This window comes from Chryseobacterium sp. HNCC26DJ240, from assembly GCF_057180485.1.
Genome location: NZ_JBXUGK010000003.1, coordinates 115,344 through 346,029, shown reverse-complemented (window position 1 = coordinate 346,029; position 230,686 = coordinate 115,344). Strand labels below are relative to the sequence as shown.

The 230,686-nt window shown below is 35.3% G+C and carries 230 protein-coding genes, 5 tRNA genes and 3 pseudogenes (1 of these 238 running past the window's edge); 127 read left to right on the top strand and 111 right to left on the bottom strand.

From position 1 onward, the window contains the following. The first annotated feature begins 346 nt into the window (after positions 1-346). The 5 genes and pseudogenes from darT to AC2A1G_RS07750 all read left to right on the top strand — a co-directional run. Positions 347-982: a type II toxin-antitoxin system toxin DNA ADP-ribosyl transferase DarT gene (darT, locus tag AC2A1G_RS07770; protein ID WP_484046347.1), complete on the top strand. Its 636-nt coding sequence runs from the start codon at positions 347-349 to the stop codon at positions 980-982. Between the two features lies 1 nt (position 983). Next, positions 984-2,033, top strand: a complete 1,050-nt coding sequence (gene darG / locus AC2A1G_RS07765) for a type II toxin-antitoxin system antitoxin DNA ADP-ribosyl glycohydrolase DarG (protein ID WP_484046346.1) — start codon at positions 984-986, stop codon at positions 2,031-2,033. Between the two features lie 495 nt (positions 2,034-2,528). Continuing rightward, entirely contained in the window at positions 2,529-3,329 is an 801-nt protein-coding gene (locus AC2A1G_RS07760) for a hypothetical protein (RefSeq protein ID WP_484046345.1), read from the top strand. Continuing rightward, entirely contained in the window at positions 3,326-3,493 is a 168-nt protein-coding gene (locus AC2A1G_RS07755) for a hypothetical protein (RefSeq protein ID WP_484046344.1), read from the top strand. Before AC2A1G_RS07760 ends, AC2A1G_RS07755 begins: the two co-directional genes overlap by 4 nt. Continuing rightward, positions 3,480-4,433, top strand: a pseudogene (locus tag AC2A1G_RS07750) (recombinase family protein); the annotation flags it as partial. The gene AC2A1G_RS07755 and the pseudogene AC2A1G_RS07750, both read left to right, overlap by 14 nt. 586 nt (positions 4,434-5,019) lie before the next feature. Here the strand turns inward: AC2A1G_RS07750 and AC2A1G_RS07745 are convergent. The 3 genes from AC2A1G_RS07745 to AC2A1G_RS07735 all read right to left on the bottom strand — a co-directional run bounded on the left by AC2A1G_RS07745 (position 5,020) and on the right by AC2A1G_RS07735 (position 5,272). Continuing rightward, positions 5,020-5,101: transfer RNA gene (locus tag AC2A1G_RS07745), tRNA-Leu, on the bottom strand. A gap of 8 nt (positions 5,102-5,109) precedes the next feature. Continuing rightward, positions 5,110-5,182: transfer RNA gene (locus tag AC2A1G_RS07740), tRNA-Gly, on the bottom strand. 8 nt (positions 5,183-5,190) lie between these two features. Next, positions 5,191-5,272 (bottom strand) — tRNA-Leu (locus tag AC2A1G_RS07735). Positions 5,273-5,448: 176 nt separating this feature from the next. On the opposite strand from AC2A1G_RS07735, the gene AC2A1G_RS07730 reads away from it, so the two are divergent. The 6 genes from AC2A1G_RS07730 to AC2A1G_RS07705 all read left to right on the top strand — a co-directional run bounded on the left by AC2A1G_RS07730 (position 5,449) and on the right by AC2A1G_RS07705 (position 10,137). Further along, complete coding sequence (locus AC2A1G_RS07730; protein ID WP_484046343.1) at positions 5,449-5,829, top strand: DUF3127 domain-containing protein; 381 nt, start codon at positions 5,449-5,451, stop codon at positions 5,827-5,829. Between the two features lie 61 nt (positions 5,830-5,890). Further along, on the top strand, positions 5,891-6,541 hold the full coding sequence (gene aat, locus AC2A1G_RS07725) for a leucyl/phenylalanyl-tRNA--protein transferase (protein WP_484046342.1): 651 nt from the start codon (positions 5,891-5,893) through the stop codon (positions 6,539-6,541). Positions 6,542-6,556: 15 nt separating this feature from the next. After that, positions 6,557-7,111: a hypothetical protein gene (locus AC2A1G_RS07720; RefSeq protein ID WP_484046341.1), complete on the top strand. Its 555-nt coding sequence runs from the start codon at positions 6,557-6,559 to the stop codon at positions 7,109-7,111. Positions 7,112-7,113: 2 nt separating this feature from the next. Further along, positions 7,114-7,800, top strand: coding sequence for an SIR2 family NAD-dependent protein deacylase (locus tag AC2A1G_RS07715; RefSeq protein WP_484046340.1), 687 nt, complete (start codon positions 7,114-7,116; stop codon positions 7,798-7,800). An 11-nt stretch (positions 7,801-7,811) separates the two neighbouring features. Further along, positions 7,812-8,354: an RNA 2'-phosphotransferase gene (locus AC2A1G_RS07710; protein WP_484046339.1), complete on the top strand. Its 543-nt coding sequence runs from the start codon at positions 7,812-7,814 to the stop codon at positions 8,352-8,354. A 55-nt stretch (positions 8,355-8,409) separates the two neighbouring features. Beyond that, the gene (locus AC2A1G_RS07705; protein WP_484046338.1) at positions 8,410-10,137 is read left to right on the top strand and encodes a M14 family metallopeptidase; all 1,728 of its coding nucleotides are present in this window, start codon (positions 8,410-8,412) and stop codon (positions 10,135-10,137) included. Between the two features lie 32 nt (positions 10,138-10,169). Here AC2A1G_RS07705 and AC2A1G_RS07700 read toward each other — a convergent pair whose 3' ends face one another. Next, positions 10,170-11,054: a cupin-like domain-containing protein gene (locus AC2A1G_RS07700; protein WP_484046337.1), complete on the bottom strand. Its 885-nt coding sequence runs from the start codon at positions 11,052-11,054 to the stop codon at positions 10,170-10,172. A 455-nt stretch (positions 11,055-11,509) separates the two neighbouring features. On the opposite strand from AC2A1G_RS07700, the gene AC2A1G_RS07695 reads away from it, so the two are divergent. Beyond that, positions 11,510-14,218 (top strand): peptidase associated/transthyretin-like domain-containing protein, encoded by a 2,709-nt coding sequence (locus tag AC2A1G_RS07695; protein WP_484046336.1) that lies wholly within the window; start codon positions 11,510-11,512, stop codon positions 14,216-14,218. 55 nt (positions 14,219-14,273) lie between these two features. Here the strand turns inward: AC2A1G_RS07695 and AC2A1G_RS07690 are convergent, their stop codons facing one another. Further along, positions 14,274-14,771, bottom strand: a complete 498-nt coding sequence (locus AC2A1G_RS07690; RefSeq protein WP_484046335.1) for a DinB family protein — start codon at positions 14,769-14,771, stop codon at positions 14,274-14,276. A 171-nt stretch (positions 14,772-14,942) separates the two neighbouring features. Between AC2A1G_RS07690 and AC2A1G_RS07685 the strand changes: the two genes are divergently transcribed. From AC2A1G_RS07685 to AC2A1G_RS07645, 9 genes are all read left to right on the top strand, one after another. Beyond that, positions 14,943-15,845: a GLPGLI family protein gene (locus AC2A1G_RS07685; RefSeq protein ID WP_484046334.1), complete on the top strand. Its 903-nt coding sequence runs from the start codon at positions 14,943-14,945 to the stop codon at positions 15,843-15,845. Between the two features lie 128 nt (positions 15,846-15,973). Beyond that, on the top strand, positions 15,974-16,228 hold the full coding sequence (locus AC2A1G_RS07680) for a FeoA family protein (protein WP_484046514.1): 255 nt from the start codon (positions 15,974-15,976) through the stop codon (positions 16,226-16,228). Beyond that, complete coding sequence (gene feoB, locus AC2A1G_RS07675; RefSeq protein WP_484046333.1) at positions 16,229-18,244, top strand: ferrous iron transport protein B; 2,016 nt, start codon at positions 16,229-16,231, stop codon at positions 18,242-18,244. Beyond that, complete coding sequence (locus AC2A1G_RS07670) at positions 18,245-18,397, top strand: hypothetical protein (protein WP_262150085.1); 153 nt, start codon at positions 18,245-18,247, stop codon at positions 18,395-18,397. It begins immediately after the preceding gene. Between the two features lie 165 nt (positions 18,398-18,562). Then, the gene (glmM, locus tag AC2A1G_RS07665) at positions 18,563-19,945 is read left to right on the top strand and encodes a phosphoglucosamine mutase (RefSeq protein WP_484046332.1); all 1,383 of its coding nucleotides are present in this window, start codon (positions 18,563-18,565) and stop codon (positions 19,943-19,945) included. Positions 19,946-19,984: 39 nt separating this feature from the next. Beyond that, positions 19,985-20,203, top strand: a complete 219-nt coding sequence (locus AC2A1G_RS07660) for a hypothetical protein (RefSeq protein ID WP_484046331.1) — start codon at positions 19,985-19,987, stop codon at positions 20,201-20,203. Beyond that, a complete protein-coding gene (locus AC2A1G_RS07655) occupies positions 20,200-20,496 on the top strand; it encodes a type II toxin-antitoxin system RelE/ParE family toxin (RefSeq protein ID WP_484046330.1) in 297 nt (98 codons plus the stop codon). Before AC2A1G_RS07660 ends, AC2A1G_RS07655 begins: the two co-directional genes overlap by 4 nt. A gap of 62 nt (positions 20,497-20,558) precedes the next feature. Continuing rightward, positions 20,559-21,938 carry a tetratricopeptide repeat protein gene (locus AC2A1G_RS07650; RefSeq protein ID WP_484046329.1) on the top strand — a complete coding sequence of 460 codons (1,380 nt, stop codon included), beginning with the start codon at positions 20,559-20,561 and terminating at the stop codon, positions 21,936-21,938. A 119-nt stretch (positions 21,939-22,057) separates the two neighbouring features. Beyond that, a complete protein-coding gene (locus AC2A1G_RS07645) occupies positions 22,058-24,046 on the top strand; it encodes a PAS domain-containing sensor histidine kinase (RefSeq protein WP_484046328.1) in 1,989 nt (662 codons plus the stop codon). On the opposite strand, the gene AC2A1G_RS07640 is transcribed toward AC2A1G_RS07645, so the two are convergent. The 8 genes from AC2A1G_RS07640 to AC2A1G_RS07605 all read right to left on the bottom strand — a co-directional run bounded on the left by AC2A1G_RS07640 (position 24,037) and on the right by AC2A1G_RS07605 (position 31,003). Next, positions 24,037-24,987: an ADP-ribosylglycohydrolase family protein gene (locus AC2A1G_RS07640; protein ID WP_484046327.1), complete on the bottom strand. Its 951-nt coding sequence runs from the start codon at positions 24,985-24,987 to the stop codon at positions 24,037-24,039. The two genes, AC2A1G_RS07645 and AC2A1G_RS07640, sit on opposite strands and share 10 nt — an antisense overlap. After that, complete coding sequence (locus AC2A1G_RS07635) at positions 24,984-25,985, bottom strand: AAA family ATPase (protein ID WP_484046326.1); 1,002 nt, start codon at positions 25,983-25,985, stop codon at positions 24,984-24,986. Before AC2A1G_RS07635 ends, AC2A1G_RS07640 begins: the two co-directional genes overlap by 4 nt. A 1-nt stretch (position 25,986) precedes the next feature. Further along, on the bottom strand, positions 25,987-27,966 hold the full coding sequence (locus AC2A1G_RS07630; protein ID WP_484046325.1) for a TonB-dependent receptor: 1,980 nt from the start codon (positions 27,964-27,966) through the stop codon (positions 25,987-25,989). A 5-nt stretch (positions 27,967-27,971) separates the two neighbouring features. Next, entirely contained in the window at positions 27,972-28,481 is a 510-nt protein-coding gene (locus AC2A1G_RS07625; RefSeq protein WP_484046324.1) for an O-acetyl-ADP-ribose deacetylase, read from the bottom strand. Between the two features lie 5 nt (positions 28,482-28,486). Then, positions 28,487-29,062: a DUF4291 domain-containing protein gene (locus AC2A1G_RS07620; protein WP_484046323.1), complete on the bottom strand. Its 576-nt coding sequence runs from the start codon at positions 29,060-29,062 to the stop codon at positions 28,487-28,489. A 61-nt stretch (positions 29,063-29,123) separates the two neighbouring features. Further along, on the bottom strand, positions 29,124-29,537 hold the full coding sequence (locus tag AC2A1G_RS07615) for an ADP-ribosylation/crystallin J1 (protein WP_484046322.1): 414 nt from the start codon (positions 29,535-29,537) through the stop codon (positions 29,124-29,126). A gap of 12 nt (positions 29,538-29,549) precedes the next feature. Beyond that, positions 29,550-30,092: an NADAR family protein gene (locus AC2A1G_RS07610; protein ID WP_484046321.1), complete on the bottom strand. Its 543-nt coding sequence runs from the start codon at positions 30,090-30,092 to the stop codon at positions 29,550-29,552. A 215-nt stretch (positions 30,093-30,307) separates the two neighbouring features. Next, positions 30,308-31,003 carry an NUDIX hydrolase gene (locus tag AC2A1G_RS07605; RefSeq protein WP_484046320.1) on the bottom strand — a complete coding sequence of 232 codons (696 nt, stop codon included), beginning with the start codon at positions 31,001-31,003 and terminating at the stop codon, positions 30,308-30,310. A gap of 123 nt (positions 31,004-31,126) precedes the next feature. Here AC2A1G_RS07605 and AC2A1G_RS07600 point away from each other — a divergent pair, with 123 nt between their 5' ends. Next, complete coding sequence (locus AC2A1G_RS07600; RefSeq protein WP_484046319.1) at positions 31,127-31,765, top strand: DUF1579 domain-containing protein; 639 nt, start codon at positions 31,127-31,129, stop codon at positions 31,763-31,765. Positions 31,766-31,844: 79 nt separating this feature from the next. Further along, positions 31,845-32,618: a hypothetical protein gene (locus AC2A1G_RS07595; protein WP_484046318.1), complete on the top strand. Its 774-nt coding sequence runs from the start codon at positions 31,845-31,847 to the stop codon at positions 32,616-32,618. Between the two features lie 50 nt (positions 32,619-32,668). Here AC2A1G_RS07595 and lepA read toward each other — a convergent pair whose 3' ends face one another. Beyond that, positions 32,669-34,465, bottom strand: coding sequence for a translation elongation factor 4 (lepA, locus tag AC2A1G_RS07590; protein WP_484046317.1), 1,797 nt, complete (start codon positions 34,463-34,465; stop codon positions 32,669-32,671). Between the two features lie 558 nt (positions 34,466-35,023). Here lepA and AC2A1G_RS07585 point away from each other — a divergent pair. Further along, positions 35,024-37,318 (top strand): GH92 family glycosyl hydrolase, encoded by a 2,295-nt coding sequence (locus AC2A1G_RS07585; RefSeq protein WP_484046316.1) that lies wholly within the window; start codon positions 35,024-35,026, stop codon positions 37,316-37,318. On the opposite strand, the gene AC2A1G_RS07580 is transcribed toward AC2A1G_RS07585, so the two are convergent. The 5 genes from AC2A1G_RS07580 to AC2A1G_RS07560 all read right to left on the bottom strand — a co-directional run bounded on the left by AC2A1G_RS07580 (position 37,315) and on the right by AC2A1G_RS07560 (position 41,355). Continuing rightward, the gene (locus AC2A1G_RS07580) at positions 37,315-38,325 is read right to left on the bottom strand and encodes a hypothetical protein (RefSeq protein WP_484046315.1); all 1,011 of its coding nucleotides are present in this window, start codon (positions 38,323-38,325) and stop codon (positions 37,315-37,317) included. The genes AC2A1G_RS07585 and AC2A1G_RS07580 overlap by 4 nt on opposite strands. 31 nt (positions 38,326-38,356) lie before the next feature. Then, positions 38,357-39,373 carry a hypothetical protein gene (locus AC2A1G_RS07575; protein ID WP_484046314.1) on the bottom strand — a complete coding sequence of 339 codons (1,017 nt, stop codon included), beginning with the start codon at positions 39,371-39,373 and terminating at the stop codon, positions 38,357-38,359. 107 nt (positions 39,374-39,480) lie between these two features. Beyond that, positions 39,481-39,975 carry a hypothetical protein gene (locus tag AC2A1G_RS07570; protein ID WP_484046313.1) on the bottom strand — a complete coding sequence of 165 codons (495 nt, stop codon included), beginning with the start codon at positions 39,973-39,975 and terminating at the stop codon, positions 39,481-39,483. Positions 39,976-39,982: 7 nt separating this feature from the next. After that, entirely contained in the window at positions 39,983-40,786 is an 804-nt protein-coding gene (locus tag AC2A1G_RS07565; RefSeq protein WP_484046312.1) for a hypothetical protein, read from the bottom strand. Between the two features lie 17 nt (positions 40,787-40,803). Beyond that, complete coding sequence (locus tag AC2A1G_RS07560) at positions 40,804-41,355, bottom strand: RNA polymerase sigma factor (protein ID WP_484046311.1); 552 nt, start codon at positions 41,353-41,355, stop codon at positions 40,804-40,806. A gap of 150 nt (positions 41,356-41,505) precedes the next feature. On the opposite strand from AC2A1G_RS07560, the gene AC2A1G_RS07555 reads away from it, so the two are divergent. The 5 genes from AC2A1G_RS07555 to porW all read left to right on the top strand — a co-directional run bounded on the left by AC2A1G_RS07555 (position 41,506) and on the right by porW (position 46,969). Then, positions 41,506-42,258 carry a Rossmann-like and DUF2520 domain-containing protein gene (locus tag AC2A1G_RS07555; RefSeq protein WP_484046310.1) on the top strand — a complete coding sequence of 251 codons (753 nt, stop codon included), beginning with the start codon at positions 41,506-41,508 and terminating at the stop codon, positions 42,256-42,258. Between the two features lie 30 nt (positions 42,259-42,288). Further along, positions 42,289-43,044 carry an SIMPL domain-containing protein gene (locus AC2A1G_RS07550; RefSeq protein ID WP_484046309.1) on the top strand — a complete coding sequence of 252 codons (756 nt, stop codon included), beginning with the start codon at positions 42,289-42,291 and terminating at the stop codon, positions 43,042-43,044. A gap of 90 nt (positions 43,045-43,134) precedes the next feature. Further along, entirely contained in the window at positions 43,135-43,653 is a 519-nt protein-coding gene (locus AC2A1G_RS07545) for a KdsC family phosphatase (protein WP_484046308.1), read from the top strand. A 62-nt stretch (positions 43,654-43,715) separates the two neighbouring features. Next, the gene (locus tag AC2A1G_RS07540) at positions 43,716-44,270 is read left to right on the top strand and encodes a Maf family protein (RefSeq protein ID WP_484046307.1); all 555 of its coding nucleotides are present in this window, start codon (positions 43,716-43,718) and stop codon (positions 44,268-44,270) included. A gap of 83 nt (positions 44,271-44,353) precedes the next feature. Beyond that, complete coding sequence (gene porW / locus AC2A1G_RS07535; RefSeq protein ID WP_484046306.1) at positions 44,354-46,969, top strand: type IX secretion system periplasmic lipoprotein PorW/SprE; 2,616 nt, start codon at positions 44,354-44,356, stop codon at positions 46,967-46,969. A 15-nt stretch (positions 46,970-46,984) separates the two neighbouring features. Here the strand turns inward: porW and tsaB are convergent, their stop codons facing one another. From tsaB to AC2A1G_RS07460, 15 genes and pseudogenes are all read right to left on the bottom strand, one after another. Further along, on the bottom strand, positions 46,985-47,665 hold the full coding sequence (tsaB, locus tag AC2A1G_RS07530) for a tRNA (adenosine(37)-N6)-threonylcarbamoyltransferase complex dimerization subunit type 1 TsaB (protein ID WP_484046305.1): 681 nt from the start codon (positions 47,663-47,665) through the stop codon (positions 46,985-46,987). Between the two features lie 85 nt (positions 47,666-47,750). Further along, complete coding sequence (rhuM, locus tag AC2A1G_RS07525; RefSeq protein WP_484046304.1) at positions 47,751-47,906, bottom strand: RhuM family protein; 156 nt, start codon at positions 47,904-47,906, stop codon at positions 47,751-47,753. A gap of 203 nt (positions 47,907-48,109) precedes the next feature. Further along, positions 48,110-48,538: a nuclear transport factor 2 family protein gene (locus tag AC2A1G_RS07520; RefSeq protein ID WP_484046303.1), complete on the bottom strand. Its 429-nt coding sequence runs from the start codon at positions 48,536-48,538 to the stop codon at positions 48,110-48,112. Between the two features lie 37 nt (positions 48,539-48,575). Next, entirely contained in the window at positions 48,576-49,328 is a 753-nt protein-coding gene (locus tag AC2A1G_RS07515) for an SDR family NAD(P)-dependent oxidoreductase (protein WP_484046302.1), read from the bottom strand. Between the two features lie 89 nt (positions 49,329-49,417). Beyond that, entirely contained in the window at positions 49,418-49,789 is a 372-nt protein-coding gene (locus AC2A1G_RS07510; protein WP_484046301.1) for a YraN family protein, read from the bottom strand. 44 nt (positions 49,790-49,833) lie between these two features. Continuing rightward, positions 49,834-50,184, bottom strand: a complete 351-nt coding sequence (locus tag AC2A1G_RS07505; RefSeq protein ID WP_484046300.1) for a DoxX family protein — start codon at positions 50,182-50,184, stop codon at positions 49,834-49,836. 1 nt (position 50,185) lies between these two features. Next, entirely contained in the window at positions 50,186-51,115 is a 930-nt protein-coding gene (locus AC2A1G_RS07500; RefSeq protein ID WP_484046299.1) for a S66 peptidase family protein, read from the bottom strand. A gap of 171 nt (positions 51,116-51,286) precedes the next feature. Beyond that, entirely contained in the window at positions 51,287-51,973 is a 687-nt protein-coding gene (locus tag AC2A1G_RS07495; RefSeq protein ID WP_484046298.1) for a LysE family transporter, read from the bottom strand. 151 nt (positions 51,974-52,124) lie between these two features. After that, positions 52,125-54,275 (bottom strand): ribonuclease R, encoded by a 2,151-nt coding sequence (gene rnr / locus AC2A1G_RS07490; protein WP_484046297.1) that lies wholly within the window; start codon positions 54,273-54,275, stop codon positions 52,125-52,127. Between the two features lie 663 nt (positions 54,276-54,938). After that, positions 54,939-55,190 (bottom strand): annotated as a pseudogene (locus tag AC2A1G_RS07485) (thrombospondin type 3 repeat-containing protein); the annotation flags it as partial. A gap of 133 nt (positions 55,191-55,323) precedes the next feature. Then, positions 55,324-56,157: a hypothetical protein gene (locus AC2A1G_RS07480; protein WP_484046296.1), complete on the bottom strand. Its 834-nt coding sequence runs from the start codon at positions 56,155-56,157 to the stop codon at positions 55,324-55,326. A 272-nt stretch (positions 56,158-56,429) separates the two neighbouring features. Further along, positions 56,430-57,416 (bottom strand): thrombospondin type 3 repeat-containing protein, encoded by a 987-nt coding sequence (locus tag AC2A1G_RS07475; RefSeq protein ID WP_484046295.1) that lies wholly within the window; start codon positions 57,414-57,416, stop codon positions 56,430-56,432. Between the two features lie 9 nt (positions 57,417-57,425). Continuing rightward, entirely contained in the window at positions 57,426-58,169 is a 744-nt protein-coding gene (locus AC2A1G_RS07470; RefSeq protein WP_484046294.1) for a hypothetical protein, read from the bottom strand. Positions 58,170-58,410: 241 nt separating this feature from the next. Then, positions 58,411-58,845, bottom strand: coding sequence for a ribose 5-phosphate isomerase B (rpiB, locus tag AC2A1G_RS07465; protein ID WP_484046293.1), 435 nt, complete (start codon positions 58,843-58,845; stop codon positions 58,411-58,413). A gap of 36 nt (positions 58,846-58,881) precedes the next feature. After that, entirely contained in the window at positions 58,882-60,501 is a 1,620-nt protein-coding gene (locus AC2A1G_RS07460) for a DUF4139 domain-containing protein (protein ID WP_484046292.1), read from the bottom strand. A 616-nt stretch (positions 60,502-61,117) separates the two neighbouring features. Between AC2A1G_RS07460 and AC2A1G_RS07455 the strand changes: the two genes are divergently transcribed. Next, positions 61,118-62,308, top strand: a complete 1,191-nt coding sequence (locus AC2A1G_RS07455) for a phosphoglycerate kinase (protein WP_484046291.1) — start codon at positions 61,118-61,120, stop codon at positions 62,306-62,308. Between the two features lie 620 nt (positions 62,309-62,928). Here the strand turns inward: AC2A1G_RS07455 and AC2A1G_RS07450 are convergent. From AC2A1G_RS07450 to AC2A1G_RS07425, 6 genes are all read right to left on the bottom strand, one after another. Next, positions 62,929-63,750 carry a class I SAM-dependent methyltransferase gene (locus AC2A1G_RS07450; protein WP_484046290.1) on the bottom strand — a complete coding sequence of 274 codons (822 nt, stop codon included), beginning with the start codon at positions 63,748-63,750 and terminating at the stop codon, positions 62,929-62,931. 102 nt (positions 63,751-63,852) lie between these two features. After that, positions 63,853-65,715 (bottom strand): tRNA uridine-5-carboxymethylaminomethyl(34) synthesis enzyme MnmG, encoded by a 1,863-nt coding sequence (gene mnmG / locus AC2A1G_RS07445; protein ID WP_484046289.1) that lies wholly within the window; start codon positions 65,713-65,715, stop codon positions 63,853-63,855. A 198-nt stretch (positions 65,716-65,913) separates the two neighbouring features. Next, positions 65,914-66,321, bottom strand: a complete 408-nt coding sequence (ybeY, locus tag AC2A1G_RS07440; RefSeq protein WP_484046288.1) for an rRNA maturation RNase YbeY — start codon at positions 66,319-66,321, stop codon at positions 65,914-65,916. A 4-nt stretch (positions 66,322-66,325) separates the two neighbouring features. Continuing rightward, positions 66,326-68,482 (bottom strand): patatin-like phospholipase family protein, encoded by a 2,157-nt coding sequence (locus AC2A1G_RS07435; protein WP_484046287.1) that lies wholly within the window; start codon positions 68,480-68,482, stop codon positions 66,326-66,328. Positions 68,483-68,484: 2 nt separating this feature from the next. Further along, positions 68,485-70,932, bottom strand: a complete 2,448-nt coding sequence (locus AC2A1G_RS07430) for a bifunctional UDP-N-acetylmuramoyl-tripeptide:D-alanyl-D-alanine ligase/alanine racemase (protein WP_484046286.1) — start codon at positions 70,930-70,932, stop codon at positions 68,485-68,487. Between the two features lie 171 nt (positions 70,933-71,103). Next, on the bottom strand, positions 71,104-71,688 hold the full coding sequence (locus AC2A1G_RS07425; protein ID WP_262150167.1) for a thymidine kinase: 585 nt from the start codon (positions 71,686-71,688) through the stop codon (positions 71,104-71,106). Between the two features lie 60 nt (positions 71,689-71,748). On the opposite strand from AC2A1G_RS07425, the gene AC2A1G_RS07420 reads away from it, so the two are divergent. The 4 genes from AC2A1G_RS07420 (at position 71,749) to AC2A1G_RS07405 (ending at position 74,914) form a co-directional block, all read left to right on the top strand. Beyond that, positions 71,749-73,188: a hypothetical protein gene (locus tag AC2A1G_RS07420; protein WP_484046285.1), complete on the top strand. Its 1,440-nt coding sequence runs from the start codon at positions 71,749-71,751 to the stop codon at positions 73,186-73,188. 2 nt (positions 73,189-73,190) lie between these two features. After that, positions 73,191-73,868 carry a 16S rRNA (cytidine(1402)-2'-O)-methyltransferase gene (gene rsmI, locus AC2A1G_RS07415; protein WP_484046284.1) on the top strand — a complete coding sequence of 226 codons (678 nt, stop codon included), beginning with the start codon at positions 73,191-73,193 and terminating at the stop codon, positions 73,866-73,868. A gap of 107 nt (positions 73,869-73,975) precedes the next feature. Further along, a complete protein-coding gene (gene fabG, locus AC2A1G_RS07410; protein WP_056027660.1) occupies positions 73,976-74,719 on the top strand; it encodes a 3-oxoacyl-[acyl-carrier-protein] reductase in 744 nt (247 codons plus the stop codon). Between the two features lie 21 nt (positions 74,720-74,740). Next, positions 74,741-74,914 (top strand): hypothetical protein, encoded by a 174-nt coding sequence (locus AC2A1G_RS07405; RefSeq protein WP_484046283.1) that lies wholly within the window; start codon positions 74,741-74,743, stop codon positions 74,912-74,914. Positions 74,915-74,986: 72 nt separating this feature from the next. On the opposite strand, the gene AC2A1G_RS07400 is transcribed toward AC2A1G_RS07405, so the two are convergent. Next, complete coding sequence (locus AC2A1G_RS07400; RefSeq protein WP_484046282.1) at positions 74,987-76,027, bottom strand: GMP reductase; 1,041 nt, start codon at positions 76,025-76,027, stop codon at positions 74,987-74,989. A 69-nt stretch (positions 76,028-76,096) separates the two neighbouring features. Here AC2A1G_RS07400 and AC2A1G_RS07395 point away from each other — a divergent pair, with 69 nt between their 5' ends. From AC2A1G_RS07395 to AC2A1G_RS07380, 4 genes are read left to right on the top strand one after another with little or no spacing between them, the layout of a single operon-like run. Continuing rightward, on the top strand, positions 76,097-76,861 hold the full coding sequence (locus AC2A1G_RS07395; protein WP_484046281.1) for a prolipoprotein diacylglyceryl transferase: 765 nt from the start codon (positions 76,097-76,099) through the stop codon (positions 76,859-76,861). After that, positions 76,858-77,091 (top strand): hypothetical protein, encoded by a 234-nt coding sequence (locus AC2A1G_RS07390; protein ID WP_484046280.1) that lies wholly within the window; start codon positions 76,858-76,860, stop codon positions 77,089-77,091. Before AC2A1G_RS07395 ends, AC2A1G_RS07390 begins: the two co-directional genes overlap by 4 nt. Before the next feature lie 9 nt (positions 77,092-77,100). Next, positions 77,101-77,307 carry a hypothetical protein gene (locus tag AC2A1G_RS07385; protein WP_484046279.1) on the top strand — a complete coding sequence of 69 codons (207 nt, stop codon included), beginning with the start codon at positions 77,101-77,103 and terminating at the stop codon, positions 77,305-77,307. Between the two features lie 10 nt (positions 77,308-77,317). Continuing rightward, entirely contained in the window at positions 77,318-78,721 is a 1,404-nt protein-coding gene (locus tag AC2A1G_RS07380; RefSeq protein WP_056027646.1) for a radical SAM protein, read from the top strand. Between the two features lie 147 nt (positions 78,722-78,868). On the opposite strand, the gene surE is transcribed toward AC2A1G_RS07380, so the two are convergent. From surE to AC2A1G_RS07340, 8 genes are all read right to left on the bottom strand, one after another. After that, positions 78,869-79,639 (bottom strand): 5'/3'-nucleotidase SurE, encoded by a 771-nt coding sequence (gene surE, locus AC2A1G_RS07375; RefSeq protein ID WP_484046278.1) that lies wholly within the window; start codon positions 79,637-79,639, stop codon positions 78,869-78,871. 203 nt (positions 79,640-79,842) lie between these two features. Next, on the bottom strand, positions 79,843-80,802 hold the full coding sequence (locus tag AC2A1G_RS07370; protein WP_484046277.1) for a hypothetical protein: 960 nt from the start codon (positions 80,800-80,802) through the stop codon (positions 79,843-79,845). Between the two features lie 10 nt (positions 80,803-80,812). Then, positions 80,813-81,790, bottom strand: a complete 978-nt coding sequence (locus AC2A1G_RS07365; RefSeq protein WP_484046276.1) for a hypothetical protein — start codon at positions 81,788-81,790, stop codon at positions 80,813-80,815. Positions 81,791-81,795: 5 nt separating this feature from the next. Further along, positions 81,796-83,472, bottom strand: coding sequence for a hypothetical protein (locus AC2A1G_RS07360; RefSeq protein WP_484046275.1), 1,677 nt, complete (start codon positions 83,470-83,472; stop codon positions 81,796-81,798). A 101-nt stretch (positions 83,473-83,573) separates the two neighbouring features. Continuing rightward, positions 83,574-84,875 carry a hypothetical protein gene (locus tag AC2A1G_RS07355; protein ID WP_484046274.1) on the bottom strand — a complete coding sequence of 434 codons (1,302 nt, stop codon included), beginning with the start codon at positions 84,873-84,875 and terminating at the stop codon, positions 83,574-83,576. Further along, entirely contained in the window at positions 84,875-85,357 is a 483-nt protein-coding gene (locus AC2A1G_RS07350; protein WP_484046273.1) for a DUF4280 domain-containing protein, read from the bottom strand. The genes AC2A1G_RS07355 and AC2A1G_RS07350 overlap by 1 nt, the downstream gene beginning before the upstream one ends. Before the next feature lie 63 nt (positions 85,358-85,420). After that, positions 85,421-86,032, bottom strand: coding sequence for a hypothetical protein (locus tag AC2A1G_RS07345; RefSeq protein ID WP_484046272.1), 612 nt, complete (start codon positions 86,030-86,032; stop codon positions 85,421-85,423). Between the two features lie 26 nt (positions 86,033-86,058). Next, complete coding sequence (locus tag AC2A1G_RS07340; protein WP_484046271.1) at positions 86,059-86,409, bottom strand: hypothetical protein; 351 nt, start codon at positions 86,407-86,409, stop codon at positions 86,059-86,061. A 214-nt stretch (positions 86,410-86,623) separates the two neighbouring features. On the opposite strand from AC2A1G_RS07340, the gene AC2A1G_RS07335 reads away from it, so the two are divergent. After that, positions 86,624-88,753 (top strand): carboxy terminal-processing peptidase, encoded by a 2,130-nt coding sequence (locus tag AC2A1G_RS07335; protein ID WP_484046270.1) that lies wholly within the window; start codon positions 86,624-86,626, stop codon positions 88,751-88,753. A gap of 39 nt (positions 88,754-88,792) precedes the next feature. Here AC2A1G_RS07335 and AC2A1G_RS07330 read toward each other — a convergent pair whose 3' ends face one another. The 3 genes from AC2A1G_RS07330 to AC2A1G_RS07320 all read right to left on the bottom strand — a co-directional run bounded on the left by AC2A1G_RS07330 (position 88,793) and on the right by AC2A1G_RS07320 (position 90,737). Next, the gene (locus AC2A1G_RS07330; protein WP_484046269.1) at positions 88,793-89,065 is read right to left on the bottom strand and encodes a CPCC family cysteine-rich protein; all 273 of its coding nucleotides are present in this window, start codon (positions 89,063-89,065) and stop codon (positions 88,793-88,795) included. Between the two features lie 66 nt (positions 89,066-89,131). Further along, positions 89,132-90,196: a thiamine-phosphate kinase gene (gene thiL, locus AC2A1G_RS07325; protein WP_484046268.1), complete on the bottom strand. Its 1,065-nt coding sequence runs from the start codon at positions 90,194-90,196 to the stop codon at positions 89,132-89,134. 46 nt (positions 90,197-90,242) lie between these two features. Further along, positions 90,243-90,737 (bottom strand): acyl-CoA thioesterase, encoded by a 495-nt coding sequence (locus AC2A1G_RS07320; protein ID WP_484046267.1) that lies wholly within the window; start codon positions 90,735-90,737, stop codon positions 90,243-90,245. 283 nt (positions 90,738-91,020) lie between these two features. Between AC2A1G_RS07320 and AC2A1G_RS07315 the strand changes: the two genes are divergently transcribed. Genes AC2A1G_RS07315 through AC2A1G_RS07300 form a run of 4 tightly spaced genes read left to right on the top strand, consistent with a single transcriptional unit; the run spans position 91,021 to position 94,190 of the window. Further along, positions 91,021-92,223 (top strand): BaiN/RdsA family NAD(P)/FAD-dependent oxidoreductase, encoded by a 1,203-nt coding sequence (locus tag AC2A1G_RS07315; protein ID WP_484046266.1) that lies wholly within the window; start codon positions 91,021-91,023, stop codon positions 92,221-92,223. Positions 92,224-92,234: 11 nt separating this feature from the next. Next, positions 92,235-92,633, top strand: a complete 399-nt coding sequence (locus AC2A1G_RS07310; protein ID WP_484046265.1) for an energy transducer TonB — start codon at positions 92,235-92,237, stop codon at positions 92,631-92,633. A gap of 4 nt (positions 92,634-92,637) precedes the next feature. Further along, the gene (locus AC2A1G_RS07305; RefSeq protein WP_484046264.1) at positions 92,638-93,276 is read left to right on the top strand and encodes a DUF2306 domain-containing protein; all 639 of its coding nucleotides are present in this window, start codon (positions 92,638-92,640) and stop codon (positions 93,274-93,276) included. Next, a complete protein-coding gene (locus tag AC2A1G_RS07300) occupies positions 93,273-94,190 on the top strand; it encodes a YARHG domain-containing protein (protein WP_484046263.1) in 918 nt (305 codons plus the stop codon). The genes AC2A1G_RS07305 and AC2A1G_RS07300 overlap by 4 nt, the downstream gene beginning before the upstream one ends. A gap of 248 nt (positions 94,191-94,438) precedes the next feature. Here the strand turns inward: AC2A1G_RS07300 and AC2A1G_RS07295 are convergent, their stop codons facing one another. Further along, positions 94,439-94,825, bottom strand: coding sequence for a ribosomal maturation YjgA family protein (locus AC2A1G_RS07295; RefSeq protein WP_484046262.1), 387 nt, complete (start codon positions 94,823-94,825; stop codon positions 94,439-94,441). A gap of 150 nt (positions 94,826-94,975) precedes the next feature. Here AC2A1G_RS07295 and AC2A1G_RS07290 point away from each other — a divergent pair, with 150 nt between their 5' ends. The 5 genes from AC2A1G_RS07290 (at position 94,976) to AC2A1G_RS07270 (ending at position 97,630) form a co-directional block, all read left to right on the top strand. Further along, entirely contained in the window at positions 94,976-95,443 is a 468-nt protein-coding gene (locus AC2A1G_RS07290) for an energy transducer TonB (protein WP_484046261.1), read from the top strand. A 69-nt stretch (positions 95,444-95,512) separates the two neighbouring features. After that, positions 95,513-96,232 (top strand): energy transducer TonB, encoded by a 720-nt coding sequence (locus tag AC2A1G_RS07285; RefSeq protein WP_484046260.1) that lies wholly within the window; start codon positions 95,513-95,515, stop codon positions 96,230-96,232. A 34-nt stretch (positions 96,233-96,266) separates the two neighbouring features. Continuing rightward, positions 96,267-96,713, top strand: a complete 447-nt coding sequence (locus AC2A1G_RS07280) for an energy transducer TonB (RefSeq protein WP_484046259.1) — start codon at positions 96,267-96,269, stop codon at positions 96,711-96,713. A 14-nt stretch (positions 96,714-96,727) separates the two neighbouring features. Further along, positions 96,728-97,180: an energy transducer TonB gene (locus AC2A1G_RS07275; protein WP_484046258.1), complete on the top strand. Its 453-nt coding sequence runs from the start codon at positions 96,728-96,730 to the stop codon at positions 97,178-97,180. 15 nt (positions 97,181-97,195) lie between these two features. Further along, positions 97,196-97,630 carry an energy transducer TonB gene (locus tag AC2A1G_RS07270; RefSeq protein WP_484046257.1) on the top strand — a complete coding sequence of 145 codons (435 nt, stop codon included), beginning with the start codon at positions 97,196-97,198 and terminating at the stop codon, positions 97,628-97,630. A 10-nt stretch (positions 97,631-97,640) separates the two neighbouring features. Here AC2A1G_RS07270 and mutS read toward each other — a convergent pair whose 3' ends face one another. The 4 genes from mutS to AC2A1G_RS07250 all read right to left on the bottom strand — a co-directional run bounded on the left by mutS (position 97,641) and on the right by AC2A1G_RS07250 (position 102,164). Beyond that, positions 97,641-100,229 carry a DNA mismatch repair protein MutS gene (gene mutS, locus AC2A1G_RS07265; RefSeq protein WP_484046256.1) on the bottom strand — a complete coding sequence of 863 codons (2,589 nt, stop codon included), beginning with the start codon at positions 100,227-100,229 and terminating at the stop codon, positions 97,641-97,643. 92 nt (positions 100,230-100,321) lie between these two features. Then, on the bottom strand, positions 100,322-100,741 hold the full coding sequence (locus tag AC2A1G_RS07260; RefSeq protein WP_484046255.1) for a hypothetical protein: 420 nt from the start codon (positions 100,739-100,741) through the stop codon (positions 100,322-100,324). Positions 100,742-100,761: 20 nt separating this feature from the next. Further along, positions 100,762-101,250 (bottom strand): hypothetical protein, encoded by a 489-nt coding sequence (locus tag AC2A1G_RS07255; protein WP_484046254.1) that lies wholly within the window; start codon positions 101,248-101,250, stop codon positions 100,762-100,764. A 29-nt stretch (positions 101,251-101,279) separates the two neighbouring features. Next, on the bottom strand, positions 101,280-102,164 hold the full coding sequence (locus AC2A1G_RS07250) for a cupin-like domain-containing protein (protein ID WP_484046253.1): 885 nt from the start codon (positions 102,162-102,164) through the stop codon (positions 101,280-101,282). A 523-nt stretch (positions 102,165-102,687) separates the two neighbouring features. Between AC2A1G_RS07250 and AC2A1G_RS07245 the strand changes: the two genes are divergently transcribed. The 10 genes from AC2A1G_RS07245 (at position 102,688) to AC2A1G_RS07200 (ending at position 111,439) form a co-directional block, all read left to right on the top strand. Beyond that, positions 102,688-103,569 (top strand): bestrophin family protein, encoded by an 882-nt coding sequence (locus AC2A1G_RS07245; protein ID WP_484046252.1) that lies wholly within the window; start codon positions 102,688-102,690, stop codon positions 103,567-103,569. 201 nt (positions 103,570-103,770) lie between these two features. Continuing rightward, positions 103,771-104,307, top strand: coding sequence for an RNA methyltransferase (locus AC2A1G_RS07240; RefSeq protein ID WP_484046251.1), 537 nt, complete (start codon positions 103,771-103,773; stop codon positions 104,305-104,307). 338 nt (positions 104,308-104,645) lie between these two features. Then, positions 104,646-105,296, top strand: coding sequence for a CBS domain-containing protein (locus AC2A1G_RS07235; RefSeq protein WP_484046250.1), 651 nt, complete (start codon positions 104,646-104,648; stop codon positions 105,294-105,296). Position 105,297: 1 nt separating this feature from the next. Beyond that, entirely contained in the window at positions 105,298-106,164 is an 867-nt protein-coding gene (locus tag AC2A1G_RS07230) for an NAD kinase (RefSeq protein ID WP_484046249.1), read from the top strand. A 70-nt stretch (positions 106,165-106,234) separates the two neighbouring features. Next, positions 106,235-107,305 carry a class II fructose-bisphosphate aldolase gene (fbaA, locus tag AC2A1G_RS07225; protein WP_484046248.1) on the top strand — a complete coding sequence of 357 codons (1,071 nt, stop codon included), beginning with the start codon at positions 106,235-106,237 and terminating at the stop codon, positions 107,303-107,305. A 103-nt stretch (positions 107,306-107,408) separates the two neighbouring features. Further along, on the top strand, positions 107,409-108,263 hold the full coding sequence (accD, locus tag AC2A1G_RS07220) for an acetyl-CoA carboxylase, carboxyltransferase subunit beta (RefSeq protein ID WP_484046247.1): 855 nt from the start codon (positions 107,409-107,411) through the stop codon (positions 108,261-108,263). Between the two features lie 141 nt (positions 108,264-108,404). Continuing rightward, the gene (locus AC2A1G_RS07215; protein WP_484046246.1) at positions 108,405-108,917 is read left to right on the top strand and encodes a DUF6973 domain-containing protein; all 513 of its coding nucleotides are present in this window, start codon (positions 108,405-108,407) and stop codon (positions 108,915-108,917) included. Between the two features lie 194 nt (positions 108,918-109,111). Next, positions 109,112-110,515 (top strand): nucleoside recognition domain-containing protein, encoded by a 1,404-nt coding sequence (locus AC2A1G_RS07210; protein ID WP_484046245.1) that lies wholly within the window; start codon positions 109,112-109,114, stop codon positions 110,513-110,515. Between the two features lie 187 nt (positions 110,516-110,702). Beyond that, positions 110,703-111,038, top strand: a complete 336-nt coding sequence (locus tag AC2A1G_RS07205) for a hypothetical protein (RefSeq protein WP_484046244.1) — start codon at positions 110,703-110,705, stop codon at positions 111,036-111,038. A gap of 14 nt (positions 111,039-111,052) precedes the next feature. Then, positions 111,053-111,439, top strand: a complete 387-nt coding sequence (locus AC2A1G_RS07200; protein WP_484046243.1) for a hypothetical protein — start codon at positions 111,053-111,055, stop codon at positions 111,437-111,439. Between the two features lie 90 nt (positions 111,440-111,529). On the opposite strand, the gene AC2A1G_RS07195 is transcribed toward AC2A1G_RS07200, so the two are convergent. From AC2A1G_RS07195 to AC2A1G_RS07180, 4 genes are all read right to left on the bottom strand, one after another. Next, on the bottom strand, positions 111,530-112,402 hold the full coding sequence (locus AC2A1G_RS07195; protein ID WP_484046242.1) for a ferric siderophore ABC transporter substrate-binding protein: 873 nt from the start codon (positions 112,400-112,402) through the stop codon (positions 111,530-111,532). Between the two features lie 141 nt (positions 112,403-112,543). Beyond that, positions 112,544-112,942, bottom strand: coding sequence for an ExbD/TolR family protein (locus AC2A1G_RS07190; protein WP_484046241.1), 399 nt, complete (start codon positions 112,940-112,942; stop codon positions 112,544-112,546). Between the two features lie 9 nt (positions 112,943-112,951). Further along, on the bottom strand, positions 112,952-113,656 hold the full coding sequence (locus AC2A1G_RS07185) for a MotA/TolQ/ExbB proton channel family protein (protein ID WP_262150252.1): 705 nt from the start codon (positions 113,654-113,656) through the stop codon (positions 112,952-112,954). A gap of 161 nt (positions 113,657-113,817) precedes the next feature. Beyond that, positions 113,818-114,279, bottom strand: a complete 462-nt coding sequence (locus AC2A1G_RS07180; protein ID WP_484046240.1) for a hypothetical protein — start codon at positions 114,277-114,279, stop codon at positions 113,818-113,820. Positions 114,280-114,443: 164 nt separating this feature from the next. Here AC2A1G_RS07180 and AC2A1G_RS07175 point away from each other — a divergent pair, with 164 nt between their 5' ends. The 3 genes from AC2A1G_RS07175 to AC2A1G_RS07165 all read left to right on the top strand — a co-directional run bounded on the left by AC2A1G_RS07175 (position 114,444) and on the right by AC2A1G_RS07165 (position 117,375). Then, a complete protein-coding gene (locus AC2A1G_RS07175) occupies positions 114,444-116,240 on the top strand; it encodes a DUF885 domain-containing protein (protein ID WP_484046239.1) in 1,797 nt (598 codons plus the stop codon). 175 nt (positions 116,241-116,415) lie between these two features. After that, positions 116,416-116,805: a DUF1398 domain-containing protein gene (locus AC2A1G_RS07170; RefSeq protein WP_484046238.1), complete on the top strand. Its 390-nt coding sequence runs from the start codon at positions 116,416-116,418 to the stop codon at positions 116,803-116,805. A gap of 12 nt (positions 116,806-116,817) precedes the next feature. Further along, entirely contained in the window at positions 116,818-117,375 is a 558-nt protein-coding gene (locus tag AC2A1G_RS07165; RefSeq protein ID WP_484046237.1) for a hypothetical protein, read from the top strand. A 59-nt stretch (positions 117,376-117,434) separates the two neighbouring features. On the opposite strand, the gene pepT is transcribed toward AC2A1G_RS07165, so the two are convergent. Beyond that, entirely contained in the window at positions 117,435-118,682 is a 1,248-nt protein-coding gene (gene pepT, locus AC2A1G_RS07160) for a peptidase T (protein ID WP_484046236.1), read from the bottom strand. Between the two features lie 133 nt (positions 118,683-118,815). Beyond that, the gene (locus AC2A1G_RS07155; RefSeq protein WP_056027577.1) at positions 118,816-119,034 is read right to left on the bottom strand and encodes a hypothetical protein; all 219 of its coding nucleotides are present in this window, start codon (positions 119,032-119,034) and stop codon (positions 118,816-118,818) included. A gap of 320 nt (positions 119,035-119,354) precedes the next feature. On the opposite strand from AC2A1G_RS07155, the gene AC2A1G_RS07150 reads away from it, so the two are divergent. From AC2A1G_RS07150 to AC2A1G_RS07140, 3 genes are all read left to right on the top strand, one after another. Then, positions 119,355-120,203 carry a hydroxymethylglutaryl-CoA lyase gene (locus tag AC2A1G_RS07150; RefSeq protein ID WP_484046235.1) on the top strand — a complete coding sequence of 283 codons (849 nt, stop codon included), beginning with the start codon at positions 119,355-119,357 and terminating at the stop codon, positions 120,201-120,203. Positions 120,204-120,374: 171 nt separating this feature from the next. Then, entirely contained in the window at positions 120,375-121,235 is an 861-nt protein-coding gene (locus AC2A1G_RS07145; protein WP_484046234.1) for a tetratricopeptide repeat protein, read from the top strand. 5 nt (positions 121,236-121,240) lie between these two features. Further along, entirely contained in the window at positions 121,241-121,642 is a 402-nt protein-coding gene (locus tag AC2A1G_RS07140; protein ID WP_056027571.1) for an OsmC family protein, read from the top strand. A 225-nt stretch (positions 121,643-121,867) separates the two neighbouring features. Here AC2A1G_RS07140 and bcp read toward each other — a convergent pair whose 3' ends face one another. Beyond that, a complete protein-coding gene (gene bcp, locus AC2A1G_RS07135) occupies positions 121,868-122,320 on the bottom strand; it encodes a thioredoxin-dependent thiol peroxidase (RefSeq protein ID WP_484046233.1) in 453 nt (150 codons plus the stop codon). A gap of 32 nt (positions 122,321-122,352) precedes the next feature. On the opposite strand from bcp, the gene AC2A1G_RS07130 reads away from it, so the two are divergent. Next, positions 122,353-122,973, top strand: coding sequence for an endonuclease III domain-containing protein (locus AC2A1G_RS07130; protein ID WP_484046232.1), 621 nt, complete (start codon positions 122,353-122,355; stop codon positions 122,971-122,973). An 18-nt stretch (positions 122,974-122,991) separates the two neighbouring features. Here the strand turns inward: AC2A1G_RS07130 and AC2A1G_RS07125 are convergent, their stop codons facing one another. After that, entirely contained in the window at positions 122,992-123,519 is a 528-nt protein-coding gene (locus tag AC2A1G_RS07125) for a hypothetical protein (protein ID WP_484046231.1), read from the bottom strand. A 227-nt stretch (positions 123,520-123,746) separates the two neighbouring features. Between AC2A1G_RS07125 and mnmA the strand changes: the two genes are divergently transcribed. Then, positions 123,747-124,934 carry a tRNA 2-thiouridine(34) synthase MnmA gene (mnmA, locus tag AC2A1G_RS07120; protein WP_484046230.1) on the top strand — a complete coding sequence of 396 codons (1,188 nt, stop codon included), beginning with the start codon at positions 123,747-123,749 and terminating at the stop codon, positions 124,932-124,934. A 148-nt stretch (positions 124,935-125,082) separates the two neighbouring features. Here mnmA and AC2A1G_RS07115 read toward each other — a convergent pair whose 3' ends face one another. Both AC2A1G_RS07115 and AC2A1G_RS07110 read right to left on the bottom strand, forming a co-directional pair. Next, a complete protein-coding gene (locus AC2A1G_RS07115; RefSeq protein WP_484046229.1) occupies positions 125,083-125,433 on the bottom strand; it encodes a hypothetical protein in 351 nt (116 codons plus the stop codon). Between the two features lie 18 nt (positions 125,434-125,451). Further along, complete coding sequence (locus AC2A1G_RS07110) at positions 125,452-126,204, bottom strand: glycine-rich domain-containing protein (RefSeq protein WP_484046228.1); 753 nt, start codon at positions 126,202-126,204, stop codon at positions 125,452-125,454. Between the two features lie 117 nt (positions 126,205-126,321). On the opposite strand from AC2A1G_RS07110, the gene AC2A1G_RS07105 reads away from it, so the two are divergent. Both AC2A1G_RS07105 and AC2A1G_RS07100 read left to right on the top strand, forming a co-directional pair. Continuing rightward, the gene (locus tag AC2A1G_RS07105; RefSeq protein ID WP_484046227.1) at positions 126,322-127,218 is read left to right on the top strand and encodes a hypothetical protein; all 897 of its coding nucleotides are present in this window, start codon (positions 126,322-126,324) and stop codon (positions 127,216-127,218) included. A gap of 157 nt (positions 127,219-127,375) precedes the next feature. After that, the gene (locus tag AC2A1G_RS07100) at positions 127,376-127,687 is read left to right on the top strand and encodes a hypothetical protein (RefSeq protein ID WP_484046226.1); all 312 of its coding nucleotides are present in this window, start codon (positions 127,376-127,378) and stop codon (positions 127,685-127,687) included. Between the two features lie 42 nt (positions 127,688-127,729). Here AC2A1G_RS07100 and AC2A1G_RS07095 read toward each other — a convergent pair whose 3' ends face one another. The 7 genes from AC2A1G_RS07095 to AC2A1G_RS07065 form a co-directional block, all read right to left on the bottom strand. Next, complete coding sequence (locus AC2A1G_RS07095; RefSeq protein ID WP_484046225.1) at positions 127,730-128,473, bottom strand: LytR/AlgR family response regulator transcription factor; 744 nt, start codon at positions 128,471-128,473, stop codon at positions 127,730-127,732. Between the two features lie 54 nt (positions 128,474-128,527). Further along, positions 128,528-128,803, bottom strand: coding sequence for a 2TM domain-containing protein (locus tag AC2A1G_RS07090; RefSeq protein WP_484046224.1), 276 nt, complete (start codon positions 128,801-128,803; stop codon positions 128,528-128,530). Between the two features lie 33 nt (positions 128,804-128,836). Further along, complete coding sequence (locus AC2A1G_RS07085; protein WP_484046223.1) at positions 128,837-129,133, bottom strand: 2TM domain-containing protein; 297 nt, start codon at positions 129,131-129,133, stop codon at positions 128,837-128,839. A 171-nt stretch (positions 129,134-129,304) separates the two neighbouring features. Next, positions 129,305-129,607: a 2TM domain-containing protein gene (locus tag AC2A1G_RS07080; protein ID WP_484046222.1), complete on the bottom strand. Its 303-nt coding sequence runs from the start codon at positions 129,605-129,607 to the stop codon at positions 129,305-129,307. Next, on the bottom strand, positions 129,594-130,925 hold the full coding sequence (locus tag AC2A1G_RS07075; protein WP_484046221.1) for a 2TM domain-containing protein: 1,332 nt from the start codon (positions 130,923-130,925) through the stop codon (positions 129,594-129,596). The genes AC2A1G_RS07080 and AC2A1G_RS07075 overlap by 14 nt, the downstream gene beginning before the upstream one ends. A 45-nt stretch (positions 130,926-130,970) precedes the next feature. After that, positions 130,971-131,621, bottom strand: a complete 651-nt coding sequence (locus tag AC2A1G_RS07070; RefSeq protein ID WP_484046220.1) for a hypothetical protein — start codon at positions 131,619-131,621, stop codon at positions 130,971-130,973. 38 nt (positions 131,622-131,659) lie between these two features. Further along, a complete protein-coding gene (locus tag AC2A1G_RS07065) occupies positions 131,660-133,891 on the bottom strand; it encodes a TonB-dependent receptor (protein WP_484046219.1) in 2,232 nt (743 codons plus the stop codon). Between the two features lie 168 nt (positions 133,892-134,059). Between AC2A1G_RS07065 and AC2A1G_RS07060 the strand changes: the two genes are divergently transcribed. Beyond that, positions 134,060-134,563, top strand: coding sequence for a superoxide dismutase family protein (locus AC2A1G_RS07060; protein ID WP_484046218.1), 504 nt, complete (start codon positions 134,060-134,062; stop codon positions 134,561-134,563). A gap of 145 nt (positions 134,564-134,708) precedes the next feature. Here AC2A1G_RS07060 and msrA read toward each other — a convergent pair whose 3' ends face one another. The 7 genes from msrA to AC2A1G_RS07025 form a co-directional block, all read right to left on the bottom strand. Continuing rightward, the gene (gene msrA, locus AC2A1G_RS07055) at positions 134,709-135,260 is read right to left on the bottom strand and encodes a peptide-methionine (S)-S-oxide reductase MsrA (RefSeq protein WP_484046217.1); all 552 of its coding nucleotides are present in this window, start codon (positions 135,258-135,260) and stop codon (positions 134,709-134,711) included. 503 nt (positions 135,261-135,763) lie between these two features. Beyond that, complete coding sequence (locus tag AC2A1G_RS07050) at positions 135,764-136,729, bottom strand: ROK family protein (protein WP_484046216.1); 966 nt, start codon at positions 136,727-136,729, stop codon at positions 135,764-135,766. A gap of 82 nt (positions 136,730-136,811) precedes the next feature. Further along, positions 136,812-138,020 carry a PepSY-associated TM helix domain-containing protein gene (locus tag AC2A1G_RS07045; RefSeq protein ID WP_484046215.1) on the bottom strand — a complete coding sequence of 403 codons (1,209 nt, stop codon included), beginning with the start codon at positions 138,018-138,020 and terminating at the stop codon, positions 136,812-136,814. Positions 138,021-138,160: 140 nt separating this feature from the next. Continuing rightward, complete coding sequence (locus tag AC2A1G_RS07040) at positions 138,161-140,296, bottom strand: TonB-dependent siderophore receptor (RefSeq protein ID WP_484046214.1); 2,136 nt, start codon at positions 140,294-140,296, stop codon at positions 138,161-138,163. A 155-nt stretch (positions 140,297-140,451) separates the two neighbouring features. Next, positions 140,452-143,526, bottom strand: a complete 3,075-nt coding sequence (gene secA, locus AC2A1G_RS07035; protein ID WP_484046213.1) for a preprotein translocase subunit SecA — start codon at positions 143,524-143,526, stop codon at positions 140,452-140,454. Between the two features lie 89 nt (positions 143,527-143,615). Beyond that, entirely contained in the window at positions 143,616-143,837 is a 222-nt protein-coding gene (locus AC2A1G_RS07030) for a DUF2795 domain-containing protein (RefSeq protein WP_034709134.1), read from the bottom strand. Between the two features lie 120 nt (positions 143,838-143,957). Further along, entirely contained in the window at positions 143,958-144,995 is a 1,038-nt protein-coding gene (locus AC2A1G_RS07025; protein WP_484046212.1) for a GDP-mannose 4,6-dehydratase, read from the bottom strand. Positions 144,996-145,155: 160 nt separating this feature from the next. On the opposite strand from AC2A1G_RS07025, the gene AC2A1G_RS07020 reads away from it, so the two are divergent. Next, on the top strand, positions 145,156-145,950 hold the full coding sequence (locus AC2A1G_RS07020; protein ID WP_484046211.1) for a DUF2797 domain-containing protein: 795 nt from the start codon (positions 145,156-145,158) through the stop codon (positions 145,948-145,950). Between the two features lie 84 nt (positions 145,951-146,034). Beyond that, positions 146,035-148,641, top strand: coding sequence for a hypothetical protein (locus tag AC2A1G_RS07015; RefSeq protein WP_484046210.1), 2,607 nt, complete (start codon positions 146,035-146,037; stop codon positions 148,639-148,641). A 31-nt stretch (positions 148,642-148,672) separates the two neighbouring features. Here the strand turns inward: AC2A1G_RS07015 and AC2A1G_RS07010 are convergent, their stop codons facing one another. Next, positions 148,673-149,026, bottom strand: a complete 354-nt coding sequence (locus AC2A1G_RS07010; RefSeq protein WP_262150315.1) for a hypothetical protein — start codon at positions 149,024-149,026, stop codon at positions 148,673-148,675. A gap of 140 nt (positions 149,027-149,166) precedes the next feature. On the opposite strand from AC2A1G_RS07010, the gene AC2A1G_RS07005 reads away from it, so the two are divergent. The 4 genes from AC2A1G_RS07005 to AC2A1G_RS06990 all read left to right on the top strand — a co-directional run bounded on the left by AC2A1G_RS07005 (position 149,167) and on the right by AC2A1G_RS06990 (position 152,270). After that, on the top strand, positions 149,167-149,358 hold the full coding sequence (locus AC2A1G_RS07005) for a hypothetical protein (RefSeq protein ID WP_262150317.1): 192 nt from the start codon (positions 149,167-149,169) through the stop codon (positions 149,356-149,358). Between the two features lie 146 nt (positions 149,359-149,504). Further along, positions 149,505-150,548, top strand: coding sequence for a PA0069 family radical SAM protein (locus AC2A1G_RS07000; RefSeq protein ID WP_484046209.1), 1,044 nt, complete (start codon positions 149,505-149,507; stop codon positions 150,546-150,548). A gap of 73 nt (positions 150,549-150,621) precedes the next feature. Continuing rightward, the gene (locus AC2A1G_RS06995; RefSeq protein ID WP_484046208.1) at positions 150,622-151,461 is read left to right on the top strand and encodes a GLPGLI family protein; all 840 of its coding nucleotides are present in this window, start codon (positions 150,622-150,624) and stop codon (positions 151,459-151,461) included. Beyond that, on the top strand, positions 151,458-152,270 hold the full coding sequence (locus AC2A1G_RS06990; RefSeq protein WP_484046207.1) for a GLPGLI family protein: 813 nt from the start codon (positions 151,458-151,460) through the stop codon (positions 152,268-152,270). Before AC2A1G_RS06995 ends, AC2A1G_RS06990 begins: the two co-directional genes overlap by 4 nt. A 51-nt stretch (positions 152,271-152,321) precedes the next feature. Here AC2A1G_RS06990 and AC2A1G_RS06985 read toward each other — a convergent pair whose 3' ends face one another. Next, positions 152,322-153,272 carry an isopenicillin N synthase family dioxygenase gene (locus AC2A1G_RS06985; protein ID WP_484046206.1) on the bottom strand — a complete coding sequence of 317 codons (951 nt, stop codon included), beginning with the start codon at positions 153,270-153,272 and terminating at the stop codon, positions 152,322-152,324. A 135-nt stretch (positions 153,273-153,407) separates the two neighbouring features. Between AC2A1G_RS06985 and AC2A1G_RS06980 the strand changes: the two genes are divergently transcribed. The 3 genes from AC2A1G_RS06980 to menD all read left to right on the top strand — a co-directional run bounded on the left by AC2A1G_RS06980 (position 153,408) and on the right by menD (position 155,994). After that, positions 153,408-153,680, top strand: coding sequence for a hypothetical protein (locus AC2A1G_RS06980; protein WP_484046205.1), 273 nt, complete (start codon positions 153,408-153,410; stop codon positions 153,678-153,680). A 55-nt stretch (positions 153,681-153,735) separates the two neighbouring features. Further along, positions 153,736-154,194 (top strand): hypothetical protein, encoded by a 459-nt coding sequence (locus AC2A1G_RS06975; protein WP_484046204.1) that lies wholly within the window; start codon positions 153,736-153,738, stop codon positions 154,192-154,194. 132 nt (positions 154,195-154,326) lie between these two features. After that, the gene (menD, locus tag AC2A1G_RS06970; protein WP_484046203.1) at positions 154,327-155,994 is read left to right on the top strand and encodes a 2-succinyl-5-enolpyruvyl-6-hydroxy-3-cyclohexene-1-carboxylic-acid synthase; all 1,668 of its coding nucleotides are present in this window, start codon (positions 154,327-154,329) and stop codon (positions 155,992-155,994) included. A gap of 62 nt (positions 155,995-156,056) precedes the next feature. Here the strand turns inward: menD and AC2A1G_RS06965 are convergent, their stop codons facing one another. Both AC2A1G_RS06965 and AC2A1G_RS06960 read right to left on the bottom strand, forming a co-directional pair. Further along, entirely contained in the window at positions 156,057-156,683 is a 627-nt protein-coding gene (locus AC2A1G_RS06965; RefSeq protein ID WP_484046202.1) for an aminotransferase class IV, read from the bottom strand. Then, positions 156,667-157,644 (bottom strand): aminodeoxychorismate synthase component I, encoded by a 978-nt coding sequence (locus AC2A1G_RS06960; RefSeq protein WP_484046201.1) that lies wholly within the window; start codon positions 157,642-157,644, stop codon positions 156,667-156,669. Before AC2A1G_RS06960 ends, AC2A1G_RS06965 begins: the two co-directional genes overlap by 17 nt. Positions 157,645-157,692: 48 nt before the next feature. Here AC2A1G_RS06960 and AC2A1G_RS06955 point away from each other — a divergent pair, with 48 nt between their 5' ends. From AC2A1G_RS06955 to AC2A1G_RS06930, 6 genes are read left to right on the top strand one after another with little or no spacing between them, the layout of a single operon-like run. After that, positions 157,693-158,445 (top strand): DUF2189 domain-containing protein, encoded by a 753-nt coding sequence (locus tag AC2A1G_RS06955; protein WP_484046200.1) that lies wholly within the window; start codon positions 157,693-157,695, stop codon positions 158,443-158,445. Positions 158,446-158,501: 56 nt separating this feature from the next. Further along, on the top strand, positions 158,502-159,221 hold the full coding sequence (locus tag AC2A1G_RS06950) for a beta-carotene 15,15'-monooxygenase (protein ID WP_484046199.1): 720 nt from the start codon (positions 158,502-158,504) through the stop codon (positions 159,219-159,221). A gap of 13 nt (positions 159,222-159,234) precedes the next feature. Beyond that, a complete protein-coding gene (locus AC2A1G_RS06945; protein WP_484046198.1) occupies positions 159,235-160,320 on the top strand; it encodes an AI-2E family transporter in 1,086 nt (361 codons plus the stop codon). 12 nt (positions 160,321-160,332) lie between these two features. Beyond that, positions 160,333-160,542, top strand: coding sequence for a DUF3820 family protein (locus tag AC2A1G_RS06940; protein ID WP_484046513.1), 210 nt, complete (start codon positions 160,333-160,335; stop codon positions 160,540-160,542). A gap of 54 nt (positions 160,543-160,596) precedes the next feature. Then, the gene (locus AC2A1G_RS06935) at positions 160,597-161,634 is read left to right on the top strand and encodes a glycosyltransferase family 9 protein (protein ID WP_484046197.1); all 1,038 of its coding nucleotides are present in this window, start codon (positions 160,597-160,599) and stop codon (positions 161,632-161,634) included. A gap of 22 nt (positions 161,635-161,656) precedes the next feature. Further along, positions 161,657-162,421, top strand: a complete 765-nt coding sequence (locus tag AC2A1G_RS06930) for a lipopolysaccharide kinase InaA family protein (protein WP_484046196.1) — start codon at positions 161,657-161,659, stop codon at positions 162,419-162,421. Here AC2A1G_RS06930 and uvrB read toward each other — a convergent pair. The 4 genes from uvrB to AC2A1G_RS06910 all read right to left on the bottom strand — a co-directional run bounded on the left by uvrB (position 162,418) and on the right by AC2A1G_RS06910 (position 167,163). After that, entirely contained in the window at positions 162,418-164,409 is a 1,992-nt protein-coding gene (gene uvrB, locus AC2A1G_RS06925; protein ID WP_484046195.1) for an excinuclease ABC subunit UvrB, read from the bottom strand. The two genes, AC2A1G_RS06930 and uvrB, sit on opposite strands and share 4 nt — an antisense overlap. A gap of 108 nt (positions 164,410-164,517) precedes the next feature. Beyond that, positions 164,518-164,940, bottom strand: coding sequence for a hypothetical protein (locus AC2A1G_RS06920; RefSeq protein ID WP_484046194.1), 423 nt, complete (start codon positions 164,938-164,940; stop codon positions 164,518-164,520). 7 nt (positions 164,941-164,947) lie between these two features. After that, a complete protein-coding gene (locus tag AC2A1G_RS06915) occupies positions 164,948-166,789 on the bottom strand; it encodes a M56 family metallopeptidase (protein ID WP_484046193.1) in 1,842 nt (613 codons plus the stop codon). 2 nt (positions 166,790-166,791) lie between these two features. Beyond that, positions 166,792-167,163, bottom strand: a complete 372-nt coding sequence (locus AC2A1G_RS06910; RefSeq protein WP_262150352.1) for a BlaI/MecI/CopY family transcriptional regulator — start codon at positions 167,161-167,163, stop codon at positions 166,792-166,794. A 109-nt stretch (positions 167,164-167,272) separates the two neighbouring features. On the opposite strand from AC2A1G_RS06910, the gene AC2A1G_RS06905 reads away from it, so the two are divergent. Beyond that, positions 167,273-168,472, top strand: a complete 1,200-nt coding sequence (locus AC2A1G_RS06905; protein ID WP_484046192.1) for a PQQ-dependent sugar dehydrogenase — start codon at positions 167,273-167,275, stop codon at positions 168,470-168,472. A gap of 67 nt (positions 168,473-168,539) precedes the next feature. Here AC2A1G_RS06905 and AC2A1G_RS06900 read toward each other — a convergent pair whose 3' ends face one another. From AC2A1G_RS06900 to AC2A1G_RS06885, 4 genes are all read right to left on the bottom strand, one after another. Continuing rightward, positions 168,540-169,697: a pyridoxal phosphate-dependent aminotransferase gene (locus AC2A1G_RS06900; protein WP_484046191.1), complete on the bottom strand. Its 1,158-nt coding sequence runs from the start codon at positions 169,695-169,697 to the stop codon at positions 168,540-168,542. Between the two features lie 3 nt (positions 169,698-169,700). After that, positions 169,701-170,786: an FAD-dependent oxidoreductase gene (locus AC2A1G_RS06895; RefSeq protein WP_484046190.1), complete on the bottom strand. Its 1,086-nt coding sequence runs from the start codon at positions 170,784-170,786 to the stop codon at positions 169,701-169,703. A 189-nt stretch (positions 170,787-170,975) separates the two neighbouring features. Then, positions 170,976-171,593 (bottom strand): DUF502 domain-containing protein, encoded by a 618-nt coding sequence (locus tag AC2A1G_RS06890; RefSeq protein WP_484046189.1) that lies wholly within the window; start codon positions 171,591-171,593, stop codon positions 170,976-170,978. Between the two features lie 9 nt (positions 171,594-171,602). After that, a complete protein-coding gene (locus AC2A1G_RS06885) occupies positions 171,603-172,184 on the bottom strand; it encodes a MiaE family protein (RefSeq protein WP_484046188.1) in 582 nt (193 codons plus the stop codon). Between the two features lie 133 nt (positions 172,185-172,317). Here AC2A1G_RS06885 and AC2A1G_RS06880 point away from each other — a divergent pair, with 133 nt between their 5' ends. Further along, positions 172,318-172,554 (top strand): hypothetical protein, encoded by a 237-nt coding sequence (locus AC2A1G_RS06880; protein WP_484046187.1) that lies wholly within the window; start codon positions 172,318-172,320, stop codon positions 172,552-172,554. A 30-nt stretch (positions 172,555-172,584) separates the two neighbouring features. Here the strand turns inward: AC2A1G_RS06880 and AC2A1G_RS06875 are convergent, their stop codons facing one another. Next, positions 172,585-173,673: an acyltransferase family protein gene (locus tag AC2A1G_RS06875; protein ID WP_484046186.1), complete on the bottom strand. Its 1,089-nt coding sequence runs from the start codon at positions 173,671-173,673 to the stop codon at positions 172,585-172,587. Positions 173,674-173,755: 82 nt separating this feature from the next. Between AC2A1G_RS06875 and AC2A1G_RS06870 the strand changes: the two genes are divergently transcribed. The 3 genes and pseudogenes from AC2A1G_RS06870 to rpmA all read left to right on the top strand — a co-directional run bounded on the left by AC2A1G_RS06870 (position 173,756) and on the right by rpmA (position 175,389). Next, complete coding sequence (locus tag AC2A1G_RS06870) at positions 173,756-174,649, top strand: GLPGLI family protein (RefSeq protein ID WP_484046185.1); 894 nt, start codon at positions 173,756-173,758, stop codon at positions 174,647-174,649. A 79-nt stretch (positions 174,650-174,728) separates the two neighbouring features. Then, positions 174,729-175,079: pseudogene (rplU, locus tag AC2A1G_RS06865) on the top strand (50S ribosomal protein L21); the annotation flags it as partial. A gap of 52 nt (positions 175,080-175,131) precedes the next feature. Beyond that, positions 175,132-175,389, top strand: a complete 258-nt coding sequence (gene rpmA, locus AC2A1G_RS06860; protein ID WP_056083481.1) for a 50S ribosomal protein L27 — start codon at positions 175,132-175,134, stop codon at positions 175,387-175,389. 340 nt (positions 175,390-175,729) lie between these two features. Here rpmA and AC2A1G_RS06855 read toward each other — a convergent pair whose 3' ends face one another. The 6 genes from AC2A1G_RS06855 to AC2A1G_RS06830 form a co-directional block, all read right to left on the bottom strand. Then, entirely contained in the window at positions 175,730-178,249 is a 2,520-nt protein-coding gene (locus tag AC2A1G_RS06855) for a DUF5686 family protein (protein ID WP_484046184.1), read from the bottom strand. A gap of 213 nt (positions 178,250-178,462) precedes the next feature. Then, positions 178,463-178,536: transfer RNA gene (locus tag AC2A1G_RS06850), tRNA-Asn, on the bottom strand. A gap of 221 nt (positions 178,537-178,757) precedes the next feature. Further along, the gene (locus AC2A1G_RS06845; RefSeq protein WP_484046183.1) at positions 178,758-179,066 is read right to left on the bottom strand and encodes a GIY-YIG nuclease family protein; all 309 of its coding nucleotides are present in this window, start codon (positions 179,064-179,066) and stop codon (positions 178,758-178,760) included. A 34-nt stretch (positions 179,067-179,100) separates the two neighbouring features. Beyond that, positions 179,101-179,174 (bottom strand) — tRNA-Asn (locus AC2A1G_RS06840). A gap of 80 nt (positions 179,175-179,254) precedes the next feature. Beyond that, a complete protein-coding gene (gene rseP / locus AC2A1G_RS06835; protein ID WP_484046182.1) occupies positions 179,255-180,601 on the bottom strand; it encodes an RIP metalloprotease RseP in 1,347 nt (448 codons plus the stop codon). 103 nt (positions 180,602-180,704) lie between these two features. Continuing rightward, positions 180,705-181,145: a DUF6646 family protein gene (locus AC2A1G_RS06830; RefSeq protein ID WP_484046181.1), complete on the bottom strand. Its 441-nt coding sequence runs from the start codon at positions 181,143-181,145 to the stop codon at positions 180,705-180,707. Positions 181,146-181,317: 172 nt separating this feature from the next. On the opposite strand from AC2A1G_RS06830, the gene AC2A1G_RS06825 reads away from it, so the two are divergent. Next, positions 181,318-182,070 (top strand): nitrilase-related carbon-nitrogen hydrolase, encoded by a 753-nt coding sequence (locus AC2A1G_RS06825; protein WP_484046180.1) that lies wholly within the window; start codon positions 181,318-181,320, stop codon positions 182,068-182,070. A gap of 194 nt (positions 182,071-182,264) precedes the next feature. On the opposite strand, the gene AC2A1G_RS06820 is transcribed toward AC2A1G_RS06825, so the two are convergent. Genes AC2A1G_RS06820 through AC2A1G_RS06810 form a run of 3 tightly spaced genes read right to left on the bottom strand, consistent with a single transcriptional unit; the run spans position 182,265 to position 184,601 of the window. Further along, positions 182,265-182,564: a thioredoxin family protein gene (locus AC2A1G_RS06820; protein WP_484046179.1), complete on the bottom strand. Its 300-nt coding sequence runs from the start codon at positions 182,562-182,564 to the stop codon at positions 182,265-182,267. A gap of 14 nt (positions 182,565-182,578) precedes the next feature. Beyond that, a complete protein-coding gene (locus AC2A1G_RS06815) occupies positions 182,579-183,163 on the bottom strand; it encodes a hypothetical protein (RefSeq protein WP_484046178.1) in 585 nt (194 codons plus the stop codon). A gap of 28 nt (positions 183,164-183,191) precedes the next feature. After that, a complete protein-coding gene (locus AC2A1G_RS06810; RefSeq protein ID WP_484046177.1) occupies positions 183,192-184,601 on the bottom strand; it encodes an MBL fold metallo-hydrolase in 1,410 nt (469 codons plus the stop codon). A gap of 287 nt (positions 184,602-184,888) precedes the next feature. On the opposite strand from AC2A1G_RS06810, the gene AC2A1G_RS06805 reads away from it, so the two are divergent. From AC2A1G_RS06805 to AC2A1G_RS06745, 13 genes are all read left to right on the top strand, one after another. Next, the gene (locus tag AC2A1G_RS06805; protein ID WP_484046176.1) at positions 184,889-186,415 is read left to right on the top strand and encodes a helicase HerA-like domain-containing protein; all 1,527 of its coding nucleotides are present in this window, start codon (positions 184,889-184,891) and stop codon (positions 186,413-186,415) included. Positions 186,416-186,678: 263 nt separating this feature from the next. After that, complete coding sequence (locus tag AC2A1G_RS06800) at positions 186,679-187,902, top strand: 3'-5' exonuclease (RefSeq protein WP_484046175.1); 1,224 nt, start codon at positions 186,679-186,681, stop codon at positions 187,900-187,902. A gap of 253 nt (positions 187,903-188,155) precedes the next feature. Then, positions 188,156-189,355 carry a diaminopimelate decarboxylase gene (gene lysA / locus AC2A1G_RS06795; RefSeq protein WP_484046174.1) on the top strand — a complete coding sequence of 400 codons (1,200 nt, stop codon included), beginning with the start codon at positions 188,156-188,158 and terminating at the stop codon, positions 189,353-189,355. A 156-nt stretch (positions 189,356-189,511) separates the two neighbouring features. Beyond that, positions 189,512-190,756: an MFS transporter gene (locus AC2A1G_RS06790; RefSeq protein WP_484046173.1), complete on the top strand. Its 1,245-nt coding sequence runs from the start codon at positions 189,512-189,514 to the stop codon at positions 190,754-190,756. Positions 190,757-190,797: 41 nt separating this feature from the next. Continuing rightward, on the top strand, positions 190,798-191,286 hold the full coding sequence (locus tag AC2A1G_RS06785; protein WP_484046172.1) for an energy transducer TonB: 489 nt from the start codon (positions 190,798-190,800) through the stop codon (positions 191,284-191,286). A gap of 99 nt (positions 191,287-191,385) precedes the next feature. Continuing rightward, entirely contained in the window at positions 191,386-192,111 is a 726-nt protein-coding gene (locus AC2A1G_RS06780) for a hypothetical protein (protein WP_484046171.1), read from the top strand. A 162-nt stretch (positions 192,112-192,273) separates the two neighbouring features. After that, positions 192,274-193,707, top strand: coding sequence for a tRNA (N6-isopentenyl adenosine(37)-C2)-methylthiotransferase MiaB (gene miaB, locus AC2A1G_RS06775; RefSeq protein ID WP_484046512.1), 1,434 nt, complete (start codon positions 192,274-192,276; stop codon positions 193,705-193,707). A 26-nt stretch (positions 193,708-193,733) separates the two neighbouring features. Beyond that, on the top strand, positions 193,734-194,867 hold the full coding sequence (locus tag AC2A1G_RS06770; RefSeq protein ID WP_484046170.1) for a PDDEXK nuclease domain-containing protein: 1,134 nt from the start codon (positions 193,734-193,736) through the stop codon (positions 194,865-194,867). A gap of 9 nt (positions 194,868-194,876) precedes the next feature. Then, a complete protein-coding gene (locus AC2A1G_RS06765; RefSeq protein ID WP_484046169.1) occupies positions 194,877-195,302 on the top strand; it encodes a hypothetical protein in 426 nt (141 codons plus the stop codon). Between the two features lie 85 nt (positions 195,303-195,387). Then, on the top strand, positions 195,388-196,683 hold the full coding sequence (locus tag AC2A1G_RS06760) for a sigma-54 interaction domain-containing protein (protein ID WP_484046168.1): 1,296 nt from the start codon (positions 195,388-195,390) through the stop codon (positions 196,681-196,683). 25 nt (positions 196,684-196,708) lie between these two features. Further along, on the top strand, positions 196,709-197,413 hold the full coding sequence (locus AC2A1G_RS06755) for a DUF2189 domain-containing protein (protein WP_484046167.1): 705 nt from the start codon (positions 196,709-196,711) through the stop codon (positions 197,411-197,413). A gap of 11 nt (positions 197,414-197,424) precedes the next feature. Then, positions 197,425-197,946 (top strand): LptE family protein, encoded by a 522-nt coding sequence (locus AC2A1G_RS06750; RefSeq protein WP_484046166.1) that lies wholly within the window; start codon positions 197,425-197,427, stop codon positions 197,944-197,946. A gap of 1 nt (position 197,947) precedes the next feature. Continuing rightward, entirely contained in the window at positions 197,948-200,119 is a 2,172-nt protein-coding gene (locus AC2A1G_RS06745) for a hypothetical protein (protein WP_484046165.1), read from the top strand. 33 nt (positions 200,120-200,152) lie between these two features. Here AC2A1G_RS06745 and AC2A1G_RS06740 read toward each other — a convergent pair whose 3' ends face one another. The 4 genes from AC2A1G_RS06740 to AC2A1G_RS06725 all read right to left on the bottom strand — a co-directional run bounded on the left by AC2A1G_RS06740 (position 200,153) and on the right by AC2A1G_RS06725 (position 202,561). Beyond that, on the bottom strand, positions 200,153-200,764 hold the full coding sequence (locus AC2A1G_RS06740; protein WP_484046164.1) for a DUF4126 domain-containing protein: 612 nt from the start codon (positions 200,762-200,764) through the stop codon (positions 200,153-200,155). A gap of 70 nt (positions 200,765-200,834) precedes the next feature. Next, a complete protein-coding gene (gene rnpA, locus AC2A1G_RS06735; protein ID WP_484046163.1) occupies positions 200,835-201,209 on the bottom strand; it encodes a ribonuclease P protein component in 375 nt (124 codons plus the stop codon). Continuing rightward, positions 201,196-201,942 (bottom strand): tRNA threonylcarbamoyladenosine dehydratase, encoded by a 747-nt coding sequence (locus AC2A1G_RS06730; RefSeq protein WP_484046162.1) that lies wholly within the window; start codon positions 201,940-201,942, stop codon positions 201,196-201,198. Before AC2A1G_RS06730 ends, rnpA begins: the two co-directional genes overlap by 14 nt. Continuing rightward, complete coding sequence (locus AC2A1G_RS06725; RefSeq protein ID WP_484046161.1) at positions 201,935-202,561, bottom strand: TatD family hydrolase; 627 nt, start codon at positions 202,559-202,561, stop codon at positions 201,935-201,937. Before AC2A1G_RS06725 ends, AC2A1G_RS06730 begins: the two co-directional genes overlap by 8 nt. A 93-nt stretch (positions 202,562-202,654) precedes the next feature. Between AC2A1G_RS06725 and AC2A1G_RS06720 the strand changes: the two genes are divergently transcribed. The 11 genes from AC2A1G_RS06720 (at position 202,655) to AC2A1G_RS06670 (ending at position 213,763) form a co-directional block, all read left to right on the top strand. Next, positions 202,655-203,284, top strand: coding sequence for a TetR/AcrR family transcriptional regulator (locus AC2A1G_RS06720; RefSeq protein ID WP_191737160.1), 630 nt, complete (start codon positions 202,655-202,657; stop codon positions 203,282-203,284). Positions 203,285-203,382: 98 nt separating this feature from the next. Continuing rightward, positions 203,383-204,378, top strand: a complete 996-nt coding sequence (locus tag AC2A1G_RS06715) for an outer membrane protein assembly factor BamD (protein WP_484046160.1) — start codon at positions 203,383-203,385, stop codon at positions 204,376-204,378. Between the two features lie 42 nt (positions 204,379-204,420). After that, on the top strand, positions 204,421-204,744 hold the full coding sequence (locus tag AC2A1G_RS06710; protein WP_225687897.1) for a DNA-directed RNA polymerase subunit omega: 324 nt from the start codon (positions 204,421-204,423) through the stop codon (positions 204,742-204,744). Positions 204,745-204,860: 116 nt separating this feature from the next. After that, positions 204,861-206,063, top strand: a complete 1,203-nt coding sequence (gene coaBC / locus AC2A1G_RS06705) for a bifunctional phosphopantothenoylcysteine decarboxylase/phosphopantothenate--cysteine ligase CoaBC (protein WP_484046159.1) — start codon at positions 204,861-204,863, stop codon at positions 206,061-206,063. 37 nt (positions 206,064-206,100) lie between these two features. Next, entirely contained in the window at positions 206,101-207,003 is a 903-nt protein-coding gene (gene porD / locus AC2A1G_RS06700; protein WP_484046158.1) for a type IX secretion system protein PorD, read from the top strand. A gap of 64 nt (positions 207,004-207,067) precedes the next feature. Further along, complete coding sequence (locus tag AC2A1G_RS06695) at positions 207,068-208,717, top strand: DNA repair protein RecN (protein ID WP_484046157.1); 1,650 nt, start codon at positions 207,068-207,070, stop codon at positions 208,715-208,717. 112 nt (positions 208,718-208,829) lie between these two features. Next, positions 208,830-210,293 (top strand): DUF5687 family protein, encoded by a 1,464-nt coding sequence (locus tag AC2A1G_RS06690; protein ID WP_484046156.1) that lies wholly within the window; start codon positions 208,830-208,832, stop codon positions 210,291-210,293. Positions 210,294-210,467: 174 nt separating this feature from the next. After that, positions 210,468-211,250, top strand: coding sequence for an ABC transporter ATP-binding protein (locus AC2A1G_RS06685; protein ID WP_484046155.1), 783 nt, complete (start codon positions 210,468-210,470; stop codon positions 211,248-211,250). 295 nt (positions 211,251-211,545) lie between these two features. Beyond that, positions 211,546-212,106, top strand: a complete 561-nt coding sequence (locus AC2A1G_RS06680; protein ID WP_484046154.1) for an RNA polymerase sigma factor — start codon at positions 211,546-211,548, stop codon at positions 212,104-212,106. Further along, the gene (locus tag AC2A1G_RS06675) at positions 212,093-212,695 is read left to right on the top strand and encodes a hypothetical protein (protein WP_484046153.1); all 603 of its coding nucleotides are present in this window, start codon (positions 212,093-212,095) and stop codon (positions 212,693-212,695) included. The genes AC2A1G_RS06680 and AC2A1G_RS06675 overlap by 14 nt, the downstream gene beginning before the upstream one ends. 30 nt (positions 212,696-212,725) lie before the next feature. Continuing rightward, positions 212,726-213,763: an outer membrane beta-barrel protein gene (locus tag AC2A1G_RS06670; protein WP_484046152.1), complete on the top strand. Its 1,038-nt coding sequence runs from the start codon at positions 212,726-212,728 to the stop codon at positions 213,761-213,763. Positions 213,764-213,993: 230 nt separating this feature from the next. Here the strand turns inward: AC2A1G_RS06670 and fumC are convergent, their stop codons facing one another. Continuing rightward, positions 213,994-215,388, bottom strand: coding sequence for a class II fumarate hydratase (fumC, locus tag AC2A1G_RS06665; protein WP_484046151.1), 1,395 nt, complete (start codon positions 215,386-215,388; stop codon positions 213,994-213,996). Positions 215,389-215,587: 199 nt separating this feature from the next. On the opposite strand from fumC, the gene AC2A1G_RS06660 reads away from it, so the two are divergent. Continuing rightward, positions 215,588-217,195 (top strand): fumarate hydratase, encoded by a 1,608-nt coding sequence (locus AC2A1G_RS06660; RefSeq protein WP_484046150.1) that lies wholly within the window; start codon positions 215,588-215,590, stop codon positions 217,193-217,195. Positions 217,196-217,293: 98 nt separating this feature from the next. Beyond that, positions 217,294-217,581, top strand: coding sequence for a hypothetical protein (locus tag AC2A1G_RS06655; RefSeq protein ID WP_312074921.1), 288 nt, complete (start codon positions 217,294-217,296; stop codon positions 217,579-217,581). Between the two features lie 102 nt (positions 217,582-217,683). Here AC2A1G_RS06655 and AC2A1G_RS06650 read toward each other — a convergent pair whose 3' ends face one another. Then, a complete protein-coding gene (locus AC2A1G_RS06650; protein ID WP_484046149.1) occupies positions 217,684-218,556 on the bottom strand; it encodes a helix-turn-helix transcriptional regulator in 873 nt (290 codons plus the stop codon). A gap of 102 nt (positions 218,557-218,658) precedes the next feature. Here AC2A1G_RS06650 and AC2A1G_RS06645 point away from each other — a divergent pair, with 102 nt between their 5' ends. After that, positions 218,659-219,036, top strand: coding sequence for a MauE/DoxX family redox-associated membrane protein (locus tag AC2A1G_RS06645; protein WP_484046148.1), 378 nt, complete (start codon positions 218,659-218,661; stop codon positions 219,034-219,036). Positions 219,037-219,124: 88 nt separating this feature from the next. Here the strand turns inward: AC2A1G_RS06645 and AC2A1G_RS06640 are convergent, their stop codons facing one another. Beyond that, a complete protein-coding gene (locus AC2A1G_RS06640; RefSeq protein WP_484046147.1) occupies positions 219,125-220,483 on the bottom strand; it encodes an acyl-CoA dehydrogenase family protein in 1,359 nt (452 codons plus the stop codon). A 204-nt stretch (positions 220,484-220,687) separates the two neighbouring features. Here AC2A1G_RS06640 and AC2A1G_RS06635 point away from each other — a divergent pair, with 204 nt between their 5' ends. After that, positions 220,688-221,602: a DUF4349 domain-containing protein gene (locus AC2A1G_RS06635; RefSeq protein ID WP_484046146.1), complete on the top strand. Its 915-nt coding sequence runs from the start codon at positions 220,688-220,690 to the stop codon at positions 221,600-221,602. A 60-nt stretch (positions 221,603-221,662) separates the two neighbouring features. Here the strand turns inward: AC2A1G_RS06635 and AC2A1G_RS06630 are convergent, their stop codons facing one another. Further along, positions 221,663-223,093: a glycoside hydrolase family 125 protein gene (locus AC2A1G_RS06630; protein WP_484046145.1), complete on the bottom strand. Its 1,431-nt coding sequence runs from the start codon at positions 223,091-223,093 to the stop codon at positions 221,663-221,665. 108 nt (positions 223,094-223,201) lie between these two features. On the opposite strand from AC2A1G_RS06630, the gene AC2A1G_RS06625 reads away from it, so the two are divergent. The 9 genes from AC2A1G_RS06625 to AC2A1G_RS06585 form a co-directional block, all read left to right on the top strand. Then, the gene (locus AC2A1G_RS06625; RefSeq protein ID WP_484046144.1) at positions 223,202-224,110 is read left to right on the top strand and encodes a hypothetical protein; all 909 of its coding nucleotides are present in this window, start codon (positions 223,202-223,204) and stop codon (positions 224,108-224,110) included. A 35-nt stretch (positions 224,111-224,145) separates the two neighbouring features. After that, positions 224,146-225,012, top strand: coding sequence for a hypothetical protein (locus AC2A1G_RS06620; RefSeq protein WP_484046143.1), 867 nt, complete (start codon positions 224,146-224,148; stop codon positions 225,010-225,012). A 124-nt stretch (positions 225,013-225,136) separates the two neighbouring features. After that, positions 225,137-226,777, top strand: a complete 1,641-nt coding sequence (gene pgi, locus AC2A1G_RS06615) for a glucose-6-phosphate isomerase (protein WP_484046142.1) — start codon at positions 225,137-225,139, stop codon at positions 226,775-226,777. Positions 226,778-226,895: 118 nt separating this feature from the next. Continuing rightward, on the top strand, positions 226,896-227,114 hold the full coding sequence (locus AC2A1G_RS06610; protein ID WP_484046141.1) for a hypothetical protein: 219 nt from the start codon (positions 226,896-226,898) through the stop codon (positions 227,112-227,114). Beyond that, on the top strand, positions 227,104-227,394 hold the full coding sequence (locus AC2A1G_RS06605) for a type II toxin-antitoxin system RelE/ParE family toxin (protein ID WP_484046140.1): 291 nt from the start codon (positions 227,104-227,106) through the stop codon (positions 227,392-227,394). Before AC2A1G_RS06610 ends, AC2A1G_RS06605 begins: the two co-directional genes overlap by 11 nt. Before the next feature lie 30 nt (positions 227,395-227,424). Continuing rightward, positions 227,425-228,309: a bifunctional 5,10-methylenetetrahydrofolate dehydrogenase/5,10-methenyltetrahydrofolate cyclohydrolase gene (locus tag AC2A1G_RS06600; protein ID WP_484046139.1), complete on the top strand. Its 885-nt coding sequence runs from the start codon at positions 227,425-227,427 to the stop codon at positions 228,307-228,309. Between the two features lie 50 nt (positions 228,310-228,359). After that, positions 228,360-228,989: a 7-carboxy-7-deazaguanine synthase QueE gene (locus tag AC2A1G_RS06595; RefSeq protein ID WP_484046138.1), complete on the top strand. Its 630-nt coding sequence runs from the start codon at positions 228,360-228,362 to the stop codon at positions 228,987-228,989. A gap of 69 nt (positions 228,990-229,058) precedes the next feature. Continuing rightward, positions 229,059-230,393, top strand: coding sequence for an exopolysaccharide biosynthesis polyprenyl glycosylphosphotransferase (locus tag AC2A1G_RS06590; protein ID WP_484046137.1), 1,335 nt, complete (start codon positions 229,059-229,061; stop codon positions 230,391-230,393). Between the two features lie 82 nt (positions 230,394-230,475). Further along, positions 230,476-230,686, top strand: partial view of an MlaE family ABC transporter permease gene (locus tag AC2A1G_RS06585; protein WP_191737184.1) — the beginning only. 542 nt of this gene lie beyond the right edge of the window; the window shows 211 of its 753 coding nt (coding positions 1-211); it begins with the start codon at positions 230,476-230,478; its stop codon lies off the right edge, out of view.

Genomic DNA, 230,686 nt, shown 5'->3' with positions numbered 1-230,686 from the left:
GATTTTTTCATTATTAATTGATTTTTAAAATAAAACTCTACAAAGTTGTTTTTATTATTAATCTAACATACTTGTTGCATTTCAACATTACAAGACTTTCGATAAAAAAATCTTTAAGCGAAATTGATTAACAACATAAAACAAAATAAACAATATTTTAAGGTATTAATCAATTTAATTTGATAATAACTTCGAAAATTTATAACTTTCAACGTCTTATTTTTCCTGCAATTTGAGATTTGAGATAAATCAATTTTTATATTAGTGTAATACGTATATTTGAGTAATAAGAAGTACGCTAATATTCTGAATAAAAAAGGAATGGAAGATTAACACATATAACATAATGATTAACCAACATAGGAAATATTGCTATCGTATTATACATATCAACAACTTATCCTTATTGTTGCAGAATGGAATAGTCAATAAACACCATCCTAAGGCAAATAAAAATTACGTCGACATCGGGAATCCTCAAATTATTGATGTCAGAAGTACTACACCAGTAAAGATAAATAACTACGGTACGCTGGGTGACTATGTTCCATTTTACTTCACTCCAAAATCTATTATGCTTTACAATATAATTACTGGCTACTGGCACCCTTTGGTTCCAAAAAGAAACCGAAGTGAAATAGTGGTTGTTAGATGCTTAATTTCAGGTCTTACAAAATTACCGAAATGGTTTTTCACAAATGGACAAGGAAATGACATGGCAAGTAATCATTATAACAATGTTGCAGAATTTAATCAAATAGACTGGCAAAGTATACAGAATAGTGATTTTTCAAAAAGCGACGGAGACTATGATCGGCCAAGAAGATATCAAGCAGAGTTTTTAGTTCACGGACAGGTGCCATTGAACTGTCTTGAATCACTTAATGTATGCAATAAAGATACTGCAAAAATTGTTAATAATATTTTAGCTCAAAATAATATTAACGTGGCAATAAATGTAATTCCACAATATTTCTTTTAAAATGATAAAAATAGTTCAAGGTGACATGATGCAATCTGGAGCACAAGCTTTAGTCAATACCGTAAACACAGTTGGCGTTATGGGTAAAGGAATTGCTCTGCAATTTAAAGAAGCCTTTCCTAGCAATAACAAATTTTATATCGATGCTTGTAAGAATAAGGAATTAGAGCCTGGCAAGCTCTTAACCGTATGGGATGAGAACCTACAACTTGGAAGAAAACTTATCATCAATTTCCCTACTAAAGTACACTGGCGTCAACCATCTAAATACGATTATATTGAGAAAGGATTAGTTGCTTTGCGTCAGCTAATACAAAGAGACAAAATAAAAAGCATTGCAATACCTCCTTTAGGAAGCGGAAACGGAGGTTTAAATTGGGAATTAGTAAAACCAATGATCGAGAAAGCTTTAAGCGGGCTCGATACAGAAATTATGATTTATGAACCTAATGCCGAAATTAAGGCAATTTTACAAAAACAAGAAGTAAAAAAAGAAGTAAAATTAACCCCTGCGAGAGCATCATTGCTTTACGCTCTGTTTGCTTTCGAAAGCATGGGAGAATATAGTAGCTTATTTGCGGCCAATAAGCTAGCTTATTTCTTACAGCGAAAAGGACAGAAACTTAATCTAGATTTTAAAGCTTATCACTATGGGCCTTATGCTATTGGTGTAGAAAAGGTACTATATCATCTAAATGGAGTATTTTTACAAGGTATGGAACAAGGAAATACAAAACCATTTGAACCACTTAAATTAAATTATGAAAAATGGAACGACGTTAAACAGTACATAAATAAAGATCTTCCTTATGAAGATTCTCAACGTCTCAGAAGTCTCATTCAATTTTTAGCCGGTTTTACGTCAGAACTCTCACTGGAAATTTTAGCTACAGTTGATTTTATAATTGCTGGCAACCCAAAATATTCATTTGAAGAGGTGATGCAAGCTATAGCTGAATGGAACCTTCGAAAGAAAGAATTGTTTAAACGTGAGTACGTCCAAATATCTTACGATTACCTTAAAAACTATTCATCTGAACTATTCAATTAGAAGTTATATTTGATAATTTTTACAGACTCCTACCCGAGGATTCATTATATAAAACAAGACCTTTTTTCTAAATTGGTCTTGTTTTTTTTCATTTTATGTGCTCACTAGCTCAACAAGTCAAAAATTTTAAATTGTAAAATTATTAGATTCCAGACTGCAGATTTACAATTATTTAATGCCTTTATATATTATCTATTTTAATTCTTTCCAGTTATAATTAATATATAGATTTCTAGGCAATGTTGAACAACCTTTATAATTAGAAATGATTTAAAAGTTCCTATACTGAATTGTGTTCCTTTGATATTTTCAAATGCTTCAACATTTTCTTGAATAGGTTGATACCAAAAATTGCCGTTAATTATAGATCTGGATTGTTCTAAATCAGGCGTAATTTCAATTTTTTATTTGAACTTACATTGCACTAATATGTATTATTATATTTTTTTTATTACATCCAAATGTAAAATTTGTATATTTGTAAAAATATTTACAATGAAACTTAATATTGCGAATCAGAAACTACAGCAAGACAGAATTCATTCAGAAGCGCTAAAAGAGATATATGGTGAACTACCAATAACGTTAATAAACTTTCTAAATAATAACATTCTTAATTATTGTTTGCACGAAATAAAGACGGGTATAAAGCAAGATCACGCTGTTAGAGTAGTGAATAGTTGGGTTGCGCAAGATGTCTTAAAAATCAGAGAGGAAGACAAAGGAAAAATTCGCAGATTTGACCGACTTGAAAACATCTGGTTAAATGTTGTCTTTGAAGCAAGAAAATTTGGGGTTCCAATTGAGGAGCTAAAAGATCTACGAAAAAACCTTTTAGAGTCTCAAATTAATAATTTTTCAAAATTTAAATTAGGTATGTTACAAACATTATTTGCCTCTCCGCAAATATTGGTATTTCCAATGGATGGAATCCCACAAATGTTGTCAACTAATTCTTACAATTCATTTACGAAAACAAGATTCCCTGCTCACATAGCCTTGAGATTAGAAGATTACATTTCTATCGAATATCCAAAAAATGCTCTTTCTTTTGATTTCAAAATCTCAAACCCTTTGGAAGACAAAAATAAAATGTTACTTCTATATTTTCTTAAAACGGGAGATTTTAAATATATTAAAATACATTTAAAAGATGGAGATATTAGAGGAGTTGAAGATTCCACTTCTATATTAAACAATAAAGATATTATGAAAGCTATTTCCAACTGGAGTTTTCAAAAGATTGAAATATTAATAAATGACGACGTAGAAACAACTATAAATCTTCAATCATGATTACAAAAGAAAAAGCCAGAAAAATTCTAAAAAACAATGATGAAGATTTTTCTAATGATGAGGTCGAAAAGATACTAGAAGAATTATACCGACAGGCAAAAATAACCGTAAAAGAGTTTCAAAAAATAACCTCAAATAACATTAAGAAGGATGGAGAAAGGTAAATATAGAAAAGCCATAGGATATCTACGAGTAAGCTCTTCAAGCCAAGAAGATGGAACATCTATTGATACGCAGATGGAAAGTATAAAATCTTTTTGCTTTAATTATCAGATAGATCTTGTAAAAATTTACATCGATATATTTTCAGCTAAAAATTTCGATAGACCTCAATACAAAAAAGCTCTAGAATATTTAAAAATTAATAAAGGAGAAGTTGATTTATTTTTAACGAAAAAAGTTGATAGATTTACCCGTGGCGTCCGCTCTGGAGTAGAAGCAATTGAAGATATTAAAAAGTTAGGTGTAGAGGTTAATTTTGTAGATGAATGGATAAATAATTTTGATTCTGCTGGCGGACAAATGTTATTTAATTTAAAATCAACCTTTGCTCAATATGAGAGAGAGGTTATCAATGAGCGCACAAGAACTGGTGAACGAGCAGCTATGTTGTCAGGAAGATATATTAAAACGCCTCCTAGCGGGTATAAATTTCAAAAACTTGGAGACGGCAAAAAATATCTTGTTCCCAATGAAAAAGCATCTTTGATTTCAAATCTTTTTGATGATTATATAACTGGAACTTATTCTCAACAAGAATTAGTAAAGATGTACAAATTAAAAGGACTAAATATTTCAAAAACCTCTATAAGCCTCATTTTAAGCAACATTTTATATGCAGGGTATATTGACCTTAAAAAACATAATATAAGCCCATTTACAACCATTAAAGCTTTGCACGAACCAATAATATCAGAAGAGGTATTTAATAAAGCAAAAGATATAAAAAATGGCAGAAATAGGATGATTAAAAAAATTAGAACTAAAAACCCAGATTTTCCTCTAAGTGGATTCTTGTCATGTTCTAATTGTGGTAGCAAAATGTACGGAAGTAAAAGCAACAATGGGAAAAGTAAAAAAACTACTAGAGAATATTCATATTACCGTTGTTCAGAAAATTGTGGTGAACGATACGACCCAACAGACATCCATAGAGAGTTACAGATTAGTTTATCAAAGGTAAAGCCCTCCAAAGGAATAATGAAACTATTTGAAGCAGTATTATTAGATGTTTATCGAGATACCGTAATGCAAAATACAGAACTTTTACAAAGGATCGAAAAAAATATTCATAAACTTGAAAGCGAGGAACTAAGGCTGGTTGATAATTATGTGAAAGGAAATATTGAAAAGATTCATTATGATAAACTTTTAGAAATTAAAAAGAAAGAAGTTAGCGAATTAATGTCGCAAAAAAACCAATACAGTAGTCAGCAAGAAAATAATAATAAATATATTTCTTTTGGTTTAACCGTTTTATCAAATCTTGATGAATTCTATGAAAAGTCTTCCGTAGAGGTGAAAATTAAGCTATTGGGTTCGTATTTTACTGAGAAATTAATTTTTGAAAAAAATAAATTCCGAACCCTGCCTTTTAATGAAGTAATCGATCTATTATGTAGATATAGTAAGGATTTCCAGAGGTTAAAAAAACAAACGGGAGATAGTTTTTCCACTAACTCCCGTTTAGTACCCCAGACGGGACTTGAACCCGTACATCCGAAGATACAGGATTTTAAGTCCTGCGTGTCTACCAATTCCACCACCAGGGCGTGATGAGAGCGAAAAACGGGACTCGAACCCGCGACCCCAACCTTGGCAAGGTTGTGCTCTACCAGCTGAGCTATTTTCGCATAAATTGTGCGGATGAAGGGACTCGAACCCCCACGCCTCACGGCACCAGATCCTAAGTCTGGCGTGGCTACCAATTACACCACATCCGCAATTTATTTTTTTGAATATTTTAAAGAACTTCTTTCGTTTTTGTGAGTGCAAATATAGGGCAAAAATTCATAACTGCAAGTCTTTTCAAACTTTTTTTTCATTTTTTTTAAATTTTTATTTCTCCCTTTATTTTTACATTTCATTTTACTACTTTTACATCCTTAACATTTACGATATGGAATTACAAGGTACGGTAAAGAAAATCTCTGAAGTTCAGTCTTTTGCAAGTGGTTTTCAGAAAAGAGAAATGGTGATTTTAACGCAGGAGCAGTATCCGCAGCCCATCAACATAGAATTTTTGCAGGATAAGATCAATTTGCTCGACTCTGTAAAGGAAGGTGAAAATGTAAAAGTAGGAATCAACATCAGAGGTAGAGAGTGGGTATCTCCACAAGGCGAAACAAAATATTTCAACTCTATTACAGGATGGAGAGTAGAAAAAGTGATGGACAACAACAGCGCGGAGCCTACACACGCAGCACCAAGCCAGTCTGCTTCACCTGCTGCATCAAATGCAAACCCTTTTGAAGAAGAAGACGATGATCTTCCTTTCTAATTGAAATTTACAACTCAAAATATAATCCTGCTTTCCAAAAAAAAGTGGGATTTTTTGTCTTATGGTAAAACTTGATCCCAAAGAAATCTCTTTCCCCGATCCTGAATTTTATGATAGTCACGAAGGTATCATCGCTTACGGAGGTGATCTCTCGCCAGACCGCGTATGGTTTGCTTATCAGAACGGTATTTTCCCATGGTTTAATCCTGATGAGGAAATCCTTTGGTGGTGCCCCGACCCCAGATTTGTGCTTTTTCCTGAGGAAATAAAGATTTCAAAGTCGATGAAGAAAATTTTGGATCGAAACATTTTCACGTTTACCGAAAACCAGTGTTTTGAAGAAGTGATCCGGAACTGTCAGCAGACAGCGAGAAAAGATCAGGACGGGACATGGCTTTCTGAAGAACTTATTCGGGTTTTTCTGCAATTTCACAAATATGGTTTGGCGAAAAGCATTGAAGTTTGGCAAAACGACGAACTGGTAGGCGGATTTTACGGTTTGAAAATTGGCGATGTTTTCTGCGGTGAAAGCATGTTCAGCAAAGTAAGCAATGCCTCAAAAGCAGGTTTTATAAATTTTGTTGAAAGAAATAAGAATTCTTTAACGCTGATTGACTGTCAGTCCCACACGCCTCATCTTGAAAGTTTGGGAGCAAGAATGATTGCCAAAAAAGATTTTTTGCATATTTTAAGGGAAAATAATCAGATTTAAAAAATATACACGTTCATGCTTGCTGATTTTGATGATATAAAAAAGGTTCTAGAAGAAAACTATTCCCCGCAACAGATTCATAGTAGCAAAAAAATCAGCTCCTCGGAAATTTTCGCATGGGAAACAAAACTTCAGATTAATTTTTCTAACAATCTAAAAAGATATTTTCAGGAAATTGGAATTTTTCAGTTTGACTGGTCTTTTTATAAATGCTTAGATTCAGAAATGTTTTATGTGCATTTTCTAACTGATGCCTTTATTGACATTCTAAGAAATGAAGGTTTGCCAGAGGACGAAATAGAAGTGTTTAAATCTAATTACAACTTTAGAAATCAGTGTTTCGATTATGGAATTTCTGAAAAATGGATAATAAATGTAAACAAAATCTATGAGGATCTGGGAAAAGATGAATCTTGCATGGAAATAGGTGTCCGCTTGTTTGACGACACTTATAATTGCACAAATTACCTAATGTTGACAGGAATAAACAAAGATTATATTGTAGAACATTTTGCAGCCAATTCTTATAGAAAAGTAGATTATTTTTGGAATTATCTATTAAAAAAGTGAAGATGAAAAAACTCACCATTTTAAGCGGAGCCGGAATCAGTGCCGAAAGCGGAATAAAAACCTTCAGAGACGGCGACGGACTTTGGGAAAACCACAGCATCACAGACGTAGCAAGCCCCGAAGGCTGGAGAAAAGACAGAGCACTGGTTTTGGAATTTTACAACCAGAGACGCCGTCAGCTTCATGAAGTTGAGCCCAATGACGCCCACAAACTACTTGCAGAACTGGAAAAATACTTTGAAGTACAAATTATCACTCAAAACATTGATGATCTGCATGAAAGAGCCGGCTCTACCAACATTACCCATCTTCATGGTGAGCTTTTCAAATCGTGCTCATGCAACAATAAAAATCTGATTTACGAACAGAAAAACGACATCAACATTGGTGATAAAGCAGAAGACGGAGCCCAGCTCAGACCTTTCATTGTCTGGTTTGGCGAAGAAGTTCCCATGATGGAAAAAGCAACCAAGCTCGCACGTGAAGCCGATATTTTTCTGGTCATCGGTACATCACTGCAAGTTTACCCTGCTGCAGGATTGGTTCACGAAATTAAAGATGACTGTCTTTTAATCGTTATTAACCCAAATGAAACGGGTTTTGGATATGGGCAGAGAGCTGTTGTGATGAAAGAAAACGCCACGCAGGGAATGAGGTTGCTGTTTGATAAACTGATGGATTTATCTTAAAAACTTAAACTATGGCTGATTCCCAAAAGAAGAAAACAAGCAAATTCCTGAGCTATGTTCTCCGCCATCATCCTGAATTGATTGGTTTGAATTTAGATGAAAACGGCTGGGCAAATGTGGAAGAACTCATTGCAAAATCAACAAATGACAGTCAAGGATTTACATTTGAAGAACTCGATGAAATTGTGGAAACGAATGACAAAAAACGTTTTGTTTTTAATGAAGACAAAACCAGAATCAGAGCCAATCAAGGGCATTCGATTGGGATTGATTTAAATTTAAAACCTCAGCAGCCACCGGAATTTCTGTATCACGGAACGGCTCAAATAAATATCGCTTCCATATTAGAAAATGGTATTGAAAAAAGAAACAGACAGCATGTTCATCTAAGTTTAAACAAAGAAACCGCAACAAAAGTCGGAATGCGTCATGGCAAGCCAATTATTTTAACCATTAGCACAGGAAAAATGTTTGAGGATGGAATTCTATTTTATCTTTCCGAAAACGAGGTTTGGCTGACGGATTTTGTGGATGCGAAATACATCAAATTATAAATTCAAACTTAATATTCATCATCTTTAAATGCAATATTGAAGTAAAAGTAATATCATGAAATTAATATCTATTTTCTTCACTTTCATATCATCTTTCGTTTTTGCTCAAAATCCATATCAAACTCCCTTTGAAAAAGGCAACGGAAACGAAACGGCAACGTATAAAGAAATGAATGCTTTTTATGAAAATCTTGCAGAAAATTTCAAAACCATTCAGTACCTGAAAAAAGGAGAAGATGACAACGGAAAACCAATTTACGTCGTGGTTTACAATCCTTTTCCAGAGAAAGATTTTGAGAAATTAAGAAAAGAAAAAGCCGTCCTCTTCATAAACAACGGAATTCATCCCGGCGAGCCCGACGGAATCGATGCTACGATGATGCTGATGCGGAATCTAGCTTCAAATAAAATTAAAACTCCTGAAAATTTTGTCATCGCAGCGATTTCTGCCTACAATGTAAGCGGAATGCTGAATCGTGGAGCATTTTCAAGAGCAAATCAAAACGGTCCGGAACAGTATGGTTTCAGAGGGAATGCAAGAAATTTAGATCTCAATAGGGATTTTATTAAAGCTGATTCTAAAAATGCAAAGAGTTTTCAGGAAATATTTCAATGGCTGAAACCTGATGTTTTTATTGACAATCATGTGAGCAACGGCGCAGATTATCAGTATACTTTTACTTATATTTCTACTTTTAAAGAACGTTTGGGTAAAATCTTAGGGGAATATTTTTATAAAGATTTTCAGGCTAAAAATTTAAATGATTTAAAAAAAATCGGCTATGAAAGCACGCCTTATGTCAACATTCATGGCGATGTGCCCGATATTGGCTTTGCTGCTTTTGAAGATTCTCCGAGATATTCTACAGGCTACGCATCACTTTTCAACACCATGGCGACGATGCCGGAAACCCACATGCTGAAGCCTTATGACAAAAGGGTGGATGCAACTTACAAATACATGCTTGTCAATCTTCAGAATTTAGATAAAGACTACAGGAAAATCAAACAACTCCGAATCGACAATTTAAAACAGTATCAGGCAGGAAATCAATATGGCATTCACTGGAAAATAGATTCTACTCAGTATTCGACCATGGATTTTAAAGGTTTTGAAGGAAGATACAAACCGAGTGATATTTCGGGGAAGCCAAGATTATTTTATGACAGAAGCAAACCTTTCACAAAAAAGATAAAGCTGTTTACAACGGCGGTTCCTACGGGCTACGTTACCATTCCGAAGTATTATGTGATCCCCCAATCGCAATACCGTGTGATTGAAGAACTGAAACGCAATCAGATTCAGATGAAAATAATCACAAAAGACAGCACGATCGCGGTTGAATCGTATAAAATTAATGATTTCAAAACCGTGAAAAATCCCTCTGAAGGTCATTATCTTCATTATGAAACCACAGTTGAAAAATCAGATAAAAAAGTAACAGTCGCGGCAGGTGACTATCTTGTTTCCACACAGCAATCCGGAGTAAAATATCTCGTTGAAACACTTGAACCGGAAGCCACCGACTCTTTCTTCAACTGGAATTTCTTCGACGGAATTTTATCTCAGAAAGAATATTATTCATCCTATATATTTGAAGATACCGCTGCGGAACTGTTGAAAAAAGACAAAGATTTAAAACAGAAATTTAAAGCTAAAAAAGATTCAGATAAAGAGTTTGCCAACGACGGAAATGCACAACTCGACTGGATTTACAGAAATTCTGATTATTTTGAGTCTAAAACTTACAGAAGATATCCTATATTCAGAATTATGGAATAAAAAAAGACGTCTCAGCAGAAACGTCTTTATATTTATCTTTTAGGTAAACCTTTTTTTAAGGCTAACTCAGCTCTCACAATGGCTTTTCGCTCTTTCCAGTCCATGTATTTCTTTTTGAAATTCTTCTTCATGATGTCATCAAATTTTCTCTGAACCGTAAGATTCCACAAAGACTGTGCTTTAACTGCCCATGATTTATCCCATGCTCTGAGTGAAATTGAGAAACTTCCGTCGAGATATTTCATCCAGTGCCACCAACCTGTCGGCATAAACAAAGTGTCGCCGTGTTCCAGAAAACACTCAATACCTTCTACTCCATCCAACGCTGGGAATTTTTCAAAATCCGGATTGGCAATATCATAATCTTCTAAAGCATAGGTTGCGTAAGGAAGCTGATACAGCCTTTTTTTCCATTTGTTTTCAAAAAGCATCACGTGCTTTCTACCGTTGAAATGCGTGTGGAAAATATGTGCTAAATCGATATCGTAATGTAAAAATGTAACAGAACCTTTTCCCCCGAAAAACATTCCCGGATATTTATCAAGAAAACCTCCCATTAATTCTTTTGGCGGAATATAATCTTCCAGGAGTTTTTTTGCCTGCTTGATAGGATCGAAAAAGAAAATTCTGAGATCCGTAGGTTCTCTTTGAATTAAATCGATATAATCTGCAAACTTCATTTTGGTAGTTGGCGTATTAATCGGTGCTGCAGGATCTGCTTTTTTTGAATCATATAATGGAACTTCCACGTCGCCTACTGCCTCCTTCACATAATCCATCGTCCATTTTTGGTAAGCCGGCCATTTTCTTGCCATATTTTTGATGACTACCGGTTTTCTCGGTTTTAGATATTTTTCAATAAAATCTTCCTGAGTAATATCGTCTACAACATCAATCGGCTTTAAGATAACTCCCATTTTTAAAAAAATTAATGTTACAAAATTATTAAATAAAAGGTTATGCACACGAAATAAAGATTTTTTTAATCTATGATGTTCATCACATTTATTTAGAATGGGTAAAAATATATTTTTTTCTTTTTTAAATCTGAAAATTGTATTTCATTTTTCAACAAGATATCAGAAAAATAAATTTTAATTGTAAATAATATTGATATTCAACTATGCTCAAAAGAGTTTGATTCTTGTAATTTTATCAATAATTAGTGAATTCAACATGCGATTATTAGATTCTTTTCGTTTCACTTACCAAGAGTAATTTAACTATTCCACAAAAATTATATCTCTATTGTGAGTAACAAAAACAGTTTCTTATAAACTAATAGTTCAAATAATAAATTCCGGAAATATTTTAATCCCAACTTTTAGGGGTTGAAAAACGGTTTTAAGACTTAAAAAATAAATAACTTGATATGAGACAAAATTTTTTCCTCTTTGTTCTGATGTTCTGCTCGGCGATGCTATTTTCGCAGAAGACCATTTCAGGAAAAATTACTGATGATGACGGCATTGGCATCCCAAGTGCCAGTGTAACTGTAGAAGAACCCGGTAAAGACGCCATTCTGGCATACGGAATTACCAATTCTAAAGGGGAATACAAAATTACATTTACCTCATCCGAGAGCAATGTAGACCTTAAAGTGAAAGGTTTTAACCAAAAACCAATTACAAAGCAAATCAGCAATACAGATCAGAATCTGAATTTCAAAATGCAGTCTGAAGCTACAGAAATCAAAGAAGTTCAGCTGAAAACCAAACTGATTACCGCAAGAGGCGACACCATTGCTTACGATCTGAAAGCATTCGACAGCAAAAGCGACCGTACTTTGGCAGACGTGATGAAAAAAATCCCTGGAATTGAGGTTAATGCAGACGGAACGGTGCTTTACCAAGGAAATGCCATCAACAAATTTTACGTAGAAGGAAAAGACCTCATGGAAGGCGGGTACGGAACAATTACCAATTCTTTACCTAAAGATGCTATCGCAAAACTTGAAGTTTTGGAAAACCACCAGCCGGTAAAAATGCTTCAGGGAAAAATACCATCCGATGCAGCAGCCATCAACATCAAACTGAAGAAATCTGTTACCATGACAGGTCGTGGAGAAGTGGGAATTGGTGCAGATCCGCTTTTGTGGAATGTAAAAATGACCCCGATGTTTTTCAGCAAAACCAGCCAGTGGGTCGTTAATTATAAAACCAACAATGTAGGAGATCAGGTTGAAAATGAAGGAAATATTCTCGGAAGCTACAACCCGTGGGAAGGAAGAAGAGGAAATGTTTCTCAAAATGACTGGCTCAATGTAGAAACCTCCGGAACGCCAAGTACACCTGTTAAAAGATATTTGTTTAATAATGTTCATTATGCCTCAGCAAACTATTTAACTAATATCGACAAAGCAAAACAATGGGAATTGAAAGCGATTGCCAACTATACCAACAATGCGGTTGAAAGAGAAGATTATAGAGAAACCACTTATCAGACTGGAGCTTTAGCAGGAAGCAAGGTAATAAACAGCACCCGCAATGACTTTTTCACCGATAAAGTAAGAGGAGAAATATTATTTACCAAAAATGCCAAGAAAGGTTTCTTTAAAAACTCAACCAGCTTTAGCCAGTTCTGGAATGCAGACCGTGCTTTTGCTGTAAGAGAAGGACGATCTGCAGGACAGGCAGTTGAGTCTCCGACCTCAAATTTCCAAAACTCATTAAGTACAATTATTCCGTGGAAAGAGAAAATGGTGAATTTAAGATCGTACATTAGTTATCAGGATGACAGACAAATGCTTAAAGTCAGTCCTGCGAATTATCTTCTTATTCCGTTTAAAGAAAACGAAGATGCACCGGTTGGAACGATTTCTTTTCTGCCAAATACCGTTGCACAGCAGAATTTCAGACTAAAAACTTTAGACACTTCACATTCTGCCAATATCAGTTTTACTAAAAAGGGATGGACATTCACTCCATCGGTAGGATTTGATTTTTCAAATGATAGATTAGATACAGATTTTAACGGTATTGCCCTTTCAGGAACACCTAATTTTAATGGTCCAGCGTACGAAAACAATCTGAAATTTACAGAAATAAACCCAAATGCATCACTAGGTATCAACTACAAAACAGATGTATGGAATGTTTTTGCCAATCTACCGGTAAACTTCACCAGCATCAAGGCTGAAGATGATGTGAGAGGAGTTTCAAAAGATTTGAACAGAACCACATTTACGCCAAATTTATTTGCACAATATACTTTTGCGTCATTTTGGAAAGCCAGTGTGAATGCCAATGTGAGCAATAATTTCGGTGATATTCAGACAGCGTATGCAGGCTACATGTTGCTTTCACCAAACGGATTTAATGTGATGGATGCCAACAACCCAATTCCACAAACCACAACTTCTGCTTTAGGCTCAAGACTTGAATATAGAAATCCATTGAATAATTTATTTTTTAATGTAAATTATTCTTATTCTGATAGCAAAAGAAATCTACTTTCTGCTCCGTTACTTGATCCAAATACAGGTTTTACATTGATGCAGTATCTGGACATTGAGAATCACTCTAAAAGCAACAGACTAAGTGCAGAAGTTGGAAAATATTTCCCCTCATTTAAAACAAACGCTTCAGTAAACTATAGAAATACAACTTCACTTTCGGATGCATTCTTAGACGAAGTAAGATTTAAAAATAAAAACAACAGCCAGTCTTATGGTTTTAAACTAAACAATACGTATTTCAGCTGGATGAGTGTAGACTTCAATATGAGTCTTTCCCGTACAAAACAGGAAGGCCGTACTGGTACTTTGGGGATTAACAAAGGATACAATCATAATTTGGCAACATTCTTCTATCCTCTGGAAAATCACACGATTGGTTTCTCTTGGGATCAGTTGAATACAACAAATAACGACACTACTTACAGAAACCCTTTCTTTGATGTTTCTTATCAGTTCACATGGTCGAAAAAGAAAATCGATTTTGAACTAAAATGGATGAACATCAGCAACAGAAAAGTTTTTGAAACGTATGATCTTAATGGAACACTGAATTCATTAACTTACACCAGAATTCAGCTCAGACCAAGCCAATTCATGTTTACTGTGAAATTCAACTTTAAATAATCAAAATAACCCTTTAAAATTTGAGAGGGTTATTTTTTTACTTTGATTTTTAATCTTAAAAATTTTCGTTGTCGGCAGTTGGTCCATAACTTCCTGGGAGTTCAATATCATTTAAACGATAGTACACCCCAAGCTGCGCTCTGTGATGGGTGATTTGATCTAAACTGTGGCGGATGGCTGCGTATTTCGTCCATTTTGCCAGTTCGTGTCCGTCAGCTTTCAAAGCCCAATACGGAAGTAGGTCGTCTTCTGTGGCACTTTCCAATGCTTTTATGCTTTGCCTGTAATTGTTTTCAAAGGTCTCCAAAATTTCCTGTCTTGTAGTAAGTAATTTTGGTTGCATCGAGCTGTCAGAAAAATCAAGTTCAGAAGAATTGAGCATAAAGCCCGCCCAACCAAAAATTTCTGCGATGTGCGTCACGAGATGATTCATCGCCATGCTTTTTTCGTGTGGCCTGTATTCTCCTTTGTCTTCGGGATAAATTTCAAAAAACTCCTTTGTCGTTTTGTACTCTTGTGTAAGCTCTTCTCTCAATTGTTTCAGCGTATCCATATAAATTTAATTTTGTGATGTTCCTTTTCTGACATCAAAAATTATGCTATCTGAATCATTGATTTCCAACATAATAAATGCTTAATTTTTAATCATGTTTAAAATTAAGTTTAAAAATTCTGTAACATTTTACCTCTACTTCAAACTAATAGAGAAACATTTACTTTTAAAATGAAAAAACTACTTTCAATATTTTTAATCGCAACTGCAGTATTTGCTAACGCTCAGGAATCCAACGAAACTGCCAATAGATTTTTTTACGAGCTAACTTATGCATCAAACAAAGATTCTTTACAAAACAAGAAGAAAGAAATGATGATTCTAGACATCACAAAAGATAAATCTGTCTACAGAGATTATCTGGCAGTATCTCAGGATTCTATCTTGAAAATGGAAGTTGAAGCTATGCAGAAAGCCGGTGTCTATAAAGATCTTTCAAAAACTTTAAAACAGCCAAAATTCTCGCATATCATTACAAAAACATATCCTATTGTTGAAACATCTTATGCAGAGTATATCCTGCAGGATAAAGTAAATTACAAAGAAGCTGTAGTATTTAACTGGAAAATCTCAGGTGAAAAAGCAAAGATTGGAGAATACAACGCACAAAAAGCGACCACAACTTACGGTGGTAGAAATTGGATTGCATGGTTTACAACAGATCTTCCTTTTCAGGACGGACCATACAAATTCAGCGGTTTACCTGGTTTAATTGTAAAAGTGGAGGATGATGCCAAAAATTACTCTTGGGAAGTAAAAGGTAACAAAAAAATTCAAAATTACGTTGAGGAAAGTTATGCAGAAAAGTTTATGAAACAGTTTGGTCAAGGAACTAAAAGTCTTCAAGTAAACAGAGAGAAATTTGATCAAATGTACACAGCTTATAAAAAAGATCCATTTGGAAGCATCAGATCACAGCTTTCACAAATTCCGGCAGATGCAAAAATGCCAGACGGAACTTCTATTTCTCAAATGATGCGTGATACAGAAGACCGATTGAAAAAACACCTTGCTGAAAATAATAATTCAATAGAAATTTCAGATACTACAGCTAAGTCTAAAAAGAAAAAATAAACATTCATATTTAACTTAACTATATTAAAGCAAACCCAGATACAGCAATGTGTTTGGGTCTGTTTTTTAAAGGGTTCCAATTTAGATTAAATTTAAATAACCTATATTTGCACGACAAATTTTCAGCTTTGAAACAGAAAGATCCACAGAAACTGAGTCACTTCCCGAAAAACAAAAAGGGAATTATAAAAGGTTATGACAATGAGCATCTCATCATGCCTACAAAAATCATTGAAATGGGTCTGCTTCCTGAAACATCCTTTACAATTCTTTATCAGGCACCTTTCAACGGGCCGATTTATGTGGAATTTGGGGAAGAAAAAAGCCGGATTGCCCTAAGAGAAGAAGAAGGAGATTTTATTATTGTTGAAGAATCGATCTAAATGCAGGAAAATCAAGAAAAACAGGTGCTTTTGGTGGGAAATCCCAACGTGGGAAAGTCTACTCTTTTCAATGCACTTTGCAATACTACCCAAAAAACCGGAAACTACGCCGGAGTAACTGTTTCCAGCCATTCCGGAAATTATACCTATAAAAATGAAGAGGTGAAAATTACTGATCTTCCGGGATCATACAGTATTTACCCAAGTTCGGAGGATGAAGCCGTTTTTTCCAAAGTTCTTCTCGACAAAAAAGAATATGCCGGAGTTATTTACATTCTTGAAGCATTAAGTATCAAAAGAGGAATGCTTTTATTGCAACAAATTCTGGATGCAGGTTTGCCAATGATTGTGGTTCTCAATCAGGTGGATCAGGCTAAAAGAAGAGGCGTAGACATTGATGTAAAAAAACTTGAAGAAACTTTAGGTTTAAGAATTATCCAAACCAACGCCAAAGAACAAACGGGAATTGAAGAGCTGAAAGAATCGATTCTGAAAAATGAGTTTAAAAAATCTGAGGTTTCTTATTTCGAAATCCCTGCTGAGCATAAAAATTTAGTTGAAAAAATAGTTTCCCATACAAATTCAGAAAATAATTACAGAGCATGGCTGAGTATTTCGCTCAGTTCAGATGAAAGAAAATCTGTTGAAGAAAATTTAGGTTTAAAATCAGTAAACCCGAAAAGAATACAGGTACAGGAAACGGTAAGAAGGTATCAATTTGCCGACAAAATGCTTCAGGGAATTATTACCAAAAAGCAAAATGCCAAAGAACTTCTGACCGAGAAATTAGACAAAGTTTTAGTTCATAAATTCTGGGGTTACATCGTATTTCTCTTTGTTTTACTAATCATTTTCCAGTGTGTTTTCTTCCTTGCAGAGTATCCAATGAACTGGATCGATGAATTGTTTGCATGGATGTCCGGTTTTTCAGGCGAGCATCTGCCGGAAGGCCCTCTGAATTCTTTAATTTCAAACGGAATCATTCCCGGTGTCGGCGGCATCGTGATTTTTGCCCCACAAATTGGGATTTTACTGTTCTTTCTTTATATTCTCGAAGACTCAGGATATATGGCGAGAGTTGTGTTTTTAATGGACAGATTTCTGCGACCTTTTGGTTTAAACGGAAAAAGTATTGTTCCGCTGGTTTCTGGAACGGCTTGCGCAATTCCGGCAGTGATGTCCACAAGAAATATTGAAAATCTAAGAGAAAGATTGCTTACGATTTTGGTGACGCCTTTTATGACGTGTTCGGCAAGGCTACCGGTGTACAGCATTATGATCGGTTTGATTATTTCAGACGGCAATTTCTTTGGAATTTCATATAAAGCTCTGGTCCTTCTGGCGATGTATCTTTTAGGCTTTTTTGTCGCTCTCCTTTCTGCTTTTATCCTGAAATATTTCATCAGAGAAAAAGGTAAATCCTATCTCGTGATGGATCTTCCGACTTATAAAAAACCCCTTTTCTGGTATGATTTTAAACTTGTTTTAGGAAAAGTGTGGGAATTCATCACCGGAGCCGGAAAAATTATTTTTGTAGTGAGTATCATTATTTGGGTTTTAAGCTATTTTGGTCCGAAACTGAATGAAAACGAAATTGTGGCAACCGATGTAGAATTAGATCATTCCTATCTTGCAAGAATGGGAAGAGCCATCGAACCCGCCATTGCTCCACTCGGTTATGACTGGAAAATGGGTGTTGGAATTCTGACGAGTTTTGTAGCAAGAGAAGTTTTTGTGGGAACCATGTCTACTCTTTACAGTCTGGATGACGACGCTCCTGAAGGAAAAGTAATCGACAAAATGAGAAACGATGTAAAACCTGACGGCAGCAAAGTTTTCAGTTTTGCTACCGGAATCTCAGTATTGCTTTTTTACGCTTTCGCCATGCAATGCGCTTCAACTGTTGCCATCGTTTATAAAGAAACAAAAAGCTGGAAATGGACTGGTTTTCAATTGGCAATGATGACCGGTTTGGCATATTTTGTGTCGCTTATCGCATATCAAATCTTACAGTAAATGGATATCTCACTAATTCTTCAGTACGTCATCGTTTTTTTGCTTGTGGCTTTTGCAGGATATTCTCTGTATAAAGTTTTCAGGAAAAATTTCAGTACCAAAAAATTTAAATCTGGTGGTGGTGGATGTGATAAGGATTGTGGGTGTTCATAAGCCAACAACTTACTAACGTTAAGTATATTTCATTAAACAATCTTTCTTTTATTCGTATTTTTGCAAAAGTTTTATAAATAGTATCAAAATTTTTAAATTCTGTTTATTCAACTCTACATTATCAATATTGGTGATGGTAAAAGAAATTTAAAATATAAAACAAAAATGTCATTAATAAAATCAATCTCAGGAATCCGAGGAACCATCGGTGGTAAAGTAAATGATAACCTTACTCCGCTGGACATTGTAAAATTTGCATCAGCATTCGGAACTTGGCTTCAGAATAATAAAAATAAAAAAGATTTAACCTTAATCATCGGTCGTGATGCAAGAATTTCGGGATTAATGGTTAATTCACTGGTTACTGCAACCTTACAAGGCTTAGGCATCAATGTGATTGACCTCGGACTTTCAACGACTCCAACTGTTGAAATTATGGTTCCGGAATTGAATGCTGACGGTGGAATTATCCTGACAGCTTCTCACAATCCAAAACAGTGGAATGCCCTAAAACTTTTAAATGAAAAAGGAGAATTCATCAGCGGAGAAAATGGTGCTGAAGTTTTAAAATTGGCGGAAGACGAAGATTTCAATTACGCAGAAGTCGATGATTTAGGAAAATATGAAACGAGAGACGATGCGTTTGACATTCACATTCAGCAGATTTTAGATTTGCCAATGGTAGATGTGGAAGCCATTAAAGCTAAAAAATATAAGGTTGTTTTAGATGCCGTGAATTCTACCGGTGGAATTGCAATTCCTATGCTATTAGAAAAATTAGGTTGCGAAACTGTTAAATTGTATTGCGACCCAACGGGTCATTTCCCTCACAATCCTGAACCTTTGAAAGAGCATTTAGGAGATATTTGTGAGTTGGTGATTAAAGAGAAAGCAGATGTAGGAATTGTTGTAGATCCAGATGTTGACAGGCTGGCTTTGATTGACGAGAAAGGTGAAATGTTCGGAGAAGAATACACTTTGGTTGCCGTAGCAGATTATCTTTTAAAGAATAAAAACGGAGTGGCTATCTCAAACCTTTCCTCAAGCCGTGCTCTGAGAGATGTAGCAAAAACACACAATTCAGAATACTTTGCAAGTGCTGTAGGAGAAGTGAATGTGGTAAATCTGATGAAAGAGAAAAACGCCGTTATCGGTGGTGAAGGAAACGGTGGAATTATTTATCCGGAATTGCATTACGGAAGAGATTCTTTGGTAGGAGTTGCTTTGTTCCTGACTCATTTGGCAAAAGAGAACAAAACAGTTTCTGAACTGAGAGCGGGCTACCCTGCATACTTCATGGGAAAGAAGAAAATTGAGCTTACACCGGAAATTGATGTAGATGCTATTTTAACTAAAATGGAAAAAGAGTATCAAAATGAAGAAGTCTCTACCGTTGACGGTGTAAAAATAGATTTTGAAAAGAACTGGGTTCACCTTAGAAAATCGAATACTGAACCTATTATCAGAATTTACACAGAAGCGTTTTCACAGGAAGAAGCCGACGAGCTAGGAGACAAAATGATTGAAAAGATAAAAAGTTTGATTTAAATCAGAATTTTTGTACTTTTAATATAGAAAAACAGTACAATGACAATTACCATTAATCCTAAAAACGAAAAGGAACTCGCTAAAATAAAGGCGATTCTTAAAGCAGAGGAAATTGATTTCGTTGAAGAAATCAACGACGAAGATTGGTGGAATGAAATTTCAGCTGTTGAAAAAGAATCAATAGAAGTAGGGTTAGAAGAAGCTGAAAAGGATTTAGTTGTTTCTCATGAAGATTTTTTAAAGTCTTATGGAAAATGACTAAAATAGTATGGACAAAACGTGCAAGAAATGATTTTGATAATATTTATCAATATTGGGTTGAGCACAATCATTCAAATATTTATTCGGAAAAAGTTTTAGATGAAACTTTAAGAATAATCAACATTTTACGGGATCAAAATAAGATCGGGCTAAAGAGCAACCGTAAAAATTTAAGACGGGTTTTGATTTTAGAGAACTTCTCTCTAACTTATCAAATTTTACCATCAGAAATTAAAATAATTTCATTTTTTGATAACAGACAAAACCCAAGGAAAAATATATTTAATTAAAAAAGTTTTTTCGAAGTTTATAAAACAATTTTGAGCTTTGAAAATAACGGCGAGATACTATATTGGAAGAATATTTTGAAAATGAACTTGTAAAAAAGTTCGAAGAAATGGTGGAGAGCAATGATGAATTCTACTTCGATACAGAAGAGTTGGAAGATATTATCGTTTACTACCTCGAGCTTGGAGACTTTAATTACGCTGATATTGCAGTAAATTACGGTCTGAAGCTTCATCCAAATTCTTTGGAAATAAAAATAAAAAGACTCGAAGTTTTACTCGAATGGGAAGATTACAATTCTGCAAAAGAACTTATTGATGAGCTGAAAGGCGCATCAATGGAAAACACCGACTTTTTGGTGTGCTACGCAAAATTTTATTCTAACCTTGGGAATCCGAAAAGGTCTATCGATATTTGTAAACAGGCATTGGAATTGGGCGAAGAAGAAAACTTCCTCAACAATTTTATTGCAGACGAATATATGAATCTCGGAGATCCTTTCAATGCGCTGAAACATTACCAGCAGGCTCTGAAAGATGATCCTACAGACGAATATTCATTAGAAAATATTATGATTTGTTTCAATGAACTCAACAAAAGTGATGACGCCATTGCTTTTCTGAATTCATATCTGGATGATTTTGCCTTCTCTGAAGTGGCGTGGAGCGAATATGGACAGTTTTATTTCAACAGAAAAAATTACGAAGAAGCCATCCGTGGGTTTGATTATCTTTTGGCAATCAATTCAAATGCGGTAGGTGTTTATGCAAGCAAAGCTGCTTGTTATGAAGCGTTGAAGCAGTTTGACAAAGCCATCGAAGTCTATGAAGAAATGCTGGAACTGGAATATACCAAAGCATTTACTTTTTATAAAATCGGACTATGTTTTAAAGCTCAGAAGCAACTTTTTGTAGCTCTGACTTATTTCCAGAAATCATTAAGAGAAGACCCTCAGTTTTATCTTTCGATGATGGAGCAGTCTTATTTATACGAAGAAATGGGTGCGATGGCAGAATCTCTGCATTTTGCAAAAGAGGCTACTCATCTGAATGAAAATAATCTTGATTATCAGAAGAGACTTGCTTTTCTTTTCATTGAATCGGGAAGATTTGAAGAAAGTTTAACCTGTCTGAAAAAGTTGGTAGACACAGAGCCATCACGTTTTTACAATTGGTATGCCTACAGTGAAGTTCTGATGCTTGTTGGCGAATATGAAGAAGCCGTTACAGTCTTAAAATCAGCTTTAAAATCGCACAACAGAGCAGAATTGTATTACCAGCTCAGCAATTGCTGGTTTAACCTGAGAGAGCAGACAAAAGGCACAGAAGCACTGCAAAGTGCCTTGGAACTTGACCCTACTCTGGCTTCTGATATGCAGAAGAAATATCCGTTCATTAAAGACGAGGTAAAAAAAGTAAAATCAAAGGTCAGAAAGAAAAATTAAACCATTTTTCAATACAATAAAAACGGATTTATTTAACTTTAAATAAATCCGTTTTCTTTTAAATCCATATACCATAATTTAATCGTAATAAAAAGACTTTATCTATATTTGTTACATTTATGTTTAATCAGGAATCAACATCAGATAAAAGTTTCAGCCAGAATTTAATTATTCAGGCACTGGCTTCTTCGCCTGCACCAACAGCTATTTATTCAGGAGAAAATATCGTAATCCGTTTTGCAAATGCGGGAATGCTTGATTTGTGGGGTAAAGATTCTTCTGTGATAGGCAAAACGCTGATGGAAGCCATTCCTGAACTTGAAGGGCAGCCTTTCTTAAAACTCTTACAGGAGGTTTGGCGCTCCGGCGAAACATATTCTGTTTACGAAGCTCCTGCAAAACTGATTAAAAACGGAAAAGAAAAACTTGATTATTTCGATTACGAATATAAAGCACTTACAGATGAAGACGGTAAAACATGGTGTATACTCAACACGGCTCTTGAAGTAACTTCCCGTCGTGAATTTTTGCAGCAAATCAAAGAGAAAGAAGAAAGAGAACATGCATTGAATGAGGAAATGGCAGCAACGCTCGAGGAACTGACCTCAACCAATGAAGAATTAAGCCTGTCAATAAGGCAGCTTGCAGAAAGCAGGGAGTACATCCGCACCATTATTGAGCAGGCTCCAGTGGGAATTGCGATGCTTAAAGGAGGTGACCACGTTATTGAAATCGCCAATCCTGCCATTCTTCAGATTTGGGGACGGGCAGAAGCCGAGGTTATAGGTCGTCCTCATGAGGAAGCCCGCCCAGAAATACGTGACCAGTTTGTAAATAATTGGCTTAGCGAAGTCTACCACAGTGGAAAACCCAGAATTAATACTGAATTTTCAGTTAAATTATACCAAAAAGACGATGCACTGAGAGATGCGATCGTAAATTCAATATATCAACCTATTTTTTCTGACCGTGGCGAAGTTTCAGGCGTTCTTGTAATTCTTGAAGAGATTACCCAACAGGTTTTGGAGCGGCGCAAAAATGAAAATGATCAGCAGATGCTGGCACTTGCCATTGATGCTGGCGAGCTGGCAACGTTCTATTACCAGCCGGCGACAAATCTTTTTTCAGGAAATAATTTGCTTAAAACCTGGTTTGGTTTGTCTTCGGAAGAAAATATAGACCTTTCTGTGGCATTAGATGTTATTGTTTCTGAAGACCGTGACCGTGTAACTGAAGCGATTACCAATTCGCTTGATAAAAATTCGGACGGTCATTATTTTATCGAATATAAAATTCAGAATAAAACAGATCAAAAAGTAAGGCTTTTGCAGGCAAATGGCAGCGTTTTCTTTGATACAGAAGGCAATCCTTTGAGCCTTAACGGTACTTTAAGAGATATTACAGAACAAAAAAAGGAAGAGCAGCGAAAAGATGATTTTATGGGAATGGTAAGTCATGAGCTTAAAACACCTCTTACTTCTTTAAAAGCCTACCTTCAGATGATGCAACGTATTGGAACTAATGAAGATAATTCCAGACAGCAGAATATGCTTGAAAAATCTCTGAAGCAGGTAGATTATATGAACGGTATGATCAATGGATTCCTGAATGTGTCCAGACTGGATTCCGCACAGATGCACATTGAAAAAACCGTCTTTGATTTCGAATTATTATTTGCTGAAATTAAAGATGAAGTGCTTTCCACTACCCTCAGCCGCAATTTTGTTTTTAAACACTCGGGTGAGAAATTAATACTTGCAGACCGCGGAAAAATATCACAGGTACTGCACAATCTCATCGGAAATGCAGTGAAATACTCGCCTGCTGGCAGCCCAATTATTATAGAATATTCAGATTTTGGTGATAACGAATTGAAAATTACCGTGACAGATCATGGCATAGGAATTCCTGAAGCAGATCAGCACCGAATATTTGACCGTTACTACCGCGTAAAGGATGAAAACAGCAGATCAATCGCAGGATTCGGCATCGGACTTTATCTTTGCAAAGAAATTATTGAGCTTCATAATGGGAAGATTCAGGTTCAGAGCTTTAAAGATGATGGTACGACATTCTCGGTCATTTTACCTGTTGGTGATCATTCGTGATTTGGGAACAGCTTTTTTTCTAATTTAGTACAAAGACTTTCAATATCATCTTTTCTTACCAAATCAGAAACCCATTCTTCAGGAATATTTTCAAAACCATAATAAATTCCAGCGATTCCACCAGTGATTGCTCCCGTTGTGTCGGTATCATCTCCCAAATTGACTGCTTTCAATACTGCTTCAGAATAACTTTCAGTAGTGAGGAAACACCAAAGAGAAGCTTCCAAACTCGCAAGAACGTAGCCTGAAGAACCTATTTCCTGTTCATTATACTTTGAAATATCATTTATCAAAATTCTTCCAAAGAGCTGGACTTCTTTTGGGTTAAAACCTTGAATTTGTGCAAATTTCAAAGCTGTCTTTTGGACATAATTGTACGCTTCTTTTTTATCTCTTCCCTTTATCAATTCAATCGCAAAAATCACATAGATAAAACATGCAAAAACAGAACGAAAATGTCCGTGAGTAATAGACGAAACTTCCTTTACGGTCTGATACAATATCTCAATATCTTCTTCATCTCTAAGATAAAATGCCAAAGGCAGAATCCTCATCAATGAACCATTCCCATTGTCTTCTTCAAAAATATTTCCTGAAAATCTTGCACTTTCGCCTTTAATTAATCTTGCAATTGAATGTCTCGTTGTTCCACCGATATCGAAGAGTTTTCCGTGAGCAGTCCAATGCCCATATTTTACCCATTTCACAAAGCTTTCTCCAATCTTTTCCAAATCATAACCTTTAGATAACTGTTCTGCTAAGCAAAGTGTTAATGAACTATCATCGCTCCAAGTTCCTTTTGGCTGCTTCCAAGATCCGAATTCCCGCATATTTTCAACGGGAAAACTCCTCAAATTTTCTCTTTTATTAAATTCCACCGGAACGCCCAAAGCATCGCCAATACAAACTCCGAAAATCCCTGATTTTATACTGTTTTTCATTGATTTAAATTTAAAATTTGACTTCTCTCATCGATCAGTTTTTGAATATATTTTGAAGCCCACTCCTCCCTTTCTTTCCAACTCCCAGAAATTTCCTGAAACACAATTCCACTTTCTTTTAAAATTTTCCGATGGATTTCATCCAATCGATTCCTTTCATCGATTTCAAGCCTCGTTCCGTCCTGAATGTACTCTGCATCCTTGGTTAAATAAAGATAGAGATTGGCTTTGTTTGTATTCAAGATTTCATCCGAAACAACCAGTTTTTTATCAAAAATAAATTCAGAATACGATTTTGTGATGTGGCAATCGGTGTCAATCAGCGTTAAAAAACTTTTTGAAACATCCACATTTTCAATCCGATTGGCGTGTTCGGAAAGCACTTTGTCCAAATCTTCAAATTGAAATTCTTTTGAATTCTGAATTAAATCTCTTCCAGCTTCCGAAACTTTATTTGATTTAAAAACTTCGGATAATGTATTGGTCAAAAACGTTTTTCCTGTTGATTCTGTGCCAAGAAAAACAACTTTTAAAGCAAAATATTTTTGAACCGACAGCGGAAGATAATTCCAGTTTTCAAACAAATTTTCACGAATTTCTGAAGCTGAAATCTTAATACTTTCCCTGTTTTCATCAAACATAAAATGGTCGATATTCATAATCATAGAAAGCATTTCTCCGTATTCTTCGGAAGTCACGAGAAACTCTTCCTCTTTAAAATATTCTCTGAAAACTTCACTCCACTTTTTAGAAATATCCCAGTCTGAAACAGAAGTATTCGGGAAATCATTTTCATTGTATTTAAAAACCTTAACCTTTAAGTTTTTATTGTCTTTAAAAGTTTCCTTAATCCATTCTTTTCTGATATTTCCGTCTATTTTTTCCTTTTCTTCTGCGCATACCAAAACCGTTACACTTCCTTTTTCAAGGGCGAATTCGATCATCTTCTGATGACCGATATGAAACGGATAAAACTTTCCAAATACAAAACCCTTCATTTTAAAAGACTTTAAATTTTAAAGAAGCCATAAAATTTCTCGGCATCTGAATAAAATATTTTCCTGTGCCATCTGCTTCTGTGTAACCGTAGTTATAATACCGTTTGTTCGTTATATTATTCACAAAAAATCCGATTTGCCAATTATTCCAATCATACAAAACTCCGGAATTGAAAATTACATAAGACGGAAGTTTTGCCGTGTTTGAAAAATCCATGTACGAACTGTCCTGAAATCTGGAAGTCACGTTAACCGTAAGATTCTTTATTTTATAGTTTACTTCCTGATTGACAATAAATTTCGGCGTCAATACCGGACTAAACGAAATATTTTCTTCTTTAATTCTTGAATACACAAAAGACGAGTTATTTTTCAAATTCCAATGCTCATTAATCTGATAATTGAATGAAACTTCTGCTCCCAATCTGTAACTTTTATCCACTTTATTAGTCAGTGCCAATCCGTTGGGTCCGAAGTTTCCGTTCAATACAATTTCATCTTTAAAATCCATGTAAAAGATATTGAATTCCAGTTTTATTTTTTCTTTATTAAAACGGTAACCTAACTCATAATCAGTCACATATTCGGGCGTAACGGTTCCAAGCGCCAACTGATTATTTTCATCCAACATCAAATTATCATTTCCCATAAAAATATCATTTCTGGTCGGTTCTCTTCCTACTCTTCCCAAACTGAAATATGCATTTGATTCATTGTTAATCAGATAATTAATTCCAAATTTAGGATTTAAAAAATTCCATTCTAAATCATTCATTCCGACATCGCCTTTGTATTTAAAATTAGCAAAACGATATTGCAAATCTCCGGAAAAAAGCCACTTTCCAAACTTAAACTCAGCCTGAGCAAAAGCACTCACATCATTTTTAAAACCTGTGTTTCTGTATAGTTCTCCCAAAGAAAGCTCGCTTCCTGTGTGATTTCTATTGTATAAATTTCCGTTAAGACCAGCTACAACTTTTCCTTTTTTAAATTTATTCTGAAAATTGGTATAAAATCCCAAGAAATTCGAATTAAAAGCATAATTGTAAATTTCTCCATTTTCCGGCAATCCTATGAAATTATTCATGTTAAAATCATAATTTCCATTCAGATAAGTATAATGAATACTGCTTTGAAGAGAAGAAGATTCGCTCAATTTCGTCTGATTAAAAACCTGAAAAAACGTCTGAAAAAACCGGTCTTTTTCATCTCTGTTTCCATTCGTTCGCGGATCTTTATCAATCTGTTCCTGAGTCACACCCAACCAAGCCAGTTGATTTCTCTGATTTCCCATCAAAGCATTGAATTTCCAGATACTTTTATCTTTGAAAATTCCACCGCTGATAAACGCAGACTGTCCATGATTAGAGGAATTATACTTGTAACCATCAGAATAAATTTCCGATAATCTCACATGAATTCCCATATCATTTTTAATTCCTGAAGTGTATTTTCCGTACAACCTCATCGAATTATATGAACCATAATTGGCTCCAAATTCAAGATTTTTTTCCTTTAAATCAGGAGAAAATAACTGAATACTTCCGCCATAACTCGCCGTTCCGTTCTTCGATAAACCCACTCCTTTCTGGATCTGAATTTTATCGAAAGAATTAAAAATATCCGGATAATTCGAAAAATAAGAACCTTGATCTTCCGGCTCATTCATCGGCGCTCCATCCATCGAAACATTGATTCTCGTCTGATCAATCCCACGAATTCTGTAATAAGAATAGCCATTATTTCCACCCGTATCCGAATAAGCCGTGACCGACGGAACAGATTCTGACAATAAAAACGAAGGCTCCTTCCCTACATTCTGAATACTTTTAGCCGGATTGATATTGTGAAAATTCACCGCCTGCAATCTTCCCGCCTCACTTTGTATCACAACTTCCTGAATATTCCTAATCGAATCTTTTTCCTGAGAAAAAGCGTTGGAAAACGGGATAAGTATTGCTAAAAGTAGTATTTTTTTCATGGTTTTTAAAGATTTAAAAGTCGTTTATAAATCATTTCATTTTCATCATCAAAGCAAACGAAAACAACTTTTTCAATGATTTCAGATTGGAAATTCTGAACTTCACGAACTGCAATTTCTCCAGCCAATTCTTTCGGAAATCCATAAACTCCCGTGCTGATATTTGGAAAAGCTATGGTTTTAACATCGAGGCTTTCTGCCAATTTCAAAGAATTTTTATAGCAATTTGCCAATAATTCTGAGCTTTTTTCTTCATTATTATTCCAAACCGAACCAACCGTATGAATGACATATTTTGCAGGAAGATTTCCGGCTTTTGTCACGACAGCTTCACCGGTTTTACATTTTCCCTGTCTATTTCTAATTTCAATGCATTCATCTAAAATCTGTTTTCCTCCTGCTCTGTGAATGGCTCCATCAACTCCACCACCGCCCAATAAGGATGAATTGGCAGCATTTACGATTGCGTCGGCTTTTATTTTAGTGATATCGCCTTTTATTAATTCAATTTTCATTGTAATTAGTTTTTATTTAATCTCAACTTCCGATTTAAATCACCATCATCAAATACTAATGGTTTTTCTTCAGGAATCATCAAATTATCCAAATCATCATTTAAAATAAACTGATATTGTTCTTTCACGAAATCTGAAATATTTTCGATTAAAATAATATCTTCCTGCGCAAAAGATTTGATGAGATTATTTCTCAACCCGATTTGTATTGCTCTTCTTTCCAATTTATTCCCGAAAGGATCATGATCCGGATCCCATTGCAATCTCGCAGAAGATGCTTTTACCTGATTTTGCCATTCTTCTCTCGATAATTCTAATCTTTCGTTGTAAGAAGAATAAACGGCATTTTCTAAGTACTTTTTAAAAGCATCAATTTTTAAATGAACTGCCAAAACATATTCCTGTCCTTCTTTCGTTCCCCATCCATTTCGGTACATCATCCAAAGAAAATTAGGTTTAATCCATGTCATTCTTTCCAAACTGAAAGCTCCGCCTAAATATTGATTTTGAACTGCAAATTCACCAATTTCTCTTCGATAAGACTGATAAACAATTATTTTTTCATCATCATATTGAGCCATGATGTGATGCCCTTTTTGAGGCCAGTTTTGTAGTTGTTCTTTATATTTTTTCGTTTAAGTTTCATTGTTTTAATTTTAAAATCAGATTTTCTACCTCATCATTTGCCGGTTTTTTAAACTCTTTTCCCATGAAAACTTTTGTCACTTCAATATTTCCTACAATTGCCTGATTGAATTTTTCTAAATCTTCCGCAGGAATCCACAATTCATTATGATTTTTTGCGCCAACATTTTGCGTTGGAAATTTATTTACTTCATCTTCCAACACTTCAAATTTCGTTACAAAACCAAGATAATTTCCTGCTTGATCTCTTGTATTCCACTTTTCGGCAATTTCGGAGGCGTAATTTTCATCTAAAACAGGATAGAAAATCGGCTGCCATTCCAGTCTTGGAGGAAACCTTTTATAATTACTCTCTATAATTAAAAGCATTTCTTTTTCTCCGACAGGTCTGTAAAGTGTTTTTGTTTTCATTTGTTTTAATGTTTATTTTCTTAATTCATCCCTCACTTCCATCAAAGCAAATCCCAAAAGATTTTCGCCATTCCATAGTGACGGATTTTGAACATTGGGATCAGTTTCCAGCATTCCAATTCCCCAAATTGTATCGTAAGGGCTGGCTTCTACTAATATTTTATCATTTGTTGAAAGTAAAAATTCTTTAAATTCTTCGTTTTGTGAAAACTTCAAAAGATTACCTTTTTTTACAATTTCACATTTATGTTCTTCCCAGATTTGAGGGTCAAAATTTTTGACTTTTCGTCCTAAGTTTTTTACCTGATTGGGAGTATTTGAATTTAAAATCTCTATTAAGGTTTCGTTATCATTAAAAAGTCTGGCTTTTCCAGCCATCATGTAATGTTCTGCCGTTTGATAAATTGTTCCGTTTTCTTCAAATTCACCCGGAAACCATTGACTAAAACAAGATTTGGTAACTTGATCTTTAGCAGTATGTCCCCAAAAGAAAAGGAAATCGAGATTTTCGTTTTGCTGAAATTTTATAATTGTATTTTGTAATGTGTATTTCATGATTGCGTTATTATTACACAAATGTAAAAGAATATGATTTTATCTTCCAAATTTATTTGCGTTAATTTTACGCTAATAATTTAATTGATTGATAATCAATAATAAAAATATTTTGAAGATTATTCTTTGTGCTGAAAGATTGCCACGAATGAACGAATAATTTTGATTTAAAATGATTTTAAAGCTAAAAATTCGTGCATTCGTGGCAGAAAACTTTATTTGATTTCGAAATAAAAACCTTCCTCTTCCAATTGCTTATATTTTTCCTGATTGAATATAAACAATTTTCCCGGTCTTCCGCTGCCTTCTTTTTTATACTGAGAAGTTTCGTTGAGAAGTTCGTAACTCATGATTTTTTTCCTGAAATTTCGTCTGTCGATTTCCTTTCCGATAATGGTTTTGTAGAGATTCTCCAATTCAGAAAACACAAACTCATCATTCAAAAGATTAAAACCAATCGGCTGATATTGAATTTTTGCACGAAGTCTTTTTAACGCAATGTCAATAATGGTTTGATGATCAAAAGCCACTTTCGGAAGTTCATTCACACTGAACCATTGTGCATCATCTGCATCAGAATCGGCAAACAACTCATGATAAGAAGGATTGACCAAGCCTAAATAAGCCACGGAAACCACACGATTCCTCGGATCACGACCTACATTCCCAAAAGTGTAGAGTTGTTCCAAAAAATCAGGCTTTATACCAGCTTCCTCCTGCAATTCTCTTTTTACAGCATCATCAAGATTTTCATCATCCAAAACCAAACCTCCAGGCAAAGCCCATCCTCCTTTAAATGGCTCAATATTTCTTTTAATTAAAAGAATCTGTAAATCTTTTTTATCAAAATATCCGAAAATAACGGCGTCGACAGCGACTTTGATATCTTGTAGCTTTTTTGGAGAATCCATAATTTAATTTGCGTTACGAATACACAAAATTAGCAATTACAAACCTTAATTTCAAGATTAAAATAATTTTTTTTCGAATCTTATTTTTTATTAAATTTATAATCAACTTAAAACTAATCTATTATGAAAAATTTATTTTTCGCAGCTTGTACTGCGATATTGTTTGTTGCTTGCGACAAAGTGAAAATGGATGTGAAAACAGGTTCAGACGCAACCGAATCTAAAGAAAAGGAAGAATGGAAGCCAGTAGATTCTGCAACAGCAACCAAAGCATGGATGGAATATGCAACACCAGGAGATATGCAAAAAATGCTGGCAAAATCTGACGGAGTATGGCTCGGAGAAAATACGATGTGGATGGAAGACGGCGGAAAACCCATGACAAGCAAGTCAACAACAACCAATAAAATGATTTTTGACGGACGCTATCAAACAAGCGAACACAAAGGAGATTTTATGGGAATGCCTTTCGAAGGAATGAGCATTACAGGATATGATAATTCTAAAAAGAAGTTTGTTAGCACCTGGATTGACAATATGGGAACGGGAACGATGAATATGGAAGGTGAATGGAATGCTTCCAAAAAATCAATCGAATTTAAAGGAAAAATGACCGACCCGTCAAGACCCGGAAAAGATTGCGATGTGAGGGAAGTCTACACTTTTGTGGACGATACTCATCAAACCTTAGAAATGTTTGGTCCTGATTCTAAAACAGGAAAAGAGTTTAAGACCATGGAAATTAAATACACAAAGAAATAAATACGGAAACCGTTTCAGTTGAAACGGTTTTTTTGTACATTCAAAATTCTTAGAATTGATTTGGGTGAAAAGATATTTTTTGATTTTAATTGTATTGTTAATTGGCTGCAAGGAGGAAAAAACTTTTGCGGATGATATTGTTTTGAGCTTTCCACAGGATGAGAAACTGACGATTCAAAAATTTAATGAGGATGCAAATGAAGCAGGGACTAATTTGTTTTATAAAGGCTACGATTCTGGAAAAGTTGAAATAAGATATTTTCAAAATATTATGCCCGAACCTCCGCCTCCACCAAAAATACATGAAAACGAAAAAAAATTACCTGATAGAATAAATACTTTTAGAGATTCTTTAAACAATGTTCAAAGCCTATATTTCAGAAATGAAGAAATTAAAATTTTAGAAACTAAAGATGATTTATACGATTCATTATCAAATAAAAACCTTTTGATTATTGTTAGAGAAAAAGATACAATTCCGCTCTATAAAAGAGATTACGGAACAGATGAAATAAAAAAACATAAAGCTTTTCCTGTTTATATTAAAAATATTTCAACTAAAATTTTAAAAATTCCGATTGAGGCTTTTGGTGTAGCTTTGTATATTTCAAATGATATCCAGTTTCAATTTATTAGAAATAGCAACTATACAATTTGCGGAATGGGTACAAACCTAAACCCGTATTTTGAATTAAAACCTAATGAAATCTTGATTTATTCTTTTGCGCACCTTGAAAATGGGAGTAAAAGAAAAGCGAAAATTGTATTCTTTAAAGCTTTTTCGAAAGAATTTGAAATTTCAATTGATGAAAAAATTATTAAAAATCAAAGATCTACCCACTATTTACAATAAAAAAATCCGCAGAAAAATCTACGGATTTATATTAAAATGCATCAATGATGCTAATCATTCAGCTTCAAAACAGCCATAAATGCCGATTGCGGCACTTCTACTCTACCAATCTGCTTCATTTTCTTCTTACCTTCTTTCTGCTTTTCAAGTAGTTTTCTCTTTCTTGAAATATCACCACCATAACATTTTGCGGTAACGTCTTTTCTTAAAGCTTTAATCGTTTCTCTTGCAATAACTTTCGCTCCCAAAGCCGCCTGAACTGCAATATCAAACTGCTGTCTAGGGATCAGTTCACGAAGTTTTTCGCACATTCTTTTACCGATGTAAAATGCATTAGAATCGTGAATCAAGGAAGATAATGCATCTACCATATCTCCGTTGATCAGGATATCCATTTTTACCAACTTAGAAGCACGCATTCCGATTGGTGAATAATCGAATGAAGCATATCCTTTAGAAATAGATTTCAGACGGTCATAAAAGTCGAATACAACTTCTGCCAAAGGCATATTGAACGTTAATTCTACTCTGTCTGCTGTCAAATAACTCTGGTTAACAATCTCACCTCTTTTCTCAATACAAAGCGTCATTACAGCGCCCACGAAATCAGATTTTGTGATGATTGAAGCTTTGATATAAGGCTCTTCCACTCTATCCAAAAGATTGGGATCAATCATTTCAGACGGGTTGTTGATAAGAATCGCCGTTTCAGGATCTTTTTTAGAATATCCATGGTAAGAAACGTTGGGAACCGTTGTGATAACGTTCATATTAAATTCTCTCTCCAAACGTTCCTGAACGATTTCCATGTGAAGCATTCCCAAGAATCCGCAACGGAAACCAAAACCAAGAGCTGCAGAACTTTCAGGTTCGAAAACCAATGAAGCATCATTTAATCTTAATTTTTCCAACGAAAATCTTAGTTCTTCAAAATCTTCAGATTCAATAGGGTAAATTCCAGCAAAAACCATTGGTTTTACTTCCTCAAAACCGTCAATGGCAGCAGCTGCAGGATTTACAAAAGAAGTAATTGTATCACCTACTTTTACTTCACGAGCGTCTTTAATTCCTGAAATAAGGTAGCCTACATCACCACATTCAATCGTTTTCTTAGGAACTTGCTTAAGCTTTAAAGTACCAACCTCATCAGCTCCGTATTCTTTTCCGGTAGCGAAAAATTTAATCTTTTCGTTTTTAGAAATACTTCCGTTTACAATTTTAAAGTAAGCTTCAATACCTCTAAACGGGTTGTAAACCGAGTCAAAAATCAAAGCCTGAAGCGGTGCTTTTGGGTCTCCCACCGGTGGTGGAACTCTTTTCACAATCTCTTCCAACAATTCGTGAACTCCTTCTCCTGTTTTACCAGAAACACGAAGAACATCTTCATACTTACAACCTAAAAGTCCCATAATTTCGTCGGTAACTTCTTCAGGATTTGCAGACGGAAGGTCAATTTTATTCAGAATCGGAATAATTTCCAGATCATTTTCTAAAGCCAGATACAGATTCGAAATCGTTTGTGCCTGAATACTTTGTGCAGCATCAACAATCAAAAGTGCTCCTTCACAAGCAGCAATCGAACGGGAAACTTCGTAAGAAAAATCTACGTGTCCCGGTGTATCGATAAGATTTAAAATATATTTTTCGCCATTAAGCTCATAATCCATCTGGATGGCGTGAGATTTTATCGTGATCCCACGTTCTTTTTCCAAATCCATATCATCCAATGTCTGAGACTGTAATTCTCTCTGAGTCACCGTATTGGTGTATTCCAAAAGACGGTCTGCCAAAGTAGATTTACCGTGGTCAATATGGGCAATTATGCAAAAATTTCGTATGTTTTTCATTTAAGAACTATGTAATTTGCAAAGATAACAAAATGCAGGATAATTCCTCAGTCTTAATGAAGTACCTCGGAAAATAAATTTAACCAATAAAACACGAATCTTTTTCAGAAGCCATTTCCCGCTGTCCACTGTATCTTTTTTGCAACGGTCTCCTGAACTTTGTTCGTAAACTTTCAGTTTATGTTCCGTCCGCCACAAAAAAGGATGCCGTTTCCATCGGGGCTAGGGTATTGTTTTGGAGCTCACTTTTGTTTTTAGAAAGAAAAGTATTGTGAAATAGACCACCCCGTCTCGATTTGCTTTGCAAATCGATCCACCCCTCCACAGGAGGGGAATTTTTGCATTAAAACAAGATGATATAATTATAGGGTAATCTTGTAGACAAAAATACCTGCGCAGCGACGCCCTCTTCACTGCGCAGTCAACCTGTCGTCGGTGCGCACCTATACTTTTTGATGTGCTTTCAGAATAAAAAATTTTCAGGACAGTAAAACGCTTTGCTCAAAAATCTTTACCTTTTCCATTCAAAAATATACACCAGGTTTAAACGTAATTTTAATGAAAAAAGCGCTCCTACTTCTTTTAATTGTACCCTTTACCCAAATCAAATCGCAGTGGATTGAAAAAGCTCCGGAAAATCCTGAAGAATTTGTCAATCCTCTCATAGGAACACTTTCAAAACCCTCTCTGTCTAACGGAAACACTTATCCCGCCGTCGCAGTTCCCCATGGAATGAATCTTTGGACACCCCAAACCGGAAAAAATGGAAACGGATGGCAATACACTTACGATGCTGATAAAATCAGAGGAATTAAACAGACGCACCAACCTTCCCCATGGATGAACGATTACGGAATGTTTTCGATTATGCCTGTGACGGGAAAAATGCGTTTCAGTGAAGAAGAAAGAGCAAGCTGGTTTTCACATAAATCAGAAGTTTCAAAACCGTATTACTACAGTGTTTATCTCGCAGATCACAACGTCACTGCCGAACTGACACCGACTGAAAGAGCAGCCCAGATGCGACTCACCTATCCCGAATCCGGCGATTCATGGTTTGTTGTGGATGCGTTTGATAAAGGATCCAGCATAAGAATTATTCCGTCTGAAAATAAAATTGTTGGGTATTCCACAAAATATTCACGGGGAAAACTGGTAGGTTTTAAAAATTATTTTGTCGTTTACGCTGATAAACCTTTCACAAAATACTCAACCTGGAAAGACAAAGATTTTGTAAAAGATGCGCTTGAAATTACCGGAGATCACTGTGGTGCCGTCGTAGGTTTTGCTACGAAAAAGGGCGAGAAAGTAAATTTGAGAATCGCGTCATCTTTCATCAGTTTGGAGCAGGCAGAATTAAATTTACAGAGAGAACTCAGCAAGGATTCATTTGATCAAACCTTAAACAAAGCCAAAACGGCCTGGAATCAAAAATTAAAAAGAGTGGAAGTCGCCGGCGGAACAGTCGATCAGATGCGGACTTTTTATTCGTGTCTGTACAGAATGCTTTGCTTTCCGCACAAAATGTATGAGGTAAATAAAGCTGGCGAAATTGTGCATTACAGTCCATACTCCGGAAAAACTGAAGCTGGATACCGCTTTGCAGGAACCGGTTTTTGGGATACTTTCAGAGCACTCTACCCTTTTCTGAATCTTGTTTATCCCGACATCAATATTGAGATGCAGAAAGGTTTGATCACCGACTACAAAGAAGGCGGCTGGCTGCCGGAATGGTCGAGTCCTTCCTATTCTGATATTATGATAGGAAATAATTCAGCTTCTGTGGTTGCCGATGCTTACATCAAAGGTCTTCGGGGTTATGATATTGAAAATTTGTATCAGGCTTTGCTTCACGGTGCGAATAATGAAGGTCCGCAGGCAACGGGAAGGCTTGGAGTTGAGTATTATAACAAATTGGGCTACGTTCCCTACGATGTAAAGATCAACGAAAATGCAGCAAGAACTTTAGAATATGCCTACGACGATTTTGCCATCGCTCAATTGGGAAAAGCCCTTGGAAAACCAGAATCTGAATGGAAAGAATACTACAGACGCTCACAGAATTTCCAGAAAGTCATCGACCCCGAAACAAAACTGGCGCGTGGAAGAAATCAGGACGGGAGTTTTCAGACGCCATTCAATCCATTTAAATGGGGCGATGCTTTTACAGAAGGTAATTCTTGGCACTACACTTGGTCGGTATTTCAGGATATTGAAGGACTGGCAAAACTGATAGGCGGAAGAACAGCGTTTTCGAAAAATTTAGATAAAATATTTGAGCTTCCTCCGGTGTTTGATGAATCTTACTACGGCTCAACCATCCACGAAATTCAGGAAATGGTGAATGCCAACATGGGACAGTATGCCCACGGAAATCAGCCTGCACAGCACATTATTTACCTTTACAATTATTCCGGTGAACCGTGGAAAACGCAATACTGGGTTCGGGAAACAATGAACAGTCTTTACCAACCGACTCCGGACGGCTACTGCGGTGATGAAGATAACGGACAGACCTCTGCTTGGTATATTTTCTCGGCTTTGGGTTTTTATCCTGTAACTCCGGCAACCGACCAGTATGTTTTGGGCGCTCCCCTTTTTAAACATGCTAAAATTCATTTGGAAAACGGAAAAACCATTGAAATAAAAGCGGACAAGAACAGCGAAGAAAACCGCTACGTTAATTCATTAAAATGTAATGGTAAAAAATATTCGAAAAACTGGCTTAGTCATCATGAACTTATGAAAGGTGCGATTTTAAAATTTGAGATGAGTTCACAACCCAACAAAGATCGTGGAACTGAGGAAACAGATTTTCCTTACTCATATTCAACTGAAAAAAATGATAATTAATCTTTAAAAACAAAATCACCTGTAATATTATCGAGTGAAACTGTAATCACCTGCTTTGATGCAATTCCATAAAATTTCTGTGGAATTCTTGGTCCCGAATCTGCTAATCCTCCTATGACAGCACCTACCATACCGCCAGCCATTGCGCCAATCATTGCTCCGTTTACCCTTTCACCATACAGCTTAAATCTGGAAGTTGAGAATGTAAAGTTGTCTCCTTCCTTTGCTGTTTTGGTGAAGCCCACACCTAAAGTTTTATACATTTCGCCACCATCTACAAAGCAGTAAACTTCAGCTTCGTTAAAGTTTTCGCCTTTGTATTTTAACCTTTTTATTTCGCCTTTGCCGTTTTTAAATATCGAGTAATCGGGATCCGGATTTTGTTTAAAGAAATTTCTGTAGCTTGTATAAACTCCGTCTTTTAATGGCGACAAAGACAGATTTTTTGCATTGATAATCGTGGCATAGTTTTGAAGTTCAGCCTCCGGGATATAATCGAAAAAAGAAGGAGAAACGTACAGACCTTTGATAAAATCGGCAAAGACTTCATCAATAGTTTTCACAATGTCTTTGCTTATCGAAGGCATGTTTACCATGACCACAGTATTATCAAAACGATTTAAAAAATAATACCTGTCATTTCTTTTAATAAAACCTGAAAGTTTTACATGAATTTTAAGAAAAACTTCTTTGCCCTGATCATCTTTTACATTTTCAACTTTTAAATTTTCCAGGAGAACTGTAATATCATTGGTACCTGGCGTTTTATTATCTTCAGCAAACTTTTTAGAAAATATCTCTGCGAGATTCTCGTCGGCAAATTTGATTTCAAATGCTTCATTTTTTCTGGTAACTGTTCCCACATTTTTATCTGCTCTCAAGTCTCGCACGGTCAACGATTTTGTGCGTGAGTGTTTATCTTTAATGCTTTGCTTTAAATTAATAATGGTTTTTTCCTGAGCAGTGGAAAACGTTGTGAACAAAAGGAATAAGATTATTTTTTTCATGTTGATTAAGATTAAAATTAATTTAAACCCTCTATTTCTTCAGAAAACCTTCCGGCAAAATATAATGTCCGGTTAAAGGATCAAGAAATACTTCTGAACCCGTCATTGCATTTCTTTTCTTTGCTGTTGCTGCATCGATGGCAACTCCTACCAAAGCTCCAACCAAACCACCTGCAGCTCCGCCAATCATCGCTCCATTAGAATAGGTTTGAGGATACAATTCTTCTTTTTTAGCCTCAATAAATAAACCTTTGTCATCTTTGAAAATCTCAACATAACCAATAGGAATTACTTTAAACGGAACTCCGTTGTGCACAAAAGCGTAGAAGTTTCTGATTGGTTTTTTTTCTTCTCCGTTTACGGCTTTCGTGGCAACGCCCTTTTTATCGGTTTCAATCGTAAAACCAGGTTCAGGATTATGCGTGAAAAAGCTGTAATAATCTTTGTAAACACCCTCTTTCAACTCATCTGCTTTGTAAATATCAAGTTTATCTTTTAAAACCGTGGCATAATTTTTAAGTTCTTCCTCTGAAACGACCATGTCCCAAGGTTTTGCTTCGTAAGAACCTTTTAGTAATTCAGAAAAGGTGAGACTTAATTTTTTCGCCAAACTTTGGGCAAGATAAGGCGTAGTTCGGGAAGAAACTGTTGCTAACGTATCTTTTCTGTAGAGTAAATGATAGCCATCGTCTTTTTTAAGAAACGTACTTGCACGGATTTCGAGTTTTCCGATTGAGAATTTCTCCTGTTTATCCTCAGAGAGTTTAATGTTTTCAAGTAAAAGAACAAGTTCGTCATTACCTCTTACAGGATTATCGCTGTAAAACCAGTCTTTAAAATCTTGATCTGCATTATTTTCAAATGCCAGATTAATCTGATCTTTATGGTACATCACAGAGCCAATTTCCTGATTTTCTCTCTGATCAATCACCGTGAAGTTTTTATAGTTAGTTTTTTTACTTTTTATCGACTGCGAAAGCTTTATGGTTTCAGTTTTCTGAGCATTCAGTAAAGTCGTAGCCAAAAGGAAGAAAAGTAGTTTTTTCATTCTGATAATTTTTTCTCAAAAGTATGAATTTAAATCAAACGACCCTTACAATAAGGATTGCAAGGGTCGTTCAAACATTAAAAAAATAAACTATTATGTAGACTGCTTTATCGTCTTGAGTCTTTTTGTCCTCCGTGGTTTTTTTTCTCGTTCATTTTGTCTCTCATCATTCCCTCAGACTGAAAAAGCTTCAAAACTTTTTGGCAAGGTATTACTTTTTGCATTTTCTCTGCATATTCTTTTCTATTGTCCAGCATTTTCTGTCCTACTTCAAAGCTTTGCTGAAGTTTTGCTTTGGCATCTTCTTCAGACAGCGTTTCAGGATTAAAATTAGAATCAAACTGTGACTTTATTGTTTTCTGTTTGTCTAAATATTCGTTATAAAGCTGTGTAAATTCTTCTTTATCGTCAGCATCAATATTCAACTGTTCAAGCACCATATTATTCCGGAATTTGATGAGCAAAGCTTTTCTTTCTTCCGGCGACATATTGTTGATTATTTCTTTGCGCTGCTTGGGATCCATTTTCTTCCAGTCATAATCTTTCTGGGCAAAAACTCCAAGGCTACAGAGCATAAATAATATTAAAAAAAGTTTCTTCATCTTTTGTTTAGTTATAAAGATCCAAATACACATCCTGATTCCCGTTCACTGCAAGATCTGCAATTTCCGAGCTGGTAAAAGAATCCAGATATTCGTTCATCTGTTTTTCTGTCTGTTTGGCTGATGCTGTTACCGTTTTCACATTTTTGGTATTATCCACATTCTGCACAGCAGTTCTTACGACAGGTTTTATATTTTGATCTTCAACTATTTGATTATTGGTTTCTACAGAAGTTAAATCTGCCTGTAAAGTTTCATAAGCAATCTGGCTCTCCTTCTTAGGTGTAATTTCTGCCAGTGTATTAACCGGTGCAGTGTCTGAAATGCCGTTATAAACAAGAGATCCACCAAAAACAAGTGCCAAACATGCAGCTGCAGTATAAGCCCAGTTAAGTCTGATAATAGGCGCTTTTTTCTCAACATTAATCTCCGACAAAACTTTACTTTGAATGCTTTCAAATAAATTCTCAGGAGTTTTATAAATATTTTTTCTCTCAAGGCTTTCTACATCAAAACCTTTCAATTCGGTCATCACATTGTTCTGGATGTTTTCAAATAAATTATCCGAAACTTTATAGATGTTTCTACGCTCCAGGTTTTCAATATTAAAACCATTTATTTCAGCCATTACATTATTTTGGATATTTTCAAATAAATCATCCGAAACGCTGTACATGTTTTTGCGCTCTAATTTCTCAATATCGAAACTATTTACCTCGGTCAACACTTGATCCTGAATATTCTGAAACAGATTATCCGGAACACTGTAAATGTTTTCCCGTTCTAATTTTTCTATATCGAAGTCTTTCATGTTTTGGTTTTGAAAAATTACTTTTCGAAATTTTCTTTTATATATTCTTCTATTTTCTGTTTGGCATAATGATAATTCGTCTTCAAAGTACCAACAGACATATCTACAATTTTTGAGATTTCCTCGTAAGGAAGATCATCATAATACCTCATCGTAAAGACAAGTTTTTGCTTCTCCGGCAGACTTTGTATCGCTTTCTGCAATAAAATCTGTATATCTTCTGCATCTGTTCCCGCATTATCGGCAACAAGATTCTGCATGTGATAATCGGGATCTTCATCCGTTTTCTGCATTTTTTTCAGCTTATTTAGCTGTTGCAGAGCTTCATTGGTTGCAATTCTGTACAGCCACGTGTACAACTGACTGTCATTTTTGAACTGATGAAAATTCTGATAAGCTTTAATAAACGTTTCCTGCAAAGTATCCTGAGCTAAATCGCCGTCAACGATTATTCTCCTGATGTGCCAATACAGTCGGCTCTGGTAAGCATCCATCAAAGCACGAACTCCTTTTTCACGAGTTTGCGGGTCTTGCATCAACGAAATTATTTCCGCGTCTTTATTCTTCATAAGATGCTTTCATTGTTTTGGATTACAAAAATAGCTGAAAGTTAAATTACTATTCAATTTTTGTGCAATTAATTGCATTTTAAACATGAAAAATAAAAAATACATAACACCCATTCCCCATCACCCAACCAAATTCTTTATCTTTGTTCAATGCAAACAGTTATCATCGGATCTGGAAATGTTGCTTATCATTTAGCAAAAGCTTTTGTTTTAAATAAAATTCCAATAGCCCAGATTTTTGGCAGAAATGAAGCTGAACTTCAGAAAATTTCATCCGAATTAAAGATTCCTTATTCGACAGAAAAACTGACCGATGCGGATCTGTATTTAATTTGTGTAAGCGACAGTTCGGTAGAAAATGTTTCGAAATTGATTACTAAAAAAGATTGTTTGGTGGCACATACTTCCGGATCATTACCAAAAGAAATTCTGGCAGGGGAGTACAGAAAATCAAGCTTCTACCCTTTACAGACTTTTTCAAAATCAAAAGAACTGGATTATTCTAAAATTCCTTTTTTTATTGAAACTGAAAATAAAGAAGATCAGAAAATCTTAACGGATTTTGCTTCTAAAATTTCTGACAATGTGATGGAAAGTACTTATGAAAAAAGAAAATACATTCATTTGACTGCCGTTTTTGCCTGCAATTTTGTGAATCATCTTTTTGCAAGAGCCAAAGAAATCTCCGACGCTCAGGGGATTCCGTTTGATTATTTTTTGCCTCTGATTGATGAAACCGTACAGAAAATACATGAGATTGATCCGAAATCTGCCCAGACCGGACCAGCGGTAAGGAACGACAAAAGAATTTTGGAACTCCATGAGCAACTTTTGAAAGATGAAAGTCTTGAAATCTATAAAACCTTAAATCTTTCCCTTAAAAAAATGTACGATTTGCCATAAAGTTTTAACTTTGATGAAAACCGAAAAAAAATGAACACCAACATCGTCCGTTCTCTCATCATCGGAGCCGCTGTCGTGCTTACAGCCTTTATTTTAGGCTCAAGTTTTAAAAATAGAAATTTAAAACAGGATACCATTTCTGTGACAGGTCTTGGCTCAAAAGATTTTATTTCAGATGAAATCAGTTGGGGTGGAAGTTTTGATGCCAGTGCAATGGATGCCAAAGAAGCGTACAGTTTGATTTCACAGGATAAAGAAAAAGTAAAAGCTTTTTTCTACAGCAAAGGTTTTAAGGCCGGAGAATTTTCTTTTGGCGGTGTCAATTTTTCAAAATCTTACCGTACGGTAACCACTAAAGATGCAGATGGAGCAGAAAACTCTGAAGAAATTTTTGATGGCTACAGAGCTTCGCAAAACGTATTTTTCAGAGCAAAGAAAAATCCGGATCTGATGAAAAAAATAGAAACGGTAATGGATAAAACTGCCGAATTGATCAACAGTGGAGTACAGTTTGAGCCATCTGCTGCTCAATACACCTATTCGGATCTGTCATCTTTGAAACACAGTCTGATACAGGCAGGATCAAAAGACGCCAAAGAAAGAGCTGAGAAAATTGTGGAAAGTGCCGACGGAGATTTAGGAAAATTGAAAGATGCTTCAATTGGTGTTTTTCAGATTACAGCGAAAGGTTCGACGGATGAAGATAGTTACGGTGGAAATTTTGATACTTCAAGCAAGGAAAAATCAGCGAGAATTACGGTAAGACTGACATATAATCTTGATTAAAATAATTTAAAAATAAAAAATGATCAGTGAATGCAATTGATCTGAATCTTCTATCATTCATCCATTATCATTTATCAATCATAAATCAACATGAGTTATAAAGAGAAATTAAAAGATATAAAAGCATTTGTATTTGATGTAGACGGCGTTTTCACAGACGGAAGCGTTTATCTGATGCCAGGTGGAAATATGTCCCGTGTGATGAACGTTTTAGACGGTTATGCCGTGGTAAAAGCATTGAAAAACGAGTATTTAATCGGTGTAATAACAGGTGGAAATGACGAAATGGTAAGACACAGAATCAATTATCTTGGTATTGAAGATTACTATGCAAAATCACATAACAAAATGGTTGATTATGAAAATTTTAAATCCAAATATAATTTAAAAAACGAAGAAATTCTCACAATGGGCGATGATCTTCCGGATATTCACATGATGGAAAATTCTGCCATTGCGACCTGCCCGGAAAATGCCGTTCCTGAAGTAAAAGGAATTTCAGATTATATTTCTTCCGTAAAAGGTGGAAGCGGAGCTGTTCGGGATGTGATTGAGCAGGTAATGAAAGTGCAAGGGAAATGGCATGATGACAATACACAATCTGTATAGTAACCGAAAAAATCTTTTATCACATTCATTTATCTTTTATCAATTATCATTCATAAATACCGATGAAAATATTACTCGCCTCGCAGTCTCCAAGGAGAAAAGAACTTCTTTCCAGTTTAGGATTTGAATTTGATGTCGTAAAAATCGACTGCGAAGAAATCGTTCCCGAAAATGTAAAAGTAGGAGAGGCCGCAGCTTATTTATCTGAATTAAAAGCCAATGCGTTCAGAAATTTAGAGCAAAATGAAGTTTTATTGACCGCAGATACCGTAGTTGCAATAGAAAATGAGTTTCTGGGCAAACCGAAAGATGATGTTGAAGCCAAAAAGATGCTTCGCTCATTATCAGGGAAAATACATCAGGTTTATACCGGAATTACCATTAAGACTTTAAACAAAACCATTACCGAAACTGATGTTGCCAATGTAGAATTTGATGAAATTTCTGACGAAGAAATCGATTTTTATATTAAAAACTACCAACCCTTCGATAAAGCGGGAAGCTACGGAATTCAGGAATGGCTGGGTATGGCAAAAATTAAAAACATAGAAGGAAGTTTTTATACCATTATGGGGCTTCCTACACATCTTGTTTATCATATTTTAAAAAATATTTAAAAAATTCCAAATAAAAATTTGCTATTTTTACAAAATCATCATTCTGCTATAATAAAAAGCAGATTAGAGAGTTATATTAGATAATGAAAAAGAATATCTTATTCCTTTTAACGGCAATTATCGTTGTTTCCTGTAGTACGAGAGTAAAAAAACCGGAAGCGAGATCGAAGTTTATAAAAGGATTTTCAACATATTACAACACGCTCTTCAATGCAAAAGATGCACTGAATACCGAGTTTGAAAATAGAGACAAAGCACATAAAGACAATTTTTATGCGCCTTATATTCCTATTTTAACCTATGACGAGCAACCTTTGGGAAGTGATTTGGGACAATCTGCCGCTTTTGCAGAAAACTCAATGAAAATGGCAGAAGTGAATCGTCCCCAACAACAGGGAAGAGGTGGCCCGCCTGCAATTCCAGGTGCACCGGGAGGCAACAGTCCGATGATGGGTGGACAGGGGCCACAAAATCCAAATCAGCAGACCAATAAAGGAGCAACTATTCTTGAAATTGCTGAAGCAAAGGCATTAAAGGCAATTAATAAGTACTCAGTTATCCGAAAAAATGAAGAAGTTAACAAAACGATTTTTGATGCTTACATTATTTTGGTTCAGTCCAGAATTTATCAGGGTAAAAATTTGCAGGCTTTAGACGCACTCAACTACGTTTACACGCACATGAAGGAAGATAAAAGACTTCCTTTAGCAAAGGTTTACGAAGGTCTTGCTTATGCTAAAATGAATAATTTTCATAAATCTGAACAAATCTGGGGACAGGTAAAAAACGAAGGTTTAAAGAAAGATTACGACAAATTATTAAGTATTTACCGTTCTGAAGCTTTATTAGATAATGGTAAAAAAGCGGAAGCTCTTGAAGAACTGAACCGTGCCTATGCATTAAACAGCAACAGACAGCTGAAAAGCCGAATCTCTTTTCTGAAAGGGCAGGTGCAGCAGGAATTAGGCAAAAATGATGAAGCGAGAGAAAGCTTCATGGCAGCCTACAAATATGCCAATGACTTTGAATTTGAAGTAAAATCACAGATTCAGATTGCCAAGACTTTTAATGGAAAAGGAAACTACGACGGAGCAAGAGAATATCTTGAGAAAATAAGCAAAAAAGGAACCTATGGTTCCAGAAAAAATGAATTTTACTACGCTTTAGGTTTAATGGCAAACAATGCCGGAAAGAAAGAAGAAGCGCAGGAATTTTTCAGAAAATCTTTGAAGGAAGCCGTTTCAGACGGGCAGGTGAGAGGTCTTGCTTATTATGAAATCGGGAAGAATTATTTAGATAAAAACGATTACATCGGTGCGGGAGCTTACTATGATTCTGCTTTGGCGGTAATGACTTATGAGCCTTCAAAAATTTTATTGAAAGACCAAAGTGTTTACATCAAAAAAATCTCTGTAAACTACTATCTTATCAAGAAAAACGACAGTATTCTTTCGCTTGCAAATCTTAGTACCGAACAAAAAACAGAATTCTTTAACAAGCACATCGCAAAACTTAAAATAAAAGAGGAAAAAGAAGAGCTTGAAAGAAGAAGAGCAGAGCGAAGTAAAGGCTTTGATACCGGAGATTACAGCGCCAATTCAATGTTTGCCAACTCGGGTAACACGTTTGAAGATTTTGGAGTGAGCCAAAAAGGTTTCTATTTCAGCAATACTGGAACTGTAAGTAAAGGGACTTCTACATTTAAGCAGGTTTGGGGAGACAGAGCACTCTCCGACAACTGGCGTTTTTCTAAAAAAATGGCAACCATTGAAGACATGAAAAATGAGGCTTTGGGTGTGACTTCTGTACCCAATCCGAGACGTTTTGAACCAGCCTATTATATTGAGCAGATCCCTACAGATGCAGGGAAACTGGGTCAGCTGAAAAAAGACCGTGATACGGCTTCTTTAGGCCTAGGGGTGATGTATCAGAACTACTTTACCAATACACCTCTGGCTACAAAAACACTTTATGATTTGGTAGATGTAAAACCGGAAGAAAAGGTAATGTTGCAGGCTTTGTATGAGATTTTTGCCATGAATTATGAGAAAAACCCTCAAATAGCTGAACGTGCGAAACAAATATTGCTAAAAGATTATGCTTACACTTCGTATGCAGAATTTGCCAGAAATCCTAAGAATAATACGTTTGTAAAATCCTCCGCAGATACCGAAAACGAATATAAAACGGCTTTTGCCCTTTATGAATCTGAGAAATTTGGTGAAAGCCAGGCATTGATTGATCAGGCAATTCAGAAAAATCCAAAAGATGCTTTGGTTCCTAAGCTTTCTCTTTTAAACGCTTTCAACGCAGGAAAATCGAGTGGGAAAGAGGTAATGATTCTTCAGCTGGAACAAATTGTTCTGAACTATGCCAAAACTCCCGAGGGAGAAAAAGCAAAGCAAATGCTTACTTATCTCAAAAGTGATCTTGCCTTTCAGACTACAGACAATCAAGGAAATAGAATTGGGCAAGGTCAGAATCAGATGCCAGGAAATATTCAGAATCAACCTCCGCAACCGTCTGGCCAGCAAGCTCCTTTGATGGGATCGCCAGGTATTCCGATGGGAAATATGCCGAATGCAACACCGCCGACTCAGAATACGATTCAGACGAAGCCAACAGATAAGCAGCCCCAGGGAAATAATCCGAACTTTAATCTGTCGAATCCCAATGCAGCTCCTGCAAAACCTAAATAAATAAAAAAGCGAAGATTATTCTTCGCTTTTTTTCTTTTTAACTCCGTGGAAATCTTTCAGATAGAACGGTTCAAAATACGCAATATCTTCAAAATCTTTGGCTTTTACTTTTTCTAAAGTTTTATTAACCAGATATTTTGCGGAAGGGTAGATGCCTTCATTAAAATCAGCATGTGGAAGTTGTAAAATTTCCTTTGCTTTTGTAGCTCCGTCGCCTACAAAAAGTATTTTTTTATCTTTGAATTCCTGAAAAGAAGTTTCATCTAAAACTTTAGCCTCAGTCGGGCTCAGTTCATCGCCCGAAATACCATCGTAAACAGCGGTGTAAACTTCCATACGTCTCGCATCAACCAAAGGGATAACCAAATCATAGTTTTGTCCTAAAAACGCCTCTTTCATGCTTTCCAAAGAATTCACTGCAATCAAAGGAATATTTAAACCATAACAAAAACCTTTTGCCGAAGCCGCTCCAATTCTCAAACCCGTGTAAGAACCTGGACCTTTTCCCAGACAAACGGCATCGATTTCTTTTAATGAAATTTCAGCGCCTTCCAAAGCCCATTCTACAAAAGTGTGCAGCGACTCAGATTGTTTATAATTTTCTGAAACTTCTTCTGCTACACAAAGCAGTTTTTCGTTTTCTGAGATGGCTACTGAGCAGTTTTTTGAGGAAGTTTCGAGGTATAGGATTTTCATTTATTTAAATTTAAAACAAGACTTTTTAAGCAAGTTTATTTTTATATCACAAAAGTACCAAAAGAAATGATTGAATGAAAGACCTTCAAAAGTTTAAAAAATCAAAAATTTTAAGCTCCGTTTGTCCCTGCTTCAAACGTTCATCATCCATTACAAAACCTTTGATGATAAACTCTTTTAGAGTCCGCGTTGCCCAGATTCTGAATTGTGTTGCTTTTGCACTAGTTGATTCTATGTCCAATTCTCCTTCAAAAATAAATATTTTTAAGATGCTTCGTGATTACTGTTCTTTCAACATCAAACAGAGCCGCCATCGACTTCTGTGTAAGCCAAGCCGTTTCATTTTGCAGAAAAACATCTACCTAACTTCTTTGTTAGGCGTCTTAAAAATTAAAAATTTTTGAAAATCTTCGTTCATTATTTGTTCGTTTTACAACAAATTTATCACTTAATTTCCACACTTTGGCGGCTCCATAATTTCCATTGAGATTTCATTTTAATCCAGATTTCGAGTATTGCCAGTTTCATTTCAAAATCCTGATTTTTGTACAAGCCTTTTACATTGATTTTTCTCCTGATGCTGATGGTATTTTTATACTTTTTGATTTCAGAAACTTTGGTTTGAGCAATTTCTTTGTAAATAACTTTCTTTGAAGCAAAATCTTTTTTAAAATCATCCAGATTCTGGATCCAGCCATTAGAATGACCGAAAGAAACGTCATCTGAAAATAAATTTACAATGGAACTATCATTATTCTTCATCACAGAATCTAATCTTTTAGCCTGAAACAAAACTGCTTCTTCCGCTTTTGAATAGTTTTGAGAATACCCAATCGCAAAGCAAAAAATCAATAATAGCTGCAAAACTTTCATTTTCAAATTCTCAAATTGACCCATTTTCAAATTGAAATTATCCTTTTCTGTAAATCGTTCTCGGTTCGCTCTGAGCACTCGGATAAATCGTCATATCTGAAACCGTCACATGCTGTGGAGCATTAACGCAATAAGCAATTGCATCGGCAATATCTTCAGCTTTCAAGGCTTCGTAGCCGGCGTAAACAGTTGCAGCTCTTTCCTGATCACCTTTAAATCTGATTAAAGAAAAGTCTGTTTCTACTGCTCCCGGCTGAATATTGGTCACGCGAATTCCGAATTCTGTCAATTCAATTCTCATTCCTTCTGAAATCACATCAACTGCTTTTTTGGTAGCACAATACACAACTCCGTTAGCATAGGTTTGTCTGGCTGCAACCGAACTGATATTAATAATCTGCCCTGAACTTCTCTCTTTCATCATCGGAATAAGCGTTTTTGAAACGTATAAAAGCCCTTTTACATTTCCATCAATCATATTATCCCAATCGCTGGTACTTCCCGCTAACAAAGGCTCTAAACCGTGTGCATTTCCTGCATTATTAATGAGAACATCAACGTTTTTCCATTCTTCAGGAAGTGAGGCAATGGCATTTTCAACATCTTCTAAATTTCTAACATCAAATTTTAAACTAAATATTTCGGTAAAAGCTGATAATTCTGTTTTTAGAGATTCTAAAACTTCAGATCTTCTTCCACAAATAATGATTCTGTTGCCTTGCTTTGCAAAAAGCTCTGCTGTGGCTTTTCCTATTCCGGAAGTGGCTCCGGTGATGAGTATTGTCTTCATAAAAATTTCATTTTTTAATGTACCATTGTATCAATCTAGCAATTTACCAATAATTGTTACACTGATACATTGATAAATTGTTACATTAATTAGTTTGCATCGAATGCCTGAAAAGCATCCGGAATATGTTCTATTTCTAAGTCTCCTTTTGAGTCTGGAAGAACTGAAATAATATCAAATCTTACTTCCTGATTTTTATTAAATTCTTCCATAAAATGATTGGCTGCCAAGACAATTGATTTTATTTTCGATTTGGTAACGGCTTCTTGTGGAAGAATGAAAAAATCGGTTGATCTTGCCTTTACTTCAACCACAATTATTTTATTATCTTTTTCTGCAATAATATCGACTTCATTTTTCTTAAAACGGAAATTTCGCACCAGAATTTTATATTCATTTTGAATTAAATATTCAGCTGCAAGATTTTCTGCTTCTTTTCCTAGTTCATTGTGGTCTGCCATCGGATGGGAGAGTTTTAAGGTTGGAGTGTAGGAGACTTTTTTCTTTATTTTCTAAATTGATACGCCCACCAAATCAAAACAATCTGCAATGGAAGTCTCAAAACAGTCAGCCAAAAATATTTGTGATGGATTTCGTAAAACTTTCTTGCCATTTCAATATTGGCAGGGAAAACTGCAATAAATAAAGCAATAGAAAGGTAAGCTCCCCACTTTTGTGTTTCGGGGAAAAGTAGGAGAGTACCACACAAAATTTCTACTAAACCGCTGATATAAACCATTTGCAAATGCATTGGAATATAGTCTGGCATAATCTTCATGAAAAACTGAGGTTTTATAAAGTGAAAAATCCCAGCTGTAATCAATAGAAAGGCAAGTATAAATTTTGAGTAATACATTTTATTGCTTAAATGTTAGCGATACATTCTTTCCAGCCTTTAGAGAAACTTCTGCTCCTAAAATCAATGGAATATTATTGTGAATATGTCCGTTTGGAAATGCAAAAACTGTAGGAAATTTATATTTTGAAATTCTTTCTGAGATTAATTTATAGGCAAATTCATCAAAGCTTTCTTCGTATTGCTTGTTCTCTTTTTCATCTCCCATATTGGTCATTCCGCCGATAATTAAACCTTTAATTTTAGTGAAAACGCCCGCCAGTTCTAAACTCATAATCATCCTGTCTAAAGCATAAAAGTTTTCACCAATATCTTCGATGAATAAAATTTTATCTTTAAAATCAAAAGAATATTTTGTTCCTAAAAGTGCATAAACCAATGCTAAATTTCCTCCAATCAATTCTCCTTCTACATTTCCTTCTTTGTTAAATGGGTTTGATTTTAAAGTATATTTTAAGGGTTTTCCTTTCAGAATATTGAAGGTTAAATCATAACTTTCATCTGTCACACCGAAGCTTGAAGTTTTGATAGTTTGTCCGTGGATCGAAGCGAAGCCTTTTTTCAATAAATAACTCTGAATAACCGTATTATCAGAATATCCGATGTACCACTTTGGATTTTTGATGAAACCTTTTAAGTTTAAATTTTCAACCAAATGTTGGCAACCATATCCTCCACGTGAAGCCCAGATTGCTGAGATTTCGGGGTCATTCAACGCCCAATTAATGTCGCTGCTTCTCTGTTCTTCAGTTCCGGCATAATTATATCCGTTTGAATATTTTGTGTAAAGATTTTCTCCCAAAACGGGTTCAAATCCTTTAGATTTTATCATTTGAAGACCTTTCTCCAACTGAGATGGTTCCACGGCTCCTGCGGGAGAAATGATGGCTATTTTGTCGCCTTTTTTAAGCGGTTTTGGAAAAATTTTCATTGATCAGTTGTTGTTTTTATTAATAGTTTTAAAAGTGCTTAATTTAATGCAAAGCTCGCAAAGATTTTTATACCCTTATTCTGCATATTTTTTGTTGATCCAGAAGTTTCGGGATTCTATTCAGCAAAGACCAAAAGAAACCTGCATTTAAAAGATTAAACTTTAACAATTTTATTTGTTCTTTTTATATTTTAATTCTTTCTTTTCCGCTTCTTCCAATTGCTTGTCAAACTGATTAAACATCTTGAAACTTTGCAGGAAAATGAAGAAACTGAAGAAAATTAAAACCACCCCAACCCCTTTTCTAATGTTATTGGCGAGTTTTTGGGTTAGCCTGTCGTGAAACTGTTTTGAAAGGAAAATTTTGGCAAAATCAATCAGAAGATAGGTTGAAATAACAATGGCAAGGTATAAAATCATGGTCTCTGTATCGGGATACTGATTTCTGACACCAATTACCGTCACTAACCAAAAAAGAATCACTCCTACATTCAAAAGATTTAATAAAAACCCATTGAGGAATGTTTTAAAGTAATTCTGACTGATAATTTTCTCTTCTCCAGCCATGTGCATCTTGGTTTTTGTAACCATCATGATAATCCCGTAACTGAGAATAAGAATGGATGTAATTCTGTAAAACCCGGGGTGCTTGTCGATTAAATCTACGATGTCTGCACTGGCGTAATAGGCTGCAATAATGCACAATAAATCTGCTGTAATAACACCAAAATCGAGTGCCAGAGCATGTTTAGGACCTCTTGTAAAACTGGTTTCGATTAACAGGAAAAAAATAGGCCCGATAAATACGAGACTCAGCATAAAGCCTAAACCTATGGCAGAAAGTATGAGTTCAAACATTCAAAATTGTTTCAAATTCAAATTTAAAGATTATATTTTTATTTGTCTGTAAAAATGATTTTTTTTAAATCTCAATTGTAAATTAGATAATATTTAAACCAAAAAAGACCACAAAAATGCGGTCTTCCTATATTATATTAATTATTAAATTTTATTCAACAATCTTAAAATCAAGCTGCTTGGCAATTAAATTGGCTTTCACCACTTTGATCTGAACCTGATCTCCTAATTGATAACGGTTTCCTGTGCGTGAACCGTAAACAGCATGAGTTGCTTTATCGTAGGTGTAAGAATCATCCATTAAATCTCGAAGTTTAATTAAACCTTCAGCTCCGTTTTCAGGAATTTCAACCCAGAAACCAAATTCTGCAACTCCCGAAATCACACCCGTGAAAGTTTCTCCCAAATGTTTTTCCATGAATTTTACCTGCATAAATTTGATGGAATCTCTTTCTGCATCGGCTGCCAAACGTTCTCTTGCACTGCAATGCTTAGATTTTTCTTCCAGTTCGTTTCTGTCCGGAGATTTTCCTCCGTCCAGATAATGCTGAAGCAATCTGTGGGCAAGCAAATCCGGATAACGACGGATAGGAGAGGTGAAATGCGAGTAATAATCGAATCCTAAACCATAGTGACCAATCGGCTCGGTAGAATAAACTGCTTTGCTCATGCTTCGCATCGCAAGGGTTTCAATCATATTTTCCTCGCCTTTTCCTTTGACGTCTTTCAATAAAGTATTCAAAGATTCTGCGACTTTTTTGGTATTTGCCAAATCCATTTTGTACCCAAAAGTAGAAACAAAATCTCTCAACGCCTCTAATTTTGCTGGATCCGGATCGTCGTGAATTCTGTAAATAAAGGTATTTCCGTTCGGGCTTCCTTTTTTGAGCGAAACAAATTCAGAAACTTTTTTATTAGCCAACAACATAAATTCTTCAATCAAATGATTTGAATCTTTGCTGATTTTGAAGTAAACGCCAATTGGCTGGTTGTTTTCATCTAAATTGAAACGAACCTCGCTTCTGTCAAACGTAATTGCACCGTTTCTGATACGTGCTGCACGCATTATTTTTGCTAAACCATCCAGAACGTTGATTTCCTCTTGTAAATCGCCTTCTTTGGTCTCGATTCTTTCCTGAGCTTCTTCATAAGTAAAACGTCTGTCTGAATGAATTACCGTTCTTCCAAACCATTCTTTTTGGATTTCTGCCTTGTCATTCAACTCAAAAACTGCAGAGAATGTATATTTATCTTCATTCGGACGAAGCGAACAGACATCATTACTCAAAACCTCCGGAAGCATAGGTACAACGCGGTCTACAAGGTAAACTGAAGTTGCTCTTTCGTAAGCTTCATCATCCAGAATAGTTCCCGGAACAACGTAATGAGAAACGTCTGCGATGTGAACACCGACTTCCCAGTTTCCGTTATCCAGTTTTCTCATCGATAAAGCATCATCGAAATCTTTGGCATCTTTCGGGTCAATGGTGAAAGTCAAAACATCGCGCATATCCCAACGTTTTGCGGCTTCCTCGTCTGTAATTCTACGGTCGATTTTATCGGCATCTCTTTCCACTTCTTCAGGGAAACTGTAAGGTAAACCGTATTCTGCGAGAATAGAATGAATTTCTGTCTCATGCTCTCCAGGATTTCCTAAAACCTGTAAAATTTCTCCTTCAGGATTTTTATCGCCAGGTTTCCATTCGGTCATTTTTACGGTCACTTTATTACCGTTTTCGGCACCGTTTATTTTACCTTTCGGAATGAAAATGTCTGTATTAATCGTTTTTTTATCACAAACTACAAACCCAAATTCCTTGTGAGGAACGAGTTGGAAAGTTCCCACAAATTCAGATCTTTTTCTCTCCAGAACTTCCAAAACGGAGCCTTCGAGTTTTTTACCTTTAAAATTATAGGTAACTATTAGAACTTTATCGCCCTGCAAAGCATCTTTCACGTTTTTCGCATGTACGAAAACATCGTCCTTAAGATTTTCTACAGTAACATAAGCATTTCCGCTTTGGTTAAAATCTATAGTTCCCGTTAAAGTACCTTCGATATTGAGATTGATGCTGTATTTTCCTTTTTCTGTTTCTTTAATTCTCTGGCTCGACAATAATTTGTGCAAAGCCTGAATCACCATTTCACGCTGTCTCGGGTTTTTGTGGTCAATCCCGTCTGCGAGTTGCTTGTAATTATATAATTTGGTTTGATTCTGATTCATAAATCTCATGATTAATCTCCCGATTTCCACGAGTTTATGATCGTTTTTCTGACTTATATATTTTTTCTTTTTTGGCATTTTTTAAAAATTTTGTTTTGTTTCAATCAATTCCCATTGATTGTTTATAAATTGGTATATTAAATATTTTCTTTTATAATTATGTATGTTGTCATTTAAAGTAATATCATTCTGATATGTCGTGTAAAGCATTTCAACACTAACCTTTTTTTCAAAATCATTTTTACTGATATTTACTGAAAGTACATTTAACTTTTTTATCGGTTGAGTGATTTTATTTTTGTAATAGATAGAAACCTCCTTTTCCGAACCTTGTTTAGATATTTTAATTTTTTTGTTTTGAAAATTCTGGTTTGAAATATCTTTTGGAATATTTTCAAATTCAATTCCACTTCCCATTCCGCCAAATAGCATTGCCAAAATGAAGTTTTTTTTAGTTTTATTAAAAATCTTCATTATTGTCTCATCTGTCCAAAAATCACTGTTTTTATAAATAGGTGTTGCTTCATAATATCCTCCACAAGAACTTTCTAGTCCTGTCCCACATACAAGTAATTCATAATCAACCAAATAAATTATATTTTTTTCTTTTAATAAGCTAAAATCAATATCTTTTATGATTCTATCTGATAATGTTTTGTAATTTATTTCTTTTGCTTCTTCCTGTAATTTTTTCAATCTTTCCTGTTCTCTTTTAATAACATCCGAACAATCTCTTCCCTTACAACCATTGTTCTCAGGAATACCAGGAACTGTAGGACATGCATCATCCTTATCTAAAATCCCGTCCCCGTCCGTGTCCGGCCATGGACAACCATTATTTTCAGGTGGTCCGGCAACGGAAGGGCAGGCATCATCTTTATCCAAAACACCGTCTCCATCAAAATCCGGCCATCTGCAACCATTATTTTCTACAACACCTGATTCTTTAGGACATTGGTCTAAATAAAATAAAACACCATCTTGATCTTCATCTGAAAGACATATCTTTTTGCTGAATTCTTTTCTGCATTTATTGAATGTTCCTTTATCAACAATTTTCTGTGCATTCGTCAGGTAAATTGAAAATAAAAAGCAAAATGATACAAAAGTTTTCATTGAGTTTGTTTTAAAATTTATACTCATCTGTCGTAGGTATTTCTATCCATTTTTTATTTTGGTACTGATAGGTTTTATAGTACCTGTCTTCATCTTTGGAATGCGGTTCATCAAGATTATATTGAAATTCTACAATTACAATTTTGTCCGGATGATTTTTAAATTTTAAGTAAATCGTATCAAAATTTTCATTTACCCCATGTAACTTACTCAAAATCAGATTTTCATTATCCTTTGGAAAATAAAAAAATTCTTTCTTGTCTTCATGAGGAATTTCTTTTTTATTAGTGTAATCTACTAGTTTATATTTTTCAATTATCAATCCTTTAGATTTTTTCTTTGAAAGTTTAATCAAATTTTTTGATTCTCTAAAATAATATCCCCGAATTTTCTCTTCCAAAATATGATCTTCTGTATCCGGATAAATAAAGGATTCTATCCTTGTCAAATATGGAATTACATTTTTGTGTAATTTTTTATTGATAAATTTTATTGTTTTCTTATTCCAGAATTTAGTTTGATTATAAAAAGGATTTTCACTGTTGTATTCACATATCCATTCGTCTTCAAAAATCGGTCCCACTCGCTCATTAGAAAGATTTCTGAAGTAAAAAACCAAATTTTCTTTCTGAATTTTCTTTAGATCAAAATCAGAAATTATTTTTAGGTATAATTCTGAAAAATCAACCACTTTAAAATCTTTCTCCAGCTTAAAATAAATTTTACTCTGTTCTATACAATATTGTTCCTTTTGATCTTCTCTTGAATAATGGTAACTCTGCCCAAAACAAAGACAAAAAATTAGAAAGAAAAGTGATGAAAAAAAGTTTCTCAAAAGTTTCATATGTACAATTTTTTACTCAAACTTAAAAGGTTTTAGGTGGAGAGCAGTATTTATAAATTTAAACAAAAAAGTGGAGAAGGAGAGATAAATTTTCTGCAGGAAATTAGAAAATTTTATGGAATCAACAGTGTGGTAATTACCGTTGGACGGTGCAAATATATAAAATAAAATATTAATAAATGTTTTTAATTGATTTACAGTAATTTAAAAGTTTAAATATATCAATTCATTAAATTTATTTTTCAATGATTTTTTTGATTAATGTATTTATTTTAATTTTTAATTTCGTTCCACTTAAAATTACTGTATTCTAATTTTTTAGAAACAGGATACAATCCGCCAGAGCTGGGAGTGTACGTAATCTCTAAAACATGTGGATTTAAAAATCTTATTTCCAATACAATTGAAACTGCATTTTCTTTAACTTTCCCTCCACCTCGAGGAAAAATATACGATGTACTTCCTGTTGAATTTGATTTCAGATAATTGTGTAATTCTTCTGATAAAACCGGACTGAAACTGTTGTCATATTCTTTAAATGGATACTTTAATGAGACAGCAACATTATTTTTCTGAACAAAATTTGCCAATGCTTTCTTAGTCCAGAATTTTGTCAGCAAAAAATTATATTCATCTGTTTTTCTGCTGCTTGTACAGGTAGGCACATAATTTCTTGGAAAATACATACATGACGGACCATAATCCATAAATTTTAGATAAACTAAATTTACTTTTTTACTTTTATTTTTCTCAGAAAAATATTTCAATAAGTTACCAATCAGTTTATTATAAATATTTTCAATTGTTGAATTATCTTCTCTGAATTTTTCAAATTTCTTTTTTTCATCCTCATAAAATTGAGTACAATCCAATTTTCCACCTGGACAGCCATTTTCTTCCTTTACGCCTAGAACAGTAGGACATGCATCATCTTTATCTAAAATCCCATCTCCATCTGTATCCGGCCAGGGACAACCGTTATTTTCTTCTGATCCTGCAGCTGAAGGACATGCATCATCTTTGTCTATAACCCCATCTCCATCGGTATCTGGCCAAGGGCAACCATCATTTTTAATAGTTCCAGACTCTTTTGGACAGCGGTCTAAATAAAACAAAAGATCATCTTTGTCTTCGTCTGAAAGACATAATTTTTTGCTGAACTCTTTTCTGCATTTTTTGAAAGCTTCTTTGTCGGTAATTTCCTGAGCGTTTGCGTAGAAAATGACAAAAAGTGAAAGGAAAATAAGGTATTTTTTCATCAGAAATTTCTAAAATTTATATTCATCAATTGTAGTAATTTCTACCCACCTTTTGTTTTGAAATTGATAGGTTTTATAGTCTTGATTGAATTTTACAACAACTATCTTCCCCAATTTATTTCTGAAACTCAAATCTAAAAAATCATAATTTTTTTCATTATTATCGCTGTGAAGAATTAAGTTTACCATATCAAACTGAAAATAATATAGTTCAGTTTCAAGTCTATAATTTCCCTCTTTTTTTACAAATTTTCCAGCTTTTTGCTTTACAACAAGTTCATAGAATTTCATATCCCTGTTAGATAAATAAAAATCTTCCTGTGATTCTTTATTTTTACTTAAAAACGATTCATATCTCAATGAAGGAACTAAGTTTTTCTTCCAATTTTTTACTATTTGAAGTATATTTTCTTCTGTCCAAAAAAGTTTTGCGTTATAAACAGGATTTTCAATATTGTAAGTAGGAACGTAATCCGTTGTATTAATCAGCATTCTTTGCTCATTAGCCAAAGTATCAAAAGTAAAAACTATATTTTTCTCTTTCTTCTTTTCGGTTACAATTTCTTGAATAATCAGCTTTGATAAACCTACAAAATCTACATTTTTGAAGTCAGCAATCAGTTTATCTTCAGTAATTTTCTCTTCTTGTATGATGTTCACTTTATTGATACTATCATCCACATACTGTTTATAGGTTTGTCCAAAAGAAATGAAAATGATAAAATTTAGGAAAAAAGACAGAGAAACTTTCATAGTTTTTTAATTCATATCAGTTTTATTGATAATTAATTTGTTTAAAATTGGTACAGACTTATAGTATTTAGTATTTTCAAATCAATCTGCTAATAGTTCAGACTTAGTTCCGATAAAATTAAAACAAATATGGAGAAGAGTTAAGTAAAATTTTAAAGAAATCAACAATTGTATTTAAATCTTGGACTTCGTTAATCTTTATAAAAAAGGCTTGCAAACTGAATTACAAGCCTTTATCAATTTAGCAGAACGCTATTTTATCTACTCTGTTTTGATGTCTTCCGCCTTCAAACTCTGTATTCAGAAAAGTTTTTGCAATTTCTAGTGCAAATTCTTTCGCTACAAATCGGGCAGGTAATGCGACCATGTTGGCATTGTTGTGTTGCTTCGATAGGGCTGCAATTTCAGGCATCCAGGCTAATGCACAACGTACGCCCTGATGTTTGTTGGCAGAAAGCTGAACTCCCTGACCGCTTCCACAAACTAAAATTCCAAGTTCGTTTTCTCCTTTTTCTACAGAAGTAGCTGCAGGATGCACAAAATCAGGATAATCTACACTTTCCAGAGAATGCGTTCCAAAATCCTGAACATCAAACTCTTCCTGCAGTTGCTGTTTCAGATATTCTTTGTATTCAAAACCTGCATGGTCTGCGGCGATTGCGATTTTTCTTTTCATTTTTCTTTTTATATTAGATTTAAATTTATTTTCGACTTATAAACCTCTCAAATCACTGCTTTTTAAAGAATTAACTTTATAAGAGAAATTTATTTTTTGAGTTTCATTGGCATTTAATGAAACATTCCAGGTCAGAATTCCTGTTTTTTCATCATATTCTGCATTACCTTTATCCATCATGGTGATGATAATCTGTTTGTCTGTCGTAATCGGAATCTGGTCTTTCAGCTTGATTTTTATCTTTTCACTTTTGTTATTTCTCACCGTAATTTCAAAAGCAAACTGCTGTTCTTTATTCGTGGAAGAAATGCTTTTTGTAAAGGTTTTATCTTTCACAGGCTGCCTTTTGATGCTGATTCTCCGGTCTTCTCCCAAGGTCAGAATCATCTTGCTGTCGGTAGTTTCCGGATTGATCACAGTTTTGCCAACGTTGGTATCTTCAAATACGATATTTGCTTCGGCAGGAATCAGATTGTACTTGTCTAAATTTTCAATTTCAGCCACCAAAAATGCAGAATTGGAGTATTTCGGAACCGCAGAATAAATAAAGTTTGCAGGAATATCTGTGGAATTCAGATTAATGCTGTTGTCTTTATTATTCGATAAAATCGTGAATTTATCTTCCAGTTCGTAGCTTAAATTCAACTGATTTTGAGAAACCACATTTCTCGGCCCTGTAATAGCCACTTCAGAAATTTCAGATACCGCAGCAGAAGAATTTCCTCTTATCGAAACTCCAGGAGCTTTGCCTTGCAGTGCAGAAACAGCATTTGCTCTATCTTCCTGAGGTTGATAGTATAACTGCCAAATACCAAGTTCAGGCATAACCCTCCTCTGATTCGGATATCCCGAAATCAAGTTCATCTTCACGTTTTTCCAGTCTAATCCGGAATTCTGGCGAACCATCGCTTTGTAACCCAGATTAATTTTACTTCCCAAACCATTAGCAATTACATCATAATAAGGTCTCCATGAGGCATTGTTGACGTTATATTTAATATCAAGATTTACATTTTCATTGGCTTCAGCAGAAACCTGAAGAATGAGTTTACCTTTCGGATAATTTTCTCTTTCCTGATTATTCAAATTAAATTTCGTCTCCAGACGGCTGAGTTTTTCTTGCCATGTATTGATAATTTCCTGATTTTTTACCAACGCTGTGCCCAATTCCAGCCTTTTCTTCTGATTGTATTTCAACAATTTTGAAACCTCGGAAGCGTAAGATGTCGAACCCGCATTAATAGTTTGGTTTCGGTCTAAAATTTCAAGACTTTTTGAAAGCGTATTTCTCTCTAAGTTTAGGATTTCTAACTTATTATTAGCCAGATCAATACTATCTAAAACAATTTTATGCTGCGGATTTTTCTTATCTAAAGCCACCGCATACATCTCTACGTCATTTGAAAAACGATACGTGAGAATAGAAATTTTATTCTTACTTCCCAGTTTAATCGAATTCTGATCAATGTTTTCAGCAATATTGTTGATGATGATTTCAGAACTTCCTTTCGGAATTTTAAAAGAGGTCGTAGAAAAAAGCTCTCCGGATTGTTCATACACTGTAGCGCTTTTAAGCTCAGCCTCGGCAAAGACGGGCTTCTGACAATAAATAGAAATGGAAAATAAAGAAAGTCCTAACAGATAGAATTTACTCATCATCTAAGTTTTTTGAATGTTCAAATTTAAGTATTAAATATCAATTGTTAGTTTCCCGTTGAATGACTGTTAACATCATTGTGAATAACTGTGGAAAACTTTGTTGAAATTAAACTTTTTTTCTCAGCAAAAAATAACTAATGAAAGTTGCTTCCAAATTTTCGGGCACAAATTTCGAAAAACTTTCCTCAGACATTTCTTGACTTTCTCCATAGAACGGTTATTCATAAAGGGTATCGTGGAAAAGTTATCCATATTTGTTGGTAAGTGACAGAAAAATCAGATTTACAGTGTGTTATTTTGTTAATTAAATATGAATTATAATTAAACTTCATGTTACCAAGTTTTAACACGAAAGTTATCCCCGAAACTCACAACACTCAACAACAATATCATTCTTTCTTTATTAAAAAAAAGAAAATAGTGTTGATTAGTGACTGGTGCATTGTTCGGAAAATTTTGAAAACTTTTAAAAGAATCGATTTTTTGCGAGACTTTAAAATCTTACATTTGTGAAACAGAAAAATCAAAAATGTTGCGGATTTTTCTAAGTTGTAAAAGTTTATCATTTACACTTGGCTGCAGCTGCTTTAGACAAAAAAATATAGTTTCAGATATGAAAACAATCAAAGATTTCAATTTTAAGGACAAAAAAGCTCTGGTAAGAGTAGATTTTAATGTTCCGCAGGACGATCAGATGAAAGTGACAGACAACACAAGAATTGTAGCTGTAAAACCTACAGTGGATAAAATTCTTCAGGACGGTGGATCAGTAATTTTAATGGCTCACCTGGGCAGACCAAAGGGAGAGGCTAAGGATGAATTTTCTTTAAAACACATTGTGGAAGAGATTTCTAATGTTTTTGGAAAAGAAGTTAAGTTTGTTGATGAATGTGTAGGAGAAAAAGCTGAGCAAGCTTCTGCTGAACTGAAGGCTGGAGAAATCCTTTTATTGGAGAATTTACGTTTTCATAATGAAGAAGAGAAAGGTGATGAGGCTTTCGCAGAGAAACTTTCTAAATTAGCAGATGCTTACGTAAATGACGCTTTTGGTACAGCTCATAGAGCACATGCTTCTACTGCGGTAATTGCTAAATTTTTCGAATCAACTAAATTTTTCGGTTTATTAATGGCTAAAGAGCTTCAGGCGATTGATAAAGTTTTGAAAAGTGGTGAAAAGCCTGTTACAGCAATACTTGGAGGCTCTAAAGTTTCAACTAAAATTACCATTATAGAAAATATTTTGCCTGCAGTTGACAATTTAATTATTGGTGGTGGTATGGCTTTTACATTCATTAAAGCATTGGGTGGAAAAATTGGAACTTCATTGGTTGAAGAGGATAAATTACCTTTGGCACTTGAAATTTTAGGGAAAGCAAAAGAGCATAACGTAAAAGTATATCTTCCTATAGATACTGTAATTGCTGAGAGTTTCAGTAATGATGCAGACAGAGATGAAGTAAATATTTATGAAATCCCTGAAGGTTGGATGGGATTGGATGCAGGTCCAAAATCAAGAGATCAGTTCAACGATGTTTTGTTAGATTCTAGAACTATTCTTTGGAATGGACCGATTGGAGTTTTCGAAATGTCAAATTTCTCAGCTGGAACTGTTGCTTTGGGTGACAGTATTGCTGAAGCAACAAAATTTGGAGCTTTCTCATTAGTTGGTGGAGGAGACAGTGTTGCTTTTGTAAAGCAGTTCGGTTATGGCGAAAAAGTAAGTTATGTTTCTACCGGAGGAGGAGCGATGCTTGAAAGCTTAGAAGGTCTGGAACTTCCAGGAGTTGCTGCTATCAATAATTAGAAAATTATATTTTTATAAATTTTAAAGTCTGTTGGAGTTTTCCGACAGACTTTTTATTTTAAATACTTTCCAGATTGAAAATTGATTTAGAAAATTTTGTAGCTCTCAGTTTTGCTTTTTTAAAAATTTTACTAGGATATAATTATTTTTACAAATAAAGAATTTTCAAATTTATTTTTAACAAACCCCCAAAATTTAAATTTTAGAGAAAAATGGTGAAAAATTGGCTTTCAGAATTAGGTTTTAAATTGAAAAACAGAAATTCCTGGAGCGTTTGGACGTAATTTTTATTTTAGGCTCAAAATGATATGTTTTTGTGGAAATTGACTTTTTAAACCTCACATTTTCTTTTTTTTCATTGAAAATTTTCATTTTGAATGAATCTAAAAAATTTATTTGTCTTATTTCAAAATATAAATTAATAACTCACTAATTTATTTTTTAAAATTTTATTGAAGAGCAAAATTAATTATATATGTGAATTCTTACTTTTATCACATTACAATTTTAATTTTAACCAATTGAAAAAACAAAAACTCAGGATAAATTCCTGAGTTTTTTAAATTTTATGACAAAAATGCTGAAAATTGACCTTTAGAAATGGCTTAAAAATCGATTTTCTACTTTTTTTCGATAATGTATATCAAACTTGAAAATTCATTAGAAAAAATAGCTTTTACGTTAGAAATCGTTCCGTAGATGGTCGCTTTTAGCCAAAAAAGAGGAGATTTCTTGTATTTTTCGCTCAACATCGAGATGTAATATGAATCTAAAACTAAAGGTTTGATTTTTCTCATTTTCCAATTTGGTTTCTTTAAAATCAAATTTTCCATACCTTTTTTTGAAAAATGATAGATGTGTCTGGGTACATCGTAAGCTGCCCAGTATTCTTTATAATGTTTTGCATCGTAAGAAGTAGGGTTGGGCACAGCAATAATTAATAGACCTTTTTCTTTCAGTTTCTTATTAAAAATTTCAAGCATTTCATCCTGATTTTCCACGTGCTCGAATACATGCCAAAGTGTAATTGCATCTAAACTGTGGTCTTCAATTGTGTTGATGTTATCTAAAATTGTAGCTTTCGAAATCTTATTTTCAGCTGCTTTTCTTGCATCAGGATTAGGTTCAAAACCAAGAACTGTAAAGTCATTTTCAATGTATTTTACAAATTCACCTGCACCACAACCATAATCTAAAACATTCGAACCTTTCTTAATTCTATCTAAAAGGATTGTTTTTTTGTATTGTAAATTGAAAGATTGCAAAAATTTATATAACTTTTCTTTCAAACTTCCGGAATCCTGATGATGCGAAATATAGTCTTCACTTTCATAATATTTGGAAATATTTGATGGGATAGGGGAGGTTTTAAAAACTCCTTTGGTATCAGTTTCTATAATTTCAAATACTTCCTGAGAAAGAAAATGATCTTTAATTTTCATTTTTATGTAATTGTATTTTAAAAATAAAGGTATTTAGAAAAGTGTTTTAAGCCTCTAAATACCTTAGTTTATTTTAAATGTTTCACGTGAAACATATTTGTTTTACCTTCCTAAATAGACCATCAAAACGTTGATATCTGCAGGTGAAACACCACTTATTCTTCCAGCCTGAGCCAAAGTTTTAGGTCTTACTTTATTCATTTTTTGCTTTGCCTCAGCAGATAGACTTGATATTTTAATATAATCGAAATCTTCAGGAATCTTTACATTTTCTAATCTGTTTAGTTTAGCAACGTTTTCTTTTTCTTTCTCGATATAGCCTTTATACTTAATATTTACTTCAGCTTGCTCCCTCACTTCATCGTTGAATTGGGATGTAAATTCTTTGATTGATTCAATTTCATCCAATTTATCTAAAGTAATATTAGGTCTTGTTAAAAACTGGGAAGCTCTGTAAGCCTGATCAACAGGATTGCTTTCCATGCTTTCTAAGATAGGATTAATGATTCCCGGCTTTAAAGAAGTTTCTCTCAGAAATGCTTCAAGTTCCTGACTTTTAGAAATCTTTTCTTCCACTTTTCTCAGTCTGTCTTCCTTTGCTAATCCTAATTCAAATGCCTTTTCTGTCAATCTGATATCTGCATTATCCTGTCTTAAAAGCAATCTGTATTCAGCTCTTGAAGTAAACATTCTGTAAGGTTCTTCAGTACCTTTTGTAATTAAATCATCGATTAAAACGCCTATATAAGCCTTATCTCTGTTTAAGATGAATTCTTCCTTGTCATGAACCTTATTATGTGCATTAATACCCGCCATTAAACCTTGTCCGCCCGCTTCTTCGTAACCTGTAGTTCCGTTAATTTGTCCGGCGAAATATAAATTATCAACCAATTTGGTCTCTAAAGTATGTTTTAATTGGGTAGGAGGGAAGTAGTCATATTCAATAGCATACCCTGGTCTAAATACTTTTACGTTTTCAAAACCTGGAATTTGTTTCATGGCTTTGATTTGTACATCTTCGGGAAGAGAAGAACTGAATCCATTTACATAGATTTCTACAGTCTTCCAGCCTTCGGGTTCTACGAAAAGCTGATGTCTTGTACGCTCAGCAAAACGGTTAATTTTATCTTCAATTGAAGGGCAATATCTTGGTCCTAAACTTTGAATAGTACCATTGAACATTGGGCTTCTGTCAAAACCTTCACGTAAAATATCGTGTACCGTTTCATTAGTATAAACAATGTGACAACTTAATTGTTTTGTTAATTTCGGACTGTCTAAATAGCTGAATTTTTGAGGATTTTCGTCTCCTTTCTGTTCTTCCATTTTAGAATAGTCAAGGCTTCTTCCGTCTACTCTTGGTGGAGTTCCAGTTTTCATTCTTCCTGATTCAAAACCGAAAGAAACCAGCTGTTCTGTGATTCCAAAAGCTCTAGGTTCACCCATTCTTCCTCCACCTAATTGTTTGTCTCCAACATGTATTAATCCATTTAAGAACGTTCCGTTTGTAAGAACAACAGATTTAGATCTGATTTCAATTCCTAAAGAAGTTATTACACCTACAGCTTTATTATTTTCAATAATTAAACTTTTAACCATATCTTGAAAGAAATCAAGATTAGGGGTGTTTTCCAGTGCGTAACGCCATTCTTCAGCGAAAAGCATTCTGTCATTCTGTGTTCTTGGAGACCACATTGCAGGACCTTTTGAAAGGTTAAGCATCTTAAATTGTATCGCAGATTTATCTGCAATAATACCCGAATAACCGCCCATCGCATCAATTTCTCGTACGATTTGTCCTTTTGCGATTCCTCCCATCGCAGGGTTGCAACTCATCTGTCCGATGGTCTGCATGTTCATTGTAACTAGCAATGTCTTTGAACCTAAGTTAGCTGCAGCCGCTGCAGCTTCACAACCTGCGTGACCTGCACCTACTACAATTACATCATATATTTCTGAAATCATTTCTTTATTGCTTGTTTTAAGCTTTAAATTTTAATCTTTTCTGTAAATGTTTCACGTGAAACATTGTTTCGTTTTATAGGTTGAAATAGCCTATTTATCGTTATTTAGCCCCGATCGCAGCATTTGTTTGAGCTCATTTTTTGAAAAAAAATAAAGAGTGTGTAGCGCGGGATTAAGCTCCTAAAAAATAATTAAGACTTAATGATATTTTGCTAAATAAAAATCTTCTTTGCTTCGCATCAGCTTTTCTTCATCTTCTGTCTTGTCTTTGTAACCCGAAAGGTGGAGAATGCCGTGAGCTAAAACTCGCCGAAGTTCTTCTTCAAAGTTTTTGGATAGGGTAGAAGCGTTGTCTGAAATGCGCTGCAAAGATACGAAAATCTCTCCGCTTATAGTTTTACCTTTTACATAATCGAAAGTAATGATGTCTGTATAGTAATCATGTTGCAAATAGTCTTGATTTACTTTCAAGAGATATTCGTCATCACAAAAGATGTAATTGATTTCACCCATTTTTTTTTCTTCAGAAAGAATAATTTCTTCCAACCAAATTGTATAATTTGGATTTACGGTTTCTGGTAGATTTTCGTAAAAGAATTGTATCATAATTTTAAAACCAGTGTCCTAAAATAACACTGAATATGCCTTTTTGATTATTTTTAAGAGAATGACCGAAGTTGAACCTTATCTGTCCAAATGGAGACTTGTAACCAATGCTTGCTCCCAAAGAACTGTAATTTAGCTTTACAGCATCTTCAAATGTAATATCGTCTGATAGGTTGGCGAAAGAAAAGTTTCCGCTTAAGAAAAAGTTTTTCTTAAAATTAAATTGAAGATCGTTTGAAATTAATGCAACGTTATTACTGTTAAGCTGTGCAAAATAAAAACCATTGAAAGTTTTAAAATTGACAACATTTTGCTCAAATATTCCTCCCAATCTATACTGATAGAACTGTGGAAGATTGTCTCCTATAGTAATTCCTCCATAAAGATTCAGGTGATAACTGAATTTTTTAGACAAAGGAATATTGATTCTGATGTCTGCTTTTACCTGAACAACTCGTTTTTCAACTTCCGATTTGAGTAAATCTATTACTTTACCTTCAGCATTCAGATAAAATCCTTTGGTAGGAAAATCGCGGTCGTTTTGCGTATCACTTTTCAAAAATACGTAAGGATTAAGAAAACGGTTGTATCTTTTGTTTGTGCCGTTCATTTCGGCTTCAAAATAATCATGGCTGATTCCTGCACCAATGGCGAATTTATCCTTCCAGACAGATTGAATATACGCTTCATTTCTCAGCCATTCCCATTTGTCAATATTGATATTGTCATTTCCTTTAATATCGAAACTCATTCCTGAAGAATAGATTCCAAATCCTGGAATGTAACCGTTATCGATAAAATAGTTTAAATAATATCTTGGTTTATCTCCTACGATTACGTCGAGAGAAAGATTTGAATTTTTAAATAAAAGTCTTTTAGCTGAATAATTAAGTAAAAGTCCAGTCTTAAAAATTTCGTCATAATGAAGTCCGACTTTTAGAAAATGTCTTGCATCATCTTCGGTCACATATAATTTAAGGTAATTGAAATTGTTTTCTGTTACAACATCGTAATTGATAAAACGGTAGTTGTTGGTCGCAACTAATTTATCTAAGCCACGATTGATACTTCCATAGGTTTGCATCGATGGAAGACGGAGCCCCATTTTCCCGAGAACGTAGTTTTTCCCGTAGATTCTGCCGCCATCGATGGAAATGCTGTCAATCTTATAGACATTGGAATAAATTGGATTTACGGCCTGTCTGAGACGGTCAAATTCTCTCTTTGGAAGTTGATCTAATATAGCTGCATATTTCTGACCTTCCACGTAACCACTGTCAAGAATTTTCTTCTTGTCATCGTAGCTTGTAGCCGTCATTCCCGTAAGATTCGGTTTGATGTTGATGTCGGTATGTCTGTACTGTCTTCGGGTATCTTTCTGAATACCGAAGTCGATAACTTGGTTTAAAATAGAAATAATATTGTTTAAATCTTCCCTTTTTGAAAGATCCTGATTTAAATCTACTCCGATTACAATGTCAATGCCTTTATCTTTTAGAGGTTTTGAAGGATAATTTACGGTCATCGCTCCATCAATGTAAATACTGTCGCCAATTTTTACGGGATCCATTAATGATGGAAAGGCTGAACTTGCCATAATCGACTGTACTAAATCTCCTTTCTCAAAAATCTGCATATTTCCACTCTCAAGATTTGTGGCAACACACATGAATGGAATTGGAAGTTTAGAAAAATCATTAACGTTCGATACATTTTTGAAAAGTTCTTTTAAAAGATAGACATTCTTTTGTCCTGAACTGATAGAAGAGGGAAGGGTTATTTTTCCGTTTTTTAATGGAATTGAAAATAGATATTTGTCGACAGATTTATTAAAAAAGGTGGTTTCTTTTCTGGATTTAGGATCGCGGATTAACGAATAAAAATCCGTATCCATCACAATTTTTTCAATTTCCTTACCGGAATAGCCTGAAGCGTACAAACCTCCCACAATCGCACCCATGCTCGTTCCGGAGATGTAATCTACTTTGACACCCAAAGAATCCAGAACTTTAAGAACTCCGACGTGAGAGAACCCTTTTGCACCGCCGCCTGCAAGAGAAAGTCCTATCCTAGGATTCTTAGGAATTTTCAGATTTTCCTTTACCTGAGAATGAATCAAAAGTATCTGAAATGCGAACAAAAGAAGCAGCAGTTTTCTCATATTTAATCTTTTACATAAATCCTTTTTACGCGTGGTGAAATGGATGTTAATACTTCGTACGTGATGGTTTTGCAGTATTCTGCGAATTCTTTGAGGCTTGGTTTTGCATTGAAAACAGTAACCTTATCGCCTTCTTTTACGTTTGGAATATGGTCGACGTTAATCATCATCATGTCCATACAAATACTGCCGACAATTGGAGCTAGAGTTTTGTTGATGCCAACATTTCCGAGCTGATTTCCGATTAATCTTGGAATTCCGTCTGCGTAGCCAACAGGAATTGTGGCTATTTTTGTGGTTTTGTCAGCTATAAATCTTCTGCTGTAACCTACTGATTCTCCGGTTTCTATTAATGAAATTTGCGAAATTACCGTTTTGAAACTAACAACGGACTGAAGCTGTTTCTGTATTTCACTATTTTGTGATTCACCCAGCATTCCGATGCCGATTCGTACCATGTCATACTGATGATTGGTATAATTGGTAATTCCCGATGAATTTAAAATATGCCGCATAGGCGCATAGCCCAGTTTTTCTATCAAATAAGCTGAGTTTTTTTCAAATGTATCTAACTGATTTAACGTAAAATCTTTCTCAGTTGGTATATCTGAAGACGAAAGATGGCTGAAAATACTTTGAACTCTTACATTCATTTTACCTGAAATCTCACCCAGCTCATCCAGTTCATTCCCTTTGAACCCGAGTCTGTGCATTCCTGTTTCGAGTTTAAGATGAATTGGATACTCTTTGTCATAACCTGACTTCCTGACTGCTTCATAAAACAATTCCAGAACCCGAAAACTGTAAATTTCAGGCTCCAAATTGTATTGAATTACAGCATCATAGCTGTGCTGTTCAGGATTCATCACCACAATTGGCACTGTGATTCCTTTTTTTCGGAGCTCGACACCTTCATCTACGAAAGCTACGCCGAGATAATCGATGTGATGGTGTTGGAGGAATTCTGAAATTTCATAACTTCCTAATCCATAAGCGTTTGCCTTGACCATCGCCATCATTCTGGTTTCTGGTTTTAAAAGAGATTTATGGTAATTGATGTTGTGTAAAAGGGCATTTAAATTGATTTCAAGAACAGTATCGTGTTTCCTGAGTTCCAAAAGATCTTTTATTTTTTCAATCTCAAATTTTCTCGCTCCTTTTAGTAAAATAATCTGATTTTCTATTTCTGTAAGATGTTTACTTTCAATTAATTCCTGAGTATTAATAAAAGTAAAGGTTTTAGATTTAAATAAATCACTAAAACTTGATATTTCATCACCGATCAGGAAAACAGAATCAAATTTTTGTTCATTGACTAAGTCTGAAACTTCCTCGTAAAGCTCTTTGGAATTTGAATTAACGCCAACGATGTCCGTTAAAACCAACGATTTTTTTGATTTTTTATATTCATTAAGAAACTGAAGGGCGGTTTTAAGTGAATCCAAATCCAGATTAAATGAATCGTTGATAACTATATTGCTTTTTTGACCTTCAATCGCTTCCAGACGCATTTCGACAGCCTTTAAAGAATTGATTTTTTCGATAATTTTCTGATTTTCGATTCCCAGTTGCTTTAAGACGGTTATCAGCGCCAAAGCGTTTGTTAAAGTCGCTTCGTCCCGCTGATGAACTGGAAACGAAATTTCTTCGCCGAAATAGTGTACAACAACATTTTCATCTCTGGAAATATTATTTTTAAAATAAACTTGATTGCTGTTTTTAAATCCGTAGGAGATTAATTTTTTACTTGAATATAAGTTGTTTATTTTATTTAAAACCAATTCATTATCTCCGTTAAAAATAATGACCTCAGAATTTTTAAACAGTTTGATTTTTTCATCAATCAGTTCTTCTTCGGAAGCGAAATTAGCAAGATGCGCAGTTCCAATATGCGTCAATAAACCGATTTGTGGATGGAAGATCTGCTCCAGCTTATCCATCTCTTGAGGTTTGGATATTCCGACTTCAAAAATTCCTAATTCGTGAGAATCGTTGATTTGAAGCAAAGAAAGTGGCAAACCAATCTGGGAATTGAAACTTTTCGGACTTTTTACGGTCGGAAATTCATTCCAAAGGCATTGATACAACCATTCTTTTAAAATTGTTTTGCCGTTGCTTCCCGTAATTCCGATCGATTTTAAATGAGAATTCTGGAAATGGTATTGAGCTAATTTCTGTAGAAACTTTACTGAGTCTTCAACAATAATCCAATTGATATTGTCAAACTTAGGATACTGATGCTCGGAAATAATCACGTTAATTCCTCTGTCAATTACAGATTCAATAAACTTTTCTCCCGAATTTTTATTGGTATTGATGGCTATGAACGCAGTATTTTTAACAGAATAAATAATTCTGCTGTCAAAAGCTATATTTTTTATAATTAAATCCTGATCCCCAATAACTTTTGCATTGGTAATATCTGCGATTTGTTTGACGGTGTAATTCATTGGTGCCCTTTCTGCTTATTTTTTGGTGTTGTTGTTCAATCGCAAAGGCGCAATTTTTAATTTATATAAGTTATTCACTTATAAACATTTAGTCAAGACCTATGAGACAAAAGATTTCAAAAAAATTTAGATTTAAAAATTAATTTCAAATAAATTAAATTTGCCTTAACCTCACTTCCTGTTCAAAACTTCCTCCACAAAAACCCTTCTGCTCACAGCATCATAAGCTTCTGTTTCACCAAGCTCTACAAGGTCTTTTCCTGAAGATGTTCTCATGGAATAGTTGGCTAAATTTCCTGTTCGCCGGCAGATGGCGTGAACTTTTGTCACATATTCCGCCGTTGCCATCAAATTAGGCATTGGTCCGAAAGGTCTTCCCAGAAAATCCATATCCAAACCGGCAATCACTACACGGATTCCGCTATTTGCCAGCTGATTGGCTACTTCCACAATGCTTTCGTCAAAAAACTGAGCTTCATCAATTCCCACCACGTCGCAATTTGAACCCAACAAAATTATTTCGTCAGGATTCTGTACTGCTGTGCTTCGGATTTTATTTTTGTTGTGCGAAACAACATCTTCATCAGAATATCTTGTATCGGTCTTTGGTTTAAAAATTTCCACATTCTGCCCCGCCATTTCTGCTCTTCTCAGTCTTCGGATCAACTCTTCGGTTTTTCCGGAAAACATTGAGCCACAAATAACTTCCATCCAACCGCTCTGTTTGGAATGATTAATTGTATTTTCTAAAAACATTTGTTAAATTAGCCGTAATATTTTAACATCAAAAGTAAGCAATTTTAATAAGAATCTACGATGCAGAACATTCAAGATTTAAAGGATAAGATTTTTTTTGAGTCCAAAAATATCATCGGTATTTTGGATAAAACAAACAATGTTGACGAATTGATTTCGAAGCAGAATCTCTTGGATGATTTGGCTGAAAAAATTGCTTTATTGAAGTTGTTGAATAAAAATCTGGAACAGTACAGGCAGGAAAATACAGCGTTTTCTGATAATAAACCAAGCGATTTCCTAATGCCGGATCCGGTAACTGAGGAAGAAGCGATTTTTAATAATGAGCTCAACGAAATTGGAAACGAAGCCTACATTGAGCCGGAAACTCAATCCGGAGTTGAGGAAGAAGAAGCTATTTTCAACAATCAGTTGAATGAAATTATCGAAAGTGATTTCCATGAAAACATCGTCAATGCTGCCGAAGAAAATGAGCCTGAAGCAGATGTGAATTTTGTTTCTGATGAAATTTCAGATCATTTACAATTGGAAGAAGAGGCTGTTTTCAACAATCAACTCAATGAAATTGATGAAGAAGAGCCCGAAAGTACAGACCGTGTCTTAAGTTTTGTAGATGAAGAAAGGATTCTGGAAAATTCTGAACCGGATAACGACGACGATATCAGCGAGGAAATTTTCGACGAAGAAGTAACGGAGGAAGAAGAGGTTTTCAATGATCAGTTAAACGAAATAAATGCAGAAGAAAGCGGAATTTCTGAAGCTCCCAAAACGGAAACACATACCATCCACGATATTTTTGCCACAGAACAGAATGAAGATGATATTTTGATTGAAGAGACTGAAAATGAATATGTTTCAAGCTTCACTCCAGCACAGGATGAAATGATTTCTGAAAGTTCAAATGTGGAATCTATTTTAAGTGAAATTAAAAGAGACAGTAACGTTTCTGAAGAAGTAACTGAAGTTAAAAGTGAAGATTCTGACCGCAGAAAAATTGTTGAAATCAATAAAGCGCAATCTGAAAATCTAAGTGAAAATCCACGTTCTGACGAGAGTTTTGAGAATATCGAAGCGTATCGTCAGGAAAAGAAAATAAAACTGGCCAACATCAGAGGCTTGAAAAATATCCAGACTTTGTTTGATGATGATCCTCTGGAAAGAGAAATTCCGGAGCAGAAAACTGAGCAGGCTGCAGTAAAACCTGTCGTTAAAGAAGATACCGGAAGTCTGCTGAAAAACAATATGCCGACAGATTTTATGGAAGCTGAAAAGCAGAGACCGGAATTTAAACTGGATCTGAATGACCGACTTGCCTTTACAAAAGTACTTTTCGCAGGAAGCCAGACAGATTTGAATAATGCGGTTTCTGAACTGAACAGATGCAGAAATATTGATGAAGCTAAGGAATATCTCAGCGAGCTGTATTACGACAAAAACTGGGAAAAGGTAGATGAGTATGCCCAAAGACTTTGGGTATTGGTAGAAAATAAATTCATATAATTTTGAGCGGAATACTGTATTTTGTTCCCACACCCGTCGGGAATCTTGAAGACATGACTTTCAGAGCGATCAATACGCTGAAAGAGGTGGACTATATCTTATGTGAAGACACCCGAACGTCGGGAATTTTGCTAAAACATTACGAAATTTCAAAACCTTTAAAATCATATCATCTTCACAACGAGCATCAGGCTACTGAAAAAGTGATTTCAGACTTAAAAAACGGTCAGAATATTGCGATCATAACTGATGCAGGAACTCCAGGGATTTCAGATCCTGGATATCTTTTGGCAAAAGCGGGATCAGATCACGACATTGAAATGATTTGCCTTCCTGGTGCCACGGCTTTAATTCCGGCTTTGGTGGTTTCAGGTTTACCGAATAACGAGTTTCTTTTCGCAGGTTTTCTTCCACAGAAAAAAGGAAGACAAACCAAGCTGAAGCAGCTGGCAGAAGAGAAAAAAACGATTGTTCTGTACGAAAGTCCGCATAAAATTAATACTACTTTAGAGCAGATCAAAGAATTTTTTGGGGAAGAAACGAAAGCAAGTTTGAGTAGAGAGATTTCGAAAAAATTTGAGGAAACCAAAAGAGGAACAATCAATGAATTAATTGAATTCTCTAAAAGTAAAACTTTAAAAGGAGAGATTGTACTGATTGTGAATAATGCTGTGAAATAGAAGAAATTTAAAACCTATATTTAACACACCCAACAAATAATAATATCTTTGCAAACCGGATAATTTATACCCATCGAATTATTAAGGTTCAAAAAAATTAATCATATATGAAACTATTAGAAGGAAAAGTAGCACTTATCACCGGAGCTACAAGAGGAATCGGGAAGGGAATTGCTGAAATTTTTGCTCAACAGGGAGCGAAAGTAGCTTTCACTTATGCCGGATCTGTAGAAAAAGCGAAAGAATTGGAAACTGCTTTAAGTTCTGTTACTCAAATTAAAGGTTATCAGTCTGATGCGTCAGATTATGATGCTGCACAAAAACTGGTAGATGATGTGATGGCTGAGTTTGGTAAAATCGATATTTTAGTAAACAACGCCGGAATTACAAAAGATAATCTTTTGATGAGAATGTCTAAAGACGACTGGGACACGATTATCAAAGTAAATTTAGATTCTGTATTCAACCTTACGAAAGCGGTTATTAAGCCAATGATGAAGGCAAAATCAGGCTCTATCATCAATATGACTTCTGTAGTTGGAGTAAAAGGTAACGCCGGACAGGCAAATTACGCTGCTTCAAAGGCTGGAGTGATTGGTTTCACAAAATCTATCGCTTTGGAATTAGGCTCAAGAAATATCCGTTGCAACGCGATTGCTCCAGGATTTATCGAAACTGAAATGACGGCAGCTCTTGACGAAAAAACCGTTCAGGGTTGGAGAGACGGAATTCCTTTGAAAAGAGGCGGACAGCCGGAAGATGTAGCCAATGCGTGCGTTTTCTTCGGTAGCGAAATGTCTTCCTATATTTCCGGTCAGGTTCTGAACGTTGACGGAGGAATGTTGACATAGAAAAAACTAAAACTATATACCATGAAAAACAAAACTGCAGGTTTGATCAGCATCGCTTTTCTCATTTGGAGTGGCTCTGTGGCCGTAAGAAATCTGGAAAAGCCGGAGAGTTTAATTTTTTTAACAGCGATTTTAGGATGCTTGTTTTTCAGCCTGTTATTAATTCTGAATTACACGAAGACTCAAAACAAATAACAACAAAATCCCGAAATTTTTCGGGATTTTTGCTTTTAAAATTGTGAAAATTGATTCGTGATTTTACATTTTTCAATCATTAAAAATCTGATTTTCCTGCTCCTGAACTCTTATAAAAGTTGTTCTTTTAGACAATTCTTTCAACGTCGAAGCACCCACATAAGTACAGGTTGACCTCACACCGCCTAATATATCTTTTACCGTTTCTGAAACCGAACCTTTATAAGAAACTTTTACCGTTTTACCTTCGGAAGCTCTGTATTCGGCGACACCTCCGGCGTGTTTATCCATTGCGGTTTTAGAGCTCATACCGTAGAAAAGTTTATATTTTTTTCCGTTTTCTTCCACCATTTCGCCGCCACTTTCGTCGTGTCCCGCAAACATTCCTCCAAGCATTACAAAATCTGCTCCGCCGCCGAACGCTTTGGCAACATCGCCAGGAACTTTGCAGCCGCCGTCTGCGATGATATGGCCTTTTAAACCATGCGCTGCGTCAGAACATTCAATAATTGCTGAAAGTTGGGGATAGCCGACACCCGTTTTCACTCTTGTCGTACACACCGAGCCAGGACCGATTCCTACTTTGATGATGTCTGCACCTACCAAAAGCAGTTCTTCAACCATTTCGCCGGTTACGACGTTTCCTGCAATGATGACTTTATCAGGGAAATCCTGTCTTGCCTTTTTGACAAACTGAACGAAGTGTTCTGAATAACCATTCGCCACATCAATGCACAGAAATTCAATTTGAGGATGCTTATCAAGAATGAGTTTAATTTTTTCCTCATCCGCTTTTCCGGTTCCGGTACTTAGGGCAATGTACTGATGAATGCTTGTGTCTTGATTTTCAAGGAATTCTGACCACTCTTCAACAGTGTAATGTTTGTGTACAGCCGTGATAATTTTATCTTTTGCCAGCTCCACAGCCATTTCAAAAGTTCCCACCGTATCCATATTCGCAGCGATAATTGGGGTTCCTTTCCATTTTTTCTGGGTGTGAAGGAAGGTAAATTCTCTTTCAAGATTGACTTCAGAACGGGATTTTAAAGTGGAACGTTTCGGTCTGAACATAACGTCCTTAAAACCGAGTTTTATATCGTTTTCTATTCGCATTTTGGTGAAATTTATTTTATTTAAATATTAAAATTAATAATTTACCTTAAATATACTACTTTTGAAATCATGGATTTCCCTGTTACTTTTCAGATTTTTGGCAAAACAATTCTTGCACATCCCGTGCTTGAAACGCTGGGAATTTTCCTTGGAATGCGCTTTTATTTTTATTTAAAAAGAAAATCTCCCGAAAAACTATCTTTCAATACATCAGCTGCGGTTCTGATTGGTGCAACGGCAGGTGCTTTGATTGGTTCAAAACTGATCGGAAATCTTGAAAATCCGGCTGTTTTCTTTAATGATTTTAACTTCAAAAGATTCTGGACCAATAACACCATCGTCGGTGGTTTAGCTTTTGGACTGATTGGTGTTGAACTCGCAAAAAAGATGGTCAGGCATAAAGAAAGTACAGGAGATTTGATAGTTTATCCTTTAATTTTAGCGATGATCATCGGCAGAATCGGCTGTTTTCTGACGGGCGTTCATGAAGAAACGTATGGCTTACCCACAACATCAATCTTCGGAATGCATCTCGGTGATGAATATCTAAGGCATCCCGTTGCGTTGTATGAAATTGCTTTTTTACTCTTCATGTGGTTCGAATTAAATATGATTCAGAGAAAAAACAAATATGTTTCGGGATTTCTGTTTAAACTTTTCATGCTGAGCTACTTTTCGTTCAGATTCCTTTTAGATTTTATTAAACCTAAAGTTGATATTATCGGAAATCTGGGAACAATTCAACTGGTCTGTATTTCAATGATTATTTATTATATTTATGTATTAAAAACAGAGAGAAATTTAATAAAACCTAAAAACACAATTACATTATGAAAATGCTGACACTTTTGGAAGTTGGTGGTTTAGAGGGGTTGGTCGCAATGATCATTCTGATAATTCTTGTGGTGGCTTTCGTTGTATCATTGATCGTGGCCGTTTTCGCAAAACTTATTTATGAAAGTAAAGAAGGACGAAAATTTTCTAAAAGTAAATTTTGGACAACCGTTCTTATTTCAATGTTGATTTGTGGATTGATAAGCGGAGTTGTCTGCGGAGGAATGTAAAAAATTGAAATGGGAATCATTTTTGGAATTTTGATGCTTCTTTTAATGGGAGGAGCTATAGTTTTTTTTATATCTTTTGTCATTGCAAAAATCACAGAAGGTATTTTTCATTGGAGAAAGCAGGAATTTTCTTCAAAACAGTTTTGGCAGACGATTGCAATAGCAGCCCTTCTTATTCTGATTATAAGCGGGATGGTCTGCGGTGGAGCACTTTAAATTAAAAATTATGCCGGTTAGAAATTATACTTATTACGATTACACAATAAGCCTTTGTCCCGAATGTCTGAAAAGGGTAGGTGCAAAGATCATCATTGAAGATGAAGCGGTTTTTATGACCAAAAGATGTCCGGATCACGGCTTTTTTAAGACGATGATTGCTTCGGATGTTGAGTATTACAAAAATATCAGAAATTACAATAAGGCCTCGGAAATGCCCGTTCATTTCGGAACCGATGTGGAATATGGCTGTCCGTACGATTGTGGATTGTGTGTAGATCATGAGCAGCACAGCTGTCTGTCGATTGTTGAGGTTACCGACCGTTGTAATCTGACGTGTCCGACCTGTTATGCGATGTCTTCGCCGCACTACGGAAGCCACAGAAGTCTGGAGCAAATCGAAGCTATGTTTGACACGATTGTGAGAAACGAGGGCGAACCCGATGTGGTGCAAATCAGTGGAGGTGAGCCCACAATTCATCCGGAATTTTTTAAAATAATGGATATCGCCAAGACGAAGCCAATCAAACATTTGATGCTGAATACCAACGGAATCCGTATTGCGAATGATCCCGGTTTTGCTGAGAAACTGGCGACTTACGCTCCGGAATTTGAGATTTATCTTCAGTTTGATTCTTTTAAACCTGAAGTTTTAGAAGATTTCAGAGGAAAAGATCTGACGGATATCCGCATGAAAGCTTTGGCAAAATTAAATGAGTTAAATCTTTCCACGACACTTGTAATTGTTCTGCAAAAAGACAAAAACATCGATGAAATCGGTAAGCTGATTGATTTTGCACTAAAACAGAAGTGCGTCCGAGGAATTACCTTTCAGCCCGTTGAAGTGGCAGGAAGGAACAGGGAAGATTCTGCACATGAAAAAATTACGTTAACAGAAGTCCGTCAGGAAATATTAAATCAATTTCCGCTGTTAAATGGCGATGATATTATTCCTGTTCCGTGTAATCCGGATGCTTTGGCGATGGGGTATATTTTAAAGCTGGAAGGTGAAACGATTCCTTTAACAAGATACATTAATCCTGCTGATCTGCTGAATAATGAAACCAAAAACACGATTGTTTATGAACAGGATGAAGGTTTAAAGATGCAGCTTTTAGACATTTTCAGTACCGGAATTTCTGTAGATCAAGTGCAACCTAAAGTAAATCAATTATTGTGCTGTCTCCCGGAAGTTTCCGCTCCGAATTTAGATTACGATAATCTTTTCAGAATTATCATTATGAATTTTATGGATGCTCATGATTTTGATGTTCGTGCCATCAAAAAATCCTGTGTCCACATAGTGAATAAAGATTTAAAAATGATTCCGTTTGAAACGATGAATCTGTTTTACCGTGATGATAAAATTAAATATTTGGAGGAATTGAGAAAGGAGGATAGGGTTTTGTTTTAAAATAGTGTCTCACAGATTTCACAGATTTGCACAGATGATTGAGAATAAAAACCAGTTATAAAATTATTGCCACGAATGCACGAATTTATACTAAAACTGTATAATTAATTCGTGAATTCGTGGCAAAATGATTATTGGAAGATGTAATTAATCAAACTTCATCACCTCGTTCAGCGTATTCATATATTCGTATGCCGTCATATCAAATTTCACAGGGACAATTGATATAAATCCTTTTGCCAAGGCAGTTTCGTCAGCATCTTCAGATTCATCCATATTATTGAAATAACCTGTTAACCAGTAATATTTTTTACCGTGCGGATTGATTCTTTCGTCAAAACTTTCTTCCCATTTTGCGTTGGCCTGTTTGCAGATTTTTACCCCTTTAATTTCTTCTTTCGATAGTTTAGGGATGTTCACATTCAAGACCACACCTTTAGGCATTGGGTTTTCCAGTGTTTTTCTTACAATATTCTGAATGTATTCTTTAGCCTGCGTAAAATCTGCTTCCCAACTGAAATCCAGAAGTGAAAATCCAATCGATGGAAGTCCTTCCACACCGCCTTCCACAGCTGCAGACATCGTTCCGGAATAGATGACGTTAATTGAAGAATTGGCACCGTGATTAATCCCTGAAACCACCAAATCCGGTCTTCTCGGAAGAATTTTATCTAAAGCCATCTTCACACAGTCAACGGGAGTTCCGCTGCACGAATAATCTTTCTGAGGACCTTCAAGCTGTACTTCTTCGAAACTTAAAGTCGAGTTAATGGTGATGGCGTGACCTTTTCCACTTTGGGGAGAATTGGGAGCTACCACGATTACTTCTCCGATTTCGTTCATAAATTCTACAAGATTTCTGATACCCGGAGCCGTAATTCCATCATCATTGGTTACCAGAATAAGTGGTTTTTCCATAAAAAATTTAGTTTTAACAAAAGTAATGAATTGGAAATTGATTTTTGAAAGGGTGGGGTGAAGGTTTTGTTAAAATTATTGAGATACTTTTTAGTTATTGAGGGTATAATCGTCAGCAGTTAAATATTAAAAAAATGTCTAATCTAATAATTTGATTATCTTTTTTTTCTACAAACAAACCAATCTATCATTAATCAATGAACTCACTTTTTTTTATTGTTAATCTTTATCATTACATTTAATACAACTGGAAATGTAAATGTAACGATCCAAATAATTGTATTTATCGGTAAAAATTTTAGGATATGATTTAGGTAAAAGAATACAAAACAATATATGATGCAAAAAATAGAAAAGAGTCTTTTTACTTGACTTTCAGAATACCGACCGTAATGATCTCTGATGTTTTCGTGAAACAAAATATTGTCTTGATCTTCTTTCGATGGTATTAGCAGCAATAATAAAAAAAAGTTTTGAACTAAGTAAATACTACTCATCCCAAAAAGAAAATGTTGAATAGCAATCTTAAATGAATCAGAAAAACCATTCTGATCATCAAAACTAATATAATCCATCTCTATAAAATTATCTACACCTATTACAAATACTATAATTGTACTCCAAATACTTAATATTAAACGGTTTAATTTAGAAAGTTTTAGTAAAAACAATCCATTAATGACAGAAAATAATGATACTAATAAAGTAACTATTGTGATTATTGATGAGTACCAGGTTTCAAAATTTAGCAATTGCTTACTTAATAACCAATATATAATAGAAAGCGAAAGCAGTAAGGTTACCCCTTCGGTTAGTCTAGGGATTATTATTTTTTTATGGGAAGCAACTAAAATTATTAAATAGAAAAAACATATAACATATGGTAATCGTTTAATTCTTTCTTCAAAATGATAAACACCATTTCCTTGAGTAGGAAGGAAAACAACTAAACTAATAAAATAAGCACATAATAAAACATAAAAGATTGATTTGCTTTCTTTTGAAATTCTAAAACTTTCAAATAAAATTCCACAAAAGATAATAGCCAAGTAAGTAGGTATAATTTCTATCTTTTGAGTATATGCAATAATAGAGATGATGATTGTAGCAATTAAACATATAATTCCTACTATTTTGATCCCGATATTTAAAAGTTTTTTCAAAATTATTTATTTACCGTATAATTTCCAGTTTATCGCTCCCCTTTGGCTTATGCAGGTAAAAAGTATATGCGATAGGAAAATTGCTTTTTTCTGCTTTTGCCACTAATGGAGAATAGCCATAAGAACGTGGATCTCTGCTTACCAAAGTTACAACTCTGCCATTTCCGTAAAATTTTAATTCTGCGGTTTTTTCATTGATTGGAAATAAAAATCTTTGTTTGGGAATGGGTTTGCTGTTTAAATCTTCCATAGCCAGTCTAATAAAGTCTTTACTGCGCCATGTGTCTGCGGATGCTTCTTCGAAAATCGAATGACCAAGTAAATTTATGTAACCATCTTTATTCTGATTTTCGATAATCTGTTGAAAATTATTATAAAACTCAAAGACTTCTTTCTTTAATGCTTCGTTATTTGCTAATGTTTGACTTTCGCTCCAACCTTTTATTTCCCATGTTAATTCATCTTTTGTTGCCTCGAAAGGAATTTTAAACTCTGCAAAAGGAACATCTTTTTCTATCTTTGGTGTTTGATAATTGAATACTTCTGTTTCTTGACCTTCTTTTTGACCTTCTTTTGACCAGTTCCAGGCGGAACTTCCTGATTTTGCTTTTGTGAGTTTAAGTTTAATAAAAGAAGAAGAGTCTAAGCTTTCCTTAAACTTAGTATCTTCAATCTTCTTTGGATACATTCGTATTGTAATTTCCTGTTTTCCGGGCTTTAACATATATTGATTTATTTTAGCTCCGGTTGACCGTTCCCCTAATCCATAAAATGTGATAAGAGGAACATCATTAATTAAAATTTCATAAGAACAATTGTTATGGTCATATTTCAAATAAAAACTGTGACCAAACTCTTTTTGTATAATATCTTTTTCCATTTGATTGATGTCTAATTTTTGGTTGTTTTTGTCTTGTGCACATGATTGTAAAGTGACTTCAAACAAACTTGCTAATAATAAAATTTTAAAAATTGATTTATTTCTCATGATTTTTATTGTATTATATACTTCTTTTCTGATGCAATATAAGCCTTTCCCACCGTCCAAGGTTCAGGTTCATAACTGTCTTCCCATTCGAAAATTTTCATTCCAAAAAATAAAAATTCTGCTTTACCTTCGGCTTTAAGATAAAAGGTAAAACCTTCAAAATCTAAATCGGATTCATAAAACATTCCATCAGTATCAGATGCCAAATGCGCACCCGGTGTTATTTTAGTTTTTACCCCAATTTTAAACTCACCTGAAGCATTGAATTCTGTGATAATCTGATATTTATTTAATTCAATATTTATTGAACCTTCCAATACAGCACTTACCTCACCCGTGAGACTCGCCATTTTTTCTTTTTTGGCTGAATAATGGTTGCTAAATGAATTTCCTGATAATGTATTGTAACGAATATTTCCTTCAAAATTTAATGTTCCGGTTATAGCTAATGAAACTTTTATACTGTTTTTTTCTCCAGCTAGATAAATTCCCACTTGTATAACTTTTACAATAATATAGGCTATAGGATGTTTTTTAGCAAGCATCTCCAAGAAACTGATTGTTGTTTCTATGCCGACAATTGGGTTTGCTTTTAATTGTAAATTATATTCTAAAGCTTTTTTGCCTGTAAATTCAGGTTTATCTTTATGATAAGCATCACCATAATACCATGACAAAGCCAATCCTATTGAAGGATAAACCAATTCTGTTTCGACAGTCTTAGCTGTCATGATATCGTAAATACCGCCAACCACTTCTTTGGTATCTCTTTTACCGGCCATTTTTTTTAGTTCTGCATCCAGCAACTTTTTCTTTTCCCTATCTTCATCATTTGATTCTCCTTCTGTAATAGCACTGATGATTTTTGAAATGTCAGTAATTTTTTTATAAAAATCATAGATGGGCTTGTAGAACCCCTCAATTACGTCTCTGCTTTTTATATTTGCAGATTCATCCGTCCATTCAGCGGTAAGGCTTACTTCTACTCTTTTAAGAATTTCGATGAGTCTTTTAATACCACCTTTTCGTTGTACAGGTTCCAAAGTAGTAGTTCGACGTAACGAAACTTCAGCCGATGTTGTATTCCTGCGTGATGTAGTTGTTCCGCCAGATGTATTTACTTGCGAAGTTTGTGTAGTCTCAATTAAAAATGCATTAATCTCATAATCATGAACTTCTTCAAATTGATCCCAATCTTCTTTTTTGAAATTAAATTTAAACAGTTGGGTCCACTTTATATCTGGCAATACATTTATTTTTACAATTTGATTAGGATATCTGCATGTTGAGACCGGTAAATAATAAAGCTGCTTTTGCTCTTTATAATTGAGGAAGAAGTAGTTAAAAAGCCAGGCTTCCTCAAATAGATTACCAATAACGTTTGGATTTATTTCTTTATTAAATGTTGTCAGATGTTTAATGTAATGATAGCCTATATTAAGTTTTAATTCATCTTCTCCAATAAATTCATAGTCATCATTTTCTTTCCAATTTAAAACAGAATGCACTTCACGAATTTTTGAATTGTCGGTGTTTTTTATAACGTCATAATCTGTGTCATCACTCTTATCTTGTTCTTTCTGATAGTCTCCGTTAACAAATCTCAAGGCAGAATAAACCATGCTTTCTATTTGGAAGACATTTTTTTTATCTTCGTGTTTCTGCCCATCTTTTAGTAACAAACCATTACACAAGACTTTCTTATTGCTCAGTCCACCAACTTTTACCGAAATCGATTTTTTATTTTCCCCTGAAATAATATCAAAAATCTTCTGTGTTTGATCTATACTCGATTTATCTTCGTCAAAAATTGTAAGAGGAAGTCTTCGCTTATTTTCATAGGCAGCCGAAATTTTTTTCTTATTATTTGCCGCCTCGTGTTTTGTAACTTTTTTTCGGATAGTTTTTCATCCTGCTTAGCTATTTTCTCTTCCAGTTCTTTTTTGTCAGTATCACCGAATTCTTCTTGAATGGTTATACTTTTGTATCCACAAGGATCATATTCCTTTGTACTGAATGGTATATCACCAATATACTGTATCTGATTATTCTTTATAACTTCTATTTGTTTAAAGATCATTTGCATTGTATCCCATCTCACTTCAATATGAGGCTGCACATTAAGATCTACCCATATTTCCTCGTTTTTATCAAAGTATCGCCATACAGAAAAATCTTTTACAGTATTATAGGTTGGAGGATTCAATTGATTTTTCAGTGTTTCATTATAATCCAATGAGGTATTGTTAATTAGTGAGAAGGAAGTATCTGACTGTACCACAAAAACTTTTATAAAAAATTTCTGCGATTGATGTTCTTTTGGATGTGTACCTTCAATATCCCTCCAAGTCGGATTGATATACACCTTAAAATTTTTATAAATATTGTAAGTACCTTCAGAAGATTCAAGTTTTATCTCAAAAACATCTACCGTGATTTCTTCATTATTTTCGTTAATAAAGAAAACAGTGCCCATCATTTTATATTGAATGCTATTGTTTTTTCTGAAGTCAGGTAACAAATGAGTACTCATATCTATTTTGGCGAACATTCCGTACAAATGTAATTTAGAATCAGATCCTGAGGGAAGATCTGCTTCATTTGAAGTTGGTGGATTTACTAACAAATATCTTATACAAGGTTCTTTTAAGAATATTAATCTTACATTTTGATTGTAATACATATCTTCAGGATAGATTGTATAAGGCATTAGCAGATAAGTATTTCCTGCAGTAATATTCTCAATATCTGAGCCTTTGACCGTTATCTTAGAGCCAGAAAAGTCTTTTATGATATGTGATTTGATTTTACTGAAAAATGCAGAATCTCCTTGTGATTTCTTTCCATTTTCCTTATTATATTCTTCAATGAGTTTTATCCACACAATCTCATCTATAATGATCCATTTAATTTTTTTTAATGTTTCAACTGGGTTTACAGTGTCAGGAAATAAACATTGCTCATCAACATAAACAGTTATTTCAGAATGTAGATTTTTAAACTCAACATAGTTTCCCTTGCGGTCTGCAATAAAATATTCTTTTGATTTCTCAATTTTAGAAGTATGAATACCTTTAGATCCCATCACAACTCAGATTTATTTTCTAATTTCTTCTCATAATTCGCCATATCCACCAAAGGATTCACATGCGACAGCAACTCACTGTCAGCATTCTCAAAATTCCTTTTGGTAGGCTCTCCAATCTGTCCTGTTTTAATGATTTTTATGCAGTCTTTACCGCCAATGGGGCAGGTTGCCTTGCTGTCTTCCAATAGTATGTAGCCATCGGGAGGGGAGTATTTTTCTTTTTCATGATAGCCGCTCCATTCTGTGACAATGGCATGGCAGGGGTTATAGCCTCCTGGTGTGGGTTGCATTTTGCAGGGACCGAAAGTATTTTTCTCAAAAGTTGGCCCGATATCTTTATGTGTCGCAGCCAGTTTTTGTTTTCCTTCGTAATCGTTGAGGTAGTATTTGCTCTGCGTAAGAACTTTTAGTGTGTCGGGACTTGTGCCGAAGTTGCACATACAGATCGCCCCCTGTACTACTTTTTCTTTCAGTGACATTGTGTTTATTATTTTGTAATTGTGGTATATAAATATAATAATTATTTCAATACAAAATGACAATTACCAATTATTTTCCAGGTTTTCAAAATTGTCAAAGCCCCATTTATTGGGTGGAAGTTTCACCAAACCGCCGGTAATAAAAGGACTCTCCGCACTTAATGTTTTGTTTTGATACCCATCAGAATCAATCTGATACATCGTAAATATAATTTTTTTGGAAATCAGTTTCGAGTCATCCGGATTTTTAGAATAGACATGGATTGTAGCGCGAGTATGCATCGGAAAATGATGGTAAAGATCTGAATCAAACTTTACCCGCAGAGATATATAAAGTGTAAAATCATCTGCACTGTTTTTGGGATAGAAATACTTAGGAGCTTTTATTTCATTACTTTCAAACCGGATCACAAAAGAATGATAATCCGTCGGAATCTTTTCAATCGTCTGAACTCCATGAAACCTTACAGGAGCCTGATATGGAATGACAGATAAGAGTAATTCTGTTTCAACCTGTCTGTAATCACCATAATTGATCAGTCTCGGATGGAAAAATAAATTCCAGAACCAATCGTATTGCAAACTTCTTTCAATCATCGATTTTGAATTGATTTTCAGGTCGGCTACAGCAAAAAATTCATCGAGTGCTTTGCTTTGATATTTTTCAGATAACAATTCTTTATTCTGCTTCCAGCGATTAATTATATCATCATGATTAAAAATTTCATGGGTAGAATTTCCTCTTTCGTTAATCGTGGTTTCAACTGGATAGACTGATTTTGTAATGCTATCGGAAATAATTTCGTTAATGAGATCGGGGCTTTGCTGGTTGTAGAAAATATTTTTTTATCAAAACGAATAAAACCAGTGCCATCGATAATTTGTAAATCAGCAACCACTTCATAGTCGATGCGTTTGTATGGTTTTGCTTCATTTCCGGAAAAGTATTTTACAGAAACGCCGTATTTTCGGGGCTTCAAGCCTTCAGAATTGATCTTTATGCTGTTGAGTCGGTGCTGCAACTCTTTTTTGGACAGAGTAATTTCTTTCATTTATGTCATTTGTGTTTACACAAAAATAGAAATTATCCCAATAAACTGAAATATTTTAACAGTAAAATTTGTTGAGATTTGCTATTAAAAAATACTTAAAACTGCTTGATATTTCTAAATAAGGTATTACTTTTGATAGTTTGTAACAGCTTCATGGTTTTACACACTTATTAGCAAACAATTTTTAGAAAATAATATTATACCTTAAAGATTTATGTGGAAAAATTTTAAACTGAATAAATTTTTACTCCTCATTCCATTAACAAGCTTGATGTTTTGTTTCAATTCACCGAAAAATGATGACGAAAAGATGCAGACGATAATGGTGAGTGTAAAAAACACACTTTCTTATCTTCATTACAGCCCGAAACCCATCAACGATGCCTATTCAAAAGATGTTTACAAACATTATTTTGAAATGGTAGATCCCGGAAAAAGATATTTCCTGCAGTCTGATATGACAGAATTTGCAAAGCACGAAACCAAACTTGATGACTATCTCAATCAGGGAGATTTGCAGTTTTATAAACTTACAATCGACAGATTGTACCAAAGAGTAGACGAAATCGATAAAATTACCCAGGATATTTTCAGCAAACCTATTAATCTTGAAGAAGATGAAACTTTGGTTTTAGAATCGAAAGATAAAGTGGTTCCTGCCAACAAAACCGAGCAGTACAACGAATGGAGAAAGTACATCAAATACAACATTCTTCAGGAAGTTGAATCTATGAACAGCAAGTATGATGCACAAAAAGAAAAGAAAGATTCTGTACAGAAATACAAACTGAAAGATACCATCAAGCTTGAAATTCTTACGCCTCAGCAAAAAATACAAAAAGCAACTGATGAGGTGAAAGATTTGGTTAAAGAAACCTTCACAAGATTCAAAAAGAGAAAGAAAATGGATTGGTTTTCTGTGTACATGAATTCTTACACAGAAGTTTTTGATCCGCATACAAACTACTATTCGCCAAAAGATAAAGAAGATTTTGATACTCAGTTTACCGGAAAAGTAATCGGTATCGGAGCTATTATCCAGGAGAAAAAAGGAAATTTATATTTAGGTGCACTTACAATTGGAGCTCCGGCTTGGAAGTCTAAGCAACTTTCAGAAGGCGACAAAATTCTAAAAGTTAGATCTAAGCCGAAGGAAGACCACGTAAATGTTGTAGGAATGCTTTCTGACGAAGCTGTACGTCTAATCAGAGGAGAAAAAGGTACGCCGGTAACTTTAACGGTTCAGAAAAAAGACGGTACAGTAAGAGAAGTGACCATGATTCGTGAAGAAGTGGCTATTGAAGATACTTTTGCGAAAAGCATCATCGTCAATTCTCCGAACGGAAAAAAATATGGTTTCATCAATTTGCCAAGCTTTAATGCTGATTTTGAAGATGCAAAAGGAAGAAACGCTTCTGACGACATCAAAAATGAAATCATCAAGTTAAAAGCTCAGAATATCGAAGGAATTGTTCTTGACCTTAGAAATAACGGCGGTGGTTCATTAACGGAAGTAGGAGACATCATGGGATTATTTATGAATGCGGGTCCTTACGTTCAGGTAAAAGATTCCAACGGGAAAATCCAAACACTGAAAAACAAGCAGGAGACTCCAATCTGGACTGGCCCGTTGGTAATTATGCAAAACGAACTTTCAGCGTCGGCATCTGAGATTTTAGCAGGTGTAATGCAGGATTACGGCAGAGCTGTGGTAGTTGGTTCTCCACAATCTTTTGGAAAAGGAACAGTACAGACTTTTGTTGATCTAAACAGATTCTTAAATACAGAAGATGATTTCGGATCATTAAAACTAACGATTCAGAAGTTTTACAGAATTACGGGAGAATCTAACCAGAGAAAAGGAATCGTTTCTGATATCAAGATGAATGATTTCTTCAGCTACGCAGAAATAGGAGAGCGATATGATGATTTCTCTTTGGCTTGGGACAAAATTCCGCCAACAAAGTATGAAAAACTGAATATTTTTGATGTGAAAGCATTAGAAGCTGCGAGCAACGCAAGAATGGCTAAAAATACCAATTATCAGCTGTTAATGGAGTCTGCACAGTGGAGAGAGCAGTTGGATAAAGAGAAAACCATTACTTTGAATATGACAAAATTCAACGATTTGATGAAACAGAGAAAAGCTCAGATCGAAAAGTTCAAAGTTCTAACTAAATTTGATAACGGATTGAAATTCAATATGTATCCAGCCGAAATCGAAAGAGAGAAAAAGGATGAAGCCTTCAAAAAGAAGTCTGAAATCTGGGTAAAGAATCTCCGAAAAGATACTTACCTTCAGGAAGCGATGAACATCATTGCAGATATGAGTAAGAAAATATAAAACTTAGAAAGCCAGCTAAAATTAGCTGGCTTTTTTTATTTAAGATATAGAAGGCTTTTCTCTTTTAAATTTGGTGTCAGGATTTTTAACAACATCTTTTATAAATTGCTTATCGTGAGCTCCAAATTTTAAAAAATTGTCTCTACCTTCTCTTAGAGTCATCACATTTGGATTACTTATCACATCTAGTTCAGTTTCGCCGTCATCTTCCCAAAAACAAACAGTACAAATCTCTGCAACTCCTTTTTGTTCTAAAGAAAAATATCCGCAACAAATGCATTGAACATTTAAATCATTATTATTTTCATCCATAAACTTAAAATTAACAAAAAAACCACTACAAAAATGCAGTGGCTTTACAATATTTAAAATTAAATTCTAATCATTCTGCTGACTACCCAAAAAAGCATCCCAACCCTGCGCCGTCAAAGCCACCAGCTGGTTTGAACCTCTCGCCACCATAAAGTTTCCTTCCTCCTTTTCAACGGCGTGACCAATAATGGTAAAATCAGGATGGTTCTTCATTTTTTCAAAATCATTTGGAGAAATAGTGAATAATAATTCATAATCTTCTCCACCACTTAACGCCGTCATTACAGGATTTAAATTAAATTCATCCGCTGTTGTAATCGTTAAATTATCCATCGGAACTTTCTCTTCATACAATCTGAAACCCACTTTGGATTGATCTGAAAGATGCAGGATTTCTGAGGCCAGACCATCAGAAATATCAATCATTGAGGTAGGTTTAATATCCAGCTGTTCCAAAGTTGCTTTAACATCAGTTCTTGCTTCAGGTTTTAACTGTCTTTCCAAAATATAATCAAAACCGTCCATCTCAGGCTGCATGTCAGGATTTGCAAGGAAAACGGCATGCTCTCTTTCAAGAATCTGAAGTCCCATGTAAGCGCCTCCCAAATCCCCAGTTACTACCAAAAGATCATTCGGTTTGGCACCGCTTCTTTTAACAATATTTTCTTCATTTTCTAGTCCGATAGCTGTAATGCTCATGATTAAACCAGCGTTGGAACTTGTTGTATCTCCGCCAATTAAGTCAACTTTATAATGGTTACACGCCGCCTGAATTCCGGAATATAATTCTTCCAGAGCTTCCACCGGAAAACGGTTGGAAACAGCTAATGAAACCAAGATTTGAGTTGGTGTTGCGTTCATTGCAGCAATATCGCTCAGGTTGACAACAACAGCTTTGTAGCCCAAATGTTTTAACGGAACATATCCAAGGTTAAAATGTACACCTTCAGCCAAAACATCGGTCGTCAAAACGACTTTTTTACCGTCGGGATTAATCACAGCCGCATCATCACCAACGCCAAGCTCCGTAGAGTCATTAACGATTGGGAAAAACTGTGTAAGGTGTTTTATCAAGCCAAATTCTCCTAGTTTGGAAATGGGCGTTAATTCTGGTTCTTTATCTTCAAACATTTTTTATGGGTAATAAGTAATTGGTAATAAGTAATATTTTTGAATCTTAGACATTGAATATTTGCGGATCAATATTCTCCGGACGGAAAGGCAGTTTCTTAAAATCTTCTCTCGTCATCAAAATGGTGTCCGCAGTTTTGTATTTATTCATCGCTTCAACTACATCGTCCGGTGGAGTGGTCATTTTTCTGAGCATCGTATCGATCCAGACTCCGGTGGCTTCTGAGGTTGCACAGTGTGAACCGTCAGGAAGATAAAATTTGTGTACAAAACGGTAAATAGCCGCATCTTCTGCGCAACCGTCGATCTCAAGACTTACAATCACTTTCTGATCGGCAAAAATTTCCTTGAAAAATGAAAACCTTTCATGCATGATCACCGGGCCAATTCCCCAGCGGCTCATTTGGGTAACACCCATTTTTTCTTTTTTCATAAAAGCCATTCTTGTTTGTGCACAATACTGTACATAAGAAGAGTTGGCAAGGTGTTTATTGGCATCCAGATCGCTCCAGCGAACTTCAAAAGTATGATAGAAAGTCATTTAAATTTATTTTAAACCACAAAAGTCACAAAGTTAAATAAACATGATGAAGCTAAAATTTAGCTTATTAAAGTTCAAAAAAGGATTGTGCCTGAGCAGTTGATTTATTGTCACAAAATTACTCAAATAAGATGGTTTATAAAAATTGTAGTTTTGCAGAAATAATCCTTTACATAAAGCTTTTAAATTTTTTGAAAAGACGGAATGATCAGAATCCCTTTTTGATCTTTCAGAAACTTAAAAAACGGAAAGCTTTTGTGACTTTTGTGGCCAATTCAAAACTATGAAGCAAATAATCATTATCGGAGGTGGTGCAGCAGGGTTTTTCTGTGCAGCCAATCTTGACGAAAAAAAATATAAAATCACAATTCTGGAGCAGAATTCAGACGTTCTTCAGAAGGTGAAAATCTCTGGTGGGGGACGTTGCAATGTTACTCAGGGGTGCTTTGATCCAAAAGAATTGGTTCAGTTTTATCCACGTGGAAATAAAGAATTGCTGAGTGTTTTCACCAAATTTCAGCCTGGCGATACAATGGATTGGTTTGAAAACCGAAATGTTCCTTTAAAAATAGAAAACGACAACAGGGTTTTTCCTGAAAGCAATTCTTCGCAGACGATTATCAACACTTTTTTAAATGAAATCCAGAAGAAAAATGTTGAAGTTAAAACAAAATGTTCCGTTAAGGAAATTGAAAAGCTGAATGAAAAATATTTAGTCAAAACCAGTTTAGGTGATTTTGAAGCGGATTTTGTGGTGTATTCCACCGGTAGTTCGCCGAAATCTTTAAAGATGATTGAGAATTTAGGGCATAAAATTATTGATCTTGTTCCGTCACTGTTTACTTTCAATATCAAAGATGATTTGTTGAAAGACCTATTGGGAACGAGTTTCGAAATGGCAGAGACCTCAATTCCAAAACTGAAAACCGAAGAAAGCGGACCACTTTTAATTACACACTGGGGACTTTCGGGGCCTGCTATTCTGAAGATTTCCGCTTGGGAAGCTATCAATCTGGCAAAAGTGAAATATAATTTTGAAATTGAGGTGAATTTTATTTCAAAAGATCTGGTTGAGGCAGAGGAATTATTTCTTAATTTTAAACAATCCAATCCGAAGAAAACAATTGGATCATCGAAAATTTTTGATGTGACAAACCGTTTCTGGCAAAGAATTCTGGAAGTTTCAAATGTAAATGTTAACAAACAGGTTGCGCAGATTTCAGGAAAAGAAATGCAGAGCATCATTGAAAACCTTTGTAAAAAGAAATTTCAGGTAACTGGAAAATCAACTTTTAAAGATGAGTTTGTAACCGCAGGAGGAGTTGATTTAAAGGAAATTAACTTCAAAAATATGTCTTCAAAACTTTTACCAGATTTTTACATTGCCGGAGAAGTTTTAAATATTGACGCTGTGACAGGAGGTTTTAATTTTCAGGCATGCTGGAGTGAAGCCTGGCTGATTGCGCAGGATTTGAATAATTTGTAAACAATTGTGTCATGCGAAAATTATTAGCATTATTTTTCTTACTGATTACCATTAAAATATTTTCCCAAGAAAATGTTTCGGTTAATCAGAAAAATGAGAATGTTGATACTGTTTATGAAAACCCTTTTTCTGAGGGATTATACGGTTTTAGGAATAAATTTTATACAACTTTTGATAGTGATAAAATTAATGGAAAAGGTGTAATCAAATCTGTAGCTACTTTTGTAATTACTTCAGAAGGAAAAATCACTGATATAAAAGCAACAGGAAAGAATATTTCTATGAATAATGAAATGGAGCGCACGATTAATGAATTGAACAAGTTTAAATGGGTTCCTAAAAAGATTGATGGTAAACCAACCGATTCTAACTGGAGATTACCAATGACAATTACATTTCAAAGTGATTAAATAGATGCTTTCCCTCAAAAAAAACATTCCCAGCTTTCTAAAAATCCTTCTCATTGCAGGATTCGTGTATTTCTTTTGGCTGATGTTAAAAATCACTTTAGAATACATTCCGCTTAAAACAGATGTGAGTTTCCTGATGATCAAACAGACCGAAGTGGAAGGAAGACCTGAATATCTTTGGTTTTTCTATACTCACGTTTATACCAGTATTTTTGTTTTGCTGGCAGGGCTTTTAGCCATTATCAGAAAAGATTTCGGCTTAAAAAACTTTCACAGAAACGCCGGGAAAATTTATATTTTTCTGATTCTTTTCCTTGCAGCACCTTCCGGAATTTACATGGGAATTTTTGCCAATGGAGGAATTTTAGCCAAAACATCATTCATAATTCTAGGCTGTCTGTGGTGGTTTACGACATTTAAAGCATATCATTTAGCACGACAAAAAAGATTTAAACAACATAAACAATGGATGTGGCGGAGTTTTGCCCTTACAGTTTCTGCGCTTACTTTGAGAATCTGGAAGGTAATTATTGTATATTTATTTCATCCAAACCCGATGGATGTTTATGAAATTATTGCATGGCTCGGCTGGGTTCCAAACATCATTTTAATAGAATATTTAATCAGAAAAAAACAGATATGAAAATTGTAAAATTATCGCTACTTGCGTTTTCAGTTGCAACTTTAGTGAGTTGTAAAAAAGAAAAAGAAGCAACAAAATCACCTAATGAAAGTATGGCAGAAAAGAAAGATTCTGTCATAGTTCCTGAAATTCACAAAGAGTTGTATGGAATTTACACCGGCGATTTTTTTGGAAAAGGAAAAGTCTATGACAGAGAATTTGATGAAAGCTATGAGGGAATAGATTACAGAAAACTTTCTTTAAAAATCAACAGAATTACAAAGGATTCGGTTTACGGGCAAAGTATTGTCAACGGAAATCAAAGGCCTTTCAGAGGGGTTTTTAATGAAACTGCCAACTCATTTATTCTCGATGAACCGGGAAATGACAAAACAGACGGAAGATTTGAGGTGAAAATCTATAAAGACTCGATGTCTGGAAGTTGGGCAGCTTATAAAAAAACGGGCATCAATGTTCCTGTAAAGCAATTGAAGTTGGCTAAAAAAGAGTTCGTCTACAATCCAAATTTTATGCTTAGCGAAACCTCCGATCTTATCGATTGGGAAAATCCTAAAGAATTTAAAGAGAAATATACCGATGATGAAGGTCATACAGAGTCTTACACAACTTCTAAAAACAGATTTGCCTCTGATGCAGTTTTTAAAATCAATGCTTCAAAACAGAAGCTGACTGAAAAAGATCTTAAAAACCTAAGAAAACTTGATATGGAAATCATCAAGAATGCAGTTTTTGCAAGACACGGTTATGCCTTCAAAAAACCTACTTACAGATACTTTTTTGAACAGACAGACTGGTATATTCCGGTTTCAAATAATGTAGATAATGAGCTGTCAAAAACTGAAAAAGAGAATGTAGTTCTTCTCAATCGCTTCATCAAATATGCGGAAGATAAATATGATCAGTTTGGAAGATAATTTTTTTCAAATCAGACTTTTAAATAAATAAAATCTTTATTCATGGGGAAATTGGGCGACTTTGCAATTTTACTTTTTTTACCTATTGTAATACTTTTTCAGATATTTTTAGGATTTATCATCACATCAGTCTGGAAAATAAAGGTCATAGAAAACGATTCAGTAAAGAAATATTTAACCTTTTGGCTTTATGGTCTTGTAGGCTCAATAGTTTTATCAGCCGCTGTTGCAATGATTTTCTTCGGTTTTCAGAAGCTCATGGTATTTCTGTTCAGATAAACCGGGATAAATAGAAGCATACAGCCAACAGCATAGCAAAGAATATCAATCCACGAGAAAGAATTTCCAATCACGATGTACATCAGACTTCTGGGTTTGAAGCCTAATTTTTCGGCGATATTAAAGTATTGTGCAAATTCAATCAGACAGGAAAAAAGGAAAATTCCGGAAATCAGTTTTATGCTGTTTATTTTTAAAAAAGTTCTTACGAAAGTGTAGAGTAAAATCACCACAATTAAATCGCCTAAATAAGCTCTCACAAAGAAATTGTTTTTAAAAACTGTTGCAATAAGAACTTCTACACAAAAAAGTAGAATAGTGAGCAAAAGGTATCCCAGACTAAATTTAATTTTCATTTCATGTTTATTTATTGCAAACATAAATTATTTACCAAAAAAAATCCAATTTTATTGATATAAATTTAAGAGAAAAGTTTTTAAGGCATTTTTTTTGTAACGAAAGCCTTATTGATAATTATTCTAATTTTGCAAAAAAAAAGAAATCGAATGAAAAAAATGTTGATGATACTGATGTTTGCTTCAATTGGCGCAAATATGCAGGCACAGACAAAAACCAAATCTGATACTCTGGCAAAACCACAAGCCGCAAAAACTGTAGAAGATTTACCAGATTACGCCGAGTTGCAGAAAAGACTCGACCTGAAAGATGTGGTGACCGTTGCAGACCAGGAACCCGAATTTCCGGGAGGTAAAAAAGCCTATTTATACAGAGTTTCTGAGAATATGCCGATTATTGACATTAAAAATAAAGAACAATTCAGCACCACCATTTATGTAATCGTAGAAAAAGATGGGTATGTAAGAAGATATGCTGCCATCAGTAAAAATAAAAAGCACGCTGCAGCAGGCGAAGAAGCGGTAAAAAAAGTTTTTGAACGCTGGAAACCTGCCAAAGTTGGAGGCAAACCGGTACGCTACATTTTCTATATTCCTATTGGCTTGAGAAAATATTAGGTTACAAAAACAAAAACGGCATCAATTATTGATGCCGTTTTTTATTTTTAAATTTCTAATTTTGAAAAAATGAAGAATATTATACTTTTTTGCAGTCTTTTTGTTTTCGGATTTTCCTGGGGACAGGAAAAAATCTATGGCAATGAAGAGCCTTATGAGCAAGCCGACATTGTGCCGCAGTACGTTGGCAAATCTGCTTTTAAGAAAGATTTATTTGAAAATTTAAACCTCTCAGAATTAGCTTCCGACAAAGATTATTTTGCCAATGTAGAATTTATTATAGAAAAGGATGGCAGCATGTCTGCGATAAAATCTTCAGGTGATGACAAAGCTTTTAATGCTGAAGTTGTACGCGCATTTAAAACGCTGAATATTAAGTGGAAAAGTGCCGGGAACGGAGGCAAAAAAGTTCGTTATCATGTGGAAACTTCAGTTTCAAAATCAGTTGTTCTAAAAGGAACGAATAGTGCTCCCAACCTATTTGGAAGAAAGAAAATGGACAACAAAAAACTCTATGAAGTTGTAGAGCAGTTGCCGTGGTATCCAAGAGGAGTAGAAAATTTTAAAAGTTTGATTAAAAGTGAAGTAGGTAATTCTATTGAAAGCTATACTTTTACCGCAAGTTTTATCATAGAAACCGACGGAACTTTATCTGATGTGAAAATTTCTGGTGACAGTCAGGAAAAAAATGAGGCAATAAAAAAAGCGATTGAAAAGCATTCTGTAAAATGGTCTCCTGCAAAGTTTGATGGACAAAATGTAAGATTCAGATTTCCGGTAAAATTTTGATAAGTTTGGAATGAAAATTAAAATGATTAAAAAAATGAAAATATTATTCTCTATTCTAAGCTTATCAATGAGCATTTTTGCTTTTGGACAAAATATTTATACTTCAAGCCCTGTTCCGCCACCGCCTTCAACTCACAGCCCGGATTTAAAAGCAGATATAACAAAAATCTACGACAAACCAGATAAAATGCCTGAGTTTCCAGGTGGAGTGGTCGCTTTCGAAAGTACAATTAGAGAAAATACTGATAGTGCAGGTTTTGAAACCGAGACGGGTGAAAAGGTATTTAAATGTTTTATTTCTTTTACGGTTGAAAGAGATGGAAGCATGACAGGTATAAAAACCACAGGCGCAAATGAAGACTTCAACAAAGAAATATACAGAGCAGCCAGAACTATTAGAAAAAAATGGAAACCCGGAAAATATAAAGGCGAGAATGTGAGAAGCCGGTTCAATATCCCGTTTACAATGAATGTTAAATAAGAGCGGTCTTCAGGATGTTTACGAATAAAAAAATCATAGTGCTGTTGGCGTTACTGATATCGGGAATTTCTTTTGCACAAGATTCACCGCCCACTACACCTCATAAAGCGAAGAATATTGATGATATTGCATTAGTAACTGTTTGCTATGATTATCCCGACCATGATGCCTATTTTCCTCATGGAAATGAAGGTTTTTCTAAGAAAGTTGAGGATGCAATCATACTGCATTCAGTAAAAATTAAAAAAAAGGGTGAAAAAACTCTTAAAGCAATTCTCAGTTTCACCGTAGAAAAAGATGGAACTATCACAGAAATTAAAGTGGATGGCACAAATGAAACTTTTAATCATGAAGTTAAAAAAGCAGCAAAACAAGTCAAAGGTAAATGGGTTCCCGGGAAAAAAAACGGCTATTTAGTGAAGGTAAAGAAGCAGATCCCTGTAACAATAATTGTTGAAGCAGATTAATTTCTAAGTCATTCTATGAATAATAAAATTACAATATTTCTGATGTTGCTTTTTAGCGGAATTATTTTCGGGCAGGATTCTATCAGAGATTATGGTCAGCTTAATGAATTGGCACTGAAAGACAGAAACGGAAAAGTAAGTATGGAGGCCGAGCAACCTTCAACTTTTCCTTTGGGTGTTGATGCTTTGAGAAATATGATTGCAGATAATTTCAGAATGAGGAAAATAGTGACCACTGCTGATAAGGAGTTTTGTACTCTCATTTTTATTGTCGGCAAAGAGGGAACGATAGAACACGTAAAGTCTGTCGGAAATAATCTTACCTTTAATCAGGAAGCGGAAAGAGCACTTTTAAAAATTAAGCAAAAATGGACTCCTGGTATCATGAATGGCGAGAAAGTACGTTGCAGGTTCAAAATACCATTAACAATAACCTTTAGTAACAAATAAAGATATTCAACTACTTCCCAATCATCTTCTTAATCGAATTCAGCTTCATCAAAGCTTCAATTGGTGTCAAAGTATTGATGTCAATTTTCGTAAGTTCTTCCCGGATATTTTCCAAAACAGGATCATCCAATTGAAAGAAAGACAATTGCATGTTTTCTTCCGTCACTCTTTTTACGCCTTCAGTTGAACCACCTTGAGTGCGACTCGCTTCAAGAGTTTTCAAAATATCATTGGCTCTGTTGACCACTTTTGATGGCATTCCGGCAAGTTTTGCGACGTGAATACCGAAACTGTGTTCACTTCCACCCTGAACCAGTTTTCTCAAAAAGATAATATTTCCCTTATTCTCCTGAATGGAAACGTGGAAATTTTTAACCCGTTCAAAATTCACAGTCATCTCATTCAACTCATGATAATGCGTTGCAAATAAAGTCTTTGCCTGTGTGGGATGTTGATGAAGGTATTCTGCAATCGCCCACGCAATCGAAACCCCGTCATACGTTGACGTTCCACGACCAATTTCATCCAGTAAAATCAAACTTCTATCGGAAATATTATTTAAAATATAGGCTGCTTCATTCATTTCTACCATGAAAGTTGATTCTCCGGCAGAAATATTATCTGAGGCTCCAACTCTTGTAAAAATTTTATCTAAAACGCCAATTTCAGCGTGTTTTGCAGGGACAAAACTTCCAATCTGAGCCATTAAACAGACAATCGCGGTCTGACGGAGAATTGCAGATTTACCCGCCATGTTGGGACCGGTAACCATAATAATCTGCTGAGAATCCTTATCTAAAAATATATCATTCGGAATATATTTTTCACCCAAAGGAAGTGCATTTTCAATGATTGGGTGTCTGGCTTCTTTTAAATCGATTTTAAATCCGTCATTCAAAACGGGTTTTGTATAGCTCTCAGAAACCGCCAGTTCAGATAAACCTACTGCCACATCGAGCTGTGCAATAATATTTGAATTTTCCTGAATTCTGTCCATGTAAATCATCGTATCCGAACAAACTTTTCGGTACAGTTGATTTTCCAAAACGCTGATTTTTTCTTCAGCGCCAAGAATCTGGCTTTCGTATTCTTTTAATTCCTCAGTGATATATCTTTCTGCGTTTACAAGCGTCTGCTTTCTGATCCAATCGCTCGGAACTTTATCTTTATGTGTATTTCTTACTTCAATAAAATATCCGAAAACATTATTAAAATCGATTTTCAGACTGGTAATTCCGGTGCGTTCCACTTCACGCTGACACATTTCGTCCAGAAAACCACGACCTTTATTCTGCAAACCTCGTAAATGATCGAGTTCTTCGGAGATATTTTGTCTAATCACATTTCCTTTCGCAAGATTTACAGGAAGTTCTTCATTCAAATGATTTTCAAGCAATTGAATCAAATCGTCCAATGAATTTAAAGGTTCCAACCAAGCTAAAACATCGGCATGAGAATGAAGCAATCCTTTGATTTTCTGAATATTGATCAGACTTTGACGGAGATAACCTAATTCTTTAGGTGAAATCTTTTCTGCCGCCAGTTTTCCCATCAAACGGTCCAAATCTGAGATAGCTCTCAACAGTTGGGAAATTTCGTACTTAAGATTATCGTTTTCGTTTAAAAAATCGATTAACGAAAGTCGTCTCCCGATTTCTTCAACCGATTTTAAAGGCAGAATAATTCTTCTTCTTAACAATCTTCCACCCATCGGAGTGGAAGTTTTATCGATAATATCTAAAAGAGATTTCCCTTTCGGATGGCTTGGGTAAACGATTTCAAGATTTCTCAGCGTAAAATGATCCATCATCAAATAATCTTCCTGCGGAATAATCTGAATCTTGGTAATGTGTGCCAATAACTTGTGATGCGTATCTTCAACCAGATAAGCGAAAATGGCTCCTGCAGCAGTAATTGCCAAAGGCAAACTTTCAACTCCAAAACCTTTTAAGGAATTGGTTTTAAATTGATTGGTGAGTTTTTCGTAAGCGAAATTGTATTGATAAGCCCAATCTTCCAGTTTAAAGACATTCCTGTTTTTCAGCTGTTCGGGAATCTGTACACTTCGCTGATAAATAATTTCACTCGGATCAAAGGTGCTGATGATGTGTAAAATTTTATCTAAATTACCTTCACTCACCAAAAATTCTCCTGTAGAAACGTCGACCAAAGCAATTCCGTATTTTTCTTTTTCTTTATGAAGCGAAAGCAGGAAATTATTCTTTTTTGAAGTCAAAACCTGATCGTTGAACGTTACTCCCGGCGTAACCAATTCTGTTACTCCACGTTTTACAATTCCTTTTACAGTTTTTGGATCTTCCAACTGGTCGCAAATTGCCACACGAATTCCCGCTCTTACCAATTTAGGCAAATAAGAATCCACTGAATGATGCGGAAATCCCGCCAGCTCGATGTGCCCTTCGCCGTTGGCTCTTTTCGTAAGAACAATTCCTAAAATCTGCGAAGTTTTCACAGCATCCTGCCCAAAAGTTTCGTAGAAATCGCCCACTCTGAAAAGCAGCAGCGCATCAGGATATTTCGCCTTGATGGTGTTGTACTGCGTCATTAACGGGGTCTCTTTCTTCGTCGCCTTTGCCATTGAGATATACTTAAAATTGGGTTGGTAAAAATAGGAAATAAAAAAGAAGGAGGGAAATGTTGATTTTAGTTTCCCACAGAAGTTTTATGTTATTAAGTAAAATGATACAATCCAGATTTTTCAATAAATGGTTGCAGGTTTTCGATAACCTTTCTATTTGTATACCAAATGATTAATGTATAATCCCAATCTTCAGATATTATACATTCTAACTCTGGGATTATATACATTGAAAAATCATTTGACGTTTTAGTCATTGACTCTTCGTAATTAGATAGTGTTTCTTCAATATTATTAATGTCATTTAATTTCTTTTCTTTTAAATCAACACCCTGCATCTTATAATGTTTGAAAATAATTTTTATTAAAGAATTAAATTTAGACCAATCAGCCTCTGTGACTTCATCCAATTGATGATAGTTTTCTTTGCCAAGCCAACCTGGCCAAAGTGAAATGAATTGCTTTTTAAATTCATTTCTTATCACATCATCTTTAAAATATTTTTCGAACATTTGATTGTTTAAGTGTGATTTTATAATGCAATAATTTGAATATTACTTTCTAATACCTGAGCTTTCGTTTTATATTCAGTTTTATTTACAATTTCGGTAAGACTATCGATTAACCCAGTTTCATCCTGTAAAGTTATCATAACTTTGGTCGCTGACTGCTGATTAGCTTCCAAATTATTAATCATAATTCGCATTATTTCTAAGCCAAATTTATCATCAACAAATTGAAATTCTTCAAAAACAAAAAGGCAATTATTTTCTGCAATCCAATCAATGTGAAAGTCAAAGATTTGGTTATCATTATATTTCCCTTTCGTTTCGTAAAACGGTGAGAATAGTTTTTTTGTTTGAATTACATTTAGATAATCAGAAAATGATTTCATCGACTTAGGAAATCTAATAAATTCAAGATTATTATTTTCAAGAATTTGAGTAAGACTTTCATGTCTTTCTTTTTCTGTTTTTCCAACAATTAAAATGTGTTTCTGAAAAGTAAATTTTTTATCCATTTTTTATAAACGGGAAAAGTTTCAATACACTAATTCTTACCTTTTTTACTTAAATGTTTCTCCAAAGCCTCTGTCGCTTTCTCGTAAGCCCATTTCTGCTTGTAATCAACCCATTCTGATTTAAATAGTTTTCGTAAAATTTTATCGGTGTAGCGCATAATGAAAACATGGTACAGCATATTGGCAAAAACTTTCGGTTTATTTGGTAATGCTCTGAGCGACATTGAAAAACCGGGTTCCAAATATCTGTTGAAATGCCAGAATGCACCGGGAATAAAAAGTGCATCCCCATGTTCCATAAAAATCTCAATACCTTTTGCGTATTTCAGTGCAGGAAATTTTTCGTAGTCAGGATTTTCATAATCGATGTCGTAAACTGTGTGCACTGACAACGGAACTTTATACAAAAACTTCGATTGCTTTTGGTCAAACAACAAAATTCTTTTCTTTCCTTCAAAATGAAAATGCATGAAATCTCCCAAATCTACATCGTAGTGCATCAAAACATGAGCTTCGCTGCCTCCAAAGAATAAAGTCGGAAGTCTTTTAAAAAATTTTATTCCCAAATCGGGATACGTGAAATTTTTCAGCAATTCCGGCAGACGGTCGGTAATGATGTAAAAGAAAATACGCAGGTCAGAAGGTTTAGATTTTATCGTATCGATGTAATCTTTCATTTTCATCTTCGTTACAGGAGCATCAGAACTCTTTTTAGAATCGGCAGGCTTATTGTCGTACAAAGGAACTTCCTGTTCCCCCGCTTTTTCTTTAATGAAATCGAAATTCCATTTGTCGTAGGCTTCCCATCGGCTTGCATAGTTTTTTATAAGAAGTGGTTTCTGTTTTTTGAAGTAATTTTCCTGAAAATCTTCTTTGCTGATGTCGCTTACTACATCTACGTTTTCGAGAATCATCTGTTTTGGGTTTAATGAAAAATAAAAATAGTGTTTTTTTGAAATTTGGGAAAATTTTGGAGTAAAAATAGTTCTCACAGATTTCACAGATTTGCACGGATGATTGTGAATAAAATTGCCACGAATGCACGAATACTATTGATTTGTGTATTTTAAATTTTTCTTTCGAAAAGTAGTGAAACGGCTTTGGTTACCTTTATTTAATTATTATAGCTTAAATTCCTTGCTTATCCCTGCGGCTATTATCGCAAGGATAGACAAAGTTTTTAAATGGGTTCTCTTTTAAGACAAACAATGGCATTTCATTTAGCAAGGAAATACAATTTTAAATACTCATCATTTAATAAATAACGAGTTATTTAGATTACAACTTCAGTAACAAGCGATAAAAAATTCTTGCATTCATGGCCTAATAACAATTAAAAAATCTGCTGTGTTAGCTTCATCCAAATGAGAGATTTAACTTTAAAATTCCACGAAACAATAAACCGAATATTTTATCTTTGCAAAAAGCACATCAGCCATGAGAGTTTACAACACCAAAAATTTCCTGAAGATCCTCATCAGCTTGCACAGAAGTGATACGCTGAAAATTTTGTTTCCGACGATGGTTTTGATGGCAGTATACTCTTACGGAATCCAGTATCTTGAGATTGAATATTTACATTTAACGTCAAAATCGAAGGTCAGCAATGTGGGAATGATTCATTCTTTATTGGGATTTGTGCTGTCTTTGCTTTTGGTTTTCAGAACAAATACGGCGTATGACCGATGGTGGGAAGGACGAAAACTGTGGGGAAAACTGATGAACGATACCCGAAATTTTGCCATCAAAATCAATACTGTTCTTAAAGACGACAGAGAATCTGCTGATCAGATTTCAAAATATTTAAAGTTTTTCCCACATCTTTTAGCAAAACATCTTTCTCAGGAATCGACGAGGCTCGCTTTGGATGAGGATTATTCGGAAATCAAAAATTCATTAAAAAATCACGGACCCAATGATCTGATGATTCAGCTTACTGAAAAATTATATCAACTTAAAAAAGAAGGAAAAATTTCGGATGTTGAAATGTTGTATTTAGACACGCAGGTTTCCGGTTTTCTGGATGTTTGTGGAGGCTGTGAGAGAATTAAAAACACGCCGATTCCGTATTCATACTCTTCATTTATAAAGAAATTCATCATTTTATATGTATTGGCTCTGCCGATTGCGTATGTGATCAATCTTGGATTATTTATGATTCCGCTGACGGTTTTTGTATATTATGTGTTGATGAGTCTGGAACTGATTGCAGAGGAAATTGAAGATCCTTTTAATAATGATGAAAATGATATTCCGATGGAGACGATTGCGCAGAATATTGAGAGAAATGTGCATCAGATAATGGGTGCAAGAGAATAGTTAATATGCGATGCAACTAAAATTGATGGCTTCGACAAGCTCAGCCTGACACTATGAAACTTTTTTTGTTAGAGATGTCACGCTGAGCCTGTCGAAGCGTTTCGTAAATGTTAGCTTAAATGCTGAAAAATTTAGAATGAATTTTTAAATCCATTCAGAAAGAAGAATTCGTAAATACTAATAAGAAATAAACAAATTATTTTGGTCAATAAATTAAAACTGGAAGAACTCAACAGAATTGATGTAGAAACTTTTAAAAAAGTTGAGAAAATTCCGTTGGTGGTGGTTTTGGATAATATCAGAAGTATGCACAATGTAGGTGCAACTTTCAGAACGGCAGATGCGTTTTTGGTTGAAAAAATCATTTTATGTGGAATTACTCCGCAACCGCCACACCGTGAAATTCACAAAGCTGCTCTGGGAGCAACCGAGAGCGTTGATTGGTCACATGAAGCAGATATTAATGTCACAATCAATGATTTAAAAAGTCAGGGATTTGAAGTGGTGGGAATCGAACAGACCACCAACAGCACGATGATTACTGATTTCACCATTGATAAAACAAAAAAGTACGCCGTCATTTTAGGAAATGAAGTAGAAGGAATCAGCGATGAAGCGCTTCAGAATATTGATGCTTTTATTGAAATTCCACAGTTGGGAACGAAGCATTCTTTAAATGTAAGTGTCTGTGGCGGAATTGTGATGTGGGAGTTCGCGAAAGCTTTAGGAATTAAATAAGTAGCAAATATTTGTAATTAAAACTTTGAGGTTTTTGCTGAGTGAAATCGAAGGTTCGACGAAGTCAAACGCCTTTGCAAACTTAAAAGCAGTCAGTATTTAAAAAAGAAGCACAAAAATTTAGATTTGAAAATCAGTATAGGCTCTAAAATAAAAAAACTGCGTCCGTCAAAAGACAGTGCAGTTTGAAATAAATCTAATAAAAAGTAAAAATGAAAGGCGACAAAGGTACTTCAAATTTCTTTACAGGCAAATTTTTATTTCACTTTTTTTATTTTCATGAAAAAAAACTGCAATAAAGCAGGAAGGTTTCGTTTTTAATTTTATAAATTAGCACAATGTTTATCAAGGACTATATCTCAAAAGATTTTCCGTGTTTTCATCTGACTGACTCTGTAGAATCGGCTAGGGAAACCCTAGAAGCATTTGGATATACGCATATTTTCATCAAAAAATCACACCATTTCTACGGAGCCATCGCCAAAGACTTTCTTTATGAAGAAGAAGGAACTTTGAAAAACCTCGAACATCAGATCGAGCGCTTCGCGATTCTGGAGGATAATAATATCATGGACAGTATTCGTCTGTTTTATACATTCAATGCGAATGTGATTCCTGTGATCAATAAAAACGAAAAATATCTGGGCTACATCTGTTGTGATGATGTTTTTCAGACTTTTTCAAAATACCCTCTGTTTTCGGAAACCGGTGCTACTTTAACGATAGAAACTCCGGCAAGAAAATATTCAATGACCGAAATTGCCAACATCGTCGAGAGCAACAATTCTAAGTTCTATGGCGGATTTATCAGTTTTATGTCTGACGAATTTATTCACATTACTATTAAAATCAGCAACGAAAATTTAGCTTCCATCGACGCTACTTTTGACCGTTATGATTACCGAATTGTAGAAAAATATTATTCTGATGAGAAAACAGACCTCTTCAAAGACCGCTTAGGTTTTTTACAAAAATTTATCGAAATATAATATGAAGGCAGCCATATATTCTCAGAAAAAAGATCTTGATACTTTTTTATATTTAAGCAAATTTATTTCTGAACTGGAAAGCAGAGGCGTAAAATCTGTTTTGTTTGACGAAATGGCTGAGGCACTTCAATTTTCAAAAATATTTGAGACTTTTGGCAACAAACAGGATCTTATCGAGAAAAAAGTGGATCTTTTTTTTACTTTCGGAGGCGACGGAACGATTGTGAATTCCCTGACTTTCATTGAAGATCTTGAAATTCCCATCGTAGGTGTAAATACCGGAAGACTGGGTTTTTTAGCAAGTTTTACCAAAGAGGAAGCCTTCAAAGAACTCGATTCTATTTTAAAAGGTGATGTAAAAACCAGCCGAAGATCGGTGATCGAAGTGGTTTCTCCAAAGTCTGACGAATTTTTTCCGTATGCTTTAAATGATGTGACGATTTCCCGAAAAGAAACGACATCCATGGTGACGGTAGATTCTTATATCAATAATGAATTTCTCAACGTTTTTTGGGGCGACGGTGTGATTGTTTCTACGCCAACGGGTTCTACGGCTTATTCTCTAAGTTGTGGCGGACCGATTATTTCTCCAAACAACGAAAATTTTGTCATTACTCCAATTGCGCCGCATAATTTAAATGTAAGACCTTTGGTTGTTAACGATAAAGTTGAAATTAAGTTTAAAGTAGAAAGCCGGGTTCCGCAATACTCTCTTTCTTTAGATTCAAGATTAATTCATATTGAAACCGATAAGGAAATTGTGATCAGAAAGGCAAGTTTCCAGCTGTTACTGGTACAGCCGAATAATTTAAGTTTCTACGAAACCATCCGCCAGAAGCTACTTTGGGGACGCGATAAAAGAAATTAGTAATTTCTTAAAAATTATTACCTTTACAAGAATTTTTCAAACATACCCTAATTTTATATAAAAAGTAAACATGAGCAGAATTTTTCCGGCAGGAGTTGCCACAGGTCAGTTAGTTTCAGATATTTTTCAGTACGCTAAAGAAAACAAATTTGCATTACCTGCAGTGAACGTAATCGGTTCCAGCAACGTCAACGCAGTAATGGAAACTGCAGCAAAATTAAACTCACCTGTAATCATTCAGTTTTCTAACGGTGGAGCATCTTTCAACGCTGGAAAAGGATTGAGCAATGACGCTCAGAAATCAGCTATTTTAGGTGGTATCGCTGGAGCAAGACATATTCATACTCTGGCTGAAGCTTACGGAGCGACAGTAATTTTACATACCGATCACGCTGCAAAGAAATTATTGCCGTGGATCGACGGTTTGATGGACGCTAACGAAGAATTCTTCAAACAAACAGGTAAATCACTTTACTCTTCTCACATGTTGGATCTTTCTGAAGAGTCTTTGGAAGAAAACCTTGAGACTTCTGCTCATTACTTCGAAAGAATGGCAAAAATGCAAATGACTTTGGAAGTTGAAATCGGTGTAACCGGAGGTGAAGAAGATGGTGTTGACAATTCTGGCGTTGATAACTCTTTACTGTACACTCAACCTGAGGATGTAGCTTATACCTATGAAAAATTAAAAGCTGTTTCTGATAACTTCACGATTGCTGCTGCTTTCGGAAATGTGCACGGTGTTTACAAGCCAGGAAACGTAGTTTTAACTCCAAAAATCCTTGATAATTCACAGAAATTTGTTCAGGAGAAATTCGGAACTGCTGACAAACCGATTAATTTCGTATTCCACGGTGGTTCAGGTTCTACTTTAGAAGAAATCAGAGAAGCGATTGATTACGGGGTAATTAAGATGAATATCGATACCGATCTTCAGTTTGCTTACACAGAAGGAATCAGAGATTACATGGTAAACAACGTAGAATATCTGAAAACTCAAATCGGTAACCCTGAAGGCGAAGAAAAGCCGAACAAAAAATTCTATGACCCAAGAGTTTGGATCAGAAAAGGAGAAGAAACTTTCTCTAAGAGATTGGTTCAGGCATTTGAAGATTTAAATAATGTAAATACTTTAAAATAAATTAATTTGAGATTTGAGGTTTGAAATTTGAGATTGTCTGAAATGAAAATTTCCTGATAAACCCGAATTTCAAATTTCAAATCAATAATTTCAAATCAACAATATGGCATTCGACTGGTTTAAAAGAAAAGCACAAAATATTACCACTTCTACCGACGAGAAAAAAGATGTTCCGAAAGGGCTTTGGCATCAGACTCCGTCTGGAAAAGTGGTGGAACATGAAGAACTGAAGAAAAACAACTACGTATCTCCTGAAGACGGATTTCACGTAAGAATCGGAAGTGCTGAGTTTTTCAGTATTCTTTTTGACGAAGGAAAATTCACTGAGCTGGATGCGAATGTTGAAAGTATAGATATGCTCAACTTTAAGGACACCAAGTCGTACACCGACCGTCTGAAAGAAGTAAAAGCCAAAACAAAACTTACCGACTCGATCAGAAACGGAGTAGGAACCGTAAACGGGACTGAAATGGTGGTTTCATGTATGGATTTTGCGTTCATCGGAGGATCTTTAGGTTCTGTGATGGGTGAAAAAATCAGAAGAGCGATTGATTACTGTATCGAAAAAAGACTTCCGTACATGATTATCTGTCAGTCTGGCGGAGCGAGAATGCAGGAAGCAACATATTCTTTGATGCAGTTGGCAAAAGTGCAGGCGAAACTGGCTCAGCTTTCAGAAGCAGGACTTTTATACATCGCTTATCTGTGTGACCCGACTTTCGGTGGAATTACCGCATCTTTTGCAATGACTGCAGACATTATTATGGCTGAACCAAAAGCACTGATCGGATTTGCAGGTCCAAGAGTTATCCGTGAAACCATTGGTAGAGATTTACCGGAAGGTTTCCAGACTTCAGAATTTCTGCAGGAAAAAGGTTTCGTAGATTTCATTGTTAAAAGAACTGAAATCAAAGAAGTAGTTTCTAAAACAGTAAATTTATTAGCCGTTAAAGCTTAAGTTTAAACTAAAAATCATACAATCTCTCTCTATTACGGGAGAGATTTTTATTTTTGGTGATAATTCATTTGCTGTTATTTAAAATTTATACGGAATAATTTTAAAGCTAAAAGCCAAGAGCAATAAGCCAAACGCCAACCTATGAGGACTTTTAAAGTAATTTTCAACACCATAAAAAGCATGAGTTTAAAGAAGATTCTTAAACTCTCATCGGCCGTTTTGCCGCATCCTCTTTTTTCGATTATGAGTTTTTATGCGACGGTGAAAGCTTTTTCAATCGCTCAAAAACTATATCCTAAAACGGCATCTAAAAACGGGGAAGGAAATGCTTTCAGACACGCATTTTGGTGCTGTTTGATTATGATGTACTGCAGCAAAATTTCCTCGCCCGAAAAAGCATTGAATTTCTGCAAAAAAATTACAGATTTGCACGAAGAATTATTTCCCAACGAACCTTTGGAAACCAAAATGGATCTCCACAATAATAAGATCGGAATGGATTATTTTATGGAACTTTTACCGGGAATTCACCGCCAGTTTTTTGAGAAAAATTTCTTTATTGAAGAACTTCAAAAGAAGACTGCCAACGCAAAGGTTTTGAAAAGTTTGGATGATGATTTTGCGGACGAGTTGGTTTATTTGGATGAAAAATAACTTTTATGTTCACTATTCACATAGTTTGTCATTCCGTAGGAACCTAAATTATTATTTTAAAAAAAAATTGTCCTGTGATTCCTACTGAACGACAAACATTCTGGGAATTTCTTCACGTCAACAGAAATTATATTTCATCACTTTTTGCAATCTGAAGTTTTTTTTAACTAAGTTTAAACAATTAATTTAATCAAATGGTTCTCAGCAGAATTTGGTCGGCTTTCATCATAATCGCCATCGCCATTGCAAGTATAAAATACATTTCATCAAGCCACTACAAAACCATTTTCAACGATATGGTGGTTGGAAAAGGCGGTGATACGGTACAGGTGGCAACTCAAAATATCACTGCGCTTTCTCCTATTGTGAGAGACAGTCTGATGAAAAAAAATGATTTCGCTGACAACAGAATTCATTACAAAACCGATTCTTTAAAACAGGACGTAAAAGTTTACCGCGTTCAGGAAGCAGATGGTGTTATCGGAACTTCAGAAACGGCAGTTAAAATCTGTATTGGACTTATTGGAATCATGACACTTTTTATGGGATTCATGAGTATTGCGGAAAAAGCAGGCGGTATTAATTTGTTAAGCAGATTTATTCAGCCATTTTTCTCAAGACTTTTCCCTGAAATTCCAAAAAACCATCCTGCGTTTGGACATATGCTGATGAATTTCAGCGCCAATCTCTTAGGTTTGGATAATGCCGCAACACCTTTTGGATTAAAAGCCATGGAAAGCCTTCAAACATTAAATCCAAATAAAGATACTGCCAGCAACTCACAGATTATGTTCCTCTGCCTTCACGCAGGTGGAATGACTTTGATACCGGTTTCCATCATCGCTATCAGGGCGTCAATGGGTTCAAAAACTCCTACCGATGTTTTCCTTCCCTGCATGATTGCTACTTTTGCAGCAACAATGGCGGCAATGATTATCGTATCATTATACCAAAAGATCAATCTTTTAAAACCCATCGTTCTTGCCTATGTTGGCGGAATTTCAGTATTAATCGGTCTTCTGGTAGTTTATTTGGTTCAGCTGAGCAAAGATGAGCTCGATGATTTCAGTAAAGTTCTGAGCAATGGTTTGATACTTTTCATCTTTTTGGCCATCGTTCTTGGAGCTGTTTATAAAAAGATCAATGTTTTTGACGCCTTTATTGACGGAGCAAAAGAAGGATTTTGGACCTGCGTAAAAATCATTCCTTATTTAGTAGGAATGTTGATTGCCATTTCTCTTCTGAGAACTTCCGGTGTTTTCGATGTGATTATTGATGGAATGAAATGGGTTGCCTATGCCGCAAATCTCGATGCACGCTTTGTTGACGGACTTCCGACAGCTTTAATCAAACCGTTATCCGGTTCCGGAGCAAGAGGAATGATGGTCGACACTATGGCAACTTTCGGAGCAGACAGCTTTCAGGGGAAATTGGCGGCAGTTCTTCAGGGAAGTTCAGATACTACGTTTTACGTGATTGCAGTTTATTTTGGAGCTGTAGCTGTGAAGAATACGAGATACACGGTTGTTGCTATGCTTTTGGCTGATTTGGTAGGTGTGATTACTGCGATTGGATTAGCTTATTTGTTTTTTGCTTAGAAATCGAATTACAATCATCATTTCGACTAATATGAAAATCAAATTCACATTAATCTTATTTTTCGTTCTTTCTTTTAATGCTATTTTATTTGCACAAGGTGCATGGAATATCGGCTATCTAAAAATTGGAGATATTACGAAAGAACAGGTGGGAAAAAAATTTAGAATAGATTTTAAATCCAATAAATTGAAAGAAAAAGAACCTTTCATAAGATCTTATTTTCATTCAAAAGATTCCAATTTTCTTTCTATTGACAGCAACAAAATAGAATTTATTGAGGTGCGAAAAATCTATACTGATGCAGGATATTATGAAGATCAATTTTTGGTTTGCAAAAAATGTAAGGCAACTCTCAGAATATTAGATATGTTATTATTGGAAGTAAAAGAAGAAACATTAATTTTTGTGGCTGATTTTGAAAAAGAAATTAATGATCAAACGGATAAAATAAGCTTCAAGAAAGAAGTTGAGGTTCACAAAAATGAATTGGAAGGATTAATCTTTTTAAATTCAAAATTTTAAATTAAATAAAAATTATGATCACAGATAAAGAATTCACATTAAGACTCATCCGTCAGCTATCTCAAGCCTTAGAAAAACTGATTTTAGACAAACCTGAAGAAAGTTTGATGCAGAAAGAACTCGATTTCGATTCTTTGATGAAAGATATTTTCAAGTTTGATTTTATTACGCTTTCAGCAAAACCGAAAGAGGAAGTCATTGAGATTGTAAAAGAAAGACAGGAAAGAGATCACAAAGATTATTACGAAATGCTCGGAAATCTTTTCTATTATAATGGAAAGGTTTTGGCTAACAATGATTTTTTAGACAAAGCAAAAACTTTCTACGAGCTTTATTTACAAACCAGCGGCATTTTTGCACTTCCGGTTATTAACAGAATCAGCGAGATTGCAGGTAAATAATCTCCTGCGAAAGAGGGTAAGGATTACAAACAGAAGATTACAGAAACTTCTGATACATGAAAAATCACTTGAGTAAGTGCTTTTGTATTTTTAAAAGGTTATGCTGTAAGTTCCGGTGGATGATACACTGGATTTTTCAGCTTTTACATATTGTCTTACCCACGCTGTAGAAGTCTGAACGATGCAGGGATCTGAAATTCCGCCTGATCTTCGGGCAGAAGTAATGTTACCCGCTTTATCTACTTTGTAAGAAATTTTGATGGTTCCGCTTGCGGTACATTTGTGACTTGGTTGTGTACCTCCTTTTCCCATGGTTCCGGGAATGAAATGTGTAAGGCTCCTGTCAACTCCTATTTTGCTGTCTCCATCACCGTCGCCACCTAAAGGATCTCCGGCATTCCCCGGACCTTTTCCATCCCCTTGGTTACCAGATTTGTCGCCTCTACCGGACAAAAATTTACCAAAAATATTTTTTCCCTGACCGTCTCCGTTTCCGGTTTTGCTGTTGGAAGTGACTGCGCCACCTTTGGTTTTACTTTTTACCGGGCTGCTAGCTGGTTTCGTATTGGTTTTTGCATCGTCTTTTTTGGCAACTTTACGGTTGTCGTTTCCGGAAACTGCTTTTTCCTTGACGTCGGCTTTTTTACTTTCGGCTTTCGGTTCAGTTTTAATAACTGTATTGGGTTCGGTTTTGCTTTCCAGCGGCTCGGCTGTAGTCTCATCAGCTTTGGCGGCCTGACTTCCTTTCTGTGGAGCGGGTTCTTCAAAACCATCACCGTTTCTGTTATCACCGAAATTCACCAGCATCGTTGTGATAATCTCCGGCTTCTTCTCTTCTTCGGTAGGCTTAAGTTTATAGATAAAAACAAACAGCAGAATCGCAGACCATATCAAAACAGATAGAATTCCGCTTTTGATCCGGTCTTTGTTGTGTTCGTTATTGTCTAATGTATAGCTTCTCATTATCAGTTGTTTAACTTAAAAGATTTCTGAATTTATTTAATTTAAATTCAACTCTTTTTTTGATGTCTGAATTGTAATTTAGTTAAATAATATTGATTTAAGTTTAATCAGATTCTTCCTTTTAAAACTTTATCAGTAAAATTAATTTTCCTTCACCGTCGCAATTGCAATGTTCAGTTTGTGTTTTTCTGCGATTTCCATGGCAAAAATCACGTCTTTATGCATCGTATTTTCGTCCGCACGGATAGTAAAAGATTTTCCCTGTCTTGAATTCAGTAAACTTACAATCGTCTGTTCTACCTGCTCTCTCGGAACTGGTTTGTCGTCAACAAAATAACTTCCTTCCGCATTGATCGTCACCGTAAGCGGATTTGGCGTGTTGTCTGTCGCAGTATCTGCCTTTGGAAGCTTCACATCAATCGAGCTTTGATTGGCCGCCGATGAGGTAATCATAAAAAAAATCAGCATCAGCAGGATAACGTCTGTCATCGCTGCTAAACTGAATTCCGGATTGGCTTTATTTCTTCTTTGAATTTTCATCTTTAAAGATTATAAAGGTTTGTTGATAATATCCAAAAATTCTCCGGACATATTCTGAGCATTCAAAACAAATTTATCAATTCTCGTCAAAAGAATATTGTAGGCAAAGTTAGCCGGAATCGCCACAGCCAAACCAACTGCTGTCTGCCCTAAAGCCGTGTAAATACCTTCAGATAAAGTTTTAGGTGAGAAAGAACCTTCAGCGTGTGACAGATTAAAGAAAGCAATAATCATCCCGATTACCGTACCCAAAAGTCCCAGCATCGGTGCAATACTTGGTACGACTGCCAGAAGATTCAGGTTTTTTTCCATGTTGGCAACTTCTACCTGCGCCTGAGATTCCATTGCACTTACGATGTCAGAAACCGGTCTTCCCAATCTGGAAATTCCTTTTTCTAAAATTCTTGCTTCCGGCGAATTCTGTGTTTTACAGTAGTCTAATGCAGAATCTATCTTTCCGCTTCTTACAAAATCCTCAATATTATTCATAAAATTGGAATCTGTTTTTGAAGTCACTCTTTTAATAAAGAAAAATCTTTCAAAGAAAAGATAGACAGAAAATATACCCAACAAAAGTACGGTTGCCATTACGATTTTGGCAAAAGCACCTCCGTGAAACATGATGTTCCAAAATGAAAACTCGGCACTTTCTGCAGTTACTACAGGTGCTGCGACCTGTGCAAATAAAACATGAGTAAGTTCTGTTACAAGCATTAATCTGTATTTTTTAGTAGTTTAAACGACAAAAATAAAGGAATATTATCAATTTTAATCTTAAAAAATGCTTAAAAGTGAGCTTTTAATATAACAACAGCAAATTTCCCTTCAAAATGAATGAAGAGAAATGCTGTGGTTTATCTTTAAATTATTTGAATTTAATCTTCGTCTATCTCAATCTCATCCTGCTTGAGCAGACATTTTAGTCTGAACGGAAGCGGATTGTCTGAGCCGGTGTAGAAATCGTCAATATGCCCTTTCCAGATCAGTTGAAGTTCGCCGTTTTCGTCTTTTTCAAAACAAAGTTCGTTATCATAAAGATAAGCCTCTTCATCATCAAAAAGATCTACTTCTGTGTAGGATTCTTCGTCTGAATCGTTTACAGCAAACGTTTTGTCTTCAATCTCGCCGGAATCTATCGGAAAATCAAAAACTTCCATTGAAATCTGAGGAAAGTTATACTGTAGAGAATCGTCTTCCACATGATCCAAACTGTCGTCTGTGGTGATTTCTACTTCCAAAAAATGTTTCTGATTAAGGTAAACGGCTTTGCAATAAGTGTGATTGATATTGTATTTAAGCGTTTCGTCCGGGTGGTAAATTTTTAAAATCCCTTTCATTATTTCTTAGAAAAGATCCGTAATGGTATGAATGTTAATTGTTTTAACAAAGATAGAAAATTGACTGAATGTGAAAAATTTTTTTAAATTATTTTTAAAATTTTAGATGTTAAAAATTTTCCAATAGAATCATTACATTTGTTTTCATATAAAAATCTTTAATCATGCGAAATATTGTACTGGGAAGCCTTTTATGCATTGGCCTTGCAACTGCTTTTAATTCCTGTCGGAAAACAGATTCGCCGCTTACCAAAGTAACCCCGAAAAATATAGATTCTATTGCTGCCAACTATTACGAGCAGTATTTGAAGCTCTATCCATTGGAAGCAACGCAGCAGGGAGACCCAAGGTATAACGACCAGTTGCCCATTAATATTGATAAAGATTTTATCTCTGGAGAAGTTTCTTTTTACACATCAGTACAGAAACAGCTGGAAAATGTAGATTATGAAAGCCTTCCCGATGACAAAAAGGTGGTCTATGATGTTCTTGATTTTACTTTAAAAGATAAAATCGGAGCTTACAATTTCCATCCTGAATATATACCATTTACACAGTTCGGAGGTTTGCCGCTTACATTTCCGCTTTTGGGAAGTGGGGAAGGAAGCCAGCCTTTTGAGACAGAAAAAGATTACGAAAACTGGCTGAAGAGGATGGAGAAATTTCCGGCGTGGGCAGATGCAGCGGTTCATAATTTCAATGAAGGAATCAATGCAAAAATTGTTTTGCCTAAAAAGCTGGTCATCAAAATGATTCCGCAGATGAGAGCGGAAGAGATTATCACCTCAGACACAGAAAAAAATATTTTCTTTGGCCCGCTGAAAAAGTTTCCGAAAAAATTTTCTGATGAAACAAAAGCTAAATTCACCAAACTTTTCCACGAATCTGTAGCGAAAAATATAATTCCTGCCTACACCAAATTAGGCAATTATCTTGAAAAGGAATATTACCCAAAAGCGAGGGATACTGATGGCTACAATAGCTTACCTAACGGAAATTCTATCTATGCGTTCTATGCAAAAAGCTGGACAACCACAGATCAAAACCCTGAAGAAATCAACAAAATTGGTTTACAGCAGGTCGCCATGCTCCGTTCTGAAATGGAAAAAGTAAAACAGGAAATTGGTTTTACAGGAACACTTGAAGAATTTATTACGCACGTAAAAAATGATCCCAAAGCAATGCCTTATAAAAGTTCTGATGAGGTTTTGAAAGCTTTCAACGGGATTTTAGCCAAGATCACTCCGAAGCTGAAAACGATGTTCAGCGTCACGCCGAAAACAAAATTTGAAATCAGACAGACCGAAAAGTTCAGGGAGGCGAGTGCAAGTGCAGAATACATACAGGGAACTCCGGACGGCGAAAGACCGGGAATTTTTTATATTCCACTTCCGGATCCTTCAAAATTTAATGTCACTTCTGGTATGGAATCCCTGTTTTTACATGAGGCCATTCCGGGGCATCATTATCAGGTTTCTCTTCAGCAGGAAAATGTATCGCTTCCGAAATTTATGCGTTTCGGCTGGCTCGGAGCTTACGGCGAAGGCTGGGCGCATTATTGCGAAACATTAGGTCCTGAATTTGGGCTTTACACAGATCCTTATCAAAAAATGGGTTATCTGAGCGATCAGATGCTGCGTGCGGTAAGATTGGTGGTCGATACCGGACTTCATACGGGAAAAATGAGCAGGGAAGAGGCGATCGCATATTTTCTGAGCAATATAGCGTACGATGAAGCAGGAGCCACAGCAGAAGTTGAGCGTTACATGGCGATGCCGGGGCAGGCTTTAGGATATAAGATCGGCTCTTTGAGAATCCGTGAGCTGAGAGAAAAATATGAGCAGGAACTTGGTCAAAAATTCAGTCTGGCAAAATTTCATGACGAAGTTTTAAGTCAGGGTTGCCTTCCTTTGGATGTTTTAAACAGAAAAATGGCGCTTTGGGCTAAAAAACAGAAATAGGTAATCATGTTCTAAGCGAAAAGCAGATGTTTTAAATTTAAATCAGACATTTTGAAGATGTTAGAATCACTGACATATTCATGAAATATTCATGAAATATTCACGGAAATATTATTTATAATTACGAGATTTGCCGTCCTTTAGAAAAATCTAAATTTAATTTAAATAAATACAAATGTTTACAGTAGCACAAGTTGAAGAAGCTCACAGCAAAGTAAAATCGGGCGCAGATTTCCCAAAATATATTCAGGAAATCAAAGGTTTCGGAGTGAAAAACTTTACAACGTGGGTAAAAGACAGTCACACAGAATACTTTGGCGAAAATGATTTTCAAACAAAATCACAACCGAAATATGATGATTTGGAAATCAATGAAACAGTTAGCGCAGATCAGTTTAAAAAGCAGTTAAAAACCCACCAGCAGGGCGGAACAGATTATATGCAATTCTGCAGAGACTGTGCAGAAAACGGTGTTGAAAAATGGATTGTAGATTTAGATCAGTTTACCTGTATTTATTTTGACAAAGCCGGCAATGAAATTTTGACGGAGGAAATTCCACATTAAAATGATTTCGAAATGAGATATTTTGTTCTGATTTTTGGATTATTCTTGATCAACTGTAAAGAAAAGGAGAAATGCAAAAACCAAAAGGATTTTCCGGAAATTAATGTCGACAAAAATCTTGTTAAAAATGATACCATTCTTCTATTGTCTAAATTTCCTGAGCTGAAACTTTACAGTAAAGAAATTGTAGAAAGCAAAACAAGAACGGCTTATGTTGTGCAGAATTCAAAATTTGGTAATTTTTTACTTGATCGGGATAATTATAAATGTAAAGCCCAGAAAAAAGATGACACTTTAGAAATTTCGGTCAATAATTATGACGGTATGACCAGCAATGGAATTCTGATTAAAGTTTTTGGGAATCATTTCTTTGTAAAAGATTACGATCCTCAAACTTTAAGAGGAGAAATAAAATTTGTAAATGCAAAGCCCGGAAGTCAGGCATTAAAATTAGATAAAATAGATTATCAGAAAAATGACAGTCTTTTTGGATTTATAGATTATCAATGCAATGTTAAGGGAGGTGTTATCAAAAGTATGCGAGGTTATTTTAAAACCAGAATTCAATAAAACCAAAAACCCCGACAAGAATAGAATTATCGGGGTTTCTTATGTTGTAAGTTAAAATATTACGCTTTCACAATATTCACAATCACTTTGGTAGCCTTCATCATGCTTTCCAAAGCAACATATTCATACGGTCCGTGGAAATTAATTCCGCCGGCAAAAATATTCGGACAAGGCAATCCCATGTAAGATAATTGCGCTCCGTCAGTTCCGCCTCTGATGGCTTTTATTTTTGGTTCTATTCCGGCCTCTTTCATTGCCTTAGCTGCCAAGTCTACAATGTGCATTTTGCCTTCAAACTGCTGTTTCATGTTTCGGTACTGCTCTTTAATTTCTATTTCAGCCGTTACTTCGCCATGTTTTTGGTTAAATTCTGCAATTTTTTCTTCCATGAATTTTTTTCTTGCCTCATATTTTTCTTCATCATGATCACGGATGATGTATTGAAGTTTTGCTTCAGAAATATCAGCCGTTACATCCATTAAGTGATAAAATCCGTCAAAACCTTTCGTCGTAGCCGGAGTTTCATTAGCTGGCAACATTTGAATAAATTCCGCAGCAAGCAGAGCAGCATTCACCATTTTTCCGAAAGCATAACCGGGATGCACACTCAACCCGTGGATTTTCACGACAGCTCCCGCAGCGTTGAAATTTTCGTATTCCAGTTCGCCCACTTCGCCGCCATCCATCGTATAGGCGAATTCTGCCCCGAATTTGGCAACATCAAATTTATGAGCACCTCTTCCAATTTCTTCGTCAGGCGTAAATCCAATCGCAATTCTTCCGTGTTTGATTTCCGGATGAGTGATCAGATATTCTGCAGCGGTTACAATTTCTGCGCAACCTGCCTTGTCATCCGCTCCAAGAAGGGTATTTCCGTCAGTGGTTATTAAAGTTTGACCGATGTATTTTTTTAAACTTTCAAATTTTGAAGGCGACAAAGTGAAGTTTGAGGTCTGATTTAAAACCAAATCACTTCCGTCATAATTTTCCCAAACCTGAGGTTTCACATTTTCTCCACTGAAATCCGGCGAAGTGTCGTAATGCGAAATAAAACCGATAGTCGGCTGATTATCATTTTCCAAATTTGATGGAACGTAACCCATGATGTAACCGTGATCGTCGATAGAAACATCTTCAAGACCAATATTTTTCAGTTCCTGAGTGATGTATTTTGCGATATCCCACTGTCTTTCTGTAGAAGGTGTTGTCTCGCTTTCAGCGTCGCTGGTAGAGTATATTTTTACGTAAGTAAGAAAACGGTTCAGTAATTTTTCTTTCCAAAGTTGATTAAATTCTAGCGTACTCATTATTGATTTTAAATTTTCACAAATATACAACGTAAAATCAGGATGCCCGAAAAATGTGTTCAATTATGCTTGCATGTCAATAAAAAAAGGAAGCAAATTGCCTCCTCTATATTTTAAATCTTATTTAAACTTGTCAGACCGCATAAGCCGCTCTGTTCTGAAAAACGTTAATGACTGCCAGTTTTTCGCTGGAAAGATTGTGCATCACTTCTACGGTGAAGGTTGAAAATTCATACAAAGTATATTTCAGGTCTTTCATCATTCTTTCGTTGACGATTTTTCCGTTGTGCAATACCAAATTGCACTGATCCTGATTTTCTAAGTTCTTGAAATCGTAATAGGAAATGTTCATGGCGCAAAGGTTTTAAACGTTTTTCAGTCTATTGCAATTCTTTTACCAAATCGATTTGATTTTAAAATTATTTATTAAAATTTAATCATCAATAATCTTGATTTGATTTGAAATACTTAAACTAAATCTTATTTAAATGTTAATTGAAGATTTCAGAAATAATTTAAAGTTTAATTTAAAATGGAAAACAGGCGTTTTAATTAAAATGTGCTGATATAAATATGAATTCTAAATGCTTTTAAATCAATTGATTCTGTGATATTTCGAAATAGACGGTTAAATTATTTAGTTTTATTATATTTGAGAAAATCAAAATAGAAATGTTTCTTACAGAATGTCCGCGCGATGCCATGCAAGGCTGGGGAGAATTTATACCGACTTCCAAAAAGATAGATTACATCAACGCTTTGATGGATGTAGGATTTGATGTGCTCGACTGCCTGAGCTTTGTGTCCCCGAAAGCAATTCCTCAAATGGCTGATTCTGCCGAGGTTGCAGGAAATATAGATAAATCCCGCTCCAACACAAAAGTTTCTGCCATTATCGGCAATTTCAGGGGAGCCGAAAAAGCTTTAAAACATCAGTCAGTTGATATTCTAGGGTTTCCTTTTTCCATTTCTGAAACTTTTCAGCACAGGAATACCAATAAGAGTCAGGAAGAAGCTTTCACGGATATTGTGAAAATTCTTGAGCTCACAAAATCTGAAAACCGCAGTCTGAATCTTTATTTTTCGATGGCTTTCGGCAATCCTTACGGCGAAATGTGGAAGCTGGAGGATGTGGAATTCTGGGCTAAAAGATTTTCGGAAATAGGAATCGAAAATATTCTTTTGTCGGATACCACGGGTGTCGCAACTACCGAAACCATCGATTTGCTGTTTGGCGAAATTCCTCAAAAGTTTCCCGAAATCAATTTCGGAGCTCATTTTCATAACCGTTATGAAGATTCCTACACAAAATTAAAAGCTGCCTACGATCAAGGTTGCAGAAGATTTGATTCTGCAATTAAAGGAATTGGCGGTTGCCCGATGGCAAAAGATGATTTGGTAGGGAATATGCCGACTGAGCAGGTGATCAACTTTATGAGTGTAGAAAAAGCACCTCACAAACTGAATTTACTTAATTTTGAAAGTGCTTATAATAAGGCGAAAGATGTTTTTCATTTCTGATTTATGAATAAGTTATTGTTTACTTTTATACTTCTTTTTTCCTGTACAATTTTTGGACAAAAAATTCTGAAGCTTAAAAACGAAGAAAAATTCGACGAAATAATTAAGTTAGAAAATGAGAGTGCTGGTTTAAGCGGTGAGGAGCTGTATTACATGGGATATGCTTTTTTTATGAAAGAAAACGATGTAAAGGCAATTGAATACTATGATAAAGCATTGACAGAGAAATTTGATAATCCAATCGTATATTTCCAGAAAGGATATTCTCAGATGTTTTTAAAACAATATGATAAAGCGCTTGAAAATATAAATGTTGCCATAGAAAAAGCTCCGCTGGCTGAGTTTTATGTGGAGAAGGCAAATATTTTTAAATATCAGAAAGATGATGTGAATGAAGATAGAACTTATGAACAAGGTCTAAAAAATGCCGATAAGGAAGGGAAATGGTATTTAACTTTAGCAAAAAACGCCGGTAATTTTTATTATGCCTCCAAAAAGGATTATAAAAAGTCTGAAGAGATTTACAAAAGTGCTGTAGTACTGTTTCCGGAAGAGTATATTCTATATGAGAAGTTAATAAAATCGCTGAATGCTAGTAATAAATTTACAGAAGCGAACGAAGTTTTTGAAAAAGTAAAAACATTTTACAATCAAAAAGTTCTATCGGAAGACTATATGAAGTTTAAAAATATGGCGGTGGATGAATTTGTTTGGAAAGATCAATACATCAATGTTTTCAAATCTTTTGAGAAACCTAAAAATACGCTTGAAAGTCTTTATAAAGTTTATTTAATAGATAAGTCTGGAGAAAAGATTGAAAGAAAATTTAATATTGAAAAAACAATTAAAGTCGAAAGGACCGATCCTGAGTATGTTATTTGTGAAGAAACAAAAGATGGACATTCTACATATCCTATAGGTTTTAAAGATGATTCATTTACCCTTTCGACATTGAGGGAGCTTATTACAGATGTTCTTGATAAAGAAATAAATCCAGCAGCTTCAGTTAAAATTAATAGTAAATCTAAATAATAATTATGACTTCAAAAATAACATATTTAGGAGATTTAAGATGTTCCGCAGAACATCTGCAATCCGGAACAATTATAGAAAGTGACGCGCCGACAGATAATCACGGGAAAGGTGAAAAGTTTTCTCCAACCGATATGTGTGCAACTTCTTTGGCGGAATGTGCTCTTACAACGATTGCAATTTTAGGCAAGGACAAAGGCATCAACATCGATGGAGCCTACTGCAATCTTGAAAAAGTAATGGCTCCAAATCCACGAAGAATCAGCGAAATCAAATGTGAGTTTATTTTCAAAGATCAGTATTCTGACGAGCAGAAAAAGACTATAGAAGAAATTGCATACAACTGTCCGGTTTCGAAAAGTCTGCATCCGGATTTGAAGCAGACGTTGAGTTTTGTTTACCAATAGAACGGTAAGTCTAAGTTTTAAGCCTTTTAGTTGTATAATTTGTCAGTACTTATCGGCATTGCAATTTCACCAAATACTTTTGACTATTAAAACGTAATAAAATAATCATTAAAAGTTTATCTGTCATTCCGTAGGAATCCCGACACACTCAAAATTATGCAGTTTAGATTCCTACGGAATGACAAAATTACTGGCTGATTTTATGATTAAATAAGGATGATCATATTAGTTTTCCTCCAAAATTTGTTGCGCCGCTGTTTTAGAAGTCACTTTTTCAATAACTCTTGTACAGATTCCCTTTTCATCGAAGATAAAAGTGGTTCTCACAATTCCCATGTACGTTTTTCCGAATGTTTTCTTTTCCTGCCAAACACCGAATTTCTCGATAATGTCACGGTTCTCGTCAGCAATCAAATCATAAGGAAAGGCAAATTTAGAATGAAAGTTTTTCTGCTTTTTCACAGAATCTCCACTGATTCCAAGTAATTGAAAACCTGCTTTTTCCAGTTCAGAATAATTGTCGCTTAAGTTACAGGCCTCAACAGTACAGGTCGGCGTGCTCGCTTGTGGATAAAAGAATATCACCAGTTTCTTCCCTATGAAGTTTTCCGAACTAACAATTTCGCCATCCTGATTTATACTTTCAAATTTTGGTAAAGCGTCTCCGACTTTCAGCATATTTTTTAATTTTGTTCAAATTTAAATTTTAAATGACAAAAAAACAAAGAGCCGCCATTATTCAACAGGAATTAGAGAAACTTTATCCCGAAGTTCCGATTCCGCTGGATCATACAGATCCTTACACACTGATGGTAGCTGTTGCGCTTTCGGCTCAGACGACTGATAAAAAGGTGAATCAAGTGACGCCGGAACTTTTCGCTGTGGCTGGTACACCGCAGAGAATGGCAAAACTGGAAGAGTTTCAAATTAAAGAACTGATTAAAGAAATCGGATTATCAAATACCAAAGCCAAAAATCTGAAAAGAATGGCTGAACTTCTTCTTGAAAACCACAACGGCATCGTTCCTCAGACCTTTGAAGAACTTGAGGCACTTCCTGGCGTCGGTCATAAAACAGCGTCGGTGGTGATGAGTCAGGCGTTTGGGTTTCCGGCATTTCCTGTCGATACGCATATTCACCGTTTGATGATTCAGTGGAAACTGACTTCAGGAAAAAATGTTATAGAAACCGAACGGGATGCAAAAATGCTCTGGAAAGAAGATGTCTGGAACAAACTCCATCTTCAGATTATTTACTACGGACGGGAATATTCGCCGGCGAGAGGGAAGGGCGAGAAGGATTTTCTGACTAAAATGCTCTTTGAAAAGTAAAAGCTCCGATCGTTTCAATTACAAACCGACTACAAAACCGATATTCGGCATAAGTCCGCTGGCAAAAATGCTGTTGTTTTCCCTGTACAACACATTATACATTACACCAAGCTGCAGGAAAGAATTGTTGCCGATTCTCTGCAGATATCCGCCACCCAGATAAAGCGCAGTCTCTTGGTCGGACGATTTGTAACCGTAAATTTTATCTTTATAATTAATGAAAAAATGCTGAAGATTTGCTCCTACATAGAATGATCTCGCAAAATAATAGTTGGCGAAAGGCCCCACTCCAAACATGGTTGACTTGTAAAAGTCTGAGGTCTGCCACATCACCGTACCCGTAATTCCGGCCTCCAGATTTTCTGTTACGCGGTAACCAACTCTGGGTGCAGCCTGAATGTTAAACATAGAATTACTTCCGAAACCAAAGCCAATTCCGCCTCCGAAAGTCCATCGGCTGGTGCTTTCTGAGTTGTTTCCGATTGCAATCTGCGAGTAAGCAAAAGTGGAAATCAAAACTAAAGCCGCAATAAAAAATTTTCTCATATCATGTAATTTTTAACGTAAACAACAGTCGTTCAAACTTAAATAAAATCACTTCCAGACAGCTGTGGAGGAAAAATTTTATTAAATTTTAAATAATATAAAAACAATTTCGTAAAGAATATCGTTTTTATCAATCCTTAAAAATATCATTTTTTTTGCGAATGAGATTGTCGTAATTTTGCGGCTCAACTAAGAACTCCCGTTAAGAGTTTCGTAAAATTGAATAAATGAAAGTAGTAGTAGGCCTCTCCGGAGGTGTAGATTCGAGTGTTACAGCGTATTTGCTGCAACAGCAGGGGCACGAGGTGGTGGCTCTTTTTATGAGAAACTGGAATGATGCTTCCGTGACTTTGGAAGATGAATGTCCGTGGATTGAAGACAGTAACGACGCGCTGATGGTCGCTCAGAAACTTGGAATTCCTTTTCAGGTGATTGATATGAGTGAACTGTACAAAGAAAGAATCGTTGATTATATGTTCGACGAATATCAGAAGGGAAGAACTCCGAATCCTGATGTTTTGTGCAACAGAGAAGTGAAATTCGATGTTTTTATGAAGACTGCAATGTCACTTGGTGCCGATAAAGTAGCAACAGGTCATTATGCAAGAGTTGATTCCACGGTTGATGAAAACGGAAAGGAAATCTTTCATTTACTGGCGGGAAAAGACAATAACAAAGACCAATCGTATTTTTTATGCCAGCTCAGTCAGGATCAGCTTTCTAAAGCTTTGTTCCCGATTGGCGAACTGACAAAGCCTCAGGTTAGAGAGATTGCGAGAGAAATGGAGTTGGTTACTGCTGATAAAAAAGATTCGCAAGGTTTGTGTTTTATCGGAAAGGTAAGTTTGCCTCAGTTTTTGCAGCAACAGTTGGTTCCAAAAGAAGGAGAAATCGTTGAGATTTTTAAAGATTCACCATTGTTTTCTCAAGAAACTCCAGCTTTTTCATCTAAAGAGGATGAACTGGAATTTTTAAGCAGAAAAATCAATTATAAAAAAGCCGACGGAAAGGTAATTGGCAAACACCAGGGTGCTCAGTTTTTTACCATTGGTCAAAGTAAAGGTTTAGGAATTGGCGGACACAAAGAATCGTGTTTCATTGTTTCCAGAGATATGGAAAACAACATTATTTTCGTTGGAGAAGGTCATAGTTTTCCCGGCTTGCATAAAAAGGCTTTGAAAATTGACAATTCAGAATTACATTGGGTTCGTGAAGATTTAAGATTGAAAAATGGCGAATCGATGGAGGTGATGGCGAGATTCCGTTACAGACAGGAGCTTCAAAAAGCTACAATCTATCAGTTTGAAAATGCCTTTTTTATGGAGTTTGAAAATCCTCAATCTGCAATTGCCGAAGGTCAGTTTGCAGCTTGGTATCTGGAGGATGAACTGATTGGGAGTGGTGTGATTTCTTAGAATTAGCTATTAAAATAAACTGACAATTTTGTGAACTTTTGAGAGACTTCTTTTCAAGATTTTTCTTTTGTCACTTTTGCGGTTAATAAAAAAATAATCCCGAAGCATCTTTGTTTCGGGTTTTTGTTTGTTTAAAATTGAGTGTTGGTTACTTTAACTTTTGGTTAGGGTGAGTTTGAGTAATTATCAGCATTACAATTGTTTCCATTATTAAAATAAAGATCAAATATCCAACTGGTTTATTTAAATACAAACCTCTGAACAGTTTTGTAATTCCTAAAGCTAGCACAGAAAGCATAAAATAAAGCAGTACCTTTCGGTTGTTGATTTTCAATCTGTGTCCAATAAAAATCATCAGGTACAAAACCATCAGGATTAATAAATAAAACTTCAGAAAATCCGGACCTTTAAGTGAAATGGGATTAAAAGTTTGGTGTGAAACATAAAGCCATACAAAACCTACAATCAATGAAACAGAGTACATTATTAAACTTTTCATCTTGATTTATTTTAAATTTTAGCTTCCGCACCCGCCACATCCGCCGCCACCGCAACTGCTTCCACAACTTGAGCCACTGCTGCAAGATGAACTGTTACTGCAACTTGTGCCGTTGCTTCCGCCGTCTGAACTGCCACCGTTGTTTTTGTTTCTGTTTCCTGATTGTGAACTTCCGATGATCATTCCTAAAATGTTCATTACTATAAATATTCCTACGATCCAGCCAAATACTTTGAATAAAACTCCGCCAGAGCCTTCTGAGCAGGAAATCAACAGTAGAAAGACTGAAGCTGCAGACAGAAATTTAAATTTCTGAAACCAGTTTTTTCTGACAGCGGTTTTTTGGTTTTGTTGTTTCCAAATGTGTTCCGGTGCTTCCTGTGAGAAAACTTCACGATAGTTTTCCAGAGTTTCTGAAAACCAGTTCTGATGTTTTGCGTTTTCAGAACTTCCTCCGGTTGAAGGATAGTGATGAAGACTTCTTTTCAAAACATTCGGGCAAAAATCTTCCCAGTAATTTTGAGTGTAAATGAGATGCATATGCCAGACTTTGTCTACAGTTTCGCTTGGCGAAGCACCGTTGGGAGAAATGCAGCAGAGATAGACAAATTTTTTGTACTCTTCAATTGCTTTTTGGGTAAATTTTGCGCTCCAGTTTTCCTCTTTTGCGAGTTTTTTCGAGAATGGAAATGTTGCATTCTCAACGTCTAATGAAAAGCTTTGTATACTTTGCCAAAGATTTTCGTTTCTTAATACCATTTTTGTTTTCATTTTGTTTCTTTTAATTTTTCTACTCAAATTTCCTTTGATTAAAAAATATAAAAGTCCTGCAAAAATCTTTTTTGGATTTAAAAAAATCTTAAATTAGTCTTATAGAATAAATTAAGGATGAAAAAAGAAGATATCGCACACCTTGAGAAACTGATGAATTTCTTAAGCTTTCATTTTTTAAAGAAAAATTCTTGGGAAGATGTGTCTAAAACCGAATGGTCTTACATCGCCGATGAACTTAATGATCTTATCATAGCTGATCAGGAAACTAAAAGCATTAAAAAAAATCCTGAATTATTAGGTTCGAATTATTTATACGAACACCTGATCATCAACAAACTGAAGAAATTTAAGCAAAATGAAAATTCAGTTTTAAGCAAACCAAATCTGGCAAAATTGAGTAAGATTGTCAAAGTTTTGGGCTATTCCAATTACATTGATTTTATTAATTCAAATACAGAATCATTCAATTTTAATGATCTGAGAATTGATATGAATAACGTAAAACAAAACACAGATCTGCTCGACAGACTCGTCGGCTGCTGGTATTCCTATAACAGGAACCTTCCTGAAAACCCATTGCAGGCGAAGGAAGACAGGATCTGGCGTTCCGCAACAGAAATTTACAAGTCTGAAACTTCAGGCGAATATTTTGTGGAAAGAAGCGGCGGCGACCGGCACAAATATTTTGGTAAAATCACAGCGTATTCCGATTATGTTTTTATTATCATGAACAGCAACACATTCATCCGCCAAAGACATTTTATTTCAAGAATAAAAGACATCAAGGAAAAACTCAAAAATCCAGAATATAAGCTCTATGAATTGCATTTTATAAGTACATGTATTAGTTTCAATCAGGAGCCGATTGCTCTCTTTGAAATATTTCAGAAGGCAGACAGAAAAAATTTCATTCCCGATTCAATAAGTTTCCCGATTGACAGCGATGAAATTCCTGCCTCAATTATCAAACAACTTGAAGATACAGAAGCGAACAGAATTGATTATAAATAAAATTTCATCCTCAAAAACTCATTCGTCGACAAAATCTCATCATTCATCTATACAAACCACAGATGCTTCTATAATCCTCTGTTTATCGTGTTTTAGGGCATATCTATTGTTTCATTTAATACAAGAAACAATTATTTAACCTTAAAAATAAAGCCTTATGAAAAAATTAGTTTTAGCAGCAAGTTTATTTGTTGCAGTAGCCATCACAGCACAGCAAAGAAGAGTAGAAGTGAAAAAAGACAGAGTAGAGTACCGTCAAAATCAAAATCAAAACGGATTCTACGGTTTAGGATTATCAACTTCTCAGGAAAGACAGATAAAATCTTTGGAAAGAGAAAGACTTACCGAAAGAGGATATGAAGCCAGAATTAAAAGCATTCTTACCAAACAACAGTATCAGAGATATGTTCAAAGCCAGAAAAAAGGTGGTAAGGATAGAAAAGTAGCGTTCAATCGCTCATTTAGATAGTATTTGCGTGGCGAAGTCGGAAAATATTCCGGCTTCTTTTATTTATGAAACCAACCAGTCCTTAAAATCCTTCACACGCTCTCTGCTCACAGTAATTTCCTCTTCGGGCTGAAAGTTTAATTCAACTTTATAATTGGGTGAAGTATGAATGTTTTTAATATAATCTGAATTGATAATAAACTGTCTGTTCACACGGAAAAACTTCTGCTCATCAAGTACTTCAACTAATTCATCTAAAGTAAAATCTGTTGGGAAATTCCTGTCCTGAGTCTGCAGATAAACAATTTTATTTTCACTGAAAAAACAGCTGATTTCTGAGGTCTGCACAATTTTCAGATTGTAACCGATTTTAACGAGAATTCTCGAAAGAGTGGATTTGTCTTTTTTAATTAAATCCTTAATTTCATGAGAATTAACAGCGTTACCAGAAGGAATAAATGATCTGAATTTCTCTAAAGCAGCAGACAGATCTTCCTCCATAATAGGCTTCAGAAGATAGTCGATGCTGTTGAGTTTAAAAGCTTTTAAAGTATACTGATCAAAAGCGGTGGTGTAAATCATAAATGCTTTCGTCGGAACTTTTTCAAAAATATCAAACGAAACACCGTCGCCCAAAACAATATCTGAAAAAATGAGCTGGGGATGCTCATTTTCAGAAAACCATTGTACACCTTCTTCCACAGATTCTATTTTGCCGACAATCTCAATATCCGGAAATTCATTGAGCATTCTTTCGATCTTTCTTGCTGCCGGCTTTTCGTCTTCGATAATAAGGGTTCTGATCATGGTTTGATTTTAGTTTTAAATCTGAACTTTAAAATTAATTAAATCTTTCTGTTCTTAAAAATTTATAGGCTTTTTGGCTTTATTAATTTCGTTTTGCAGCACTTTTTCTTCCCATTCAGAATTCAAAACAAATAGTTTTACGGCTTTTACAGCAATTATAATTCCCCAGATTGTCAGGATAATTGATCCTGTAGAAATGGCTTCAGTGAAATCTCCATATTTTACGAATCTTCTTGTGAAAATAAATAATGCTACAATCCCGAACCACATGCAGTTTTTGTAGAATGATTTCAGTTCTTTTACTCTTTGTTGTGCTGTTTGATATTCCATGATGTTTATTTTTAAATTGTTATTAAAATTTATTTAAAGTGATTTTGAGCCTATTTTTTCTCGGTTCATGATTTCCTGAATCTTTTTCTCTTCCCAGTCTTTCCCGATTCCGAAAGTATTTACAGCATGAGCGATAATTCCAATTCCCCAGCCCAACATTGGCCAGTAAAACCACAAATGTTGAGGTGATGTGATCATATTGATAATAATTAAAAACGGAATGACGATGCAGTATGAAGCAAGATTTCCGTAAAATCCTTTAAGATCTTTTACTCTTTTTGCTGCTTTTTCGTAAGCTAAATTTTCTTTGTTGTAAGTAAGATTTTCCATGATGTTTTAATTTAAAAATTAATATCTGTTTGTTTTTGTTGAGACAAATGTAGAACAAGAATCAGCCTCAAATCAACTTAATCTAACCGAACGGTCATTTTTAGCGACTGAACAGCAAAAATCCCGACTCAGCTGAATCGGGATTTGTATTTTCTCTAAAATTTTTGAAGTTTATTCTTTGTTTTTGCCCATCAGTTCACGTATTTTTCGCTCTTCCCAATTTCTGAAAAAGCTGAATCTAGGGAAAAATACAAAGAGCGCATGTATCAGAAGACCAATTCCCCAGAATGTTGCCGTCATGAAATTTTTAAACTGAAAATAAGTTTCTCCGGCTTTTAAATCGTAATAATTGAAAATCGCAATCATTATATTCACAGCAACGTAAGAAAACAGATGTCCGTAGAAGCCGCGAAGCTTTTCTACCTGTTTTTTAGCCTGCTGATACCGAAAGTCATTTTGATTAAACTGATCCATTTTTTCCGTTTTTCTGTTTGTTCATAATTTCCTGAATTTTTCTTTCCTGCCAGTCATTTCCTATCCCGAAAACCTGAAATGCATGAGAAGCCAAACCAACTCCCCACCCGAGCATTGGCCACAGGAACCAAAGATATTCTCTGCTTGTATATAGATTTACAAAAATTAAAAAAGGGATCACAATGCAGTAGGAGATGAGGTTTGCATAAAATGATTTCATTTCTTTAACCTTTTTTCGGGCTCTTTGATAAGCTTCGTTATCGTCATGAGTATTTTCGCTTACAATCTGTGGTTTTTCAGAGAGTACCGGTAATTTAATTTTAAAATAATCTTCAGATTTTTCAATGAAGACATTTCTTTTGGTTAAAAGAGCGTAGCGTTGGACGATGTTTGCCAAGCCAATTCCCGCGCTTTCTTTCAACTGTTCCCTCGCCTGAAGATTGTTTTCGATGCAAAGACAGTCGTTTTCAGTAAAAACTTTAATCATTAAAGGCTTCGATGAGGTGGCGAAATTATGTTTGATACAGTTTTCCAAAAGCAGTTGAAGTGATAGAGGAACGACAAATTTTCTGAGGTCATTTTCGTTCACATCAAATACAAAATCCACGCTGTCTTCAAATCTTGTTTTCAGTAATTCACAATAGGTTTTGGCAAAATCGAGTTCATCCTGTACTGTCACCAGTTCTTTGTCTTTCTGCTCCAGAACGTATCTGTAAATCTTTGACATTGAAGCAGTAAACTTCTGCGCCTGCCTCGGATTTTCATCAATTAATGAGCTTAAAACATTTAAAGAATTAAACAGAAAGTGTGGGTCGAGCTGGTTTTTTAAACTTTCAAACTGGGCGTTGGCAGATTTGGCGATGAGTTTCTGTTCTACCACTTCTTTGCGGGAAGTTTTTTTCAGTTCATCCATAAAGCCTTTCGCATGAAGAAAGGCCGATATTAAGAGTGCAACATTAATCGTAAACCAGTTGATAAAATTATACCTTCCACTAAAATACTGCTGGGTCGTTGCCGCCTTTTGAAACACGACAAAATTCATGTAGTTGCAGAAGTAAACGAGAATTGTATTCGCAATCAGAATTACAACAATGCTGATGATGGCTCTTTTGGTAGTCGCTTCAGACCATGGAAATTTCTTGTTGAGGTAGTCATTGATCAAACCATTTCCCGCACCCAAAAAGAAGGAATACATGAATGAAATAAGCACAGTCAGCAGGAAGTTTTCCAGTGTTTTTTCATCTGTAAATGCAAAAAAGAAAAACATTGATGTTCCCAGCGAAATCCACGCTAACGTGATAAAATTCTTACGTTTCATAATTATTTTACAGGCTTTAGAAAAGCATTGCGCACAAATTTAATATTATTTTCCTGCCCCTTGGCTGATGAAGTATTCAGCTTCAGATTTGCCCCAGTTTGGATCTAAAGAAGTTTTAGGTTTAAATGAATTGTATTTTTCCAAAGCTGCCTTGAAAAGCTCAATTCCTTTGGTCTGGCTTCCGCCGTACTGCGCCGGAGTAAAATACATATCTTCAGCTTTTATCAACGTCACTCTCGGGTTTTGAGGGTTTAAACTCTCTGCTTTTTTCAGCGTCTCATCAGCTTTCATACCGAATGTCATGTATCTTTCCATCGGGTTAACAACCATTTTCAGAGAATAAATCATCTTCTGAAGCAGATAAATTTCAGAATTATTGGCGTCGGCAGCCATGGCAAGATCTACATATTTCTGAGCGGTATCGGCCACTGCATCCAGCTGATCCATTTTTCCTTCACGCATCAGAGTTCTTCCTTTCTGAATCTGAGCAAAGGCAGCGTAGTAGTTTGGCAGCCATTTCCCTTTTTCTTTCTCTGCAATTCTTACGAAATCATTTGATAAAGCATGAAGCTCATCCGGAGTTTTTGAGGTTTCGATTTTGGCAATTTTATCAGCCATTGCTTTTTCGTAAGTGGTTTGTGCAAAAGTCGTTAAGCTTATTAAACTTAAAGCAAAAGTTAAAATTAGTTTTTTCATGATTGTAAAATTTTTAAAGTTAAATATAATTGATTTTTTTAAAGATTGTTGTTGATGGCATCCTGCGTTTTATCGACTCCGAAACTGATGAACATTCCTACGAAAACAAAGGTGTTCACAGGTGGAACGACGGCTGATCTGAAATTTCCGTTGGACGAAAAATTGTATCCGTAGATATTATTTCTCCCCAAAACATTGGAAATACTTAAAACAAAAATGGTAAACGCTTTCGAATCTTTTTTCCCGAGGTTCGGCAGATAATTGAAACTTAAATTAAGCGAACTGAAATCCTTTAAAATCCCTTCGTTTCTGATAATATTTTCGCCGTTGCTGCTTACAATATCATAATACGGGCGGCCTTTGGCATAATTAAAAGATAAATTGGTTCCGAATTTCAGCTTTGGGAAAAACCTTTTGGCTACTAAAGCAACGGTGTGTTCCGAAGCGAAATTTGGTCTTAAACTCATCGGATAATTCAGAAAATCTCTTTTCGAATCTAAAAACGAATAGCTCACCCAGTAATCGATATTTTCGAAAGTCTTTTTGTCTCTGAAAAAGAACTCTAAACCTTTGGCAAAACCATTTCCGTTGTTGTTTACGGCAGTCTGCACCGGCTGATATTGGCCCTGAATATTGAAAGCATTCTGAACTTTTATCAAATCATCATAGTTTTTGTAGAAAGCTTCAAATCTCAGACTTCTTCCTTCCACATTGCCCTGAAGCTGGAAAATATAATGCTGCGACTGCTGAAAACCGAGTTTTGCCGAAGAATTGATGTATCTGCTTTCAGGATTTTGATAGAAGATTCCGTAAGCGAGGGAAGTCGTCCAGTCTTTTGCAAGTCGGTACGCTAACGCAACTCTGGGAGAAAAATTGCCGGCCTTTAGAAAAGAAGAATATTCTCCTCTCGCTCCGATTTTGGCTGAAAAACGGTTGCTGAAACCTAAATCTGTTTCCACAAAAGCAGAAGAAATGAGGTCTGAATAATTTTTATTAATATCGAGCACGGAAAGTTCCTCGTTAGCATGATTCAATTCAAAACCACCTCGCACAGCACTGATTCTGTTGATTTTTCTTTCTAAAACTGCCTTAAAGTTCAGATAATTTCCGTCATTCAATACTCTGGTTTCATCTGACTGTACAGATTCCTTTTCTGTAGCAAACCGAAGGTCTGAACGGTTGAATGAATAAGATGTTCCTAAATTTAAAAGATATCTTCCGAATTTCTGACGGTAAGAAAGGTTCTGAAAAGTGTTTTTTCCTTTTAAATTCACCAAAGAATTGTCGTAGTCAGATTCAAGGCTGGGCATTTTCACGCCCATGATATCGGTGCTGAACATTCCGTAATATTTCAGAAAGCCACCGGACTTTGTTTTAATTCTAAAATTGGCGTCTCCATTAAAACCACTCGGAGGTTCGTGAAAATTGGTGTTAAAATTAAATACTTCCTGCATCAGTTTTAAGTTGGAATAGCCTGCACTCGCCCCAAAAGAATGGGTTTTCTCATCATTTACTCTCTGAAATGAAGCGTTTAAGAAAATCGGAGCCACACCAAAATCGTAAGAAGACTGCTCCGGAAGATCCACACTTTCCAGCATCAAAGCTCCAGAAAGTGCCTGTCCGTACAAAGCCGAATAACCACCACTTGAAAATATATTTCCTTTAAAAAGTGAAGTATTGAAGCGGTCCCGTCCTGCAATTCCCGGAACCGAGTTTGAAAAATAATTGTTGATTAAGCTTCCGTCCATAAAAATTTTAGCTTCAGAACCCGTACCGCCACGAATGAAAAGGCCTTCTGTTTCACCAACTTTCTGTACACCCGGAAGATAATTTAAAGCTGATGAAATCTGTCCGTCTGCTCCTGCGGTTGTATAAATATCCAGTGGAGTAAGCAGTGCCGTTGCCCTGTTTTTGTCGCTCGCCTCAATCGAGCCTGCGGTGATGACCACGGCATCGATCTCGCTCACTTGTTCCTTCATATCAACTGAAAGTTCAATGTTTTGATTTTCGATCTGAAAAGACTTTTCAGTCTCGATGTATTTTGGATGTGAAAACTGAAGGATATGACTTCCTTTTTCAGAGGTCTCAAAAGAGAAATTTCCGTTGCTGTCGCTTGTTGTGCCATCGTAAGTATCTTTCAGCGTAATGTTCACCTGCGAAATCCCTTTGTTTTTGTAGCTTACCTTTCCCGAAATTTTAATCTGAGATGTTGCGGTAGCAAAAATCAGATTTAAACTTAAAATAAGGATGCGAAGGCTGAAAGTTTTCATTGGCTAATAATTTGATGTAAAAATACACAGTTCATCAAAAGCCTTCAATTAAATTATGCTGAACGGTCATTTTTAAACTCCGAACGGTAATTTGATTTGTCCTGAGACTTTTATCGTTTTAGATTTTTTTCATTTTCAAATTATTCAACACTATAAAATATTAATAAAATGAATTTAAAAACAATTACATTATTGGGAGGTTTTGCCCTGTTTACCGTGTCTTGCGGCGCTAGTAAAACATACGACATTATGCCAAAGAGCGACACTAAAACTGCCGGAACCGTAAGTTTTACCGAATCAGGCGGAGAGGTAACAATGAAAATTAAAGCCAAAAATCTTACACCCGGAATTCACGCAGTTCACCTTCACGAAAAAGCAGACTGCTCTGCAGCTGATGCCACATCGACCGGCGGACACTGGAATCCCTCAAAAATGGATCACGGAAGATGGGGCGGCGAGCATTTTCACATGGGAGATATTGGAAATCTTACAGCCGATGCCAATGGAAATGCTGAACTTACCTTTAAAACCGATAAGTGGTGTCTCGACTGTGTAGATGAATCTAAAAACATTCTCGGAAAAGGAATGATTATTCACGCCGCGGCGGACGATTTCCAGACTCAGCCAACGGGAAATGCTGGTGGCAGAGTAGGATGTGTGGAGATTAAATAATGAACGTCATTGCGAGGAACGAAGAAATCTCTTCAACATTGTAAGCTTGTTCAACAGATTGCTTCGTCGTTCCTCCTCGCAATGACAAAGTCCTGTTAAGAATTATCAAATAAATAATGCCGGTTGATTGTAACCGGCATTTATTTTAGTTTTCTGTAATCAATCCCAATTCTCCGTAATGTTTTTTAAACTTCTGAATTTTGGGACCGACCACTGCGCTGCAGTAAGGTTGCGTAGGATTTTCACTGTAATATCCCTGATGATACTGTTCGGCAGGCCAGAATTTTTCGAGAGGTGAAAGTTCTGTAACGTAGGTTCCTTTCCATCTTCCAGACTCTTTAGAAACTTCGATTGCCTTTTCAGCTTTAGCTTTTTCAGCGTCGTCCTTATAGTAAATCACCGAGCGGTACTGGGTTCCGATGTCGTTGCCCTGTCTGTTGAGCTGCGTAGGGTCGTGAAGGAAGAAAAATACATCCATCAACTGCTCATATGAAATTACATGCGGGTCGTAGGTAAGCTGTACCACTTCAGCATGACCGGTTTGTCCGGTGCAGACCTCTTCGTAAGTCGGGTTGTCTTTATGGCCACCCGAATATCCTGAAACTGCGGATTCCACACCTTTCAGCATGTTGAAACAGCTTTCAACACACCAGAAGCATCCTCCGCCAAACGTTATTTGTTCAAATTGATTATCCATTTTTTATTGAATCTTATTTAATTTTAAAAATGCTTTTAAAAGCCTATCAAAATTAGGAAAAATCTTGCCAAAAGGAATGTGTTTGAGGTATGATTCGGTAAATAATTAAGATTTAAAATGACCATTAGAAAAAATGAGACGTGTAAACTAAAGAATTCAGACGTGTAACTTAGGAGATTTAGACGTGTAAATTAATAAGTTTAGACGTGTGAATTTTAGAGGTTTTAATTTAAATCAAAATTCATGCGGGTGAGTTCAGAAATTCATGCGGATGAATTGAGTAAATCATGCGGATGAATTGGAAGATTGGTGCGGGTGAATTTAGGAATTAATTTGCATGAGTTCGAAAATGCTCCATAGGAGCGATATCTGTGTAGAAAAAATAATCTGTTCGGATGGCGCGTTCCGTAGGAACGCTATCTCTTTTCATTCGATTCATTTGAATTTAAACAAAAAAAAAGCATCCCCGAAAGAATGCTTATATGATTTAAATTTATTTAAAATTATTTCTCCCAAACCAATGCGCTTGCACCTAAAATAGCGGCATCAGCTTCATCCAGTTCAGAGAAAACCAATCTCACTTTATTTCTGAAAATTGGAAGAAGATTTCTTTCCATGTGAAGTTTTGCAGGTTTTAAAATAAAATCTCCTGCCTTAATTACTCCGCCAAACAGCAAAATAGCTTCAGGTGAAGAGAACATGACAAAATTTGCTAATGCTTCACCTAATTTCTGACCCGTATATCTGAAAACTTCTACAGCAACAGGATCTCCTTTCAAAGCGCACTCGTGTACTGTTTTAGAATTAATGGTTTCTTCAGGATATTGATTCAGCATGGAATCCGGAAATTCAGCACGCATTTTCTTGGCTGTGATAGCAATTCCGGTAGCTGATGCGTAAGATTCGAGACTGCCTTCGGAGCCTGTACTCCAGTGTTTTCTGCCACCAGGTTTTACGATAGTGTGACCCAATTCTCCGGCAAAACCGTCGTGACCGTAGATTAAATGTCCGCCGGAAACAATTCCGCTTCCTACGCCGGTTCCGAGGGTAATCATGATGAAATCTCTCATGCCTCTTGCGGCACCGTACATCATTTCACCAAGCGCTGCTGCGTTGGCATCATTGGTCATTTTGCAGGGCTTACCAAATTTTTCGGTCATTAAGTCTGCAAACTGAATCACGCCTTTCCATGGAAGATTGGGAGCAAGCTCGATAGTTCCTCTGTAGTAATTTGCGTTGGGAGCGCCTACACCGATACCTTCAATTCCTGCCTCACAATATTCTTCAATCAAAGGTTGAATTTGTTCGTAAAGTGCATCCACAAACTCTTCAGGTGTGCTGTACTGGTCGGTTGACAGGGAACCTTTGGTTAAAATCTGGCCTCTGTGATTTACAAGACCAAATTTAGTATTGGTTCCACCGATATCGATACCTAATGCAACCTGTTTTGACAAATCTACTACTGACATTTTCTTATTGTATAATTTCGAGGCAATAAATTTATAAAAAAGATTGTATTAATAATCAGTAAACCTGATTTATTTAAATTCTTTACATCGCTTTTCTGGTCTTCTTTCTTCGTCCCCACCAGATTAAAAAACCTGTCACTGGCAATGAAGCACAGATTAAACTCACAATAAATGCAATAATTTTCGTCGGTAAACCTAAGATGGAACCTACGTGGATATCGTAATTGGCAGCCACAGTTTTTTCACCAAAGTTCTTGTCTTCGTGATTGTAGGTGTGTAATAATTCACCTGAGTTTTCATCAAAAATCAGACTGCTGTTTTTGTGGTAAGAGTAGGAGAGATGCTTTACAAAAACCGAAAAATTCGGGTGCTCGTGATCATCCATGTGAGGATGTCCGAGATCTATTGCGAATCCATAAGACTCTGGATATTTTGCATGAACTGTCGAAATGACTTTGTCTAAAGTAGTTTCGTTTCTCATCTCGATCGGTGCCTTTGTAGTGATGTGAGAGAAATCTGGGTACACGGTATTTCCGCCTGAGAAAATGAAGTAAATAGCTGCCTGAACCACAAAGAAGGAATAAAATAAACCTGTAATCGAGAAAATCAGAGCAAAAATTGAAGCGTAGAAACCTAAGACGTTATGCAGATCGTAGTTTTTTCTTTTCCAGCTTTTGATGTTTTTCCATTTGAATGAGAATCTCTGTTTTCTGGCGGCTTTGTTTTTTGGCCACCAAAGGATAATCCCTGAAATCAACATGATTACAAAGATGATTACGGGAATTCCTACAACATATTTTCCCCAGTCCTGCTTCAGTAAAAAGCTCCAGTGAATAGTTTTTACAATCTGAAAAAAGCCGTTTTTCTCGTCAAATACTTCCAGTACTTTCCCTGTGTAAGGATTGACGTAAGCTGATTTGTAGATCGGAAATTCATCAAAATAATGCCATGCCTCGGTGTTGTGCTCGTACCAATAGAACTGATAAGACATTTTTTTATCGACAGGAATATTGACCCAATGGATTTTGTATTTTTCTTTTACCTGCTCATCAACCATTTTCTCTAAAACACGAATAGGCAATACCTGCTTTTGAGCAATATTCTGTTCATTGTGATAAATGACTTCTTTCCTCGTAAAATTCTCTACTTCATCTTTAAAGACAAACAGAGTTCCGGTGATAGAGACGATAAAAATAATAAGCCCAACCGACATTCCCAGCCAGAGATGCATCTTGCCAGTCCATTTTTTGAATGCGGAAGGTTTCTTTTTATGGTGGTGTTTTTTTCTCATGAATCAATACGTGGGGCAAAGATAATATTTTCAATTCTTATTTAGATTAAATACAATTAATGAATTGAATTGATTTAAACTAAAACAAATCTGCCAAACTACAATTGCAATTTGGCAGAGGTTTGATGTATTGAGTTTAATTAAAATTTATAGTTCAAGCTTAAAGAAAGCGTTCTTAATCTCTGAGGAGTTACTGTAGACCAGCCTGAGAAATATTTCTTGTTTGCGATGTTGTCTAATTTTAAAATAATACTGTATCGCTCTTCTGTAAATGATACTGAAGAATTCATTATGATATAACTTGGTAACGGGAAAGCTCCGATATCACCTCTGTTTAAAGTATAAAATCTGCTTGCTGAATTACCACCAAAACCAATTCCGAAGTTTTTCAAAGAACCTTCCTGTATTTTATATGTTCCCCAGAAGTTAACAAGATTTTTAGGTCCTGAATCTTCTGTTCTGTTCCCAGGATATCCCTGGTCACCTTTAACTACATTACTGTCGTTATAGCTGTACCCAGCGATAAGGTTCATTCCAGGAATCGGACTACCCAATACGCTTACTTCAAAACCTTTACTGTCAACTTCACCTCCCTGATTAACATCAAGGCCATTGCCCATTACCTTGTTTTTCACATTAATGCTATAGTAACTGGCTGTAATTGAGAATTTATCTCCTGCCAGGTTGGCTTTTGTGCCGACTTCCCATTGATTGGCGTGTTCAGGATCGAAGTAACGAAGTTCACTGCTTAAAACATTTCCAAGATTGTCTGTTACCTGTATTGTAGAAGGATCAACATTTCTGAATCCGTTCATATAGTTACCAAATACAGAAACTTTGTCTGGAATTGGCTGATAAACCAAACCTAATTTAGGAGAAAAAGTTGTCTGACCCTTTGTATCATCAGTGGCGTATGCACTTGCTCTTCCTGTAAAATGATCCATTCTAAGGCTTAGCATTGCGGATAGGTTGGGCAAAATGTTCACGACATCCGAAACATAAGCGCTGTAAATTTTTGCTTCAGCGTGACCAAGTGCCTGTCCGGCATTTCTTAATTCGTAATCTACTGCTGATTTTGTTAGCAAGGTAGATTTTGTATCCGTTTGATTTTTAATATCGACCACTCCATAGCCGATCCAACCTGTTCCTCCCTGAATAAAATCTCTTTGGAAATAATCTAAACCTACGAGTAATTTGTTTTTAACATTTCCAAAATTAAAATCCCCTACAAAGTTCTGCTGAATTCCTGTAGTATTGGTTTCTCCACCAACATTGGCGATAAATCTTGTGAAATCTTTCCCATTGGACTGATCATAAAGATAATGGTAATAACCGTCTGTCTTAGAATTGCTCCTTGAGAAGATGGTCTTCGAAGTCCAGTTGTCTGAAATCTTGTAATTTGCGGATGCCTGAAGGTTGAAGGTATTATTATTAATTGTTAAATCATCACTCGTGTACGAGTTCTTGTAATTTTGTTTGAAGACATCAATAGAATTGTAAGTAAGCGGGAGATTTCTGTTTAAGAAAATCATCGGCGCATTGGCAGATTCGCTCTTTTTTATTTCTGTATTAACGTAAAATGTAAGCTTGTCGCTTGCAACAAATTTAAGCGATGGAGCAATATAAAATGATTCGCTGAAGCCGGCATCCTGAAAAGTGTTTTGTTTTTGGTAAGCAGCATTTACTCTGGCAAACAGATTTTTGCTGAGCGGCGCATTGACATCTGCTGAAACTCTGTTTAGACCATAACTTCCGTTGATGTAGTTTACTTCTCCACCAAAGTGTTGGTAAGGTTTTTTTGTAATGACATTGATTAATCCACCATAAGAAATTACGCTTCCACCGTATAATGTTCCCGAAGGTCCTTTTATAGCCTCAATGGTTTCAATTCCGGCAGGATCTAATGTTCCGTTTGTTAATGAAGGCATGCCGTTAGTTAATGATGGTTGAAGTGAAAAACCTCTCATCGTGTAGTACTCACCACCATCATTTCCTCTTCCAGTAGATTCCCATAATCTCGTAATACCCGTAACATTTTTTAGTGCGTCATTGAAGTTGGTAACAACTTGTTCTTTAATTACGTTTTTGTTAACGATATTGTAAACCTGAGGGTTTTCAATTTCTTTTAAAGGCATTTTGTTTACAGATTCTCTGTCTCTGGTAATGTAACCTTGTACAACAACCTCATTTATATCATTTGATTTTATAGAGTCTCTCTCCTGCGCAAAAGCAAATACTGTTGCTAACAACGAAGCGGAAATTAATAGCTTATTCATGTATACCTAATTTTCTGCAAATATATTCTTTTTAATTATTCTAAATAAATCTTAAAATTGATATTTGTCATATTTAAATCACATTTAATATTCAATAAATAACAAAAAAACCGTCTCAAAAGAAACGGTTTTTGTATAAAATGAAATTTATTCTCTTATGCAGGAATTTCTCCTTTATATAAGAATGAGATAATTTCTTTGTTTAATTTATCGATCATTTCGCTGAACAAGTGAAAAGATTCCTGCTTATAGATTACCAACGGATCTTTCTGCTCGTAAACAGCTCCCTGAGAAGATTTTCTCAGATCATCCATTTCACGAAGGTGAAGTTTCCAGTTTTCATCGATGATGGAAAGAGTGATATTCTTTTCAAAATCGTTGATCATGGTTTCACATTTAGAATCGTAAGCTTCCTTAAGATCGGTAACGATAGTCATTGTTTTGATACCATCTGTGAACGGAACCTGAATCATTTTAAACATAGAACCCTGATTCTGGAATACATTTTCAATGATCGGGAAAGATTTTTCTTTCAACAGATTCAGTTTCATGTTGTAATCTTCCTGAGCTGCAGTGAATAGAGTGTTCGTAAGATCAGCAACCGTTTTCGATTTGAAATCATCCTCAGAAACAGGAGATTCCATGGTGAAAGTTTTGATGATTTCGTACTCAAATTCTTTATAACTTCCTGTCGCTTTTCCTTTCGCAACGATAGAATTGGCAACATCGAAAATCATATTCGTAATGTCATACTTCAGGTGATCACCGAACAACGCATTCTTTCTTCTCTTATAGATTACGTCACGCTGTTTGTTCATTACATCATCGTACTCAAGAAGTCTTTTTCTTGTTCCGAAGTTGTTTTCTTCTACTTTTTTCTGAGCTCTTTCGATAGATTTTGAAATCATGGAATGCTGAATTACTTCACCTTCCTTGTGACCCATTCTGTCCATCATTTTAGCAATTCTCTCAGAACCGAACAAACGCATCAGGTTGTCTTCCAAAGAGACATAGAACTGCGAACTTCCAGGATCTCCCTGACGTCCCGCTCTACCTCTTAGCTGTCTGTCAACACGTCTTGAATCATGTCTTTCAGTACCGATAATTGCCAAACCGCCGGATTCTTTTACTTCTTTTGAAAGTTTAATATCCGTTCCACGACCTGCCATGTTCGTTGCAATTGTTACAACTCCCGGCTGACCTGCTCCTGCCACGATTTCTGCTTCTTTCTTGTGAAGCTTCGCATTCAGAACCTGATGTGGAATTTTTCTTAACTGAAGCGCCTTTGAAAGCAACTGAGAAATTTCTACCGAAGTCGTACCAACCAAAACGGGTCTTCCGGCAGCGGTTAATTGCTCAACTTCTTCTATAACAGCGTTATATTTTTCTCTGTTGGTTTTGAAAACCAAATCCTGTTTATCATTTCTGAGAATCTGACGGTTGGTAGGAATTACTACAACGTCTAATTTATAAATCTGCCAAAGCTCGCCAGCTTCTGTTTCAGCTGTACCCGTCATCCCTGCAAGTTTGTTGTACATACGGAAATAATTCTGAAGGGTTACGGTTGCAAAAGTCTGTGTAGCAGCTTCGATTTTTACATTTTCTTTAGCTTCAATCGCCTGGTGTAAACCGTCTGAATAACGACGGCCTTCCATGATACGACCGGTCTGTTCGTCAACGATTTTTACTTCACCGTCGATTACAACATACTCATCATCTTTTTCGAATAATGTGTAAGCTTTAAGCAACTGGCTCATGGTGTGAACTCTTTCAGATTTCTCGGCGAAGTCTGCGAAAAGTCTTTCTTTAGCTTCAAATTCTTCTTCTTTAGATAAATTTTTAGCTTCAACCTCTGCTATTTCTGTCCCAATATCCGGAAGAACAAAGAAATTGTTATCCTCATTCCCTTGAGACATGTATTCTACACCTTTGTCTGTAAGGTCTACCTGATTGTTTTTCTCTTCAATTACGAAGTAAAGATCTTTATCTACAGTAGGCATCTCACGGTTGTTGTCTGCCATGTATTGAGCCTCGGTTTTCTGAAGCAATGCACGGTTTCCGCTTTCTGATAAGAATTTGATTAATTGTCTGCTTTTCGGAAGACCTCTGTAAGCCTGTAGTAATTTGAAACCACCTTCTTTAGTATTTCCTCCGGCAATTAATTTTTTAGCTTCATTAAATAAAGCTGAAACTGTTTTTTTCTGAACTTCAACAATTCTGTCGATAGAAGGTTTCAGAACATCAAATTCCTGTCTGTCGCCCTGAGGAACCGGACCTGAAATAATCAAAGGTGTTCTTGCATCATCCACCAAAACTGAATCTACCTCATCCACAATGGCAAAGTTTAATTCTCTCTGAACCAATTCTGTAGGAGAACTTACCATGTTGTCTCTCAAATAATCGAAACCAAATTCGTTATTGGTTCCGTAGGTAATATCTGAATTGTATGCTTTTCTTCTTCCGTCTGAATTCGGCTGGTGATTATCAATACAGTCGATAGACATACCGTGGAACTGGTACAAAGGTCCCATCCACGCGGAGTCACGTTTTGCCAAATAATCATTTACGGTTACAACGTGTACACCTCTCTCTGGAAGAGCGTTAAGGAAGATAGGAAGTGTTCCTACCAAAGTTTTACCTTCACCGGTTGCCATTTCGGCAATTTTACCGCTGTGTAGAATTACCCCACCGATAAACTGCACGTCATAATGCACCATATCCCAGTTTACGGGAGTTCCGGCAGCATCCCAATGGTTTTTCCAAACCGCCTGATTGCCTTGTATTTCCACGAAATCTTTTCCTAAAGAAGCCAGCTGTCTGTCCCAGTCTGTAGCGGTCACACGGATTTCTCCGTTCTGAGCCCATCTTCTGGCAGTTTCTTTTACTACTGCAAAAACTTCCGGAAGAATCTGCAGAAGCACTTTCTCTTCAATTTCGTAAGATTCTTTCTTTAGAGTATCAATTTTTGAGAATAGAGCTTCCTTTTCGTCAACGTTTGTTGAGTTTTTGATCAGCTCTTTTGTTTCTTCAACCTGAGCAGTAATTTTGCTGGTTGCAGATTTGATATTTTCTTTAAACTCGGCCGTTTTACCTCTTAAACCATCATCAGACAATTGCTGAATTTCAGGTTCAACAGCTTTGATTTTTGTTACAACTTTTTTTACTTCCTTTAGGTCCTGCGCTTTCTTGTCTCCCAAAAACCCTTTAAGAACTTTGTTTAAAAAACTCATTTATTTAGCTTTTAGCAAATAGCTTATGGCTAATTGCGTTAGTAATTATATAAAAAAGCCAATGACAGAAGCCATCAGCTGTTGCTATCTTAATATTCGTCTTCGTTCCAAAGGTAATCCTCGTCTGTAGGATAATCGCTCCAGATCTCGTCAATGGCATCATAAACTTCACCTTCATCTTCGATAGCCTGAAGATTTTCTACCACCTCCATTGGTGCACCGGTTCTGATTGCGTAGTCGATCAATTCTGCCTTTGTCATCGGCCAAGGTGCGTCACTTAAATAAGATGCTAATTCTAATGTCCAGTACATAATATTTTAATTTTTTGCAAAAGTATAAAATTAGGTTATATTATAGCCTTTTTTATACTTGATTTTCAATTCTTTTTGTTAAATATTTATGAACAGCCGTAAAAATACTGATATACTTTGTCAGCTATTCTGTTCTCGATTTCTCAAAAACCATTCCACGAAAATTTTTATGCCATTTTGGAAGTTTACGGCAGGTTTATAAGCCAATAATATGGTTGCTTTGGCAATATCTGCATTGGTTTTTGTGACATCACCTGCCTGCATTGGCAGATTTTTTCTGTTTGCTGTCTGTCCCAAAGCATTTTCTAAAGTAGAAACCATTTCATTAAGAGTAATGACTTCGTTTTCTCCTAAATTAATGATTTCGTAGACTTTATTGTTCTTATCTAAATAATCTGCAGAACCAATAATTCCGTGGATGATGTCGTCAATAAAAGTATAATCCCGTGCGGTAGATCCGTCGCCGTAGAAGGGTATTTCTTTATTTTCGGAAATAAGTTTTGTGAATTTGTGAATTGCAAGATCCGGACGTTGTCTCGGGCCGTAAACAGTGAAAAATCTGAGGTGAATCATGTCGATTCCGTAAAGACTGTGATACACATTTCCTAAAATTTCAACGGCTCTTTTTGTGGCAGCGTAGGGCGAAATCGGCTGGTCTACAGCATCGCTTTCAGAAAAAGGAGTTTTTTCATTATTTCCATAAATGCTGGATGATGATGCGCAGACAAATTTTTTAATTCCAAAATCTCTTGCCAATTCCCAAAGGTGCATTGTTCCTCTAATATTTACTTCTTCGTAATCTAATGGTCTTTCGATAGAAGGTCTCACTCCGGCAAGGGCAGCGAGATGGATAATCATATCGATTTGATGTTTTTTGAAAATATTTTCTAAACCATTTTTATCCCGAATGTCAACATTATAAAGTGTAAAATTCTCAGATTTTGTCTTATCAATAAGGACTTCAATATCTTTAAACCTATCATTGAATTCAAATGAATTATTCAGACCAACAGATTCTAAAGTATTGCGGATTTTAATTTTATAATCATAGAAATCATCAAAATTATCGATGCTGATGACAGAATGTCCGTTTTTCAACAAATTTTCAATTAAGTGAGAACCGATAAATCCGCTTCCGCCGGTAATGAGATAGGTCATCTGGGTTTTTTAGTAGCACAAAAATATAAATTTAAGATTTTCTTTTGTTCAATAAATGAATAATATTCGTTAAAATTGAAAAAAGAAATGGGAGATGACCAAAACCGTTCATGATATTGTTTCCTGTTTTTTGTACTTTTACTTTTAAATTAAAAAAATAATGAAATTTCAGGGGCAAATTTTAAAAATGACGAGTTTTGATGCTCAACCCATTCAATATTATCTCAATCTTTCTGGAGATTTGATTCACATGAATGAAATTATTGGAAAAGAAATTTCTATTAAACATACAGGATTTCAGTGTGTAAATTGTAATTTAGATAAAACAATTTACAGAATGGGTTTTTGCAAAAGCTGCTTTTTTGAAAGTCCTTATGCAAGTGATACCATTATTCGTCCCGAGCTTTCTACAGCACATTTGGGAATTGCCGAAAGAGATATTGAAGTCGAAAAACAAATTCAGCTGCAGCCACATACCGTTTATCTTTCTTATACGGGAGATGTGAAAGTAGGTGTTACCAGAAATACGCAAATTCCGACACGATGGATTGATCAGGGAGCAACATTTGCGCTTCCGATTGCCAGAACCGAAAACCGCTACGAAGCAGGAATGATTGAAGTTGCTCTGAAAGATCATCTTCCAGACAAAACCAACTGGAGAAAAATGCTTCAGGATGATTTTGAGGGCGAAATTGACCTTGCAGATTTTCAGCAGAAAATAAAGGAATATTTCCCTTCGGACTTCCAGAAATTTTATTCTGAAGGTGAAGATCTTTGGAAATTCGACTATCCTTTTGAAAAGCCTGAGAAAGTAAACTCATTTACTTTAGATAAAAAACCAGAGTTTTCAGCTGTTTTAAATGGAATTAAAGGACAGTATTTAAGCTTCGAGGGTGGAAATTTTATGAATGTAAGGGGACATGAAGGGTATGTGATTGAATTAGAGATGAGTTGAGGTGAGACTTGAAATTTTGTTGGTCTGATTTTAGCAAAGACTTTTGTTTATCTCAAATAACATTCTTAACTAAAACCTTATACCATGAAAAAACCCTGGGTCAAAAAGCTTTTCCTTTTTTTGGGAATTTTCTTCGGACTGATTTTGATTGCCAATTTTGCAATTAATATCTGGCTTAAAACCCAGCTTCCAAATTATATTAAAAACAATACAGCCTACAAAGTTTCTTACAAAAAACTTGAAGTAGATTTAGGTTCGGGAAATATTTTTGCTTCAAATATTAAAGTAGAATCAAAAAATCCCAATGATACACAATTGCTTGGTCTTCAGGGTACGATTGATACTTTGAAAATCAGCCGTTTTGGGATTTTTGATGCGGTTTTTAATAAAAAAATCAGTTCTACAGATGTATTTTTGGCGAGACCTAATTTAAATATAACTCTTGCTGATGCCGTCGATAAAAAAACGGGAAAGAAAAAAAATCCGGTTTCTTTTGAAAATATCAGAATTACAAATGGTAAAATCACGGTTTTTAAACCTACAAAAGAAAAATTCGTCAGTGCTCAGAATCTTGATTTGATTGTTGAAAATCTTCAGACGAGCGAAGAAATTGTAGATGATCAATTGCCTGTTGTTTTTGATAGCTACAGTCTTAGTGGAGAAAATTTCTTCTTTCAGCCCAACAAAATCTATCAACTGACGATTGCAAAAATTGTTACCAAAAACGGACAGATGTCTGTTGATAATTTCTTTCTGAAACCCTTGTTGAGTTTTGACGACTTTAAAAAGAATTTCCCCAAAGAAAAGCAACTTTTTCAGTTCACAATTCCGAAAATGAATTTTTCGAATATTGTTTTGAAGAAAAACAAAGTTTCCCTAAGCAATGCTCAGTTTGTAAATCCTCAATTTTTAGTTTATACCAACAATGCTGTTCCTCAGAAAAAGGAAAAAAAGCCTTTCAATTTTGAGATTGATCTCAATAAAATCAATTTCACAAACGCTTCGGCTCAAATAGTAAAGCCTGACGGAGGCAATCTTTTGTTAGCCAAAAAGCTTAATCTCAATGTTGATAATTTTGTTTTTAATAAAGAAACTTCGCAAGAGACAATTCCGGTGCATTATAAAGATTTTAAGCTTGCCGGAGAAGATATTCTTTTGGCAACAAATGATCAGATTCACTTTAAAAATATCTTTATCAATCCAAAAAAAGGAGTTTTCAATCAGATTTCACTTACAAATGCTCAAACTCAATCAGATTTAAAGGTCAATCAAATTGCTTTTAATATCAATCACTGGAAAATTGAGGATAAAAAACTGAATTTAGATGTAAAAGATGTTTTAATCGACAAAATTTCGGGAGTTTATAAGCCTGCAAACGTTGAAAAAGTAAAGAAAAAAGCAAATTATGCAGGAATTCAATTTCCAATAATCATCAGAAATATTAATCTTAAAAATTCAGATTTTACTTTAGATGAAAATAATCAACCATTAGCGTTTAAGCAACTTAATGCTCAGATCAATGACCTTGAAATTTCTCCTAAAACAGATCAATCTGGATTGGCTTTTAAAGTGAAAGATTATAATCTATCAACAGCAGACTTTTCTTATAAAACTAAATTTTATCTGATGACGGTCGGGAATTTGAATTTAGCTAAAAACAAAGCAGTCATCAATAATTTTGCAACGAAGCCGTTGGTTTCGAGAGCTCAGTTTATCAAAATGATTCCGGTGGAAAGTGATTTGTATGATCTTAAATTTGCCCAGATTTCAGCCAATGGAAATTGGGATTTCTTTTCAGAAAATAAATCGATTCATGCCAATTCGGTTACTATTTCAAATGCCAATGCCAATATTTTCAGAAGTAAAGTTCCGGCAGATGATCCGAAAATAAAGCCGCTGTATTCTAAAATGTTGAGGTCAATCAAAATCCCAATGTTTATCGATCATTTTTATCTGAAAAACTCTTATCTGGAATACGAAGAAGACACTAAAAAGAGCGACGGACCGGGCAAACTGACCTTCAGCAATTTCAATATGCATGTTCAGAATCTGAATTCTGCCAAAATGAAAGGCAAGCCAACGGAAGTAAAAATAAAAATAGACTGCTCGTTCCTCAACGCATCGCCCCTTTCTGTCAACTGGAGTTTCAATACGGCAGACCAAAGCGACCGTTTCAGCATATCGGGTCGTGCAACGGGAGTTCCTGCAACATCGCTCAACGCCTTTATTGTTCCTTATATGAATGTTTCGGCGACGGGAACAATTCAGGAAATGCTTTTCGATTTTAATGGAAACCCGAAAGGTTTGGGCGGAAGTTTTAAACTAAAGCATCAGGATTTAAAAATTGCTCTTTTGGATAAACAAACCAAAGAAAAGAAAGGGCTTCTGAGTGCTGTGGCGAATGTTTTCATCAAAAGTACATCAGACAAATTCCCTGAATCTGTCGAAGTGGAAGGTGTGGAGCGTGACCCGACAAAATCGTTTTTCAATATGTTCTGGAAAGGAATTGAAGATGGTCTGAAAAAAACACTTATCGGCGAAACTTTGACTAAAACTACAGAAACAGTAAAAGATGTCACAAAATCTGTAAATGAAGATGTAAAATCTCAGCCGAAAAAAAAAGAGCCTCAGAAGAAAAAAGGCTTTATGAAAGGTGTTTTTAAGAAAAAAGAAAAATCCGAAACCAAGTAATCAGTTTCGGATTGGTTCATAAAGTTTATTATTAGTCCAGATTGTACTCTTCGCTTTCTTCAACCGGAATATCTCTTAAAAATTCATCGAATTTGTGTCCTGGATAATTGCTTTCTGCTCCATAGGAATCTAAAATAAAGCCGATGTTTTGTTCGTGGTCTTTCACTACATAAAGCACAGCGCTGTCTGCGGGGTTGCTGTCACCTTCAAAACGGTAGGTTCTTAAAATGGTGAGGTTCACCGGTTCGTATGTTCTTTCAGAATTATCCAGTTTCATGTTTCCTTCCTCATCCATTCTGTATTCTCTGTGAATTCCTCTCTGGGCAAGTCTGGTCATTACCTGACTGAGTGTTGTCATTTGATCACCTGTTTCTCTGTTTTCCATAATACTATTTTTAGTTTCAAACTACAATTATCAAACCACAAAATCCTGACACAAAAATGTGTTCTTTAACAAAATTTATTATTGTCACGATTTCAAAAGGTACATTATTTGCTTTCGTCTAAAACAAAAAATTTCATAATATGAAAAAAGAAGCAGGAATTTTACTTGCAGGAGGAATAGGCCTTCTGGCTGCATTAAGTTTTATTGGAATCAAAAAAATCTTGGAAAAAAAGCAAAAAAGATACAATGATTATTATGGCGATTATCACAGACATCACGACAGGGTAGATGCCGAAGATGAGCATGGAGTCGAGTATTTTGCTATGAAATAACAAACCGCAGAAGTAGTATACAATTATATTTGTCTTACAATTTCCGGCATTTCCAAAATTTTTGGTGTGCCGGATTTTTTTGCGGAAAACTTTAGTCTTAAAACTCATTACTTTAGAATATTTCGGTTCTAATTTTACAAAACAAAATGAAAGAAGAGAACATCATAAAAGGTCAGGGAGCACAACGAAACGTCAACAACCGTTTCGACAGATATACTTTTGAACCGGATGATGAGGATCTTGAAAACCTTAAAACCACTTTCACAGAAATCTTTCCCAAAACCATCGTTAATCTGGTAAAAAGTGCAGATTTACCTATGGAATATTCCATGAATCCTTATCAGGGCTGTGAGCACGGATGCTCTTACTGTTTTGCAAGACCTACTCATGAATATTGGGGTTACAGTGCTGGAGTTGATTTTGAAAGAAAAATCATGGTCAAGAAAAATGCACCAGAGCTTTTGGAGAAATTTTTCAAAAAAAGAGGCTACAGACCAGAGCCAATTTTACTTTCGGGAAATACCGACTGTTACCAACCTGCAGAACGGCAGTTTGAGATTACCAGAAAACTGCTTCAGGTTTGTTTGGATTATAGACATCCTGTAAATGTTTTAACTAAAAATGCTTTGGTTTTAAGAGATTTAGATATTTTAAAACAATTAGCTGAACAAAATTTAGTATCTGTTTCTTTAAGTATTCCCACCATCAACGAAGAATTACGTCGAAAGATGGAGCCGAGAACCAGTTCGGCAAAAAACAAGCTGAAAGCTGTAGAAATTCTATCTCAAAGCGGCATTCCGACTCACGTGATGGTCGCACCAATTATTCCCGGATTGAACAGTGATGAACCATTAGGTATTTTGAAAGCAATTTCTGATGCAGGAGCTCAAAGTTTCGGCTATACTTTGGTAAGATTAAATGATTCGGTAGAACCGGTTTTTGTGAAGTGGATTGAATCTGCCTTTCCCGACAGAGCACAAAAAGTTTTAAATTTAATTAAATCTATGCGTGGCGGAAAATTAGGAGATAAAAGAATGTTTGACCGGCACAAAGGCGAAGGAAATATTGCAGAAATGATTCACAACACCTTTAAAATTGGAAGAAAGAAGTTTTTTGACGGAAAGGAGTTTCCGAAACTTTCGACTGATGGTTTTACCGGAACGAGAGAGCAGCAGCTGAGGTTGTTCTAAAATTAACGAACATTAACTCTTTTTTCGTTGACTTATTAATGGTGAAAATGTAGTTTTGCTTTAAATATTAAACATGAAAAAGATAATTCAAATTACTCCTTTCAGTGTCTTTATTTACTTCTTAATACTTGGTTTTCCGCTTTTTGCTAATGCTCAAAATATGACGGTTCATTATGAGTTTATTGATGATAGTTTTGGAGAAAACGACCCCAAAAGTGTAGAAAGAGAATACAGATTAGATATTTTGGGGAATAAATCTTTGTTTAGAACAGAGTCTCGAAGAAAATCTGACTCTCTTCAAAACCAGGGTCAATATGGGAATGGTTATAGAGTTAATATCAATCAGGAACTTTATTTTGTCAAAGATTTTTCAACGCAAAAGTTTAGTAAACACTTCACATTTTCTATTGGAAGAGATAAATTTTTTATCACCGATTTTAAAGAGCTTCAATGGAAAATTTCAGATGAAACACAAAAAATCGGAATTTATACCTGTCAAAAAGCAGAGGTAGATTTTAGCGGTAGACATTGGATTGCCTGGTTTTGTAAAGAAATAGCAATTTCCGAAGGGCCGTATTATTTCCACGGGCTTCCTGGTTTGATTTTAAAAATGGAAGACGATCAAAGCAATTTTTCGTTTACAGTAACAAAAATTGAAGAGATGAAAACAAAAGATTTGTTTGAGCGGGATTTAGGAAAAGAACTCTCTTGGGAACAATACAAGAAGATTTTGCGTAGTTTTTACGAAGATCCGATGTTTTCTTTAAAAGCAATGGGACAAAAAGTCTATACTGATAATGGAAATGGAGGCACAAAAGAAGTGGATTATAGGGAAATGACCAAAGGTGTTCAGAAAAATCTAGCAAAACACAATAACCCAATAGAATTAGACCAAAAAGTAGAATTCAGATGAAAAGATTTTTTTTAATTATAACGTTTATGAGCATTGTGCTTACTGCGCAGAATTATCAGTTTTTATATGATTATAGCTTTGCTAAAGACAGTTTAAATATGTCTGAAGTAGAAAGTGAAATTATGTCACTTATGGTTAAACCAGAGAAGAAACAGTCTTTATTTGCGGGTTTAAAGAAGGTGAAATCAGATTCTACAATGGTTGCCGATGCAAGTAGAGGGATTTATTCTTTTCCTGACCCAACTTTGAAAGTGAGGGAAGTCGTAGAAAAAAATCATGAAAAAACGTTCTTCTATACCGCAAACCATATGCCTGAAAAAGTGTATAAAGTTGAAGATTCAAGACCCATGAATTGGAAAGTAACTGAAGAAAAAAAGAAAGTAGGAGAGTATATGGCTCAGAAAGCAACCGTTGCTTTTGGAGGAAGGATTTGGGAAGCTTGGTTTACAACAGATATTCCAATTTCGGAGGGCCCTTATAAATTTCATGGATTACCAGGATTGATTATCGAAATGGCAGACGAAAGCAAAGCTCATGTTTATAAATTAATTTCAGTCTCAAAAAAAAGCGATTTTTATGATTTTATGAATGAGTACGATTATCAAAATACGGTAAAATTAAATGTCGAAAAATATAATAAAATGCAGATAGAATACCGTAAAAATCCTATGGCGGGTTTTATGCAAAAGATTGCAGCGGGTGAAATGATTTTTCGTAGTGAAGAAGATAAAAGAGAAACTATAAAAAAGACTAAAGAATATTTAGAAAACAAAGTGCGTAAAGAAAATAATCCAATAGAAAAATTCTAGGTTTAAAACCATTTTAAAATAGAAAAAACCGCTCCAAAAGAGCGGTTTTTTCTATTTTTTTATCAATCCCAGTTCAATTAATCTTTCGTGTAAAAATTCTCCGGCGGTTGTATCCTCATACAGCTTAGGATTGTTTTCATCTACACAGTTTTCTAAAGCATTCAGCGACATTTCACTCACCGGATGCATAAAGAAAGGGATGGAATATCTTGAAGTTCCCCACAATTCTCTTGGTGGATTTACCACTCTGTGAATCGTAGATTTCAGTTTGTTGTTGGTGTGTCTTGACAGCATGTCTCCAACGTTGATCATCAGTTCGTCCGGTTCGGCAATGGCATCGATCCATTCGCCTTTATGGTTTTGAACCTGAAGTCCTTTTCCCTGAGAACCCATCAAAAGAGTGATGAGGTTGATGTCTCCGTGAGCAGCTGCTCTTACCGCATCATCCGGCTCCTGAGTAATTGGCGGATAATGAATAGGTCTTAAAATAGAATTACCTTCCGCAATTTTGTCGTCAAAATAAAACTCGTCAAGACCAAGATATAAAGCGAGGGCTCTCAAAACATATTTTCCGGTTTTTTCAAGCATTTGGTAGGCTTCTTTGCCTACTTCATTGAATTTTGGAAGCTCATCTACAATTACGTTGTCAGGATATTCGCTTTTGTACTTAGAGTCATCCGAAACGTATTGTCCGAAATGCCAAAACTCTTTCAGATCACCTTTTTTAAAGCCTTTTGCAGTTTCTTTTCCGAAACCTACATAGCCACGCTGTCCGCCGATGCCGGGGATTTCATACTTTTGTTTTGTTTCTGTGGGAAGTTCAAAGAAGTTTTTCACTTCTCCATAAAGATTGTCTACGAGTTGATCATCAAGGAAATGTCCTTTTAAGGCGACAAAACCAATTTCTTCGTAAGCTTTTCCGATTTCATTTACAAATTTCTGTTTGCGTTCCGGGTTGTCCGAAAGGAAATCACGCAGGTCTACACTAGGTATTTTATCCATTTTATAGAAATTTTACGTGGGGCTAATTTACAGAATTTAGATTATATTGATTAGATTTAAATCTTTAAATTTAGAAGATTAAGTCCTTGTTTTTTGCATGTGAATTTATATAATGTTAATCTAATTTATTATATGATGATTAGAATTGAAATCATGTTTCTTTATACAATCAAGTTGCTTGATCAAATGTTTATTAGATATGAGTTTACTAAATGCTCATCAGGAGCAATAATGTTGGATATTTGGTATAAAGAGAAATTTTATGTCATTCAATTTGAAGATTTTATAGGGGTTTCTGAGATTATTGATGATAATATTAGTTTTGATACAAAACCTGATGAGAAGTTTTTTGATGAAAGTCTATATAAGCTAAAATTGAAAAATATTTTTAATTTAATGATAAATTAGACTTATTCTACATATCTACTGATAATTAATCCCACAAATTCAATTATAAAATATTATGATTCTTGAATTTTCCAGACCTCTCATAGCCATTCTTCTGCTTTGCTTTATCGTAGCCTATAAGTATCTTTGCCGAAAAGAACTGCTCATCAATTTTATTTTAGATTTTATTGTGGGTGCAGTGATTCTTCTTATGGCAGAAGCCTATTTTACAGAACAAATGAAGAATTTTGGAGGTCACGGAAGTTCTTTGCTTTTTATCATTGATTTTTTTGGATTTGCAATACTTTATATTGTTTCAACCGCGGTCTTATACTTGAAAAAATCAAAAATCAACGGATTTATTGTTCCGGTAGTTATATTTGGATTATACATCATTGAGTTTTTTCTCCACTCTGAATGGTCTGCAGACTTTTGGAAAAGTTTTCTGCTTGCCATCTTTATCGCATTTTTCCCTATCTATTTTTTTAATTATTTCAGAGTTATATACTGGTATTTTAATCCTGAAAGAAAATAAAACTCATCCCGAATCATTTTATAATTAAATTTTTAAAGATTAAATTTGTTTTTTGAAATCGCAGTTTAACATCTTACCTAAATTTAGAAAGAGCTAAAGCGATTACATTGATCTAACAACAGAAATTTTCACATGAAAAAATATTCTTCTAAACGCAGTGTGCAGATTCTTGCACATCTTCTTCAGCAGTACGGAATTTCAGATATTATTATTTCGCCGGGATCGAGAAACGCTCCTTTGGCGATTCATTTTTCTGAAATCGACAGTTTCAACTGTTTCTCGATTGTTGATGAAAGAAGTGCAGCGTTTGTAGGAATGGGAATGGCGATGAGTGAGAAAAAACCTGTGATAATCACCTGTACAAGTGGTTCTGCTGCTGCTAATTATTATCCTGCGGTAACAGAAGCTTTTTATTCAAATATTCCCTTATTAATTTTAACGGCAGACCGCCCGACGGATTATACCGATATTTTTGATGGACAGACCATTCGCCAGAATAATCTTTTTCATCAGCATTCTTACGGAGATTTTCAGCTGTTGGAAGATTCTAAAGATGATGCGGAAAGCATTAATTCTGAAATCATCAAAAAAGCCATCGAGCTTTGTTTTGAGAAGAAAGGTCCCGTACATATCAATATTCCCTTGGAAGAACCTTTGTACGAGCTTGTTTCTGAATTACCCACTTTTTCTTCTGTAGAACATACCATCCGCCAGAAAGAATATGAAATGCCATCCAATCTCACTGCCGACTGGAATACGTCTCAGCGAATCATGATTTTGGTGGGAACCAGAGATTACAGTGCCGAACTTGAAAATCAACTGACGCAGCTGGTAAAAAATCATACCGTTGTTGTTTTGTGTGAAGCCAATTCCAATCTTTATCATGAAAAGTTCTTTAAACATATCGACAGATACATCACTGGTTTTACAGAAGAGGATTACAGACAATATGCTCCCGATCTTTTGATTACAGTAGGGCAGAATGTGGTTTCAAAAAGGGTAAAACAGTTTTTAAGAAACGCACATCCGAAGCAGCATTGGCATTTGGATGAGGTTTGGCAACCCGACACTTATTTTGCACTGACGCAGAAAATTGAGATTAAACCTGAATTATTCTTTTCAAAACTTTTGAATTTTGCAACATTGGAGCCGAAACCATATTATAATCTTTGGGATGTTTTGAGGGATAAAAAAGATTTAAAACACGAGAAGTTTCTCAATTTGGCTGAGTATTCAGACTTTTATTTTTTCAATAAAGTTTCGCAGAGTATTCCTGAAAATTACAATGTGCATTTCAGTAATTCATCGGCAATTCGATATGCGCAATTGTTTGATTTCGGAAAGAGAAGAATCTACTGCAACCGTGGAACGAGCGGCATCGACGGCAGTACTTCTACAGCAATGGGTTTCGCTATAAAAAATGAAAAACCAACGCTTTTGCTTACCGGAGATCTGAGTTTTATGTACGACATCAATGGTCTTTGGAATCAATATATTCCGCCATTTACAAGAATTATAATCTTTAATAATGGAGAAGGGAATATTTTTAAAATCATTCCGGGACCGGGAAATGCCAATTCAAATACGGTAGACGAATTCATTGCTACAAAACACCACAAAAATGTTGAATTTTTAGCCAAACATTTCGGTTTCGCCTACACAAAAGTGGAAGATGAAATGACGCTTGACCGTGTGATGGATAATTTCTTTAAAGCCGACATCCAGCCTAAAATTCTGGAAGTTGTAACGGCAGGAAAAAGCAATGCTGAGATCTTGAAAACTTATTTTAAATCGTTGTAGTTTTTGAGGTTAAGGTTAAGGTTAAGGTTGAGTCTGAGATTAAGAATTGAAAATTTTAAGTTTTAAAAATCCAAATAATCCTCATTACCAGGTAGATTAACGATTTTATCGATGGGGTAAATAAACATGTCATCAAAGTCATTCAATGCATTAATCAGCTGAAAATGAGAAAATTCTTTGATGTTTTGTAAAGTGATTTCTGTCTCTTTGATTTTCTTTGATTTCAGCAAATGCTGACGCTGAACACCATTTAAAAGATAAGTGCTTGGCGTGAACCAGTCTTTTCCTTTTTTAAATAAAATATTAGAAAAAGAAGTATCTGTGATATGATTGTTTTTTACAATGATAATCTCTTCAGATTTAGATTTCATCTTCATTTTTTCAAGTTCCTTACGGTCTTCAAACTTAAAAGAGTAGTCGTAGCTGTTGTTTTCCACCAACTGAAAACTATGAATCTCAGGAATCGCATACGGAATCATCTGGGTGCGGATCTTTTTGTCTAAATCGTAAACCAGACGAAGTTTGTACAAACCGTCTTCGTCATGCTCCAGATGATTAAAAATCTTTTGCAGGTCGATTGGATCGCTTTTTCCGAAGTGGGAAAAAGTATCGTTAATTCTTTTCTGATGAAGATCGGCAAGAAAAATTTTCTGGTCTTCTACTTTTATGCTTTCAATGAATTGGGACATAGATTTTGTTTTTCATTTCTTCGTACTCGTCTTCTAATTTGCTCATGTGGGTAATTCCGCCACCACTTTTGAAAAAGAGTTTGTTGTTTTCTTTTTCAATAAATCTTATCATCACGCAGCTGTCAAGATTTTCACCGTCAAACCAGCCACAAACTCCGGTGTAATATCCCCGGTCGAAACCTTCTGCTTCCAGAATAATTTCAAGAGTTTTGGGTTTTGGAGCTCCTAAAATTGAGCCAGCAGGAAGAAGTTTCTGGATTATGCTTCCTATTTTGCCTTTAAATTCCGGCTTCAGATTTCCTGAGATTTCTGAACTCATGGCGTAAAGATCTTTCTGTTTGGTTTTCAAAAAATCAATAAACTGAAATTTATCCACTTTCACATCATCAGCTACCATGCTTAAGTCGTTTCTCAGAAGATCGACTACGGTATAATGTTCTGCTTTTTCTTTAGGATCATTTTTCAAAACTTCGGCGGCATTATCTAAAGATGCATCAATAGTGCCTTTCATTGGATAGGTCAGTATTTTGCCGTCAATGATTTTAACGAAAGTTTCAGGAGAAAAAAATACGAAAAAATCTTCAGATAACACTTTGTATTTGGCCTGAGAATGATAAAAAATTTCCTTTAAAGTCAGATTGGTTTCAATCTCTGTTTTTCGGGTGTAATTGGTTAAGTATGAGTTGCCTAACCGAAGATTGTTTTGTACATGATCAAATCCTTTTTGGAAAGTCTCCATGCTTTCGGGAAAAGATTTTAGTTCTGCTTTTTTATTTAAATCATCTTTAGTATTCGTGTTTGAATAGGATTGAAAATCAATTAGTAAACCTGAATTATTAAGTTCGCTTTCAGTATAAACCAAAACATTTTCACATAGAAAATCGGTCATGAAGAAAAACGGAACTTTCTTTTGTGAAAGTTCATCCATTCTTTTAAAATTTGGATGATTTGCCAAAAACATTCCGCAAAAGTAGTTATTGATGTTTACTTTTGCATAAATTATTTTCTAATGCAGCAACAATATCCCCAAAAAGCGGGAATCGATTTTATTTTAAAGCAGGCTTTTTCTTATTGGAGTAAAACTTTCGGCTTACAGCTAATGTTTTCGATAATTTATTTTGGAATATTTATAACAGGTCTTTACTATTTCGGCTTTAAATTCGAATTAATTCAAGGACTTCAAACTGCGTTTTTAGAATATCAGGAAGCAGGACCAAAAGGTTTAGAAAATCTTCAGACCGCAATTGCTGTTTTGAAAGATTCAGAAAACTATCAGTATTATCTTTTGGGAATGATAGGTGTAAGAATCTTTCTTTATCCTTTAAATATTGGTTTTTATCAGATTTATAAAAAGATGGATATGAATGAGGAAGTTGGTATAAATGATTTATTTGCAGGCTATATCGGAATTAATTTCTTTAAGTTCATAAGCTTCTATATTTTTTGGATATTTTTCTATACAATCATCGGAGTAACATTAGTTTTACCGGTATTTTGGGTAATACTGACGATTTTTGCCGCCCCACTAATGTTCTTCGAGAACAAAAGAATCATAGAAATTGTAGCAATCGGCTGGAAAGCTTTAAAGAATAATTTTCTGGAAATTTTTGTATGTGTTTTGGTTGCTTTGATTTTCTGTTATGCAGGATTTCTGTTCTTATTTATTGGCGGTCTTTTCACATTTCCTTTCTGGAATGCGATGATTTATTCACTTTATAAAAATATTCTCGAGCAGAATAAGAAAGATTTGGGCGAAGTTTAGTGTTTTTTTGTGGTTGAAATAAATTATATTTGAGTAACCATAAAATCTAAACAACGATGTCTCAATTTGACGAATTTGACGAGCAGGGAAAGGCCCCCGCAAGAAATACCGGCGCCATCATTTCGCACGCCTTTGAAATGTATAAAGGTGTTTTTCTCTACGGCTTAGTCGTGATGATTATTTATTTTGTAGCTGATTTTATATTGCAGTTGATCACGGGCTTCAGCCTCTGGACCGATTTCGACAGTTTCAATGATTTTGATGATGCAGAAAGCAGACTGTGGAGAAATTCTGAAGTGAAATTTTATTACTCTTCAACCGGTTTGCTCAACATTGCACTTACTCCACTTTATCTAGGATTAATTTATGTCACCAACAAATTCAATAACAACCAACTAATTGATTTCAATGATTTGTTTATTGGTTACCGTCAGAATCTTGGGCAGACGTTGCTGTATGGCTTGATCACTACAATTATATACTATATCTCACTCGCCATGTGCGGATTCCCTTTTTTATTTGTCTTTCCGCTGTTTCTTTTGGGTCTGCCATCTCTTTTATTTGAAAATCTTTCAGCAACTGAGGCGATCGGCAAGACCTTTAATATCGCCAAAGAAGACTATGGTGTTTTTCTTGGCGTAAGTCTTTTGGGTGGTCTTTTAAGTATCGCAGGATTTATACTTTGTTGTATTGGTATAGTTTTTACTATCCCCTTTATCTATGTTGTCATGTATTCTGCATACTGTGCGTATTGTGGAAAGCCAAGACAGATTTAAAAAAATTAAAATCATGAATACCAACGAGCAAATCAGCGGCACAAAAATCAAGCAGGTTTTTCTTTTAGCAATCATTATTACGATGGTTGCTTTAATATGTTTTAACCTTGCGCTGTTTATCCCTTCAGTTCTGGGAGCAATTACGATTTACGTCGTTTGCAGGAAGTACAATTTTTATCTTCAGGAAGAAAAAAAATGGAAACCTTGGGCAGCGGCTCTACTTCTGATGTTGGCGAGTCTTCTTGTGATTGTTTTGCCGATTTACTTTATCGCCGATCTTTTAATTGAAAAATTGGGAAATGCACAGGCATACATGACGAAATTCAACGTTTTTATTGATAAAATACATGATTTTGTTTATTCTAAAACCAAAATTGACCTTCTTAGCAACGAAAACATGACAAAGCTGAAAACTGCTGCAGGAAGATTCTCTACTTCGGCACTCAGCGGAACTGTAAATACGCTGACCGTGATTATGTCGATGTATTTCATTCTCTATTTCATGTTTGAGAAACCACGTTTTTTTGAAAGAATTTTAGGTTCAGCTGCACCTTTGAAAAGATCAAATGTTTCGTTGATCGGTGAGAAAATGCGTAAGCTCATAATGGCCAATGCGATCGGAATTCCTGTTGTGGCTTTAGGTCAGGGGATCATCGCTTTGATTGGTTATTTCATTTTCGGAGCACCGAGTCCAATACTTTTATTTGCTTTAACGGCTGCCGCGTCAATGATTCCGGTGGTTGGAGCAGCGATTATTTATGTTCCAATCTGTATTTTTATGTTTGCAGAAGGAAACACTGGAGCAGGTTTAGGTTTGGCAGCATATTGCTTAATTGTAGTTGGAATTACGGATAATTTATTAAGATTTACTTTACTTAAAAAACTGGAAGATATTCACCCTTTAAATACCGTTTTCGGAATCATTATGGGGATGAATCTTTTCGGGTTTATGGGGCTGGTTTTCGGGCCAATTATGGTTTCTTTAACTTTGCTCCTGATTCAGGTTTACAGAAACGAATTTTCTGAAGATGACTCCAAAGAAATTCTGCTTTCAGATAAAGATGAGGAACTTGAAAACAAAATTGATTTGATTGTATAGTAAATGGATGGATTGAGACCTGAAATTCTTCAGGAAATATGTGTAGTAAAGATGCCTTTCGGCAAATATAAAGGAACGATTCTAGCTGATATTCCGGTAAATTATCTTGAATGGATGCATAGAAAAGGAATGCCCGCAGGGAAACTGGGAATGCAGCTTTCAACGGTTTACGAAATTAAAATTAATGGGCTTACAGATTTGCTTAGACCTCTCAGGAATTAATTAGATTCATTCAAAATTATTTCCGACCTTTGCAGGATGTTTTTATTTCTCTAAATGAAAGTATCTAAAAAAGTAAATGCGGCCAGAAGGTCTTTGATGAGAGGGCTTACCAAAAACGTTGGTAAATCACATGCAGAAAGTATTGTACATAAAAATATCCCGATCAAAAAGATATTGATTTCCAGACCCAACCACAGGCTTGGAAATTTATTGTTGCTTTCTCCTTTGGTACAGGAAGTTATTGAGACTTTTCCGGATGCTAAGGTTGATCTTTTTGTTAAAGGTGGAATTACACCAATCATTTATCAGAATTATATAAATATAGACCGTATTATTCAGCTTCCCAAAAAACCTTTCAGCAGTTTGTTTCAATACATAAAAGGTTGGGCAACGCTGAAAAGCAGAAAGTACGATTTGGTCATTAATGCCAGTTATGGCTCTTCTTCAGGCAAATTGTCAACTTCTATGGCTCGGGGTGAGTATAAAGTTTTTGGAGATACTGACGAAAAATCAGCATCAAAATTTTCGGATTACCGTCATGCTGCAAAAAATTCAATTTACAGTTTGAGAGATTTTTTAAGTCATTTGGATATTGACAGAAGCAATTCTAAAATACCGGATTTAGATATAAAACTGAGCGATGCAGAAGTTAAAGAGGGCAAAAAAAAGCTGACAGATCTGGTGAAAAATGACAAAAAATCTATCTGTCTTTTTACCAATGCTACAGGAGCAAAATGTTATTCGGAAGAATGGTGGAATACTTTTTACGAAAAATTAGAGACTGCATTTCCAAATTACAATATTGTAGAGCTTTTGCCGGTAGAAAATATTTCTAAAATCAATTTCCGCGCTCCGTCTTTTTACAGTAAAGACATCCGTGAAATGGGCGGATTTATTACCAATTGCGAAGTTTTTATCGCTGCAGACAACGGTGTAATGCATTTGGCGAGTGCTGTAAATACACCAACGGTAGGGCTTTTTATGGTTACCGAAGAAGAAGTTTATAAACCTTACAACGAAGGGAGCTTTTCGGTAAATACCAACCAACATTCTACCGATGAAATCATCAATTTATTAAAGAATATCCTCTAAGGAATTAAATAAACATGTCATTATGAAGAGTTTTTATGCTGAAGGTTTCCGTCATCTTGAGAGTAAGATTTTAGATGTTTTAAATAATTTTAAAACGGGTGGAATTCTTATTGGCCCCGGAAGCAGGAATGTGGTGAAAATCTTTGATATTAATGGCGAAAGATTCAATTTTAAGTCTTTCAAACAGCACAATGTTATCAACCGACATGTTTATAAATACTACAGAAAATCAAAAGCCAGACGCTCTTTTGAGTATGCTCAACTGCTTTTAAGCAAAGGATTTCAAACGCCTGAACCGATTGCTTATATCGAAAATTTTGACTTTTGGGGTGTGACGTCAAGCTATTACATCAGTCAGCAGCTCGAAGATTCGCCTACTTTGATGGAGGTCATCGTCAATCATTCTTTTCCAGATAGAGAAAAAATTATCAGAGAATATGCTCATTTAATGTTTCGTCTGCATGAGCAGGGATTCGAGTTCTTAGACAATGCGCCTGGGAATTTCATTATAAAAAATGAAAATGGAATCAACCGATTTTATATGGTAGATCTCAACCGTATGAGCTTTCATCAGGAGATGAATTTAGATAAAAGATTAAATAATTTTGCGCGTTTAACTTCTGATACAGAAGTAATTAAAACAATAAGTAACGAATACGCGAAACTCGTAGGCACATCCGGAGATTATTGTTTCAACAGAATCACCCAGGCCATCAACGGAATGGTTCGCAAGCGAAAAATGAAAAAAATTCTTAAGTTTTATAAATTTTTGCTTCCTAAACGTTAGTTTTTCAGAGCTTCGATTTCATCACGCAGTTTTGCGGCTTTTATAAAGTCTAAATTCTTTGCAGCAGCTTCCATTTCTTTCTGTTTTTGCTGAACGATTTTTGCCACATCCTCTGTAGAATAATTTGCTTTCGTTTCAGCAACTTTTTGAGTGATTTCTTTCTGCGTATATTTTTCATCCGGGAAATCTTTACTTCTTCCCACCAGATTTTCTGAAATTTTCTTGTTCAAAGCGGTCGGAACTTTGCCATGTTCTTCGTTATAAGCTATTTGCTTGCTTCTTCTGTATTCGGTTTCATCCAAAGTTGCCTGCATCGATTTTGTGATTTTATCGGCATACATAATGGCTCTGCCATTGATGTTTCTTGCAGCACGACCCACGGTTTGAATCATTGATCTTCTGCTTCTCAGCATTCCTTCTTTATCAGCATCCAAAATTGCGACAAGTGAAACTTCGGGTAAATCTAAACCTTCTCTTAATAAATTTACACCAATTAAAACATCAAAAAGACCTACACGAAGATCATGCATAATCTGAATTCGCTCTAAAGTCTCCACATCAGAGTGAATATAACGTGTTCTGATACCAAATTTTGTGAAATATTTAGTCAGTTCTTCAGCCATTTTCTTGGTTAAAGTTGTTACCAAAACTCTCTCGTCTAATTCTGCTCTTTTGTTGATTTCTTCCATCAAATCATCAATCTGATTTAAGGATGGTCTCACTTCAATAATAGGATCCAAAAGTCCGGTTGGTCTGATGATCTGCTCAATATATTCACCGCCTGTTTTTTCCATTTCGTAATCTGCGGGAGTTGCAGAAACATAAACGACCTGGTTTTGAATGGCTTCAAACTCCTCGAATTTTAAAGGTCGGTTGTCCATCGCTGCGGGAAGTCGGAAGCCATATTCCACCAATGCCTCTTTACGGCTTCTGTCGCCTCCGTACATGGCATGAACCTGAGGAACGGTAACGTGACTTTCGTCAATCACCATCAGGAAATCTTTGGGAAAATAATCTAAAAGACAAAAAGGCCGCGTTCCTGGAAGTCTGCCGTCAAGGTAGCGGGAATAGTTTTCAATCCCGGAGCAATAACCCAATTCTTTAATCATTTCAAGATCAAGTTCTGTTCTTTCCTGCAATCTTTTGGCTTCAAGCGGTTTTTCAATCGAGGCAAAAAAATCAACCTGTTTTACCATATCATCCTGAATTTCTCTCACAGCACCATTAAGTGTATCTTTGGTGGTAACAAAAAGATTGGCAGGATAGATTTGAATAGATTCAAAATTGGAAGTTACATTACCGGAAACAGGATCAAAACTCTGAATTTTTTCAATCTCGTCTCCAAAAAACTGCACTCTGATTCCGTTATCAGCGTATGCCGGAAAAACATCAATCACATCGCCTTTTACCCGAAACGTACCTCTTTGGAAGTCGCTGAGTGTCCTGGAATACAGTGCATTTACTAAAGAATGAAGCAGTGCGGTTCTCGTAGTTTTCTCACCAATTTCCAATGAAATTAAAGACTTATGAAATTCGGCCGGATTTCCAACACCATAAATGCATGATACTGAGGCAACAATCAAAATATCTCTTCTTCCTGAAAGCAAACTTGCAATCGCAGAAAGTCTCAGTTTTTCAACTTCTTCGTTGATGCTCAAATCTTTTTCAATATACGTTCCAGAACTTGCGATATAAGCTTCAGGCTGATAATAGTCGTAGTAACTCACAAAATATTCAACCGCATTTTCAGGAAAAAATTCTTTAAATTCCATGAAAAGCTGTGCCGCCAAAGTTTTGTTGTGTGCAAGAACCAAAGTGGGTCTTTGTACATTATTGACGAGATTGGCAACAGTAAACGTCTTTCCCGAACCGGTTACCCCAAGAAGGGTTTGATATTTTTCGCCAATTTCGATTCCTGCTGTCAGTTTTTCGATGGCAGTAGGCTGATCTCCGGTCGGTTGGTACTCTGATTGAAGTTTGAATTGCATTGAACAAATTTAGGAAATAAAAAAGAGTTTGGACGAGAGTGAAATCATAATTTACAGACATTTCAAAATGAAAAAAGCGTTCTGAATTTTTTCAGAACGCTTTCAAAATTATAAATTTCTCAAACCTTTTAGAAGAAACTTTTTATTTGCTTCATGGCAAGAGTCGTTTACAGCGATTGTAAGATGAGTTTTCCCGATGATGCTGTCTTTGTAGACAAAGCCTTTCTTTCTCTTTTTATTATCAATCAAAACATAATATTCTGTGTTGATGTATCTGTCGTCGCCGTAGAGAAGAATATTTTTAAATTTTGGTTTTTTCTTATTTAATTTTTTAAATTCTTCTTCGCTTGAAGCAAATTTAAATCCACCAAAACTCACGTACTTCAATTTCAAACTGTCATTACTGATGCAGAGATATTGCTGGTCTTCATAGCAATAGGCTTTGGTATTGTATTTTGAGTAATTACTGAAGTGATTTCCGGAGCAACTGTAAAAGACAAGACTTAAAATCAAAAATGCACAAAATTTCATATTGCATTTATTTTTGAGGTTGAGGTGCTTCAAATTTCATTTTCAAAGGTAGTTTAAAAACAGTTTTTACATTTTTGCCATTATCTTTGGCTGGTTTCCAGACTTTAGTGTTTGTTGCCAATTTTACAGTCCGTACAGCTTCAGTATTGAATGCTGTATCTTCGCCATCTGCTATTACATCTGTGGTCTTACCATTCTCGTCAACTGAAATAAATATTGATGTTGAAATAATTCCTGTCTTTTTATCGAAAAGTGACGAATCAAAGTTTTCTGCAATCTTTACTCTTAAATCATGTATTCCTCCCGGAAAATCTGCCTGCACAAAATTTGCCGAAGGAGGTGGAGGTGGTGGGATAGTTTTGGTCTCCGAAAAATCTTCAACAATTGTTTTGTCAGCATTTTTTCTTTGGTTTTCAGAAAGTTTTGCTTCTTTACTCTTTTTTGGCGAAATTGTATCTGCTTCAAGCGCTTTCTTATACTCATTTTGATTTACTGTAAAACTTACAATCATCTTTTTTTCAGCATTATATTTTTTTGCAAAATTATTGGTGTACAATACAACGTAAGTTTGATATTTTCCATATTCAGAATTTTTAGGTTGAACTTTTACAGTGTAAACAGAGTAGAAGTCTGTATTTTTATAGCTCTTTAAAACATTATTATCTACATTTTGATGATTCAGATTGATTTTATATTTTGAATCCAAAAACTGATTTAGTTGTTTCTGGGTTGGAACTTGTTTTACTATTTCATCATAGCTAATCCAAAAAGGTATTTTACTATGATCTAAAATATTAATTTTGTTAAAAAGCTCAAGAAATTTCTTCTTTTCAGCGGCCGGAACTTCTTTTTGAAACCTTTCGAAATCTTTGGTCTTGATGATGTCATCGTATTTTTCTGACATCTTCAGATATTCAGTAATCGCATCATTATTTACTTTAAACTCAATAATTTTTGATGTTTTTGAATTTGATACAGTATTTTCCGTAGTGTTGTTGCCATACACTTTCTCAGCAAACGCAAACGCAGCAATTGCAAAAACGGGTACTGCCAAAAACTTTTTTACCTTGGCAAATTTTGAATTTTGTTTTGTCATCATAATAAATCGTTTTTTAGTATTGTTAAAATTAAACTGATGAGTCAGAGATAAGTTTTGTTGCTTCAGAACTTCCTGTAAAATCAGTTCCTGATAGTTTTTAATGTCAGTTTTTTTATTGATAACCTCTTCGTCAGCGAGAAATTCGTGGTTGTTGACCATCGCATTTTTATAGAAATAAAAGAAAGGATTGATCCAGAAAACGGCTTTTGTCAGTTCGATAAAAACCAAATCCAGTGAATGTTTCTGTTGAATATGAATTTCCTCGTGCAGGAAAACACGTTCGTCAATTCCGGTATCATTGAAAGATTTTTCTGAGATATAAATTGTATTCCAAAAGCTGAAAGGTGCCAAATCTCTCTTTAGTAAAACGATCTTTTTGCCCTTATAAATTATTTTTCTACCCTTTAAATTTTTAATTTTTAAAACTGAAAGAAGAAATTTAAGCATGAAAATTATAGCAACAAGACAATATATAACCAAAAGGATTTGTGTAAAATCAAAGCTTTTTTCTTCAGCAATCTGTCCTGCTAAAACATGTTGAGGAATTTCCTGTTCAATTATTAACGATGGTTTTTCTTCATTCAATTTTGGCAATTCAATCGTAAAAAACGGAATACTAAGAGAAAAAATTATCGAAAAAATCAGATAAAAACGGTTGAACACAAATGTCTTTTCCTTTGCCAAAAACCAATGGTACAATCCGAGTAAAATCCCTGAACAGATTACGATTTTTAAAACTAAAGTTTCCATAATTATTTTTTTATCTGTTGATCAATGATGTCCCGAAGTTCTTTCAAATCTTTCTGCGTCAGTTTGGAATTTGACGTAAAGAACGATGCAAATTGTGTAACCGAAGAATTGAAAAAGCGGTCAATCATGGTTGTCATTTCGTCTTTAAAGTAATCACTTTTCGCTACTTTAGGGAAATATTCTCTTGAATTTCCGTACAGCGTAAAGCCCACCAGATCTTTGTTCTGCATTCTTTTGAGAAGTGTTGCAACCGTGGTAGTGGCGGGTTTCGGAGCGTCATAAGCTTCAAGAATTTCTTTCATAAAAGCTTTCTCTTTTTCCCAGAGAATTTCCATTAAAGTTTTCTCCGAATCGGTCAGTTTTATTTCATTCATATTCTACAAGTTTATATTTTGCTCTACAAATGTAGAGTAAAATTTTAATTGAACAAATTTTTATGGCATTATTTTTCGTCTTTAACATATTACACCTTAAAAATTAATTATGAATAAGATTCTATTACCCATTTTATTAGCTTCTGCCACCACCATCGTTTCGTGTCAGGGAAAAGGGAAACCCAGCGAACCATCCGCTAAGGAAGAAAAACCCAATACGAACTACAAACCTGCATTTGACGGGCAAACGCGAATCGCTCCCGTAAAAACTACTACACCTTACAACGTAGAAATCCTCAATACCTCACTCGGAAAACCATGGGGAATCATCAATCTTCCTGACGGGCGCTTTTTAATTACCGAAAAATCAGGATTCATTAATGTAGTTTCGGCGGACGGAAAAACGGTTTCTAAAATTGAAGGTTTCCCAAAAGTGGATGACAAAGGTCAGGGTGGAATGCTCGATGTAGCTTTAGATCCCGATTTTAAAACAAATCAAATGATTTACTTCTGCTATTCTGAACCTTATGGAGAGGGAAATCACACCGCAGTTGCCAAAGGAAAATTATCTGCAGACCTCAAAAATATTTCTGAGGTAAAAGTCATTTTTAGGGCAACACCAACTTATGATGGCGATAAACATTACGGAAGCCGACTTCAATTTGATAAAGACGGAAATTTATTTGTGAGCACCGGTGAAAGGTCAGATAAAGAAACGAGAGTTTATGCCCAGAAAACCGATAATTATTTAGGTAAAATTCTAAAAATTACCAAAGACGGAAAACCTGCCGAGGGAAATCCATTCATTGGAAAAGCCGGTTACAAACCTGAAATCTACGCTTTCGGAATCAGAAGTCCTCAGGGTTTGGCTTTGGATGAAAAAGGTCAGCTCTGGGACATCGAAATGGGACCGAGAGGTGGCGACGAGATTAATCTCATCCAACCCGGAAAAAATTACGGTTGGGGCGTTGTAACGTATGGAATTGAATATAACGGCGACAAGATCAACAACGGGACAACTCAAAAAGCCGGAACCGAACAGCCTGTTTATTATTGGGATCCCGTAGTTTCTCCAAGCGGCGTCACTTTCTACACCGGAAATATTGAAGAATGGAAAAACAACCTTTTCATCGCCTGTCTGAGTGGACAACACATTAATAGAATCGTTTTGAAAGATAATAAAGTAGTCGGTGAAGAGCGTTTGCTTTTAGACCAGAAAGAAAGATTCAGGGATGTTTTGAATGGAATGGATGGAAATCTTTATGGAGTGACGGATAGTGGGAAATTGTATAGAATTTCTAAGAAATAAATTGCAATCAGATAAAAAAAAGTGGCTGAATCAACGGATTCAGCCACTTTTTAATTTATTGTTAAACTTAAAAACTCTTCAAAATCCTATCCAGACCCTCTTCCAAAATCTCCTGCGAAGTTGAAAAACAAATTCTCACATGCCCTTCTGCACCTTTTCCAAACCAACGTTCCGAGCCTGGAACAATGGCTACTTTGCCTTGCTTCAAAACATGTTGAGCAAACTCGTCACTCGACATTCCATTTTCTATTTTTGGGAAAATGACAAAAGTAGCTTCAGGTAAGTTTGGGGTTAAAATTCCTGAGTTTTTCAGCTTATTGTAAGCAAAATCTCTGTTGCTTTGAAGATGTGCAAGAAAATCATTAAACCATGGTTTAGCTTTATCAATTGCAACACTTGCGGCTATCTGAGATAATGTAGAAACCCCTTCAATGGTAGAATTGAATTGAGATTTTTCTGTAAAATCATCCAAAAGATCCTGGTCGTTGCACAGAACAGCACCAATTCTTAAACCTGCAATTCCATACGATTTTGAGAAGCCGAAAACAGTAAAACTTTTCTTTTTTGCAGCTTCAGAAACAGAAGAATAGGTGTTGAATTCTTTTTTGTCGTAAACAATATCGCTCCAGATCTCGTCGCTCATTACCCAAAGGTCGTGTGCCGCGGCGATTTCGGAGATTTTAATCAGAATTTCTTTTGAATAAACCCGTCCAACCGGATTGTGCGGGTTGCAGATGCTGATCATTTTGGTTTTAGGACCGATCAATAAGACCAACATTTCAAGATCAATGTCTCCGGTTTTAGAATCTACTGCACAGAGTTTTATATTTCCACCGACAGCATCCACTGTTTTTTTGAACAAAAAATCTACCGGGTCAAAAATAATGGCTTCATCACCAGGATTCAAAACATAGTTGGCTACCATATACATTCCCATCGCAGCACTGTTGACAGCCAAAACATTTTCAGGAGTGAAATTTCCGTTTTTGCCGCTGTTAAAATGTTCTGCAACACTTTTTTTAAACTCAGGCAAGCCGGAAAACGGACCGTAACTTAAATATCCGTCTTTAATATATTCAATAATTCCCTGCTCGATTACAGGCGACATTCTGAAGTCCGGATCGGCTGCCGTTAAAGGAATAATTCCGTCTTCCAGAGTTGCCCATCTGCCGTTGTAGGCCTTCCGTTTCAGGGCTTCGAAGTTGATATCGTTGTTTGTAAACATTGCTTATTTGTATGAAATTGGTAAAGTGTTTTTCGGCTGCTCGCTTAATGGTAAAAGAAACTGGTTCAATAAAATTCTGCCATTGTTGATATGAATATCGATTTCAGGTCTTCTTTCTTCTTCATATTTTTTGAAGATTTCTTCAAGGTTATTTCCTTCTTTTAAAAGATTGGTCAAAGTGAAAGAATCTTTCAAAGCTGAAGTTACGCCCTGGCTTGTAAAAGGAATCAATGGATGTGCAGAATCACCGATAAATACCACGTTCTGGTGGTAGAAAGGATTCAGTTTTTCCAGTTCATAAACGCGCCAGATGTGTGCATTTTCGTAGCTTGATCTTTCAATAATTGAGGTTAAAAGTTCGTTCCAGTCGCCAAAATTCTCGAGCATAAACTGTTTTATGGAATCAGCATCATAATCTTCGTTGATGAAGTATTTGGTGATGTCAAACTGGCAATACCAAAGGATTTTCGTAGATGAAAGTTTTAAAACACCGAAAGTCAGACCTCCTTTTTCGTGGTGAAATTTAAGGAAATTACTTTCAATTTGGCTGGCGAGCTCTTCGTCTTCAATGATATTTACCACTTCGTTTTCCAGAACAGCGTTCATGGTTTCGTCCTGAAATATTTTTCTTCTGATTCTGCTTCGCGAGCCATCTGATGCGACTACGATGTCGGCTTCTATTGTGTTGTTTTCATCAATCTCAATTTGTGCTTTTCCGTTTTCAAAACCAGTCAGTCCGATGGTTGTTTTGTAGGAAATTTTATCTGATGGAATTTCGTTTGCCAGAATTTCAATCAAAGCACTTCTGGAAACCACAAAAACATCATCCAGTTCTTTTTCAGACATGATTTCGCCTGCCTGATTGTAGTGAATGTATTTTTTGAGGAAACTTCCTCTTTTATAAAGCTCCTCGATGTTGATGATGTTTGAAAGAAACTCAATTCCCTCTTTTGGAAGGATAAAACCGTGACCTTTGAGATCATTTTGAGTTCGTCTTTCGTAGAGATGATAGTCAATATTATTTTTTTCAAGATAATTTGCCATGCTCAAACCGGAAACTCCGGCTCCAATGATTGCAACTTTGCTCATCTTTTTTTGATTTTATTGTATAGTTAGTTTTTATTTAAATTAAATTCTAAATTGCAGTAAATCATTTATTTAAATAAATAATTTCGCTTTGTAGACTTTGTGATTTTTGGAGAAAAGTTTTTTATTGAATTAAAATAATTGCAACAAAAGAAGTAATATCAGAACGATATTTTGATAGAATGAATAAGACTATTCCGGAGCCTTAAAAACATTGTCATCAGAGTGAAAACCTGCCACGCCACCGCTTACCGCAAATTTCATTGCCGTAGCAGCGCTCATTCCCACAACGGGTTTGATATTTTTTTCTTCAGTGACGATCACCCAGCCTGAAATGGCATAAGAATGCGGAAGATAGACCGCGACATAATTGTCTTTCTGAACAACGTCCATTTCTCTCTGAGTTAAAAAACCTATTCTCCAGATTTCCGGATTTTCGTTGGTTTTTACCCAGACAGGATCGCTGAATTTTTTTTTATCGCCCACAAATGAAGACATCACATCTTTCGTCGGCGAATAAATATGCTTTATTCCTGGAATTTTTTCTAAAAGTCTGTCGATAGAATCAACAAAAAAGCGACCTACGACAAATTTATTTCCTAAAAATCCAAGTAAAGCAGTGACTAAAAGAACGGAGATAAAAACCAAACCTGGAATCTGTTTTGCAACCGAAGGAATGATATTGTCGATAGACGTAATCACCGACCAGATCACATAAATGGTAAGTCCGATAGGTCCAATGATAATCAGTCCCTGAAAAAAGTTTTTCAGGAAGATATTGGTTACGGTTTCAAATGTTGGTTTCTTCAATTCTGATTTTTATCCGTGGATGCTTTCTTTGTTTCCGTAAGATTTGATGACTGTGGCTTCGTATTCCAGCCATTCTTCCCAGCGCGCATTTACCTGTTCAGGATCACCCAGTTCTCTTGCGAAACCTATAAAAGTGGTGTAATGATTGGCTTCAGAAATCATTAAGTCTCTGTAAAATGTTTTTAATTCTTCGTCTTTAATATTTTCCGTTAAAACTTTAAAACGTTCACAGCTTCTGGCTTCAATCATCGCTGCAAAGAGCATTTTATCAACAATCAAAGTGTCTCTGTGACCACCCTTTTGAATAAAATTGACCAATTCGTTAACGTAATCATCTTTTCTCGTTCGCCCAAATGTATAGCCGCGCTTTTTGATGATTTCCAAAACCTGTCCAAAATGTTCAAGTTCTTCCTGCGCAATTAGTAAAAGTTCAGATATAATATCCGGACGTTCAGGAAGCATCGTAATCAGTCCGATGGCGTTGGTAGCGGCCTTTTGTTCGCACCACGCATGGTCGGTAAGGATTTCCTGAAGGTTTCCTTCTGCAATATTTGCCCACCTCGGGTCGGTAGGAAGTTTCAGCTTAAACATGACTCAAAAATTTCGGTAAATTTAATTAATAAAATTAACATTGAATGATGCTAAATTTCTAATTTGAAAATTCCATGTAAAGTAAGTGGCACAGAGTTGGTTTACACTACGTTAACAAACAAAAAAATCAACGATGGAAATTACAGAAATTACAAAAAAAATGCAGAGTTCTGCATTAGCAATTCTGGCTTTAATCATGAGTACATTTGCCTCAGCACAGGAAGCTGTGGATTCTAAAGTTACCACAACCACAAAAACCACACACACCGAAGAGTGGTACGCAGACCCAACGTACATTATTATCGGTGCGGTTCTGTTTATTATTCTAATAGCCGCTTTGGTAATGGGTGGAAGAAAGAGAAGAGATTAACAATAACGATTTAATGAATACCGTTCAATTTTATTGAGCGGTTTTTTTACGTAAAAATTCTAATATATTCCATCCGAAAGCATCAAATTTCTTTAATCCTGCTGAAATGATAAATGCTAAAATGACATTGAAAACATAAATTATGATCATCAAAAGCCACCAGGGCATGGTTTCTTTCATGGGCACGACCAAAAAATAAATTAAAGATGAACTGATTCCCTGTCCGAAATAAAAGAAAATTGCGTTTTTGCCAATGTAAGTCACGAAGTTTTCTTTTGTGATTTTTAATCTGTTATAAAAAACAAAAAGTGTCGTCAACGAAAATAATGACCAGATAATGTACGGGATTTTTGGTGGAAATTTCTGTTTGTTGATTTTAAAGAAAATATCATTTCCGAAATAAAGAAACATCCAAACTAAGGCTGCGGCAACCGCGCCGTAAAGAACGGGAATCATTTTAGCAGGAATTTGTTTGCCTTTCATTCTATTTGCAACGAGGAAGACGGTCATATAAAAAGCTACATATCCGACCTGACCGTTTGGATAGATTTCAGGAAAGATATTGAACAGTAAAGTTAAAGCGATGCAGATTCCGATAAACCAGTTGACGTGTTTCGGGAAAAATTTTAAAATCAAAACTCCGAAAACAGTTAAAATAAAATAGACTTTCAGATACCAGAAACTTCCCATCACAACAGGAAAAGTGTCGGCATTATTGTATTCGTGCAGATACCAATTCCCAAGATTCTGCCATTGCGGAACTGTTGAAATGCTTGTTGCAGCGTATTTTGATCCAAAAGTAGAGTAGAAGCTCTGCAGCCACTCGAGAGAAAAGAAAGTGAGTCCGAAAATTTTAAAGAAATAATCTAAAAAGAAAAGCAACGTCACAAAAATCATGTACGTGACCTGCAGTTTCAGTAACCGGTAAAAAGTTTTTTCGATGTTTGATCCTGAGGTAATTCCACTCAAAGCATAAAAAAGAGCAACATCAAAAACCAGTGAAAAGACTCTCACTTCCGGCTGAATATAGAACTGCCCCGACCAAAATGCGGTGTGGATGAAAATAATGGAAAGCGTCGCCAAACCTTTCGCAAAATCAATATAAAGATCTCTGCTCATCTGAATGTGGAATATTTTTCAAAAGTACAAATAAAATATTTCCGTTAAAATTTCGTTAAGAAACAAATTAAATCAACAAATAATGAAATTAAAACTTGTATTTCTAATGGTATTTTTCACTGTGATCAATTTTTCTGCGCAGGGAAACCGTTTTATTTACGAATACCAATCGAGAAGAGATTCCACGAGAACTGACAGCCTGAAAAAGGAGTTTGTGAATCTCGATATTTTGCCTGCAAAATCTTATTTCTACGGTCAGGCAAAGTTTGCGAGTGATTCTGCCGACAATGTTTCTATCGCCCAACAGCGAGTTGCAACACCCGGTAATTACAGCATCACTTCAACTATTCATGATTGGAATATTGAATATGTTGTAGAAAAATCTTATCCGGAATTCAAAATAAACTGGTTTACATCAATCCAGCGTACCGATCTGAATGTTGAAGAAAAAATAGAAATCAGATGGAATATTTTACCGGAGACTGCAAAGATTGAAAATTACAACTGCCAAAAAGCAACAGCAAAATTTGGAGGAAGAACCTGGGAAGCTTGGTTTTCCAAAGACTTGCCATTTCCCGACGGACCCTATAAATTTCATGGCTTGCCAGGCTTGATTGTGAAACTGGAAGATCAGACGAAGTCGCACAGCTACATATTGAAGGGAAATAAAAAACTTGAAAAGAAAGATCATAGCTGGGATTACATTTTAAGTTTAAGAAAAGAAGCTGAGAATAATTTGAAAAGTGTGAAAATATCTCAGGAACAGTACAAAAAACTGTATCTCTCCTACAAAAATGATCCTGCCAAAGATATTAAACAGAAGCTTTCAAGCCCAAATACTAGGATGGAAGTGAGTTTTGGAGATGGCAGAATTATAAAAGACAATGCAGAAATCATTAAGTATTATGAAGAATCTTTGGGAGAAGGATTTAAAAGAAACAACAATCACCTGGAACTAAGTCTTCACAAAAAATAGAAAATTTCTAAAAATCATCTTGTTAATCAATAAATAATCAGTACATTTGCACCTCGAAATAACTAAAAATTTATAAACAATGTTTGCAATTGTAGAAATAGCAGGGCTTCAATATAAAGTTGAGCAAGACCAGAGACTGTTTGTAAACCGTTTAGCAGGAGACAAAGGAGGAAAGGTATCTTTCGATAAAGTACTTCTTACTGTAAACGGAGCAATCACGGTAGGCGCCCCAGCTGTAAGCGGAATCACTGTAGAAGCAGAGATCCTTGATCATGTAAAAGCTGATAAAGTAATCGTTTTCAAAAAGAAAAGAAGAAAAGGTTATCAGGTAAAGAACGGTCACAGACAGTCATTAACTCAGATCAAAATTACTGGAATCACAGGATTTGACGGAGCTAAGAAAGAAACTAAAGCGAAAAAAGCTCCTAAGACTGAGGAAGCTGGCGCAGAATAATTGTTTAACCAAAAAACCATAAACTAAAATGGCACACAAAAAAGGAGTCGGTAGTTCCAAGAACGGTAGAGAATCTCACTCTAAAAGATTAGGTGTAAAGATTTTCGGTGGACAAGACGCTATCGCTGGAAACATTATTGTAAGACAAAGAGGTACTCAGCACCACCCGGGTGAAAACGTTGGGATTGGTAAAGATCACACTTTGCACGCACTTGTAGACGGTAAAGTAGTTTTCAGAAAGAAAGCAAACAACAGATCTTTTGTATCTATTGAACCAAACGCATAATTAATTAAGCGTTTTATAAAAATAAAATCCTCAGCATTTTTGTTGAGGATTTTTTGTGCTTAGAATTGAAGAATGGGAGAGTTTTTAAACACATAAGTCACATCAGAAGATTTACAAATAAAATGTGCTAAAAGAGCACATAAGAAGTGAAAAATCGAAGATTTTTCAGCGTGCGGCTGGCTTGTCGATTTCTTTTTAAAATGTCTGCAAGTATTAAATGAAATAAAATTGCGAACAGAAAAAATTTTAATTGTTTCTCTAATGTGCTCTAAAATATGCAGCACAGGATATTAAAATCTATGTGACTCATGTGTCAAATCTTGCAAATAAGTTTTCTAAGTTAAAAATTAAACTGAAAACCTGCTTTAATTCCAAATTTGTTGGCATCCGGACGGTCAAGGTAATTCCCTCTCCAGTTGAAGTCTACACGAATGATTCTGATGTTGCCGAAACCGATGTTTTCGATACCGAATCCGTATTCATAATAGATTTGCTGGTCTGGAGCCGAATATTTTAGATTATCAACATTGATGTTTTTGGAAGCATCACTCAGGCTTCCGTAAGCTCCTCTAATGAATGCAACTTCTCTCAGCTTCAATTTCTTGATTAAAGGAATAAAAGAAAGAATTTTTCCGTTAAAATGATGCTCAATATGAAGTGTAGAGTAGGTATCGGCTACGAATTCGTAATAATTCAGCTGTGAAAAAGTGTTTGGAACCAAGCCATAGCTCTGGTTTGCCGGAATGATATTCTGTAAAGCTAAAGGAACGGTATCAAAGTTTTTTCCTGCTTCGAAATTCAATAAAGTTTTCCCCCAACTTCCGATAAGAATTGGCTTGTAAAACATAAACTGAAGTTTGTTGTAGTTGAAATCCGCATTAAAAAGTCCTTCAATTCCTCTCGTATATTTTAAAACGATTGTTGGTGCCAAAGTTCCGTGCTCATATCTGTCGACGCCGGTTTGTGAAAATTTAGCTCCAGGTCTTGCAATTAAACTGATAGTAACATGCGAATCATTGGTGGTTTTTCTTAAATCACCATTTCGGTAATACATTAAATTAAAACCGGAAGGATTGGCCGATTTAATGCTCTGCAAAGTCCCATCAACTCTCACCTGGAAGTTTTTCCAAGGCTCAATTGATGTGAAAAAACTTGTCTGGCTTACTGAGCTTAAAGAAGAGTTTTCTCCTCTTGCAAAAACCGTTGAAGATGCAAATGAACGGGACAGTATGCCGTCTTCTGTCGTTAGCTGAACACCTAATTGAGTGATATCTCTTTTGGTGCCTCCACCAATCATAAAACGGTTGACACGGTTGAACATGTATCGCCCCTCCACGCCATATTTGAATTGCTGATCTTTGAAACCATAAGCATTGTAAAATTCAATTCTCCAGGGATCGTTTTGGCTGAAATAAGTTCTTGCTCCAATTCTAATTCTGTCTCCTTCCACTTCATTTTTTCCATAAATTGATGTGATTGGACCTAAGTCAATGCCTTTTGTGACGTTGTAATATCTCGAAGCTAATGTTTCATATAGTTTTACAATTCGGTTGAATTTTGGAGTTTCCTGAAGCTTTTCAAGCATTTCATAAACACCTTTTTCCTGCTTTGAAAGAGAATCTGGTCTTGCTGTAGCCCAGAATTCATCATTTTTTTCTACAAATTTGTCATCATATTCCTCTTCTTTTCTTATGAAAAGGTCGTCTGCTAGAGGTTGATTAAACTGATAATTTGAGTAATCGACCGAACGCCTTGCAATAAGACTTTTAGAATTTTTCTTTTTTGAAAACGGAGTAAGTTCAATTTGAGTCACAACCTTTTTAGGTAAGAAAGTTTCATCATCAGGATTGCTGTATTCTAGTTCAGTAGAAATTGAATTGATGAAATTAACGTTGATTTTACTTGTCGATTTTAGCGTTGCAGATAAAACTGCGTAAGTTTCTGTGTCAATATAGAGATACCCCTGAAATGCTAAGACATCTTTTCTGCGTGGTTCGTAGCGAATTCTGTAAGCTCTGTTTCCGCTGATGGAAATGGTGTCAGTCAATTGATAATCGTAAGTGCTGAAGCCATCTGTTGCCACGGGACTTGGAAATCCGATATCGAAATAATTTAAAGTATTATCATAAATGTTAATTTCACGATAAAGATTTTTTGCAGTAATAGTTACCACCTGATTATCTTGAAATCCTGAAGTTTTCTGTGCGGTAAGGAGCTTTTTAGTTTTTTTGGTAGGGCGATTTAAACCGTAATTTTCGTAGATAGATTCATTGAGAAATACTGGAAGAGCCATTTTTCCGTTTGCGGTAGAATCTGCGTAGTCAAAGATAAAATCGAGTTTATTGAAAACCTTTCGGTTCATAAAAGCACTATCGATATTATTGGCGTCAAACTGTATTTTTTCGTACTCTTTGTAGCTGTAGCTGTCGAATTTTTCGAGTCCGTTGTTTCTCTTTCTTTTCCAGACTTCCTGCATGATTGCGTAGGCTGGGTTTTCTTTTTTGTTTTTGTATTTCGGCTTGGTGTTTTGAATTACCACTTCGGCAATCGCACTTTCCTTTTCGGGAGAAAGTTTTATCTGAAGGTTGTTTTCAATAAGACTAACCTCGTAGGAAGCATAATTTTTTCTCTCAAATCTTATTTTGTAAATAACAGTATCTGAAGTTACCGTAAACTGGGAAGTTGTAGTCGTTAAAACGGCTTTGTCTTTGTCGTTAATGAAAATGCTTACTCCGGCAAGGTCTTTATTGGTTTTAGCGTCTGTTATTTTTCCGGAAACGGAATTTTGTGCAAAGAAAAAGCCTGTGGTAAAGAGGGAAAATATAAAAAGGAAATATTTATAAATCTGTGTAGACATCATTTGATTCATCGAGCATTTAGCTTAAACAAAAAGCGTGCTGTAAATTATTTAAACTAAAATATTTTTAAGAGCTTTTGTGTCTGATTATTAAGGTGCAAATGTAACGAAAAAAACACTGTGAATATTGTGTTGCGTCGAAAGTTTATTTGATGAGAATGGAAGTGTTAAATATGAAACATAAAAAAACCGCAATCATTTTTGACTGCGGTTTTGCTCCTCCTGCTGGGCTCGAACCAGCGACCCTCTGATTAACAGTCAGATGCTCTAACCAACTGAGCTAAGGAGGAATGTTCCTCTTTTAAGGTGGTGCAAATATAAAAGGAAAAATAATATTACACAAATGTTTTTTCTCTAAAAAAAACCTTAAACGATCTATCAGATTATTTTTCAGTAAATTAAATTTAAAATAAATTGAGAAGCTGAAAAAAATAGACACAAAAAAAGACCTACATTTCTGTAAGTCTTTTTGCTCCTCCTGCTGGGCTCGCACGTGCGGAAGACCCTCTGATTAATCCCGAAGTTTCGGGACTCTAACCAACTGAGCTAATTCCCCTGAAAGTTCAGAGTTCGTATCGCAAAGCATTTGTATAAATTTTCTTGATTTCTGTTTTTTAATAAATTTCTCAATTTTTATTGCCTTAGATTTCTCTGTTGAAACCTCGAAGAGAGCTGTCATTTTCCAAGGCCGGAACTTTTTGGTAAAAGTATTAAAGTTCTCTTGATGATTATGTTTCAATAATCTTTCTCTCGGATGCTCAGTGTATCCAATGTAAAATTTGTCTGCGGATTCAGAATATAAAATATAAATGTAATACATAAAAAAACCGCAATCATTTTTGACTGCGGTTTTGCTCCTCCTGCTGGGCTCGAACCAGCGACCCTCTGATTAACAGTCAGATGCTCTAACCAACTGAGCTAAGGAGGAATGTCCTTATTTTTAAGTGGTGCAAATATAGGACGGATATTTATACCACGCAAGTTTTTGAATTAAATTTTTCAAAAATTTTAAAGACTTCCCGTTATCATCTTGAAAATATCGCTTCCAAAGATCAGTAACATCAAGCCTAACAGGAAGATAACTCCTACCATCTGAGCGTTTTCTAAGACTTTCTGTGGTACAGGTTTTCCTACAATCATCTCATATAAAGTAAAAATAACGTGTCCGCCATCCAATCCTGGAATAGGAATTAGATTTAGGAATGCCAACCAAACTGAGAACATTGCTGTAAATGCCCAAAAATCTGTCCAGTTGATAGAAACATTTCCTGATGCATCCCTGTCAACAGGCATTTTATTGATAATGGCTAGTGGGCCACCGACTTTCTTGTAACCCTGAACTTTTTTATTGAAAATCAGCTTAAACTGCTTTATCTGATAAGTCAGACTTTCAATTGTAAGCGTGAATCCTCTTGTAACAGATTCTCCAAAGCTATACTCAACGTGATTGTTATATTTTTTGAGTTCTTTAAAACTTAAAATCCCGAGCGTACCGTCTTTTGAAACCGGAATTTTTAAATCAATATTTTGGTTGTTTCTGGAAACCTGTAAATCAATTGTTTTGCCTGCGTTTGGAACAACCAAAGGTTTTAGTTCATCATAGAACTTGATCGGTTTTGAATTAATAGCTAAAATCTTATCACCCAATTTCAATCCTGCATCAGATGTTGATTTGGTAACAATGGTGTCGACAATTGGAGTTAATCTCGGTGTAAGAAATGCTTTAGGTTCAGGATCATTAAAGGCTAAAGCTTTTCCGTCGTCATTTGTAGGGAAAGTAACTTCTTTTCCGCCTCTTTCAACTGTAATTTCGTCACTTAATAAAACATCTAAAGCTAATTTTTTAAAATCTCTCTGAATTTTACCGTCAACTTTTAAAATTTTATCACCATCCTGAAAGCCCATTTTTTTAGCAGCTTCTGTGTAGTGTAAAGGGGTAGTAATTCTTTCTGCTTCGAAGATGTTTTCACCGTTGTTTCCAATCAGACACGAATAAATTAACCAAGCCAAAAAGAAATTTACCGTAACTCCCCCCATCATTATAATTAATCTCTGCCAAGCTGGTTTAGCTCTGAATTCCCATGGTTGTGCAGGCTGCTTCAGTTGCTCGGTATCCATGCTTTCATCCACCATTCCGGCGATTTTTACATAGCCACCGAAAGGAAGCCAGCCAATTCCGTATTCGGTTTCACCAACTTTCTTTTTTACTATTGAAAACCATGGATCGAAGAATAAATAGAATTTTTCAACTTTGGTTTTAAACCATTTTGCAGGCAAAAAGTGCCCAAGCTCGTGAAGAATTACTAAAATAGAGATACTTAATATAAATTGAAAGATCTTGATTGCTAATTCCATTAAATGTTTTTAAATTATAATTTGCAAATGTAACGATTATCAAAACGATGCCAAATAAAAAGCCTCTCGAAATGAGAAGCTTTGTCATATCTTATTGCAGGATTTAAAAATTAAACGAGACACCAAGACTGCCATTGTTGCCGACTTCAGCAAATACACCGATGTTTTCTGTGAAAAAGTACCTTGCACCGATGTGTGCACCAATTCCGAACTCTTTGTACAGAACTCCAACATCTACACCGGGATAGATATCAAGCTTTTTCGGTAACTGAAGAGTTTTATTTAAATGAAAATTTACTCTTCCAAAGGCAAAAAAACGATTGTCGCTGTCATTGTCTTTAAAATTTTCAAAATAAACATTCAATCCCGCTCCTACAGAAATCAGATCATTGATTCCGTAATCGTAAGTTCCCGCAATTCCGGTTCCGTAGCCCCACGCAGCAAGTCCGGCGGTTACTTTTTGATCACCACTTCCGGTGTAAGCTTGTGCGTGAAATAATGATGCAGAAAACAGGAAAATCATCATCAAAAACAATTTCTTCATAATTTCTTTTTTAAATTTAATAAAAATCGGTAGCAGCAAAAATAAAACCGATTTCAATGAAAAAACGTAATTTTAAGAACTTTATTGAATGTTTTTGAAATCGCCAGATGTGGCGATTGCATAACTTATACCGATTGTTCGGGATGACCTTTAAAAACAATAAAATCTACATATGAAAATTACAGCATTAAATTTCGACATTGTCTGGAAAAATAAACAGGAAAATTTCGAAAAAATTGAGAGGGAATTTGAAAATGTTAATTCAGACCTTTTTCTTTTGCCCGAAATGTTTTCAACGGGTTTTTGTATGGATGCTGATGAGGTTTCAGATAAAAATGAAGAATCACTTGAGTTTTTAAAGAAAATTTCAAAGGAAAAAAATGCTGCATTCTGCGGAAGTGCTGCCGTTGCTGAAAATGGTAATTTCTATAACAGAATGTACTTCGTAAATCCTGATTCTGAAGTTGTTTATTATGATAAAAGACATTTGTTTTCGTTCTCGGGAGAAGATAAAGTCTACACACCGGGAAAAGAGAGGGTAATTGTTGAATTTTTGGGAATTCGCTTTCTGTTGCAGGTTTGCTATGATTTAAGATTTCCAGTATTTGCAAGAAATAACAATGATTACGATGCGATTTTATATGTTGCCAACTGGCCTGAAAAAAGAGTAGGAGCCTGGGAGCATTTGCTTAAAGCGAGAGCAATTGAAAATCTTTCCTATGTTTTTGGTTTAAACAGAATCGGAACCGATGGCAATAATCTTTTTTATCAGGAAAGTTCGCACTGTTTTTTTGCTGACGGAAAAGAGATTTCAGACAAAAAAGGAAATTTGGTATTAGCGGAACTGAATTTAGATGAATTGAAAGATTTCAGAAATCACTTTCAGTTTTTGAATGACAGGGATTCTTTTGAGATTATTGATTAGGTTAAGGTTTGAATTTCTAACAGATTTTTCTGCCACGAATGCCCGAATGTTTTTCGTTTTATTAAAAGCAGCCTTAATTAAATTCGTGTATTCGTGGCAATATTATTTCCAAACATTTTACTGCCATTCATCTGTGAAAATTCGTGCATTGTGTGCGAATAAATTATATTTTCAGCCTTAACCTAAGCCTCAACCTAAATATACTGCTCCAAAAGCTGCGTCAAACGGTTCACATCGTGCACACCGCTTTCTTTATAAAGCAATTCTCCTTTTTTAAAAACTGCCAAAGTAGGTACACCACGAACGCCGTACTGAGAGGCAATTGCAGGATATTGGTCTACGTCTATTTTTACAATTCTTGCGCCTTCACCCACTTTTTCTTTCACTGTCGTTAAAACCGATGACTGCACTTTACAAGGCTGACACCATGTTGCGAAAAAATCGATGAGTACGGGTCTTTCTGATCCTATAAGTTCCTGAAATTTTTGTGACATTGTTTTAAATTTTTCTAAAGTTCTTTTTCAAAAAATATATTTTTACTTTCTAAATATTCATTAGCCTCCAAATTGTCGTCAGAAATACAATGTCCTGAATCTAAATCATAAACTCCACCTGCAAAGTCTGAATATTCTAAGAACCCTAATAATTCTGAATTTGTTGCCTCTTTTGCATTTTTCCAACAATCTAGAAGAAAATTATGCTCTAAAACAGATTTGTTTTCCCAGTAAACAGCAGGGTCAAGTTCGCCTAACAAATTTAAATGCTTAGAATAATCTATTTTGTTTTTATCTAAAACTTTAAGGCATAATTCATCAACTTCAATGTAAGAATAACTTGAAAGAGATATCTCTGGTCTGTTTACTGTGTTGTCAGGTAAATAATACTCATAATTTGGTTCAATAAAAAGAAAGCTGAGTGGACTTGGAGCGTACATGAAAAGACTTATTACATTAATCTTTACATCATCTTCTCTGAATTTGAAATCTGAACTTAAATAGTTAATTAGAAAATCTATAACCAGTTTTTTTCGTGGTATCAGAAATGTTTCAATAAACGCCTTGTCAATTTCAGATTCAATTTGCTCTACTGTCATAGTCTTTAATATTGGAAAAGAGTAATTCCTAAAGCGTTTTAGACTGACAGACAAAATCCGAAACCGGAAGTTTTTCTGTTTTTTTAATGCCGTTGAAACCACCTTCAATTTCAGTAAAGTTTCTGATTCCGTGAGAGTTGAGGATGCTTGCGGCAATCATGCTGCGGTAACCTCCGGCGCAGTGTAAAAAGAAATGTTCAGAATCATCAACCGTTGAAACCCAGTCGCTGATCGTGTCTAGAGGTCTGCTGTAAGCATTATCAATATGCTCTGCAGAATATTCACCGATTTTTCTTACATCAATGATTTTTGAATTTTCATTAAACTGTTCTACAAATTCAGCTGGAGTGATTCTTTTCACTTCATCAATTTCCTTTGTAGAATTTTTCCACGAACTGAAACCTCCTTTTAAATAGCCCAAAACATTATCAAAACCAACTCGGCTTAGTCTGGTAATCACTTCCTCTTCAGTTCCCTCATCGGCAACCAAAAGCAAAGGATGCTTTACGTCAACAATTAAACTTCCCACCCACGGTGCAAAATCTCCTTTCAGACCAATGTTGATCGAGTTGGGAATAAATCCTTTATGAAAATCTGCAGGACCGCGAGTATCTAAAATCAAAGCTCCGGATTCTTCTGCGAAACTTTCAAAATCTTCCACGGAAACTGGGTTTAAACCTTTGTCCATAACATCATCAAGGCTTTCGTAACCGCCTTTGTTCATCGCTACATTCATTCCGAAATATTTTGGTGGAGCAGTTAATCCGTCTAAAACCTCTCTAATGAAAGATTCTTTATCTGGCTGATTTAATGCGTAATTGGTTCTTTTTTGATTTCCAAGAATATCAACTGTTTCTTTCTGCATATTTTTACCACAAGCCGAACCAGCGCCGTGAGCAGGATAAACGGTAATGCTGTCATCTAAAGGTAAAATTTTGCTGTGTAAACTTTCGTATAAAATTCCGGCAAGATCTTCTTGAGTCATTGTTCCTGCCTTTTGAGCCAAATCAGGGCGGCCAACATCTCCTAAAAATAAAGTGTCTCCGGTAAAAATTGCAGTTTCAACACCGCTCTCATCAATCAGAAGGTAAGTTGTGCTTTCCATGGTGTGGCCTGGCGTGTGAAGAACTTTAATCTTCGCTTTTCCGATCTCAAAAATTTGTTCGTCTTCAGCGATAATAGCTTCAAATTCTGGTTGAGCAGTCGGCCCGTATACAATGGGTGCGTGTGTTTTTTTACTTAAATCCAAATGTCCTGAGACAAAATCTGCATGAAAATGCGTTTCAAATATATATTTTAAAGTGACATTGTCCTTTTCAAGGCGGTCAAGATATGGTTTTACTTCTCTCAGCGGATCTATGATTGCTGCTTCATTCTCGGATACAATATAATATGCACCCTGTGCCAAACATCCCGTATATATTTGTTCAATTTTCATTGAGTTTTATTTGTAAAAATTATAAGCTACAAAGTAAGGAATTAATTATAAAGAAATGATAATTCTGTGTGATAGTTTCTTTCAATATTAAAATTTTATGGTGCTAAAACTTAATGGAACTTATTAAATGTCAGGTTTTAAGTTGTTTCTAAAAGTCTGTAAAAACTGTAGACTGTTTTATATCATATTCCATTATATTCTTTTTAAAGATAGTTTATTATGAATTTGATAAAAACTAAACCCAATATTTTGCAAAAAACTTTATCTTTAGATGTTAAAAAAATCAAATGGCAGACAAAACAAAATTTATTGACGAGCTTTCGAAAAGATACACTCCGAAAGGAGAACATATAATTTTAGGAAAAGGGATGTTGGATGGCGATGTAGTCACAGAAGTAAACGTTACAATTCCTTTAAAAACCATCAACCGTCACGGTCTGATTGCCGGAGCCACCGGAACGGGAAAAACAAAAACACTTCAGGTCTTCGCAGAGCAACTTTCTCACGCCGGAATTCCATCTTTGGTTTTAGATATTAAAGGTGATTTTTCAGGAATTGCAGAGTCCGGACAGATGAATTCTATCATCGAAGAACGTTACGCAAAAACTCAACTTCCGTATAATCCGCAGGCTTTTCCGGTGGAACTGATGAGTATTTCCGGTGGGAAAGGGGTGAAATTGAGAGCGACCGTTACTGAATTTGGTCCTGTTTTATTAAGTAAAATTTTGGAACTTAATGATACCCAGCAAAGTATCATGTCGATTGTTTTCAAATACTGCGACGACAAAGGTTTGCCTTTGATTGATTTAAATGATTTAAAAAAAGTTCTTCAATATGTAACCGATAATCCACAAGGCAAGGCTGAATTGTCGGCGAATTACGGTTCAATCGCCTCAGCGTCTTTGGGAGCGATTTTAAGATCAATTGTTGCATTGGAACAGCAGGGTGCTGCAGATTTCTTTGGGGAATTAAGTTTTGATGTTCACGATTTACTTGAAACTCGCGATGGAAAAGGCGTTGTCAATATTTTAAGAGTTGCTGATATTCAGAATAAGCCACAACTTTTCTCGACGTTTATGCTTTCGCTTTTTGCTGAAATTTATATGACTTTCCCTGAAGAAGGCGACAGCGGAAAACCTAAATTGGTGCTTTTCATCGATGAAGCCCACTTGATTTTTGATGAATCTTCCAAAGCACTGGTTTCCCAGATTGAAACGATGGTCAAACTGATTCGTTCAAAAGGAGTTGGAATTTATTTTATTACTCAGATTCCGGGCGACGTTCCTGAAAATGTGCTTTCGCAATTGGGTTTGAAAATACAGCACGCTTTAAGAGGATTTACTGCAAAAGATAAAAAGGAAATTTCAAAAGCCGTTGAAAATTATCCGACGACGGAATTTTACAATGCTTCAGAATTAATTCAAAACTTAGGAATTGGTGAAGCTTTTGTCACTGCTTTGGACGAAAAAGGTATTCCAACGCCATTGGTTCATACTTATTTAATTTCTCCTGAATCAAGAATGGATGTTTTGAATGATGCAGAAGTTTCAGATTTAACATCGAAGTCAGCTTTGGTTTCAAAATATGAAAAGCCGGTTGACAGCGAATCTGCCTATGAAATTTTGGTGAAAAGAATGGAACAGGCTGTTGAAAATTCAGCTCCTACACAAAAAACAAAACCAGTAAAAGAAGAGCCGGGAATGTTTGAGCAGGTAATGAAAAGCAGTGCCGGAAGAACATTCGCCAACACATTGATGAGAGAAGGTGCAAAAGCTATTTTAGGAATGCTGGGACTGGGCAAAAGAAGAAGATAATTGTGCAGCGTGAGGCTTTAAGATAAATTTTATTATTTTAGCAGATTAGCCAAGATTTAAAATACAGTTAAATAAATTTTTAACCATTAAGATTTTTTTAAGAAGTTGAGAATGATTAAGAATTTGCAGGCAAATGTAAGCGGAATGCTTAAGAAATGTTTACATTTCCTCTTAAGAAAACTTACAAATTTAATTTTCTTAATGTTTTAAATTCTTAGGGTTTCAAAAGCTTGGCTTTTATTTTAATTTAGATAATAATTATAATGTATTCGATTATAGATATAGAAAGCAATGGTGCAGGGTTCAGAAAAGAATGCATTATCGATATCGCCATTTATAAATATGACGGTCACAAAATTGTAGACCAGTTTATTTCGCTGGTCAATCCCGAAAGTGATATTACTCCTTTTGTACAAAAACTGACCAATATCAGCCCGAAAATGGTGAAAACCGCTCCGAAATTTCATGAACTGGCAAAAAGAGTGGTGGAAATTACTGAAGGGACTACTTTAGTTGGTCACAACATTGATTTTGATTACAGAATGCTTCGGCAGTCTTTTCAAAGGCTTGGTTATGATTTCAAAATCAACACTTTAGATACAATTCCTTTGGCTAAGAAACTGATTCCTGATGAAGTTAGTTATTCTTTGCAAAAGCTGGTGAAGTCTCTTGGAATTCCTTTGACAAATGCTCACCGGGCAGATGGTGATGCGAGGGCAACTTTAGAATTGTTTAAACTTTTGATTTCAAAAGATACAGAAAACGAAATCATTCAGAAACAGCATGATGAGACTAATGCCAAGAATTATATTAATAAAATCAAGCTTTTAACTCAGGATTTACCCAACGAAAAAGGATTTGTTTATTTTCAGGACGAAAATGGGAAAATTATTTTCTCTGAGCACGCTCAGGATATCAATAAGTTTTCAAAAAAAATTTTTAATTCTAAATCTAAAAAATGGGAGCCCATTCAGAATGGTGTTGAGCAAATTCATTTTGAACTCACCGGAAATGATATTATCGCTAAGCTGATTCTGAATTCCAAGAATATCAGAAAAAGAGATATTTTTCCGTACGGACTGTATTTCAGAAACAATCAGTATTTAGCTGAAAAAACAAAACTGAATAGGACCGAAAAGCCAATAATTAAATTTAAATCTTACACTCAGGGAGCAAAAGCGATTCAGTTTTTAGCTTCACAACCCGAATTTGAGTTTGCGGAAATTCTACAAAATAAAATTGACTTTAGAAAAAGGAATGAACTTTGGCTGGGTTCAGGCAGAAAATTAGGCGAAAAACTTTTCATTATCATCGAAAACGGAAAGGTTATGTCTTTTGGGTTCTACGAACTTTTCACACAAATACAGACTTTAAGCAAATTGTCAAAATTAAAAATAGACACCTGTTTTCAGTCTTCAGATTTAATTAATGATCTTCAAATGGCTTTGCTCAGGGGTGATTTTGAAACCTTGCCTTTGCCAAAATAAGGAAGCGTTTAAGTTTCAAATATAATTTTATCAGTATTAAAGAAGTTTCAACTTCAATTTCTCAAAATAAATAGTATTTTTGCACAAGAATTAAAAATAGCAATGCAGAATTTTAAACAAAAACAAACCGGGAAAAAGGGAGCTGTAAAGTTTTCAAAGGTTTGGAATACCTAAGAGTTGCGTTGCATAAAAAATAATATTGCGGCAGACTCTTCTCGAAGAATCTGTCTTTTTTTATGTAAAATTTTAAAATATGACCTCAAAAGAATTATTGAAGATTGCCAATGAATTTGGCACACCGGTGTACGTTTACGATGCAGAATCCATCAAAACACAATACGAAAAACTTACATCTTCTTTTTTAAAACACACCAAGTTCTTCTACGCAGCGAAGGCATTGACAAATATTAATATTCTGAAATATGTCAAAAATCTGGGAGCTTCTCTAGACTGTGTATCAATAAATGAGGTCAAATTAGGCTTAAAAGCAGGATTTCCAAAAGAAAAAATTCTATTTACTCCCAATTGTGTTGACTTAGCAGAAATCGAGGAGGCGATGGCTTTCGGCGTTCACATTAACATTGATAACATCTCTATTCTAGAGCAATTCGGGAACAAATATGGGAATACATATCCTATTTTAGTAAGAATCAATCCACATATTTTTGCTGGTGGGAACTATAAAATTTCAACAGGGCATATCGATTCAAAATTTGGTATTTCTATCCATCAGGTTCGTCACATTGAAAGAGTGATGAAATCTACAAACCTGAATGTAGAAGGACTTCACATGCACACAGGAAGCGAAATTAAAGATCCGGATGTTTTCCTTCAGGCTTTGGAAATTATGCTTGAATTATCAGAACATTTCCCGAATCTGAAATATCTCGATATGGGTAGCGGTTTCAAAATCCCTTATCAGGACAGTGAGGAAGAAACGGATGTAAAAACTTTGGGTAAAAAAGTAGAGAAAGTAATTTCAGAATTCTCAAAATCAACAGGCAAAAAATTCGAACTTTGGTTTGAGCCGGGTAAATTTTTAGTTGGAAAAAGTGGTTATCTTTTAGTGAAAGCAAACGTAATCAAACAAACTACAGCAACAGTTTTCGTAGGTGTAAATTCTGGATTTAATCATTTGATTCGTCCAATGTTCTACGATTCTTATCATCAAATTGAAAATTTATCAAACCCGAAAGGTGCGGAGAGAATTTACACGGTTGTCGGAAATATCTGTGAAACGGATACTTTTGCCTGGGACAGAAAATTGAATGAAGTGAGAGAAGGCGATGTTTTGGCTTTCCACAATGCCGGAGCCTATGGTTTTGAGATGAGTTCCAACTTTAATTCGAGATTGAAACCTGCAGAAGTTCTTTTCATAGACGGAAAAGCACATTTGATTAGAAAAAGAGATGAATTTGAAGATTTGCTGAGAAATCAGATTGAAATTCTTTAAAAATATTAGGCTCCGTTATTTTTTGCGGATTCTTTTTTTGCGATTAAAATATTTGTTTCATTTAGAATCTTTAATAATTCATTACCTTTGAAGATAGATATTTGCTTTTGAAAATCAGGGCAATATTATTTTATTAGTTCAATTTTTTCTTACGTGATGAGTGATTCTTTGAAGAAGTTTTATGTGATTGCCTGGGTTTTCGGGCTTGTTTTTTATTTTCTGGACTATGTGATCAGATCTGCACCTGCAGTGATGTTGCCCCAACTTTCAAGTCATTTTAATACCAATAATCTTGATTTGGTTTGGATGATGGGTACTTATTATTACACCTATTCTACCTGCAGTTTGCTTGCGGGAATTGCTTTGGATAAATTCGGGGGCAAAAAATCTCTCTTTGTGGGAACATTTATTTTAGGGATTGGAGCTTTGTTGTTTTTGATTTCAAGTCAGTTTGCCGGAGTTTCAGGAAGACTTTTGCAAGGCGCTGGTTGTGCATTTGCATTTCCGGGTTGTGTTTATCTGGCAAGCAAAGGTTTTTCATCTAAATCTTTAGCGACTGCGATTGGTTTTACCCAATGCTTGGGAATGTTGGGTGGCGCGTCCGGACAGTTTGTAGTTGGTCCGTGGGTAGAATCGGGGATGAATATCGATACATTTTGGCTTTGGTCCGGAATTTTTACTGTTATTACGGCTTTTGCACTTTATTTCGTAACACCGAAAGAAAATTCAGAAAAGGAGACCGATATTAATTCAAAAAAAATAGGCTATTTTGAAACCTATAAAATTGTTTTTAAAAATCCTCAGTCGTGGCTTTGTGGTTTGATTTCAGGACTGTTGTTTGCGCCGACAACAATCTTTGCAATGACTTGGGCAGTAGCATTCTTCGAAACAGATAAGCAGTTTGCTTTCCATGATGCAGCAGTAACCAGCGGAATGGTTGCCTTTGGATGGGTTTTCGGTTGTCCGCTATTAGGATTTATTACCGATAAAATTGGTCGGAGAAAACCAGTTTTGGTTGCTGGAGCAATAATAATGATTTTGAGTCTTCTGCAACTCGCATTTTTACCGCAATTATTTCCTGCGAAATTAACCATGTTTATTTTGGGTGTTGGCTCGGGAGCGGCTATGATTCCGTATTCTGTGATCAAAGAAACAAATCCTGATTTTGTGAAAGGAAGTTCTACGGGAGCCATCAATTTTATCACTTTCGGCGTGACGACATTATTAAGTCCTGTATTCAGTCATTTTTTTGGTAAAACTTTAGGGTTTTCTGATGCTGACGGCCATTTTCAAAACTCATTATTTTTTTGGATCGGAGGAATTGTGCTGGCGATTTTGATTTCACTAATGTTAAAAGAGACAGGTCGAAAATCTGCTGGAAATTTAGAAAAAACCAATTAATTTGGTGGGAAATTTGATTGAGCTTAGACAAATCAATCCTTATGAAATCAACACTTTTAATAATCGGTTTAGCATTTTCAAATCTAGTATTTGCACAGCAATATGATCTTGAAGATCAGGGAAGTAATGTGATTATTTCTGAAACCAATAAAAATATTCTGAAAATCGCCATCAGTGAACCATTACAGGTGGCTGTGAAAGATTGCAAAGATTTTAAATCTGCCAATGTGCAGGGTGGAGTTGCCGCTTACACAGAGACGTTGAGAAGATATATGTTCAATTATCTAAACTCCGAATTTTATGTTTTAAACGGAGATTTTACTTTCACCCTTACGGTAAATGAGATGGGTAAAATAGCAAAAATTGAAGGAACCCCGAAAGTAGACAACAGTGAAGTTTTTTTTGATGACATGAAATATGTGATGAGAAGAATTAAAAACACCTGGACGCCCGCAACCTGCAATGGAAAACCTGTTACAAGTGAAATTAAAATTAAAATAAACTTTAATTCTGTAGCGACTGATATGTAAATTCATGATTTCTTAATTTTTATCACACCCTAAATTGAATTAATTTGTTTTAATTTCGCAAAAACTTCAACTTACATTGGAGCTTTAATCTATTTAATGATGAAATCTATTTTTTTTACTGTCTTAGCATTACTTTTTTCTTTTACTTTCCATGCTCAAATCCTTTATTCTTATCCGCAAGGTCAAGATTTTTACGAAGGAGGTCGTGACGCTTTCTTCAAAGAACTTGTTTTTACAGCACAAAATAGTAAACTGAAAGCCTGCGAAAAACCCGAAGCTTTATTTATGAGGTTTGTGGTCTATCCTGATAATTCTGTAAAATATGTTGCGGATAATGATACAACTGCAGTCGTAAACAATAAGTGTTTAAAAAACAAAATGCTGGAAATCGTAAAAACGATGAAAAAGTTTAAACCCGCCGAAGTTGATGGTAAGAAATATCCTGCTATGTTTTTTGGAAGTTTTACAGAGAATATGTTGATAGGTAATTACACTTCTAGGGAAGATTTCGCAATGCCAGTTTATGTACATAAAGGAAAAGAAGGAGGAATTGAAAAGTTTAGAGAAAAATTTGCTAACTGTTTTGACACTAATGGTTTTAAGCCTGTGGGGTCTGAATATTCATTTACATTAAATTTTGATGTTTATACAACCGGAGAAACTGGATTTTTTCACATGGATAATATGTCTGACTTAGATAAGTTTAATGAGATGGTAGTAAAATGTGCAGCAAATACCAAAAAATCATATTGGAAGCCTGGAACGTACAAAGGAATTCCGATAAAGCAGATTTTTAAAATGCCCGTTAAGTTTACCAAGAATTAATTTGTTTTTGTATTAAATCGAACAAAATACCCTCCTGCCATTCTGTCACAATATTTTGTATCTTTGCAAACTGAATTCATTTGAAATGTGATGTTTGAAATTCGAAATTGCGCTGCAGTTGAAATCTCAAATCTCAAATCTCAAATCTCAAATTTAAAAACTGTGCAGGAAAAATATATAGACGAAACAAAACAGGGCGAAGCGTTTGCCATCCTCGAAAAACCGGAAAATTCAAAAAAATTATTTCTGGAAAGCTATGGATGTCAGATGAATTTCTCTGATTCTGAAATCGTTGCGTCAATTCTTAACGAACAAGGTTACAATACCACTTTAAAAGTCGAAGAAGCAGATTTGATTCTTCTAAATACCTGTTCCATTCGTGAAAAAGCTGAGCAAACTGTGAGAATGCGTTTGGCTCAATTTAAAAATCTCAAAAAAGAACGCCCAAATATGACTGTTGGAGTTCTCGGCTGCATGGCGGAAAGATTAAAAACTAAATTTTTAGAGGAAGAACAACTCGTTGATTTGGTTGTAGGTCCTGATGCTTACAGAGATTTACCCAATCTTTTAAAGGAAACCGAAGACGGAAGAGATGCTATCAATGTCATTCTTTCAAAAGAAGAAACGTATGCAGACATCAATCCGGTTCGTTTGGGCGGAAATGGAGTTACAGCTTTTGTGACGATTACCCGTGGTTGCGATAACATGTGTACTTTCTGCGTGGTTCCTTTTACGAGAGGCCGTGAAAGAAGCCGTGATCCACATTCAATCATCGAAGAATGCAAGAATTTGTGGGAAAATGGCTACAAAGAAATCACTTTGTTGGGTCAAAACGTCGACTCGTATCTTTGGTACGGTGGTGGTCCGAAAAAAGATTTTGCAAAAGCTTCTGAAATGCAAAAGTTAACGGCAACTAATTTCGCTCAGTTGCTTGATATGGTTGCTGTTGCTGTTCCTAAAATGAGAATCAGATTCTCAACTTCCAATCCGCACGAAATGACGGAAGAGGTTTTCAGGATGATTGCAAAACACGATAATATCTGTAATTATGTACATCTTCCCGTTCAAAGTGGAAGCGACAGAATTCTTCAGTTGATGAACCGTCAGCACACCCGTCAGGAATATTTAGATTTAATTAAAAAAGGAAAAGAAATCGTTCCCGATATTTCATTTTCACAGGATATGATTATCGGATTCTGCACCGAAACCGAGGAAGACCATCAAATGACGATGAGCTTAATGCGTGAAGTTGAATACGATTACGGTTATATGTTTTCTTATTCCACAAGACCCGGAACACCGGCTCATAAAAAGATGGAAGACGATATTCCTGCTGATGTAAAACAAAGGCGTTTAGCTGAGGTAATTGCTTTGCAGGGCGAACTTTCACGAAAAAGAATGCAGGGTTACGTTGGAAGAGTTCACGAGATTTTGATTGAAGGAATTTCCAAGAAAAATAAAAATCAGTGGAAAGGAAGAAATTCCCAGAACGCTGTTTGTGTATTTGATATGAAGGAAGGTCAGAAACTGGGCGACATTGTGTCTGTTTTTGTTCACGGAAATACGCAGGGAACACTTTTAGGGGAAACGGTATAGAATTTAAACTTTTAAGTTCTTCAACTATGAATAATTTACAGTCACAACAACTACTACAAAATATTTCTGCGTTATTGGATAATGCCAGAAAAAAAGTTGCTGTCGCTGTAAACCAAGCGATGGTTCTTACGTATTTCGAAATCGGAAGAATGATTGTAGAGGATGAACAGAATGGACAAGAAAGAGCAGAATATGGCGTAGAATTAATTAAAAATCTTGCTATTGAGCTCACTAAAAGATATGGAAAGGGATTTTCAAAAAGAAATTTAGATTTAATGAGACAGTTTTATTTGTCTTATTCAATTGTGCAAACACCGTCTGCACAATTTGGAGATGAAATTTCGTCAACACTGTTGATGAATTCTTCAAATGAAATTTCTGAAACATCCTCTGGGAAATCTTTAAAATCAATTGGTCAGACACTGTCTGACGTTTTTCAAATTCATCAAGCACAGGATGTTAATTTCAATCTTTCTTGGTCGCATTATTTAAAATTGATGAGGATCAAAGATCTAAATGAAAGGAAATTTTACGAAATTGAATCATTTAAAAACAACTGGAGTTTAAGAGAATTGCAAAGACAATACGATTCTGCTTTGTACGCAAGATTATCTTTAAGTAAAAATAAAGATGAAATTCAAAAGCTTTCTGAGAAAGGGCAAATTATAGAAAAACCGAAAGATCTCATCAAAGATCCTTATGTTTTGGAGTTCTTAGGCCTGTCTGAAAAACCAAATTATTCAGAGAGCGATTTGGAGTCAGAATTAATAGATAAATTAGAGCATTTCCTTTTAGAATTAGGAACAGGATTTACATTTGTTGCAAGACAAGACAGAATAACATTTGATGACAGACATTTTAAAATAGATTTGGTTTTTTACAACCGAATTTTAAAATGTTTTGTTTTAATTGATCTGAAAATTGGAGAATTAAAACATCAGGACATAGGGCAAATGCAGATGTACGTCAATTATTTCGACAGAGAAAAACGCATAGAAGGCGAAAATAAAACTATCGGAATTATTCTTTGTCAGGACAAAAGTGAAGCACTGGTTGAATATACTTTGCCGGAAAATAATGATCAGATTTTTGCCAGCAAATATCTCACTGTTTTGCCGAGCAAAGAAGATTTTATTAAAATTTTAGAAGAAAATCAATAAACATAGACAATGGAAAAATTTCAAAAATATTGCCTCAGTGTTTTATTGGTCATAATCAGCAGTAATATTTCTGCGCAGATCAGCAGCGGCACTATAAAAAGTGAAGATTGTAAAGTGCTGTATGAAATTTACAATCAGTTTTTAAGCTCAAGCCATTGCGAAGCATTAGAAAAAATCGTTTTAAATGGAAATTCAAAACGTAAATTTTCTATTGGAGAAAAGCAAAATGCAGCAGATCTTTTTGGTCGTCCAGCTTATAAACAGAATAAAAAAAATCTTCATAAAGCAGAAATTCGTTTTTCAGAAGAAAAATATAATCAGCGTTTAATTGTTTTTTTTAAAGAAAATAAAAAAGACTTCATAGCTGAGGTTTTATATTTCAAAAGTAAAGTTTCAAAGATCAGGAATAAAGATTATCTGGAGAATTTAGGTTAATTTTTTAAACCAATATTTTCAAATAATTTATAGTTCTACAATTTAGAATGTAGACAAAATCCTAATCAAAATTTAAATTTTACTTATGAGTATCGAACTTCAAAATATAAAAAACCGCTTCGGCATTATCGGAAATTTTCCGGCTTTAAACCGAGCTTTAGAAAAATCAATTCAAGTAGCACCCACTGATATTTCCGTTTTGGTGATTGGGGAAAGTGGTGTTGGTAAAGAATTTATTCCAAAAATCATTCATTCAGAATCTAAAAGAAAACATCAGCCTTATATCGTTGTAAACTGTGGTGCAATTCCCGAGGGAACAATTGATTCCGAGTTATTCGGGCACGAAAAAGGAGCTTTTACGGGAGCAACGGCAACCAGAAAAGGATATTTTGAAGTTGCAGATGGCGGAACTATTTTTCTTGATGAGGTGGGGGAACTGCCTTTGCAGACACAGGTTCGTTTGCTGAGAGTTTTAGAAAGTGGCGAATTTATGAAAGTAGGTTCTTCCCAAATTCAGAAAACCAACGTAAGAATCGTTGCTGCAACTAATGTAAACATGATGAAAGCCATTCAGGACGGGCGTTTCCGTGAGGATTTGTTTTACCGTTTGAATACTGTACAGATTGATATGCCTGCATTGAGAGAGCGAAAAGGCGATATTCATTTGTTATTCAGAAAATTTGCCATTGACTTTGCTGAAAAATACAGGATGCCGGAACTTGAATTGGAAGCAAGTGCTGTTCATTACATCGAAAATTACACTTTTCCCGGAAACGTGCGTCAGCTGAGAAATTTGGTTGAGCAAATGACTGTTGTAGAGCGTGACAGAAATGTTACAGTGACAAAACTCACAGAATATATCCCGATGGATGCGCATCTGCCAATGGTGGTGAATCAGCCGGCCGGACAAAAACAAACCGATTTTGGGAATGAAAGAGAAATTATGTACAAAATTCTCTTCGATATGCGGAGTGATATAAATGATTTAAAATCCTTAACTTCGGAACTGATTAAAAACAGAGGAACTGCAGATCTCAGCAATCAGGAGAAAAATCTGATAAGCAGAATTTATACTCCTGAACCGCAACAAACTGCCAATTCCAACTCGTTATTGTATTTTGAAAATAATAATAACAACAGCAATCAAAATGTTCAGAATCCAACCATTGTTTCGAATTCAGATGACAGTTACGAGGATTTTGAAGATATTGAAGTGGAAGAAAACAGACCGGAGTCTTTATCTCTTCAGAATAATGAGAAAGATTTGATTGTCAAAGCTTTAGAAAAACATAATGGCAGAAGGAACCGTGCAGCAGACGAGTTGGGGATTAGCCAGAGAACTTTGTACAGAAAAATAAAACAATATAACTTAGAAGAATAAATTGTAAACATTAAATCAAAAAAATATGAACGTAAATTTTACCGCAAAGCCAATCAACTTTAAGTTAGGTGACTACATCAGCAAAGCCTTTGAGCTTATGAAGAAAGATTTTGGAAACATCTTTGTAGCATTTTTGTGCTGTCTTTTGATGGGTTTCATTCCTTTTTGCGGAATGCTGGGTGCAGGAAATTTTTATCAATATTTAAGAAAATTGAATAAAGGTCAGCAGGCAAGCCCGAGTGATATTTTCAATTTCGATAAATTTATGCCCTATTTTATTCTTCAACTGATTATAGTAGGAGGGTTTTTGGTCTTGTATATTCCGTTCATGATTATGATGCCGATGATTGCATACACTCAGGGTGATGATCCGTCTCCTATGATTGGTTTTATATTTTTACCTTTTATGGTATTGGTTTATGCAGCTCTTATTTACTTTATGCTAAAAGGATTTTATATTCCGGCATTGATTTCTTTAAAAGATGTAAATGATATCAAAACAGCCTGGAATACTTCAAAAGTTATGACCAAAGGGAATTTAGTGTCAATATTCCTTTTTTCATTGATATTGGTTGTCATTTTGTATGCTGGTATTCTTGCCTGTGGTATTGGTTTGTTTGCTACCATGCCTTTCGTTTATGTTGCCAATTATTTCGCTTACGAAGATGCTCTTCAGCAGATTGATTACGACGAAATTACCGAAATCGGTGCCACTAAAGGAACTTTTTAAATTTAAATGAAATGAATTCTCTTAAAAATCTTTTTTTACTATTCATATCTGTGAGTTTGCTTAATTCCTGCTACAGCTTCACAGGTTCATCTCTTAAGGATGAAAAAACGGTGCAGATTAACGAGTTTCCAAACAATGCTCCGTTGGTCAATCCTACACTTTCGCAGCAGTTTTCCACAGATATTCAAAACAGATTTTTACAGAGAACTACTTTAAAAGGAACAAAATCAAACCCCGATATTTTAATTGAAGGTGAGATTACAGATTATTCGATTACGCCTACCAACATCAGCTCCACCACGCAGCAGACTTCGGCGGGTACCATTCAGCAATCGCAGAATAAACTGACAATCACCATAAAGGTGCACTACGAAAACAAACTGCATCCCGATTTGAGCTTTGACAGAACGTATATGGACGAAGCTGCATTCAATAGCGATTTGTCGCAGGCAGATATCGAATCTTCGCAGGTGAGATTGGTGACAGACAGAATCATCAACAAGATTTTTAATGACATTGTAGCAAACTGGTAAGATGAAAACTAGAGTTTTAGAGCTTTTAAAAGAGCCCAGAAATATTCAGAAAGACGATCTTCAGATTCTGAAAGATCAGATACAGGAATTTCCGTATCTTCAAAATGTACGTGCCCTGCATCTTTACGGTGTGCACCTTTACGAATCTGAAAATTACCAGAAAGAGCTTTCTAAAACTGCGGCTTACACTACAGATAAAAAAAATCTATATCATCTCATCAATGGTAAATTAGAAGCGAAAAAAGCAGAAATTTCTTCGCCAAAAGTTTCTCAAATAACTGAAAATAAAAAGCCTTATCCTGCTTATGTTCCAAAAAGCGGAGGTTTTCCGTTGAGACGTCCTGAAGAAAAGCAGGAAACTCAAGTAGAAGAATCTCATTACACCGCTGTACAGCCTTTGCCGGAAGTTTCTAATCAGCCCGTGGAAGTAGAAGGGCAGAGAAACAGAATTCTTTTTGAAGGTGAAGAAAATTTTCTGAACGAAGAAAACACAACTAAAATTGACCTGGAATCCAGTAAGGAATCGGGGAATTTAGTGACAGAAAAACTGAATGTTTTTCCAGATATTCAAAGTGAAACGGTTAAGGAAGTAATTGAAGATAAATCTGAAATTAATGAATCTGAAGTAGACAATCTAAATTCTGAAATCCTAGAGTCTGAATCACCTCAGATATCAGAAGAAATTGAAGCTGTTGAAATTGAATCAGAGACAAAAAATCAGGAAATTCATACTTTAGAACCGGAAACAGATGATGAGGTTGAAGAAACGGAAATTAATTTTAATCAGTCTGAAATTAGGGTTTCACCTGATGATAATTTAGAGGAAGCGGTAGAAGCTATTGCGGAAGATAAAGCAATTAGTTTTCAGGAAATTGCACCTCTTGAAACTGAAACTAAAGAAGAAAGTACAGGAGATGAAACTGTGGCTCAGGATGAGGTTGAGAATCAAACCGATTTTACACCAGAAACCATCATTGCTGAAGATAAAATTGAATCTGAAGACGAAAAACAAAAAGTTGAAGACGGTTCTCAATTAAGTTTTCACGGAACAGAATCTTTCCTTCCTGAAGTGAAAATTGAATCTAAATCGCCAGTTCAGCAGGAAATTCCGGCGGAAAATTCTCGTTCTAAAAATAAATATGAAGATGAAATGCGCCGTCTGATTGAGCAGGTGGAGCTGAAAATGAAAGAGGCTAAAAAAGATGTAAATAACAACGACAAAATTGAGAAAGAAGAAGAAATTGTGAGTTCTGAAATCAGCTTTGCAGAAACGCAGTCTTTTGAAGTTGAAACACCGTCGCCGGAAGTTGTTGAAAATAAGGAAGAAATTAAAGTTGCTGAAGATGAAATCGCAGTGAGCGATAAAGAAATTTCTGCTGAAACTGAAGTTAATTCTCAGTCTGAAACAGAAAATGAGGATGAAACTGCACCTTCAACTTCATGGAAACCAATGTCCTTCGAAACCAATATTTTGGATTCTTCAATTGGTAAAAAGGCTGAAGTTGCTGAACAAAAACCGACTGAAAAGCCAGAACCTGCGATAAAAGAACAGGTGAAAGAGTCTGTTCAAATCGAAGAAACGGATGTTAAAAACGATGAAGATCAGGAAGTTGTAGAAACTTCAGAAAACAATGAGGAAAATTTAAGAGAAGAAGAAAAACACACTCCGGCTTTTAATGTTTCTTTTTTTGGGAATAATATTTCATCATTTATTAAATCTAACCAAAAAGAAGAATCAAATCAAAAGACTGAAGAAGAAATTAAACCTGAAGTTGGTGCTCAACCAAAAATTCAGCCTGACAAACGTCAGATTCCTTCCATTTTAGACAGCAATGTCCCCGGTTTTATCAATACATGGCAAAGCTGGCTAAAGATTGAGCGTCCTTTGGAAGTAGAAAAGGAAAAAGTTGAAATCAAAGAAAAAGCAATTGAAGCTTTCATTGAAAATAATCCTAAAATAAGTCAGCTGAAAGACGAAAGCAGTTTTGTAGTTAAAGAACGCACCGACGATATTTCACACCTGATGACAGAGACGCTTGCAAAACTTTATACCGAGCAGAAACTGTACTCAAAAGCAATTCAGGCATACCAGATTTTAATTGGAAAACATCCTGAAAAGAAATTATATTTTGAAGAAAAAATTCAGGAAGTAAAAGACATCCGAGGCAGATAAAAAATAAAAACAGATCATTTTCGATCTGTTTTTTTATTCTAATTTGGGTCTTGCTTTATTTTTAGATGAAAACTTTTTCATCAGTTTTTTACCTCCAATTACAATCAGTACAATTAAGATAATACTTAAAACAAAAGCGATAACGGGTGCAAGCATCGAGACAATCGTCATAAATCCTGCTCCGGCAGTTTCTGTACTTCCAACAATGAAATTTCCGGTTCCGCCTGTCGTTGCGGTGGAAGCCGCGCGCAAGCCTGCAAATCCTGAGCTGATTGTTGCTGCCGTTCCTCCACCTGCAATAATTGCCAAAGCCCATTGTGGAAAAGTTCCCAGATCTGCAAACTGACTCGCAAACAATACCGAGCCCGCCACCGTAGAAAGCGGAATGGCTGCAGAATCCAGTAAATTATCTACAAATGGTAAGTAATAAGCAAGAATTTCTGCAACAGTGGCAATTCCTGTCATAATTAATGTAGGAAGACCAGCGAGCCACTCAAAACTATCGCTCATGGGAATCCAGCCCAAATAAGAGGAAAGACTTACGGCAAACAGCGGCAGAAAAACTCTGAAACCGGTTGCGGCAGCGAGACCGATGCCAAAAAAGGCACTTACGATGTACGGAAAGTAGGGGATATTGTCAAGCATTTTATTTTCAGATTTGTGAAGTTTAAAATTAATGAAATTTTAAATGCTTTCTCTGAAAATTTTCAATGACTTATTTTTTACGCTGAGCCTGACACAGTTTTACAAACTGCTCCTCAACTTCTTTGTAACCAACCGCTTTTTCCGGAGAAGCCCAGAACAGCATTGCGTGTGACAAGTCGCCAAAAGATTCTTTGTACAAATCTTTATTTAAACGGAAACATTCACGTAAAAGTCTTTTAAAACGGTTTCTGTCGACCGCTTTTTTGAAATATCTTTTTGAAACCGACACTCCGAATTTCAGTTCAGGAATGGGAGTGTTTTCTTTATTTTTTAGAATAATGATACGCAGATTTCCAAAAGTTCTCCATTTTCCTTTTTCGAAAAGTAATTTGATGTCGTTTTTACCTTTCAGCTTTTCAGCAGATGGATATTTAAAGTTCTGCATCGGGAGATTCGGTCTTGTTAACCAGATAATTAATCACTTCCGAGGCAGCATATAACCCAAAAATGGCAGGCATGTAGCTGATTGTACCGTAAAAAGACCTTTTATAATTGCTTCCGTCGGTCATTTTCAGACTTTCTTCATCTTGAATATCATCAGAAAAAACGCAACGGACACCTTTGTCAATTTTTACTTTTTTCAGTCTTTTTCTGACTTGTCTTGCCAAATGACAATGTTTGGTTTTGCTGATGTCGCGTACCAAAACTTTCGTAGGGTCAGATTTTCCTCCGGCTCCCATGCAGCTTACTACTTTTGTTTTTCTGCGTTTTGCAGCAATAATTAGGGCTACTTTTGGTGTAATACTATCGATACAATCTAAAACATAATCGAAATTTTTTCCTTCAAAAACTTCTTCCATGCGTTCAGGATTTAAGAATTCGTTTATTCTCGTCAGATTAAGTTTCGGATTGATGTCTAAAAGTCTGTCGCCTACAATTTCAACTTTGTGTTTTCCAATTGTAGAATGCAGCGCAGGTAATTGTCTGTTAATGTTGGTGATGTCTACCGTGTCACCGTCTACGATGGTCATGCTTCCCACACCTGCTCTGGCTAAAAATTCTGCAGCAAAAGATCCTACACCGCCAAGTCCTACAACTAAGACGTTGGAATTATGAAGATTTTCCAAACCTGTTTCTTTGATGAGAAGTTCTGTTCTTTCCAGCCAGTTTTTATCCATTTCGTATTGTTTCTAAATTAGTAGCTATTTGATCCTGAAGATTTTCCAGTGATATTTTTTTTAAATCTGAAACTTTGTGATACAGTTCTTCGATATTAAAATCTGCATCATCGGTTTCCAAAAATATTTTATCTAAAGGAGCGTTTTTTAAAGTATTTTGCAAAGATAGATTATACAAAACGGCTTTTCCAAAACTCAGATAAAAATTATTTGAAAGAAGACTGTCTGCAATCGTCTGTTTTTTATTAAAACCATGCAAAATCATGGGGAAATCTGATTTTTTTCTAAATGGAATCAGTTCAGAAAACCTTCGGACACAGTGAATAATTAGAGGTTTTTTAAATTCATTAGCAATATTGATTTGTTCAAGAAAGATTTTGTTTTGAATTTCAGCAGTCGCCACAACCATCGAATCTAAACCACATTCGCCAATGGCAAAACAGTTTTCATTTATACTTGTTTTTAACCACTCAATTTGCTGTGTAAAATTATTTTCATCAATATCTTTCGGGTGAATTCCCACTGAAAACAAAACGTCCGGAACGGGTTGAAACAGTTCAAGATTATAGATTCCGTTCGTAATATTTATTTTGTGATGATGAAAATCAAAGTAAGGCATATTCAAAAATAATCAAATTATGTTTTAAATTCCTAAACGGCTGTTTATTGATTTTGTTAAAAAATTCATAACTTTAAGGCAAAGTCAGTTTCTATGAAGAAAAAGTTTACGGAAAAACAAATCCATATTTTAGATATTGCTGAAGAACTTATTGCCAGAAAAGGTTATGAAGGTACTTCTGTAAGGGATATTTGCTCAAAAGCGAATATCAATGTTGCGATGATTTCGTATTACTTTGGCTCCAAAGAAAAAATGATGTCCTATCTCTACCAGTACAGAGTTTTGAAAACGAGAGAGAATTTTTCTGAATTTGCAGACACTATCAAAGACGGGAAACCTGAAATGCAGATGAAGGAAATGGTGAAGTTTATTATCTCCCAACTTTTTAAATACAATTATTTTCACGGCTTTGTTACTCAGGAATTAAGACACTCCGATCAGGTGAAAAATGAACTTTTGGATTGCTATCAGTTGTTTGTACGAAAAATTGATGAAGTAACTAAAAAAGGGGTTGCTTCCGGCGTTTTTACTTTTACTCCAAAACCTGAGGATTTGCTTACCGTTATTATCGGAGCAACACTTTTTGTGATCAGAAATAAAAACTTTTACGAACTCTACGTTCCGCACAAAGATTCTGATTCTTATGACAAAGAAGCTGAAAAAAAGGTAAGAGTGAATACTTTAATGTCGGTTTTTGCTATTTTGGGATATGCTACAGACTAATTTTACGTTAAATAATCATAAAAAAAAGTCTTTTGCAAAAAAAGTTTTATTTTTGCAAATTAAAAGTTCGGAAAAATACCGAATCTGTTGAATTCCTTATGAAAAAGTATATTTTAGGTATTTTCGCTGTAGCGGTACTTGCTGCCTGCAAAAGCACTCAGCAAAAAGCATTGACAAGTGCGGATAAAAATTTTATCCTGAAGACCGCCAACGAAAATTTTGCTAAAAAGAAGTGGAAGAATGCTTTGGCGTTATATGACAGGTTACCAAACCTAGTTGCAGGTACAGATGATGCTCCCAACGTAGTTTTTAATTCTGCGTATGCTAATTATTATGATAAAAATTATAAGCTGGCAGGGCATCAGTTTAAAAATTTCTCGGTAAGCTTTCCGCAGGATCCTAGAAAAGAAGAAGCTGCATATATGTCTGCATTGTGTTACTACAACGGATCTATGGATTATAACTTAGATCAGTCGAGTACAGAACTGGCAATTAACGAGCTTCAGGATTTCCTGACTAACTATCCGGATTCTGAGAGAGGCAAAAACATCAACACCATGATTGATGAACTGACTTATAAATTAGAATTTAAAGCATACGAAAATGCAAAACACTATTACAAAATGGGAGATTACAAAGCTACCGGTGTTGCATTCGAAAACGTTTTGGAAGATTTCCCAAGTACAAAACTTCGTCCGAAAATTTATGATTATATGATGAATGCACGCTATTTTTTGGCAGTGGGTTCAAATTATCAGCTTAAAGACGAGCGTATAGAAAGTGCTTTGGCTTTCACAAGACAGGTAGAAAAAGAACTTCCAAACACAGAATATTCTAAAACTGCAGTTGACCTGAGAGGAAAACTTGAAAGAGAGAAGAAAGATTTTGTAGTTGTGAAGAAGCAGAATGAAGAAAGAATCGCATTGCTGAACGAAAGACAGAAAAGAATTGCTGATCAGGAAGCTAAAAAGGTGAAAACCGAAGAGCAGATGAAAGATCAGATGCAAAACGAAAAGCAGGCAAACCAAATGAGAAGAGACAGTGCAGTGTTGCAAACACCTCCTCCTGCTGCCACTTTCAAAATCCAAAGATAAGTCGTACATTTGCCATCTTAAAAATAAATTAATTTTCTCAAAATGAGCGTAAAAGATACAAAAGCAGAAGTAAATACCATTACTTATAACAAAGACAAGATTGAAGACAAAGTAGGATCAATCTACGAAGCGATTGTTATCATGGGCAAAAGAGCTGAGCAGATCAACGCAGAAATTCGTACAGAGCTTCACAATAAATTAGATGAATTTGCTGTGCACAATTCTACTTTAGAAGAAGTTTTCGAAAACAGAGAGCAAATTGAAATCTCTAAGCATTACGAAAAACTTCCGAAACCAACTTCTATCGCAATTGAAGAGTGGTTAAACGATGACGTTTACTTCAGAAAAACTGAAGACAGAAAATAACAATATGTGTTTTTTATAAACAAAGGTCATAAGAGATTTTTCTTTTATGACCTTTGTTGTTTACACCACTGCTGTTCACCAAAAAATAAGTATTTTAGTACTTTAAAAATATTTTAATGGCAATCTCAGGAAAAAAAATCCTTCTTGCAGTTTCCGGCGGTATCGCAGCTTACAAAATCCATTTTCTGATTCGGGATCTGGTGAAAAAAGGTGCAGATGTACAGGTGATTATGACAGCTGATGCAGAACAGTTTGTAACCAAATTGAGTCTTTCAGTTTTATCTAAAAAACCTGTTTACAGCGATTTCTATGATGAAAACGGAACGTGGAACAGTCATGTAGAATTAGCTTTATGGGCAGATTTGATGATTGTAGCGCCCTGCACAGCAAATACTTTGGCTAAAATGGTCAATGGGATTTGCGATAACCTTGTGATTGCAACCTACATGTCGGCAAAATGTCCTGTTGTTATTGCTCCGGCGATGGATTTGGATATGTATAAGCACCCTTCAACAAAGGGAAATCTTGATCTTGCTGAAAGTTTTGGACACATGATTATTCCTGCAGAAAGTGGTGAATTGGCAAGCGGATTGGTCGGTCAGGGAAGAATGGCTGAACCTGAAACAATTGTAAGAACGGTTGAAGTTTTTTTCAATTTAAATCAAAATAAAACTTTAGAAGGGCAAACTGTTTTAATTACGGCAGGGCCAACTTATGAAGCAATTGATCCTGTGAGATTTATCGGAAATCATTCTTCCGGAAAAATGGGTTATTCGTTGGCGGATGAAGCGGCAAAACGGGGTGCGAAAGTGATTCTGATTTCCGGGCCGAGTTCTGAGAAAATTTCAAATCAAGATATTGAAATCCATAGAGTGACGTCGGCAAAAGAAATGTTTGATAAAGTTTTTGAATTTTATGACACCATTGATATTGGTATTGCGAGTGCTGCTGTAGCAGATTATACTCCAAAAGTGGTTGCTTCAGAGAAAATCAAAAAAAATGAAGACAGTTTCACAATTGAATTAATTAAAAATCCAGACATTCTAAAAACGATGGGTCAGCAGAAAAAACATCAGTTTCTGGTTGGTTTTGCCCTCGAAACTCAAAATGAAGAAGAAAATGCAATGGGAAAGCTTCAAAAGAAAAATCTCGATATGATTGTCTTAAATTCTTTAAGAGATGCTGGAGCTGGATTTAAAAACGACACCAATAAAATTAAAATTTTCACGCAAACAGAAAAGAAAGAATTTGATTTAAAATCTAAAGACTCTGTCGCCAAAGACATTCTCGATTTCGTTGAAAATCAATATTTAAAATAAATTTAATAAATTTCCGTTCTCAATTTTAATCTTAGAAATGAAAAAATATATCATCATACTATTTCTGCTTTTAATTTCTCAGTTTTCATCGGCTCAGGAAATTCTCGCGACAGTAAATGTTAATACACAGCAAATTCAGGGAAGTAATACACAGGCTTTCAAAGCTTTGGAAAAAAGTTTAAGAGACTTTATCAATAATACGAGCTGGACGGGGAAAAAACTTCAGAATTTCGAAAAAATAAAATCAAATTTTTCTCTGATTCTCAGCGAAAGAGACGGAAACAGATACAAGGGAAAAATTGTAATACAGGCTGTGAGACCAGTTTATAATTCCACTTACGAATCTCCACTGATCAATATTGAAGATACAAAATTTGGATTTGAATATGTGGAAAATGAGAATCTTGTATTCAATGAAAGGCAGTTTTCAGGAAAAAACCTGATTGATGTAATCAGTTTTTACGTTTATGTAATTTTAGGTTATGATGCCGACAGTTTTCAATCCAACGGTGGAACTCAGTATTTTTCAAAAGCTCAGCAGATTGCGCAAAATTCACAGAACAGAGGCTATGAAGGCTGGAATCAGATTAATGAACCACGAAGCCGCACTATTTTGATTGGAGAAATTTTAAATCCAAATATGAATCAGCTTCGTTCAACGATGTACACTTATCACAGAGCAGGCTTAGACAATCTTTTCAATCAGGATCAGAGCCAGGGAAAAAAAATTCTTTCAGATGCTCTGCTGCAGCTGAAAATGTATGAAAACAACTTCCAGCAGAACTATTTCTTCAATACTTTTATCAATAATAAGAGTGATGAGATTTACAATATTTTCAACTCCGGAAACAACGGGGGTGTGAATATAAGCGAACTGAAACAGCTGATGATTACATTTGCTCCAAAGTTTACAGATGACAAGTGGAATAAATGGAAGTAAACATTTGATGTTGAATTCTCATTCTTAAAATTTTATATTTGCATTACAAAATGCAGCTTTCATTATGCTTTCGAGAATTTATATCAAAAACTTTGCACTCATCGATGTGCTTGAAGTTAATCTAAATAAGGGTTTACAGGTCATCACTGGAGAAACCGGTGCTGGGAAATCTATCATCCTCGGGGCTTTACGTCTTATTTTGGGTGAAAGAGCCGACTTGAAATCTATTTCTAAAGCGGAAGAAAAAAGCATTGTAGAAACTGAATTTTCTTTAAATAATCAGTTCAAAAAATTCTTCATCGAAAACGATCTCGATTACGAGCATCAGACGATTATCAGACGTGAAATTCTTCCTTCGGGCAAGTCCAGAGCATTTATCAATGATGTTCCGGTGACTTTGGATATTTTAAAAGAACTCACTTCGCAGCTGGTAGACATCCATTCTCAATTTGAAACTTCTAATTTATTTACTTCAGAATATCAGTTTAAAATTATTGATGGAATTTCTGGAAATAAATCAATTTTAGAAGAATATCAGAAAGAATTTTCAGATTTTCAAAGTCTTCAGCTGCAACTTAAAAAATATAAAACCCAGCTTTCAGAAAATACCAAAGAAAGCGATTACAAAACGTTTCTTCTCAACGAATTAGAAGAAATTGATTTGGATCATATTGATTTTGAAGAGCTTCAAAACCAACTTTCTGTTCAGGAAAACGCCGAGATGATTTCAGAAAATCTTGCTCAGGTCTTGTCAAGATTCCATCAGGAGGAAGTGGGTATTCTTTCGTTTTTTAATGAAGCTAAAAATAAAATTTCAAAAATCGCTGAAGTCTCTACCAATTTTTCTGAATTGGATGTAAGACTCGAAACTTCTTTTGTAGAATTAAAAGATATTATTTCTGAATTGGAAGATGAAGCTGAAAAAATTGAGATTAATCCGGAAAATTTAGCACTTTTAAGTCTTCTTAATAACAAACTTAATACGCTTTTCATCAAACATAATGTTTCTGATGTCGAAGGCTTGAGAGAAATCAGAGATCAGTTGGCAGGCGAACAGAAGGGTGCTTCCGAACTTGAGGAGCTGATTGTTCAGATTGAGAAAAACATTGTTTTAAAAGAAAAAGCACTGGCTGATCTTTCAAAAAAACTTTCAGATAGAAGAAAGAAAAGCACACCGTCTTTTATTTCTAAAGCTGAAGGTTTGCTTAAAAAATTAGGTCTGGAAAAAGCAAAAGTTGAGATCGAGCTACAAAATTCACAAGAATTCAACTCTTTTGGAAAAGAAAATATTCAATTATTATTTCAGGCCAACTCAGGTTTTCCTCTAAGACCGATTCAAACGGCGGTTTCCGGTGGTGAAAGATCAAGAGTGATGCTCGCTGTAAAGAAAATTATTGCAGAAAGTGACGAACTTCCTACTCTGATTTTAGATGAGATCGACACTGGAGTTTCCGGAAAAGTAGCTGAAGAAATAGGAAATCTGATGCGTGAAATGTCTGAAGATATGCAGCTGATCGTCATTTCCCACCTCGCACAGGTTGCTGCAAAAGGTAACGACAATTACAAAGTGGTAAAACAGGATATCAACGGAAAAACACAATCTAATATCATCGCACTTTCTGATGAAGAAAAACTGAATGAAATTGCGCAGTTGCTTTCAGGAAGTAAAATTACTGAGGCGGCAATGGCGCAGGCTAAAGAGTTGATGGGCTAATTTCTTCTTTTTTTGAGATGTTTTAAGTAAAAATTTTCAATTTATCCCATAAATAGGGACTTATTCTGTAACATATTTAAACTTATCTTTACTAATATTTAAAAAGTAAACTATGTTTAAAAGGTTTCTAAAGCTTGAATGGAAGAGCTTTTTCCGTGGTTCATCGTTGGGAATCAATCTTGCGATGAAGATTTTTAGAATCATCGGAATTTGTTTCTTTGTTTTGTGGCTTGCAATGATGGCTTTCATTGCCTATTTCTATGTAGAGGAGGAAATGAATGAAGATCCTTTGAAAGTGATTTCCCGCTTCATGATTATCGGTTGGGTGCTTGATTTGTATATGAAATACATGGTTCAGCAGATTCCGACGCAGAATATTAAACCTTTTCTTACTCAGAATATTCCTAAAAAAGTTGTCGTCAATTATACTTTAATTAAAACTTTTCTTACGCCGCTGAGTTGGTTTAATTCAATATTTCTCATTACATTTTGCGGAATTTTAGCGTTCAACGGTTATGATTTTCTGGGAATTGTAGCTTGGTTTATAGGGGTATCATCTTTATTTTATCTGAATAATTTTCTCAATCTTTTATTTAATGATAAAGAAAATGTAGCCATCGGAGCAGGAATTTTGATTGCAGTTTTTGCTGCTTTAAATTATTACGAAATTGTCCCTGTTTTATCTTACTCAGAAAAGATTTTCTATAATTTGTACGAACGACCTTATTTTGCGGTAGTTCCTGCTATGCTTTTCCTTGGTCTGTGGAAAATTACCTTCAATTACATCCGAAAAGGTTTTTATCTTGATGAAGGTCTTGAAGCTAAAAAAGAAATCGGAAAAACCGAAAACATCGCTTTCCTGAATAAATACGGAGCTATTGGAACATTTATCAACAATGACATCAAAATGTTGAAGCGAAATAAGGTAACCAAAGGTGTTGTGATAGGCAGTTTCCTTTTTGTGTTTTACGGCTTGCTGATGTTTTCAAATAAATACTACCAGACACCTGCAGCATTAATGTTTATGGGGCTTTTTGTAACCGGAGGCTTTCAGTTTACTTTCGGTGGGAGAGTTCCCGCGTTCGACAGTGCCTATTATCCTCTGATGATGACGCTCAACGTGCCATATAAAGAATACATCAAAGCCAAATGGTGGCTTATGAATATTGTAACGGTCTTTTCTATTGTCTTGGCCTTATTCTACATATACTTCGGATGGGATGTCTATCTAGCATTTTTTGCGGCAGGACTATACAATATTGGCGTCAATTCTCAGTTTACCCTTTTGTCGGGCGCTTACAATAAAAATCTCATTGATTTAAATGCAAAAGAAAAAAGAGTCGGACAAAAAAATACTTTCAGTTTTAAGACTCTTATTTTAATGATACCTAAAATGCTCTTACCAATGGCTGTTTACGGGATATTCTTTTATTGCTTCGGAATTACTGCTGCGGTCGCCAGCATCGCAGTTTTGGGTCTTTTAGGATTTATTTTTCGTGAAAAAATCTTCGATATGATTATTAAAGTTTATAAAACCGAGAAATACAGTACGATTGAGGCTTTTAAGAAAGATTAAGTTGAAAGAACCAAGTAGAAAGAGCCAAGTAAAAAGTATAAAGAGTCAAGTAAAGTAATTCGGGTTCATACTGAAAAGTTCAGTAACAGCTGTCAAGCTTGAAAGTCGTGTTATTATAGCAAAACCAAACACCCATCATCCCACATCCAACACCCAACATAATACACCAAAAAAATGATTACAATTCAAAACCTCACGAAAACCTACGGTACAGCAACAGTTCTCAACATAGAAAATTTAGAAATTACAAAAGGCGAAACGTTCGGTTTGGTCGGAAATAACGGTGCGGGAAAGACAACACTTTTCAGTTTAATGCTTGATTTAATTCAGCCTACAGCAGGTTTTGTAAGTGTTGATAATATCAAAGTAAACGAATCTGAAGTATGGAAAAACAAAGTCTCAGCATTCATCGATGAAACTTTCCTGATTGGATATTTGACTCCTGAAGAATATTTTTACTTCATAGGCGAGTTGAGAGGTCAGAATAAAGCTTCTGTAGATGAGTTTTTAAAGCAGTTTCATGATTTGTTTAATGGAGAAATCGTCAATGCAGGAAAATACGTCAGAGATCTTTCAAAAGGAAATCAGAAAAAAGTAGGAATTGTTGGAGCATTAATTGGAAAGCCCGAAATTATTATTCTTGATGAGCCTTTTGCTAATTTAGATCCATCCACACAGATCAAACTGAAAAATATGATTCGTGATTTTGCCAGAGAAAATGGGGTGACGTTTTTAATTTCAAGTCATGATCTTGCCCACACAACAGAGGTTTGCAACAGAATTGTGGTTGTGAATAAAGGTGAAGTCGTACGTGATATACAAACAACTCCCGAAACTCTACGCGACCTTGAAAAGTATTTTGAAGATCAGGTCAACTCAGGGAAAAAGGAAGTGATTTCTGAAGAGCCTGTAATTACAAAGGATTTACCAACAGAAAATACAAGCGGGACGTTTTAATTAAATCTAAAGGTAATCGACGGTAAAATTACAAGCCCTGAAGGGGCGACAAAATCAGCATCGGGTGCAGCCCGATGTTTTACATTTGACAATATCACAAAGCCCTGAAAGGGCGACATAATACGAATTGCATCCAATTCTGTAATTTTTAAAAATAATTTAATAAAATATAACATTCATTTTCAGTAGGTTACGAGAAATTTAAGTATAATTTAAAAAAGATTGTAACCATTTTAAACTTTTGCTGTCTTTAGTATAGAAATCGAAGATTCGACGAAGTCAAATAGAATAAACCATGAAGCTTTTGTTTGGAAATAAAAAAGATGATTTGCTGAGCCGCCTCAAAAGACAGGATCCGGCTGCGCAGAAAATCTTTTATGATCAGAGTGTAAAGAAATTTCTGAGTGTTGCAAAAAGCTACGTCAGCGATATCTATCAGGCGGAAGATTGCGTAATCAAAGCATTCTGCAAGATTTTTAAAAACATCGAAAGCTTCCGTGGTGAAGGAAACTTCGAAGGTTGGGCGAGAAAAATTGTAGTCAACGAATGCCTCAATTTCATTAAAAGCCGCAAAACGGTTTTTTACCTCGACGACGTTCATGCTTCTGTTCTGGAAGATTTGCAGGAAGAGACTTTTGATTTTGACTTTAATGCTCAGGAACTTTTAGATCAGCTTCCGGATGCGTACAAAATGGTTTTCAACCTTTATGTGATTGAAGAATATTCGCATCAGGAAATTGCAGATACGCTGAATATTTCTCTGGCAGTGAGCAAGACCCAACTCTTCAGAGCAAAAGAAAAATTAAGAAAGATTTACTTTCAACAACAAAAACAACTGAAAAATGAACTCGTTTAATAATAATTTTGAAAAACAATTCAAAAAACAAATCGACGAAAGAGAGATTACTCCTTCAAGGGATTTGTGGGCAGAAATTCAGGCTCAGACTGAAAATTCTGTTTCCGGAAAATCTAAATTGAACTGGGTTTATCTGGCTGCGTGTTTTATTGTAATTTTTGGTTTGGGAGCGCTTTTATTTTTTAATAATGATGCAGATCCAAAATCACAACTGGCTCAAACGGTAAACATACCTTCTCAAAAACAGGAAAATCCGGTAGAGGAAATTAATTCGAATGAAATTATTCCTGAAAAAGAAGAAAAATTGGCTGAGACTAAAAATATTTCTTTGCAGGAAAAAACAGTTCAGGAAATTCAGACTCAAAGCAATCTGCCACTTATCAAAGAAAATCCTTCGGAAGTTGCTTCTCAAATCATTATTCAGAATCAGCCTGCGAAAATCATCGCAAAATCCGATTCTGTACAGGTGAAAAAGAAAAAGAGATTCGTTGATCCTTCAACCTTACTTTTCTCAATCGAGCATAAAGATGTTATCGAAAAATCTAAAGATGGCAGCAATGTCGCAACCATCGATCTGAACAATAAATAATTCAATTCTAAACTAAAAAATAATAATATCATGATTAAGAAATTTATCATCACAGGAATGTTGTGCCTTGTTGCAACGACAGTTAATGCACAGAAAAAAGCGTTAGGAATCAACCTTCAGTCTAAAGAAGACACCACTGTAAGTCCGATTGTTAAAGAGAAAGTAGAAGAGTACGCTGCAAAGATCAATGCAATTATTCAGGAAGAAAAGAAGCTGATGGAAAGCGAATTATTAGTTCTTCAAGCCAAAAATTTAGATAAAGCTGAATTCGACAGACAGAAAGCGCAAATTGCCGACAGTTATTCGGATAAAATAGATACAAAAATTGAAGCTTTGGGTTTTGATTTGGATCAGGTCATCCAAAAGCAGGTAAGATATTCTCTTTTAAATTCTGACGTAACCTCAAACGAAGAATTAAAATCACAATTACTTAAAAAATACCGTCCCACAAAAAACCTTGAAGGCTATTTTTCTTACGGAATTATGACGCTGACCAATGACAAACCTGATAATGATTTAGACAAAAACTTAGGATACGCCAACAATCTGGAGTTTGGTTTAAAATTCAATTACCAGTTCAGCAGAACGAGCCCTTGGGGATTGATTTCGGGTTTAGGGTTTTCATGGAGAACGGTTCGTCCCGATAATAATATGATTTTCACAAAACAAAACAGCGATGTGATGTTGGCAAAATACGAAGGGAGTCTTGATAAAAGCAAATTGAGAACAGGTTATTTGATGGTTCCTTTCGGATTTCAATATAATTTTTCTAAAATTAAAAATGCCGGAATGGATGTTCAGTACAGAACATATTCAGACGGTTTGCGAATGACTGCGAACGTTTATGGCGGTGTAAGAATGTCAACTAATAATATCGTTAAAGGAGATTCTCAAAGTTTCAGAGACCGTTCGAACTATCAGGTAAATCCATTTGTTTATGGCGCTCAGTTCACGGTTTCTTATGATAACTTAAGTGTTTTCGTAAAAAGAGATTTCAGCAATTTCTTCAAAGATTCTTATTTTGAAAATGATAAAGCTTTGGTTTTCGGAATTGCTTTAGGCTGGTAAGATTTTTCACATTTATATTTAACAGAAAACTCCGCAGAAATTTATTTTCCACGGAGTTTTTATCAATTATTTAAATTTTTATCTCCCACAGATTTCACGGATTTGCACAGATTAGTACGTTCAAAAATCTATTAAATGTGTAGAAACTGTGACGCTTTTGTCTCACGCAGACTTTGCAAATTGAGCAGATCTAAAATCTGTGAAAATCTGTGTAATCCGTGAGCAATATTCTATTTCAAACTTCCCACCATATCCTCAGGTTTCACCCATTCATCAAACTGTTCAGCAGTCACAAAACCAAGATTGATGGCTTCTTCTTTTAGTGTTGTTCCGTTTTTGTGAGCAGTTTTTGCAATTTTTGCAGCATTTTCATAACCTATATGCGTGTTCAAAGCGGTTACCAGCATCAAAGATTTATCAACTAACTCTTTTATTCTCTCATGATTCGGTTCAATGCCAACGGCACAATGATCATTGAATGAAATACAAGCATCAGCGATTAATTGAGCCGACTGCAGGAAATTGTAAGCCATGACCGGTTTGAAAACATTCAGTTCATAATTTCCCTGAGTTCCCGCAAAAGAAATTGTGGTGTCATTACCTAAAACCTGAGCACAAACCATCGTTAAAGCTTCATTCTGTGTAGGATTTACCTTTCCAGGCATAATTGAAGAACCAGGCTCATTTTCCGGAATATGAATTTCACCAATTCCTGAACGGGGTCCGGAAGCCATTAACCTGATATCCTGAGCAATTTTGTATAAGGAAACCGCCAATTGCTTCAACGCGCCGTGAGATTCTACGATTGCATCGTGAGCGGCCAAAGCTTCAAATTTATTTTCGGCTGTTACAAAAGGTAGATTTGTAAACTGTGCAATATATTCTGCAACTTTTACATCATAACCTTGAGGTGTGTTTAACCCTGTTCCAACTGCAGTTCCGCCCAAAGCCAATTCAGAAAGATGGGGTAATGTATTTTTTAAAGCTCTAATTCCATAATTCAACTGGGCAACATATCCTGAAAACTCCTGACCTAAAGTCAATGGCGTAGCATCCATCAAATGTGTTCTCCCGATTTTTACAATGTCTTTAAAGGCAGCTGCTTTCTCGTTCAACGTATTTTTTAGTTTCTCAACTGCAGGAATTGTAACTTCAACTACTTTTTTGTACGCTGCTATGTGCATTGCTGTTGGATAGGTATCATTTGACGACTGAGATTTGTTCACATCGTCATTCGGGTGAACTTCAGTTTTGTCGCCTAAGTTTCCGCCAGCATTAAAGTGAGAACGGTTGGCAATCACTTCGTTCACATTCATATTCGACTGTGTTCCCGAGCCGGTTTGCCAGATGACCAACGGAAACTGATCATTCAGTTTGCCATCCAGAATCTCATCGCAAACCTTGCCAATCATATCTCTTTTTTCTGCGGGAAGAACTCCCAAATCTTTATTGGTAAATGCTGCAGCTTTTTTTAAATAAGCAAATGCTTCAATAATTTCATGAGGCATTGAACCTTCGGGACCAATTTTAAAATTGTTTCTTGAACGTTCTGTCTGCGCGCCCCAAAATTTGTCTGCAGGAACCTGCACTTCACCCATGGTGTCTTTTTCTATTCTGTAATTCATTGTGAAATTGTTTTCTTCAGGTTTAGGCTGAGGTTAAGGTTGGATCAGACTTAACCTTAACCTCAGCCTCAATTGATAAAGTTAAACAATGTAAAACAACCCCGCAATTTATAATCATTATAAATACGCATCTAAATCATTGATTTTACTCATGCTTTTTTCACGATGTTTTATTTTTGCACGGAAAATAGAAAGTAACATGGATTTTAAATATCAGGATCCGTATCCAATTTTGAAAGATGATACGGTTTATAAAAAATTGACTTCAGACTATGTGAAAGTGGAGCAACATGGCGAAAGAGAAATTTTAACCATCGACCCAAAAGGTCTGGAACTTCTTGCTGAAGAAGCTATGGCAGACGTTTCTTTTATGCTTCGGTCTTCCCATTTGGAAAGTTTAAGGCGAATTATTGATGATCCTGAAGCGACTGATAACGACCGATTTGTTGCTTACAACTTACTTCAGAATGCTGCAGTAGCCGTTGAAGGTGCTTTACCTTCTTGTCAGGATACAGGAACGGCGATCGTGATGGGTAAAAAAGGCGAAAATGTTTACACAGGCGTTGAAGACGGCGAATATTTAAGCAAAGGAATTTATAATACGTACCAAAAAAGAAATTTGAGATATTCTCAGGTCGTTCCTCTAACGATGTTTGATGAGAAAAATTCAGGTTCAAATCTTCCGGCGCAGATTGATATCTATGCTAAAAAAGGAAATTACTACGAATTTTTATTCTTGACGAAAGGTGGTGGTTCTGCCAACAAAACTTTCCTTTATCAGAAAACGAAATCTTTACTGAACGAAAAATCTCTTGAAGCTTTCGTTAAAGAGAGAATTTCAGATTTGGGAACGGCTGCCTGTCCTCCTTACCATTTGGCTTTGGTAATTGGTGGAACTTCAGCTGAAGCAAACTTAGCGGCGGTAAAAAAAGCATCTGCAAAATATTATGACAATCTTCCGACAGAAGGAAATGAAGCCGGACAGGCATTCAGAGATTTGGAATGGGAAGCGAAAGTTCAGAAAATCTGTCAGGAAAGTGCGATCGGTGCTCAGTTTGGCGGAAAATATTTAACGCACGACGTGAGAGTGATCAGATTGCCTCGTCACGCCGCTTCCTGTCCGGTAGGGATGGGAGTTTCATGTTCAGCAGACAGAAATATCAAAGGAAAAATTACCAAAGACGGAATTTTCTTAGAGCAGTTGGAGCAGGATCCAAAAAGATTTTTACCAGCAACACCGCCACATTTGGAGGCAGCAGTTGAAATTAATTTGAATAAACCGATGCCTGAAATTTTGGCAGAGCTATCAAAATATCCAATCAAAACAAGATTAAAATTAAACGGAACTTTAATCGTTGCAAGAGATATCGCTCACGCAAAGATCAAAGAATTGTTAGATGCAGGGCAGCCGATGCCTGAATATTTCAAAAATCACCCAATTTATTATGCCGGACCTGCGAAAACACCGGAAGGAATGGCTTCAGGAAGTTTTGGACCGACGACTGCGGGAAGAATGGATGTCTATGTTGACGAATTCCAAAGTCACGGCGGAAGCATGGTGATGCTGGCAAAAGGAAACAGAACTGCTGATGTAACGAACGCATGTAACAAATACGGCGGTTTCTACATCGGTTCAATTGGTGGCCCTGCTGCAATTTTAGCGAAAGAAAATATTTTGTCTGTTGAGGTTGTAGATTTCCCAGAATTGGGAATGGAAGCGGTTAGAAAAATTGAAGTAAAAGATTTCCCGGCGTTTATCATAACTGACGATAAAGGCAATGACTTCTTCGCAAATTTGGCACATTAATTAGTTTAAATTTAAAATAAATAGCAAAAATCAGCTTTCATGTTTTGCCTAAGAGGTAAAAATGTTCTATTTTTGCGTAAATCTTTAAGAAAAGAATCATGATGTTATCAGCATTTTGGCCGTTTTACCAATTCATCTGGACAGTTTACTTCATCTGTATGTTGCTTGTCGGGTTTTGGTGTATTATAATGTTTTTCGGATTTATCATTCCACTTTGGTTAACTGAAGGTTTGAAAGAATATTTCGGAAAAGTAAAACCTTTTGATCCTGAGAAAATCAGAAGCAAAATGCTTTATGAGCAGGAAGGTGTAGAAGTTGTTTACAACTCACCTAAAGGTCACGGTCCTTTTGTTCACGATAGCCACGGAAGTCACGGACATCATTAATTGATTGTCAGTTCTTTTTCCCCTGAATTCGGAAAAAGGACTATCAAAGCAAAACAACATATATTTAAAACCACTGTTTTTTACGGTGGTTTTTCTTTTTGTTCAAATTTTTCTCAGTTGATCGGGAGAAATTCCAAACTTCTTTTTAAATGCTCTGCTGAAATTAGGGACGTATTCGTAACCACACTCTGAAGCAATTTCTTTGATGAGATGATTGTTGAAAACAATCATTTTTCGGGCTTTCAACATTCTGAGTTCATTGATGTATTCTGAAACTGTAGTTTTAAATTCAGATTTAAATTCAGACCTGATTTTAGTTTCATTTAAACCAAATTTCACGGCAATATCATTTATACTGATTTGTTTCGTATAATATTGATCAATATAAATTTTTATAATTTGGGCGATATTTTCGGTGGTTTGGATTATTTTGGGTTCACTGAACTGCTCAAAAATTAGCATCAGAAGCTTGATGATCTTGGCTTCGATTAAAAGTTTTTTTAAAATTCCTTTTTTAGAACTCCCCGTAATTTCTTTGATAATCATGTGCATTTCCACCGTAATTTTTGGTGGCTCTGCATGATTTAACAGAATAAACTGATTTGTAATCATCCTTTTCAAAATACTGTCGTTTTCTTTGCTTTCCTGAGGGTTCAGAAGATTTACGATATAAGAATATTCAAACTGAATATGAAGAAATTGCATTGCAGAATTGCTTTTTGAAATCAGTTTTGCGGTTTTTTTAGAAAAACTGTAATGAAGAATGTAAGAATTTTTTTGAATCGAAATTTCAGAATGAATATCATCTGCTTCAAGACTCATGTTGGAGCTCAGGAAAAATACAAGATTGAAGCAATTTTCAGTTTCGATTTGGTATTCATTAGCAGATCCACCAATGTTTACGGAGATATTTTCGTTTTTGAAAAAAGGTAGATTGGTTTCTGATGGCATTTTCTTTTCTGTAAAATCTACCACAAATTTAATTAGAATAATTAAAAATAATAAAAATTAAAATATGAGTTTTGTTATGAATTTTTGGATTAAAATTTTGTTTAAATTTGATTAAAATGATCAATCATGAAAATCGTAAAATTTATTATCTGCCTGCTTTTCGGGCTTATGTTTGCCAACGCCGGCTTAGACAAGTTCCTACACTACATGCCGATGCCGGAAATCACACCGGAACAGATGAAGATTTTTGATGCGTTTAAAAAATTGCACTGGCTGATGCCTTTGGTAGGAGCGGTAGAAATTATTGGCGGATTACTGTTTATCTTCCCAAAAACACGGGCTTTGGGTGCTATTGTGATCTTCCCGGTAATGGTCGGAATTATTCTTCACGTTTTCACCATCGACAAATCTACGATGGGAATGTCAATTGCGGGTGTTTTGTTTTTAATCAATCTTTGGATGATTATTGATAATAAAGAGAAATATAAAGCTTTGCTGAAATAAGAATGTGAATTGTGAATTGTGAATTTTGCTTCGCAAGTGAATTTCAAAAATTGACAAGCAAAGCGAATTGACTATTCACAATTGACTTTTACACAAATGCGCTGAAACCTGTAATCGAACGACCTACAATCAGAGAATTAATTTCTTTCGTTCCTTCGTAAGAATAAATCGCTTCAGCATCGGCAACAAATCTTGCAACGTCATATTCAAGAAGAATTCCGTTTCCTCCCATTACTTCACGCGCTCTGGAAACAACATCTCTTGTTCTCATCGTACAGAAAACTTTAGCTAAAGAAGCGTGTTCATCTTTCAAAATCCCTTCATCCTGCATTTCGGAAAGTCTGAAAACCATCGTCTGCATTGCGGTAAGGTTAGAAAGCATTTCCACCAAATGCCCCTGAATCATCTGGAACGAAGCAATTGGTTTTCCGAACTGTTCTCTTGTTCTTGTATAAGCCAAAGCACTTTCATAAGCTCCTCTTGCGCAACCGGTCGCCATCCACGCAACTCCAGCTCGCGTCATTCTCAGAACTTTTGCGGTATCTTTAAATGAGTTGGCATTTTGCAAACGGTTCAGTTCAGTTACAACACAATCTTTCAGTGTAATTAAACCATTTTGAACAATTCTCAAAGCCATTTTCCCTCTGATTTTCTCAACAGAATATCCTGGATTATCTTTTTCAACGATGAAACCTTTCACTTCGCCATCGTCTAAATCTCTAGCCCAAATAATAATGATGTCTGCAAAAGTGGCGTTGCCGATCCATTTTTTCTGTCCGTTTAAAATCCATCCTTCAGGTGTTTTTTTGCAGGTAACTGTTAAACCACCCGCCGCTCCGGAACCTACTTCAGGTTCAGTTAAGCCAAACGCTCCGATTTTCTCAAACTTCTGCATTTGAGGAAGCCATTTCTGTTTCTGCTCTTCCGAACCGCAAATATAAATTGATCCCATTGCCAAACCGGACTGTACACCGAAAAATGTTGCAATAGAAGCATCAACTCTTGCCATTTCCATTGCGATAACGCCTTCCATTAAAAACGGCATTCCTTTGCAACCGTAACCTTCATACGTCACACCGCAAATATCGAGTTTCTGAAATTTAGAAATTAATTCATGTGGAAATTCGTCTCTTAACCAATAATGATTAACTAAAGGCTTCACTTCTTTTTCCATAAACGCTCTTACTTTCAGCTGAACTTCTCTCTGCTCCGGAGTCAAAGTGTGATAAATGTCGTAGAAATCTCCATCGATTGGAGGAAGCTCTTTTTTCTTTTTATTGGGATCAAGCATTTTCATCATTCCGCTGAGCTGTTTGTCATCCAGTTTGGAAAAGTTTTCCATGAGTTTTGGAAGATTTACTTTCTGCGAAATTTCACTCAGCTGATCAAAATCAATCGATCTGAATAATTCTATGGCGTTTCTGATTTTGGAAAAAGTTTTAGACATATTGATTTCTGTTTTGATTTGTAAAATTTAAGCAAAAATCAATCCGAACGTGGTACACTAAGCGATAGTGTGATTTACAAATTATTGATTTACAATTAAATAAATCGAAATAATTATTTACAAAATGTTTACCTACAATATTCAAACATTACAAACGATTCCTGCTGAACTTTGGATTAAGCAAACAAACAAAAATTTTACCCAATGAAAACAACTTACATCAGATTAACCATCGCAGCATCACTTTTATTAGGAATTTATTCATGTAAAAAAGGCGAAGCAACAGCAGTTGACTATGAAACTTCTACAAGCAGTAAAGAAATATCAGCAGACAGTATTTCATCAGTCGCAACAATGTCGGTAAAAGACAAACAGTTCATTAAAACTGCCAACGTTAATATGGAAGTAAAAGATGTTTACGACGCAACAATTTCCATTGAAAAAACAATTCAGGAATTGGGCGGATTTGTTACACACAGCGATTTGCAAAGCAAAGTAATTTCCGAAGAAACGTACAATACTTCCGATCAGGATGCGATGCTCGTAAAGAAATATCAGACTGAAAATTCAATGCTGGTAAGGGTTCCAACGGAAAAATTAGGCGAACTTTTAACCTTAATTAATGATAAAAAACTGTTTCTAAACTCAAGAGTGATTAATGCCGAAGATGTGACTTCAAGTATTAAATATGCAGCACTGGAAGGCAAAAGAATCAAGAAAACTGAAGAAAATATTTCAAAACTCAAGGCAAATAAAGATAAGGTGACTTTAGATAATGAAAATATGTCTGACGGAAACCTGCAACAACTCGCCAATATGGATGTTTCGGACAACTTAAAATACAGCACCGTCGATATCTACATCAAAGAACCCAAGCTCCGAATTGCTGAAATTGCGGTAACCAATTCACAAAATATCGACAATAAATATAAATTCAATTTCTTTTACAGCGCCAAAAATGCTTTTGTGGAAGGGTATTATTTGATTCAAAGATTAGTTGTAGGATTAATTATGATTTGGCCAGTTGTATTAATTGCAGCCATCGTATTTTACTTTTACCGAAAAAACAAATCTAAAAATAAAATGTCACAGCCAAAAGAACAAAATTCGGCATCCTAACCTTTAGGTTATCAACATAGATCTTTCTGAGCCTTCGCTTTTGTGGAGGTTTTTTTATGATTAAAACTTCCTTTTCAGGATTTCGGGTTTTGTTTTGTGAAGGTGAAGAATCAATTCACCAAAAAGCGTATTTGCCCAAGCAAACCAAGAACGTGTAAAATCTTTAGGATTGTCTACATCAAAAGATTCATGGATAAATCCGGTTCCTGCGTGAGTGGCTTTCAGCATTTTTAAAACTGAAACAATTTCTTCGTCATCATCAGTTGTCAAAGCCTGCATAATCAAACCCAAAGGCCAGATTTTGTGTTCGCCAATGTGCGGACCACCAATTCCTTTCGCAAATTTCCCTTCACTGAACCAAGGATTGGCTTCACTTAAAGAAAATTTCCTCGTATTTCTGTAAACTTCATCTTCTTTTGAAGCATAACCTAAATAAGGAATTGATAAAAGATTAGGAACATTAGCATCATCCATAAACAACGCATTTCCGAAACCGTCAATTTCTAAAGCGTATATTTTTCCCGCAACAGGATGATTTAAAATGGCATATTTCTGAATGGCTTCATCCACTTCCTCTGCTAAATTTTTAAATTGAATAGAAGAATTTTCATCCTTTAAAATCTTAGAAAAAATCTCTGCCGTCTCCCTCAGAGAAACCACCGCAAACATATTTGATGAAACCAAAAACGGATAAAAAGTAGCATCATCCGAAGGCCTGAACATCGAATGAATCAAACCGATTTTCTTCGTCGGATTTCCGTAACCACCTGCAAATTGTGTATCTAAAGAATTACCATTCGAACGCTGAAACTTATACGGACCTTTAGAATCTTTTCTTTGCTGTTGTTGAAAGGTTTGCAAAATAAGAAGCATTGCTTTTTTCCATTCAGAATCAAAAATTGAAGAATCTCCGGTGGTTTTCCAATAATTGTAAGACAACCGCATCACATAACAAAGAGAATCGACTTCCCATTTTCTCTCATGAATTCCGGGTTTCATTTCCGTTAAATCATCTTTCCATTCGCTGATCTTACTTGCATCATCAAAAAATGCATTAGCGTAAGGATCCAGCAGAACACATTCAATCTGTTTATTAATAACACCTTTCAATAAATTTTTAAGTTTTTCATCTTCATTAGCTAAACTTAAATAGGGATAAACCTGCGCCGAAGAATCACGAAGCCACATAGCATCTATATCTCCCGTGATCACATAAGTAAAAGGTTTATTATTTTTCTGATAAAATTTTACCGTTGTATCTAAAGTGTTGGGAAAACAATTCTCAAACATCCACGCCAATTCAGGATCAGCGATGGATTTTTTGATGGTTTTAATGGTGTTTTCTACGGAAACTGAAGTGAACTTTCTTTCATTCAGTTTTGGTCTTCTTGAGATCAAATCGTTATCAAATAAAAAAGTTGCAGAATTTGGTATTGCAAATAAACCTAATCCGAGAGATGATTTTTTGATGAATGTTCTTCTGCTTAGCATTTTTGATTGGTTTAAAATTGTTATTCCAAATCTAAGAGTTTTTTATAATTCAATATTAATTTCATTATATCGTGAATTCAAATAATTATTTTTGCTGAAATTTAATTCATGGAAACTGTTTTAATCATCGGAATCTTACTTTTTTTAATCATTTTTAGTCTGTTTTTTGTTTTCACGGGAAAAAATAATAAAAGAAGTCTTCATAAAAATACATCTCAGCTTTCAGATATTCAAAAGGATTTTTTGGAAGACCAGAAAAAGCGAATTATCTGTAAAGAAAACGAAATTCACATAAGCAATCACCATCTCTATTCAGGAATATCCAATACCGAAGTTGAAATTTTAACGTTGGAAGGCTCAGTTCCTGAAATTAAAATTTTTGAAAATAATGAGCTCATCAAAATATTTAAAATAGAACCTAAAAATTCCAATCCGAATCTTGACGGACAAATATTTGATTGCGAAATACGGGTGAATAAAGATTTCTCTGTTCAGATTGAAGGAGTAATTTATAAAGACATGGAACATTTACTATATAAGAAAGATGTCAATAAAGAATATTTGAGATTTCAGCCTTTTCATCTTTCACACCGAAAAGAAAATGACGAAAAACTGATTGGTCGCGGAATGATTGCAAGAGGGCTTCATTATATTGGTCATCGCGATGGAGGAAATATTCGTCTGATTTGCATTTGTGATCATTGTCAAGAGAGTTTCTCGGTCGATTTTTATCACGCTGGTTTTTCTGATGCCCAATACTTTTATTCTACTCACAGCAAAGAAACGACCATGGTAAGTTTTGATGTGATTCGGGAAATGCCTAATCATTATCAAATAGAAATTGACGAAAATATGCTTGAAGAATTAGAAAAGAAACTTCCAAAAACGCATGACGGAGAATTTAAATATTACAATCCTTTTTGCTGCCCTCACTGTCTTGCTCCTTTTAATGATTATCAAAAGTTTAAAGAAGACAGATCAAACGACATTTATGCTCATTTTTATTTAAATAAATAGTAAAAAGATTCGTTAAAGAACAAAAAAAACATCTTATGATTAAAAAAAACAGTATTTCTGTATTTGTTTTATGCTCAACTTTATTTTTTTCTCAAGCTCAGATTCAGGTTCTCGATGCCGAAACTCAAAAGCCTGTTCCCTACGCAAAACTTATTCTGAAAGGAAAAGACTATTACAGAAACACCGAAGAAAGCGGAATATTTAGTTTAGAAAAAGACGAGGAAATTTCAGAAATACAATCTTTTGGATATGAAAATTTTAAGGCTGAAAAGTATCAGTCTCTTTATTTATTGAAACCAAAATTTACTGAGATTGCTGAAGTGGAAATTGTGCGACCAAAATTTCAAAAAAGTTTTAAAACAGGAAGTTTAAAAGTTAAAGGAAGTTTTGGCGCAGGTTTCAATCGAAGCACATCCTCGTTTTGGGGTAAGGTAATTACATTTAATACTTCTAAAGACGAACCGCTGTTTATTAAAAAAATTAGTTTTAAAACTATTGCATCCAAGAAAAATGTCATCATCAGAATGTTGATTTATGAAAATGTTAATGGATTACCGGGCGAAATTTTAAGAAGCGAAGAAATTATTTGTAAGGCAGGACATAATAAACTTCAGGAGTTTTCTCCAAAACAAATAAGTTTTCCAAAGGAAGGGATTATCATTGGTTTTGAATGGATATTTAATGAAACAAATCGATATGAGACTTCTGTAACAATGAAAGATACGGGCGAAACCAAAAAAGTGTTTATGTTTTCTCCTGCACTTGCTGGGTCTGCTGATGAGGAATCTAATACAATTTTCGGAAGTCTTTTTGAAGGAAAATGGAAGTTTCAAAAATTTGGTTATACAAATGAAAAAAAGTTAAGGTTCAATCCTGCAATACAACTTGAGCTCACCAACTGATTTTTAATTCACAATTAACATCATTGCACGAAAATTCCGTAAATTTGCCAATCGGAATTTATCAACCGTATTTTGAGGAGAATTTGTTCAAAATTATTCCTCAATTCTAATTCAAAATTTAAATATGCTATCTAAAATAAATCCTACACAAACCGACAGCTGGATCTCTCTTGACGAACATTTTGGTAACAACGACTTTGAACTGAGAAGTCTTTTTCAATACAATCCGAACCGTTTTGAAGAGTTTTCTATCAAAAAAGAAAATTATCTTTTCGATTATTCTAAAAATCTAATTGATTCAAAAACGAAAGAATTGTTATTAAATCTTGCGGTAGAATGTCAGTTGAGGGAAGCTATAAATAAAATGTTTTCAGGAGATAAAATCAACGAAACTGAAGGTAGAGCAGTTCTTCACACGGCTTTGAGGGATTTTTCGGATAAAGAAATTTTGGTAGATGGGGAAAATATTAAACCTCAAATCAAAAGAGTTTTGGATCACATGAAATCTTTTTCTGAGAACGTAATTTCAGGAAATCACAAAGGTTTCAGCGGAAAAGAAATTACTGATGTTGTGAACATCGGAATCGGAGGTTCAGATTTGGGGCCTGTGATGGTGGTTTCAGCTTTGAAGCATTTTAAAACAAGATTAAATGTTCATTTCGTTTCCAATGTAGACGGAAATCATATCGCTGAAGTTGTAAAAAACTTAAATCCTGAAACAACTTTATTCATCATTGCTTCAAAAACGTTCACGACGCAGGAGACAATGACGAATGCAAACTCGGCGAAAGACTGGTTTTTAAAAGCAGGAAAACAGGAAGATGTAGCAAAGCACTTTGTAGCTTTATCAACCAACGTTCAGTCAGTTAAAGATTTCGGAATTGCAGAAGAAAACATCTTCGAATTCTGGGATTGGGTTGGCGGAAGATATTCTTTGTGGAGTGCGATTGGTTTAAGCATCGTACTTGCAGTTGGATATGAAAACTTTGAGCAATTGCTAAAAGGTGCTGAAAATACAGACCAGCATTTCCAGACGGCAGATTTTTCTGAAAATGTTCCTGTGTTGATGGGTCTTTTGGGAATCTGGTACCGTAATTTCTATGCTGCGACAACTCATGCAATTCTTCCATACTCTCAATATTTAGACAGATTTGCAGCATATCTTCAACAGGGAGATATGGAAAGCAACGGAAAGTGTGTTGACAGAAACGGAGAATTTGTAGAATATGAAACGGGACCAATCATTTGGGGCGAACCTGGAACAAACGGACAGCACGCTTTCTACCAGCTAATACATCAGGGAACAGAATTGATTCCGGCAGATTTTATTGCTTATGCGAAAAGTCCAAATGAAGTTTCTGATCATCAGGATAAATTATTAGCAAACTTTTTTGCTCAGACTGAGGCCTTGGCTTTTGGTAAAAACGAAGAGGAAGTTGAAGCAGAATTAAAAGCTTCAGGGAAATCTGAAGAAGAAATTGAGTTCTTATTAAATTACAAAGTCTTCCACGGAAATACGCCTACAAACTCACTGTTAATTAATGAATTAACTCCTTTTTCATTAGGTCAATTAATTGCAATGTATGAGCACAAAATATTTGTACAGGGTGTCATCTGGAACATATTCAGTTTCGATCAATTTGGTGTGGAATTAGGAAAAGTTTTAGCCAATAAAATCTTACCTGAATTGGAAAATAGTGAAGCAATTAATTCTCACGACAGTTCTACGAATGGGTTGATTAATTATTATAAATCAAATAAATAAGTAGCTTTTGGCATCCAGCTTATTGCTATTGGCTTTAAATTCGGTGTGTTAATATTTTGAATTATAGCTAAAACTGAACTATTACGGATTTTCATTAATTTTGAATAAAAATAAGATCATGAGTACAATTACAATACATCTTAAGGATAAAGAAGAGGAAACTCTAATTCAAAATCTTTTACAGAAAATGAAAATCAGTTTTGAGAAAGATGAAGATGATTTTGATTTGACTGAGGAAATGATTGAAGCTATTGAAAGAGGCTTACAGCAAGATAAATCCACAGCTGTCGATGGCAGAGAGTCTTTGAAAAGAATCAGAGCTAAATATGGAATTTAGCTTTAAATTTCTCCCGATTGCAGAAGAAAATATTGAGGTTGCGACAGATTATTATGCTGGGATTTCAACGAAGGTTTTGAAAAATTTTCATAAGCAATTAGATCTTTCCATCAGCAGAATTTTAATTAATCCATATTTTCAAAAACGATATAAAGATGTCAGAGCTTTACCGTTAAGAAAATTTCCGTACATCATTTTCTATGAAGTCGACGAGACAGAAAAAATGATATATATTCTTTCCGTCTTTTGCACCCATCAAAATCCGGAAAAATATCCTTAGAATCTAATAAAAGTAAAAATAAAAGTAAAAATGGCAGAAATTCTTGATGGATTAAAAGTATCCAAAGAAATAAAACAGGAAATAAAAGCTGAAGTTGAAAAAATAGTTGCTTCTAAAAGAAGAGCACCGCATTTGGTAGCCATTCTTGTTGGAAACAACGGCGCAAGTAAGGCTTATGTAAACGCAAAAGTGAAAGATTGCGAGGAAGTAGGTTTCCAGTCAAGCTTAGTTAAATTTTCAAGTACAGTTTCTGAATCGGAATTATTGGAGAAAATTGAGGAACTTAATAAAGACAAGTCTGTAGATGGATTTATCGTTCAGTTGCCTTTGCCGGATCAGATTGATCAGGAAAAAATCATCAACGCAATTGATCCACGAAAAGATGTTGACGGTTTCCACCCTACAAATTTTGGAAAAATGGCTTTGGAAATGGATACTTTTCTGCCTGCAACACCATTCGGAATTTTAACTTTATTGGAAAGATACAATATCGAAACAAAAGGTAAAGACTGCGTGATCATTGGAAGAAGTAAAATCGTAGGAAGACCAATGAGTATCTTGATGGGAAGAAAAGATTTCCCAGGAAATTCTACTGTTACCTTAACGCACTCTTACACAAAAGACATTGAAGAATACACGAAAAAAGCAGACATCGTAATTACTGCTTTAGGTGATCCTCACTTTTTGAAAGGTGAAATGATCAAAGACGGAGCAGTGATTGTTGATGTAGGAATTACAAGAGTTGATAATGATTCTCCAAAAGGATATTATCTGGCAGGTGATGTAGATTTTGAAAGCTGTGCAGAAAAAGCAAGCTGGATTACGCCTGTTCCCGGAGGAGTTGGACCAATGACAAGAGCGATGTTGATGAAAAACACCATCATTGCCTACAAAACTTCGGTTTACAATGATTAATTAATTAGACCTTCAAGGTTTCAAAAATCTTGAAGGTTTGGCATAGAAAAATGGATTTAGTAGAAGATATATTATTAAAAGAAGGTAAAATGCTCCCTGTGATGGAGCATTTTTACACTATTCAAGGGGAAGGTGCACACACCGGAAAAGCTGCTTACTTCATCAGGCTGGGTGGTTGCGATGTCGGTTGCCATTGGTGTGATGTAAAAGAAAGTTGGGATCCTGCGCTTCATCCTTTAATGAATGCTGAGGAAATTGCTGAAACTGCTGCCAGTCACTGTAAAATTATTGTTTTGACAGGTGGCGAACCATTGATGTGGAATTTGGATGTGTTAACCGGAAGGCTTAAAGAATTGGGCTGCACCGTTCACATCGAAACTTCAGGAGCTTATCCTATGAGCGGACAACTGGATTGGATCACACTTTCACCAAAGAAAACCGGACTTCCAAAAGAGGAGATTTATCAGAAAGCCCATGAATTGAAAGTGATTGTTTTTAATAATAATGATTTGAAATTTGCCGAAGAGCAAGCCGCAAAAGTTTCAGAAAACTGCAGACTTTATCTTCAAAGTGAGTGGAGCAAGCGGGATGAAATCTATCCTAAGATTACAGATTTTATTCTTGCAAATCCGCGTTGGCAGGCATCCGTGCAAACTCACAAATACTTGAATATCCCTTAAAAATCGTTATCTTAGCCGATAAGTTTTCAGTACGAGATGCAGAGAATACGGTACTCCAGATATTTAAAAATGATCATTGTTTTGCTAGACCTTTTGGTGCTGGCTTCAGTGTTCATTTTTTTTTATGTAAGCCGAAATTCAGATTTGATTCACAATGCAGACCTCTGGTATGAAAATTCTTTTCCGCTGTTGCTACTTGTTTCGTTTTGGTTGCTTTTAAGTGGGCGGACAAAAATTTACAATATTCCCCGAAATTTAACTTATACTTTATTTACAGAGCGAATTATTGCACAATTTATTCTCTTTGTCATTGGTTTGGTTCTGATCCGGAAAGTGAGTAACAATCAGTTCTTTAGCAGTGAATTGGCATGGCTTTCACTGTATTTGTTTGTCTTCGTAATGATTTCAAAATCAATAATTTATTTTGGAATTAAATATTTAAGGTCTCGTGGTGTAAACAACAGAAACACTATGTTTTTAGAAGAAAATGCATCAACTGAGGTGCTGAAAAACTTTTTAAAAGAAAGAAAGGATTTTGGATATAAGATATTTGATTACACACAGTCTTTTGAACTTCATTCACTTAGCTTGTTTTGGAAAGAAAAGGGAATTCACACAATCTTTATTCCCACACAAAACTCAATAGATAAGAAAACTGAAGAAGATATTTTTAAATTGGCTGAAGAGAATAAGGTCAATGTTACGATGGTTCCCTCAATTTCGCAAAATGAGTTTTTTCTCTACGACCTCGATTACATCAAAACACAGCCTGTTTTAAAGCAGACAAAATATCCTCTAGACTATTTTTCAAATTTTATTCTCAAACGGACTTTCGATATTGTTTTTTCGGTCTTTGTTTTGCTATTCATCTGTTCGTGGATGTTTCCATTGATTGCCGTTTTGATTAAACTGTCCTCAAATGGTCCTGTTTTTTTTATTCAAAAAAGATATGGTTTTCACGAGAATGTTTTTTGTTGTTTAAAATTCAGAACGATGGTTGTAAATGATGACTCTTCAACCAAAACGACTGAAAAGAATGACAAAAGAATTACAAAAATTGGAAAGTTTCTGAGAAAATCAAGCCTTGATGAGTTGCCGCAATTCATCAATGTTCTGAAAGGTGAGATGTCTGTCGTAGGGCCAAGGCCACACATGCTTGCGGTAGACAATCATTACAGGCAGAAAATTGGAAGATACAGTCTTCGGAGCATGGTCAATCCTGGAATTACAGGTCTTGCTCAGGTCAACGGTCTTCGTGGTGACGATGGAAATGTAGAAGTTGAAATGAATAAAAGGGTTTTGGCGGATGCTTTTTACGTAAGAAACTGGAGCTTTGTTTTGGATCTTGTGATTATTTTAAAAACCATCTTGCTCGTATTTACAGGAGATAAAAAAGCAGGTTAGAAACTCTCTGAGAGGTTAATTTTTATATTAATCTTAATTTCAGGTTTAATTTATTTAAATAAAAATAGTATAATTTAGCAGAATGTTAAAAAAGTTTTTTACAGCCATAGGAGAATACATGATTCTTATCGGTAAATCTCTTCAGAAGCCCCAGAAAATGAGGGTTTTTTGGAAGCTGTTTATGCGGGAAATCAATGACTTGGGCGTTAACTCTTTCGGGTTGGTTATCTTTACATCCATATTTGTGGGAGCTGTAGTTGCCATTCAGATGTTTAATAATTTTGATGCTTCTT

What these genes read in the sequence shown, in the direction of transcription:
- darT (WP_484046347.1), top strand. Translation starts at nt 347, where the DNA reads ATGATTAACCAACATAGGAAATATTGCTATCGTATTATACATATCAAC.
- darG (WP_484046346.1), top strand. Translation starts at nt 984, where the DNA reads ATGATAAAAATAGTTCAAGGTGACATGATGCAATCTGGAGCACAAGCT.
- AC2A1G_RS07760 (WP_484046345.1), top strand. Translation starts at nt 2,529, where the DNA reads ATGAAACTTAATATTGCGAATCAGAAACTACAGCAAGACAGAATTCAT.
- AC2A1G_RS07755 (WP_484046344.1), top strand. Translation starts at nt 3,326, where the DNA reads ATGATTACAAAAGAAAAAGCCAGAAAAATTCTAAAAAACAATGATGAA.
- AC2A1G_RS07730 (WP_484046343.1), top strand. Translation starts at nt 5,449, where the DNA reads ATGGAATTACAAGGTACGGTAAAGAAAATCTCTGAAGTTCAGTCTTTT.
- aat (WP_484046342.1), top strand. Translation starts at nt 5,891, where the DNA reads ATGGTAAAACTTGATCCCAAAGAAATCTCTTTCCCCGATCCTGAATTT.
- AC2A1G_RS07720 (WP_484046341.1), top strand. Translation starts at nt 6,557, where the DNA reads ATGCTTGCTGATTTTGATGATATAAAAAAGGTTCTAGAAGAAAACTAT.
- AC2A1G_RS07715 (WP_484046340.1), top strand. Translation starts at nt 7,114, where the DNA reads ATGAAAAAACTCACCATTTTAAGCGGAGCCGGAATCAGTGCCGAAAGC.
- AC2A1G_RS07710 (WP_484046339.1), top strand. Translation starts at nt 7,812, where the DNA reads ATGGCTGATTCCCAAAAGAAGAAAACAAGCAAATTCCTGAGCTATGTT.
- AC2A1G_RS07705 (WP_484046338.1), top strand. Translation starts at nt 8,410, where the DNA reads ATGAAATTAATATCTATTTTCTTCACTTTCATATCATCTTTCGTTTTT.
- AC2A1G_RS07700 (WP_484046337.1), bottom strand. Translation starts at nt 11,054, where the DNA reads ATGGGAGTTATCTTAAAGCCGATTGATGTTGTAGACGATATTACTCAG.
- AC2A1G_RS07695 (WP_484046336.1), top strand. Translation starts at nt 11,510, where the DNA reads ATGAGACAAAATTTTTTCCTCTTTGTTCTGATGTTCTGCTCGGCGATG.
- AC2A1G_RS07690 (WP_484046335.1), bottom strand. Translation starts at nt 14,771, where the DNA reads ATGGATACGCTGAAACAATTGAGAGAAGAGCTTACACAAGAGTACAAA.
- AC2A1G_RS07685 (WP_484046334.1), top strand. Translation starts at nt 14,943, where the DNA reads ATGAAAAAACTACTTTCAATATTTTTAATCGCAACTGCAGTATTTGCT.
- feoB (WP_484046333.1), top strand. Translation starts at nt 16,229, where the DNA reads ATGCAGGAAAATCAAGAAAAACAGGTGCTTTTGGTGGGAAATCCCAAC.
- AC2A1G_RS07670 (WP_262150085.1), top strand. Translation starts at nt 18,245, where the DNA reads ATGGATATCTCACTAATTCTTCAGTACGTCATCGTTTTTTTGCTTGTG.
- glmM (WP_484046332.1), top strand. Translation starts at nt 18,563, where the DNA reads ATGTCATTAATAAAATCAATCTCAGGAATCCGAGGAACCATCGGTGGT.
- AC2A1G_RS07660 (WP_484046331.1), top strand. Translation starts at nt 19,985, where the DNA reads ATGACAATTACCATTAATCCTAAAAACGAAAAGGAACTCGCTAAAATA.
- AC2A1G_RS07655 (WP_484046330.1), top strand. Translation starts at nt 20,200, where the DNA reads ATGACTAAAATAGTATGGACAAAACGTGCAAGAAATGATTTTGATAAT.
- AC2A1G_RS07645 (WP_484046328.1), top strand. Translation starts at nt 22,058, where the DNA reads ATGTTTAATCAGGAATCAACATCAGATAAAAGTTTCAGCCAGAATTTA.
- AC2A1G_RS07640 (WP_484046327.1), bottom strand. Translation starts at nt 24,987, where the DNA reads ATGAAAAACAGTATAAAATCAGGGATTTTCGGAGTTTGTATTGGCGAT.
- AC2A1G_RS07635 (WP_484046326.1), bottom strand. Translation starts at nt 25,985, where the DNA reads ATGAAGGGTTTTGTATTTGGAAAGTTTTATCCGTTTCATATCGGTCAT.
- AC2A1G_RS07630 (WP_484046325.1), bottom strand. Translation starts at nt 27,966, where the DNA reads ATGAAAAAAATACTACTTTTAGCAATACTTATCCCGTTTTCCAACGCT.
- AC2A1G_RS07625 (WP_484046324.1), bottom strand. Translation starts at nt 28,481, where the DNA reads ATGAAAATTGAATTAATAAAAGGCGATATCACTAAAATAAAAGCCGAC.
- AC2A1G_RS07620 (WP_484046323.1), bottom strand. Translation starts at nt 29,062, where the DNA reads ATGGCTCAATATGATGATGAAAAAATAATTGTTTATCAGTCTTATCGA.
- AC2A1G_RS07615 (WP_484046322.1), bottom strand. Translation starts at nt 29,537, where the DNA reads ATGAAAACAAAAACACTTTACAGACCTGTCGGAGAAAAAGAAATGCTT.
- AC2A1G_RS07610 (WP_484046321.1), bottom strand. Translation starts at nt 30,092, where the DNA reads ATGAAATACACATTACAAAATACAATTATAAAATTTCAGCAAAACGAA.
- AC2A1G_RS07605 (WP_484046320.1), bottom strand. Translation starts at nt 31,003, where the DNA reads ATGGATTCTCCAAAAAAGCTACAAGATATCAAAGTCGCTGTCGACGCC.
- AC2A1G_RS07600 (WP_484046319.1), top strand. Translation starts at nt 31,127, where the DNA reads ATGAAAAATTTATTTTTCGCAGCTTGTACTGCGATATTGTTTGTTGCT.
- lepA (WP_484046317.1), bottom strand. Translation starts at nt 34,465, where the DNA reads ATGAAAAACATACGAAATTTTTGCATAATTGCCCATATTGACCACGGT.
- AC2A1G_RS07585 (WP_484046316.1), top strand. Translation starts at nt 35,024, where the DNA reads ATGAAAAAAGCGCTCCTACTTCTTTTAATTGTACCCTTTACCCAAATC.
- AC2A1G_RS07580 (WP_484046315.1), bottom strand. Translation starts at nt 38,325, where the DNA reads ATGAAAAAAATAATCTTATTCCTTTTGTTCACAACGTTTTCCACTGCT.
- AC2A1G_RS07575 (WP_484046314.1), bottom strand. Translation starts at nt 39,373, where the DNA reads ATGAAAAAACTACTTTTCTTCCTTTTGGCTACGACTTTACTGAATGCT.
- AC2A1G_RS07570 (WP_484046313.1), bottom strand. Translation starts at nt 39,975, where the DNA reads ATGAAGAAACTTTTTTTAATATTATTTATGCTCTGTAGCCTTGGAGTT.
- AC2A1G_RS07565 (WP_484046312.1), bottom strand. Translation starts at nt 40,786, where the DNA reads ATGAAAGACTTCGATATAGAAAAATTAGAACGGGAAAACATTTACAGT.
- AC2A1G_RS07560 (WP_484046311.1), bottom strand. Translation starts at nt 41,355, where the DNA reads ATGAAGAATAAAGACGCGGAAATAATTTCGTTGATGCAAGACCCGCAA.
- AC2A1G_RS07555 (WP_484046310.1), top strand. Translation starts at nt 41,506, where the DNA reads ATGCAAACAGTTATCATCGGATCTGGAAATGTTGCTTATCATTTAGCA.
- AC2A1G_RS07550 (WP_484046309.1), top strand. Translation starts at nt 42,289, where the DNA reads ATGAACACCAACATCGTCCGTTCTCTCATCATCGGAGCCGCTGTCGTG.
- AC2A1G_RS07545 (WP_484046308.1), top strand. Translation starts at nt 43,135, where the DNA reads ATGAGTTATAAAGAGAAATTAAAAGATATAAAAGCATTTGTATTTGAT.
- AC2A1G_RS07540 (WP_484046307.1), top strand. Translation starts at nt 43,716, where the DNA reads ATGAAAATATTACTCGCCTCGCAGTCTCCAAGGAGAAAAGAACTTCTT.
- porW (WP_484046306.1), top strand. Translation starts at nt 44,354, where the DNA reads ATGAAAAAGAATATCTTATTCCTTTTAACGGCAATTATCGTTGTTTCC.
- tsaB (WP_484046305.1), bottom strand. Translation starts at nt 47,665, where the DNA reads ATGAAAATCCTATACCTCGAAACTTCCTCAAAAAACTGCTCAGTAGCC.
- AC2A1G_RS07520 (WP_484046303.1), bottom strand. Translation starts at nt 48,538, where the DNA reads ATGAAAGTTTTGCAGCTATTATTGATTTTTTGCTTTGCGATTGGGTAT.
- AC2A1G_RS07515 (WP_484046302.1), bottom strand. Translation starts at nt 49,328, where the DNA reads ATGAAGACAATACTCATCACCGGAGCCACTTCCGGAATAGGAAAAGCC.
- AC2A1G_RS07510 (WP_484046301.1), bottom strand. Translation starts at nt 49,789, where the DNA reads ATGGCAGACCACAATGAACTAGGAAAAGAAGCAGAAAATCTTGCAGCT.
- AC2A1G_RS07505 (WP_484046300.1), bottom strand. Translation starts at nt 50,184, where the DNA reads ATGTATTACTCAAAATTTATACTTGCCTTTCTATTGATTACAGCTGGG.
- AC2A1G_RS07500 (WP_484046299.1), bottom strand. Translation starts at nt 51,115, where the DNA reads ATGAAAATTTTTCCAAAACCGCTTAAAAAAGGCGACAAAATAGCCATC.
- AC2A1G_RS07495 (WP_484046298.1), bottom strand. Translation starts at nt 51,973, where the DNA reads ATGTTTGAACTCATACTTTCTGCCATAGGTTTAGGCTTTATGCTGAGT.
- rnr (WP_484046297.1), bottom strand. Translation starts at nt 54,275, where the DNA reads ATGCCAAAAAAGAAAAAATATATAAGTCAGAAAAACGATCATAAACTC.
- AC2A1G_RS07480 (WP_484046296.1), bottom strand. Translation starts at nt 56,157, where the DNA reads ATGAAACTTTTGAGAAACTTTTTTTCATCACTTTTCTTTCTAATTTTT.
- AC2A1G_RS07475 (WP_484046295.1), bottom strand. Translation starts at nt 57,416, where the DNA reads ATGAAAAAATACCTTATTTTCCTTTCACTTTTTGTCATTTTCTACGCA.
- AC2A1G_RS07470 (WP_484046294.1), bottom strand. Translation starts at nt 58,169, where the DNA reads ATGAAAGTTTCTCTGTCTTTTTTCCTAAATTTTATCATTTTCATTTCT.
- rpiB (WP_484046293.1), bottom strand. Translation starts at nt 58,845, where the DNA reads ATGAAAAGAAAAATCGCAATCGCCGCAGACCATGCAGGTTTTGAATAC.
- AC2A1G_RS07460 (WP_484046292.1), bottom strand. Translation starts at nt 60,501, where the DNA reads ATGAGTAAATTCTATCTGTTAGGACTTTCTTTATTTTCCATTTCTATT.
- AC2A1G_RS07455 (WP_484046291.1), top strand. Translation starts at nt 61,118, where the DNA reads ATGAAAACAATCAAAGATTTCAATTTTAAGGACAAAAAAGCTCTGGTA.
- AC2A1G_RS07450 (WP_484046290.1), bottom strand. Translation starts at nt 63,750, where the DNA reads ATGAAAATTAAAGATCATTTTCTTTCTCAGGAAGTATTTGAAATTATA.
- mnmG (WP_484046289.1), bottom strand. Translation starts at nt 65,715, where the DNA reads ATGATTTCAGAAATATATGATGTAATTGTAGTAGGTGCAGGTCACGCA.
- ybeY (WP_484046288.1), bottom strand. Translation starts at nt 66,321, where the DNA reads ATGATACAATTCTTTTACGAAAATCTACCAGAAACCGTAAATCCAAAT.
- AC2A1G_RS07435 (WP_484046287.1), bottom strand. Translation starts at nt 68,482, where the DNA reads ATGAGAAAACTGCTGCTTCTTTTGTTCGCATTTCAGATACTTTTGATT.
- AC2A1G_RS07430 (WP_484046286.1), bottom strand. Translation starts at nt 70,932, where the DNA reads ATGAATTACACCGTCAAACAAATCGCAGATATTACCAATGCAAAAGTT.
- AC2A1G_RS07425 (WP_262150167.1), bottom strand. Translation starts at nt 71,688, where the DNA reads ATGTTTTTAGAAAATACAATTAATCATTCCAAACAGAGCGGTTGGATG.
- AC2A1G_RS07420 (WP_484046285.1), top strand. Translation starts at nt 71,749, where the DNA reads ATGCAGAACATTCAAGATTTAAAGGATAAGATTTTTTTTGAGTCCAAA.
- fabG (WP_056027660.1), top strand. Translation starts at nt 73,976, where the DNA reads ATGAAACTATTAGAAGGAAAAGTAGCACTTATCACCGGAGCTACAAGA.
- AC2A1G_RS07405 (WP_484046283.1), top strand. Translation starts at nt 74,741, where the DNA reads ATGAAAAACAAAACTGCAGGTTTGATCAGCATCGCTTTTCTCATTTGG.
- AC2A1G_RS07400 (WP_484046282.1), bottom strand. Translation starts at nt 76,027, where the DNA reads ATGCGAATAGAAAACGATATAAAACTCGGTTTTAAGGACGTTATGTTC.
- AC2A1G_RS07395 (WP_484046281.1), top strand. Translation starts at nt 76,097, where the DNA reads ATGGATTTCCCTGTTACTTTTCAGATTTTTGGCAAAACAATTCTTGCA.
- AC2A1G_RS07390 (WP_484046280.1), top strand. Translation starts at nt 76,858, where the DNA reads ATGAAAATGCTGACACTTTTGGAAGTTGGTGGTTTAGAGGGGTTGGTC.
- AC2A1G_RS07385 (WP_484046279.1), top strand. Translation starts at nt 77,101, where the DNA reads ATGGGAATCATTTTTGGAATTTTGATGCTTCTTTTAATGGGAGGAGCT.
- AC2A1G_RS07380 (WP_056027646.1), top strand. Translation starts at nt 77,318, where the DNA reads ATGCCGGTTAGAAATTATACTTATTACGATTACACAATAAGCCTTTGT.
- surE (WP_484046278.1), bottom strand. Translation starts at nt 79,639, where the DNA reads ATGGAAAAACCACTTATTCTGGTAACCAATGATGATGGAATTACGGCT.
- AC2A1G_RS07365 (WP_484046276.1), bottom strand. Translation starts at nt 81,790, where the DNA reads ATGAGAAATAAATCAATTTTTAAAATTTTATTATTAGCAAGTTTGTTT.
- AC2A1G_RS07355 (WP_484046274.1), bottom strand. Translation starts at nt 84,875, where the DNA reads ATGGGATCTAAAGGTATTCATACTTCTAAAATTGAGAAATCAAAAGAA.
- AC2A1G_RS07350 (WP_484046273.1), bottom strand. Translation starts at nt 85,357, where the DNA reads ATGTCACTGAAAGAAAAAGTAGTACAGGGGGCGATCTGTATGTGCAAC.
- AC2A1G_RS07340 (WP_484046271.1), bottom strand. Translation starts at nt 86,409, where the DNA reads ATGAAAGAAATTACTCTGTCCAAAAAAGAGTTGCAGCACCGACTCAAC.
- AC2A1G_RS07335 (WP_484046270.1), top strand. Translation starts at nt 86,624, where the DNA reads ATGTGGAAAAATTTTAAACTGAATAAATTTTTACTCCTCATTCCATTA.
- AC2A1G_RS07330 (WP_484046269.1), bottom strand. Translation starts at nt 89,065, where the DNA reads ATGGATGAAAATAATAATGATTTAAATGTTCAATGCATTTGTTGCGGA.
- thiL (WP_484046268.1), bottom strand. Translation starts at nt 90,196, where the DNA reads ATGTTTGAAGATAAAGAACCAGAATTAACGCCCATTTCCAAACTAGGA.
- AC2A1G_RS07320 (WP_484046267.1), bottom strand. Translation starts at nt 90,737, where the DNA reads ATGACTTTCTATCATACTTTTGAAGTTCGCTGGAGCGATCTGGATGCC.
- AC2A1G_RS07315 (WP_484046266.1), top strand. Translation starts at nt 91,021, where the DNA reads ATGAAGCAAATAATCATTATCGGAGGTGGTGCAGCAGGGTTTTTCTGT.
- AC2A1G_RS07310 (WP_484046265.1), top strand. Translation starts at nt 92,235, where the DNA reads ATGCGAAAATTATTAGCATTATTTTTCTTACTGATTACCATTAAAATA.
- AC2A1G_RS07305 (WP_484046264.1), top strand. Translation starts at nt 92,638, where the DNA reads ATGCTTTCCCTCAAAAAAAACATTCCCAGCTTTCTAAAAATCCTTCTC.
- AC2A1G_RS07300 (WP_484046263.1), top strand. Translation starts at nt 93,273, where the DNA reads ATGAAAATTGTAAAATTATCGCTACTTGCGTTTTCAGTTGCAACTTTA.
- AC2A1G_RS07295 (WP_484046262.1), bottom strand. Translation starts at nt 94,825, where the DNA reads ATGAAAATTAAATTTAGTCTGGGATACCTTTTGCTCACTATTCTACTT.
- AC2A1G_RS07290 (WP_484046261.1), top strand. Translation starts at nt 94,976, where the DNA reads ATGAAAAAAATGTTGATGATACTGATGTTTGCTTCAATTGGCGCAAAT.
- AC2A1G_RS07285 (WP_484046260.1), top strand. Translation starts at nt 95,513, where the DNA reads ATGAAGAATATTATACTTTTTTGCAGTCTTTTTGTTTTCGGATTTTCC.
- AC2A1G_RS07280 (WP_484046259.1), top strand. Translation starts at nt 96,267, where the DNA reads ATGAAAATATTATTCTCTATTCTAAGCTTATCAATGAGCATTTTTGCT.
- AC2A1G_RS07275 (WP_484046258.1), top strand. Translation starts at nt 96,728, where the DNA reads ATGTTTACGAATAAAAAAATCATAGTGCTGTTGGCGTTACTGATATCG.
- AC2A1G_RS07270 (WP_484046257.1), top strand. Translation starts at nt 97,196, where the DNA reads ATGAATAATAAAATTACAATATTTCTGATGTTGCTTTTTAGCGGAATT.
- mutS (WP_484046256.1), bottom strand. Translation starts at nt 100,229, where the DNA reads ATGGCAAAGGCGACGAAGAAAGAGACCCCGTTAATGACGCAGTACAAC.
- AC2A1G_RS07260 (WP_484046255.1), bottom strand. Translation starts at nt 100,741, where the DNA reads ATGTTCGAAAAATATTTTAAAGATGATGTGATAAGAAATGAATTTAAA.
- AC2A1G_RS07255 (WP_484046254.1), bottom strand. Translation starts at nt 101,250, where the DNA reads ATGGATAAAAAATTTACTTTTCAGAAACACATTTTAATTGTTGGAAAA.
- AC2A1G_RS07250 (WP_484046253.1), bottom strand. Translation starts at nt 102,164, where the DNA reads ATGATTCTCGAAAACGTAGATGTAGTAAGCGACATCAGCAAAGAAGAT.
- AC2A1G_RS07245 (WP_484046252.1), top strand. Translation starts at nt 102,688, where the DNA reads ATGAGAGTTTACAACACCAAAAATTTCCTGAAGATCCTCATCAGCTTG.
- AC2A1G_RS07235 (WP_484046250.1), top strand. Translation starts at nt 104,646, where the DNA reads ATGTTTATCAAGGACTATATCTCAAAAGATTTTCCGTGTTTTCATCTG.
- AC2A1G_RS07230 (WP_484046249.1), top strand. Translation starts at nt 105,298, where the DNA reads ATGAAGGCAGCCATATATTCTCAGAAAAAAGATCTTGATACTTTTTTA.
- fbaA (WP_484046248.1), top strand. Translation starts at nt 106,235, where the DNA reads ATGAGCAGAATTTTTCCGGCAGGAGTTGCCACAGGTCAGTTAGTTTCA.
- accD (WP_484046247.1), top strand. Translation starts at nt 107,409, where the DNA reads ATGGCATTCGACTGGTTTAAAAGAAAAGCACAAAATATTACCACTTCT.
- AC2A1G_RS07215 (WP_484046246.1), top strand. Translation starts at nt 108,405, where the DNA reads ATGAGGACTTTTAAAGTAATTTTCAACACCATAAAAAGCATGAGTTTA.
- AC2A1G_RS07210 (WP_484046245.1), top strand. Translation starts at nt 109,112, where the DNA reads ATGGTTCTCAGCAGAATTTGGTCGGCTTTCATCATAATCGCCATCGCC.
- AC2A1G_RS07200 (WP_484046243.1), top strand. Translation starts at nt 111,053, where the DNA reads ATGATCACAGATAAAGAATTCACATTAAGACTCATCCGTCAGCTATCT.
- AC2A1G_RS07195 (WP_484046242.1), bottom strand. Translation starts at nt 112,402, where the DNA reads ATGAGAAGCTATACATTAGACAATAACGAACACAACAAAGACCGGATC.
- AC2A1G_RS07190 (WP_484046241.1), bottom strand. Translation starts at nt 112,942, where the DNA reads ATGAAAATTCAAAGAAGAAATAAAGCCAATCCGGAATTCAGTTTAGCA.
- AC2A1G_RS07185 (WP_262150252.1), bottom strand. Translation starts at nt 113,656, where the DNA reads ATGCTTGTAACAGAACTTACTCATGTTTTATTTGCACAGGTCGCAGCA.
- AC2A1G_RS07180 (WP_484046240.1), bottom strand. Translation starts at nt 114,279, where the DNA reads ATGAAAGGGATTTTAAAAATTTACCACCCGGACGAAACGCTTAAATAC.
- AC2A1G_RS07175 (WP_484046239.1), top strand. Translation starts at nt 114,444, where the DNA reads ATGCGAAATATTGTACTGGGAAGCCTTTTATGCATTGGCCTTGCAACT.
- AC2A1G_RS07170 (WP_484046238.1), top strand. Translation starts at nt 116,416, where the DNA reads ATGTTTACAGTAGCACAAGTTGAAGAAGCTCACAGCAAAGTAAAATCG.
- AC2A1G_RS07165 (WP_484046237.1), top strand. Translation starts at nt 116,818, where the DNA reads ATGAGATATTTTGTTCTGATTTTTGGATTATTCTTGATCAACTGTAAA.
- pepT (WP_484046236.1), bottom strand. Translation starts at nt 118,682, where the DNA reads ATGAGTACGCTAGAATTTAATCAACTTTGGAAAGAAAAATTACTGAAC.
- AC2A1G_RS07155 (WP_056027577.1), bottom strand. Translation starts at nt 119,034, where the DNA reads ATGAACATTTCCTATTACGATTTCAAGAACTTAGAAAATCAGGATCAG.
- AC2A1G_RS07150 (WP_484046235.1), top strand. Translation starts at nt 119,355, where the DNA reads ATGTTTCTTACAGAATGTCCGCGCGATGCCATGCAAGGCTGGGGAGAA.
- AC2A1G_RS07145 (WP_484046234.1), top strand. Translation starts at nt 120,375, where the DNA reads ATGAAAGAAAACGATGTAAAGGCAATTGAATACTATGATAAAGCATTG.
- AC2A1G_RS07140 (WP_056027571.1), top strand. Translation starts at nt 121,241, where the DNA reads ATGACTTCAAAAATAACATATTTAGGAGATTTAAGATGTTCCGCAGAA.
- bcp (WP_484046233.1), bottom strand. Translation starts at nt 122,320, where the DNA reads ATGCTGAAAGTCGGAGACGCTTTACCAAAATTTGAAAGTATAAATCAG.
- AC2A1G_RS07130 (WP_484046232.1), top strand. Translation starts at nt 122,353, where the DNA reads ATGACAAAAAAACAAAGAGCCGCCATTATTCAACAGGAATTAGAGAAA.
- AC2A1G_RS07125 (WP_484046231.1), bottom strand. Translation starts at nt 123,519, where the DNA reads ATGAGAAAATTTTTTATTGCGGCTTTAGTTTTGATTTCCACTTTTGCT.
- mnmA (WP_484046230.1), top strand. Translation starts at nt 123,747, where the DNA reads ATGAAAGTAGTAGTAGGCCTCTCCGGAGGTGTAGATTCGAGTGTTACA.
- AC2A1G_RS07115 (WP_484046229.1), bottom strand. Translation starts at nt 125,433, where the DNA reads ATGAAAAGTTTAATAATGTACTCTGTTTCATTGATTGTAGGTTTTGTA.
- AC2A1G_RS07110 (WP_484046228.1), bottom strand. Translation starts at nt 126,204, where the DNA reads ATGAAAACAAAAATGGTATTAAGAAACGAAAATCTTTGGCAAAGTATA.
- AC2A1G_RS07105 (WP_484046227.1), top strand. Translation starts at nt 126,322, where the DNA reads ATGAAAAAAGAAGATATCGCACACCTTGAGAAACTGATGAATTTCTTA.
- AC2A1G_RS07100 (WP_484046226.1), top strand. Translation starts at nt 127,376, where the DNA reads ATGAAAAAATTAGTTTTAGCAGCAAGTTTATTTGTTGCAGTAGCCATC.
- AC2A1G_RS07095 (WP_484046225.1), bottom strand. Translation starts at nt 128,473, where the DNA reads ATGATCAGAACCCTTATTATCGAAGACGAAAAGCCGGCAGCAAGAAAG.
- AC2A1G_RS07090 (WP_484046224.1), bottom strand. Translation starts at nt 128,803, where the DNA reads ATGGAATATCAAACAGCACAACAAAGAGTAAAAGAACTGAAATCATTC.
- AC2A1G_RS07085 (WP_484046223.1), bottom strand. Translation starts at nt 129,133, where the DNA reads ATGGAAAATCTTACTTACAACAAAGAAAATTTAGCTTACGAAAAAGCA.
- AC2A1G_RS07080 (WP_484046222.1), bottom strand. Translation starts at nt 129,607, where the DNA reads ATGGATCAGTTTAATCAAAATGACTTTCGGTATCAGCAGGCTAAAAAA.
- AC2A1G_RS07075 (WP_484046221.1), bottom strand. Translation starts at nt 130,925, where the DNA reads ATGAAACGTAAGAATTTTATCACGTTAGCGTGGATTTCGCTGGGAACA.
- AC2A1G_RS07070 (WP_484046220.1), bottom strand. Translation starts at nt 131,621, where the DNA reads ATGAAAAAACTAATTTTAACTTTTGCTTTAAGTTTAATAAGCTTAACG.
- AC2A1G_RS07065 (WP_484046219.1), bottom strand. Translation starts at nt 133,891, where the DNA reads ATGAAAACTTTCAGCCTTCGCATCCTTATTTTAAGTTTAAATCTGATT.
- AC2A1G_RS07060 (WP_484046218.1), top strand. Translation starts at nt 134,060, where the DNA reads ATGAATTTAAAAACAATTACATTATTGGGAGGTTTTGCCCTGTTTACC.
- msrA (WP_484046217.1), bottom strand. Translation starts at nt 135,260, where the DNA reads ATGGATAATCAATTTGAACAAATAACGTTTGGCGGAGGATGCTTCTGG.
- AC2A1G_RS07050 (WP_484046216.1), bottom strand. Translation starts at nt 136,729, where the DNA reads ATGTCAGTAGTAGATTTGTCAAAACAGGTTGCATTAGGTATCGATATC.
- AC2A1G_RS07045 (WP_484046215.1), bottom strand. Translation starts at nt 138,020, where the DNA reads ATGAGAAAAAAACACCACCATAAAAAGAAACCTTCCGCATTCAAAAAA.
- AC2A1G_RS07040 (WP_484046214.1), bottom strand. Translation starts at nt 140,296, where the DNA reads ATGAATAAGCTATTAATTTCCGCTTCGTTGTTAGCAACAGTATTTGCT.
- secA (WP_484046213.1), bottom strand. Translation starts at nt 143,526, where the DNA reads ATGAGTTTTTTAAACAAAGTTCTTAAAGGGTTTTTGGGAGACAAGAAA.
- AC2A1G_RS07030 (WP_034709134.1), bottom strand. Translation starts at nt 143,837, where the DNA reads ATGTACTGGACATTAGAATTAGCATCTTATTTAAGTGACGCACCTTGG.
- AC2A1G_RS07025 (WP_484046212.1), bottom strand. Translation starts at nt 144,995, where the DNA reads ATGACCTATCTCATTACCGGCGGAAGCGGATTTATCGGTTCTCACTTA.
- AC2A1G_RS07020 (WP_484046211.1), top strand. Translation starts at nt 145,156, where the DNA reads ATGAAATTTCAGGGGCAAATTTTAAAAATGACGAGTTTTGATGCTCAA.
- AC2A1G_RS07015 (WP_484046210.1), top strand. Translation starts at nt 146,035, where the DNA reads ATGAAAAAACCCTGGGTCAAAAAGCTTTTCCTTTTTTTGGGAATTTTC.
- AC2A1G_RS07010 (WP_262150315.1), bottom strand. Translation starts at nt 149,026, where the DNA reads ATGGAAAACAGAGAAACAGGTGATCAAATGACAACACTCAGTCAGGTA.
- AC2A1G_RS07005 (WP_262150317.1), top strand. Translation starts at nt 149,167, where the DNA reads ATGAAAAAAGAAGCAGGAATTTTACTTGCAGGAGGAATAGGCCTTCTG.
- AC2A1G_RS07000 (WP_484046209.1), top strand. Translation starts at nt 149,505, where the DNA reads ATGAAAGAAGAGAACATCATAAAAGGTCAGGGAGCACAACGAAACGTC.
- AC2A1G_RS06995 (WP_484046208.1), top strand. Translation starts at nt 150,622, where the DNA reads ATGAAAAAGATAATTCAAATTACTCCTTTCAGTGTCTTTATTTACTTC.
- AC2A1G_RS06990 (WP_484046207.1), top strand. Translation starts at nt 151,458, where the DNA reads ATGAAAAGATTTTTTTTAATTATAACGTTTATGAGCATTGTGCTTACT.
- AC2A1G_RS06985 (WP_484046206.1), bottom strand. Translation starts at nt 153,272, where the DNA reads ATGGATAAAATACCTAGTGTAGACCTGCGTGATTTCCTTTCGGACAAC.
- AC2A1G_RS06980 (WP_484046205.1), top strand. Translation starts at nt 153,408, where the DNA reads ATGATTAGAATTGAAATCATGTTTCTTTATACAATCAAGTTGCTTGAT.
- AC2A1G_RS06975 (WP_484046204.1), top strand. Translation starts at nt 153,736, where the DNA reads ATGATTCTTGAATTTTCCAGACCTCTCATAGCCATTCTTCTGCTTTGC.
- menD (WP_484046203.1), top strand. Translation starts at nt 154,327, where the DNA reads ATGAAAAAATATTCTTCTAAACGCAGTGTGCAGATTCTTGCACATCTT.
- AC2A1G_RS06965 (WP_484046202.1), bottom strand. Translation starts at nt 156,683, where the DNA reads ATGTCCCAATTCATTGAAAGCATAAAAGTAGAAGACCAGAAAATTTTT.
- AC2A1G_RS06960 (WP_484046201.1), bottom strand. Translation starts at nt 157,644, where the DNA reads ATGTTTTTGGCAAATCATCCAAATTTTAAAAGAATGGATGAACTTTCA.
- AC2A1G_RS06955 (WP_484046200.1), top strand. Translation starts at nt 157,693, where the DNA reads ATGCAGCAACAATATCCCCAAAAAGCGGGAATCGATTTTATTTTAAAG.
- AC2A1G_RS06950 (WP_484046199.1), top strand. Translation starts at nt 158,502, where the DNA reads ATGTCTCAATTTGACGAATTTGACGAGCAGGGAAAGGCCCCCGCAAGA.
- AC2A1G_RS06945 (WP_484046198.1), top strand. Translation starts at nt 159,235, where the DNA reads ATGAATACCAACGAGCAAATCAGCGGCACAAAAATCAAGCAGGTTTTT.
- AC2A1G_RS06935 (WP_484046197.1), top strand. Translation starts at nt 160,597, where the DNA reads ATGAAAGTATCTAAAAAAGTAAATGCGGCCAGAAGGTCTTTGATGAGA.
- AC2A1G_RS06930 (WP_484046196.1), top strand. Translation starts at nt 161,657, where the DNA reads ATGAAGAGTTTTTATGCTGAAGGTTTCCGTCATCTTGAGAGTAAGATT.
- uvrB (WP_484046195.1), bottom strand. Translation starts at nt 164,409, where the DNA reads ATGCAATTCAAACTTCAATCAGAGTACCAACCGACCGGAGATCAGCCT.
- AC2A1G_RS06920 (WP_484046194.1), bottom strand. Translation starts at nt 164,940, where the DNA reads ATGAAATTTTGTGCATTTTTGATTTTAAGTCTTGTCTTTTACAGTTGC.
- AC2A1G_RS06915 (WP_484046193.1), bottom strand. Translation starts at nt 166,789, where the DNA reads ATGGAAACTTTAGTTTTAAAAATCGTAATCTGTTCAGGGATTTTACTC.
- AC2A1G_RS06910 (WP_262150352.1), bottom strand. Translation starts at nt 167,163, where the DNA reads ATGAATGAAATAAAACTGACCGATTCGGAGAAAACTTTAATGGAAATT.
- AC2A1G_RS06905 (WP_484046192.1), top strand. Translation starts at nt 167,273, where the DNA reads ATGAATAAGATTCTATTACCCATTTTATTAGCTTCTGCCACCACCATC.
- AC2A1G_RS06900 (WP_484046191.1), bottom strand. Translation starts at nt 169,697, where the DNA reads ATGTTTACAAACAACGATATCAACTTCGAAGCCCTGAAACGGAAGGCC.
- AC2A1G_RS06895 (WP_484046190.1), bottom strand. Translation starts at nt 170,786, where the DNA reads ATGAGCAAAGTTGCAATCATTGGAGCCGGAGTTTCCGGTTTGAGCATG.
- AC2A1G_RS06885 (WP_484046188.1), bottom strand. Translation starts at nt 172,184, where the DNA reads ATGTTTAAGCTGAAACTTCCTACCGACCCGAGGTGGGCAAATATTGCA.
- AC2A1G_RS06880 (WP_484046187.1), top strand. Translation starts at nt 172,318, where the DNA reads ATGGAAATTACAGAAATTACAAAAAAAATGCAGAGTTCTGCATTAGCA.
- AC2A1G_RS06875 (WP_484046186.1), bottom strand. Translation starts at nt 173,673, where the DNA reads ATGAGCAGAGATCTTTATATTGATTTTGCGAAAGGTTTGGCGACGCTT.
- AC2A1G_RS06870 (WP_484046185.1), top strand. Translation starts at nt 173,756, where the DNA reads ATGAAATTAAAACTTGTATTTCTAATGGTATTTTTCACTGTGATCAAT.
- rpmA (WP_056083481.1), top strand. Translation starts at nt 175,132, where the DNA reads ATGGCACACAAAAAAGGAGTCGGTAGTTCCAAGAACGGTAGAGAATCT.
- AC2A1G_RS06855 (WP_484046184.1), bottom strand. Translation starts at nt 178,249, where the DNA reads ATGATGTCTACACAGATTTATAAATATTTCCTTTTTATATTTTCCCTC.
- AC2A1G_RS06845 (WP_484046183.1), bottom strand. Translation starts at nt 179,066, where the DNA reads ATGTATTACATTTATATTTTATATTCTGAATCCGCAGACAAATTTTAC.
- rseP (WP_484046182.1), bottom strand. Translation starts at nt 180,601, where the DNA reads ATGGAATTAGCAATCAAGATCTTTCAATTTATATTAAGTATCTCTATT.
- AC2A1G_RS06830 (WP_484046181.1), bottom strand. Translation starts at nt 181,145, where the DNA reads ATGAAGAAATTGTTTTTGATGATGATTTTCCTGTTTTCTGCATCATTA.
- AC2A1G_RS06825 (WP_484046180.1), top strand. Translation starts at nt 181,318, where the DNA reads ATGAAAATTACAGCATTAAATTTCGACATTGTCTGGAAAAATAAACAG.
- AC2A1G_RS06820 (WP_484046179.1), bottom strand. Translation starts at nt 182,564, where the DNA reads ATGTCACAAAAATTTCAGGAACTTATAGGATCAGAAAGACCCGTACTC.
- AC2A1G_RS06815 (WP_484046178.1), bottom strand. Translation starts at nt 183,163, where the DNA reads ATGACAGTAGAGCAAATTGAATCTGAAATTGACAAGGCGTTTATTGAA.
- AC2A1G_RS06810 (WP_484046177.1), bottom strand. Translation starts at nt 184,601, where the DNA reads ATGAAAATTGAACAAATATATACGGGATGTTTGGCACAGGGTGCATAT.
- AC2A1G_RS06805 (WP_484046176.1), top strand. Translation starts at nt 184,889, where the DNA reads ATGGCAGACAAAACAAAATTTATTGACGAGCTTTCGAAAAGATACACT.
- AC2A1G_RS06800 (WP_484046175.1), top strand. Translation starts at nt 186,679, where the DNA reads ATGTATTCGATTATAGATATAGAAAGCAATGGTGCAGGGTTCAGAAAA.
- lysA (WP_484046174.1), top strand. Translation starts at nt 188,156, where the DNA reads ATGACCTCAAAAGAATTATTGAAGATTGCCAATGAATTTGGCACACCG.
- AC2A1G_RS06790 (WP_484046173.1), top strand. Translation starts at nt 189,512, where the DNA reads ATGAGTGATTCTTTGAAGAAGTTTTATGTGATTGCCTGGGTTTTCGGG.
- AC2A1G_RS06785 (WP_484046172.1), top strand. Translation starts at nt 190,798, where the DNA reads ATGAAATCAACACTTTTAATAATCGGTTTAGCATTTTCAAATCTAGTA.
- AC2A1G_RS06780 (WP_484046171.1), top strand. Translation starts at nt 191,386, where the DNA reads ATGAAATCTATTTTTTTTACTGTCTTAGCATTACTTTTTTCTTTTACT.
- AC2A1G_RS06770 (WP_484046170.1), top strand. Translation starts at nt 193,734, where the DNA reads ATGAATAATTTACAGTCACAACAACTACTACAAAATATTTCTGCGTTA.
- AC2A1G_RS06765 (WP_484046169.1), top strand. Translation starts at nt 194,877, where the DNA reads ATGGAAAAATTTCAAAAATATTGCCTCAGTGTTTTATTGGTCATAATC.
- AC2A1G_RS06760 (WP_484046168.1), top strand. Translation starts at nt 195,388, where the DNA reads ATGAGTATCGAACTTCAAAATATAAAAAACCGCTTCGGCATTATCGGA.
- AC2A1G_RS06755 (WP_484046167.1), top strand. Translation starts at nt 196,709, where the DNA reads ATGAACGTAAATTTTACCGCAAAGCCAATCAACTTTAAGTTAGGTGAC.
- AC2A1G_RS06750 (WP_484046166.1), top strand. Translation starts at nt 197,425, where the DNA reads ATGAATTCTCTTAAAAATCTTTTTTTACTATTCATATCTGTGAGTTTG.
- AC2A1G_RS06745 (WP_484046165.1), top strand. Translation starts at nt 197,948, where the DNA reads ATGAAAACTAGAGTTTTAGAGCTTTTAAAAGAGCCCAGAAATATTCAG.
- AC2A1G_RS06740 (WP_484046164.1), bottom strand. Translation starts at nt 200,764, where the DNA reads ATGCTTGACAATATCCCCTACTTTCCGTACATCGTAAGTGCCTTTTTT.
- rnpA (WP_484046163.1), bottom strand. Translation starts at nt 201,209, where the DNA reads ATGCAGAACTTTAAATATCCATCTGCTGAAAAGCTGAAAGGTAAAAAC.
- AC2A1G_RS06730 (WP_484046162.1), bottom strand. Translation starts at nt 201,942, where the DNA reads ATGGATAAAAACTGGCTGGAAAGAACAGAACTTCTCATCAAAGAAACA.
- AC2A1G_RS06725 (WP_484046161.1), bottom strand. Translation starts at nt 202,561, where the DNA reads ATGCCTTACTTTGATTTTCATCATCACAAAATAAATATTACGAACGGA.
- AC2A1G_RS06720 (WP_191737160.1), top strand. Translation starts at nt 202,655, where the DNA reads ATGAAGAAAAAGTTTACGGAAAAACAAATCCATATTTTAGATATTGCT.
- AC2A1G_RS06715 (WP_484046160.1), top strand. Translation starts at nt 203,383, where the DNA reads ATGAAAAAGTATATTTTAGGTATTTTCGCTGTAGCGGTACTTGCTGCC.
- AC2A1G_RS06710 (WP_225687897.1), top strand. Translation starts at nt 204,421, where the DNA reads ATGAGCGTAAAAGATACAAAAGCAGAAGTAAATACCATTACTTATAAC.
- coaBC (WP_484046159.1), top strand. Translation starts at nt 204,861, where the DNA reads ATGGCAATCTCAGGAAAAAAAATCCTTCTTGCAGTTTCCGGCGGTATC.
- porD (WP_484046158.1), top strand. Translation starts at nt 206,101, where the DNA reads ATGAAAAAATATATCATCATACTATTTCTGCTTTTAATTTCTCAGTTT.
- AC2A1G_RS06695 (WP_484046157.1), top strand. Translation starts at nt 207,068, where the DNA reads ATGCTTTCGAGAATTTATATCAAAAACTTTGCACTCATCGATGTGCTT.
- AC2A1G_RS06690 (WP_484046156.1), top strand. Translation starts at nt 208,830, where the DNA reads ATGTTTAAAAGGTTTCTAAAGCTTGAATGGAAGAGCTTTTTCCGTGGT.
- AC2A1G_RS06685 (WP_484046155.1), top strand. Translation starts at nt 210,468, where the DNA reads ATGATTACAATTCAAAACCTCACGAAAACCTACGGTACAGCAACAGTT.
- AC2A1G_RS06680 (WP_484046154.1), top strand. Translation starts at nt 211,546, where the DNA reads ATGAAGCTTTTGTTTGGAAATAAAAAAGATGATTTGCTGAGCCGCCTC.
- AC2A1G_RS06675 (WP_484046153.1), top strand. Translation starts at nt 212,093, where the DNA reads ATGAACTCGTTTAATAATAATTTTGAAAAACAATTCAAAAAACAAATC.
- AC2A1G_RS06670 (WP_484046152.1), top strand. Translation starts at nt 212,726, where the DNA reads ATGATTAAGAAATTTATCATCACAGGAATGTTGTGCCTTGTTGCAACG.
- fumC (WP_484046151.1), bottom strand. Translation starts at nt 215,388, where the DNA reads ATGAATTACAGAATAGAAAAAGACACCATGGGTGAAGTGCAGGTTCCT.
- AC2A1G_RS06660 (WP_484046150.1), top strand. Translation starts at nt 215,588, where the DNA reads ATGGATTTTAAATATCAGGATCCGTATCCAATTTTGAAAGATGATACG.
- AC2A1G_RS06655 (WP_312074921.1), top strand. Translation starts at nt 217,294, where the DNA reads ATGATGTTATCAGCATTTTGGCCGTTTTACCAATTCATCTGGACAGTT.
- AC2A1G_RS06645 (WP_484046148.1), top strand. Translation starts at nt 218,659, where the DNA reads ATGAAAATCGTAAAATTTATTATCTGCCTGCTTTTCGGGCTTATGTTT.
- AC2A1G_RS06640 (WP_484046147.1), bottom strand. Translation starts at nt 220,483, where the DNA reads ATGTCTAAAACTTTTTCCAAAATCAGAAACGCCATAGAATTATTCAGA.
- AC2A1G_RS06635 (WP_484046146.1), top strand. Translation starts at nt 220,688, where the DNA reads ATGAAAACAACTTACATCAGATTAACCATCGCAGCATCACTTTTATTA.
- AC2A1G_RS06630 (WP_484046145.1), bottom strand. Translation starts at nt 223,093, where the DNA reads ATGCTAAGCAGAAGAACATTCATCAAAAAATCATCTCTCGGATTAGGT.
- AC2A1G_RS06625 (WP_484046144.1), top strand. Translation starts at nt 223,202, where the DNA reads ATGGAAACTGTTTTAATCATCGGAATCTTACTTTTTTTAATCATTTTT.
- AC2A1G_RS06620 (WP_484046143.1), top strand. Translation starts at nt 224,146, where the DNA reads ATGATTAAAAAAAACAGTATTTCTGTATTTGTTTTATGCTCAACTTTA.
- pgi (WP_484046142.1), top strand. Translation starts at nt 225,137, where the DNA reads ATGCTATCTAAAATAAATCCTACACAAACCGACAGCTGGATCTCTCTT.
- AC2A1G_RS06610 (WP_484046141.1), top strand. Translation starts at nt 226,896, where the DNA reads ATGAGTACAATTACAATACATCTTAAGGATAAAGAAGAGGAAACTCTA.
- AC2A1G_RS06605 (WP_484046140.1), top strand. Translation starts at nt 227,104, where the DNA reads ATGGAATTTAGCTTTAAATTTCTCCCGATTGCAGAAGAAAATATTGAG.
- AC2A1G_RS06600 (WP_484046139.1), top strand. Translation starts at nt 227,425, where the DNA reads ATGGCAGAAATTCTTGATGGATTAAAAGTATCCAAAGAAATAAAACAG.
- AC2A1G_RS06595 (WP_484046138.1), top strand. Translation starts at nt 228,360, where the DNA reads ATGGATTTAGTAGAAGATATATTATTAAAAGAAGGTAAAATGCTCCCT.
- AC2A1G_RS06590 (WP_484046137.1), top strand. Translation starts at nt 229,059, where the DNA reads ATGATCATTGTTTTGCTAGACCTTTTGGTGCTGGCTTCAGTGTTCATT.